The organism is Hoeflea sp. 108 (assembly GCF_000372965.1).
Lineage (GTDB): Bacteria > Pseudomonadota > Alphaproteobacteria > Rhizobiales > Rhizobiaceae > Aminobacter.
Genome location: NZ_KB890024.1, coordinates 1 through 226,755, shown reverse-complemented (window position 1 = coordinate 226,755; position 226,755 = coordinate 1). Strand labels below are relative to the sequence as shown.

Genomic DNA, 226,755 nt, shown 5'->3' with positions numbered 1-226,755 from the left:
TAGCCGAGTTCTTCGGGCTCATTCAATGAAGCTGGACCTCGACGGTCCGCAATCGCCAAGAAAAGGGAACACCATGCAGATCACCGGCGAAACCGACCTCTTCTTCATCGTTGGCTCACCCGTCCGGCACTTCCGCGCGCCGATCATGTTCAACGATTATTTTGCCTCGAAGGGGCATAATTTCAGCTGTGCTGGCCTGCATGTCCAGCCGGATGACCTGGCGGCCACATTTGAGCTGGTGCGCAAGACCGACAATATCAAAGGGCTCTGCATCACCATCCCGCACAAGATCAATGCCGTGCCGCTGGTCGATCGGCTGACCGACGTCGGCAAGCGCATCGGCTCCGTCAATTTCGTTCGCCGCGAGACCGACGGCAGCCTCACCGGCCATAACATCGACGGCCAGGGCTTCATGCGCGGGCTGGTGAACAACAACTTCGATCCCAAGGGGGCTGACGTGGTGCAGGTCGGTGTCGGCGGTGTCGGTCGCGCCATCGCCTTCTCGCTGGCGGCCTCTGGAATCGGCCGCCTGACGCTCATCAATCGCGATCCGCTGAAGGCCCAGCGCCTCGCCACGGAAATCCACGATGCGACGGGCGTGACCGTCGTGGCGCTCGACGCTGGTGAGAACCCTGACCTCTCGCGCGCCACGCTGCTCGTAAACGCCACATCTGTCGGCATGGTCGGCAACATCGCGCTCCCCCTCGATATCGCCGGCCTCACGGCCGCCACCACCGTGGCGGATGTCGTCCTCAAGCCCGACGAGACGGAACTGCTCGCAGCCGCCCGCGCCCTTGGCTGCAGATGCGTGCCCGGCACGGCGATGCTGAAGCCCCAGATCGAGCTGTGTGAGGAGTTTCTCTACGGCGAAGCACCGCAAGCAGGAGGCTGACATGGCAACGACCGAGAACCTGATCGCGCGACGAGACCGCCTTCTCGGTCCGAACGTGCGGCTGTTCTACAGTGATCCGGTCCATCTCGTGCGCGGGCGCGGGGCCCGCGTCTGGGACGCCTCAGGCCGCGAATACATCGACGCCTACAACAATGTCCCTCACGTAGGCCATTGCCATCCCGCTGTCGTCGAGGCGATCGCGCGGCAGGCAGCCAACCTGAATACCCATACTCGCTACCTGCACGAGGGCATCCTGGACTATGTCGAACGCCTCGTCGCAACGCTTGACGATACCATTACAAGCGCGATCATGGTCTGCACCGGCTCCGAGGCAAACGACATCGCCTTGCGCATGGCCCAGGCGCTGAGCGGCAAGACCGGGATCATCGCGACCGACAACACCTACCACGGCAATACCTCGGCGGTTTCCCAGCTCTCGACGATGATCCCGCCGATCGGAGGGTTCGGTGGCCACGTGCGTCATGTGCCGGCACCTGACAGCTATCGGCCGCTGGGCGGCGTGGCGGGCGACTTGCATGCAGCAGCGTTCGCACGAGCTGTGGAAAGTGCCTGTATCTCGTTGAACGAGAGCGGCCACGGCGTTTCGGCGATGATCCTTTGCCCGGCCTTCGTCAATGAAGGTTTCCCAGATCTGGCGCCAGGCTTTCTCGATCAGGCAATCACAGTCGTTCGCGCCCATGGTGGCATCGTCATTGCCGACGAGGTCCAAGCCGGCTTTGGTCGACTTGGCACGCATTTCTGGGGTCATGAACGCATGGGCTTCGTCCCCGACGTCGTCACCATGGGCAAGCCGATGGGCAACGGCCATCCGGTCGCGGCAGTGGCTGCCTCCTACGAGACCATGGCCGCTTTCCGCCAGGCCTTCCGCTACTTCAATACATTTGGCGGCAACCCGGTCTCCTCAGCTGCTGCAAGCGCCGTGCTCGACGTTCTGGCCGCCGAAAACCTGCCCGCCAGAGCAGCGGAGACTGGCGAATACATGCGCACAAACCTCAGGCGGATGGGGGAAAAGCACCAGGTCATCGGCGATGTCCGCGGCTCTGGGCTCGCAATCGGCGTCGAGCTCGTCAGCGATCGAGAAGGGCGCACGCCTCGTCCTGCCGCAGGCGTGGTCGACGCCATGCGACGCGAAGGCATTTTGATGGGCATGAATGGCATCCATGGCAACGTGCTGAAAATTCGGCCGCCATTGGCATTCGACAGGTCGGATGCGGAAACGCTGCTGGAAACCCTCGACCATATCCTTGAGCGCATCGCATGACCGATGACCTGCAGCGTCTTGCCCAGGTGGCAGCTTTGGCGTGGCCGCAAATCACCGGGCGGCCGACACTCGTGATGCAGCGCGAGAATGTCGTTTTCCGCGTCGAGACCACAGAAGGTGAATGTGCATTGCGACTTCACCGACCGGGTTATCGCAGTCCCGCAGAACTACAGTCGGAACTGACCTGGATGGCAATGCTGGCAGCTGAGGGCATGGACGTCCCTGCCCCACTGCGCACCGCCGATGGACGTCTTCTCGTGGAAGGCACACGGGCCGCGAGCCTCCTGCGATGGCTGCCAGGTACGCCGCTAGGCCATACCGACGAGCCATTGGCGATCACCGGTATGAGGCGGACAACGCTTTTCCACGCAATCGGGCGTGCGATGGCCACGGTGCACGACCTTTCGGACCGCTGGAGCTTGCCCTCGGGGTTTTCCAGGCCCTCCTGGGATCGGAAAGGCCTGGTCGGCGAAGCGCCGTTGTGGGGACGTTTTTGGGAAGCAGAGATTTCCCAAGAGAATCAGGTGCTCTTTCGGCGCGTCCGCGACCACGCGCGCAATCTCCTGTCCAAATCGGAGGCGGATATCGGCCTGATCCACGCGGATCTCGTGCGCGAAAACGTGCTCGTGGACGGCGATAATGTCCGATTCATCGACTTCGACGACAGCGGCTTTGGCTACCGCATCTTCGATCTTGCGACCGCCCTGTTGAAGAACCTCGACGAGCCCGACTACCACGACCTTCAGGCAGCACTTTGCGACGGCTACTCCACGCGCCGACCTTTGCCGGACATCGAGCTGCTGCCGATTTTTCTGGTGCTGCGCAGCCTGACCTATGTTGGCTGGGCAGCGACGAGAATGTCCGAACCGGCGATTGCCCGGCGCATGCCTTCATACCTGGCCACCTGCCGTAAACTGATCAGAACCGTGCTGCCGGACCTTGCCGACCCCAGATACTGAGCAAAAGCACTCGCGGCTCAAAGCGATCGACTGCCATCTCCGTCAGCTGGGCTCAAAACAACGTCTCCATCGAAGGAGACGAGAGCGTGCCTGGAGCGCCCCTCGGTGCTCCAGGCCGTGTCACCTGATCGCCGCCAAGTGTACCCCGCTAGGTATTGCGCCAACTTCGGGCACTGTACCAACGAACAGCGAACCGGACCCTGCTGGGGCTGATCCATATACATACGATCTTATTGAAAATATTGGCGCACCCGACAGGATTCGAACCTGTGACCTCTGCCTTCGGAGGGCAGCGCTAAAACATTTCCCTGAGTTTCTTCAAGTTTGCTGATCTTTCCTAATTGTATGAAATTGCATCACTTATTAACTTTTTTCGATTCCGCACGGTTCCGCGAGGCTTCCCAAGTTTCCGATTTTATGGTGACTCTATGGTGACACTAAATCGGAAGGCAGGGGTCAATGCCGAAGCTGACAAAGAGCGTGATCGACGGCGCCGAAGCACGAACGAGCGCCTATTTCGTGTGGTGTAGCGAGCTGCCCGGGTTCGGCATTCGGATATTCCCAACCGGCAAGAAGACATTCTACGCTGACTACTACAACACCGACGGCCAGCGGAAACGGATGTCCATTGGCCCTTACGGCAAGCTGACCCTTGATGAGGCCAGGAAGCTGGCTCGGATCACGCTAGGGAGCGTCCTCGCGGGCGAAGACCCTGCCCTGGAACGTAAGACCCGACGCAGCTCGATCACCGTCTCCGAGCTGTGCGACGACTACATTGCTGCCGTCGAGAAGGGGCTTGTCCTCGGTAAGGGACGACGCCCCAAAAAGGCATCCACCCTGGCCACCGACAAGGGCAGGATCGAGCGCCACATCAAGCCCCTGCTCGGCCGCAAGCTGGTGATCGATATCAAGCAGTCGGACATCTCGAGATTCATTCGCGATGTCACGACAGGGAAGACGGCCACAGTGGAAAAGACTGACAAGCTACGAGGCAAGGCGGTCGTCGAAGGCGGCGCCGGCACCGCCAGCCGGACGGCCGGCTTGCTCGGCGGTATCCTCTCTTATGCCTCATCTGAAGGTATCATCGAAGCCAACCCGGCACGCGGAGTGAAGCGACCGACCGACGGCCAGAAGCAGCGCCGCCTGGACGCCGCTGAGTATGCCTCCTTGGGCAAGGTACTGCGCGAGGCCGAAGAGCCGTGGCAGGCCATTGCCTGTATCAGGCTCCTGGCTTTCACCGGGTGTCGCCGCGGCGAGATTGAGGGCCTGAAGTGGCCCGAGGTCGACTTAGAAGGCAAGGCATTGCGTCTGAGCGATTCCAAGACTGGCGCATCGGTCCGTCCTCTCAGCCGGGCCGCGATTGACGTGCTCAATGGCATCGAGCGCAAGAAGGGTGTTGACCACGTCCTGCCGGGCGTGCGGGACGAGAGCAAGCCTTATGGCGGCCTGGCCGGTGCGATGGACCGCATAATGAAGGCGGCCGAGTTGGAAGGGGTTACCTCCCATACCTTGCGCCATAGCTTTGCGTCCGTCGGCGCCGACCTGGATTACTCGGACAGCACTATCGGGGCGTGCCTGGGCCACTCCGCCAGCGGCATCACCAGCCGCTACACTCACCGGCTCGATTCAGTGTTGGTCGCGGCAGCGGACAAGATTGCATGCGAGGTCGAGCGCCAGATAGCCCATGTCAATCGGAAGCTTCCTGGAGGGAAAGGAGGATCCGCAGTTTCTTGAGATACGCATCCATGTTCGAAGCTGACAGCTCTGGGTTTGAGGCGTCATCGTAGAAGTAAATACGATCACTGCCCCCCTTACCCCCGTGATCCAGTTTTGCCAAAGTTGCTGGCCCGAGCCCCTTGAGACGCAGCTTGTGGGAAGGGTCGTCCCAATCAGCCCAATCCGAAGACGTGACCCCAACCGGTTTGTATGATCTATTGAAAAAGAACCAAGCCCCATCGGCCCTCTTGGACATACCGTATGGGAACATTGCTTGGCGAACATTTGCCATGATCAGTCAATCCTGTTGTTGGAACGGTGCTTGCTACGCATGTGCCCACTCAACTCCAATGCGAAGGCATCTCCAAGCGGTAACGATGAGCCCGCCTCGGCGGGCTTTTCCATAAGTGGTTAGTCCCAGTAGCCTCTTTGCGGTGGCGGGTCGCCTTCCGGATCATGGAGATCATCGGGCTCAGGAAACAGGTTGCGGTCCACCAAGTCTCTTTGGATCGCTTCCGGCAATGTGTTCTGGTCCAGGAAGGCTAGCCGCTCCCTCGCCCACTCGAGCATGCGCATGAGGGCTGGCTGCGCTTGCTCGCCATCTGGAACAAGATCGATCGTGCGCCGCAGGTCTTCAGCTTCGCGCCTCGCGTCGGCTATCCCGGTGAGGAAACTCAGGCGGGCGCCCTCGCGCTCGACCCGCTTCTTCGCCAGGTCTCGCCATTCGGCAATCGCCGCACTGCGATTGGTTGTCAGTTCGCTTGCCCTTCGCGCACGTACAATGTGACAGGAATGGTTGTCGATGGCGCTGGCTATCGAAAGGTGACGGTCTCGCATGTCGGCGGCAGCGGAGAGTTTGTGGCCGGCGCGCAGTACGTCATCACCTTCTCTCGGGCCGGTAATGCTCTGCCCGCGCCAACCACGCGTGCCGAACTAAGGCTCTTGCCGGCGGAGGGTGCTGCACTTTTGCAGGAAACTGGCCGCGCGGGGCTTTTTGTCTGGCGCAGCGGCAATTACTCAACCCAGGTTGCGGCAGACCCTCAAGAGGGCGTCTATGTAAAGGCAACTGCGGTTGCCGCAACGGTCGGGGCGTGGGTGCGTGACGGCATCGGTGACGGGCTGGAAGTGGGGTGGTTCGGTGCAAGCCCGGGTGCGGCGATGGCCGCGAACACGCTCGGCATACAATGCGCCATGAACCTGGCGCTGTTCCTTGGTGGCGGCCGGGTGCTTCTCGACATCGGCGTCTACCTGCTCGGCTACACTTCCACGGAGAGCTACACGACAGCAGCCATGCCGGTGCCTGACCAGTTGCATTACGGTGTGCTGGTGCCTTCGGGGGTGACGCTGGAGGGGCGCGGCAAGAACTCGGTCCTGAAACGCGGCACGGCGACCTCCATGGTCGTCGTTGTGGTGGCCAACGGCAACGGTTCTCAGGTTCGCAATCTGCGGATCAATGGCGACAACACGACCAATCCCATTGCCGGCGCTACGTATGGCTCCGGCTCAGGTCTGATCGTCGAGAGCACCAGTGTCACCGAAGACAAAGAAACGATCATCGACACAGTTTGGATCGAGGACACGCCCGGCTATGGCATTGGCTGCGAGTGGGGCAACCACCGTGGGCTGACGATTGAAAATATCTGGATCGACGGCACAGGGTCAGATGGCATCGACATCAAGCGGATGAATTCTGGCGGTTTCGATGCCAGAGACATCGTGCTCGACAACATCCATGTCACCAACTTCGGCCGTACGGCGACGGACCCTGGCGGCCAGGCAGGTATCGATCTGCGTGGCTTCTTCACGGCAAGCAATCTGCATGTCTACGGAGCCTGGGGCGCGCAGGCTGGCTCTGGAATTCGCATGCAGGGCGGCGTAGCCGCTGACACAGTCATCGGCTCCCATTATTCGTCGGTGACTAACGCATATGTGAGTCGAGCGTCAGGCGGTCTGGCGACCACCTATGGCATACGAATCGGAGGCGACTCGTCTGCACTCGTGAATGCGGTCTCGATTGGCTGCCATGTCAATTTCTGGGTTTTCGAGACCGGAGGCTCTGGGGTGTTGAAGGAGCCATCCTTGTCGGCCTGTCGTTCTCTCAATGCTATCGGGTATGGATTTGATGTCGCCGCATCAGCCCAAGGTGCGCGATTGACGAGCTGTTCGGATGAGGGGTCGCCTATCGGGTTCTATCTCGAGGGCGATGACACTGTGCTGATTGGGGCAGTCTGCGACAACAATGCCAACACTCATATCGAGTTGGTAGTGGGCGCGCTGCGCAATCAGATTATTGCCCCTGTGTTTCGCAACACCGGTACCAACAAGATTGTCAACCCGGAGCCCGGGACCATCATCGAGCCGCGTGAAGTGATGACATCGAGGCTTGCGAGCGGTCTTGCAGGGGCAGATGTCGCCACTGTTCAGCCTTGGTTTTCGTCCGCCCAGGATGCTTTCAACGTGCCTGGTGATCGAAGCTATCAGATCGATGCTGTTCTGTTTATCTCCCGAACGGCAGGCACCACGTCTCACACGACGAGCCTTCTCTTCGGAGGTACGGCGACGGTGTCACGGATCTCGTATCTTGCTGAGGTGATCAATCCAACCGGCAATGTGTTGGGAGCCATGTCTGCTGTAAGGTCTGACGTCGCCACGGCGACTGTTGTCACCGCGGCGAACACCAGTGCGACTGAGAACATCGCAGTCAGGATCACGGGGCTTGTCGACTTTTCGGCAGGCGGGACGTTCATTCCGCAATTTCAATTCAGCGCGGCACCTGGCGGTGCGCCAACGATACTGCGGCAGACGTTCTTCAAGTTGACGGAATTCGGCACTGCCAATCAGCTTCGGAGGGGCAATGTCGATTGACCCTCATTCGCTGGCACCTCGGCTTGTCAAAGCTGGAGCGCCCGTGTCAAGAACGAACAATGAGGATAGGTGGCAGGATTCCAGGACTAGACGTCCTAAGGGGTGGCGCTGCGGTTGCAATCGCGGTCTATCACTGCAATGCCCTTTTGAATTTGGCAGATTGGCCGCCGCAAACCGCCTATCTATCCTTTGCCGTTCAACTGTTCTTTGCCCTGAGCGCATTTTCTCTGTGCATCAGGTACCAAGATAATCTCAGTTCTTCGGGTAAGATCGGACAGTTTTACCTGCGCAGATACCTCAGGATTGCGCCGCTGTTTTACGCAATGATGCTGACATATGCCGCGCGGCGTTTCTACTACGGATGGGATCAGCCGAGCATCTCGGAAATAGCGCTCAACGTGACCTTCCTCTTCCCTTTGGTGCCCGGGAAGCATGAAAGCTTGGTCGCCGCCGGGTGGTCGTTGGGACTCGAGATGATGTTCTACGCGTTGTTCCCGCTCATAGTGGCGCGAGTGTCCAACCTACGACAGGCGACGTTGTTATTCGTGGCCTCCGTAGCCATCCAAGGTGTAGTTGGTTACTGGCTGTTCAAGATACAGCTGACGCCCAATTTCTCCTGGATGGCATTCCCGGTCCAGTTGCCCTTCTTCTTGCTCGGTGTCGTTCTTTTCCAAATGTATCGAGGTGTAGACACCTGGTCCGCTCGGCAGCAGGTGGTGTCGGCGGTGTCAATCGCATCCGTGGCGGTTGCCGCTGTATGGATCGGGTTGAGCATTAATCTCTTTGAGACGCGTATTGACGGCTGGCCAGTGCTGAGGCCCCTTTTGGGATACGTGCTCGGCGCCCTAATTCTGGCATTTGCGTTCTACTCGTTTCCTTTGCTGGTCAATCGAGCGACGGTCTACCTTGGTGAAATCAGCTATGGCGTCTACCTGATACACCCTTTGATGATCCGGCTGGTGGGCGCGCCGGTTCATGAGGCAGGACAATCGACAGCGACTGTCATCATGACGGTGCTCGTGGCGACTGTTATGGCGGCTTCTCTTAGCTACCATTGCCTTGAGAAGCCTTTCATGCATCTGCAACGCCGTAAAAGTAATAAGTTTCAATCGGCTCCGGCACTCCGCTAATCCGGCTTGTCCCTTGGCGGCTTCCACTTCGGCGGCTTGGCGACTGTGGCAATGGCGCTTTCCGGCACGCCAACAGGCGCGGCGGCACCTCTAATCTCAACGATGATCGTCCGGCCATCCTTCAGAATATGCGTCACCTCGCCCTTGATGGTGACGATGTCGCCTATCTCGAATTCCTTTGTCATCTGCAGCCCTCGCAGGGCTGAATCTTTAATGCGTCAAAAGCCAGCCATCCAGAAAATCGCACTTGCGGTGCCAAACGCCACGGCGAGGTAGAAGAGATCGGCCCAGCGTGGCCCCCTGAATTCAGACAGGTGGGTTGTCGCCAGATCAGCAGCGTGCCGCCGTTCAGGGTCACGCCCACGTTGGCTGCTCTTTTGACTGTCGAGCCGGCCGCGCGCCGGCAAAGTTTCGAACGCCATCTTTGCCTCCGTAAAGAGGCCCAACTCCGCAACGCAAGGAATCGTTCCGTGGACCGCAATTTCGTGCGGACCACGCTTCAGCGCCTGCTTTGACTTCCTTGGCCATCTGAAGGCCTCCCATGGCTGAATCTGCGCCAGTTCCCGCCGTTTTCAACCGTCTCTGAATTTCGCGCCCATGGCCTGACCCTCTGGCCATGACGGCGGCTGACATCTGCAATGTGAGGAAGTCCCATGACGCGAGACATCAACGCGGCATCCCTTGAACTCATCAAGAGTTACGAGGGCTGGCGTGACACTGCCTATCTCGATGCCGTCAATGTGTTGACCATCGGCTATGGCCATACCTCCATGGCCGGCGAGCCAATCGTAAAGCCGGGCATGAAGATCACCCGAGCCGAGGGCGAGGCGATCCTGCGCAAGGATCTCGCCAAGTACGCCAAGGCTGTCGAGGACGCGGTGAAGGTGCCGCTGACCGACAACCAGTTCGGGGCGCTTGTCTCGTTCTGCTACAACGTCGGCCCCGGCAATTTCCGCAAGTCGAGTGTGCTGGAGCGCGTGAACGCCAAGCGCTTCGAAGATGTGCCGCTGCGGCTCCTGCTCTGGAACAAGGCAGGCGGGAAGGTTCTCAAGGGCCTGACGAACCGCCGCGTAGCTGAGGGGGCGCTGTTCAAGGCCGGTGGTGTGTCGCTCGCGCCCAAGCCCATTCCTGCGCCGCCGTCCGAGCCAATGGTCGTCCTGCGGCCCGCATCCCCTCCGGACACGCCCGCGCCGCAGGTCTCGGCCGAACCCGCCAAGGGCTTCGCCTTCTGGCTCCAGCTTATCGCCAAGGCGCTCGCTGCGCTCTTCTCTCGTAAAGGACACTGACATGCGCAAGTATTCGAAATTCTTCGTCGCAGCGTTCGGCATCGGCAGCCTGATCGGTCTGCGCTATTTCGAGGTCGAAATTCCTGGCCTCGATGCAATTGTGCGGGATTTGATCGTTGGCGCACTCGTGGCCGGCGGTGTCTATCAGGTTCCCAACCAGTCGGCGGGTGAGTGACATGACCGATAGCTCGATCAAGACGCTTCGCCACATCGCTCGGGTTCGCCAGCTGCTCGGTGAGTTTGCCGCCGAGATGATCCGACGCGGAGATGTCCACGACGCATCAAAGTTCAGCCCTGAGGAAAAGGGGCCGCTCGACGAAATGGAGCGCCTTATCGAGACCGAGGGCAATGCGCCCTACGGAAGCGACGAGTATGCGCGCCGCACCAAGCTTCTGGCACCGATGCTCGCCAACCACTATGCGTGCAACAGCCACCATCCCGAGCACTACCAGTTCGAGTATGGGGGCGATTGTATGCACGGCATCAACGGGATGAGCCTATTCGATCTGGTCGAGATGTTCTTCGACTGGAAGGCCGCAAGCGAGCGCGGCGAGGAGTCTGCGCTCAACCTGTCACACTCTATCGAGAGGTTCCACCTCGATAGTCAGATGGCAAACGTGCTCCGTAACACGGCCGAGCGTCTTGGCTATCGGGTGTCGTGATGACCGCGCTCATCCTCTCAGCCCTGACGAACCCGACGCTGCTGGCGATCATGGGCGGCCTGCTGGCTGCCCTCGTCGCCTTCCTGAAGGGCAACAGCCGTGGCGCACGCCTTGAGCGCGACAGGCAGGCCAAAGCCGAACAGAAGGCGCGCGAAGAAGCCGGTGACATCAGGAACGAAGTCGAGGCCATGCAGCCTGACCGTGTCCGCGCCGAGCTTGGCAAGCGGGCCAGGCCATGAAGCGCGCACTTCTCGATATCATCACCCGCGTTTTGATCCTTATCGCTGTTCTGGCAGGCGCGGCGGCCTGCACGACGAAGAAGGGTAGCTTCTGCGATCTGGCGCCCGATCTGCGCTACTCTCAGAAGGTTTACGACAGCATGAATGATGCCGAGGCGGCCCGGCATCTGGCCTATCTCAAGACGAAAGAGCAGCTATGCGGGGGGATGCGATGAGCCCGGTGGATACGACCGATTCCGATCTGCGCGCTCGGGTGACAGCCCTAGAGCACTGGCGCACCCAACGGGAGATCGCTGAGGCTCGCAAAGACGAGCAGTGGAAGCACATGGATCAGCGCTTCACGGATCTCGACAAGAAGATCGACGGGTTGAATGGCACGCTCACCTGGATCGTCCGCCTGATCATCGGCGGTATCATCTCGGGGATCGTGGCGTTCATGCTGTCCGGCGGGTTTCGGGCCCTCTGAGCATATAGCTATCGCTTGGAGGTCAAATCGCGTCGAGTAGGGTCAATTTCAGCCCCGTACCGTATCCACATATCGACATATACTTCGGGCCTAGTCTGTTGATTGCTCGCTGCCGCCGGCGCCAGGCACTATTCGAAAGTTTCGGCTTTCGATTGTGATCGTCGCACCGCAATTCTCGCATGCGAGTTGCGTGTGACGGCGAACCCATCCGACACTCCTTCTCATTTCATGCTGGCAGGCAATACAGCAGATCCCAATCTCTCTGCTGTCGGATAAAGTTGACATACCAACCCCTTCGACTGTCACCGGGCTTTGGACTTCCTAGCACTTCGATTTTTTGGCTGTGCGTCCAAGCCAGACGCTGGATTCACTCCAGCCTCTCGGCCCTAAGTCGCTCGGTTTTTGCCTGCCTCGCCTTTAGCTGTGCATCGATTAGCTGCCTGGCAAGCGTTGTCGTCGCGTCGTTCTTCGCTTCTGCCTTGCTGGGGGTGGGCGCGAACAGACGATTGTTAGACGGAAGGGTCATGACTTTCTCCTGAAACAAAAAAGGCCGGGAACCCCCGACCTTCTGTTGACTGTCTCTAACAAGGACGGTCGGCGCATCTGTGGCCAGCCCCTAGAGCATTATGCGGCCTGAAGGTTCTCAGCTGCGTTCTTGCCGGACTTGTTGTCGCGCACCACGTCGAAGCTGACCTTCTGACCCTCGACAATCGTGCGCATGCCAGCGCGCTCTACAGCCGAGATGTGAACGAACACATCCTGTTCGCCAGAATCGAGCTGAATGAAGCCGAAACCCTTGGTGGAATTGAAGAATTTCACAGTTCCAGTTGCCATTGACGATTACCTTTCAATCGATACAACAAAGTATCCGCCAAGCAATATGCGTGACGGCTCGTTAAAACTCGATTTTGAGGGGAAGATCGTAGAGGCGCTTTTGCGCGCGGAACAAAGTTCTTCAGCAAGATCGATATAAAAACTATATTCCCTTAATGGGGCAATAACAAGGCTGCCGAATGAGGAGCAAAAAAGAACTTGCTTTCATGGCTTTCGGTGTCTAAAAGGGCGGCATCGGCCAGTTGGTTGGAGCGAAGCGCGCATCGAGATACGATGATGGGCTTTGCCGATAACGGTCGCATTTGCCCTGATTGATAGCATGCCGACCACGAATGTACCGGCGGCGAGTTGGTCTCAGGAGCCAGAGGGAAGCGGGCGTTGCCCGCTTTTTTCTTTTTCACGCCGAGCCCTAGTCGTCAGCGTTTGTCAGCAAGCAAAGCTGGCAAGTGCCTCACGGGGCAGCCCACTTTCGAACGCAGTGCCAGTGCTCTGTTGCGATTGTCCCGAGACCGAACATTAGCTTTCGCCTGGGCATACGGGGTCTGAGTAGGAAATAGAAAAGGCGTGGGCGACCGCCCACGGGAAACGTTGCGGTTACAGAGGCAGCCTTGCTCGCTTCCCCTTTATGCAGAGCAGCTTCGCACTCGAGGGTAGACAAATGCCGGGCTGCAATTGGGAACTTTGTCCATGACTTTCTCCTGCGAATGAGGACGAAAGCCATGACGTTCTCTCTCAACACCCAGCGCCCGTTCACATGGATGGTCACGAAAATCGATACGCTTATCTCGATCAATAACAAGCAATTGCTGTTGGCATTGCCATACAGTAACCGCTCTATGTGCGCGAGTTGGAATTAGGGGCGTCGGACCTCAAAGTGCATTCTTACGGATGGTAAACCAACTGCTGGCGAGCTTGGGGGAGGCCATACCGATACCCGCCGTAAGCGCCTCTTCGAGGCTCTGAGTGTATAGCGCAGTATCCTCCATCCCTCCGAAATGGTTGAGCCGAATTTCGCAGCCTCGCTTGCTCATTACGACACCAAGAGCCCTAAGATGCTCCTGAACTTCTCGGTATTTCATCTGAATTTGCCTACTCGATGGGGTGCGGCAACGGCTCCAAGCGGCCCATTGCGGATCGTTTTCTTTGGCCGGCATGATCTGCCATAGCGACCTCCTTGCGGCGGAGGCGGAATACCCACTTGTAAGCAGCTTGCACAGGCGTTCACCAGCCAATGCTGCCAAAGAAAAGATAGACGAAATAGCTGAAGGCGCTGGTCAGGATTGATATTGTCATCCAGGCAATTGCAAAATCTGTTTCTCTGACGGTGATTTTCATGCCAGATCATCTGCCTGTTATCCGTCAAAGAATTTCATTTCTTCTCCAGGTATCATTGGATCGACGCCTGCTGCCATCGGTGTCGTTGTCGACTCGGCGCTGTGCTTCGGTCCTTGATGGTCCCGAGGCGCCTGGCCTGATATCGAAACCAGCCATCGATGCTTCACTGGCAACGGCGTCCAAGAGCCTGGCATCTGATATGTCGAGACCGGGGAACATGCGCCTGATTGCAGCCGTTGCTTCAGATATTGCGAAGGGCTGTGCTTCCTTCTGACATTCATTTAGGAAAGCGCTGACTGCAGCGCTCACGTGTTGGGGGAAGTAATTGGTTCTATTCATGATGAGAACTCCGAAGTCGATTTGTTTCTCATTTTTGGCGATATCCGTAGACAGCCGCATAAGGCTATCTGCCCTGACGATATGTCGAAGCCTGCTCTCAATTTCAGCGTTAGCATTTCGCCTGGCAAGGAATGCGGCGACGCTGGGATCAGGCGCATGCCGGCCTAGGCCGGCCTGAGGCATTGCCGGGCTACTGCCCCGCCAGTTGGGTTCGTACTTCTAGCTCGGTCCAGATGGTACTCACCCAATCCACGGCGTCGAAGTCCTCGCCTGTCCCATGACGCACCCAGTGGCCTTGCTCCGATGCCGGTGCGCCAGTACACGACCACGACACCATCGCCGTTTCACCGGCCGCATTCTTGGCAATGATGTATCTGCTGCAATGCGGGGCAAAGCCGATCGGGTGGATCGTAGTCGCAGCCTCATATTCTTCCTCTGGCGACGGCAGCATATGTTCTTGCCGATAAAGCGGCCCTTTGTCGTCTGAATGTGGGGTTCCGACGGGGGCGCTTGAGCAGGCCGACTGGATAGGAGGCAAGCTATGCGCGGCGATTTCTGCAGCACCAGTTGGCGGACTGCAGTCATGGGTTTCTGAACCCAGGGTGGCGAGGTAATTGGAAGACATCTTGTCCTCCTTCAGGTCAGGGCCAGGGCACGATGGCCACCCTTAGCCGGCAACGCCCGTGTCAGAAGCTACCGATAAAGATAGCTTATGTGTTGCCGCCAATGATAGCAATCGCCAATGAAAAACTTTCGTGCTAGCTGCATGCATTGTGCCCTCATTGCATGGCCTGCCGGCGCTTGGCTGCTCGGCAAGGCGCTGTGGTGGCTCGTTGGTATGGTCCTTGGCGGGGCTTTCTTCGTTTATGGGTCCGCCTGACGGGCCTTTTCACTTTGGCAGGGTCACCAGCGCCATACCTACTTGATGTTTCTCGCGCTTACGCCATCTGATGTGGGGAAGCTGGAACGGAGCAATGGGTCCAACTACGAAACTAGAGGACGCACTGGCAGCCAAAAACCACCTACGCGAAGCGCGTGGGTTGCTGCGTCCCACTTCCGGCGAATTGCTTGACGAGATTGATGCACTGCTATCAGTGGCCGAATTACGTGTTGATCGCCTGATTGCCTTGGTGCGTCCAATCGTGAGGTAAGGCCTTGCCTTCGATCTAGGCTATCCGGCGGATACGACCCTTTTCGAGGAAGAATACGCCGCTAGTCCCGCCTTGTTTCTCAAGATCGGATTGGATCTCATCCCAGCTGCCGAGATACTCGCCGCAGTCGTCGCACGCGATGGGCGTACTGGGCAGGGCGTCTTCAGGAATCCTCAGCCGAATAGTTTTGCAATAAGGGCATTCGAGCTGGTGATTGAGGTACCGCGGCTTATCCATGGATGCCTCCAGCAAGGCGTTTTGAGACCACGATAAGAGCGTATCCCCGCGCTTATAAGAATCAAGCGCGATGGTTGTTCAAAGGCCAAAGTTTGGACCCGAGCATCCCTGCGGAACCTCCGGACAGCTTCTGTTCCATATCCGGTATCCGGTACACACATACTTCAGAACGTATCCATGTAGATCGATCGTGCGGTTCGGCTGCTCGAGAAGGACGCTCCGACACCGAGGCCGTAGCCTTGATTAGCGTTCATTGCCACTTATTACGCGGCCTGCTGCCGAGAGGTGGCTGAGCGGAACGACGCGACTATCTAGGTAAAATCTGTTTGACGAAAGCAGTGCCGGTGCGGACCGTGGCCCTGCACTTTCTGAGACGGGCCGGCGACCCTCAGTATACCATGGCTTTGAGGCTTGATCGCAGCCGATAAAAAAGACACGATCCCGTAGTGATTTGGGGGGATCGATGAAGACTATCGGGATACGTGCGGCCCCGGCCGCCGTTACGTTCGCCATCTATGATTCAGACACTCAGGCTATTGTAAACGTTGAGAAAATCATCGTTCCCGCAGCCTTTGATACTCCCGATGCTCTAAAATACATTCGCAGCAACTTGCTTGATGTAATGCGGGAGTATGGTGTCACTCGCGCAGGCGTGCGCGCTACTGAACCTTCGGCACAGAACCCGTCGGTCGCTCGAATTGAGATTGAAGGCGTAATCAAGGAAGCATTCGCCAGCAGCGATCTAGATGGCTTCTACATCGGCCATATCTCGTCCATCGCTTCTAGGCTGGGGATTGATAGGGCTGACCTGAAGCCGATCATCGACGGCGCTGCCGATCCCGGCGTCGAAAATTGGGGAGCTATGAGCAAGGAGCAACGCGAAGCCATTCTGTGCGCCAAGGGGGCCGTCAATGCTTAAGCCATACCAGCGCGCCGAACTAAATTTCCGCCAGATTCGGGAAATTGGTGCGGATGGCCGTAACTCCACGACCCACGTGGTCCACGATGCCCAGCTTGGCGCGGAAATCGTAATGAAGACCATTGCCAAAGCGCAGATAGCCGACCCGGATGAGTTTTTTGACGAAGCCAAGCACCTCTACAATACGACCCACCAGAACGTCGTGCAAATCCATTACGCGTGCGAAGACGCCGATAACATCTATATCGCGATGCCCTTCTACCGGAGGGGCTCAGTCAAGGGGCTTATGAACGGCGGACGCTTGACAGTGCGGGAGGTTGTGAAGCTCGGCTGTCAATTGCTCTGCGGGCTGCACAACATACATTCGAAAGGGCTAATCCACTTCGATATCAAACCGGACAACGTGCTTCTCTCCAATCGTGGCGAGGCGCTTCTTTCCGATTTCGGCCTCGCGAAACAGATGCAGCTTGGCCAAGCCGAGCCGAATGGCCTCTATATTCGCATGGCGCCGCCCGAAGTTGTGGCCGGGCCACCATATACGCTGTCGTTCGACATCTACCAGATTGGTCTGACGCTCTATCGAATGCTTAACGGGAATGACGAGTTTCATCGCCAATATTCCGCATTCGTGACGCCAGCGGGGCTGGACCGACCCGCGCTTGGCCGGGCTATCGCATCAGGCAATTTCCCCGACCGCGCCCTCTTTGGCGAGCACGTCCCAATCAACCTGCAGCGTGTTGTCAGCAAGTGCCTTGAGCCAAACCCGAATGATCGCTTTCCGTCTGCTTTGGCGGTGGCAAATGCGCTAGCGGAAGTTGAACAGTGCCTTGACTGGCGGCCAGTGCAAGATCCTGTTAGAAAAGTTTGGGTTAAGCTCGACGGCAACACGGAAAAGCGGTTCGTCGTGAACCAAGACGGATCGACTGTGTTTACCTCTATGGCTCCTGGAGGAGCCCCTAGGCGTAAGCGTGACTTATGCGTCCAGGCCATGACAAAAACTGCCATAAGGCGGGCGCTGCGGGAAAACTGATGGTCAAGATAAAGAACGATCCCGCGCTATACCAGAAGCGCGCCGTTTCTGCGCATAAGGCGCAGGCGGTGGTCGTTGCCGTCAACAAGAGCAGCCCATTTTTCACCGCCCCCCTAAGCGGTCACTATCTGGATTTTCGCGCTGTCACTGCATCTAAATCGAAGCGCGTGAGATAGTGATCGCTGTTCGGGCCAGCGTTCGCGCGAACGCGACCCGCTCTCTCAGTGTCTTCATCGCCTATGCCTAGGGTTTTGCGTTTAGGCGTTGCCGTCGACTTCGCCGTCTTCTTCAAGCATCGTCACCGGCAGATACCCGCCCTTTTCCAGCCATTCGCTGCTGGGTTTACCGGCCGTTAACGCTGCCGCGGCACCATGGCTGAAGCGGCCATGCTTGCAGTACCGCCGACTAACCACCCAATCACCCCGCTGCCGAAAGGTGGCGGGGCTTTCTTCGTCTTAGACGGTAGCCACGGTCTGCAATTCTGAGAAAGGCAAGCAGAGCAACTCTGCCAAGTCGATGGGGCATCCTGGGACTATCTGTCTGACCAGCGCCGAAGTCCAATCCGCAAATCTCGGCTCAACCTCGCGGATCCTCTTTACGGCGGTCGGGTCCATATAATGCAGTCGCACAAATGCTGCTTCCGCTTCAAGATAGTTAGATACACCAGATGTGTAGCCCAAGCGGTTTGCATTCGAGACTACGTGGCTGAAGTGGGTGGCCAAGCCTTCTTCCACCACCGGCGCAGAGCGCGATACCGGCGCCAGGAGGTGTATCACTTCATGCGCCAACTGAAATATCGCTCTACGGTGATCTAACCTTGAATTCTCGGACAGCCGGATTGCAATTTTGTCAGAGAACCCAGGGAACCAAGTCTTGGGATGGTCCCCGTGAAACTCGACTCCTATAGGGGTAAAGGATCTGTCCCGAGGACCGAAATCTCTTTCGGCAACGTCTAGCAAACGGCCAAGAATGGTTGTCAGGGTCCAGGTTGGTGTTAGAGGATCATCACTTGGGAAAGCCGCCATACCAGCGCTTGGTATCTCCTGGCTATCTCCTAGGCTGAACATGATTTCGCGTATGTCCATATTCGGGCGCCTACTTCACACCACACCGGCCCTTAAGGCGGGCTATCTCTGGCTCATGGGTTTCGGAACCGCCCAACGGCACGCCAATCATGAACACGCCAAGTGCGTCCTGATTGGCAACACGCTGCTGGCGGGATGTGATGTCAGCTAAGCGATCACGGTCTGCTTGGCTGCATTTCTGGCCGTCCGATGGAGCAGCTTTGATGTTGGATGGCGGAGTGGCGCATCCAGCGATGGCCGCGAGTGCGACCAGTGGCAACAGTCTCTTCATGATTATCCCCCCGGATTGTCTGCACATTTGTGGCACGCCGAAGGGGTTTCTGCAAAGCCGGCAGCAACGAAAAGCGACATACGCCATCCACGCCACCTCGACAGTACTCACCAGGGCAAAATAGCCGACTATTGGATGTGCTCAGAACGGCATATTCGTAACCTGATCAAACGCCGCCAAGCTGCTCATCATCAATGGTCATCTGGAGGGTGAAATTTCTAATGTCGCCTTCTGCAGTTGCCTCAAAAAGCGCGAATCTGAACTTGTCAGCGACAACAAGAAGAGGCGTCAATGCGCTGGCAGGAATACTGACTTGGGGCGTCCAAACAGGACGCGTTCGCCATAGATGGCCAATGCCAGAGGGAGCAGAACTCGGATCGCTCTCGTCGATTGCCTTGTTGGGCATAAGCGTGAGCTGAACCACCTTACCCCTGAACCTGTTTGGGCGTTGCAAGATCCCGCGAAATTTGACATTGCGCCCCTCTGTCGATCGCCACTGCTTAGTTTGCCAGTCCGGCCCGACACCGAAAGAATAATCCCACTCCCAGCTCTCAATCTGCATCACAAATGCTTCTACTGGGCCTTCTTTGACACGAACTCGCTTCGCGCCGATTTGACCCGAATTGGGCGTCAAACCATCCAGCCTTTGCAAGAGCCGTCTTTTCCACCTCGGTTCGTCCATCTCCGTTTACTCGATGTCGGGGACGCTGCCGGCCTGATACAGGATAGTCGGCTCGCCGTACTCACCGATGGCTGGGTTTGCCTCTCGGCTCCAGGCGATCACGCCGACATGCTCGCTCTCGATCATCTTCGCCAAGCGCCTGGCGGCATCCTCGCTCTGCATCTGGCGGGGGTCGAACGCGGGTATGAGGTCGCCGTCCTCATTGCGGTTGAACGCGGCGACGACGATCAGCCTAGGCTTCTTGACCTCTGGCAGAATGTGACCTGTTCTCGACATGAGCATCGGCCTTTACGTACCTACGGCGATTTCAACCGTAGAAGCCGCCTACTGGTGCCGTCAACTAACGCTTCTCTGAAGGTTGCAAAGGCGCGTCAGCTATCTATCTCATTGCCGTCGTCGTCCTCGTCGGCGCCGCGGTACGGGTCCTCTACGAAAGTCTCACAGCCTTCATTGAATGAATTGCTGTTGCCGTTGCAGTCGCTAGCGTCTGTGATGTTATTCCGCTCGGCCCACTCGTACCCCGCCTTGTGGCCCGAGCAATCTTCAGTGCATTCGTACCCACCAAAGGTTTGCTGAGCTGAAGCTGCGGTGGCCCAAAGAGATACGCACCCAATCAGCGCTGCATTAACAAGCCTCATGTCCAGAACCTCCTATTCCACGATGCCCCCCCGCTAGCCGGAACAGCTATGACGGGGGCTTGGACTGCATCAGTTCTTCAGCATGGATGACTGCATCAAGGCCGGTTTTAGTGGGATTGCGTTGGCAATATCCGAACATGGATGCCCATAGCTCCAACGCCGACAAGGATCCTATGTCTCTGTAGTGTGCGCCCGAAAGAATTCGACCAACATTGTTCGCGGAGATGTATCCCTGAGCCCAACTGATCATCGCTATGGCCCTAGGGTTTTTCAGGTCATCAGTTTCTTTGACACCTTCAAATATTCGCGAGCACACTCCGGTCATTATTCCTCTGAGCGCCACGTCTTCGCCATGGGCCAAGGTCACAGAAGCCAGTGAAAGCAAGCAGACGATGGAGATGCGTTGCATTCTGTGGCTTTCCCCCGTTTCTAACGAGAAAGTGCCAGAAAACTACTGGGGGTCAAGCAGCCGGGTGCCGAGGGTGCTCACGTGACATCCGGTCATTCGTTGGCACGGTGCGTTCGCGCTCATCTTCCAACAAACTTATGGTGACTATCTGGTGACACTGAGAACTTCAGCGCCGGCCATTTCAGTCTTAACCTATTGAAAATATTGGCGCACCCGACAGGATTCGAACCTGTGACCTCTGCCTTCGGAGGGCAGCGCTCTATCCAGCTGAGCTACGGGTGCTCGTCCACGGCGGGCCGCGAACCACGCCCGGCGCACCGGACGACGCAGTCCTCATAGCCGAAGCTGTGCTCCGCTTCAACGGTCAATCGGTGCGGCGGTCCGAAGGCAGAGGTCACAGGTTCGAATCCTGTCGGGTGCGCCGGGGATGTGCCGGTGGGCGTAATCAGTGGCCCGATGAAGTCGCTATCGCTCTGCGATCAAGCTTCGCCCCTCAGCCACACTAAGCCAACTCCCATTGATGGTTATCGCTCGATGGATAAGCCTATGGCAGCAAGCACACAGCAACGACAAATCCGATAGTTTCGTGCGGCGTTCACCAGCTTCCGCCAGTGGAATGACATGATGCGCCTCAAAAAGAGCTTCCTGGAGTTCCGGCCCGAGATCGGGTCGCGCCAAACCGCATACTTCGCAAGACAAGCCGCGTGATCTTCTATCATCGAGCAACATTGCTCTAGCTTTGGGATTCCGCTCTCGCTTGAGATGGAGCGCTGTGAGGATGCGCCCCTCTGAAAACTCCTCGTCGTCCGGCAGTATCTCTCCAGCCTCGAGCATCGTCATCCCAGATAATATCCCCTGAGCTATTCGGCGGACGTCTTTCGGGCGATTTCCATACCGCTCCCAGATTTCTCGATCCGTCCTGGATACGTTTCCAAGTCCCCTACCTGTTGCAACCTGGCGCAAGTTCATGAGCTTGAAACCGACGCCATCCGGGTTGCGGAAGGACGGACGCTTTGCAGCCTCAGCGTGGTAGGGCAGCGCCCGAAGAATTCCGGAGAGTTCTTGGACCTCAGAAGCGCTTGGTGAAGGCACGCGACCATCGAGCCGAAAATAGAGGTCTAGTGCTAGCAGCGTCTCATCTCTGGTCCAATTCGGATTGCCGTGACCACTCGTTCTTGCCATTTGTCCCTCCGCACGCCGCAAATCTAGGATGAAACGTTGAACGAAGCTCGGCGCCAATTGCAATCGAAATGGCAACCGTCCAGCAGACCGTCGTCCGCGCTCTCAGGGGAGCTTGCTGACGAGCTCCAGCATAGCCGACGAAAGGAAGTGCGCCGGCGCGATTGGCAGCACTGACGAGCCCACCTGAGATCGCCCCGCGTCAGCGGAAATGGCTAGGCTTACGCACTGTTGTCGATGTCTTCCGCTGCCTCGACCTCGGAGAGAGCCGCCTTGCCCTCGTGGAAGGTTACAATCGTGTCGGGTAGGCCGATCAACAGTAGTGGGCATGGGTTGCCTACACCACGCCGCAGTCGGTCATCGAGCTTTCGCCAGTGGGTGGTCGCCTCACCAAATTTGTCGGAAACGAATTGGCTGGTAAACGCTTCCTGAAAAGTCAGCGGGTTGAGAGCCCGACTAACTTTCGTTTCGATAGCCTTTCGCTGCCTGGAAGTAGGCTCGTAACCCCACTGCTTCATGTCCCCGAATGTCTGTATTTGGCGCTCATCCAAGAAACGTCGCACTAAGGCCCGCATATTGTCGTGAAGTTTTTTCCCCCTTGTCACGATGACGCCGACTGAGATCGCACCATCGGCATGGAGCCGTTTGAAATTTTCCAGGTCGCGATCGTAGAACGGGTCCTTGTTGTTCCATTCGATCTCCAAAGCTACCCGCTCACCTGTGGCAAACGAGCGAACATGGTCAACTTCGTGAGACTGGCTTTCGCGAGGGACGCCGTTTATTCGCCGTTCAACGACAAACTCCGTCTTAGGCCAATGCAGATCATTCAGTGCATTCCGTAGCCGCTGCGTGCCTTTCGCTTCTCCCCCTCCGCCCGCAATGATCTCCTCGATTGGTATCGTCGTGGCAAGCAACGCGGTTTCAAGTTCCTCAATCGCTGCAGGGAAATCAACGCTCAGTATTGCCTGGGCATGTGACTGGAACTCAATTTGGAACCCGCGCTCCACCAGTGCCTCGAACATTAGTTACCCCATTTTCTATTCGTCCTTTTGGTGCCACCTCTCAGAGAGGAAGCTAGCAACGAATCAGAGAACTAGGTTAGCCTCAAAGTTGTTGTCGAGTCGCCGGGGAACACGTGTGAAACGGCAATCTTAATATTGCCGCGCCCAAGACGGAGCTCTCAACGTGCAGATTGCCGCGTCTTATTCCCACCTCAATGGTTTAGAATTCCTCGAAGCGAGGAAGCCAAAGCTCCTTGTGGAAATCAGGGAGGTAGTAGCTGGAATAGATGTGGAGGCCTGCAGAACCAAGGTTTCCAAGGAGAAACGAAAGCTCGAAAAGCGGCTCTATTCTCCTCGAGATATGAACAAAGCTTTTGAAGCTGGTTTTGAATCCCATCAATGGAAGTCGGTGCAGGCTACCTACTGGGTCTGTGAGGATGCCCGAACCAATCGGAAGGTGATGGACCTGCCGTCCTCTGAACAAAAGGCAGCAATAGTCAATGCTGGCTTCACACCATATCCATCACGTAACCAAACAGACTTCGTGAAAGAGCGTGTTGCGGTGGAGGTTCAGCTGGGTAAATATGCCTTCATCGCGTATGATCTATTCGTGAAGCACATGGCTTTCTATGTAGCCGACAAAATCGACGTCGGCGTTGAGATTGTGCCCATGAAACGCCTTCAGGAAGAGATGTCATCGGGACCAGGATACTACGAGGCCGAACTCTACAACCTCATTCGAGAGGGCCGAGGCGTCCCCCCGGTGCCTCTTGTTATGTTCGGAATCGCACCGGACGACTAGGCAGCAAGTTGGCGCCTATCATGCCAGGATAGCGTGTTAAACCAATCCGCTACGACGAAGCCACTGAGAATACGAATGGCATTCTTCTCCAGCTTTCGTTGCCCAGGCAATTTCCCGTTTCTGACCGATTGATCGGCTACCGTAACAACGTAGGCGGTCAAATATTGCAACGCGTCCACGTCCAGCGCCCCAAGCAGGGCGTCGTGTAACTTCTCCGATAGCTCACCGAGGAAATCCGTCAGTTCGTATGGACCAAGCCCCTCGGCGCGACGAGTCCAGACTGCCTGGAGCGTCGCGGGATTGGTCGAGCAAAGTTTGCTCTCGATCCTCGCGAAATTGCCCTGGAGGCCAACCAAGATCGACCCGACCAGGGGAGAGTGCCTGAGATCAAGCTCTACGCTTCCATCCAGATCAACCTCTTGGATGTCCTTCGATGGGCCAAAGAAGAAACGGACCTTCCAGTTCGCACCACCATCGATAAAGTCATTGGACAAATCGAACCGCATTCCACTCTTGAACCGCAATCCAGGAAGGGCAGCGCGGAAGCTACGTGTTTCGGGATACGATCTCCCCTCGGTGTCCGGAGGTGTTACAGCCGAGACCTTTGCAGGTAGCACGAGAGAAGCGCCTGCTTCGTCGAAACTTGGAAGACTCTTGACTGGCGTCCGCTGGGCGGCATGCGCGACCAGATACGTGAACGTTGGTGGTATCGCATTCCCCACCATTTTGGCCTTTTCTGCGAATGATCTGGCGTAAAACTGATATGTGATTGGGAAACCTTGCAGGCTAGCCCGCTCGCGAATTGTAAGACGCCGAAATGCTCCGGGGGCCTTAGGGTCCGCAATCACAATGCTTTCGCGAGACACCCGAGTGCACGTTGCGGTCACGGTCCGCGATGGCTGCGGAAAGGGATCAGGGAAAGCCATATTGTTGTAGACCGGGTGAAACTCCTTGGACTCGCGATTCATTCGCAATTCCTCGCCATTCAGCGGCGCCTCCGCCTGCGCTTCCGTCAATTTTCTGACTGGCAGCGTTACGCCCCAAAGTGGGTCGGTAACCACATCCGGAGCCGCTAAGTTTTGAATGACATCCCCAAGAGTTCGGGATGGCAGTCGCGTCCGATAGGTTTCCAACAAGGAGAATGGGATGTTACCGGCGATGCAACGTTTACGAGCCTGGGCCGCGCCGTAGTCTGAAAAATCTATAACTGCGATCTCAGGCTTTAGATGCCTGAAGCGATATAGCGCATGTTCCGGATCATCGAAGCCGTGACGCAACACCTGGGCAACGCGAGGCACATTCTCAAGTGCCCAAAACGTAGGCTTCAGGTAGTCAACAACCTCAAGAAACTTGACAAGGTCTTTCAGCCCTTCGGAGATGTTTCCCCGCCCGCCTCGGTTCGCATAGGAGAATTCCGTGCAGGGTGGACTGCCGACAACCAAATCGATCTGCTGAGGAAGGTCCTCGAGACACAACTTGCGTATGTCTATCGATCGCAAATCGCCGGCATGATTGCTGTTATGGGTATCAATGGCAGGCTGCCACCATTCGTAAGACGCGACGACGTCAACGCCGGCGAGTCTCAGGCCGAGGCTCCACCCTCCAATCCCGGCATAAAGGTCTATCGCACGCAAAAAGCACCCACCACGACTCACCTCCGCGTTGATCAACAGCAGGAATCATACTCACAGAGGCAGAAAGAACAAGATCCAACCCATCGGCTATATAAGGGTCCCGACCTATGCCTGAAAAGCAGCTTCTGGCATCCTGGCTACCACGCTTGGCAGAGTTTTTAGCCCAAGGCCATAGTGACATATGTGCGACATCGGCTTTTGAACACAGCTCTCCGCTGTGGATGGGAAGGGGCGATGTAAGCAGGATTGGCGCTTTCTATGCTGGCTACGGATGGCTGACCACCTGACAGCAACTCAACGCAGCGCCCAAATGGCACGCATTCGGCGTGCCAACACTCGTCCTGAGCGAATCGTGCGCGGGCTACTCCACTCGCTAGGTTATCGCTTCAGAATTCAGCTCAAAGGTGTGCCTGGAAGGCCTGACGTCGCGTTCCCAGGAAGGCGAAAGGCCATCTTCATCCATGGATGTTTTTGGCACGGCCATGCGCATTGCACGGCTTGGCGACTGCCCAAAACTCGAACTGAATTCTGGGACAACAAGATTCAAACGAACCGTATGCGCGATGAACGCCTGCTCGCAGCGGCGATGACCGCCGGCTGGGCTTGCTTGGTAATATGGGAGTGCGAGATGAAGGATCAGCGCATTCTCGCAAATCGTTTGGCAGATTTTCTCGGGCCGACCCGCTTCCAACGAAGAGAAAACACCCCGTGAACCGTGTCGGGATCAGACATGTAGATTAAGTGCAGTGCGTGAATCACGGCGCAAGCGTGTCGCCTTTCGAGCAAAGTAAGGTTGCGGTCGAAGCCATTTTGGCCAGGTCACGCAGTGCAGCAGCGTGCAAGGGCGACACGCGTGATCAACGACGGCCCCGGCTTAGCGGCGAGCACGGCAGCAGGATCGCTGCTGGTTGACTCAGAGGAGCTCTCTGGCGCGCTCCATGGCCGTTGATGAGGCAAAGTGCGTCTGGCTCTCGGACAGTGCTGGCGAGCTCCCCTCAGATGTCGCCAACGCCATCGGTTGTTGGCGGCCAAGTCTTCGTTGCCAGGCGCCGATGTAGACGGCCCGCCTCATCGCCCTTGCATGACGGCTGTGCCACACACAAAACCGACGGAGGCACCATGGCACAGGATCAGCGGTTTTCCGGAAGAAGTCAGCTTATAGATCGGCCACTACACCTACAGACTCATCAATCCCCGCAATGGCGAGACTTTCTATGTCGGCAAGGGTCGTAATAGCCGGGCCTTCGACCACGCCGCGGGCGCTCCCGACACTGCCGAATAACTCACGGAAGCTAGCTGGGGAGCACTGGCGTTGTGAATATGACGGCGTCAGCGCGCTCCCCCTGTCGATTGCCCGGTAGCGGGATGGTCGCCTGTGAACATCCTAACTAGTGAGAAAAAGGGGTGAAATGGCATTGACGACACCGCCGGAGCATAGTGGAGGCTCTGCCTCCACTCGCTCAAGGGCGCTCCACCAACGCTCCCAGCGTTTGCTAGTTTCTCCACACCATCGTTCGGTCCCGAGACCTGGTGTAGGCGACTTATGTCGGCTTCACTGGCATGCGAGCGTCCGAGCTTGGCAAGCCGGAGCGATCCCCGCGCAGTTGGAACCGCCCCGTGTGCTGCCCGCGTTGAAACGGTGATCCATGTTTGCAAGCGGAACAAAGCCGCTATCGGGTAGCCGGAGAATGAAAGAAGATGCTTTTATTCTGAATGACTGCCGTGACCATAGCCGGATCAGTTTCGTAGATGGCGATGTCACGCTCTCCAAAAGACTTCTTATCTCCTATAAGAATGTTACTTATATACTTTGGAACGCGTGACCATCCATCACCTCTGACTCCGAAGCTGCGGCAACTCTCTGCGGTGAACACTCCGGAAAGCGTGACGTCGGTATTGGTCACGATCTCAGCATGGTCAAGCGCGGTCGTCGAGGCTTGCCAATTGGCGGAGCTTCTTTCGTGCGCGGCAGCAGCGCTGACGTTCTCGATCCAGACGCCGTTTCCGGTCATCAAAGGGCGTAAGACTACTGGTGGCCGCTTTGAGTTTGCCCAAAACGACCTCACCGAGGCGCTGGCATTGAGCCGACATTTCGCATGTGGCACACTCTTTCGAAGCAGCATCGGGGGCATGCGGCACCCCGAAACAGCTCGGCCACAGATCAACTGGAGTGACTACCGGCATCGGCTCCGGCTCAGTTCGGAAAGCGCGCTCATCGGACTCGAGTATCGCCAACTCCTTTTCATAGACCTCCGGCGGCATTCGAGTGGCGAACAATTCGACCGGTAATTGTCTATATCGCAATGCATAACGCTGCATCGAGGACCGCCAAGATCGCTTACCGGAGTCAGCCTGGTCGAGGATAAATCGCCGGTAATCGTCCTGAGCTGCGAGGCCCCGATAGGTTTTGATGCTGTAGGCGACATGGCAGACCTGAACGAGACCTTCGGTGAGATGCTCCTGCCAAAGTGGATGACGAAAGTCGCGCCAGAGAGTCGGACAATTGCTGTGATGCAATTGGTTAGGTCGAGGAAAACACCGTCGCTGGCGCCTAAGCGCAAAGTTGAACGAAGCGTTGATGTAATCCTCATACCGCATGCCAGTTTCGTCAGCGCGCTGACGCGCCTCCCAGGCCTGCGTGCGCTCACGACTGTCAGTCATGAGTCTGCCCAGCGCCAAGCCGCGAACCACATCCGCGCCCTCAATGTCGACGTTTGCGCGAAAGTGGTATCGAAAAGCTTCTCGGTATTTCTCGGCGAAGAGCCTCGTCGCCTCCCAAGGTGAGATGAAGCGATAGTCAAACCACTTGGTAGTGGCGAGGTAGCGCTCACGCTGGAGGCTGACCTTCGTAAAGTGCTGTCCGGCGAAAATGAGCGATTCTAGGCGCTTTCGAACGATTTCGTTGTTTTCAGGCATAGGCTTCTCCTTCGAGCGCGCCGCGCGTGCTCGGTTGGTATGGTTCGACCTCGGAATACGGAAACCGTGACTTCCGATTGCGCTATAGCGATCTGATTGAGGAACAGCAGGCGGAATTCATAAGGAAGCTCAACGAGGTGGCCCTGCGTAACGGACCTGTATGCGCACAAAGCGATGTTGCGCGACGGAAAGGATATGCGCCGAGCTATAATTGCAGAAATGTATGGCCTTCGATGAAAACTCGCTTTCGCGTGCTTTACATCGCGCTAAAAACACGAAATTCGACCCGTCACGTCAACGACGCGTAAAGCTAGCGTTATGATATGACATCTTAATCTGCTTTAATGAAGGAATGGCATGATATTCTTGCCAAGAGCGACAGCATTTCAGGGCTGCGCTTGAGGGTTTTGGGGCACATCTTGACGTCCACGTAAAGTGTCCTCCATCCCACGAATCCCGGTGGCCCCATGCACCGGAGATGTCTGCCAACAAAACGCATCCCCTTCTGGAAAACCATTCCGTTCTAGGACTTCGCTCCTCTGCCAGATCGCTGGAAGACAGAGTGAGTGGCACGACCGCGCCTGCATACGCTGAGCGACCATCACTGCACTGTCGTTCTTGGCGGACAATTTGGATGAGCATCCGCGATCGTCTCAGGGGCGAGGTCAATCGCTACAGCAATCTCAGCCATCCTTGGCACCCTCTTGCCGGCGTCCTAAGCGTGGTCGGGCAGGGTAGACAGTGATCGAGCAATGCGCCGGTTCATGGAGGGAAAATGCACCATAACCATAAGATTAGGCAAAAATTCACTGAAGGTGGCGTGCTTGGTGTCATCTTGTTGATCGTTGGACCGACACTGGCAGGTTTTGCTCGTGCTGCGATCACGCCTTCAGCCCGAACGTTCGGGGAGGCACCGCCGGATGTTGGCTGGCTTTATGTTGTCGGGGCACTTGGGATTCTCATGACGATACTCGCCTTTCCGCTTGTAATCGTTGGTAGACAGTATCTCGTAGAAAGCGGTAACGACCGGGACTGATCGATCTAACGGCGCCGCCCAAGCAGCGGCGCCGGTCGTCGTCATTTTGAATCAGACACCGGAACTCCAGCGCCTACCCTAAGCGATCGACCAAGTCTTCGGCTCTCAGATGGCTATAGCGCTGGAGCATTCTCAACTCCTTGTGACCAGAGACGGTCGCCACTTCGATGACATTCCACCCTCGTTCGAGCAGGCGGGTGACCGCTTCGTGTCGCAGATCATGAAAATGTAGATCAGCGGATCCCGCTCGATCGCGCAAATGCAACCAGGCTTGTCCGACCGCGCTCTTGGTCGTCGCGATCACCAGATCGCCGGTGCTGTTCGCTTTGAGCTCATTGAGCACAGCGATCGCCCGGCTGGACAACGGCACGTTGCGAGGATCACCGTTTTTCGTCAGCCGTAGATGGGCGATGCGTTTTTCGAGGTCGACGTTCGACCAGCTAAGACTCAGCAGCTCGCCCTGACGCATGGCGGTCTCGATGGCGAGGATGATCAGCGGACGCATCCACGGCGTTCGACCGCCATCAGCAGCATCGAGCAGCTTCTGCTCTTCACCCTGAGTTAGACGCCGGTCTCGTCCACGAGGTGGCTTTGGTCGACGAATAAGACGACAGGGGTTCTGCGGCAGGTGCACGCCCCACTCCTTGCGCGCGATGTCGATCGCGTGACCCAGTGAGTTGAGCTCCCGGATGACTGTCGAGGATGAGACGGTCGCAAGGCGCTCATCACGGTATTCAGCAACGTGCTGCGGCGTCAGCATTGCCAGCGTTCGATGCGCGATCGAGCGTTTCATCATCGCCTTGATGCGATACGTCTCACTAGATGCCGAGCGCTTCTCTGGCGTGATCTCGCGTAGGTAGCGCTCGAACATCAGCCGGATGGTCATTTGCTCGGCAGGGCGTGTGTCTGGCAGGTTGCCGCAGCGATCGAGCTCGGCTTCGAGATTGCGTGCCCATTTCTCGGCGTCGGCTTTTGCATCGAAGGACTTGGCACGCGGGGCAATTCCTTTACGTCTAACTTGCGCCTGCCATCTGCCCCGTAATCGGCGGATCGTCGCCATGAAGCACCTCCTTGTTCTGTGCCTCAGGACGCGTAGGACGCCCCCGGAGAGGCGCCAAGGAGCTTTCCCCATCCAGTGTGATCAGATTGTGCCGCTGCACTCAGGGGTGTTCTACGGGGCTGCTACGGACGCTAACGACGACCAGGGGAATCAAGGACTTCCGGACGATACGCTGAGCGATAGAGTGCTGCTTTGTTCAGGCAGAGCTTGTTTCACGGACGAACTGGCTAACAGCCGGTTCGCTCCAACCGCACCCACTCTGGGAACCTCGAATTTTAGGTGGCAACCGAGGTTACTTTCTTTTCGATCAGATGAAGAATTGCATCCGCTACTTCACCAATAAATGCGTCTTCAGACGACTCGTCTGCCGGCCACTTTTTGTAAAGTGTCTCCCCTAGAAGCGGATAGTTTTCCTCTACAGAGAAATTACTGTCTATTATGGGCAATATCCTCCCCTTTCTGCTAACATTCATCGAAATTGCAGAGTTCAATTCTTTATTTGTCCATCCTTTTTCGGAAAACGTTTTAGAAAGAAACGGTATAAAGTAAGACGATTTTAGAAGTCCATTATTTATTTTTTCGACGATAGAATCACCCCATTTAATACTTGTCTCATCAAAGAAAACTTTTACGCCACACTCCTCAAGCTTATCCTTCAATCGCCGAATCTTTTCCTTGTCCTCGCTTGCGTGTGACAAGAATACATCGAATTCGCGCACCATCTCTGCCATCTGCAACACCCAACTAGGTCCAGTCATTCCAGCAATGACCGCATCTTTACAAAGCTTTGCTAAGACTGGATCGGTCATACCGCGCACTTGACGGATGAACGCCAAATTTCCCGCGACATGACTCCACATCTTTTGCTTGTCGCCGCCAGGGCCGAGCCACACCTTCGCGGCTTCTGTTGCGCCAAAGCGCTTGATGGAATGCAATTTCATTCGCAGGCGGGCAATATCGCGCCGCCAGACGTTTGCCTTCCTGTTGACGACTAGGCCAGTGACTTCTTGCCGCTCAAAGGGAAAGAGAATTCTGGATTTTGTGTGGTTAATCTCAAATCCGGAGTGCTTAAACGCCTCCGTGATGGACTGGCCCAAATGGACCTCGCGCCGGCCAAATGCAGGCTCCCAGCTCTGAACAACATCAGAAGATACGGCCCGCCTGCTAGATGAGAACGTTATGTCATCTGCATAGCGAGTGTATTTCAACTGCCCTTTGACTGCAATCGCAACAAGTTTTTTGTCTAAGTTATGCGCAATGATGTTAGCGATCAACGGCGACGTAGAAGCTCCTTGCGGCAGGCCATCTCTATAAGTCGTGATCCGCGCCAATATCGTCGCAACGCGTTCGTTAAAGCCAAAATATCTTGACAGGAACAGACCACGAACCCGTGCAAACCCTATGGATGGGTAGAAATCCTGAATATCAACCGTCAAAATCCATTTTTGCTTCTCGTGATACCGGGCGTTTGAAAGGAATGACTCCCCTCTTACGTAGCCCTTTACAAATTTCTTCGGAACGTAATGCGAACGAATTACTTCAGCAAGTCGGTTCTGAGCTAGTGCCAATCCTTTACGCGGAGCAGAAATGTTACGCACGCCGCCGCGCTTCTTTGGAACTTGGAACTCACGATAATACGTCCCGTCCGCTGCATGCTGGACGACATAAAAGAATTTTTCTGGGTCGAGCCCAAGTGCGAACGCCACGTCTTTTACTGAGTGAGCAATCTGCAGCGGAAAGAGCGGATCGACTAGGATGTCTTGAATTTCGGTATCTAAGGCTTGGCCCTCGCTCTTTACCTTTCAACGGGTCACGGTCCGGTCAGCCCGGCCGGCACGACGTTGTGAAATGACATTTCAGCGAGTAGCCGTGGATTCAACGGCTCCAACTAGAGGGCCAAGCCTCACGCAGAACGTATTTCTCTCCCTATTACTTGTCAATCTAAGCGACTTCCTGCCCACGGCAGCAAGCTTTTGTTCTCCGCAAGTAGATACGTTAATGGAACCCAACTGGTTGAGCCCTGCGACTAGCGAATTCGCCATCAAGGCTTATCAATCCGCGATGCCTTGCCCTTCTAGCTGGAGCTTTTGCCATCAACTCCGATCTATGACCCGTCATCAAATCAATATCCTTATCCGGTAGATCGATTAGGTTGGCTACAAACCAAAATTGCAATCGACTTCAACCGGCATGACAATTCTGACCCGCGCAGCGCTCCACGAACTCGTTTGGTCAAAACCGATTGAGCAAGTCGGCAACGATCTCAAATCCTCAGCTAGGATGATTATCACGGCCTGCCGGGATAACGACATACCCATGCCACCGCGGCACTATTGGCGAATGGTTGCGAATGGTAGCCCACCTACTCGGCGCGCCCTGCCGCTGGGCAAACATCGTCGAAATCAGGCGTTGCACATCGACGGCCAGATCGAGCTAACAACTGATAGTTTGATGGTGAGTATTCCTAGTGAAGTTTCGACCTCCCCGCAGCCAACGCCAATGGCCGAAGTCGAGGTCACCGACCCGATCGCACTGAAGATCCAAAAGAACCTACGACGAGCGGCAACGAGTGAAGCAGCGCGGCTCCATTCTGGTCCTGCACAAATTGACATTGGACGTAGCAGCATTAACCGGGCATCAAACATACTCGCTGCCCTGGAGGCAGCAATCGCCCAAAGCTCTTGGACTGCAGCTCCCGACGGAACTGCCGGTGTCATGGTAGACGGCGAGAGAATTGAGCTTTTGCTGTCTGAAGGGCGGGAGTTGGTCCCGCATACAGCTTCCCTCCAGGAAATGCGTGAGCACCATCGCTACGGCCGGCCAATCCCAGAATACGATAGCGTTCGGTCAGGTCGCCTACAGCTCTTGATCACTAATGCCGGTTACCTAGGCGTCAGACAGAAATGGGCTGACGGCAAGCGGCAGAGGATTGAGGACGTCTTTCAGAGTTTTCTCGGAGGCATTGAGGTTGCTGCTCAAGCTCGGAAGGCACACAGGCTCGAACGCGAAGAACGGGAGCGCCGGTGGGCAGAGGAACAGCGAAGACGCGAAGAGCGCGAGCGTCTTGCGACCATCGAAAGAGTGCGTGGGGCGATCCTCAAGCAACAGGCAGTTGCGCATGACGAAGCTCAGCGCCTGCGGACCTACATTGAGGCGGTGAAGCATCGGGTCGTGGCCGGCTCGCCGCACGAGGCTGAAGTCCGTGAATGGATCACTTGGGCTGAGCACTATGTGAAGACGCTCGATCCACTCGATGGCAGTCTACCTATCCTTGTCAGTCAAGAAGACGCTTTCCGATTGAGATGGGAGTATCGAGAACAATAGGCGAAAAGTGGCGGGATCGTGCCTGCCTATGAACCCGGCGTGTAAATAGCCGCTCGGTCTTCATGCCCCGCAAGGCATTGATAAATATATAATAATACGGATTCGGCAGCTTCGGAGGGCAGCGCTCTATCCAGCTGAGCTACGGGTGCTCGTCCACGGCGGGCCGCGAACCACGCCCGGCGCACCGGACGACGCAGTCCTCATAGCCGAAGCTGTGCTCCGCTTCAACGGGCAATCGGCAAGACGCCGCCTTCGCCTGCGGGCCTTATGAGCGGGCTTCGGCGAAGGAGACGAGGCGGCGGCGCTTTTCGTCCCAGAGGGCGAGATTGACGCAGGCGAGGCTCCTGCCGAAGGTGAGCTTGACCCGCTCGCTGGCAGCGCGGAGTTCTTGGCTGCCGTTGAAACACGCCTGCAGGCGATAGAACGGAACACGGCTGCAGAGGTGATGGATGTGGTGCAGGCCGATCGAGCCGGTGAGCCACTGCGCCGGCCGCGGCAGCACGTACCAGGAACTGCCGCCGAAGGCTGCGACATGCAAGTCCCAGGCGTCGTCCTTGTCCCACAGCGTCTCCTCGAACTGATGCTGGATGTAGAACAGCCAGCCGCCCGCCCATGCCCCCATGACCACCACCGGCAGCACGGCAAGCATGACCATCCAGCCCGAGAGATAGACAAGCGCACCGTAGAAGACGACCAGCGCCAGGTTGAGCCCACCAGCGCTGCGCCATGCATCGACGCGCGGTATGGCGTCATTGTAGGGAAGCCGGTGGACGAGGAGGAAATAGAGGGGAACTCCGAGGACGATCAGGACCACTGGATTGCGGTAGATGCGGTACATCAGCTGCTGGCGCGGGGTCATCGCCTCATATTCGGCGACCGTCCTGGTGTTGATGTCGCCGATGCCGCGCTTGTCGAGATTGCCCGAGGAGCCGTGGTGGGCGGCATGCGCCTTCTGCCACAGGGTGTATGGGGTAAATGTAAACACGCTGAGCAAGAGCCCGATCCAGCGGTTCGCCGGGCGCGAGCTGGTGAACGAGCCATGGCCGCAATCATGCTGGATGGCAAAGAGACGAACCAGGAAGGCTGCGCAGACCGGCGCCAGCAGCGCCACCGCGGCCCAGCGCCAGCCGCCAAGCAACGGGCCGGCATAGGCAGCCAGCCAGACCAGCGTTGCGCCCATCGCCAGGAAAGGAACGAGCGTGACGGCCAACTCGAATGCCGCACGGCGGTTGTCGGGGTCGCGGAAGCGATTGCAATGCGACACTAGCCTGCGAACCAGCGCCTTTTCGGCAGCATGATCGACAGCAGGAGTGATCCCATCTGGAGGAATCCGGCCATCCTCGGTGGACGGCATCAGCTGGGTCATCTGGGCTCCGGATTTTTCGGCGTTGATCGCAACTGGTGTCACGCAGATGTCATTAAGGCGCAGCTGATGCGATGACCAGTGGCTCCGATGTGGCAAATTAACTTCGCCGCACCTTTTCCAGTCGCGCGCCCGGCAATCACCGAGCTGGCTGGCGACCGCCGGCACCATTGTGTATCCAAAGACATGTTCACCCTCGCCCGCATCGAGAGCCTGTCGCAGGAGATCAAGAAGAGCCGCTTCCTGGCCGTTGCCGGGCCGGTGGCGAGCGAGGCCGAGGCAAAAGAGTTTATCGCCGCGCATTGCCAAGGGGATGCAAACCACAATTGCTGGGCCTGGAGGATCGGCCAAGGCTATCGCTTCAGCGACGACGGCGAGCCGAGCGGCACCGCCGGCAAACCGATGCTGCAGGCGCTGGACGGGCAGAACCTCGACAACGTGGCCGTGGTCGTGACCCGCTGGTTCGGCGGCATATTGCTGGGCAGCGGCGGCCTGGTGCGCGCCTATGGCGGCACCGCCGCCGCCTGCCTGCGCGCCGCCGAAAAACTGGAACTGGTGGCAACCGTCGAAGGCAGCGTCGCCTGCAGCTTTTCCGATCTGGCGCTGGTCAAGGCGCGGCTGGCCGCGTGGCCGGGCGTGACGATCGCACGCGAGGATTTTTCCGCCACCGGCGCCGATCTGGCCGTCAGCCTGCCAGAGGCGGATGCAGAGGCAGTCGCCCGCATGGTCACCGACCTGACCAGCGGCCGGACCACGGTCATCCTGCCGGACTGATTTCGGCACGCCACCCGCTTTTGTCCGGGCCAAACGGCACCGGGAACGCATATGGTGGCGGCAATTGCAGGCTCGTCGGCATCGGAAAGCCCGCAGCCAGTTCTTTTGGAAGGAGACATCACATGGAGATCAAGCGTTGCGGGTCGAGGCCTTCGGCCAAGCCGTCACCAGACTATTTCACTGGTGCCGTGCGCCAGGACCCGGTCATCGAGGCGCCGGCGCCCGCCCAGGTGCGGGCCGTCAACGTCACCTTCGAGCCGGGCGCACGCACGGCATGGCACACCCACCCGCTGGGCCAGACGCTTGTCGTGACCGCAGGCTGCGGCTGGGCCCAGGTGTGGGGCGGCAAGATCGAAGAGATCAGGCAGGGCGACGTCGTCTGGTTCTCGCCAGGAGAAAAGCACTGGCACGGCGCGACCGCGACCAACGCCATGACCCATCTGGCGATCCAGGAGGCCAAGGACGGCAAGGCCGTCGATTGGCTTGAGCACGTTTCGGACGATCAGTACAAGGCGCCTGAATAGGCGCCTTCCGGGACCTATTGGACCTCGGCCATCGGCACCGGAGCGCCATCCGGTGCGGCCATGGCGGCGGTGTCGACCGGCATCGGCATGGCCGGGCCGGGCGCAGGCGCCAGCGCAACAGGTGCGGCCTGCGCCGGCGCTGCCGCCACGCCGCCGCCCGATGCCTCCGGAAGGTAGCGAGCAATAAGGTCCTCGACATGGGCGTTGCGCTCGCGCGCCGTGTCGCCGCCCATCACCACCACGACAAGCTTGCGGCCATCGGCATAAAGCGAGGTGACGATGTTGAAGCCGGACGCCCTGATGTAGCCGGTCTTGATGCCGTCGACGCCGTTGACGCGGCCGAGCAGGTCGTTGTGGCCGCGGATACGCTTGCCACGGAAGCTGAAGTCAGTGGCCGAGAAATAATAATAATGCTGCGGGAAATGCTTGCGCAGCGCCATGCCGAGCACGGCCATGTCGCGAGCCGTGGTGCGCTGGCCATCGTCGGGCAGGCCCGACGCGTTGCGGAAGACGGTTGCCGTCATGCCGAGCTGGCGCGCCTTCGACGTCATCTGGCGGGCAAAGCCCTCCTCCGAGCCGCCGAGATATTCGCCGACGGCGACTGCCACGTCGTTGGCCGACTTGGTTGCGAGCGCGCGGATGGCGGCCTCGACATCAATCTGCTCGCCACGTCGGAAGCCAAGCTTCGACGGCGGCTGCGAGGCGGCATTGTCGGAAACGGGGATGAGGGTGGCCTTGGTGACCCGGCCCTGCTGCATCGCCTCGAACAGCAGGTAAAGTGTCATCATCTTGGTGAGCGAAGCCGGATAGCGCGGAGCGGTCGCATAGGCCTGGAACAGCGTGCGGCCATTGTTGGCGTCGACGACGATTGCCGCATATTTCTCGGGCGCAGCCTGGGGTGCGGCGACATTAAGGGTATCGCCGGCCGTGGCGCAGGCAGACACCAGCGACAGCACGGCAAGGAGCGCGACGACGCGCCTGAGTATCCCGAGTTGGGGAAGCCTGAATGGCAGCGAATGAGAAAGGGCCTGGGCCAACACCTGAAACCTTGAGTCCGTCACCTGTGACCGGGCCTTATCGCCCCTCGCCGAAGCAGCGCCGGTCGAAACTACAAAAGCCGCAGCGAACCGTCCATTTGCCGCGCGACCGAATACACATCTAATGCCTGCAGTGTTGAACATTGGTTACACCCCCGACTTGCACTGATCTGGGTGAATCAGCTTCTCTGCGGCCCGAACGCCCATTGGCAGTGCAAGGGATGAGGCCGACATGAACCAATACAGCTTGCTGGCCGAGGGCATTTCGGTGACGCTCGATCTTGCCGTCGGGCATGTCGCCGAACTGGCTATCGCGTCCGGCGGACGGACGCTCAGACCGCTGCATCGTGCCAAGTGGATCGGCTCGCCCGACCTGCCCGCCGCGATGCCGGCAGGCCAGCTCAGGCTGTCGGGCGATTTCCTCTGCGCGCCCTTTTCTCGATCGGATGTCGAGGAAGCGCCGCTGCATGGCTGGACCAGCAACAGCGCCTGGAAGCATGTCGGCGACGAGAAGCTGGCCGACGGCGCGCAGGCGACGTTCCGGCTTGAGCGCAAGGTCATGGGAGCCGTGGTCGAAAAGCGACTGACTTTGCGCGACGGCCACCCTTTCCTCTATCAGGAGCACAGTTTCATCGGCGGCAGCGGCGCGATTTCGGTAGCCCACCACCCGATGACGGAGATGCGTGCAGGCGGCAGGCTGGCGTTTTCGCCCAAACGGCTGGCGGCGACGCCAGAGACGTCGCCCGAGACCGACCCGGCGCGCGGCCACAGCGCACTCGCCTATCCGGCAGAGAGCCACGATCTCACCCGTTTTCCGGCGGCAGATGGCAGCGTGCTCGACCTGACTGAGTTCCGCACCGATAGTGCACATGAAGATTTCGTCACGCTGGTCGAGGCAGAACATGGCGGCATAGGCTGGTCGGCGGTGGCGCGAGAGGCCGAAGACGACGTCGTGCTGGTGCTGAAGAACCCCGCCGAACTGCCGGTGACGATGCTGTGGATCAGCAATGGCGGGCGCTTTTACGCGCCGTGGAACGGCCGGCGCGGCGTGCTCGGTGTCGAGGACGGGCGCGCAGCCATCGGCCATGCCACCTCGCTCGGCGACAACTGGCTGAAACGCCTGGGCGTGGAAACGGCCTTCGCGCTCGGCGGCACCGTCAGCTTCAGGCAGGTGGTTGGCGCGGTCACATCATTGAGGGGCACAGCGCCAAGTTCAGTCACCGCAGCCAGGGGTCGGCTCCAGCTCGGCTTCGACGGCGGCGCGTCGGACGAGGTCGGCTTCGACGACAGCTTCCTGCGCATCGGGCATGCGCCCTTGAACTGAGCTCTTCGCCGCCTCATTTTTGACGGAACTTGCGGCACGATGACAGCTGTAACCCTCGGGAAGGTCCATGTCAGAAATCGCCCATATCGCCGCCACCCTGTTCAAGCGCGCGCATCATGCCCAGCGTTTCGTCGTCGGCATCGCCGGGCCGCCCGGCTCGGGCAAGTCGACGCTTTCGGCGGCCCTTCACGACGTACTGCCCGACGGGGCTGCGGCTGTGGTGCCGATGGACGGCTTCCATTTCGACGACAGCGTGCTCGACAGGCGCGGCCTGAGGACGCGCAAGGGCGCACCCGAGACATTCGACTTTGCCGGCTTCGAAGTGCTGCTGCGCCGGCTGAAGGCGGCCGAACCCGATGTCGCCATCCCCGTATTCGACCGCAGCATCGAGCTGTCGCGTGCCGCGGCAGACGTGGTCAGCGCCGACGTGAAGTTCATCCTGGTCGAAGGCAACTACCTGCTGCTCGACGAGGATCCGTGGCAGAGGCTGGCGCCGCTGTTCGATTTCACCATCTTCGTCAATTCGCCGCGCGAGGAATTGGAGCGGCGGCTGGTGGAGCGCTGGCGCGAGCATGGCCGCTCCGACGCCGACGCGCGCAACTGGATCGACACCAACGACATGCCCAATATCGACCGCGTGCTTCACGCCAGGCGCAAAGCCGACCTGGAACTCTGAACGAGCAAGTCCAGGACAAAAAAGCCGGAGGCGCAACGCAGCTCCGGCTTTTTGGTATTCAGGAGACGCCGATCACGGCCGCGGCGGGACGTTCAGTCCCTTCTGCACGGCGGGACGGGCGAGGCCACGCTCGAGCCAGGCCGCGACATTCTTGAAATCGTCGAAGCCGACCAGATCGCGCGCCTCGTAAAAGCCGATGAGGTTGCGCACCCAGCCGAGCATCGAGATGTCGGCGATGGTGTAGTCGTCGTCCATGATCCACTTGCGGCCTTCGAGCCGCTTGTCGAGCACGCCGAGCAGGCGCTTGGACTCGTCGCGATAGCGCTCGAGCGGGCGCTTGTCTGATATCTCGCGGCCGGCGAATTTGTGGAAGAAGCCGAGCTGGCCGAACATCGGGCCGACCGACGCCATCTGGAAGAACACCCACTGCACCGTTTCGTAGTGGCGGGCGCGGTCGGCAGGGATCAGGCGGCCGGTCTTTTCAGCGAGATAGAGCAGGATGGCGCCCGACTCGAACAGTGCCAGCGGCTTGCCGCCGGGACCGTTGGGATCGATGATCGCCGGGATCTTGCCATTGGGGTTCAGCGCCAGGAATTCGGGCGTCCAGCTCTCGTTCTTGCCGATGTTGATGGCATGGGCCTCATAAGGCAGGTCGAGCTCTTCCAGCACGATCGACACCTTCACGCCATTGGGCGTCGGGAAGGAATAGAGCTGAATGCGGTCGGGGTGCTGGGCTGGCCAGCGCGCAGCAATCGGAAAGGGCGTAAGATCGCTCATCGACGGTTCCTCGGGATGGGCCGCGTGGAAACGCCGGCCAAGGGTGGGGGCACGCAAGATGTAGTGGCGGCGTGGCCGCGCATCAATATCCAGATGTCACGACAGGAAGGCGACGAGGCGACCGCTCAGGCCGCCTTGACCGCCACCACGGCATTGGTGCCGCCAAAGGCGAAACCATTGCTGATCGCGACGCGCACGTCGCGCTTCCTGGCCACGTTCGGCGTGACATCGAGGTCGCAATCGGCATCCGCCTCGCGATAGTTTGCAGTCGGCGGAACCAAGCCCTCACGCACGGCCATGACGCAGGCGATCATCTCCAGAGCGCCCGAGGCGCCGAGGCAATGGGCGTGCATCGACTTGGTCGAAGACACCGACAGCTTGTGGGCATGGGCGCCGAACACGCGCTTGATGGCAGCGGTCTCGATCTGGTCGTTGGCCTTGGTGCCGGTGCCATGGGCGTTGATGTAGTCGACCTCTTCGGGCGCAAGGCCCGCGTCGAGCAGGCAGGCGCGCATGGCGGCCGTCGGCCCTTCGACGGTCGGTGCAACGATGTCGGAAGCATCGCCCGACATGCCAGCGCCGGCCAGTTCGGCCAGGATGGTCGCGCCTCGGGCGACGGCGTGTTCATAGGTCTCGAGCACGGCCATACCGGCGCCCTCGCCAAGTACCAGCCCCTGGCGGTCGGCCGAGAACGGACGGCAGGTGTCGGGCGACAGAACGCGCAGCGCTTCCCAGGCCTTGACGATGCCCCAGACCAGCGGCGCGTCGGTGCCACCGGCAACCATCACGTCGGCGCGTCCCAGGCGAAGCTGGTCCATGGCCGCGGCAAAAGCGTGGTTGGAGGACGAGCAGGCAGAGGTGACGCCGAAGACCGGGCCACGCAGGCCGAGGCTCATGCTGACCTGGCCGGCGGCTGCACCAGGCATGACCTTGGGCACAGTGAAGATGCCGGCGCGGTTCTTGCCGTCGAGCAGGATGGCGCGATAATTTTCCTCGATCGCCTCCCAGCCGCAGACGCCGACACCGACGACCGTTCCCATGCGGTAGGTGTTGGCATCAGTCGAAACCAGACCCGCCTGGGCCATGGCTTCGCGCGCCGAAATCACCGCTAGCAGGCTGAAACGGTCCATCGACACAAGCTGCCGGCGGTCGATGCCATGGTCGGGCAGTTCGGCGATCTCGGCGCCCGTACGGGTCTTGAGGTCATGCAGCGGCGACTGGACCAGTTGGCCGATGGCCGAGCGGCCATTGCGCATGGCATCCCAGATTGCAGGCGCGCCGTTGCCGAGCGCGCACAGCCCGCCGATGCCGGTGATGACGATACGCTGACGGGTCATGTCAGACTTTTTGGGCGATCAGGCCGCGAACGGCTTCCACCATGTCGCCGACATTCTTGAGGCTGCCCCAGGCGTCGACCGTGTTCATCTCGATCTCGATGCCGTATTCCTCTTCGAGGTCGAAGATGATCTCGGTCAGCTCGAGAGAATGGATGCCAAGCGCAGTAAGCTCAGTGCCCAGGGTAATCTCTTCGCCGCCGGTCTCGGCATGGGCCTTGATCTTCTCGATGATGTCGGTTGCCAGTTGGTCGGCCATAAGTACCCTTCCCCAGAACTATACACGTGTCAGGCAATTCGCCGCCCATTCCCGCAGCAGGCCCGAATGCGGCTCTCGGGCGCCAAAAGCCCCGAAATGAGCCAAAGAGGTTGTTCCTCTATAGAAACCGAAACGCGGTGAGGCAACAAGCTATATATCGACAAAACCGCCGGCTCGATTAACCTCGGGGCATCATGACAGCACGCATTTCCCCCTCCGCAGCCATCGACGCAGCGGCGATTTCCTCGCAGCGCGTCGCAGCGAAAGGCAGGATCGAGATCGAGCGGCGTGGCGGCCGCAGCAGGCTTGCGCGCCTGTTCCAGGAGGGCGCGGCGAAGATCCGCCTGCCCGACACCGGAGCCGATCCGCTTGAGGCCGTGCTCATCAACATGGCCGGCGGTCTGACCGGCGGCGACCGCATCGCCTGGGAGGTCTCAGCAGGCACAGACGCCCGCGCCGTCATTACCACCCAGGCCTGCGAGAAGGTCTATCGCGCACTTGCCGGCCATGCCGAGGTCGATGTGCGGCTCGGCGTCGGCGAAGGCGGTTTTCTCGGCTGGCTGCCTCAGGAGACCATCGTCTTCGACCGCGCCGCCTTTTCACGCCGGCTGGACGTGGAACTGGCATCACGCGCGGAAGCCCTGCTCGTCGAGGCGACTATCTTCGGCCGCAGTGCCATGGGCGAGCGGGCGCGTTTCGGCACGTTCCGCGACCGCTGGCGCGTCAGGCAGGGCGGCAGGCTGGTCCATGCCGAGGATCTTGCCGTCGGGCCGGAGATCGAAGCGACATTGGCGCGCCCGGCCTCGGCGGGCGGGCGCATCGCCTTTGCCACGCTGCTGCTTGTCTCTCAGCGCGGCGAACAGATGCTCGAGCCGGCGCGGAAAATCATCGGCGACGACGGCGGCGCCAGCTACTGGACGGTCGGCCAAACTGGCAAGCTTCTTGCGAGGCTTTACGCCGAAGACGGCTACACGCTACGAAAGCGACTCATGCCACTGGTCGCCCTGCTCAACGGACAGGCAGGCCTGCCCAGACTGTGGTCACTCTAGGATTTTGGTGCGCGAATGAACCTGACGCCTCGGGAAAAGGACAAGCTCTTGATCGCCATGGCCGCGATGGTGGCGCGCAAGCGACTGGAGCGCGGCGTCAGGCTGAACCATCCCGAAACGGTGGCGCTGATCTCCGACTTCATCGTCGAAGGCGCCCGCGACGGCCGCTCGGTCGCCGAGCTGATGGAGGCAGGCGCTCATGTCGTTACCCGCGCCCAGGTGATGGACGGCATCGCCGAAATGATCCACGACGTGCAGGTGGAAGCTACCTTCCCCGACGGCACCAAGCTGGTGACCGTGCACGAACCGGTACGCTGAGATTTGCCATGCTGGAACTTCGCCCCAACTGCGAATGCTGCGACCGGGACCTGCCGGCCGAGGCAACAAACGCTGTGATCTGTACCTTCGAATGCACCTTCTGCACGGACTGCGCGGAAGGCGTCCTTGACGGCACCTGCCCAAATTGCGGCGCCAATTTTTCTGTCCGGCCGATCCGGCCGGCGGCACTGCTTCTGAAATATCCGGCCTCGACCAAACGCGTGCTGAAAGCCGAAGGCTGCGCGCCAAAGTCCGCCGCCTGATTGTCTCGTACCTAGGGTATCCCCACATGCTCAAGCGCCTCGCCGCTGCCATTTCGCTGCTGTCGCTCTCGGCCGCACCCGCCTTCGCGCATCTCAACCCCGAGGAACACGGCTCGCTGCTCGCCGGTGTGTCGCATCCGCTGTTCGGGGCGGACCACATCCTCGCCATGGTGGCGGTCGGCCTGTGGGCTGCCCTGCTCGGCGGCCGCGCTTTGTGGCTGGTGCCATCTGCCTTCGTCGGCACCATGGCTCTGGGCTTCGCGGCGGCCATCGCCGGCACCCTCCTGCCCTTCGTCGAGCCTGTCATCCTGGCTTCCGTCGTGGTGATCGGCTTGCTCGCGGCGGCCGCGCTCCAGATACCTGTCTGGGCCGGCATGGTCATGGTCGGCTTCTTTGCCTTCTTCCACGGTCACGCCCATGGCGGCGAACTCGGCTCGGCCGGCGCGCTCAGCTTCGGCATCGGCTTCGCCCTGTCGACGGTGCTGCTGCACGCCACCGGCGTCGGTCTCGGCCTCGGCATCGGCCGCGTCTTCGGCGGTGGAACGGGGCGTCTCGTTACCCGCATCGCCGGCGGCGCGACCGCGCTCGGCGGCCTGTGGCTGGCGCTCGGAGCCTGAGACCATGATTCCAGGTGAAATCATCCCCGCCGAAGGCTCGATCGAGCTCAACAAGGGTCAGCCGACGGTGACGCTGAAGGTCGCCAACACAGGCGACCGGCCGATCCAGGTCGGCAGCCACTTCCATTTCTACGAGACCAACAACGGCCTGAAATTCGACCGCGAGCAGGCGCGCGGCATGCGGCTCGACATCGCAGCCGGCACCGCCGTGCGCTTCGAGCCGGGCCAGGAGCGCGACGTGACGCTGGTGCCCTATGGCGGCAAGCGCGAGGTCTACGGTTTCCAGAAGAAGGTGATGGGTAAACTCTGATGCCGGCACAAGTCTCCCGCGCCTCCTATGCCAAGATGTTCGGCCCCACCGTCGGCGACAAGGTCCGGCTCGCCGACACCGAACTGTTCATCGAGGTCGAGAACGACTTCACCTGTTATGGCGAGGAAGTGAAGTTCGGCGGCGGCAAGGTCATCCGCGACGGCATGGGCCAGAGTCAGCTGAGCCGCGCCCAGGGCGCCGTCGACTGCGTCATCACCAATGCGCTGATCCTCGACCACACCGGCATCTACAAGGCCGATGTCGGCCTGAAGGACGGCCGCATCGCCGCCATCGGCAAGGCCGGCAATCCCGACACCCAGCCCGGCGTTACAATCATCATCGGCCCAGGCACCGAGATCATTGCCGGCGAAGGCAAGATCCTGACCGCCGGCGGCATCGACACCCACATCCACTTCATCTCGCCGCAGCAGGTCGACGAGGCGCTGAATTCAGGCGTCACCTGCATGGTCGGCGGCGGCACGGGGCCGGCGCATGGCACGCTCGCCACCACGTGCACGCCCGGACCATGGAACATCGCCCGCATCATCCAGTCCTTCGACGGCCTGCCGATGAACATCGGCGTGTTCGGCAAGGGCAATGCCTCGCTGCCCGGCGCGCTGGAGGAAATGGTGCTCGCCGGCGCCTGCGGGCTCAAGCTGCATGAGGACTGGGGCACGACGCCGGCGGCCATCGACACCTGCCTGTCGGTCGCCGATGCCTACGACATCCAGGTGGCGATCCACTCGGACACGCTGAACGAAGGCGGCTTCGTCGAGGACACGGTCGCGGCGTTCAAGGGCCGCACCATCCATTCCTTCCACACCGAAGGGGCCGGCGGCGGCCACGCGCCCGACATCATCAAGGTTTGCCAGTACCCCAACGTCATCCCCGCCTCGACCAACCCGACACGGCCCTACACGGTCAACACCATCGCCGAGCATCTGGACATGCTGATGGTCTGCCACCATTTGTCGCCGTCGATCCCCGAGGACATCGCCTTTGCCGAAAGCCGCATCCGCAAGGAGACGATCGCGGCGGAGGACATCCTGCACGATCTCGGCGCCTTCTCAGTGATCTCGTCGGACAGCCAGGCCATGGGCCGCGTCGGCGAAATGATCATCCGGACCTGGCAGACGGCAGACAAGATGAAACGCCAGCGCGGCGCCCTGCCTGAGGAAAAGGGCAACAACGACAATTTCCGCGCCCGCCGCTACATCGCCAAATACACCATCAACCCGGCCATCGCGCACGGCATGTCGCGCGAGATCGGCTCGATCGAAGTCGGCAAACGCGCCGACCTGGTGCTGTGGAACCCGGCCTTCTTCGGCGTGAAGCCCGACATGGTCATGATGGGCGGCTGGATCGCCACTGCCCCCATGGGCGACCCGAACGGCTCGATCCCGACGCCGCAGCCGAGCCACTACCGCCCGATGTTCGGCTCCTTCGGCAAGGCACTGACCAACAGCACGATCACCTTCGTCTCGAAGGCCGGACTGGAAGGCGGCCTGCGCGAACGCATCGGCGTGGCGAAAGAGATGGTGGCCGTGGAAAACACCCGCGGCGGCATCGGTAAGCGCTCGATGATCCTCAACGAGGCCATGCCGCAAATCGATGTCGACCCCGAGACCTACGAGGTCCGCGCCGACGGCGAACTGCTCACCTGCGAGCCGGCGACCGTGCTGCCGATGGCGCAGCGCTACTTCCTGTTCTAGCGCCAGCATCACGCATGGGGAGACCACAATGAAGTTCGAAATGATCCAGGTGGACGCCTTCACCGACAAGGTCTTCTCCGGCAATTCGGCGGCGGTGGTGTTCGTCGAGGAATGGCTGCCGGACCAGCTTCTTCAGGGCATCGCGCTGGAGAACAACCTCGCCGAGACGGCCTTTCTGAAACCCAATCGCGACGGCTGGGACATCCGCTGGTTCACGCCCACCGACGAGGTGCCGTTCTGCGGACACGCTACGCTCGCCTCGGCCTGCGCGCTGCACCTGCGCAAGGGCGTCGAGCGCACCATGCGTTTCTCCACCCGAGAGGTCGGCGACCTGCTCGTCACGCCGCAAGGCGACGGCTATCGCATGGACATCCCTCGCTTCGATCCCGACTTCGCCATCTCTGCCGATGCGCTGGTCAACGGCCTGCGCGACGACAGCTGGGTGCAGTTGTTCCGCAACCGCGAAAACTATTTCGTCGAGCTCGTCTCGGAAGCGGAGTTGCTCGCCTACCAGCCCGACCTGCCGCGCATCGCCGAGCTCGGCTCGTTCGGCATGTGCATCACCGCCCGCGGCAGCGACTGCGATTTCGTCTCGCGCTACTTCGCCCCCGGCGCCGGCATCCCCGAGGATCCAGTGACCGGCTCGACGCATGCCACCCTCGCCCCCTACTGGGCGCAAAAACTCGGCAAGACCGACCTTTCGGCACGGCAGCTGTCGTCGCGGGGTGGTGTGCTCGGCTGCGAAGTCACGGCCGAGCGCGTGTTCCTCACCGGCAAGGCGGTGATCTACATGGACGCTACGATCCACCTCGGCTGAACGGCAGCAGCCGTCAGCAACCGCCCGCGACCTGATGCCACGGCGTCGATGCTGGACAGGTCACAGCCAGCCACTATGGTGCCGCCGCTAGCTAAAAATTCGGCAGGATTCCCCGGACCCAAGACCGGAGCGTCCTGCTTTCTTGGAAATGGAGTTTCATATGATCGGGAAGAACGTTCCTTCCGTCACCTTCCGCACGCGCGTGCGCGACGAGGCCATTGGCGGCCCGAACCCCTTCCGTTGGGAAGACAAGACCTCGGCCGACTTCTTCGGCGGCAAGCGCGTCGTCCTGTTCTCGCTGCCGGGCGCCTTCACCCCGACCTGCTCGACCTACCAGCTGCCTGATTTCGAGAAGCTGTTCGGCGAGTTCCAGGCTCAGGGTATCGACGAGATCTACTGCATCTCCGTCAACGACGCCTTCGTCATGAACGCCTGGGGTAAGTCGCAGAACCTCGCCAACGTCAAGCTGATCCCGGATGGCTCGGGCGAGTTCACCCGCAAGATGGGCATGCTGGTTGCCAAGGACAATCTCGGCTTCGGCATGCGCTCGTGGCGCTACGCCGCCGTCATCAGCAACGGCCAGGTCGAAAGGTGGTTCGAGGAAGAAGGCTTCTCCGACAACTGCGACAGCGATCCCTATGGCGTGTCCTCGCCGCAGAACATCCTCGAGGCGCTGAAGAACGACGGCGTCGCCGAAGCCGCCTGAGCATCGACGCATTCGCTTGATGCAAAACCCCGGCCGCGAAAGCGTGCCGGGGTTTTTTCATGGAAGGGCTACACGGCACGCTCACGGCAATGTCTATTGGCTCGGAATCCGTTTCAGCGCAGGATACCTGCCTCGACGGTTCTAATATCTCCCGGACAGATGCCATGCCTGCATCCGACAGCAGAGGCGCCCGATGACGCCCGATGCCGCTCCCGAAGTCTTCCCGCATATCCGTGTCGTCATGGGCATGGTCATCGGCCTCGGCATGGCGAGGCTGCTTCTGGGGGTTGCCCGCATCATCCAGCATCCGCGCCAATATCCGCTCTATCCGGTGCATCTCGCCTGGGTTGCGTCGCTGCTGCTTATGCTGGTCCATTTCTGGTGGTGGGAGTTCGGCCTCTACGTCGTCCAGGACTGGACCTTCGGCGCCTATCTGTTCATCGTCGGCTATGCGATCACGCTGTTCCTGATGTGCGCGCTGCTGTTTCCCGACAGCTTGCAGGACTACAAGAGCTACGAGGATTTCTTCTATTCGCGCCGGGGCTGGTTCTTCGGCCTGCTTGCCCTGACCTACGTGCTCGACATCATCGACACGCTGCTCAAGGGCGAGGAGCATTTCGCCCATTTCGGCGGCGAGTATCTGATCCGCACACCGATCCTGGTGGCACTTTGCCTCATCGCCATCGCCACCGCGAGCAGGCGATATCATCTGGCATTCGTGACAGCTACTTTGCTGTATCAGATATCGTGGATCTGGCGGCTGTTCGACACCATTGTCTGAACGCCTACAGATCCAACGTCTCGCCCAGGGAAACAGACGACCATGCTGCGCGCTATCAAGATCATCCGTGCCGACGCCGCCACCGGTGCGCAGCCCTTCGACGTCGCCGTGCTCGCCCATGATGAGCGCCACATCAGGCGCCGCGCCATCGCCCTGTCCCAGGGCGAGCGCGTGCTGGTCGACCTGCCGGAGCCGGTGGTACTCGAAACCGGCGACCTGCTGTCTCTTGAAGACGGCCGTACGACAGCCATCGTCGCAGCCGAGGAGGAGCTATACGACATCCGCGCTCGCGACGCCGTCCACCTGACGCAGCTCGCCTGGCACATCGGCAACCGCCATCTGGCAGCAGCCATTTCAGTCGATCGCATTCTCATCCTGCGCGACCATGTCATCAAGGCGATGCTGGAAGGGCTCGGCGCCAGCATTACTGACATCCTGGCGCCTTTCGAGCCGGTGCGCGGCGCTTATTCGGGCCACGGCCACGATCACGGCCATTCGCACGATGATGGTGGTCACCACGCCCATCGCCATGATCATGACCACAAGCACGATCACCACCACGACCGTGACGGCCACCACCATCACCACCATGATTGAGCGCGGCAACATGGCACTTCTGCGCCTGATGGCGTGGCTGTCGCCCGCCTTCCCCGTCGGCGGCTTCTCCTACAGCCACGGCCTCGAACGCGCCGTGCATGATGGGCTCGCCGGCACGCGCGACGACCTCGCCGCATGGCTTCAGGCACTCGCCGAATTCGGCTCGGGCTGGAACGATGCGGTGCTGTTTGCGGAAAGCTGGCACCGGTCCAGCGACGACGGCAACCTGCATGAAGTTGCCGAACTCGCCGAGGCATTGGCCGGCTCGCGCGAACGCCATATGGAATCGATGCTGCAAGGGCAGGCCTTCCTCGCCGCTGCCGCCGCCTGGCCGCATCCTGTCAACGCACAGCTTCCGGCCGAGTGCCCCTATTGCGTCGCCGTCGGCGCCGTTGCCGGCGCGCATGGCATCGCGCTGGAAGACGCGCTGGCCGCATGGCTGCAGGCTTTCTCCACCAATCTCGTGCAGGCAGCGATCCGCCTCGGCGTCATCGGCCAGACGGCCGCCACCGGCATCATCGCCGGCTTCGAAGCGACAGCACTTGCCGTTGCCGCCCGCGCTGCCACGTCGAGCCTCCAGGATCTCGGCACCGCGGCAATTGCCTCCGACATCATGGCCATGCGCCACGAAACCCAGAATTCAAGGCTTTTCCGCTCATGATACCAGTCGCCTTCGCGCTTGCCGCGGTGCTCTATCTGCTCACCTCGCTGCACGTCTACTGGGGCCTCGGCGGTGTCTGGCCCGGCACCGACCAGGCTTCCTGCGCTCGCGCGGTGGCCGGCTTCCGCGGCGTCGACACCATGCCCACGCCCTTCGCCTGCTTTGCTGTTGCCGCCTGCCTTGTGCTCGCGACGCTGTGGCCGCTGGCGCTTGTCGGTATCTTCGCCACGCCCTTCCCCAAGGCCGGGCTTGCCTCCTCGGCGCTGATGATCGCGCTGGTCTTCCTTGGCCGCGGCATCGCCGGTTTCACCCCCGGATGGCGAAGGCTGACACCGCAAATGCCGTTCGCCCGGCTCGATCGGCTGTATTATTCGCCCCTGTGCCTGGCCATCGGCGCAGGCTTCGCTTTCCTAGCCATCAAGGGATTCCAGCCATGACCTCGAAAAACGGCCCGCTTCGCATCGGCATCGGCGGCCCTGTCGGCTCGGGCAAGACGACGCTGACGGAGAAGCTGTGCAAGGCGCTGCGCGACGAGTTCTCAATCGCTGTCGTCACCAACGACATCTACACCAAGGAAGACGCGTTGCTGCTCGCCCGCCTGCAGGCGCTGCCGGAAGAACGCATCATGGGCGTGGAAACCGGCGGCTGCCCGCATACCGCCATCCGCGAGGACGCCTCGATCAATCTCCAGGCCATCGCCGAGATGAACAGGAAATTCCCCGATCTCGACATCGTCTTCATCGAGTCGGGCGGCGACAACCTGGCCGCGACCTTCTCGCCCGACCTCGCCGACATCACGCTCTATGTCATCTCGGTCTGCCAGGGCGAAGAGATCCCGCGCAAGGGCGGTCCCGGCATCACCCGCTCCGACTTCCTGGTCATCAACAAGAGCGACCTCGCGCCTTATGTGAACGTCAATATCGAGGTCATGGAAGGCGACGCCGCCCGCCAGCGCGGCAAGCGCCCATTCGGCTTCACCGACCTGTCGCGCGGCAAGGGACTGGAAGCAGTCATCGACTTCATCGTCGAGAACGGCGGCCTCAGGCTGGACCAGCTGAAATCAGCCTGAGCTGATGTTGCCGCACCCGATCTGACGCGGCATTCTTTCTCCCAGCGCATCGGCCCGAAGCCGGTAGCGGACTTCGGAAATATGATGGAGAGGGAGGAAGAAATGGCCGTCACCCAGCTCAAGCAGACCAACCTGCCGTTCTACGAGGAGCGCGTCGACCTCGCCTGCGCCTTCCGTTGGACGGCCAGACTCAACATGCATGAGGCGGTGGCCAACCACTTCTCGCTCGCCGTCAACGACGACGGCTCGAAGTTCCTGATGAACCCCAACCAGGTGCATTTCTCGCGCATCAAGGCGAGCGACCTTTTGCTGATCGACGCCAACGACCCCGAGACGATGAGCGGACCCAACGCGCCCGACCCGACCGCCTGGGGCCTGCATGGCGCTGTCCACCGCAACTGCGCGCATGCGCGCTGCGTCATGCATGTGCATTCGATCCATGCCACGGTGCTGGCCTCGCTGGCCGATTCCACTTTGCCGCCGATCGACCAGAACACGGCGATCTTCTTCCGCCGGCATGTCGTCGACGGTCATTATGGCGGGCTTGCCTTCGAGGAAGAGGGCGAACGCTGCTCGCAGCTGCTCGCCGACCCCAAGGTCAAGGTGATGATCATGGGCAATCACGGTGTCATGGTCATCGGCGACAGCGTCGCCGACACCTTCAACCGGCTCTATTATTTCGAGCGCGCCTGCGAAACCTACATCAAGGCTTTATGGACCGGCCGTCCCTTGCGTACGCTCTCCGACGAGATCGCCGAGAAAGCAGCACTCGAGCAGGAAGACTATCCCGGCCAGGCCGAACGCCACCTCGCCGAACTCAAAGCGATCCTCGACGAGCAGGAGCCGGTGTTCCGGAACTGAGAGGCGGGATTTGGCCCGTCGGCGCGTATCATCGGCGACGTCGCGGCAAAGACCCGGGGATCCATGCCGTCACATCTCCACCACGCCTCGGTCCAGGCAAACCAGAGACCACTCACCCCAACCCGAGCAGCGCCCGCACTTCCTCGGCGCTGTGCGCCACCAGCGCGCCAGCCGGACCGTCGATCTTGTCCTGCGGCCAGAAGATGGTGCGCATGCCGGCGGCGACGCCGGCCGTTGCCCCGGTGACGCTGTCTTCCATGACCACGGTGTCGGCCGGATCGATGCCGGTCAGGAATGCGGCACGCAGATAGGGCTCGGGATCGGGTTTGCCGAGGCGCACGTCGTTGCGGCTGATCGTCTTCATCGCCGCCTGGTGGATGCCGACGGCGCGGAGGTTGATGTCGACGACCATGCGGTCGGAATTGGAGACGATCGCCTGGACAACGCCCCTGGCCTTGAGATCGCCGAAGATTTCCATGGCGCCCTCGCGCGGCAATAGATCCGGCGCGCGGCCCATATAGTGCTCGTATTTGCGGGCGATCCAATCGTCGAAACCGAGCTCCAGTCCGAACTGGTCGCGCAGCACCTCATAGACCGGGCGCGCCGCCTGGCCGACGACGCGGGCGTGCAGATCGGCGGGCGGCTCGATGCCGACACTGCGCAGCGCCGACACCAGCGATTCCTCGTGCAGCGGCTCGCTGTCGATCAGCGTGCCGTCCATGTCCCAGTAGACCGCTTTTGGAATCATCGTGCCGACCTTTCTTCGCTACCGCGGTCATAGGACGAACGGCTGCGGAAATGAACCGGCAGGATGATAGCGACAAAGCGGCCATATGGCGCGGCCCTATTTGCGGCGGCTGCAGGGACTGTTGCCGTCGAGATAGCCGACGTCGCGCTTGAGGTGGTCCGGCAGGTCCCGGAAATCGAACACCCGGCGGCGCGAACGCAGTCCGAATGTGGCTGCCAGCCGTGCCGTCCAGCTGGTCTGCTCGCAATGGATAAGACTTGCCTGTGCCGTGGCCATGATCGTCACCCTGATGAGATGCTTGAAACGCGCTGATGCGTTGACGTAGATATAGCTCTGGAATGATTGACTTTTCCAATTGAACGTCGATCATTACCCATTAAATGGCCTTATGCATGGAGGTGCGGGAATGCCGCTTCAGCTGCCGCCTTTGACCGCGATCAGGGTGTTCGAAGCCGCCGCCCGCCAGGGTAGCTTCACCAAGGCCGCGGCCGAGCTCGGCATGACGCAGGCCGCCGTCAGCTACCAGATCAAGCTGCTCGAGGAGCGCATTGGCGCGCCGCTGTTCCTGCGCAAGCCGCGCCAGGTGGTGCTGACCGAGGTCGGCAGCCGCATGGTGCCGATGGTGACCGAGGCATTCGGCCTGCTGAGCGACGCCTATCAGATGGCGCGCGCCGGCTCCGGCGGCACGCTCGGCATTTCGACGGTCCACACCTTCGCATCGAACTGGCTGGCGCCGCGCATCGGCTCCTTCCAGCTGCGCCATCCCAACATTGCCGTCCGCCTCGACACCTCGAGCGCGCTTGTCGATTTCTCGCGCGAGGAAATGGATATCGGCATCCGCTCCGGCGCCGGTAAATGGCCCGGGCTTGCCGCCCATTTCTTGTTGCGCTCGCAGTATTCGCCCATGCTCAGCCCGCGTCTCGCCGAAAGCATCGGTGGGATCAGGGAGCCGGCGGATCTGCTCAAGCTCAGGATTCTCAACCCTGCCGACATCTGGTGGAAGGCCTGGTTCGAAATGGCCAATGTGCCGGCAGACGCACTCGACAGGATGCCCGACACCAGCCTGGGTTCGCAGGCCGCCGAGGCGAATGCCGCGATGGCCGGCCAGGGTGTGACGGTTCTGACCACCGCGCTGTTCACCGCGGAGCTGGCCGAGGGCCGGCTGATCCAGCCGTTCGAACTCACCGGCCATGGTGGAGACTACTGGCTGGTCTACCCTGAGGGGCGCCGCAACGTGCCGAAAATCCGCGCTTTCCGCGAATGGATCATGGCCGAGCTCAACTGCCCCAAGGACGCGGCAAGCGACTAACGGTACCACTAGCTCGCCATTGCTGGCACAATCCTTGCCGGTCTTGATGGCTTGCCACACCTGCCCGTTTGCTTCAAAACCCGACCACGGCGAGGCAAAACCGGGTGTTTTGAGGCCGAATCGATCGATATCGGCGGCATATCTCGCGATATCGGCGCGAAAGACGATAAAAAATGTCTGCGATAGCAACCGGCGCGCAATCACCGGCCAGTCCTTGGCGCGACGAACTTCGCGCGATGCTCGCGCTTGCCTGGCCGATGATCCTCACCAATCTCGCCCAGTCGGCGATGACAGCGACCGACGTCATGATCATCGGCCGGCTCGGCCCCGAGGCGCTGGCCGCCGGTGCGCTCGGCTCCAATCTCTATTTCGCGCCGCTCGTCTTCGGCCTCGGCCTGATGTACGCGACCTCGCCCATGATGGCGGCCGAGCTCGGCCGCAAGCGCCATTCGGTGCGTGACGTCCGGCGGACGGTTCGGCAGGGCCTCTGGATGGCGCTCGTCATCGTCGTCCCGATCTGGGTGTTGCTGTGGAACGCCGAGCACATACTGATCGCCATGGGCCAGGAGCCCAAGCTTGCCGAGCAGGCGGGCGTCTATGTCCGCCACCTGCAATGGGCGGTGCTGCCCTTCTATGGCTATATCGTGCTGCGCTCCTTCATTTCGGCGCTGGAGCGGCCGGGCTGGGCGCTGGCGATCATGGCGATCGCGGTCGCGGCCAACGCTATCGGCAACTGGCTTCTGGTGTTTGGCAAATGGGGCTTCCCCGAGATGGGTATCGCCGGCTCGGGCCTCGCCACCAGCATTGCCAGCGGCATGATGTTCGTTGGCATGGCACTCGTGGTGATGTTCGAAAAGCGCTTCCGCCGCTACCGGCTGTTCGGCCGTTTCTGGCGCGCGGACTGGCCGCGTTTCTTGGCGTTGCTCAAGCTCGGCGCTCCGATTGCCGGCATCCTTGCCTTCGAGGTGACGATCTTCAACGCTGCCGCCTTCCTGATGGGGCTGATCAATGCGGAGTCGCTGGCAGCGCATGCTATCGCCATGCAGATCTGCGCCGTTACCTTCATGATCCCTCTGGGCCTCGGCCAGGCGGTGACAGTGCGCGTCGGCCTCGCCTTCGGCGCCAAAGACCGCGATGGCATCACCCGCGCCGGCTGGACCGCCTATGTGCTCGGCGTCGGCTTCATGGCGCTGATGGCGCTGGTGATGGTGTTGTGGCCGCATCTCCTTATCTCGGCCTTCATCGACATCAGTGACCCGGCCAACGCCCATGTCATCAGCCTGGCAGTCAGCTTCCTGGTCTTTGCAGCGCTGTTCCAGGTGGTCGACGGCGCCCAGGCGGTGTCGTCAGGCCAGTTGCGCGGACTGCAGGACACAACCGTACCGATGATCCTCGCCGCGATCGGCTATTGGGGCATCGGCCTGCCGCTCGGCGTGCTGCTCGCCTTCCACTTCGGCTTCGAGGGTCGCGGCATCTGGATCGGCCTGTTTTCCGGCCTTGCCACAGTATCGGTGCTGCTGCTGTGGCGTTGGCTCAGGCGCGACAGGCTCGGCCTGATGGACAAGCCGGTGATCTGAAGGCGGCCTTGGATCAGGCAGCCGCCACACACACGCGATTGGCGACCCATCTGCCGGCCGCGTTGATGATGCGGTCGGGATCGCTGTAGCTCTGCCGCAGCAGGTCTTCGTAAACCGCACCTTCCGCCGCACGGTCGAGCGGCGTTGGCGAGCCGGTCATCGCCTGCAGTGCTTCGCCGAGGGCGGTGACGGCGCCCGAACCTTCATCGAACTGCGCCTTCTTTCGCCAGACGAGGTCGTGCGGGAGGAGATCGGCGCAGGCCTTGCGCAGAATCCATTTCTCCGTCGTCGGACCGGTGCTCTCGGGCGAAGCCGGGTCGGTGCGCCTCAGTTTCAGCGTCGCCGGGATGCTCTGGGCAAAATCGATCAGCTCGCGGTCGAGGAACGGCGTGCGTGCCTCCAGGCTCTCGGCCATGGTGACACGGTCGACGCGCTGCAGATTGATGTTGTGCATGGTGCCGAGCGAGCGCGTCAGCTCGTCGGCCAGTTCGCGCGGACGATCGACATAGGCATGATGGTAGGTGTAGCCGGCAAACAGCTCGTCGGCGCCTTCGCCCGTCAACACCGCCTTGACATGACGCCGCGCCAGCCTGGCGGCAAAATGGGTCGGCACGGCCGAGCGCACCAGGTCGATGTCGGCGCTTTCGAGATGGTAGATGACGTGCGGCAGTACGGCTGCGACTTCTTGCGGCGTGAACGCATGCTCGAAATGCTCGGTGCCGAGATGATCGGCGACCCGCCGCGCGGCGATCAGGTCCGGGCTGCCGGCAAGCCCGACCGAAAATGTCTTCAACCGCTTCGGCAATTGGCGGGCGGCGATTGCCGCGATGATCGAGCTGTCGAGCCCGCCCGACAAGAACGAGCCGACCTCGACATCGGCGACCATCCACTTGGCAACAGCCTCTTCCAGCACCAGGCGCAGTTCGCGCCAAGTCAGCTCCTCATCAAGGCCCGGTTCTGGATCGGCCGCACCTTGTGGCATGCGGTACCAGCGCCGCTGGCCCTCCAGGCTGTCATACATGGCGCCCGGCTCCAGCGCCTCGATCTTCGCCACCTCGACACCGTCGAAGGCCTTGAGTTCGGAGGCGAAGCCGAGCCCCTCGCCGATATGGGCGACGTAGAGCGGCTTGATGCCGAGCGGGTCGCGGGCGGCGATGATGCGCTCCGGCGTCGCCAGCACGAAGGCGAACATGCCGTCCAGCCGCGACACCCAGCGCAGCGCATTCTTGCGGAAGAGGTGCAGCACCGTCTCGCTGTCGCTGCGGGTCTGGAAGGCAGTCTCGCCGAGAATGGCGCGGAGGTCAGCGTGGTTGTAGATCTCGCCGTTGACGACCAGGATGTTGTCGCCCTGGTGGATCGGCTGGGCGCCGTTATCTGGACCGATGATGGCGAGCCTTGCATGCGCCATGACGACGGGGATGTTGTTCGGCCGCAGCACCTCCAGGGCATCGGGCCCGCGATGCTCCATCTTCCGGATCATCCGCGAGGCGAGTTGCTCGTCGTCGAGGTTCCAGAGGCACACAAATCCGCACATGGCGCATCGCTCCCGCATGGCCGGCCTAGGGCATGGGACGATGCTAGGATTGGGGCGGACTGAACGCGACCACCAGGCGACTGGAAATTGTCACCCAGGCGACACCGCGCCTGGGTGAGACCGGGAGATCAGGTGTCCGACGACATCGCACCGAGAAGCTTCCTGATGTCTCCGAAGCGGGCGATCAGGGAGAACACCAGTGCCGCCACCGCCACGAAGAACACCGACACCGACGCCATGGTCGGCGTGTAGCCGTAGCGCAGAGCGTTGAAGATCTTGATCGGCAGCGTCTCGATGGTGAAGCCGACGGTCATGTAGGCGACGATGTATTCGTTGAGCGACAGCACGAAGGCGAAAGCGTAGCCCGACACGAGATAGGGCCGGATCAACGGCAGAACCACCGTCTTCAGCACCGTGCGGTCGTCGGCGCCCATGGTCGAGGCTGCCTCGACCAGCGAGCGGTCGATGGAGGCGAAACCGAGCGACAACGTCACCAGCGGTAGCGTGACGAAGAAAATCGCGTGGCTGATAACAGCAGTCCAGGGCTGGCCGTAGAAGCCTGACGTCGCCCAGAAGGTCAGCATGCCCAATGCGGTGATGACTGGCGGCAGGATGAAGGGGGCGAGGCCGAGGATCTGGAAGACGTTGGCCCATGGCGCGATGCGCCGCCACAGGAACCAGGCGAGCGGCAGCGCGATCGCCACCGCAAGGGCTGCCGCCGTAACCGCCAGCGTGACCGAGGCGATGAGGGCTGCGCGCCATTCCGGATCGAAGAAGATCTGGCCATACCAGGACAGCGAAAAGCCCTTGGGCGGGAAGGCGAGGTCCTGCTTCTCGTTGACCGAGACACCGGCGACAACGATCAGCGGGGCGGCGAGAAACAGGGCGACGGCAGTGAAGTAGAGCCGGCGAAGGAAGGTTGCCATCACAGCGCGTTCTCCTTGCGTCCGACAAGCAAAGTGAGGCCGACAAGCGCCAGCGACATCAGCACCAAAAACACCGCCATCGCTGCGGCAAACGGCATGTTGGACTGGTAGATGGCCTGGTCGGTGATCAGCACCGACAGCGTCCAGTGTGAGGGGCGCCCGAGGATCTGCGGCAACAAATACGAGCCGAGCGCAAAGACGAAGACCATGATCAGCGTCGCCACGATTGTGTTTCGCAGTGCCGGCACCACAACATTAACGAAGGCGCGCGTCGGCGAGGCACCGAGCGTGCGCGCCGCCTCCAGCAACTGCGGGTCGAGGCGCACCAAAGCGGGATAGAGCACGAGTATTGTGTAGGGCAGCGCCTGGTAGACCATGCCCGTCAGCACCGCCCAGAAGCTCGGCGTCAGCGCCACAGGCTCCTTCATCAGGCCAAGAAAGACAAACAGGTTGGTGATGCCGGCGGTGCGGGTAAACAGCGTCGACCAGGCGAAGCCGATGATGACCTCCGACAGCGACAGCACCGACAACAGGCAGACCAGCCAGATGGTCTGCACCTTGCGCGGCCGCTTGGTCAGAAGAAAGGTGAACGGAAACGCGATGGCGACGCAGCAGATGGCGACCATAACCGCCAGCATCAGCGAGAAGGCCAGCACCCTGCCGAAGAAGACCGAGAGGAAGCGGGCATAATTGTCGAAGACGAAATCGGGCGTGTAGAATCCCGAGGGGTCACGCAGGAAGAAGCTGACGGCGATCATCGTCGAGAACGGGATGACGAAAAAGACTATCAGCATCAGCCCGGGAAAGAAAAGCGGGCTGTAGTCGGCTATCGATTTCGGCGCCTCGCGTTTCATGACTTGAGCACCACGCAGGCATCGGCCGGCAACGTGATGCCGACCTGCTGGCCGGCAACGACATTGGGCCGCTCGCGCGGCGTCGCCACCGCGATGATGGTCTTGCCGCCGGCCTCGACGAAGGTCTCGATGGTGCCGCCGAGGTCGCGCACGAATGTCACGGTGCCGCCGATGCTGTCGCCGCCGACGGGGCCGAGATGCACGTCCTCGGGTCGGATCGACACGGCAGCCCTGGTGAGGCCGGCGGGCATGACAAGGTCAGGGATCGCCTGGCCGAGCACGGAGACGCGGCCGGCGCGGTCTGTTTCGGCGTCGAGCAGGTTGGTCATGCCGATGAAGTCGGCAACGAAGGCATCGGCCGGCTTGCGGTAGATTTCAATGGGTGGGGCGGCCTGCAGGATCTTGCCCTGGCCCATGACGACGACGAGGTCGGCCATGGTCATCGCCTCGCGCTGGTCGTGGGTGACGACAAAGGTGGTGATGCCGAGCCGCTGCTGCAGCTGACGCAATTCGACCTGCATGGCCTCGCGCAGCTTGGCGTCGAGCGCCGACAGCGGCTCGTCGAGCAAGAACAGCCTTGGTGACAGCGCGAGCGCGCGGGCGATGGCCACGCGCTGGCGCTGGCCGCCCGACAGCTTCGAGACCGGGCGATCGGCGAAACCGGGCAGATGGATGAGCTTCAGCAGATCGTCCGAGCGCTTCTTCTGCTCGTCGCGCGAGGCGCCGCGGATGCGCAAGGGGTAAGCGATGTTGTCGCCGACCGTGAGATGCGGAAACAGCGCCAGCGACTGGAACACCATGCCAAGGTTGCGCTTGTGCGTCGGCACCGGCGTAATGTCCTCGTCGTCCAGCATGATCGCGCCCGATGTCGGGTCCTCGAGGCCTGCGATCATTCGCAAGAGCGTGGTCTTGCCGCAGCCGGACGGGCCGAGCAGGCAGACGAACTTGCCATGCGGCACTGCCAGGTTGGCAGTGTCCACAGCGGTGAAGTTGCCGAATGACTTGACGATGTCCTTAAGCACGAGTCCGGACATGGAAGGCCTCAAATGGGTTGTTGCAACTGTCGAGGCAGAGCCCGGCAGTCTTCGATTAGAAAGTGGAGCGGCGTTGGCGGAGGGCCTTTCTTCTCCCCATTCTCGGGGAGAAGATGCCGGCAGGCAAATGAGGTGCGGCGCGAACCTTGCCACGCCGACCCTGCCCTCATCCGGCCCTATAGGCCACCTTCTCCCCGCGAGCGGGGAGAAGGTGCAAGAAGATCAGCCGACGATCAGCTCGGTCCACTTCTGGTTAATCCAGTCGGCCTTGGTGGTGTAGAGGTCATAGCGCGGGATGATCGGCGCGATATCTGACGAGACGGCGGCGAACTCGTCGGCCGTCAGGTCCATCAGCTCGCGCTTGACGGTGGGCGAAGTGCCGACCTTGCGCGACATTAGAGCCTGCACCGATGGCTGGCACATGTGGTCGATGAAGGCGTGCGCCTCCTCGCTCTTCTTCGAGGCGCGCGACAGCACCCACGAGCCGGCATCCTGGATGCCGCCTTCCTTCGGGAAGGTCGAGCGCACCGGCTGCCCCTCGGAAGCGGCGAGGCCGGTGACATCGTGGTAATACTGGCCCATCGGGATCTCACCCGACTTCAGCGCCTGCTCGAATTGTGCCTCGTCGCGATACCAGAGCCGCACGTTGGGCTTCACTTCGGCGAGCTTTTCGAAGGCCTTGAGGATGCCTTCCTCGGTGTCGAGCGCGTTGGTGCCGCCCATGAAGGTCTTGGCCGTCACTTCGAGCAGGAACGAGTTGGAGGCAAGCGCCAGAAGGCCGAGCTTATCCTGGTTTGCCGGGTCCCAAAGCGCCGTCCACGAATCCGGCGCAGTCGGGAAGACGTTGGTGTTGGTCACCAGGGTGATGTACCAGGCCACCGCTCCGATGCCGGCGACCGCGCCGTCAGGGTACTTATTGACGAAATGGTCGATAAGGTTGGAGCTGTTCTTGATCTTGGCGAGGTCGAGCGGCGCCCACAGCTTGGTCGACTGGCCCTTGAGCACCGACGTCTGCGACATCATTGAAAGGTCCGCCGGAGCCTGGCCTGCCTTGGCGGCCTGCTCGAGCTGCACCAGCCAGGCCTCGCCGGTCGGCTCGGCCACCGATTCCACCGCGATGCCGGTCGACTTGGTGAATTCGGGGAAGATGTGCTCGTCGAAGGATTTCTTGAAGTAACCGCCATAGACGCCGATCTTGATCGACTTGTCCTGTGCTCGCAGGACGGCAGGCATGGCGAGCATGGCCGCCGAGGCTACGCCGGCCCCAAGCACGGCGCGACGGTTCATCGGGTGGTTCAGAATTCTGGTCATTGTTCTCTCCTCATTTTCCGCCGGCTTTGCGCCGGCTGTTCCCATTTGAAAGTCTTCATTGTGAAGCCCGTTCAACGGGCCGCGGTCTTGGCCTCCAGCCGCCGTGCGTATTGTGTCAGCGGGTAGCAGAGCACGAAGAAGATCAACGCGACCAACCCATAGACCTTGAATGGTTCGAAGGTGGCGTTGTTGATCGCGTTCGACGTCCTGAGCAGTTCCTCGAAGCCGATGATCGAGGTCAGCGCGGTGGCCTTGATCAGCTGGACCAGGAAGCCGACGACCGGTGCGCGGGTGATGGCGAAGGCCTGCGGCAGGATCACCAGCCGCAGTTCCTGAATGTGGTGCAAGCCGAGGCTGGCTGCGGCGTCCCACTGGCCGCGCGGCAGCGCATCGACACCGCCGCGCCAGATCTCGGCGAGATAGGCGCTGGCAAAGAAGGTCAGTCCGAGCACTGCCGCCGTCCACGGCTCGATGCGGAAGCCCAGCATCGGCAGGCCGAAAAACATCAGGAACAGCTGCATGAGCAGCGGTGTGCCCTGGAACAGCGCAATGTAGCCGCCGGCGAAACGGCGCGCCCACTTGGCCTTGGAGATGCGCAGGAACAGGATGGCGATGCCGACGATGCCGCCGCCGATGAAGGCTGCGATCGACAGAAGCACGGTCCAGCGCGTCGCGAAGATCAGGTTGCGCAGGATGTCCCAGAAGGTGAACTCGATCATGACACACCCGCCGAGAGCGTGCGCCGGCCGACGCCGACGAGGATGCGGCGCAGTGCGATCGAAAGACCGAGATAGATCATGGTGACGACGAAATAGGTCTCGAACGCGCGGAAGGTGCGGGCCTGCAGCATGTCGGCCTCATAGGTGAGTTCGCGCACTGCGATCTGCGACACGACCGATGACTCGAGCATCATGATCACGATCTGGCTGGTCAGCGCCGGAAAGATGACTTTCAGCGCCTGCGGCAGCACGATCTTGACGAAGACCTGGCGCGGCCGCAAGCCCAAGGCAGCCGCAGCCTCGTGCTGGCCCCTGGGCACGGCGTCGAGGCCGGCGCCGACGATCTCGGTGGTGTAGGCGGCCATGTTGAGCGTCATCGCCAGGATGGCGGCGACGATCGGGTCGAGCCGGATGCCGATCGCCGGCAGGCCGAAGAAGATGAAGAACAGCTGCACCAGGAACGGCGTGTTCCTGATCACCTCGACATAGACAGTGATGGCATGTTTCAGCCATTTCGGCCCGCTGCGCCGGCCGGCTGCCGCCAGCACCGATATCAGCGTGCCGGCAATCGTCGTCACGACGATCAGCAGGACCGTCATGGCGGCGCCGCGGGCGATTGCGCCCGCGGCCCCTTCAAGCCAGCCGAAGTCGAGGCTGTAGCTCACCGATCAGTCCTTGAGGTTCTCGGGGTTGAGCGGAACTTTCAGCCACTGCTCCGATGACTTGCCGAGACGTCCGTCGGCCAGCATGGCGGCAACCGTGTCGTTGATGACCTTCTTCAGGCCTTCCTCGTTCTTGTTGAGGCCAATATGCGACGGCGAGGTCAAAAGCTGGAACTTCTGCTCCGGCTTCAGCGCCTCCTGGCGCGCCAGCACCTGGGCGCCGACGTCGTTGCCCACCACCATCAGCTGGGTCTGGCCGGAGATGAAGGCCTGGATGACGGCGTTGTAGTTGTCGAAACGCTTGATGTCGGCAGTGGCCGGCGCGGCCTCGGTCAACGAGGTGTCTTCGAGCGTGCCGCGGTTGACGGCGATCGACTTGTCGCCGAGGTCTTCCTTGCCCGAGACCTTGAGTTCGGCGGGGCCGATCACGGCGATGTAGTAAGGTGCGTAGGCCGCGGCGAAGTCGATGACCTGCTCGCGCTCCTTGGAATAACCGACGCTCATCAAAAGATCGACGCGATGATCGTTGAGATAGGGAATGCGGTTCTGGCCGGTCACCGCAACGGGGTTCAGCTTGACCTTGAGCGCATCGGCGATGGCCTGCGCCACATCCATGTCATAGCCCTTGAGGCTCATATCGGCGCTGGCCGAGGAAAAGGGCGGGAAGTCGGCGAAGACGCCGACATTGATCTGGCCGGCCTTGGCGATGTCTTCCAGCGCATCGGCATTGGCCGGCGCTGCGGCGAAAGCGGCTGCGCCCGCGACAACCAGAGCGGCGACCGTCGACTGCAGAAATGTCCTGATGTTCATGTGATGGTTCCCTCTGGAATGTTGTTGAAGCTTCTCGTTAGCATCTGGCCGCCTTTTCCAGAACAGCGGCCAGACGAAATCGTTGTGGTCAGGCGCCCTTGTTGGCAACGAAGGGGCTGAACATCATCAGGCTCAGGATCTCGAACAGCACCTGGGCGCCGGCATGCGCGGTGTTGGTGGTCGAATCATACTGCGGCGCCACCTCGACGACGTCGCCGCCGACCAGGTTGAGGCCCTTGAGGCCGCGGATGATTTCCAGCACTTCGCGCGTCGTCAGGCCGCCGACCTCGGGCGTCCCGGTGCCGGGCGCAAAGGCCGGGTCGAGGCTGTCGATGTCGAAGGAGAGATAGGTCGGACCGTCGCCGACGATCTTCTTCGCCTTTTCGATGACGGCGAGGATGCCCATGCCGGTGATCTCCTCGGCGTGGATGACGGTCATGCCGGATTCGTAGGAGAACTCCCACAGATATTCGGCCGAACCGCGGATGCCGATCTGGATGACGCGGGTGGGGTCGAGCACCCCGTCGAGCACGGCGTTGCGGAACGGGCCGCCGTGGTGGAACTTGGTCAGGTCATAGGCGCCGCCGGTGTCGCAATGGGCGTCGATATGGATCATGCCGACCGGGCGCTTCTTACCGACAGCCTTGAGGATCGGATGGGTGATCGAGTGGTCGCCGCCGACCGACAGCGGCACGACGCCAGCGTCGACAATCTGGCCGATGCGGCGCTCGATGTCCTCATGGCTGAGCTCAAGCCGGTAGCGGCTGCGGAAGGCGATGTCGCCGATATCGGCGACGCGCAACTCCTGCACCGGGGCGCAGTCGAGCACATGATTGTAGGGTCCGATGCGTTCGATGGCGCGCACCGCGCGCGGGCCGAAGCGCGAGCCCGGACGGTTGGTCACGCCGAGATCCATCGGCACGCCGACCATCGCGACCTGCAGGTCGCCGAAATCGGGATTGTCGTTGTCGACCGGCAGGTAGGGCGCGGTCAGAAAGGTCGGGATGCCAGAGTAAGGCGCAAGGCGCGTGCCCGACTTGTTGAAGATCTTGTCGGCGACGCGGCGGAACTTCGGGTCGAACAGGTCGCCGCCATGGCCCTCGCCATATTTCTTGCGCAGCTCGTCAAGTTTTTTGACGTCGAAACCCATGATGTCCTCCTGTGGTCCGAGATGGCCATGCGGGCGATCGCCTGTGGCTGTCCGCTCCCGGCGGACGGCCTGACACCTCATGTTCCCCGCATGCTTTTTGCTTGTTATCGGACAAGTCTCCGGCAGCGCCGTTGAAATAGCAATTGATAATGTTAAGGTCTCTGCTGTGAGAATTTCTCACAGCAGAGACCCCTTCCAGGCGGAGTTTTCATGTCCCGGCGCCTGCCCCCGCTGAACCCGCTTCGCGCCTTCGAGGCGACCGCGCGCCATGGCTCGCTGACCAAGGCCGCGGGCGAGCTCAACGTCACCCATGGTGCGATCAGCCACCAGATCCGCGCGCTCGAGGCGACGCTGAAGGTCAAGCTTCTGGAGCGCAGCGGCTCGCGCCTCAAGCTCACTCCGCAAGGCGCCGAGCTTCTGCCTGCCGTATCGGGCGCCTTCGAAAGCATTGCCTCCGCCACCGCCCGCATGACCAGACCAACAAGCTCCGGCAAGCTCACCGTCTCCTGCGTGCCGGCGCTGCTGTCATTGTGGCTGGTGCCGCGCATCGGCGGCTTCACCGCGCAGTATCCGGGCATAAGCCTGCGCCTCAACGCCTCCAACGACGCACGCGACATCCATTCGCCCGACGTCGATGTCTGCGTGCTCTATGGCGACGGCAGCTGGACCGACTGCTGGCTGAAGAAGTGGTCGACGCTCGAATTGTTTCCCGTCGTCAGCCCGACGCTGATCAACAACCGGCCGATCCGCAGCGTGCGCGACCTCGCCGACCACGTGCTGCTCCATGCCGACGAAGGGCGCGAGTGGCACACCTGGCTGGCGGCGGCCGATGCGCTCGACGTGCGCCCGAGGCAGCAGCACCGCATGTCAGGCGCGAGCCTGACCACTGAGGCTGCAGTGCACGGCCATGGCCTCGCGCTCGGCGACACGGTCACCGCATCCAGCCTTCTCGCTCGCGGCCAGCTGGTGACACCCTTCAACCTGTCGGTGCCAGCGGTCGATGCCTTCTATGTCGTCTGCCGCAACGAAGTGCGCTCGGCGCCCATCGTGCAGTCCTTCATCGACTGGCTGTTTGCCGAGCGTGAGGAACTGCCCGCGCCCGAGCAGGTGACCGGCCAGATCAGCATTCGCAAGCGTCGCGGGCAGAAGGCCGCGCCGGCGGCATGAGCAGCCGCGCCGCCTATTTCATCCAGCCGATGCAACCATGAGGCCACGGATCGATTTTTGTGGTCGGGCGCTTGATCGCCGGTGCGCTATATCCCAAAGCTAGCAACGCAAGCGCGCCGCTGGCGGGCCGCAGCACTTTGTATCTGCGCATGATCCCATCCGAAACCGGGAGCCATGCGCCGGGAGGACCGAGGCGGAATGGCAAGGACCGACATTGCAAGGCGGGTGTACAACCACACCTGGAAGCTCGATCCGATCGTCCGCTCGCTGCTCGACACGGATTTCTACAAGCTTCTGATGCTGCAGATGATCTGGGGCATGCACGGCAAGGTCGACGCTACATTCTCGTTGATCAACCGCGCCACCTCGGTCAAGCTCGCCGAAGAGATCGACGAAGGCGAACTGCGCGAGCAGCTCGACCACGCACGGTCGCTGCGCTTCTCCAAGAAGGAGATGATCTGGCTGGGCGGTAACAATTTCTACGGCCGCAAGCAGATCTTCGAGCCGGAATTCCTGGCCTGGCTCGAAGATTTCCAGTTGCCCGAATACCACCTCGAAAAGCGCGACGGCCAGTATGAGCTGACTTTCGCTGGCCCGTGGATGTACACCACGCTGTGGGAGATCCCTGCTCTCGCAATCATCAACGAGCTGCGCTCCCGTTCGGCCATGAAGGCCTTCGGCCCGTTCGCGCTCGACGTGCTTTATGCGCGCGCCAAGGCCAAGATGTGGGACAAGACCGAGCGGCTGAAGAAACTGCCCGACATCAAGATCTCGGATTTCGGCACCCGTCGCCGCCACTCATTCCTGTGGCAGCGCTGGTGCGTCGAGGCGCTGAAGGAAGGCATCGGCAACGCCTTCACCGGCACCTCCAACGTGCTCCTGGCCATGGACACCGACCTCGAAGCGCTCGGCACCAATGCGCATGAATTGCCGATGGTCTATGGCGCGCTCGCCGACAACGAGGATGAGCTTAAGCAGTCGCCCTATAGGGTGCTGCGCGACTGGCAACGCTATTATGGCGGCAACCTGTTGATCGTGCTGCCAGACGCGTTCGGCACCGCTGCCTTCCTGCGCGATGCGCCTGACTGGGTAGCCGACTGGACTGGTTTCCGTCCCGACAGTGCCCCGCCCATCGAGGGCGGCGAACGCATACTGAAATGGTGGCGCGAACGCGGCCAGGACCCACGCTCGAAGCTGTTGATCTTCTCCGACGGCCTCGACGTCGACACCATCATCGACACCTACCACCACTTTAAGGGCAAGGTGCGCATGTCCTTTGGCTGGGGCACCAACCTGACCAACGACTTCGAAGGCTGCGCGCCGCGGCCAACCGACCGGCTGAATGCGATTTCACTGGTCTGCAAGGTCACCGAGGCCAACGGCCGTCCCGTGGTGAAGCTCGCCGACAACCCGGCAAAGGCGACCGGCGACAAAGCCGAGATCGCCCGCTACCTGCGCATCTTCGGCGAGAAGGATCGCGTTGAACAGTTGGTGAAGGTCTAGTCGAGAGGCGGCTACGGATGAAGTGGGTTCCGAGCCGCAAGACCATCGTGCTCCTGCTGTTGCTCGTCACCTATTTCGCCCTCGGCGTGATCGATACCCTCTCCATCTCAGGGCAAGCCACCAAAATCGGTTTCTCGTTCCTGTCCAGCCTGCTGGTCGCACAGTGGTGCTATCAGGATTCACTGACGCGCCCGGTTTCGGTGACCCGGTGGAACCTGTGGCTGCTGGTGATAACGTCAGCGCTCGGACTGCTGGTCTACCTGTTCCGGTCGCGCTCGGTGGGCAATGCTATGATAGCAGTCGCCAAGTCCACGGCCTTCTTCCTTGCCATGATTGTCAGCTATGCGATCGGCTTCGTCGTGGTCGAATCCACGAACTAAAGCACTGGATCCGAATACGGTTGTCCTCCAGCACCACCGACATGTGGCACATTGAAACCGTGAAAACGCAGCCTGCAACAACGATGGGCAAAGTCCTCCGCCGTTCGGCAGCAATCGTTGCGGCAATGTTGCCGAGCGCCCCTGCCTTCGCCCATGCCTCCGACCGGGGCCACGTGCTGCTGCTTCCAACCGGACACTACATGGCCGGCGCAGCGTTTGCGGTTGCCGCGAGCTTTCTTGTCTTGGCTCTGGTGCCGCCGCAGCGGCTTGTCGCGTTATGGCGGCAGCGGCTGGCCCTTGGCCCTGTGCCCGACCTTGCCTTGCCCTTGAGCCTGCTGTCTTTCATGGGCTTTGCAATGCTGCTCGCCGCGGGCCTGTTTGGCAGCCGCGACCCGCTGTCCAATCCCTTGCCCCTCGTTGTCTGGACACTGCTGTGGGTCGGCCTGACGCTGGTCCAGGGCCTCGCCGGCAATGCCTGGCGCTGGCTCAATCCCTGGTACGGGCCATACCGGCTGATCGCCAAGGTGATGGGAAATGCAGAACCCCGCGAGAGCGCGCTCAAGTTTCCTGCATGGGTCGGCTACTGGCCGGCCTTCGTGCTGTTTGCCGCCTTCGCCTGGTTCGAGTTGATCTATCCGGCGCCCGACGATCCCGAACGCCTCGCCATCGCCGCCGGCCTCTACTGGGTCGTTTCATTCGCCTTTATGCTCGCCTTCGGCTTCGAACGCTGGAGCCGGCATGGCGAATTCCTGTCGGCCTTCTTCACCATGATATCGCGTTTCGGCATTATCGAGGGTGAACGGCAGGGCAACAGGCTGAAACTCGCGCTGTGTTGGCCCGGCGCCAAGCTCGACCGGGTCGAGCCGTTGCCGCTGTCGGGGGCGCTGTTCCTGCTGCTGACGCTCGCCTCGGTCTCCTTCGACGGCTTTTCGAAGACTTTCGTCTGGCTTGGCTGGAACGGCGTCAACCCGCTCGAATTCCCCGGCCGTTCGTCACTCATTGGCATCAACAGCACCGGGCTTGCTGCGATGTTCGTCATGCTCGCCGGCCTTGGGCTTGTTGCCGTGCCGGCCGGCGAAAGGCTGGTTCGAAGCACGTTGCCGCTGCCCAAGGCTGCCGGGCTGTTGGTCTGGTCGATCGTGCCGATCGCGCTTGCCTATCATTTCTCGCACTATCTGACGTCGCTGCTGGTCAACGGCCAATATGCGATTGCCGCCCTGTCGGACCCGTTCGGCCACGGCTGGAACCTGTTCGGCACAGCCGGGATGACGGTCGAGGCGGGCATCGTGATGGGGGCGGACTCGGCATGGTGGCTGTGGAACCTGCAGGCCGCAGCCATCGTCGCAGGCCATGTGCTGGCCGTACTCGCAGCCCATTTGCTGGCCTACCGGCTTCACCCGAGGGCCGCCCGAGCAACGCTGAGCCAGCTGCCGCTGACGCTGCTGATGATCGGCTACACAGTCTTTGGCCTGTGGCTGCTCTCGACCCCGACTGCCGGATAGTTCAAATGCAGGAGTTGCTGACCCTGGGTAAGGTTCTATTGCCAGCCCGAGGATCGGTGATCTAGTTTGCATGCATCCGGTTTTCGCTCCAACAAAGACTTCCAATCCGCAGCATCGGCAGTCAAAAGCGCACAAGGGGACAGGGCATGACCGACAGCAACGGCTTCTTCGATCTCAGCAGGAAAAACATCTCGCGCCGCGCGGCGCTCAAAGGCATCGCCGCGGGCGCCGGCCTGATGGCAGCCCCGGGTTTCGTGCGCTACTCGCAGGCGCAGTCGTCGGCACCGATCAAGATCGGTTTCCAGGCGCATCGCACCGGCATCGGCGCTGCCTATGGCCGCTGGTACGAGAAGACGACCAATGCCGCGGTCAAGCTCATCAACGATGCCGGCGGCATCAATGGCCGCCCAGTCGAGATCATCGTCGAGGATGACGGCACCGACCCCAAGCGCGGCGCCGAGGTGGTCGGCAAGTTCGCCTCACAGCACAAGACGGACGTGGTCTATGGCACGCTGTTTTCCCATGTGGTCGTCGGCTCGGCGCCGACCGCCGGCGAGCTCAAGATTCCTTATTACGTGGTCAGCGAGGGCTATCACGTCGCTTCGGGCAAGATGAACCGCTGGGTGTTCCAGCCCGGGATCACCGACGTGCGCTCGCAGGTCACCTCGGTCGCGCCATGGGTCGCGGCCAACCTCGGCAAGAAGGTGACGATGATCTATCCCGATTATGCCTTCGGCTACGATCACCGCGACTATTTCGGCCCCGCCATCAAGGCGCAGGGCGGCGACGTGATCGCCCAGATCCCGATCCCGCCGACGGAAAGCTCGTTCACCAAATACCTGCCGCAGATCCCGGCGCATACCGAGGTGCTGTACCACGTCATGGTCGGCCCCGGCGTCTTGACCTTCGTCAAGGAACTGGGCGAGTTCTACGGCTCGAACAAGCCGCAGCTGTTCGGCTTCATCGACTCGCTCGAAGCGGTCGACATCAACAGCCCAGGGCTCGAATTCCTCGATGGCAGCCATTTCTGGGAAGGCTCGCCGCGCTATGCGCAGGCCAATGACAGCGAGGCGCAGAAAGCCTATCGCAAGGCAGTCGGCATCGACGACAATGGCGCCTCGGTGAGCGACCCGAAGGACGTGTCCACCGCCGCCCACATGTTCGGCTGCTGGGAGACGCTCTACGTCATCAAGAAGGCGATGGAAGACGCAGGCTACAAGGGCCCCGAGGACCGCGCCAAGCTGGTCGAGGCGACCGAGGCGCTGACCGAGTTCAAGGAAGGGCCGGAGCATCCGCAAGGCGACAAGATCTTCAACGGCAAGATCCATCAGGTCTTCGGCCACCAGAACATCTCCAAGGTCGAAGGCGGCAAGCTCAACGTCGTGCACCGGACATCGATCGAGGACGGCATCTACGCACCCGAGGCGGACTACACGACGCAGCCGCTGTGAGCTGAAGATGCCAATGCCGGTGCTGCCCGTCATCCCCCTGCCGGGACCTTCTCCCCGCAGAACGGGGAGAAGGAGGATGGCCGCAACGCTAACGCCCCCCTCGCCCCGTTTACGGGGAGAGGGTAAGGGTGAGGGGCAGCGCTGCCATTGCCGGACAATCGACACCTGAATGCCCTTCTTACCCCACCTCCTGTTGGCCACGCTCGAAGGCCTCGTCACCTCTGCGGTGCTTGCTTTGACGGCACTTGGCCTGTCGTTGGTCTTCGGCGTCATGCGCATCGTCAATGTCGCGCATGGCGAGTTCTTCATGCTGGGCGCAGTGCTCGCCTGGGCGATCACGTCAGCCGTCACCGGCCATCCGGCACTGGGTTTTGCTGCCGCTCTGGTGCTGTCGCCGCTGATCGTGGGCTTCGTCGCCTGGATATCGGAGCGGCTGGTGCTCAGCCGGATCGAGTACAACCCCGAAGCAACGATCGTCGCCACCATCGGCCTGCTCTACATCATCCAGCAGCTGGCGCTGACCTTCTACGGTCCGGAAGCGCGGCCGGTGACGCCGCCGTTCAACTACCGCATCCAACTGCCATGGTTCGGCTATTCCGGCTACAAGCTGTCGATCATCGCAGCTTCGGCACTGCTTTTGATTGCCGCCTGGTTCGTCTTGACCCGCACCAGGATCGGGCTGGTGATGCGCGCCACCCAATATGACCGCGAGACGGCGCAGGCCTTCGGCATCCCGGTCGGACGTGTCTATGGCGCGGTATTCGCGCTCGGTGCCATGCTGGCGGCAATCGCTGCGGTGCTGATCGTGCCGATCAGCCAGGCCCATTACCTGATGGGGCTCGACCCGCTGCTCCTGTCCTTCATCGTCGTCATTGTCGGCGGGCTCGGTTCGCTGCGCGGCACCGTGGTGGCGGCGCTCCTGATCGGCGTCTCCGATGGCATCATTTCGGTGTTCTTCTCGCCGACATTGGCCAAGATCATCGCCACGCTGCTCGTCGCCCTGGTGCTGGTGTTCCGCCCGCAGGGCCTGTTCGGAGCGGCGACGAAATGAGCGGCGACGGGACGGCTAAGGTCTACGCCCTGCATGCGGCGGTCATCGCTCTGCTCGTCGCGCTCAACTTCGCCCTGCCCGAGTATCACCATGCCGTGCTGGCAAGGGTGTTGGTGCTCGCGGTCTTTGCCATGGGCTACAACATGCTGTTCGGTTATGCCGGGCTGCTCAGCCTCGGCCACGCCATGTTCTTCGCCGCCGGGCTCTACGGCGCCGGCCTGCCGCTCTACCATCTCGGCTGGGGCGTGCCTGCCGCCTTCGCCTCGGGCCTCGCCGCCGGCCTAGTGGTCTCGGCAGGGATCGGCCTGCTCGCGCTCAGGACATCGGGCGTCGCCTTCATGATCGTCACCATGATGTTCGCGCAGGTGTTTTATCTCGTCACGCTCTATTTCGGCGAATGGACGCGCGGCGACGAAGGGCTGGTGCTGCAGCAGCAGGCAAGGCAGGTCGCCTTGGGCGAGACTACGCTCGATCTCACCAATCCGACGACGCGTTATCTTCTCGCGGTTGCCCTGTTCGCCATCGTTCTGTTTGCCACGCTCGCCGTTGTGCGTTCGCGCCATGGCCGCGTGCTGGTGGCGATCCGCGAGAACGAGGAGCGCACCAGGATGCTCGGCTACGACACCTTCACAAACAAGCTGGCGGCGGTGGTGACCTCGGGCGTCATCTGCGCCGCTGCCGGTGCCGCCTATGCGCTCTTGTTCGGCTATGTCGGCTCGACCTTCGCTTCGGTGCAATATTCGATCCTGCCGCTGCTCTGGGTGCTGCTCGGCGGCGCTGCGACGACGCTCGGGCCGCTGATCGGCACCCTGTTCATGTACTACGTCATCGACATCGCCAGCGGCTACACCTCGGCCTACATGCTGGTGGTCGGCGTGGTGCTGATCCTTCTGGTGCTCTATTTCCGCAAAGGCGTGCTTGGCACGGTGCGGGAGCGCTGGGTCAGGTGGTTGCCATGACGCCGTTGCTTGTCGTCAGGAACCTGTCGCGCCAATTCGGTGGCCTGCGCGCCGTCGACGATGTCGATTTTTCGGTTATGCCCGGCGAGATCCGGGCTGTCATCGGACCCAACGGCGCCGGCAAGACCACCTTCGTCAGCCTGGTGTGCGGCCGCTACGCGCCGAGTGCGGGCACAATCGTCTTCGACGGCGAGGACATCACCGACATGCCGGCTCATCTTAGGGTCCGGCGCGGCATCGCCTACACCTTCCAGATCACCAGCGTCTTCGCCAATCTCTCTGTCTATGACAATGTCGCCCTGCCGCTGCAGCGGACCTTGACCGACGGCCGCTCACGCGGGGCGGTGCGGCAAGGGGTGATGCAGGCGCTGGAGCGTGTCGGGCTTGGCTCGCGCGCCGACATCCCAGCGGGCACACTGGCCTATGGCCATCAGCGCCTGCTGGAAGTCGCCATGGGGCTGGCGCTGAAGCCGCGGCTGCTCATCCTCGACGAGCCGACGCAAGGACTGGCGGACAGCGAGATCGAAGGCTTCATCACCCTGGTACGCGACATCTCCAGGGACGCGACGGTGCTCTTGATCGAACACAACATGCAGGTGGTGATGGCGCTCGCCCACCGCATCACCGTTCTCAATGCCGGGCGTATTCTCGCCGAAGGCACGCCGCCGGAAATCCGCGCCAATGCGGCGGTGCAAGAGGCCTATCTCGGCACCATCGGGGAGGCCGGCGCATGAGTGCCGTGCTGACGATTTCAGGGCTCGATTGCTTCTATGGCGAGGTGCAGGTGCTGCACGGGCTCGACCTCGAGCTGAACAAGGGCGAGGTTTTGTGCCTGCTCGGCCGTAATGGCGCGGGCAAGACCACGACGCTGAAGGCGATCATGGGACTGGTGCGGGCGCGGGCCGGCTCGATCCGGCGCGGCGGGCGGGAGCTCACCGAGTTGCCTGCGCATGAGGTGCCCAGGGCCGGCATCGCCTATGTGCCGCAGGGCCGGCGTCTGTTTGCCGAGCTCACCGTCGCCGAAAACATCGAAATCGGGCTGATGACGCGGCGCAAGGGCGCCGTGACCCGCGAGGCGGTCCTAGACCTGTTCCCGGTGCTACGCGAACGGCTGAAGCAGCGCTCCGGCACGCTGTCGGGGGGCGAGCAGCAGATGCTGGCCATGGCGCGCGCGCTCTGCCTCGAACCCGACGTGCTGCTGCTCGACGAGCCGACCGAAGGGTTGATGCCGTCGATGATCGCGCGCATTCGCGAGACGGTGGCCAGCCTGCGCCAGCACGGCGTGTCTACCATCCTGGTCGAACAGCGCGTCGATGCGGTTCTGTCGCTGGCCGACCGCGTCGCCTTCATCGAAAACGGCCGCAATCGCGAGACGGTCGACGTCGCACGGCTGCACAAGGACCCTGAAATGGTAAGGCGCTATGTCGGCGTGGGGTAGCTCCCCGTAGTGACGGGAACAAGGGGCAAGTGCCACTTGTGGGGAGAGGTTAGGGCGGCGCCCGACACCTCCACGTACCTCACCCGAAGAACACGAACCCAGCGATCAGGAAGGTCGGGATCAACACCGCGCCCGACCACAGCATGTAGCCGAAGAAGCCAGGCATCCTGACACCGCTCTCCCTAGCGATGGCATAGACCATGAAGTTGGGTGCGTTGCCGATATAGGTGTTGGCGCCCATGAACACCGCACCGGCCGAGATCGCCATCAGGGTGCCGGCAAAGGTCGTCATCAGCGCCTGCGGATCGCCGCCGGCGAGCTCGAAGAAAACGAGATAGGTCGGCGCATTGTCGAGGAACGACGACAATGCGCCGGTAAGCCAGAAATAGGCGAGGTTGTTGGGCTCGCCGCCTGGCCCGGTGACCAGCGACACCAGCGGTGCAAACGCCCCGTCGAGCCCGGCGCGCAAGATGGCGATGACAGGCACGATGCAGATGAAGATGCCGGCAAACAGCTTGGCGACTTCTGTTATCGGGCCCCAGGAGAAGCCGTTGGCAGCGCGGTATTCCTTGCGAGTGACCACCAGCGAAACAAAGGCCAGCACCAGGATAATGACGTCGCGGACGAGGTTCTGTAGCTCGACATGGACGCCATAGACCGAGAACTCGACACCAGGCTTCCACGACGCCGAAAGCAGGATCGCAGCGATGACGCCTGCAAGCAGCAGAATGTTGGCGAGGCCGCGGATGCGCACCTTCGAATGCGGCGTCGGGTCCTTTACCTTCGGCTGACCCTGCTCGCGCCTATGGAAATGCCAGTCGACAACGAGGAAGGCTGTCAGCACGATGCCGCCGACCAGCAAAGTCTCGCGCCAGAGATGGGTTGTCGTCCAGAAGAAGTCGACGCCACGCAGGAAGCCGACAAACAGTGGCGGATCGCCGAGCGGCGTCAGCGAGCCGCCGATGTTGGACACCAAGAAAATGAAGAAAACGACGACATGGGCGTTGAACGGCCGGTTGTCATTGGCCCGGATCACCGGCCGGATCATGATCATCGAGGCGCCCGTCGTGCCGACGACCGAGGCCAGCAGCGCGCCTATCAACAGCAGGCCAGCATTGACCCGCGGCGTGCCCTCGATATTGCCGGCCAACAATATGCCGCCCGAGATGGCGAACAGCGCAAACAGGAGGATGATGAATGACATGTATTCGAGCAGCAGCGTGTGCAGCACCGCCTCAATCGACACGTCGAAGCCGAAGGACAGCGCCAGCGGCACGACGACCAGGGCTGCCCAGCCGGCTGCGATCTTGCCGTAATGATGTTCCCACACATGCGGGTAAAGCAGCGGTCCGGTGGCGATCGACAGCAACAAGCCGGCGAAAGGCAGCGCCCACAGAAGAGACATCGACGCCCCCGGCAGACCCTGCTCGGCGGCCAACGCCGTCCCCGCACTGCCCAGCAGGCCGGCCAGCGCCAGTGACGCAGCCGCAACACGCGCAAATCTCATTTAGTCCCTCATGCCGACGTATGGCGCCGGACTTTTCGAAATCTTCGTCGTTTCCCCGCGAAGCCCGCTCAGGCGAGCGTGACGCCTGCCGCGCGCATCCTCTCGATCATGGCGTCAAGGGACCCATTGAGGTCGATCGCCCGGCATCCGTCGAGCCGAACAGTGGTGGCAAATCCCTGTGCCACTGCGTCGAGCGCCGAAAAGCCCACGCAGAAATCAGTGGCGAGACCGACAAGCGTAATCTCACCGATGCCACGCTCGCGCAGATAGCCGGCAAGCCCTGTCGGCGTCAGGTGGTCGTTCTCGAAAAAGGCCGAATAACTGTCGATGCCCAGGCGATAACCCTTGCGGATCACCAATTCGGCCTTGCTCCAGGCAAGCCCGGTGTGGAAATCGGCGCCCTTGCTACCTTGGATGCAATGGTCCGGCCACAGCGTCTGCGGGCCATAAGGCATGTCGATCGTGTCATAGGGATTACGGCCCTGGTGGCTCGAGGCGAAGCTCGAATGGCCCGCGGGGTGCCAGTCCTGGGTCAGCACCACATGCTCGGTGTTGCGGATGAGGTCGTTGACCAGCGGCATGATCTCATCGCCGCCCGACACGGCCAGCGCGCCGCCAGGACAAAAGTCGTTCTGCACGTCGATGACGATAAGCGCGTCCGCGGCCATGGAACCTCCTCACGAACAGGGTTTTCGGGGTCGCCGAAACTGAGCCGGATGCCAGCTTAGGTCAACCAGCAAGTTGGCGCGGCGGCCACCTCCACGCCGCCTTTGACAAAAGGTTGCCGAAGGTTATCTTTTGCATGCGAATGATTTGACCGGCTATCGGCCGGGAGGCATTGCGTGACACGCTACGCGAGACCCAAGACGCTCGACGAAGCGCTGGCCCTTCTCGATGAAGGCGCCTGGAGGGTGGTGGCTGGGGCCACGGATTTCTACCCCGCCCTCGGCAGCAAGCCGCTCCAGGAAGACATCCTCGACATCAACGGACTGGCTGAACTGCGCGGCCTGCGCGAAAACCCAGGTCACATCGTCATCGGTGCGCGAACAAGCTGGACCGACATCCACGATACCGAGTTGCCCCCGGCATTCGCGGCACTGCAACAGGCGGCGCGCGAGATAGGTGCGATCCAAATCCAGAACGTCGCCACCGTGGCAGGCAATCTCTGCAATGCTTCGCCGGCCGCCGATGGCGTTCCTCCTCTGATGACGCTCGACGCCGAAGTCGAGCTGCAGTCGTCCTCGGGCAGCCGGGCCCTGCCTCTGCACGCCTTCATTCTGGGCAACCGCAGGACAGCGAGGCTGCGGAACGAACTGGTAACGGCGGTGCGGATACCCAAGGCAGCGACCGCAGGGCGATCCGCCTTCGTCAAGCTCGGCGCCCGGCGCTACCTTGTCATCTCCATCGCCATGGCGGCGGCAAGGCTCGCGCTCGATGGCAACGGTCGGATCGCACAGGCGGCCATCGCTGTCGGCGCCTGCTCGGCGGTCGCGCAACGACTGCGCAAGCTCGAGGCAGCACTTGTTGACCAACCTGCCGGTGCCGTCACCGAAATCGCAGCCAGCATCTCGTTCGACGAACTTGCGCCCATCGACGACGTGCGCGGCAGCGCTGGCTACCGGCGCGAGGCGGCGCGGGAAATCGTCATTCGCGCCCTGCTTGCCGCGACAGCCGAAACGAACAGGTGGGCAGCCGCATGAAGACCGACCGCGCGCCCATCAGCTTCGCGGTCAACGGCACGCCCGTATCGGTGTCGGTTGCGCCGATGCGGCGGCTGTCCTCGGTGCTGCGCGACGAACTCGGGCTCACCGGCACCAAGGTGGGCTGCGATGCCGGCGACTGCGGCGCCTGCACGGTGCTGCTCGGCAACCAGCCGGTCTGTGCCTGCCTGATGCCGGCGGCGGCAGCGGAAGGCGCAAGCATCCGCACCGTCGAAGGCCTCGGCGAACAGGCTCTTTCCGCCCTGCAGGCGTCGTTCCTGGCGCATGGCGCCGCCCAATGCGGCATCTGCACGCCGGGCATGCTAATGGCCGCCACGGCCCTTTTGGAGCACGTCGCGCAGCCGAGCGAGGAGCAGGTCAGGGACGCCCTCGGCGGCGTGCTCTGCCGCTGCACCGGCTATCGCAAGATCATCGACGCGGTGGTGGAGGCGTGGCGCTCCGTATCGCCATCCAGGCACTGCGACTTGCACCTCCCCGCTGGCCACGCTGTGGGGGCATCGCCCGTCCGGCTCGACGGCGTGCCTAAGGTCACCGGCAGCGAAAAATTTGGCGGCGATTCCTTTCCTACCGACGCGCTGGCGGTGCTGGTCGTGCGCTCGCCCTATCACCGCGCCGCCTTCCGCTTCAGCGATCTCGACGCCTTCAAGGCCACACCCGGCATCGTTGCCATCTTTACCGCCGCCGACATTGGCGGCGTCAACCGCTTCGGCGTCATCCCTTCCTTCGCCGATCAACCGGCGCTGGCCGAGACGGAAGTGCGATTCCGCGGCGAGGCGGTGGCGCTGGTGGCCTGCGAGCCCTGGGCAGCACGCGACCTGGACATGGCGACCTTCCCGATCGAATGGCGGGAGCTCTCGTCGACGCTGGAGCCGGCACAGGCGCAAACCAGCGATGCAGCCCTGCTGCACGCCGACAGGCCAGGCAACGTCCTGGTGCGCGGTTTCGTTGAGCGCGGCGAGCCGGACGCGGCACTTGCCGCAGCAACCTGCACCGTGACAGGCCAGATCGAAACCTCCTATGTCGAGCACGCCTATATCGAGCCGGAAGCCGGCTATGCATTTGCCGATGACGGCATGCTCACCATCGTCGCCTGCACCCAGGCGCCACATCTCGATCGCGAAGAAACCGCAGGCATTTTAGGCCTTTCGACGGACAAGGTGCGCATCGTGCCGACGGCAACAGGCGGCGGCTTCGGTTCCAAGATCGATGTGTCGCTGCAGCCGCTGATCGGGCTGGTGGCGCTCAAGACCGGCAGGCCGGCAGCACTCGCCTACACCCGTTCCGAATCCATGGCTTCGACGACCAAGCGCCATCCGGCCACGATGACCGCCACAATCGGCGCGGATGCCCGCGGCATGGTGCGCGGCATGGTGTTCGATGGCGAGTTCAACACCGGCGCCTATGCCAGCTTCGGTCCCACCGTCGCCAACCGCGTGCCGGTCCACGCCTGCGGCCCCTATGTGACGCCGAATTACCGCGCCAGCGCCCGGGCCATCCACACCAACGGGCCCATTTCCGGTGCCTTTCGCGGTTTCGGCGTGCCGCAAGCGACGATCATGCAGGAAACGCTGTTCGACGAACTGGCGGACATGCTCGGCATCGATCGCCTGCAATTGCGCCGGAACAATGCACTTCGTAACGGATGCGAAACGGTGACAGGGCAGCGGCTCGAGGGCGGCGTCGGTATAGGCGAATGCCTGGACAAGCTTGAACCGCATTGGCGCCGCGCGCTTGATGAGGCTGAGGCATTCAATGCCGCGAGCGAGAGCATCAAGCGTGGCGTCGGTATCGCCTCCTGCTGGTATGGCTGCGGCAACACCTCGCTGCCAAATCCCTCGACCATCCGGCTCGGCATCGCTGCAGAGGGCAATGTGGTGCTGCATCAGGGCGCGGTCGACATCGGCCAGGGGTCGAACACGGTCATCGCCCAGATCGCCGCCGATGCACTTGGCCTGCCGCTTTCGAATTTCACGCTGCGCGGCGCCGATACGGCGATCACGCCCGACGCCGGCAAGACATCGGCGTCGCGCCAGACCTATGTTTCGGGCAGGGCTGCGGAAAAGGCGGCGCGGGCGCTGCGCGACAAGCTGCTGCGCCATGCCAATGCCTCACCTGCCGCCCATCTGTATCTCGAAAACGGCATGCTGACGGTCTGGGAAGGCGAGACACGCCGCCACATCGATCTCTCCAGGCTGGAGCGCGATGCGGGCGGACTGGTCTTCGCCGCCGAGGAAAGCTACGACCCGCCAACCCTGCCGCTCGATGCCAAGGGCCAGGGCAAGCCCTATGCCGTCTATGGTTACGGCGCGCAGATCGCCGAGCTTGAAATCGATCTCAGGCTGGGCACGGTCAGCCTCAGGAAATTCACGGCCGCCCATGATGTCGGCAAGGCGATCAATCCGCTTTTGGCCGTGGGACAAATCGAGGGCGGCATCGCCCAGGGCATCGGCATGGCGCTGATGGAGGAATACATCCCCGGCCGCACCGAGAACCTGCACGACTATCTGATCCCTACAATTGGCGACGTTCCATCAATCGAGACCATACTGGTGGAAGTTCCGGACCCAGAAGGACCCTTTGGTGCCAAGGGCCTGGGCGAACATGTGCTGATCCCGACGGCACCGGCAATCCTCAATGCCATACGCCACGCCACGGGCGTTTCGGTCCGCAAGGTTCCGGCAACGCCCACGCGTATCATGGAGGCATTGCGTGGGGTGCGGTCGTCATGAACGAATTGTCCGAACGCTTCGAAGGCCATGAGCCCGGCAACAGCCAGTCAGGCGACAAGCTGCGCTGCGATGCCTGCCCGGTCATGTGCTACATCGCCGAGGGGCGCACCGGCGCCTGCGACCGCTACGGCAATTTCGGCGGCCATATCGTCCGCTGCGACCCGGTTCGCGTGCTCGACTATGCCGTTGAAAATGGCGCAGCGGTGGTGCCGTTTGGTGGCGAGACCTGGGACGGCGAACTGGTCAACACCACCAGGCGCTTCGTCACCGCCATCGGTTCCGGCACCACCTATCCCGACTACAAACCGGCGCCATTCATCGTCAGCCAGGAGGTCGAAGGCGTCGATCTGGTAACCGTCGTCACCGAAGGGATCTTCTCTTATTGCGGCGTCAAGGTGAAGATCGACACCGACCGCCACATCGGCGCGGAAACTGCAACGGTTCGCGCCCAGGGCGAGGCCGTCGGCCATGTGACGACAGGCGAATACGGCTCACAGATGCTGTCGCTCGGCGGCGTGCATCATTTGACCGGCGGCTCGAAGTCGGAAGGCCGCGTGACCTGCGACACCCTGCTCGATCTCTGCAGCAAGAGGGCGGTGGAGCTTGAGATCGACGGCGGCGCAAAGATCGTCGTGCAGGCTGGCCAGCCGCCTGTGATCGATGGAACCGCCGAGCATCGCATGCGCGTCGGCTGCGGTTCGGCAACCATCGGCATGTTCGCGAGCCAGTGGCGCGGCCTGGTCGACGAAGTGGTGGTGGTCGACGATCACATCACTGGCGTCGTCTCCGAGCACCAGGCGGGCAAGGTGCTCGGCTGGGAAGATACGGGAATCAAGATCCTTGGCCGGCGCTCGACGCCGGGGCGCTATTTCAAGGTGTCGGAGCCGGGGCTCGGCTGGGGCGGCACGTCGATCTCCGATCCGCTCGACATATTGGGCGAATGGAACGCCAAGAAAGGGGCACGGCCGGGTCTCTCGCTGCTGATGGTGTCAACGACGGGCGAGCAGTTCGCCTATTACGAACTCGACGGCGACCTTCGGCCTGTCGCAAAACCATTCCCAGACCGTCTCCGGAAATCGGTCCGGCTGATCGAGGACAATTGCGAGCCGGCCTTGTGTACCGTGCTGTTCATCGGCGGTGCCGGCGGCAGCCTCAGGGCCGGCGTCACCGAAAACCCCGTCAACCTGACCCGGTCGGTGCAGTTGTTGCAAACCTACGTCACGGTCGGCGGCGCGCCTGTCTATGTCTGGCCAGGCGGCGGCATCACGCTGATGGTCGACGTCATCAGGGTGCCCGACGGCGCCTTCGGCTATGTGCCGACGCCGGCGCTGGTAGCGCCCATCGAATTCACGCTGCGCAAAGACCACTATCTGGCGCTCGGCGGCTATGAGGCCGAAATCCGCAGCGTCGACGACGTAGTCCGGCGCGGCGGCGCCTATTTCAACGAACGGGCGACTGGATCGGCCGGGACCAACAACCCCTGGCCACCGCTGGCGCATCTGCGCCGGACTGCGCCGGGCGGTTCGCCATGAATGCACCCGAAATCGCGTGGCTGCCCGACGGGCGGCGTCTGCATTTCCACCACGGACCGATCGACCTGATCGTCCAGGCCTTCGGCGATCCGGCCGAAGTGCAGGCAGCCTACCGGCAAGGTGCAGCCCGCTTTGAGACGATGCTCGGGGAACTGGTCGCGGAACTCGCCGACCTGCGCCGCCCTGCCGGCCGCGTCGTCAGGCAGTTCAGCGGCCCGACCGCACGACGCATGGAGGCCGCCGTCGCTCCGCTGGCCGATGTTTTCATCACGCCAATGGCGGCCGTGGCCGGTTCCGTAGCCGACGAAATACTTGCCTCGATGACTTTCGGCCGCAGCCTCAGTCGCGCCTATGTCAACAATGGCGGCGACATCGCGCTGCACATCGCTCCCGGCCACAGGATCGACGTGGCCATAGCCGGTACGGGCCGCGGCCTGGCCGACCGCCTGACGATCCCTGCCGAAGATCCGGTTCGCGGCATTGCCACCAGCGGCTGGCGCGGACGCAGCTTCTCGCTCGGCATCGCCGACGCCGTCACTGTGCTCGCCAGAACCGGCGCCGCCGCCGATGCAGCAGCCACATTGATCGCCAACGCCGTCGACCTGCCCGGCCATCCCAAAGTCGCGCGCCGACCGGCCCGCGAGCTAGCGCCCGACAGCGACCTCGGCGACAGGCTCGTCACCGTCGATATCGGCGCGCTGGACGACGACGAAATCACCACTGCACTCGAGGCCGGGAGCACGGTGGCGGATATTTTCATGCGGCAAGGGTCGATCCAGTCCGCAGCGCTATTTCTTGGAGGTCACTACCGCATCCGCGGCAAGCCCGGGCTTGCCGCTTTCCTGGGTGAGACAAGGGGGGAACCTGTCGATGCCTGATTTTCCGATCCGAAAGACTGCAGTCATTGTCGAGGACATCTTTCACGACGGCGGGCCGCCGGCTAAAGTGCCCCGACGACGCGCGGCGGCGCTCGCGGTGGTGGAGAACCCCTTCGCCGGGCGCTATGTCGAAGAACTGCAAGGCGCGATGGATGATCTCAAGCCGCTCGGCCTGAGGCTCACGGATCGGCTGATCGAAGCCCTTGGCGGCGATATCAAGGCCATAGACGGTTACGGCAAGGGCGCCATCGTCGGATCGGCTGGAGAGTTGGAGCATGGCGCGCTCTGGCATGTGCCCGGCGGCTATGCCATGCGCGAGAGGTTGGGCGAGGCCAAGGCGATCGTACCTTCGGCCAAGAAGGTCGGCGCCTTCGGCGCGCGCATCGACGTACCGATCGGCCACATCAATGCCGCCTATGTGCGCAGCCATTTTGACGCCATGGATGTGGGGGTGCCCGATGGACCGCGCCCCGACGAGATCGTCTTCGCGCTGGTCATGACCTGTGGCCCGCGCGTTCAAAACCGCATGGGCGGACTCAGGGCCGAGGACATCTCGGCCCGGGATGGGCTCAGGTGAGCCCGGCGGATCCCGGTGCCGGCGGCTACCGGCTGCAGGATCAGATCGGCTTCATCCTGCGCAAGGCGCACCAGCGGCACGTGGCGATCTTCGCTTCGCACATCGCCGATCTGACGCCGCCGCAGTTCGCAGCGCTCGCCAAGCTGCGCGACATGGGCGAGACCTCGCAGAACCAGCTGGGCATGCTGATCGCCATGGACGCAGCGACGGTGAAGGGTGTGATCGACCGGCTGGCGGCGCGCGGGCTTGTCCAGCTCAGCAAGCACGAGGTCGACAAGCGCCGGCTGCAGGTGCGCCTGACCGATGAAGGGCGTCGCGCCGTCGACGACCTGGTGCCGTTGGCGCGGCAGATAACAGAGGAAACCATGGCGCCGCTGACGGAGAAGGATGCGGCGACATTGGTCAGCCTGCTGGCGAAGATAAGCTGAGGACACTGGGGAGCTAGGCGGTTGGGCTTCCCCGCCGCCTCGCTGCCCCACTCATTGATGCCCCTATTGCCTCAGTCGCCGTACGGGACCCAGACGTTTTTGACCTCGATGGCACGGCGGAGGAAGGCTTCGCCCTGGGCGGTTGGCCAGTCGAGGCAACGACCGTGGCCGGTCCAGACGCGCTTGAGATTGCCCGTCGATTCCGCTTCCGCCTTGGCACAGATCTCGGCTTCGGCGACGACCCAGAGGCCGTCGACGTCATCGTGTTTGGCAAGGACCGCTGTGAGTTCCGCCGTGTGCCCGGTGACGATGTTGATCGCACCGGCGGGAATGTCGGAATATTCGAGCACCTGGTAGAGGTCGGTGGCAACCAGCGGGGCCGTGGTCGAGGGGACCACGACTGTGGTGTTGCCCATGGCAAGTGCCGGGGCGAGCAGCGAGATCAGGCCGAGCAGCGGCGCGTCATCAGGGGCGATGATGCCGATGACGCCGACGGGCTCATGCAGCGCCAATGTCACCGTGCGTGCCGGCGGCTGGTGCACCCTGCCCTCGAACTTGTCGGCCATGCCGGCATACCAGAACAGCCGTTCGATGGATTGTTCGACTTCGGCCTTGGCAGCCTTGTGGCTGGCACCGGTCAGTTCGACGATGCGGGCCGCAAACTCTTCGGTGCGGCCGGAGAGGTTTTCGGCGAGGTAATAAAGAACCTGGGCCCGGTTGTAGGCGGTCGCTTCCGGCCAGGCCTTGCAGGCGCGTGCGGCCGAGACCGCGTCGCGGATGTCCTTGCGGCTGCCGAGACCGACCTCGCCCGCGAGCTTGCCCTTCGGCGTCAGCACCGGCAGCGCATAGTTGCCGTCGGGGCGCACCTGCTTGCCACCAATGAACAGCTTGGCGGTGCGGTCGATGCCTGGCGTCTCGCCATTGTCGCGGGCGGCCTGCTTCGGCGCTGAGGCCGGTTTGATGACCGGGCCATGCACCTCGCTCGGCGCGAGATATTCCTCCAGCCCTTCCCTGCCGCCCTCGCGGCCGAAGCCGCTTTCGCGATAGCCGCCAAAGCCGCAGGCGGCGTCGAACATGTTGGTGCCGTTGACCCAGACCACGCCGGCCTTGAGCTGCGGGGCGACATGCAGCGCCAGATTGACGTTCTCGCTCCACACCGAGGCGGCAAGGCCGTAGCGCGTGTTGTTGGCGAGTTCGACCGCCTCTTCGGTGTTGCGGAAGCTCATGGTGGCGAGCACCGGCCCGAACACCTCTTCCTGGGCCAGAATGTTGGCAGGCGCCACACCGGTCGCCAGCGTCGGCAGGTGATAGTAGCCAGTCGTGGGCACGTCCTGGTCGGGCTGCCAGCAGACCGCGCCCTGTCTGGCGCCTTCCTCGACCAGGCGCCTGACCCGGTCAAGCTGGGTCCTGTCGACCAGCGGGCCGATGTCGGTGTTCTTGTCGAGCGGCGAACCAACACGCAGCCGGCTCATGCGTGTCTTGACCTTGGCGATGAAGGCGTCGGCCACGCTCTCCTGCACCAGGAGGCGCGAACCGGCGCAGCAGACCTGACCCTGGTTGAACCAGATACCGTCGACGAGCCCCTCGACCGCGCTGTCGAGATCGGCGTCCTCAAAAACGATGAAGGCAGACTTGCCGCCGAGCTCCAGCGACAGCTTCTTGCCTGAGCCCGCAGTCGCCTTGCGGATGATCTTGCCGACCTCCGACGAGCCGGTGAAGGCGATCTTGTCGATGCCGGGATGGTTGACGATCGCCGCCCCCGCCTCGGGGCCACCCTGGACGATGTTGACCACACCCTTGGGCACACCAGCGCGCTCGCAGATCTCGGCAAACAGGATCGCGGTGAGCGGCGTGAATTCGGCCGGCTTCAGCACCACCGTACAGCCGGTGGCGAGAGCGGGAGCGATCTTCCAGGCCAGCATCAGAAGCGGAAAGTTCCACGGGATGATCTGGCCGACGACACCCACTGCCTTGCGGCCGGGAAATTCCTTGTCCAGCGCCTGGGCCCAGCCGGCATGGTGGATGAAGTGGCGGATCGCCAGGGGCACGTCGATGTCGCGGCTCTCGCGGATCGGCTTGCCATTGTCGAGGCTTTCCAGCACCGCAAACAGCCGCTGGTGGCGCTGCATGGCGCGGCCGATGGCATAAAGCACCTTGGCCCGCTCGTAACCCGAAGCAGCACTCCACTTCGGCAGCGCCTTGCGGGCGGCAGCCACAGCTGCCTCGATGTCGGCGGCAGAGGCGTCAGAGACCTTTGCCAGCAGCTTGCCGGTAGCGGGATCCGACGTGTCAAAGCTCTTGCCGTCGATGCCGGCGCGCCAGTCGCCCGCGATGAACAGCGACTTCGAGAAGTCGCGGCCAGCGAGCCAGGCATCGGCTTCCGTGCGGGCCTCGGGGGCTGGGGCGTAATCCATGGCGTGATATCGTTCGAGGATGTTCATGAGAGGCTCCGGACTCTGCGGCGCGAGGATCGGGCGGGGAGCGCTTTACGTTGCCCCCCTCTGGCCTGCCGGCCATCTCCCCCACAAGGGGGGAGATCAGCTGTGCTTGCGGCCTTCGCCAAATTGAGATGCTGTCGGTTCAGAAAAGACAAAATCGGTGCTGCCGAATGGCTGCCGACCGCCGAACTGCTGATCTCCCCCCTTGTGGGGGAGATGGCCGGCAGGCCAGAGGGGGGCAACGTAGAACTCGGCATGGCCAGGTCTAGCTGCTCACGCCATAGCGTGGCGGTGGTTGGCCGAGTAGCGGCCGCTGACATGGTGCTCGAGCTGGCGTTCGATGTCGGTCAGAAGGCTCGACGCGCCGAAGCGGAACAGTTCGGGTTCGAGCCACGGCCGGCCGAGTTCTTCCTTCATCAGGATAAGCCAGTCGAGCGAGACCTTGGCCGTCGAGATGCCGCCGGCCGGCTTGAAGCCGATGAGATAACCGGTCTGCTCGTGATAGGCGCGGATGGCCCTGACCATGGCGAGGCCGACGGGCAGCGTCGCATTGACGCTTTCCTTGCCGGTCGAGGTCTTGATGAAGTCGGCGCCCGCCATCATCGCCACCATCGAAGCGAGCGTCACATTGCGCAAGGTCGCCAGATCGCCGGTGCCGAGGATGACCTTCAGATGCGCCTCGCCGCAGGCAGCACGCATCTGCTTGATCTCGTCATAGAGTTCCTGCCACCTGGCACCGAATACCAGCCCACGCGGAATGACGACGTCGATCTCGTCGGCGCCGTCGGCGACCGACGCCTCGATCTCGGCGAGACGCGTCGACAAGGGCGCCAGGCCATGCGGGAAAGCCGTCGACACCGCCGCGACATGGATGCCCGAACCCTTCACCGCCTCGACGGCCGTCGCCACAAACGGATGGTAGACGCAGACCGCCGCCGGGCGGATCACCACTTCGCCCAGCCCGAGCGCCTCGACAAGATCGCGCCGCAGCGGGTTCAGCGCCTTGGCGCAGAGCCGCCGTACACGCTCGTCGGTGTCGTTGGAGTTGAGCGTCGTCAGGTCCATCAAAGAGATCGACCGCAACAGCCACGCCGCCTGGTTGTCGGCCTTGATCGAGCGTCGTTTGGTCAGTGTGCCGACCCGTCGCTCCAGCGCCGAGCGGTTGATACTGCGCATCGATTCCAGAAAACCCAGATCCAGCGCCATGCCGGGATTGCGGGCAATGGCGTGCGTCTCGGCCGCGTTCGCAGCCAGGCGCGAAGGCAACGGCGTCACCGTGGCTGAAGACTGCATTTCGGCTTCGCGCGGCTTGCCGCTCATCTGACTGCCTTTCCTCCGTACGCCTTGTTTTCGGCGTAACATCTCAGGCGCCGCTTGGCGCGGCACAACAAAGAATAACCCGTGCAGCCGTGCTCCACGAGTCCTCGGGGCGGAAGATAGACGAAAAATCGAAACGGCGCAGCGTTATTTTGACCGGATGGTCAAATCGCCGAACCGCCTTGCGATCCGGCGCGGAGAAAGGCGTCAGCCGACGAAAGCACGCTCGACGACGAAGGTGCCGGGCTCGTTGAGCGAACCCTCGACGAAACCGAGGCTTTCGGCCAGTTCCTTGACGTCCTTGAGCATGTGCATCGAGCCGCAGATCATGATGCGGTCGGTCTCGGGATCGAACTTGTCGATGCCGAGATCGCTGAAGAACTTGCCCGACGAGATCAGCGCAGTGATGCGGCCCATGCGCTCGGACTCTTCACGCGTCGTCGAATTGTAGAGCGTGACGCGGCCATGGGTCAGCTCGCCGATCAGCGGATCACTCTCGAGATTGGCGACCAGTTCCTGGCCATAGGCCAGTTCGGCGACGTCGCGGCAGGTGTGGGTCAGCACGACCTGTTCGAAACGCTCATAGGTGTCGGGGTCGCGCAGCAGGCTCGCGAAGGGCGCGATGCCGGTGCCGGTGGAGATCATGAACACGCGCTTGCCCGGGGTGAGCGCATCAAGCACCAGCGTGCCGGTGGCCTTCTGGCGGATCAGGATGGTGTCGCCCGGCTGGATCTTCTGCAGCTCCGAAGTCAGCGGACCGTCAGGCACCTTGATCGAGAAGAATTCGAGCTCGTCGTCCCAGGAGGGGCTCGCCACCGAATAGGCGCGGTAGACCGGCTTCTCGGCATTGGGCAGGCCGATCATGACGAATTCGCCCGAGCGGAAGCGCAGCGACTGCGGACGGGTCACGCGGAAGGCAAAGAGGCGGTCGGTATAATGCTTCACCGACACCACTGTCTCGGCGTATACATTTGCCGGAATAGGGAACTGCAGCGGCTTGGCCTCTGCCGTGTCCAGCGCAACTTGGCTATTCATATCAACCTCTCGCCAGCGGGCGGCAGTCATGCTCGTCGGCGCGGCGGTGATTTTCTTCCGGCGCGCTGCGGAAATACAGGCAAATTCAGGGGCCTTGTCGGGCCTATTAATTAGTATACAAATGATATGAACGTCAAGGTTTTGGCTTAAAACGCCTTTCCAAACTGGCACATGAACGTAGTCCGTTCGTTTCGGGTTTTGTCCATGGTCGAGAAAATTCCCGCGGGGGCGGGAGACGTCGTGGCGGGGATTGACGTCGGAGGGACGTTCACCGACCTGCTGCTTCTCGACGGCGCCAATGGCGGTTCGGTCCGCATCGCCAAGACACCCACCACGGTCGAAAACCAGGCGTATGGCGTGATGTCGGCGCTGGAGCAGACCGGCTTTCCGATCGCCGGCATCGACCTGATCGTCCACGGCACGACCACCACCACCAATGCCGTGCTGGAGCGCCGGCTTGCACGCACGGGCATGATCACCACGCGCGGCTTTCGCGACGTGATCGAACTCGGGCGCCGCACCCGGCCACAGGCCTATGGCATGACCGGCACCTTCGTGCCCGTCATCCCCCGCGACCTCAGGCTGGAGGTGAGCGAGCGGATCGAGGCCTCGGGCCAGGTGCGCACGCCACTCGACGAAGGCGAAGTAAGGGACGCTGTGCGCCGCTTGCTCGACGCCGACTGCGAGGCATTGGTCATCCATTTCCTGCATGCCTACGCCAACCCCGCGCATGAGCGCCGGGCGGCCGAGATCGCCGCGGAGACCTGGCCCAGCGGCCACATCACGACGGGTCATTCGCTGCTGTCGGAGGCGCGCGAATTCGAGCGCGGGGTAACCGCCTCGGTAAACGCCGCTGTGCAGCCGATCCTCAAGCGTTATGTCGGGCGGCTGGGGCAGGAGCTGGAGGCGCGCGGCTATGGCCGCGACTTCCTTGTCATGAACGGCAATGGCGGCATGATCTCGGCCCGCTTCGTGACGTGCGAAGCGGCCAAGACCGTGATGTCTGGCCCGGCCTCGGGCGTCATCGCCGCCGCCTATACAGGGCGCCGCGCCGGTTTCCAAAACCTCGTCACCTACGACATGGGCGGCACCTCGACAGACGTGGCGCTGATCCGCAATGCCGAGCCGGCGGTGTCGAACGAAATCGAGATCGAATATGCGATGCCGATCCACGTGCCGATGGTGGCGGTGCATACGGTGGGGGCCGGCGGCGGCTCTATCGCGCGTGTCGACGCTTCCGGGCTGATCCAGGTCGGGCCGGAAAGTGCCGGCGCCAATCCCGGTCCGATCTGTTATGGCCGCGGCGGCACAGAGCCGACGATCACCGACGCCAATCTGGTGCTCGGGCGACTCGACCCAAAGAAGCTGCTCGCCGTCGATACCCCTGCAACCGTCGAGGCGGTGCGCAAGATCTTCGAAGACAGGATCGGCAAGGCGACCGGGCTGGACGGCGTTGCCTCCGCAGGCGCGGTGCTGAGGCTCGGCAACATCAAGATGGCGGGCGCCATCCGCATGGTGTCGGTGTCGCGCGGCCACGACCCGCGCGACTTCACGCTGTTTGCCTTCGGCGGCGCCGGGCCGCTGCATGCCTCGGCGCTCGCCCGCGAACTCGGCCTGCCCAGGGTGCTGGTGCCGGCGCGCCCCGGCATCACCAACGCGCTGGGCTGCGTGGTGGCCGACATGCGCCACGACTTCGTCAACACCGTCAACCAGCCGGTAGCGGCACTCGACGAGGCGCACATGCGCGCTGTGCTCGCCCGGCACAGGGCCGAGGGCGAGGCGCTGATCGCCAAGGAAGCCATCCGCCCCCAGAGCATTCGCGTCAGCCATTCCACCGACATGCAGTTTGTGGGGCAGACGCATCTCATCAACGTGCCGCTGCCATCGGCTGACATCACCCGCGCCGTGTTGCAGGAGCTGTTTGAAAAGGCCTATTTCGCACGCTTCAAGGTCGAACTCCCGGAAATCCGCGCCAACCTGGTCAATCTCAACACCTCTGTCACCGGCGTCCGCCCCGACATCGACCTCAGCCGGTTGATCGACCCGGCAGGGCGGGCAGCGACGCTCGCAGCTGCGTTGCGCGAGGTCCGGTCGGTCTGGTTCGAAGGCACCTGGCACGACACGCCGGTCTACGAGCGCGAGAAACTGCCGCTGGATGCCGCGCTCGAAGGTCCTGCGATCATCGAGCAGATGGACGCGACAACGGTGCTGGAGCCCGGTGACCAAGCCCGGTCGGACCTGGATGGAAACATCATTGTCGAGGTGCGGCGATGAAACAGTTCGCCGGGCGCTTGGATGAGGGGTGTTGGAAAGAGTTCGGCGGAGCCACGCCATGACCCTCGACGCCATCACCCTTTCCGTCATCCAGGCTGCCCTGCAGCAGACCTGCGACGAGATGGACCTGACCTTCTCACGCGCTGCTTTCTCGCCCGTCATCGCCGAGGCCAACGACCGCTCGGACGGCATCTACTCGGCGATCGACGGCTCGCTGATCGCGCAGGGATCGCAAGGGCTTCCCGTCTTTGTCGGCGTCATGCAGCATTCGACCAAGACGATCATCGAGATGATATCGGACGGCCGCGTGCTGCCGCCCGAGCAAGGCGACATCTACATCGTCAACGATCCCTATCTGGGCGGCACGCATCTGATGGACGTGCGTTTTGCCATGCCGGTGTGGCGCGCGGGCAAGATCATCTGCTGGCTGTCCAACACCGGCCACTGGCCCGACATCGGCGGTTCGGTGCCGGGTGGATTTTCTGCCTCGGCCACAGCCGTCGAGCAGGAAGGGCTGCGGCTGCCGCCGGTCAAACTGTTCAAGAAAGGGGTGCTGGACCCCGAAATCTACGCCATCATCTGCTCGAACATCAGGGTTGCCGACCAGCGTATCGGCGACATCAGGGCCCAGGCGGCAGCGCTTCATGTCGGGCAGGAGCGGCTGCTCGCGATCCTCGACCGCTACGGCGATGAAACTGTGACTGCGGCCATCGCCGAATTGCGCCGGCGCGCGGCGGAGCAGATGCGCGCGCATATCGCTGCCCTGCCCGACGGCAGCTGGCAATCGAAGGCCTATGTCGATTCCGACGGCGTGGTTGACGAGCCGCTGACGATCGCCCTTTCGGTGGAGAAACAGGGTGACACGCTGGTCTTCGATTTCGCCGGCTCGTCGAAGCCTTGCGCCGGACCGATGAACAGCGTGCTGGCAACGACCCTGTCGGCGGTCTATCTCGCCATGCGCCACATTTTCCCCGACGTGCCGATCAGCGCCGGGGCCTTCGAACCCCTGATCGTCAGGCGGCCGGAGGGAACTTTTCTCGACGCGAAGTACCCGCGCCCGGTTTCCGGCTGCGCGGCGGAGGTGTCGCAGCGCATCGCCGAAGCGGTCTTTGCGGCGATGGTGCAGGCAGCACCCGACAAGGTGACGGCGGCCCCCGCAGGCTCCAGCGGCAATTTCGCGCTCGGCGGCAACGACCCGGCACGCGGCCGCGACTATGTCATGTACCAGATCTCGGGCGGCGGTTACGGTGGCAATTCAGGCCATGACGGGCTGTCCAACGGCTGCTCGACCATCGGTATCTCGAAATCGCCACCGGTGGAGATCATGGAGCAGGCCTATCCGGTGCTCTACCGCCAATACGCCCTGCGCGAGGGCTCGGGCGGCGCCGGCAGGCAGCGCGGCGGCTTCGGCCTGGCCTACGAGATCGAACTGTTGCGCGGCGAGGCACGCGCCTCCTTCGTCATGGACCACGGCCGCTACGGGCCCCAAGGCGCTTTGGGTGGTCAGAATGGCGCAGTGAACATGGTCACGGTGTTTCGCGACGGGCAGCAGCATGTGCCGCCGCATCTGTCGAAAGAACAGGACATTCCGCTGAAAGCCGGCGACCGCGTGCTGGTCGGCACGCCCGGCGGCGGCGGATACGGCAGCCCGCTGGAGCGCGATCCCGAACTGGTGCTGCGCGATGTCGGGCTTGGCTACTACACGCGCGAGCAGGCGGCGGAGATGTTTGGAGTGGTGCTTGGGAATGGCGGCGTGGATATGATTGCTACCTTGCGACTACGGGCGAGGTAGCCCCCTCTCCGGAGAAAGGCGACTACCGCCCGCGCCGCGTCGCAGCATCAATCCTCAGCCCGCCACTCGTCCATCCTCGCCAAAGCGATAGGTGCGTGCCGCGTCGGGCGTGGCGTAAAGCGTGGCGCCCGGGCCGGTCTGGTATTCGCCGAACAGGCGGATGGTGATGAGGCCGGCCTTCTCGGTTTCCAGGAAGACGTTGGTGTCGGCGCCGAGATGCTCGGCATGGACGACCGTGCCCTTCCAGGCGCCGTCGGTCTGGCTGACCGAGATGTGCTCGGGGCGGACGCCGACCGTCTTGACGGTCTCGCCGAGGCGGGCGCCGTCGATGAAATTCATCTTGGGCGAACCGATGAAGCCGGCGACGAAGAGATTGGCCGGCTTGTTGTAGAGCTCCATCGGCGCACCGACCTGCTCGACCCGGCCGGCGTTCAGCACCACGATCCGGTCGGCCAGCGTCATCGCCTCGACCTGGTCGTGGGTGACGTAGATCATCGTCGACTTCAGCCGGTTATGCAGCTGGGCGATCTCAAGGCGGGTGTTGACGCGAAGTGCGGCATCGAGGTTCGACAGCGGCTCGTCGAACAGGAACAGCTTGGGCTCGCGCACTACGGCGCGGCCGATGGCGACGCGCTGACGCTGACCACCTGACAGTTCGGCAGGACGGCGCTTGAGATAGGGCTCCAGCGACAGCATGGCTGAAGACGTGGCGATGCGCTTGTCGATCTCGGCCGCCGGCGTGCCGGCCTGCTTGAGGCCGAGGCCCATATTGTCGCGCACCGTCAGATGCGGGTAGAGCGCGTAGGTCTGGAACACCATGGCGATGCCACGATTGGCCGGCGGCACATTGTTGACGCGCTGACCGTCGATCAAGAGGTTGCCGGAGGTGGCATCCTCGAGGCCGGCGACGATGCGCAGCAGGGTGGACTTGCCGCAGCCCGACGGGCCGACGAAGACGACGAACTCACCGTCCTTGACGTCGAGGTCGATGCCCTTGAGCACGTCGACCGGACCAAAGGACTTCTTCACATTTTCGATCTTGAGAGATCCCACAGGAGGTTCCTTCCCGTTAAAGCTTGACTGGCTGGCCGGTGCGGACGCTTTCGTCCGCGGCAAGGCACACGCGCAGCGATTTGACGGCATCCGCCATGTGGCGGGTCAGGTCGATGTCTTCGCGGATGGCCTTCAGCACGAAGGCCTGCTCGCGGTCGCACAGCCCCTGGTGGCCGGGCTCGTCCTTCATCGACAGGTCCTCGTCGGCGTGGACGAAGTTGCCGTCGGCGCCGAGGGCGGCGCGGTGCACCCGGATCATGTTGGTCTTGGTGTGGGCGTCGACGTCGTCCGACTTGGTGGCGGCTTCGTTGACGACGATCGAGACGCTGCCCTTGGGCGAGATGACGTCCTTCACGAAGAAGGCCGTCTCCGACATCATCGGGCCCCAGCCGGCTTCGTACCAGCCGACCGAACCATCGGCGAACAGCACCTGCAGGTGGCCATAATTGTACATGTCGGGCGCGATCTCGTCGGTCATGCGCAGTCCCATGCCGCGCACCTCCACCGGGTCGGCGTCGGTGATCTGGCACATGACGTCGAGATAGTGCACGCCGCAGTCGACGATCGGCGAGGTCGTCTTCATCAGCTGCTTGTGGGTGTCCCACTTGTGGGCCGAGGACTGCTGGTTGAGGTTCATGCGGAACACGTAGGGACCGCCGAGCGCACGCGCTTCGCCGATCAGCCGCATCCACGAGGGGTGATGGCGCAGGATGTAGCCGATCACCAGCTTGCGGCCATTGGCCTTGGCGGCAGCGACGACACGTTCGGCATCGGCGACGGTCGTTGCCAGCGGCTTCTCGAGGAAGACATGGCAGCCCGCCTCCAGCGCCATGACGGCATAATCGGCATGGCTGTCGGAATAGGTGTTGATCGAGGCAACGTCTGGCTTCAGCTCGCGGATGGCGCCCTCGAAGGAGCGCTGGATGCCGTAGCCTTCCATGCCTGCAGGCAGCGCCACATCCGAGCGGTTGACGAGGGCCGCGATCTCGAAGCCCGGGTTGTTGTGGTAGGCGAGCGCGTGGCTGCGGCCCATATTGCCGAGGCCGGCGACGACGACGCGAAGAGGCTTTTCAGTGGTCACTTGACTGCTCCGGAAGTGATGCCGCGGATGAGCTGCCGCGAGAAGAAGAAATAGAGGATGAGGACCGGCAGGATCGCCAGCGACAGCGCTGCCAGAACCGCGTTCCAGTTGGTGACGAACTGGCCGATGAACACCTGGGCGCCGAGCGTCACGGTCTTGGTCGCCTCGGACGGCGCCAGGATCAGCGGGAACCACAGGTCGTTCCAGATCGGGATCATGGTGAAGACCGCGACGGTTGCCATTGCCGGGCGCACCAGCGGCAGCACGAGACGGAAGAAGATGCGGTACTCGCTAAGCCCGTCGATGCGGCCGGCGTTCTTCAGGTCGTCCGACACCTGTTTCATGAACTCGGACAGGATGAAGACGGCGAGCGGCAGGCCTTGCGCGGTGTAGACCAGGATCAGTGCCGTCAGCGTGTTGACCAGGCCGGACGCCACCATCAGCTGCAGGATGGCAACCGTGCCCAGGCGGATCGGGATCATGATGCCGAGGGCCAGATAGAGGCCCATCATGGTGTTGCCCTTGAAGCGGTATTCCGACAGTGCGAACGCCGCCATGGCGCCGAACAGCAGCACGAAGAACAGCGAGGCGACGGTGACGATCAGGCTGTTCTGGAAATAGAGGAAGAAATCGCCCTGGGCCATCACCGTCTTGTAGCCGATGAGGTCGAAGGTCTCGGCCGTCGGCGGGGCCAGCGGCGAGCGGAAGATGGCCGCGCGCGACTTGAACGAGTTGATGACGATGACGATCACCGGGAACAGCGCGATCGCGGTGTAGGTGAGAAGCACCGCATGTGCGCCGATGGTGCGCGGCAGGGAAGAGGCAGCCTTGCTCATGACACCCTCAGAACTGGTAGCGGCGCAGCCGCGTCTGGATGAGGAAGAGGTACAGGCACACGCCGGCGAGGATGATGAAGAACATCATCGAGGCGATGGTGGCGCCCATGTTCTTGTCGCCGATCTGCAGCTGGAAGCCGAAGAACGTGCGGTAGAGGAACGTGCCCAGGATATCGGTTGAGTAATTGGGCCCGGCAAGCGCGCCCTGCGCCGAATAGATCAGGTCGAAGGCGTTGAAGTTGCCGACGAAGGTGAGGATCGAGATGATGCCGATCGCGGGCAGGATCAGCGGCAGCTTGATCTTCCAGAACTGGGCCATACCGGTGATGCCGTCGCATTCGGCGGCCTCGATCACTTCTTCGGGGATCGACAGCATGGCGGCATAGATCAGCATCATCGGGATGCCGACGAACTGCCAGACCGAAATCAGGCTGAGCGCGGTAAGCGCATATTCTTCCTTGCCGAGCCACGGCACGAACAGGCTCTTGAGGCCGACGAGGTCGAGCACGTTTGGCGCGACGCCCCAGAGCGGGCTCAGGATCAGCTTCCAGGCGAAGCCGACGATGACGAAGGACAAAAGTGTCGGGATGAAGATCGCGGTACGGTAGAAGGCCGAGAACCGCAGCTTCGGGCTCGACAGCAGCGCCGCCAGCACGACACCGATGGGGTTCTGCACCAGCATGTGGATGATGAAGAACCAGGTGTTGTTGCCAAGCGCGTTCCAGAACGACGCCGACCAGCGCGGATCGCCGAACAGCGTGCGGAAATTGTCGAAGCCTGCGAACACCTGGGCATTGTCGATGTTGCGGAACAGCGACAATTGCAAGGTACCGAACAACGGCAGGATCATCACGGCGGTGTAGACCAGCAGAGCGGGCGCGAGGAAGACGGCGATGTGCCAACGCGTCGGTCTCTTGTCTTGGCTATGCTCTAGGCTTTGCTCCGACATCTCAAATTCCCTGGCCCGGCCCGACCGGGCCGTTGAAATTGTTTGCGAGGATGTGCCCCGGCGACGCTTCCGGCCCGTTTGGCCATGGAAGCAGTAGCGCATCTTCGGATGCGCTAATTCAAGTCCCAATTCGAATCCGCGGGTCCGAATTCGAAGAGGACGGGAGGGCGCCGGAGCGCCCTCCCAGCGAGCATCAAGCCCGCCGCATTACTTTGCCGGCTTGTACCAGCTGTCGAGGCCCTTCTGCAGCTCGGCAGCAGCGGCTTCCGGGGTCTCGGTGCCGTTGATGACGTTGGCCGACTTCACCCAGGTCTCGTTTTCGAGGTTCGGGGTGCCGCGCGACAGGATCTGGTAGGTCGAGCGGATGGTGGGCTTGCACTTCTCGCGCCAGGAGACGAATTCCTGTGCCAGCGGGTCTTCCATCTTCACGGCGGCCGAGTTCAGGCTGAAGAAGCCCGGCAGGGCGTTGGCGTAGATGGTCGCGAACTCGGGCGAAGCGATCCAGGACAGCAGCTTCTTGGCGGCTTCCGGATTCTTGCTCTTGGGGTTCAGGCCGACACCGATGTCGTTGTGGTCCGAGATGTAGCAGGTGTCGCCAGCCTTGCGGACCGGCGGCGGGAAGGCACCCATCTTGAACTGGGCCTGCGTGTTGAAGGTCGCGATCTCCCACGAGCCGGCCGGATAGATGGCGGCGCGGCCGAGCGTGAAGAGGTTCTGGCTGTCAGGATAGGTCTGGGCTTCGAAGCCGTCGCCGAGGTAAGGCTTCCACTTGGCCAGCGTCGCCAGCGGCTCGACCCAGTCCTTGTCGGTCAGCTTCTGCTCGCCCTTGATCAGAGCCAGGCGGCCTTCTTCACCCTTCCAGTAGTTCGGGCCGATGTTCTGGTAGCCCATGGTCGCGGCTTCCCAGAGGTCCTTCGTGCCCATGGCCATCGGGATATAGGTGCCGTCGGCCTTGATCTTGTCGAGAGCCGCGAAGAATTCTTCCTCGGTCGCCGGGACGGCGATGCCGAGCTTCTCGAAGGCGTCCTTGTTGTAGATGAAGCCGTGGATGACGGAGGCCATCGGCACGCAGAAGCTGGCCTTGCCATCGTCGGTCTGCCAGGCGGACTTCGCGACCGGCGAGAAGTTCTCCATGCCCGGCAGGCTGCTCAGGTCAGCGAGGTGACCCTTGTTGTAGAGTTCGAGCGAGGCGTCGAACGGACGGCAGGTGATCAGGTCACCAGCCGAGCCGGCGTCGAGCTTGGCATTGAGAGCAGCATTGTATTCGGTCGGAGCCGACGGCGCGAAGGTCACTTTGATGCCCGGATTGGCCTTCTCGAACACCGGGATCAGCTTCTCCTGCCAGATGGCAAGGTCGTCGTTGCGCCAGCTCTCGATGGTGAGCGCGGCATCCTGGGCGAGCGCAACCCCGGCAGAGCCGAGGATGCTGGACGCCATCAGCAGTCCAGTAAGCAGACGATGTTTCATTTCAGTTCTCCCTGTTAACCTTCCAAGGCTTCTACTGATGAGAGCCTCTGCTCCCCTCGAGCTTCGAAAGCGCGGATCTGAGCTTCAGCTCCGCCCCCTCCAGAAGTTGGCTTGCCTCCTCCAGGCTTGCGGCCCCCGCCGCCAGCAGGACCGCAATCTTGACCGAGCCACCACTCTTTTCGAGCAGCGCCTGCGCCTCGGATTCGCTGGAACCAGATATCGCCGAAACGATGCGGGCAGCGCGTTCATGCAGCTTGATGTTGTCGGCGTGCAGATTGACCATGTAGCCGTCATGGACATGGCCGAGGCGGATGGCCGCCAGCGTCGACATCATGTTGAGCGCGATCTTCTGAGCCGTGCCGGCACCCATGCGGGTCGAGCCGGCAACGACTTCCGGCGGCGTGGCAAGCAGCACCGACGTCTCGGCGATGTCGAACATCGGCGCGCCGGCATTGTTGGCAAAGGCAATGGTGGATGCGCCACGGCGCTTGGCTTCCTCGAGCGCGCCGATTGCATAGGGCGTCGAGCCACTGGCCGAAAGCGCGATGAGGCAGTCGCCGGCCGCAAGGCCGGTTGCGGCGACATCGCGGACAGCCTGTCCAGCATCGTCCTCGGGACCGCCGGCAAGATTGATCAGTGCCTCGCGGCCACCGGCAAGAAGGATGAAGACGCGTTCGCGCGGAATTCCAAAGGTACCGGGCAGTTCGAGTGCATCGGCAAGCGCCATCAGCCCGGAGCTGCCGGCAGCGGCGTAGACGAGGCGGCCTCCGGCTGCGAGACTGACTGCAATCTTGTCGGCGGCCTCGGCGATTTCGGGAATGGCTGCATGGACAGCGCCAGCAGCTTCGATCTGGGCATCGGCAAGCAGGCGCAGAATGGATTCAGGTGCCCGGGCGTCGATCCCCCCGGCATCTTTGTGCACCGCTTCTGTACGCCTTGGCGCCATTCTGTCTCTCCCTTTCATCGACAATACCAAAAAAATACCACTTGTCCAGCGGCGTTAACAAATTCCTTTGCTGCAGCGCGAGGCAACTCGAAAAATCTCTAAAATTCAACGCAATGAGCCGACGATGCCGCCTGCGGGAATTTAATGCTTGGCTATTGGTATTTTATTGGTATTATCAATCCCGAGGAGAAAACACCGTGGATCTTGTGCTCGGGATAGATGGTGGCGGCACCGGTTGCCGGGCGGCCGTGGCCACCCCTGCCGGCGACGTCTTGGGTCGCGGGCGCGGCGGCCCTGCGAACATCCGCACCGACCTTTCGGGTTCGCGCGAAAACATCGTCGAGGCGGCCCGCCTGGCCTTCGCCGACGCCGGTCTTGATCCGACCTTGTTCAATTCCGCCGATGCCGTGCTCGGCCTCGCCGGCGCCAATGTCGGCGACTACAAGCAGCGGCTTGAAGCCATTCTGCCCTTCCGCAACAGTGACGTTGAGAACGACTCGCTGATCTCGCTCGAAGGCGCGCTCGGCGACCACGACGGCGCCATTGCCGCACTCGGCACCGGCACGGTCTATCTCGGTCGCAGGGGAGACAAGTTCACGCCAGTCGGCGGCTGGGGCTTCCAGATCGGCGACCTCGGCAGCGGCGCACGCATCGGCCGCGACCTGCTGCAGGAGACGCTACTCGCATTTGACGGAATCCGCGAGGGCTCGCCACTGACCGAGATCGTGCTCGACCGCTTCGGCCGCAATCCCGGCGAGATGGTCGAATTCACGACAGATGCCAAGCCGGTCGACTATGGCAGCTTCGCGCCGATGGTCTTTGAGCACGCGGCCAAGGGCGACGTCGTGGCGAAACGCATCGCCGATCGCGCCGTCGCCGACGTCGAGGAGACGCTCGCCGTCTTCAACCTCGCCTCCAGCGAACGGCTGTGCCTGCTGGGCGGCCTATCGGTGCTTTATGCGCCGCTGCTTTCCGAGCGCTACCGCGCTATCATGCATCCGCCGCTGCAGGACGCACTCGGCGGCGCGGTGCAGATGGCGGTGAAGAAATTCGCCAAGGCGGGAGGCAGCCATGGATGACGCCGCCGAACGCATTTTCGCCGCTCTGCGCGACGTCAGCCAGTCCGGCGCGCCGCTCTATCTCCAGCTCAAGAAGAACATCGAGGAGGCGGTCAAGCGTGGCCTGATCGGTCCCGGCGACGCCTTGCCCTCAGAACGCGATATCGCCGCCCAGGCCGACATTTCGCGCGTCACGGTACGCAAGGCGGTACAAGATCTGGTCAAGTCGGGCGTGCTGGTGCAGCGCCATGGCTCCGGCACATTCGTTGCCCCGCGCATGGAGCGCGTCGAGCAGTCGCTTTCGCGCCTCACTTCGTTCACAGAAGACATGGCGCGGCGCGGCATGGCGGCACGCTCGCAATGGCTCGAGCGCGGCATCTACACCGCCTCGCCCGACGAGATGATGGTGCTCGGCCTCTCCGCCAGCGAACTTGTGTCGCGGCTCAGCCGCCTGCGCATCGCCGACGAAACACCGCTTGCCATCGAGCGCGCAACTATTTCGGCTTCGGTGCTGCCCGACCCTCACGAAGTGACATCTTCGCTCTATATGGCTCTTGGCAAGACCGGCCACCGCCCGGTCCGGGCCGTGCAGCGTATCTCCGCCGTCAATCTCGGAGAGCCCGAGGCCCAGCTGCTGGCGGTGCCCGTCGGCTCGGCCTGCCTGCAGATCGAGCGCATTTCATATCTCGCCACCGGCAAGGTGATCGAGTTCACCAAGTCGATCTATCGCGGCGACGCCTACGACTTCGTCGCCGAACTGAGATTGCCCGGCCCCGAAGGGCAAGAAGGAGAAAGTACTTGAACGCGACTACCCATATGCGGCGCGAAATCGCCGAAATCCCCGAAGCGACCGCCCGCCTGCTGGAAGGCTCGGCCAAGGAACTGGCAGAAACCGGCCTGCACTTGAAGCGTGCCCAGCCCCGTTTCGTCACGACGGTCGCCCGCGGCTCCTCCGACCACGCCGCCTCCTTCCTCAAATATGCCATCGAGCTCAACGCCGGCCTGCCGGTGGCCTCCATCGGCCCATCGATCTCATCGATCTATGGCGCCAGGCTGAAGCTCGCAGATTCCGCCTGCCTCGCCATCTCGCAGTCGGGCAAGAGCCCTGACATCGTTGCCATGGCGGAGGGCGCCCGCGCTGGCGGCGCACTGACGATCGCGCTGACCAACACCGCCGGCTCGCCGCTGGCCGAGGCGTCCGAACACGCCATCGATATCCGCGCCGGCGTCGAAAAGAGCGTCGCCGCAACCAAGACCTTCGTCAATTCGGCGGTCGCCGGCCTTGCCGTGCTCGCTCACTGGACCGGCGACGACAAGCTTCTGGCCGCGCTTTCGGCCCTGCCGGAGCATTTCGCCAAGGCTGTCGACTGCGACTGGATGGGCATCGCCGGCGAACTGACGGAAGGCAACTCGCTGTTCATCCTCGGCCGCGGTCCGTCCTTCGCGATCGCCAACGAGGCGGCGTTGAAGTTCAAGGAAACCTGTGCCATGCACGCCGAGTCCTACAGCGCGGCCGAGGTCATGCACGGCCCGCTGGCGCTGGTGCGCCCCGGCTTCCCGGTGCTGGCGCTGGCCGCTCGCGATGCGTCCGAGCCGTCGATCGCCCAGGCCGCCGACGGCCTCGCCGACCGCGGTGCCGCGATCCACATCACCTCGTCGCTGGCCAAGAAGGCCAAGGTGCTGGAGCACGTCGCCACCGGCCACCCGCTCACCGATCCGCTGATGCTGATCGCCTCATTCTACGGCTTCGTCGAGGCCTTTGCCCGCCATCGCGGCCTCAACCCCGACAGCCCGCCGAACCTCAGGAAAGTGACCGAAACCATATGAGCGAACGTCTTGCCATTGCTGCCGGGCGCATCTTCGACGGTGACGCCTGGCACGAGGATGCGGCGCTGCTGGTCGCCGACGGGCTGGTCGAGGGCATCGTAGCGCGCAGCGATGTTCCGGCTGGCGTGAAGGTCACCGAGGCGGGCGCCATGCTCGTCCCCGGCTTCATCGACCTGCAGGTGAATGGCGGCGGCGGGCTGATGCTCAACGACAAGCCCGACGTCGACACGCTGGAAATCGTCTGCAAGGCGCAGATGGCCTTCGGCACGACGGCGGTGCTGCCGACGCTGATCACCGACACCCCCGAGATCACGCGCTCGACCATTGCCGCCGGCATCGAAGCCGCCAGGCGCAAGGTGCCCGGTTTCCTCGGCCTGCATCTCGAGGGGCCGCATCTGTCGCTCGCCCGCAAGGGCGCACACGATCCCAAGCTGATCCGCCCGATGGACACCGACGACGAGGCCATGCTGGTCGCTGCGCGTCCGTCGATGCCGGTGCTCTTGACCACCATCGCGCCGGAATCGGTCAAGGCCGAGCAGGTCAAGACGCTGGCGGATGCTGGCATCGTCGTCAGCCTCGGCCACACCGACACCAGCTATCGCACGGCAACGGAGTATGCCGAGGCCGGCGCCACCATGGCGACACACCTGTTCAACGCCATGAGTCAAATAGGCAACCGCGAGCCCGGCCTCGTCGGGGCGGCCGTCGAAACCGGAACCATGTGGGCCGGCCTGATCGCCGACGGCATCCATGTCGACCCAGCGGCGATGCAGATCGCGCTCAAGGCCAAGAACGGCCCGGCGCGCATCTTCCTCGTCAGCGACGCCATGGCGACCATCGGCACCGACCTCAAGTCGTTCCAGCTCAACGGCCGTACCATCAAGCGCGAAAACGGCCGCCTGACGCTGGAAGACGGCACGCTCGCCGGTGCCGACCTCGACATGATCTCGGCCGTTCGCTTCATGCACGAAAAGATGGGCTTCAGCCTCGACGAAACCATCCGCATGGCCTCGCTCTATCCGGCTGAAGCCGTCAAGCAGGAGCACCGCCTCGGGCGGCTGGCCAAGGGGTTCGCGGCGAATGCCGTGCAGCTCACCGGCGCACTCGACGTGTCCGGCACCTGGATCGACGGTCGGAAGGTGTTTTCGGCCTAGTCCGAGCGGGATAGGTCTACACCGGGTGGGAAAGCCCCTCACTGTCACGGCTTGCGTGACGATGAGGGGGCGTCCCCCCAAGCTCTGCGTGTCAGACCGCAGCTTTGTCGGCCGCAGCCCGGATCGCCTCGATGTTCGCGGCATAAGCCGACGGCCCGCCCTTGAACACGGCATTGCCGGCAACAAGCACGTTCGCGCCGGCGGCGGTGACCAAGGGCGCGGTCTCGGGCGTGACGCCGCCATCGATCTCGATGTCGATCGGGCGGCTGCCGATCATCGCCTTGACGCGCCTGACCTTGTCGATGACAGCAGGAATGAACGCCTGGCCGCCGAAGCCGGGGTTGACGGTCATCAGCAGCACCAGGTCAAGACGGTCGAGCACGTATTCGATGACCGATTCCGGCGTCGACGGGTTGAGCGATACGCCGGCCTTCTTGCCGAGATTGCGGATGGTCTGCAGCGAGCGGTCGAGATGCGGACCGGCCTCGGCATGCACGGTGATGATATCGCAACCGGCATCGGCGAAGGCCGCCAGATACGGATCCGCAGGGGTGATCATCAGGTGGCAGTCGAACACCTTGTCGGTGCGGCCGCGGATCGCCTTGATGACGGGCGGGCCGAAGGTGATGTTGGGGACGAAATGGCCATCCATGACGTCGAGATGGATCCAGTCGGCGCCGGCGGCGACGATGGCCTCGACCTCGTCACCGAGCTTGGAGAAATCGGACGACAGCACCGAGGGCGCAATCAGGGTTTTGTTGCTCACGTTCAGGCCTTTCCGGAAGGGCGCTATATCAGCGACTGCCTAATATCAGCCGCAGCCCTTGTCGAGCCGAGAATCCCGGCACATCGCCGCAGCGGAGAACCTTGTAACGCCTGCCAGATCGATTTGCGCTGCTCGGGCTACGGATTGTTAGTGCCCGGCCCGCTCGCGCCGCCGCGGCCACCCCCTTGGCGTCCGGGGGAGTCAGGCCGGTCGCTGTCGTTGGAGGGTGTATGCAGCGTACGGGGTACGGGCCGGCAGTTGGGGAACTGCCCCACCATGCCGCTCGGACAGCCCTCGACGATCATGCATTGTCCGTTGACGAAGATCTCGCCGGCGATGCAGCCGCCATTGGTGCTGTCGGGCACGCAGCGGCCATTGGTCGACGTCGTGCCGGCCGGACAGCTGCGCGGCGGCTTGCGACACGCGCCGCTGACCGCCTGGGTGCCACGCGGGCAGGCGCAGCGGCCATCGGCGTTGCGGACCTGGCCCGAGACCCTGCATGCGGGCTGCTTGGCCGGCGCGCACTTGCCGTCCACGAGCGACGTTCCCTTCCGACAGATGCAGCGGCCCTCCTTGCGGATCTGGCCCGGCAGCAGCTTGCACTGGCCGCCACCGTCCTTCGGAATCTCGATGGTGAAACGGTGGCAAGCAAAGGGCCCGCCTCCGCCGGGACCGCCAGGGGCCGCAGCGCCTCCGGCGAGGCCGGCAACCGTCGTATCGGGCGGCACGGCAGCAAAGCAGTTCTGGGCGGAGATGGGCGACACCGCCCCGCCCAACGCAGCGGCGGCGATGACGACCGTCATCTTGTGCGTACTGCTACCACCGCCGCCAAGCCCACCTCCACCGGTGCAGGACAGCGGCAGCCTGGCATCCAGCGGCTTGCAATCCAGCGGCGGATCAATGGAAGTGATGGACACATCCTTCAATCGACCGATGCCGTCGGCGGCGATGGCGTCGCCGAAACGGACAGGGCCTTCGAGCGGAGCCGAGGCGGGATTGGTTATCTTGATCACGAAGCTGCAGGGCTTGCCGATCTGGCAGATGGCATCGCCGGTCAGTTCGACCTGCAGGGCGGCCGAAGGCTTGCCGACCGCCTCGGCAAGCGCGCCGGCAATCGGAGCGGTTGCCACGGCGACCCCGGTTGCGGCCGTCGGGGCCTGCGCGCTCGCGGGCCCCTCGCAGGGATGCCAGACCGCGACGTCGCCGACCTTTGCCGAAGTGGCGCCCAGGCGAACGAAGCGGGAGTTGGCAGAGGCCCCGCCTTTGGCCGGCTCCATCAACACGACACCAGCTCCACCTGAGGCCGTCTCCTCACCTGTTGCCGCAATGGAGCCGAAACAGGAAGCGCGGTCGAAACGTCCCTGCGGGTCATAGCCATATTGCAGGGCAACGCCGCCCGCCGCCGGGCCGGCAGCGCTTGCCACCGGAACAGGGACCCAAGCACCGCTACCATCGCGGCTGTAGCGCAGCACCTCCGCCTTGCCGGCCGCAGCATTGCCGGCCTTGCCACGCTGGGCGAGATACATGTCGCCCTTGTCGTCGAAGGCAATGTCGGTGACCGGCAGGTCGCTGTCCGCCTTGACGACGAACTCGCGGCGTGCGTCTTCAGCGAGCTTGCCGCCGTCGCCGATGCCGACCGACCAGATCTCCGCCTTGTCACCGACTGCATAGAAGAGCCGCCCGCCATTCAAGGCGACGCCCCAGACGCGGCGCTCGGCTTGCGTGTAGGCCCAAGTCGCCGGGTCGTCGCTGTCGAATGCCGGAGAAGAAATCTCCATCCGCTTGCCGTCATCCTTGACCGGGGTCAGCCCGGCTTTTGGACGGGCGACAGCACCATGGTCGAAGCTCTCGACCAGGGCACCGGACATGTCGATGCGATGGATCTGGCCGGTGTCGAGATCGGAAGCGAAGAATTGCCGATGCGCCGGGTCGAAGGCGATGTTGCCGATCGCAGGCCCGCTATTGGTGCCGATGTCGGCGAATTTCGAAACCGCGCCGGTCAACCCGTCGATGCGCCAGATGGTGCCGGGCCCGCCGCCACCCTCTTCGCCGAACTGGCCGGACATGAAGGCAGCGCCGGGCGCACCGCGCTGCTGCGGTTGAGGTTGGCCCTTGGCGTCCCTGCCGACAATGCGGACACCGTAGAGCGAGGTCGCCGCCACGTAGAGATCGGGCATGCCGGAAGGATTTCCATCGCGCAGGCCATCGTCGAAGGCGAGCCCGAACACCTGGCCCACCTGGCCGGCAACGACCTCGAACGGCTTGCCGCCATCGGCCACCTGGTCGCCCCCTGGACCACCGAGCGAAGACAAATCGAAAACGCGCAGGCTTGCGCCGCTGGGATCGATGAACTTGCTCGCCGCGTGCTCGGCTGAAGCCCCTGCACCTGAAAAGCCAGTAACGGCGGTAGCGCCGGGGTGAAAAATCTGTCTGTCCTGGGCCGAAACCGGCGCGACGCTGCCAAGGACGGCGAACAGGGCCAGTGTCGCCGGGAAAACGGCAAAGCCACGGCGCAACAGGGCCACGGCGCCGGCCAGATGCGCGAGCATGGCTCCGTCACGACACCGCAACATGGCACCTCTCCCGAAACCCATGGCTAGAAAGCCCGCGACGCCGACTGCCGCCAGGAGCCAAGAAGCGAAACTCTCCTACCTTGGCAGTCTTGCGATTGCCCCTTGCGGCGACGATATGTCGGCGCTCCCACCGGGTCAACGCGACCACGCCCGCACCGGGCTGGTGCGCCTCGCATCGGCGTTGCCGGGCGCCCTGCTCCGCACCTTGGTCTGTTCCCATGTCCTGCATTCCGTTGCCGACGCCGCATGCGTCCCGTCCTGTGTGTCTTGGAGCCATAAAAAGGTTCACGACGCGCAGGCATTTTCCGACCTCATTTTGATGTGCTTGGCGAGGCCTCAAACCCTTGCAAAATGGCGATTGAAATCGATTACATAATCTGCCTATCATGTCTGGCAGCAGTTTTTGCATCGGGAGGAATACATGAGGAAATTTGCAACGTTGGCGTTGACCACGGTGGCAGCGCTCGCCGTTTCGGCGTTTTCGACCCAGGCCGAGACCTTCAAGATCGGCCTCAGCAATGGCTGGGTCGGCTCCGAATGGCGCACCCAGATGATCGAGCAGGCCCAGGCCGCCGCGGCCGCCTGGAAGGAAAAAGGCGTCGACGTCGAAGTCGTGGTGCAGAGCGCCAATGTCGACGTGCCCGGCCAGATCGCGCATGTCCGCAACTTCATCTCCGAGGGCGTCAACGCCATCATCATCAACCCCAACAGCCCGACGGCGTTCGACCCGGTCTTCGCCCAGGCCAAGGAAGCCGGCATCCTCGTCATCGCCACCGACGCCGAAGTGTCGTCGCCCGACGCCACCTATGTCGGCATCGACCAGAAGGCATGGGGTGCCGCAGGCGCCAAGTGGCTGGCCGAGACGCTCGGCGGCAAGGGCAACGTGGTTGCGATCAACGGCGTCGCCGGCCACCCGGCCAACGAGATGCGCGTCGCCGGCTACAAGGAAGTGTTCGGCCAGTATCCTGACATCAAGATCGTCAACGAAGTGAACGCCAACTGGGATCAGGCGCAGGGCCAGCAGGCCATGCAGAACCTGCTTGCCACCAACCCGGACATCAACGGCGTCTGGGTGCAGGACGGCATGGCAGCGGGCGCCTGGAAGTCGATCATCGACGCCAAGAAGCAGTCGTCGATCGCCGCAACCGGTGAAATCCGCAAGGACTTCATCGACATCTGGGTCAAGGACAAGCTGAACTCGGGCGCTTCGGTGAACCCTCCCGGCGTCATGGCCTCGGCACTCAACGTCGCCGTGCTGATGCTGCAGAAGAAGGAACTGAAGGAGCCGGCAACGGCGGGCCAGTACAAGAACGCCATGTACCTGCCGATCCCCTTCATCGACAACAAGAATGTCGAGCAGGTCGCCAAGGACCTCGAAGGCAAGCCGGGCTACTTCTCCTACACCAGCCAGCTTTCGATCGAAGACGCCGAGAAGCTCTTCAAGTAAGCTTCCTCCCAAGCCGGGGGCGCCAGCACAAGCTGCGGCGCCCCCGGACCGACGTATCCTAGGGAAGCCACCACCATGTCCAAAATCGAGCTCCGCGGCGTAAGCAAGGCTTACGGCGCCACCTTGGCCTTGCGCCGCGGCGACCTGTCGATCGATGCCGGCGAAGTGCATGTGCTCATCGGCTCCAACGGGTCGGGCAAAAGCACGCTGTGCAAGATCCTGGCCGGCAGCGTCCGCCCCGACGGCGGCGAGATCCTGATCGACGGCAAGCCGGTGAGCATCACCGGCCCACGCTCGGCGCGCGACCATGGCATCGGTATCTTCTACCAGGAGCTCAGCCTCGCCGGGCACCGCACGGTGGCCGAAAACATCTGCCTGCCCGACCTTCCGGCCACCCGCGCCGGCTTCGTCGACCGCGCAGCCTTGGACAAGCGCGCAGCCCATTACATCGCCCTGTTCGATACGGTCGCCGGCGAAGGCTTCGCCGCGGAGACGACGGTCGAGAACCTGCGTGCCGACCAGCGCCAGCTGGTCGAGATCATGAAGGCGCTGGCGACCGAAGCGCCCGTCATCATTTTCGACGAGCCGACCTCGGCGCTCGACCGGGCCCAGGTCGACCGCTTCTTCGACATCCTGCGCGACCTGAAGGCCCAGGGCCGCAGCATCGTCTTCATCTCGCACCGCATGGACGAAATCTTCGCCATCGGCGACCGCGTCACGGTCATCCGCGACGGTGAGACCGTCGGCACCGAAAAGATATCCGAGACCAATCCATCGGCGGTGATCCGCATGATGGTCGGCGGCCAGGACGAACTCGCCGCCGGCAATTCAGCGCCGCCCGCGTTGGCGACCATCGCCCGCGTGCCAGCACTGACGATCAAGGGACTGTCGGGCAAGGGCTTTGCCAATGTCGGCTTCGAGGTCGCCAAGGGCGAAATCCTCGGCTTCGGCGGCCTACATGGCCAGGGTCAATCGTCGGTGCTGCGCGCCATCTTCGGCGTCAATCCGATTGCGGCTGGCGAAATCGTGCTCGACGGCAAGCCCTTTGCCGCGGGCAGCCCACGCGAGGCGATCCGGCGCGGCTGCGCCTATGTCTCGGGCGACCGTGGTCGCGACGGCGTCATCTCGGGACGGCCGATCCTCGAGAACGTCACGCCGATCCACTACCTCCGCCAGAAACTGAAGCTCGCGCGCCCGTCGGTGCTGGCCGAGCGGGTGAAGCCGGCGCTTGAGGCGCTGCACACCAAGTTCGGCGGGCTGTCGCACCCGATCAATTCGCTGTCAGGCGGCAACCAGCAGAAGATCGTCATCGCACGCTGGCTGATCGACCGGCCCGAGGTGTTGTTGCTCGACGATCCGACCAAGGGTATCGACCTGTCGGCCAAGGCCGATCTGTTTGCGCTGATCCGCAAGCTCGCCGCCGAGGGCATGGGTATCGTGCTCTACTCGTCGGAGGACGCCGAACTGCTCAACAATGCCGACCGTATCCTCGTCTTCAACGGCGGCTCGGTACGGCGCGAACTCACCGGCGCGGACCGAACGCGCTACAATCTCTACCAGGCAGCATACGAGGCCGCGTGATGTCGACCGCGACCCTTCCTTCCCCCCGACCGGGCACGCTGAAGCGCCTTGTCGAGCGTTATCCGTTTCTGCCAGCACTTGTCATCGCGTTCGTGCTTCTGGCGCTCAACGGCCTCTACCAGCCACGCAGCGTGAGCTTCACCGGCATCACCGGCCTGACCAAGACCTATCTGGCGCTGATGATGCTGGCCATCGCCCAGACCTATGTCGTCTATGCGGGCGACATCGACCTCTCGGCCGGCGCCATCGTCTCGTTGGTCAACGTCGTCATCGTGGTGATGATGGAAAAGATGGGGGGCACCGGCTTCTCGGTCGCCGCGGCCCTCGTCGTCGGGCTGCTGACGGGGCTTGCATGCGGCATCGTCAACGGCATCGTGGTGGCGGCGCTCAGGCTGCAGGCCATCGTCGCCACCTTCGCCACCAGTATCTTCTTCACAGGGCTCGCGCTCTACGTCATGCCGGTGGCCGGAACGCCGGCGCCCGCCACGTTCTGGCGCACCTATGGCGGCCGCTTCTTCGACATCCCCTTCGTCTACTTCGCCGTCGTGTTGCTGGCCATCGTACTCTATGTGCTCGCCCGCACCCGCCTCGCCACCCAGCTTCTCGCCGTCGGCGACGATGCGCAGGCTGCGTTCCAGAGTGGCCTGCCGGTGACGAAAATCCGCATACAGGGTTACGCACTGTGCGGCCTGTTCGCAGCCCTCGCCGCCTTCTGCATCACCGGCGACACCGCCAGCGGCGACCCGCTCGTCGGCGGCAAGATGACCCTGTTCTCGGTGGCAGCCGTGGTGCTCGGCGGCAGCGCGCTGTCGGGCGGCTTCGGTACCGTCGTCGGCTCGATCATCGGCGCACTCATCATCGGCCTCATCAACTCGCTCGTCTTCTTCGTCGGCACGCCATCGGAATGGCAGAACCTGGTCCAGGGCCTCGCCATCCTGGTGGCGCTGATGGCGGGCGTCCTCGTCGGACGGAGGGCACGCGCATGACTGCCACCACGCAGACTGCCGCAGCCCCCGCCCCCTCGCCGGTGCTCGCCTTCCTCAAGCGGCCGCTGGTCGTGGCGCTGATCCTGATCGCCACCCTTTTGATCCTCGGCGAAATCCTGTCGCCCGGCTTCGCCTCGGCCCAGCAGATCCTGCGCCTGCTGATCGTTGCTGCCCTGCTTGGCATCGTCGCCGCCGGCCAGAACCTGGTCATCCTTGGCGGCCGCGAAGGCATCGACCTGTCGGTCGGCGGCGTCATCTCGCTCTCGGCCATCATCGCCGGCAACGTCATGAACGGCGCAGACAGCGCCATCCTGCCGGCGGTGCTGGCCTGCATGGCGGCCGGCGCCTTCATCGGCCTGATCAACGGAATGGGTGTCACGCTGCTGCGAATCCCGCCGCTGGTGATGACCTTGGGCATGCTCGGCGTTCTGCAGGGCCTTCTGGTCGTGGTCCGCAACGGCATCCCGTCGGGCTTCGCCGCACCCGGCCTGTCGCGTTTCGTCACGCAACCGTTCCTGCTCGGCCTGCCCGGCATCATCTGGCTGTGGGTGGCGATCGGGCTCTTGATGGCCTTCATGCTCACCCGCACCGTCTACGGCCACCGTATCTATGCCATCGGTTCCAACGAGCAGGCCGCCTACATGGCCGGCGTGCCGGTCAAGGCGATGCGCATTTCGCTGTTTATGCTGTCGGGCGTGTTCGCCGCCATCACCGGCATCTGCCTTCTCGGCTATTCCGGCTCGTCCTTTGCCAATGTCGGCGAGCAATACATGCTGGCCTCCATCATCGCCGTCGTCTTCGGCGGCACGCCGCTGTCGGGCGGCAAGGGCGGCTACACCGGCACCATGGCGGGCGCGCTCTTGCTGGTCATCCTGCAAGGCATTCTGACCACAGTTCATATCGACGAATCCGGCCGGCAGATGGTGTTCGGCGCCACGCTTCTGCTTTTGATGCTGTTCTACGGACGCGGAAGGGCGATGCGCGGATGAACGACCGTCCCAAGATCAAGGACATCGCCGAGCGGCTCGGCGTTTCGGCCGCCACCGTGTCGCGCGCGCTGTCCGACAGCGGGCTCGTCGCCGAGCCGACGCTCAGCCGCATTCGCGAAGTGGCGCGCGAGATGAACTACCGGCCCAATGTCAGCGCCCGCAACCTGCGCACCCAGCGCGCCATGGCGGTGCTGATGGTGGTCCGCGACGTCGGCAACCCATTCTATCTCGAGATTCTCAAGGGTGTCGAAGCCACCGCCCGCGCCGCCGGCTACTCGGTGCTGATGGGCAATACCGAAAACGACTCCGACCGCGAGGTCGAGTATTTCGACATGCTGCGCGACGGCCATGCCGACGGCATGATCCTGATGACCGGCAAGCTGCCCGAGCGTGAGGGCTTCCTCGCCTCGGTCGCAGGCGGTGCGCCCATCGTGGTGGCGCTTGAGGAAATCCGCGACGCCGGCTTCCCGCATGTCATGATCGACAACGAGGCCGCCGCCCGCAACGCCATCGATCACCTGATCGGCCTCGGCCATGTCAGGATCGCCCATGTCTCCGGCCCGGTGCCCGAAATCATGAGCATCGAGCGCCGCGAGGGCTACCGCAAGGCGATGGCCGCTGCCGGCCTGCCCATTCCCGATGGCTACGAGCAGCGCGGCGACTACCTGCTGCACACCGGCCAGCATCTGTGCCGTGCCCTGTTCGAGCTGCCGGAGCCGCCGACGGCGATCTTCGTCGCCAACGACGAAATGGCCTTCGGCGTCATCCATGAGCTGCGCCGCCTCGGCGTCGACGTGCCCGGCGAAGTGTCCGTCGTCGGCTTCGACGACCTGTTCCTAAGCGAAGCCTTCTATCCGCCGCTGACCACCGTCAGCCAGCCGCGTACCGACATCGGCCGCGCCGCCATGACCATGCTGCTCGACCTGATGGCGGGCGGGCTTTCGCCGCGGAAGCCGGTGATGCTGCCGACCACGCTCAAGGTCCGTGGCACCACGGCGGCGGCACCGAAATAACTTTCCAAGACTTCAGTATGAGGGACCTCACATGACCGGATTGCCCAAACAACGGCTGCGCGTCGGCTTCGTCGGAAGCGGCTTCATTGCGGAATTCCACCTCAAGGGCATGCTGGGCGTGCGCAATGTCGACGTGACAGGCGTGTTCAGCCGCAAGGCCGAGAACCGCGCACGCTTTGCCAATCGCGTTGCCGAGCTCGGCCTAGGCGAATGCACCAGCCACGACAGTCTGGAATCGCTCGTCAACGCCGACGATGTCGACGCTATCTGGATCCTGTCGCCCAACTACACCCGCCTCGACGTGATGCGCACCATCCATGCCGAGGTGAAGGCCGGGCGCAGCAAGGTGATCGCGGTCGCCTGCGAAAAGCCGCTTGCCCGCACCGTCGCCGAGGCGCGCGAGATGCTGCGCCTGGCGGAAGATGCCGGCCTCAATCATGGCTATCTCGAAAACCAGGTCTTCTGCACGCCCGTCATCCGCGGCAAGGACATCGTCTGGCGCCGCGCTGCCTCGACCACGGGCCGCCCCTATCTGGCGCGCGCCGCCGAAGAACATTCAGGTCCGCACGAGCCATGGTTCTGGCAGGGCGACAAGCAGGGCGGCGGTGTGCTCTCCGACATGATGTGCCACAGCGTCGAAGTGGCCCGGCACTTGCTGACCAAGCCGGGCGCGGCGCGCAAGTCGCTGACCATCAAGCAGGTCAGCGGCACGGTCGCCACGCTGAAGTGGAGCCGGCCCAACTATGCCGACCAGCTGCGCAAGCGCTTTGGCACGGATGTCGACTACCGCAACCGCCCATCCGAGGATTTCGCCCGCGGCACCATCCTGCTCGAGGACGAGGACGGCAACGAGCTGGTGATCGAGGCCACCACCTCCTGGGCCTATGTGGGTGCGGGCCTGCGCATCCAGCTCGAACTGCTCGGGCCGGAATACGCAATGGAGTTCAACTCGCTCAACACCGGGCTCAAGATCTTCATGTCGCGCGAGGTCAAGGGCGAGGAAGGCGAGGACCTGGTCGAGAAGCAGAATGCCGAGCAGGGCCTGATGCCGGTGCTGGAGGATGAGGCCGGCGTCTACGGCTACACCGACGAGAACCGCCACATGGTCGAGCGCTTCCGCAAAGGCGAAACGCCCTTGGAAACCTTCCATGACGGCCTCGCCGTGGTCGAGATCCTGATGGGCCTCTATCGCTCGGCCGAGATCAACGGCACGGTGTCGTTCCCGGCGCCCGAGCTGGAGGACTACGTCCCCGTGGTGGCGCGCCGCGGCGCCTAAAGTCTCGACCAGCTACCCGCAACAGCGGTCGCCATCAGGCGGCCGCGCGATCCCCACAGGCAGCCTCATGACCGTTCCGGCCTTGCTCATCCTCGGCAACGTCAATGTCGATCTCGTGCTCGGCGAGGTCGACGGCTGGCCCGCCGTCGGCACCGAAGTGGTTGTCGACCGCGCCGAGATGCGGCCGGGCGGCTCAGCCGGCAACACCGCGCTGGCACTTTCGGGCATGAAGTCGCCCTACCGAATGATCGCTTCGGTCGGCAACGATCCCAATGGCGACTGGCTGAGCGGGCAATTCGACGAGGCATCGACGGCGTGGATCGTCGAGCCCGGCGACACGACGCTGACCGTCGGCATCGTGCACAAGGGCGGCGACCGGGTGTTCTTCACCACACCGGGCCATCTGCAACGCGCCAGCCTCGACGACCTCGTCGAGCGCCTGCCGCAGGCGCCTGATAGCAACGCCTTTGCGCTGATCTCCGGTGGGCACCTGATGCCACGGATCGAGGCCGGCACCATCGAGCTTCTGTCGGCGCTTTCCTCAAGAGGCTGGCATACGGCGATCGATCCCGGCTGGCCGCCGGCTGGGTGGAGCGAAGACAACAAGCGCCGCATGTTCGATTGGATCGCCTCAGCCGACATTTCGCTGATCAACGCAGAGGAAGCCAAGGGGCTGGCAGGGCTGGACGACCTCGATACGGCCGTCGCCCTGCTCATCGAGCGCGTCGGCCCCGGCCACACACTGGTGGTGAAGGACGGAGCGCAGGGCGCGCATGCCTATGGGGCCGGAACGCATTTCCACGCAGCATCGCCCAAGGTCGAGGTCATCGACACGGTCGGCGCCGGCGACACTTTCAACGCCGCGTTTCTGGCTTCCCTGGCCAAGGGCCGGACGCTCGCTGAGGCGCTCGCGCGGGGCACCGACATCGCCGCGCGAGCGATCTCGACCTTCCCGCGCCGCTACTGCGGCAACTGAGAACCCTGCCGCCGGGCGGAGCACTTCGCACGCCCCCCGGACGCGGTCGGCCAAGGTCGCAAAATCGCTCAAAATACGTTATATTTTGCAATGGTGAAGGTCGCGGTTTGGCGTGACGCTCATGCCAGGCCCGGACCGCGACCCGCTCCAAAGGAGGAGTGGTCATGGCAAGCTTCCATGTGTACGCAGGCGCTACCAATACGATCGAGCATCCCGCCATCCGCCGGATATCAGTCGCGGATGTGTTTGACGCACTGCGACGCGGCTTTGGCGACTTTTGGGACAAGCCGTCGCATTACGTTTTCCTGTGCCTGATCTACCCGATCGTCGGCGTGTTCCTGATCACATGGACATCGGGCGGCAATGCGCTGCAGCTCATTTTCCCGCTGATGTCCGGCTTTGCCCTGCTCGGACCGTTCTTCGGCATCGGCCTCTATGAGATCAGCCGACGACGTGAGCAAAATCTCGACACGTCGTGGTGGCATGTGTTCGATGTCAGGCAATCGCCGGCCATTCCTGCGATGGTGGTTATCGGCATCATGCTGCTGGCGCTTTTCGTCACCTGGCTGTTGGTCGCGCAGGCGCTCTACACCTCGTTTTACGGACCTGATGCCCCGCAGTCGACGGCAGCGTTCTTCGGCGACCTCTTCACCACCCAGCGCGGCTGGACGCTGATTGTGCTCGGCAATCTGATCGGATTCCTGTTCGCCCTGGTGGTGCTCTGCACCACCGCCGTCGCCTTTCCGCTGCTGCTCGACTGCGATGTCGGCGTCTATGCTGCGATCGAGACCTCGGTGCGGGCGGTGGTGGGCAATCCGGTGCCGATGCTTTTATGGGGACTGATCGTCGCGGTCGCGCTGTTGATCGGGTCACTGCCGTTCCTGGCGGGTCTCGCCATCGTCATTCCGGTGCTCGGTCACGCGACATGGCACCTCTATCGCAAGGTCGTCGACGTCCCGGCCGACAAGAAGACGCCGCTGCCGGTTTCGACCAATGAAGGTGACGACCGACACTTCCCATATTGGCTGCGCTGGTAGTCGACACAACTGAAGCGAACACATGCAGAGAACCCTAACCGCTGGGGTTTTGCTCCTCGCTGCGCGGGTGACCTTCCTGCGCTGCTACCGCAGTTGACGGCTTGCCGCCGTAGTGTCCGCCTTTACCAATCCCGGCGAAGACGTGGAAAGCCGGTCGAGATGCATGCGGATATGGGCCGCCTCGGCCGCCGTATTGGCGAGCGCTATCGCCCGGCCGAAGGCCTCGCGCGCTTCCTCGTCACGGCCGAGCTGCATAAGCAAGCCGCCCTTGACGCCGAAGAAGTGGAAGTAGCCTGAGAGCTTCGGGGCCAGTGGCTCGATCAGCTTCAATGCCGCTTCCGGCCCGCGCAGCTTGGCGAAGGCGACGGCGCGGTTGAGCGTCACGACGGGCGACGGCATCATCGATTCCAGCACGGAATAGAGCAGGTCGATCTCGGCCCAGTCTGTATCCTCGGGGCGCGCGGCACGGGCATGGAGTGCGGCAATGGCCGACTGGATCTGATAGGGGCCGGGTCGGCGATGGCGCATCGCCTTGTCGATCAGTGCCAGGCCCTCGTCGATCAGCGCCCGGTTCCACAGCGTGCGGTCCTGGTCGTCCATCAGCACCAGATCGCCATTGGCATCGAAACGCGCGTCGGCGCGAGCGTGTTGCAGAAGCAGCAGCGCCGTCAGCCCCATCACCTCCGGCTCGGTCTGGAACAGGCGCAGCAAGAGCCGCGCCAGCCGGATCGCCTCCTCACACAGCGGCGCGCGGTTGGTGATTTCAGTGGCGCCGGCGGAATAGCCTTCGTTGAAGACGAGGTAGACCATGGCCAGCACCGCCGCCAGCCGTTCGGAGCGCTCCACCGGCCCGGGCACCTCGAAGGGCACGTTGGCATTGGCGATGCGCGCCTTGGCGCGGGTTATGCGCTGTTCAATGGCGCTTTCGCCGACGAGGAAGGCGCGAGCGATCTGCTTGACCGAAAGGCCCGAGACGATGCGCAGCGCGACCGCGATCTGCTGGGTCGCCGGCAGGTCGGGATGGCAGCAGATGAACAGCAGTCTCAGGATGTCGTCGCGATAATGCGCGCCGTCGAGACGGTCGGCCATGTCGTCCTCGACGTCGTCGAGGTCGGACAAAAGCTCTTCCGCCGGCAACGGCGCCTGCTTGCTGCGACGACGGACGACGTCGATGCCCGAATTGCGGCCGACAAAGATCAGCCAGGCGGCCGGATCACGCGGCGGTCCCTTTTCCGGCCAGGTGCGCAGCGCACGCAGGCAGGCCTCCTGGAACGCTTCTTCCGCGGTGTCGAGATCGCGGAAATAGCGCAGCAGAGCTGCCACGGCCTGCGGCCGGGCGGAGGAGAGAGCCGTGTTGATCCAGGCCGGGTCGGTCATGCAGTTTGTCTTCCAGGGAAAAACGCGCCGATGGGGCGCAATTCATATGAACCGATGCCGGGATTGGCGTCCGCCAGGTCCCTGGCAACATCGACGGCATCGTCGAGCGTCTCGCAATCGACGACGTAGAAGCCGAGGAGCTGTTCCTTGGTTTCGGCAAAAGGCCCATCGATCACGAATGGCTCATCCTTGGCCTTGCGCAAGGTGGTGGCAGCGGTCGTCGGCAACAGCCGGGCCACCGGCCCCAACCTGCCCTGCTCGCGGAGCTTGCCCGTGACAACGCCAAGTCGCTCCATCACCTCGTCGTCCTGCTCCTTGGACCAGGCGCAGACGACGTCTTCGTTGTTGTAGCAAAGGATGGCGTAGAGCATCGGTTGTTTCCTTCATGTGTAAGACGCATGGATATGTGCACTTCCGACACGATATGCGAAATTTTTTCGAGGCTGGGGAGGACCAACGTCCATCGGACCACTGACAGCTTGTGAAAAGCCGCAGGAGGTGCAGACATTGGCCAAAGCGGCGCCAAACCCTGGCGACGGTCAAGCGGGAGAATGAGCGATGAAAAACGCCGAAATCTCACAGCGCAAGATGCAGACCATCGCGCGCGGTGTCGGCATGACGACCCAGGTCTATGCCGATCGGGCCGAGAACTCCGAAATCTGGGACGTCGAAGGCCGCCGTTACATCGACTTCTCCTCCGGCATCGCCGTCGTCAACACCGGCCACCGCCATCCGCGCGTCATCGAGGCGGTCAAGGCGCAGCTCGACCGCTTCACCCACACCTGCCACCAGGTCGTACCCTATGAGAGCTATGTCCGGCTCGGCGAAAGGCTGAATGCCATTGCGCCGATGAAGGGCGACAAGCGCACCATCTTCGTCACGACCGGCGCGGAAGCGGTCGAAAACGCCATCAAGATCGCCCGCAACGCCACCGGCCGCCAGGCCGTCATCGCCTTTGCCGGCGGCTTCCACGGCCGCACCTTCATGGGTATGGCGCTGACCGGCAAGGTGCAGCCCTACAAGGCGGGCTTCGGCGCCATGCCGGGCGACGTGTTCCACGCGCCCTTCCCCGTGCCGTTGCATGGCTTGACCACTGCCGACGCGCTTGCAGCACTCGACCGCCTGTTCAAGGCCGATGTCGACCCGGCGCGGGTGGCTGCCATTATCATAGAGCCGGTGCAGGGCGAAGGCGGCTTCTACGAAGTGCCGCGCGACTTCATGACGGCGCTGCGCAAGATCTGCGACCAGCATGGCATCCTGCTCGTTGCCGACGAGGTGCAGACCGGTTTCGCCCGCACCGGCAAGATGTTCGCCATGGACCATCATGACGTCGCGCCCGACCTGATGACGATGGCGAAAAGCCTCGCCGGCGGCTTCCCGCTCGCCGCCGTCACCGGCCGGGCCGAGCTGATGGACGCGCCCAATCCCGGCGGCCTCGGCGGCACCTATGGCGGCAGCCCGATCGGCGTCGCCGCAGCACATGCCGTGCTCGACGTCATCGAGGACGAAAAGCTCTGCGACCGCGCCAACCAGCTCGGCGCACGTCTCAAGCAGCGGCTGGAGTCGCTGCGCGACGACGTGCCTGAAATCACAGACATCCGCGGCCCAGGCTTCATGAACGCTGTCGAGTTCAACGACGTGAAGACGAAGACGCCCTCGGCGGAATTCGCAAATGCCGTCAGGCTCAAGGCGCTCGACAAGGGCCTGATCCTGCTCACCTGCGGCGTCTATGGCAACGTCATCCGCTTCCTGGCGCCGATCACAATCCAGGACGAGGTGATGACCGAAGCGCTCGACATCCTGGAGGCATCGATCCGGGAAGTCAGCGCGAGGTGACGCTACCTCTGCGCGGGCGGCACCGCCCTATCCATTCCAGATGAAGGACAGGGAGATGGGGGCATCGGCGTCGAGACGAACCTCCGCTCCGGAACCCGAAATGGCCGTGTCCAAGAAAACGGCAGACAGCGCAGCTCAAGCGCAGAAGCTTCCTCCTTCTCCGCGGTCTTTAGGGGAAGAAGGTCCGGAAGGGGATGGGGAGGCGCCGACGTGGCCGAATTATGCCGCCGGCAGCGCCGCCAGCGCGGCCTTCAACGCCTCGGCACCACCCGCCACCTGTTCCGCCGTCGGCGAGAAGCCGAGGCCGAGCATCTTGCGGCCGAGCATGTGGTCGGCGGGGCGATTGACGGATTCGATCGCCACCAGCCGGTCGCCGATGAAATGGAACACCGAGAAGCGGTTCTCGGCCAGGTCGCCCGACAGAATCTGCCTGTCGCCGCCCGATGTCAGGCCGACCATCTGCAGCTTCATGTCGCCGATGTCGGACCAAAACCACGGCACGGCCGCGTAATCGCCCCGATGCCCGACGATGGTGCGGGCGGCGAGCTTCGACTGGTCGGTGGCGTTCTGCACCGATTCCAACCTGACGTCCGAGCCTGTCTGCCAGTGGCGGTAGCTGGCATTGTCGCCGACCGCCAGGATGTTTTCGACCGAGCTGCGCATGGCACCGTCGACGCGAATGCCGTTGGCAATCGCAAGCCCCGCCGCATCGGCGAGCTCGACATTGGGCACGACGCCGATGCCGATGATGACCATCTTCGCCGGCAGCCTTTCGCCCGATGAGGTCAAGGCTGCCGCGACTTGGCCGCTGTCGCCCTCAAGGCGCTCGATGGTGGTCTTGAGCAGGATGCGGATGCCCGAGGCCTCCAGCCGCTTGCGCACATGCTCGGCGATCAGCGGCGCCACCGCGCGGCCGAGCAGCCGGTCGAGTGCTTCGACCACCGTGACGCGCCGGCCGCCGGCGGCAAGCGTCGCCGCGATCTCCAGGCCGATAAAACCGCCGCCGATGACGACCACGTCCTCGCAGGCAGCACTATGGTCACGGATGGTCCGCGCATCGGCCACCGAGCGGAGCGACAGCACTCCGGCCAGCTCCGAACCCGGCAAGGGCAGGACGCGCGGGCGCGAGCCGGTGGCAAGGATCAGGTGGTCGTAGGCGAGGTTCTCGCCGCCCGCCAGCGACAGCCGGTTGGCGCCGGTGTCGATGCGTTCGACCAGCGAGCCCGGACGGAAATCAATGGTATGGCCGGTGTAGAAGGCCTCGCCGCGCAACGGCTGCGGCTGGGCGGCGGCGTCCTTGATAAAGGTCTTTGACAGCGGCGGCTTGTGGTAGGGCAGTTCCTTCTCGTCACCGAGCAGGATGACCGGACCATCATAACCCTCTTCCCGCAGGCTGGCGGCAGCCTGCACTCCGGCATGGCCCGCCCCGACAATCACCACACCGTTCTTCATGCTCGCCTCTGCAACACAGGAAATCTCTACCGAAATGACCGCTAGGGGCCTCCGCCGCAAGAGGCCATGACGTGATTTCATGGCTGACAGGCAGGATTTCATGGCCGACAGGCGGGCAGGACCGTCATGCGCGCCACACCCTGACCGCGCCATATCGCGGCGCTACCTGATGTCGCAGCGGCTTCCCGATGCTTGCGGCCGGGTCCAGCGCCATGTCTCGACAAATCAACAGCTTGGCGGAAGAGACTACCCGCAAACTGGACAAATTCAGTTTAGAATAATTCTAAACTATTGATACAACTACGCTTTTTGCCGGAATATGCGTTGACTTTTCAGGCCACACCGCTTTTATGGCGGCGTGCTTTACAGCGCCTGTCTTTGATGTCTGGGCCTTTAACCCTTTCGATTGGAGCCAACAGGGTGCCTGCCTTCGTGATGCCGCGCGGTTGCGCGGACGCCTGCACAGTGTCCCTTCCGAGCCGAATTCGGAGCATGGACCGCCAGGGCGCCGAAGGCTCCAACCCCCTTGAGCCAACAGTCGATTTCGCGGTTCCAGCCTGGCAAGTCCTTGCGGGTGCTCGACTTTTTCGCGCCGTCGGGCGCAGTTCGGTTTACTGAGGAGACGACCATGCCTGCATCCATCTCGCGCAGCCGGCATTTCGGCAGGATCGCTGCGATCGCCGCGACGACGGCGCTTACCGCTGCCGTTTTCGTGCTGCCGGCAAAGGCAGACACCGACGCCAAGGCTGTCATCTCGACCTATGCCGACATCGCGCTCGCCAAATACGAAGACTCGCTGACCACGGCCAAGGCGCTCGACGTTGCCGTCGAAGCGTTGATCGCCAAGCCGTCGGACGCGACGCTGAAGGCCGCTCGCGAGGCCTGGAAGGCATCGCGCCTGCCTTACCAGCAGACCGAGGTCTATCGCTTCGGCAACGCCATCGTCGATGATTGGGAAGGCCGCGTGAACGCCTGGCCGCTCGACGAAGGCCTGATCGACTATGTCGACAAGAGCTACGGCACCGAGTCCGACGAGAATTCGCTTTACACCGCCAATGTGATCGCCAACCCGTCGATCGAGATCAACGGCCAGAAGGTCGACGCCTCGAAGATCACGCCCGAGCTCCTGTCGGGCACGCTGCAGGAGGCCGGCGGCATCGAGGCCAACGTCGCCACCGGCTATCACGCCATCGAATTCCTGCTCTGGGGCCAGGACCTGAACGGCACCGGTCCCGGCGCCGGCAACCGTCCCTACACCGACTACGACACGGCCAACTGCACCGGCGGCAATTGCGACCGCCGCGCCCAGTATCTCCAGGTGGCGTCCGACCTCCTGGTCTCGGACCTCGAGGAGATGGTCGGCAACTGGAAGGCCGACGGCGCTGCCCGCAAGGCGCTCACCGACGGCGAAACCAACGCCGGCATCTCGGCCATCCTCACCGGCATGGGTTCGCTGTCCTACGGCGAACTCGCAGGCCAGCGCATGAAGCTCGGCCTGCTGATCCACGATCCCGAAGAAGAACACGACTGCTTCTCCGACAACACCCACATCTCGCATCTCTACGACGCGATCGGCATCCGCAACGCCTATCACGGCAGCTACAAGCGCATCGACGGCTCGACCGTCGAAGGCCCGTCGGTGTCGGATCTGGTCAAGGCAACTGACGCCGCCCTCGACACCGAGCTCAGCGGCAAGCTCGACACGACCGTCGCCAAGATGGAAGCCATCAAGGCGCGCGCCGATGCCGGCGAGGCCTACGACCAGCAGATCGGCGAAGGCAATGTCGAAGGCAACGCCACCGTCCAGGCGGCAATCGACGCACTTGTCGACCAGACCAAGTCGATCGAGCGTGCCGTAGCGGCCCTGAAGCTCGACAAGATCGCGTTCGAAGGTTCGGACAGCCTCGATTCCCCCGACAAGGTCTTCCAGTGAGGGTGCCACGCACCTAGATAATTTCAGCCAAGCAGCGCGCAGAGGTGCGCTGCCAGCCACCCAGAGCCTGCAATGCTGATCTGCCACTGCAACCTGATCACCCAGAAGGAGATCGAAGACACGATCATCGAGCTTCTGGACGGCGACCCCTGGTCGCTGATCGTGCCTGCCAAGGTCTATCACACGCTGCAAAAGCGCGGGCGCTGTTGCGGCTGCTTTCCAAATGTGGTCGAAACGATCATTCGGGTAACCGAAGCCTACCATACCCGTACGGAGGCGGGTGAAGGCGACATCGTTTCACACATGGACCGTGTGAAAGAGTTGCGGGTCCAATTTGGGAGCAGATTCAATGAAAGGCGAAAAGCAGGTCATCGAGCGGCTTAACGAAGCCCTCTTCCTCGAACTCGGCGCGGTCAACCAGTATTGGGTTCACTACCGCCTGCTCGAAGATTGGGGTTACGGCAAGCTCGCCAAGAAGGAACGCGAAGAATCGATCGAAGAGATGCGCCACGCCGACCGGCTGGTGGCCCGCATCATCTTCCTCGAAGGCCATCCCAACCTGCAGTCGGTAGCGCCGCTGCGCATCGGCCAGAACGTCAAGGAAGTGCTCGAAAGCGATCTTGCCGGCGAATATGACGCCCGCACCTCCTACAAGAAGTCACGCGATGTCTGCCAGCAGCACGGCGACTACGTATCCATGAAGCTCTTCGAGGAGCTGCTCGCCGACGAGGAAGGCCATATCGACTTCCTCGAGACGCAGTTGCAGCTACTCGGGGAGATCGGCGAAGAGAAGTACGGTCAGCTCAACGCCGAGACCGCAGACAAGGCCGAATAGGATGCCGGAATGCGGCGCACCTTCCCTCTGACGCGCCGCATGCTACCGGGTGCGCCCACCTGCACCCCCACGACACACGACAAGCGAAGTGCTCCGGCACTTCGCAATTTCGTTGCCGGCCTGCTGCTTCTCGGCGCTGCCGTTCCCTCGGTCGCCGGCGAGCCGGTTCCGGATGGGCTCGCCACCGAACGCCAAGATCTCAAGCCTGTCGACAAGGCACGCGTCGACAAGATCGTCAGGCCGACCACCGATTTTTCGAAGCCCGAGCAGTTCGAGCTGATGCAGGGCGGTGCCGGCACCTCCAAGAAAAGCGCCAACCGAGACGCCTTCTCACAATCCTCCGCCAACATCACTTTCGAGGAAGAAGGCGACTTCAAACTTGGCAACGGCTTCTTCACCAAACTTTGGGTGTCGTCGCCATCGTCGACACAGGCCTCTGACGGCCTCGGGCCGCTGTTCAATGCGCGCGCCTGCCAGAGCTGCCACCTCAAGGACGGCCGCGGCCATCCGCCGGAAGGCAATGCCGACGCCACCTCGATGTTCCTGCGCCTCGCACGCGTGGCGGAAACCGACGAGGAAAAGGCAGCCGTCGCCGACCGGCGCGTCCTGAATTTCCCCGACCCGGTCTATGGCAGCCAGTTCCAGGACCTCGCCGTGCCCGGTCTGAAGGGCGAAGGCCGGATGGTGATTTCCTACCAGACCGTCCCGGTCGAACTCCCCGACGGCACCCATCTGACGCTGCGCTGGCCGAGCTATTCGGTCTCCGATCTTGGCTACGGTCCGATGGATCCGAGAACGACACTGTCGCCGCGGGTTACGCCGGCGATGATCGGCCTTGGCCTGGTCGAGCAGATCCATCCCGCCGACATCCTCGCCAATGCCGATCCGGACGACAAGAACGGCGACGGCATCTCCGGCAGGGCCTCGATCGTGCGCGACAAGAAGACAGGCGAACTGACGCTTGGGCGCTTCGGCTGGAAGGCGCAGACGCCGACGATCCGCCAGCAGTCGGCAGATGCCTTTGCCGGTGACATCGGCATCTCGACGCCTGAAGTGCCGCACCATTGGGGCGACTGCACCGAAGCCCAGGCCGACTGCCTCGCCATGCCCAACGGCGTACAAGAGCGGCTTGGACCGGTAGAGGCGCCCGATCCGATCATGGATCTCGTCACCTTCTATTCGCAGAACCTCGCCGTGCCCGCCCGCCGCGACATCGACAATCCGCTAGTGCTGCGTGGCAAGCAGATGTTCTACGAGGCTGGCTGCGCCTCGTGCCATATGCCGAAATTCGTCACCCGCCGCGACGCGCCCAACAAGGCGCAGGCCTTCCAGCTGATCTGGCCCTATTCCGACTTCCTGCTGCACGACATGGGCGAGGAGCTGGCCGACGGCCAGCAGGTCGGCGATGCCACGGGGCGCGAATGGCGCACGCCGCCGCTCTGGGGCATAGGCCTGACCCAGACGGTCAACGGCCACACCTTCTTCCTGCATGACGGCCGCGCCCGCAACCTCACCGAAGCCATTCTGTGGCACGGCGGCGAGGGACAGGCGGCACGCGACCGCTTCGCAGCGCTTCCCGCCGATGACCGCAACGCTTTGATCAAATTCCTGGAGTCGCTCTGATGGCCAGATCCGTCCTTGCAGCATCGCTTGCCCTCTTGGTCGCACTGCCCGCTGCCGCCCACGCCAACCAGGCATCGGACATCGCCGACGCCATCGACGGCTTCATCCGCCCCGCCTATGGCCGGCTCGTGGAGGTCACGGCAGCACTCGGAAAGAGCGTCGAGGCGCTTTGCGCCGCACCGTCGGCAGACAATCTTGCGGCGGCGCGTGCGGCCTTCTCCAAGACGACGGTGACCTGGTCGGAAATCGAGATCATCCGCTTCGGCCCGATCACCGAACACAACCGTCTCGAGCGCATGCTGTTCTGGCCGGACCGCAAGGGCACCGGTCTGAAACAGGTGCAGGCCGCCCTGTCCGACAAGGACGAAACAGCAACCGACGCCGCCAAGCTCGGCGACAAGAGCGTGGCGATGCAAGGCCTCGGCGCGCTCGAATTCGTGCTGTTCGGCACCGGTGCCGACGAGCTTGCCGGCACATCGGCCGCCTATCGCTGCGCCTATGGCAAGGCTATCGCCGGCAACATCGGCACGATCGCCACCGACGTCGATGCAGCCTGGCGTGACGACAAAGGTTTTGCCAGCCAGTGGCAGCATCCCGGGCCGCAGAACCCGCTCTACCGCACTGCCTCGGAAGCGGCGACCGCGCTGCTCGAGGTCTATGTCAACGGACTGGAGCTTGTCCGCGATGTGCGCGTTGGTGGTTTCCTTGGCAAGGAGGCTTCCGCCGACAAGCCGAAACAGGCGCTCTACTGGCGCTCGGAAGGTACGACCGCCTCGCTCGGCGGCAACCTCGCAGGCATGAAGGCGCTGTTCGACGCCTCGCATTTCGGTTCGCTTCTGCCTGACGATTCCCAGTGGATCGCCCAGTCGATCGATTTCGAGTTCGCCAATGGCCAGAACGCGGTAGCGGGCATCACCGGCCCTATCGACGCAGCGCTGGCGGATGCCGACAAGCGCGCCAAGCTCACCTATTTCGGCGTCGTCACATCGAGCCTGTCGGAGCTGTTCGGCACCCGTCTGTCGAGCGCGCTCGGGCTGACCGCCGGCTTCTCGTCGCTGGACGGCGACTGAGAGCATGATCCCGAAAAGTGGACGCCGGTTTTCGGACAAGATCATGCTCAAACAAGAACTGCGCACGCCACTCTTCGACCGCCGCGACTTCCTCAAGGCCGCAGGCACGACCTTCCTGATGTCGCTCGCGCCTGCGAAACGCGCGCTGGCGCTCGAAACCGACGCTATGTTCGCCACCGCTTACCAAGCGCGCACCGGCGAGTATGGCGTCGCGGTGATGTCCGAGGCGGGCAAGATCCTGCACAGCGTCGCTTTGCCCGAGCGCGGACATGACGTGACCTTCGATCCCATCTCGCGCAAGTCGGTGGTCTTTGCCCGCCAGCCCGGCACCTTCATGCTGGTCTTCGACCACACCGGCAGGGACCAACCGCTGACCATTCCGAGCATCGCCGGCCGCCATTATTACGGCCATGGCGTGTTCTCGCCCGACGGGGCGCTGCTCTATGTGACCGAGAACGATTTCGACAACGCGGCCGGCATGGTCGGCGTCTATGACGCCCGCGACGGCTTCCGCCGCACCGGCGAATTCCCGACCCATGGCGTCGGCCCGCACGAACTGATCCTGCTCGGCGACGGCAGGACACTTGCCATCTGCAATGGCGGCATCGAGACCCACCCGGATTTTGGTCGCGCCAAACTCAACATCCCGACCATGAAGCCGTCCTTCGTGCTGGTCGACCGCGTATCCGGCGACCTCCTCGAAAAGCACGAATTGCCCGAGAAGCTGCACCAGCTGTCGATCCGGCACATGGACATCGACGCCGAGGGCACCGTCTGGTTCGGCTGCCAGCACGAGGGTCCGGCGAGCGAAAGGCCACTTCTGGTCGGCCGTGCCAGGCGCGGCGAGGAACTTTCCATGCTGGAGATGCCAGACGACATCCTCGGCGGCTTCCGCAACTATATCGGCTCAGTGGCGGCAAACCGCGACGCCGGGCTGGTTGCCGTCTCGTCGCCGGAAGGCAACGCATGGGCGATGATCGAGGCGAAGACCGGCAAGGTGATGGCCAAGAACGATCTGGTCGAGGTCTGCGGGCTTGCGCCCGACCGCGACGGCTTTCTAGCTACAACCGGCGGCGGCCTCATCGTCGCCCCCGACGGCGAGCAGGCAGAGCGTCCAGACTATGTCTGGGACAACCACATGCTGCGCATCTGACTTGCAATAAACGTAAGCAATACCTTACGCAATCAAGTCAGACGAGCCCGGAGACATCCGAATAGGCGACGGCCTTGCGCAGCACGGCGAGGAACTTCTCGCCGGCGATCTCGGGTGAGCCGGAATTGTCGATCTGCACATGGCCCGGGCCGCTGAGGTCGTGCGCCACGGTGCGGGCAAGGCGCGCCAGCACCTCGCCCCGCGATTCCCGTCCGCGTGCGGCGAGCCGCGTCGCGAGAATGTCGGGCGATGCCGATATCTCGACCACAGCGACATTGGCGTAACGGTCGCGCAGCGCCGGAATGATGCCGCGCGAGGTGTTGGCAACGACGACATGGCCGTTGGAAATGGCTTCGTCGACGGCAGCCGGGATGCCGTAGCGCAGGCCGTGCGCCTCCCACGACAGCGCAAAGGCGCCGGCGGCTTCAGCCTCGACGAAGGCAGCGTCTTCAAGCGTGTCATGATCTTCGGTGGCGCCGTCGCTGTTGCGCGTGATGACGCGGCGGGCGAACTCGACATGGTCGTCATCGGTCAGGCGGTCGCGCACATAGGCAATCAGCGTGTCCTTGCCGGCGCCGCTCGGCCCGACCACGGCGACAAACACGCCGTTGCGCACAGGAGAGCCCACCCGGGTCAATTCACGCTCGATCAATGCTGAAACCATCATGCGACGTCATTTCCTCCAAATAGCAGAGCCCCCGCCCTGCCGGCCAGCGCCGGCTAGGGAGTTAAGCGATTTGCATGACGGAATGACGAAAGCCTTGCGACGGAACGGCAACAGGGTGCCGCCGGCCCGCGCGTCGACCCGAAATCAGCTCTATCCCGGAAGGCGCGGGAGCATGGACTACGTGCGGACCTGATAGTCCTTGATCGCGGCGAAACGAATCATCTTCCAGCGCTCGGCCTCGTAGTTGAGCGAGAACTCGTGCTGGGCGAGATAGACCGGATCGTTGTCGAGATCGCGGGCGATGTCGCCGCGATGGCTTTCAACGAAGCGCTGCAGGTCGGCCTTGTCGTCGGCGCTGATCCAGCGGCAAACGGAGAAGCGCGACATCTCGAAGTCGACGGGCAGTGTGTACTCGACGTTGAGACGCTCCTTGAGCACATCGATCTGCAGCGCGCCGACGACGCCGACGATGGCCGGCGAGCCATCTTCGGGCTGGAACAGCTGCACCACGCCTTCCTCGGCCATCTGCTGCAGCGCTTCCTTGAGCTTCTTGGCCTTCATCGCGTCGCCTAGACGGACGCGGCGCAGGATTTCGGGCGCGAAGTTGGGCACGCCTCGGAACAGGATGTCCTCGCCCTCGGTCAGCGTGTCGCCGATGCGCAGCGTGCCGTGGTTGGGGATGCCGACGACGTCGCCGGCATAGGCTTCGTCGGCGGTGATGCGCGAGCGGGCGAAGAAGAACTGCGGCGCCGACAGACTCATCTGCTTGCCGGTGCGCACCAGCTTGGCCTTCATGCCGCGCTTGAGCTCGCCCGAGCAGACGCGGACAAAGGCGATACGGTCGCGGTGATTGGGATCCATGTTGGCCTGGATCTTGAAGACGAACGACGTCATCTTCTCTTCCGTCGCCTCGACCTTGCGAGTGTCGGCTTCCTGGGCGCGCGGCGCCGGACCGAAATCGCCCAGAGCCTCGATCAGGTCGCGGACGCCGAAATTCCTGAGCGCCGAGCCGAAATAGACAGGCGTCAGATGGCCTTCGCGGAAGGCCTGGAGGTCGAACGGCCGGCAGGCCTCGCGCGCCAGCTCCAGCTCCTCGATGAAGGCTGGGCGGTCGTTGTCGGGCAGAAGGCCGGCGGCGCGGTTGGAATCCGGGCCATGCACCGGCGTCCGCTCCTTCTCATCGTCGCCGTGGCGCACGGCGTTCTCGGCGAGGTGGTAGGTGCCGGAGAAGGTCTTGCCCTGGCCGATCGGCCAGGTGATCGGAGCGGTGTCGAGCGCCAGCTTCTCTTCGATCTCGTCGAGGATCTCGAAGGTGTTGCGGGCCTCGCGGTCCATCTTGTTGACGAAGGTAATGATCGGGATGTCGCGCAGGCGGCAGACCTCGAACAGCTTCAGCGTGCGTGGCTCGATACCCTTGGCGGCGTCGATGACCATGACCGCGCTGTCGACAGCCGACAGCGTGCGATAGGTGTCGTCGGCGAAGTCCTCGTGGCCGGGCGTGTCGAGCAGGTTGAAGACGTTGTCGCCATATTCGAAGGTCATCACCGAGGTGACGACCGAGATGCCGCGCTCACGCTCGATCTTCATCCAGTCCGAGCGCGTCTGGATCTTGTCCTTCTTGGCCTTGACCTCGCCGGCGAGCTGGATCGCGCCGCCGAACAGCAGCAGCTTTTCGGTCAGCGTCGTCTTGCCGGCGTCAGGGTGCGCGATGATCGCGAAAGTACGGCGGCGCGCCACCGCCTTTTCGATGTCTTCAGCCATTTTCAGGAATCCATGTGATGCGCCGGCTTCTAGCAGCCGATGCCGCGCCTGTCCACGACGCTACAGCGTGGCCAGCAACTCGCCATAGGTCGGCGCCAACGCCCTGAGCGCTTTGGCAGCCCTGATGTCGTCGCCGACGACAAGCGAATGCTGCAGCGAGCCGATCAACCGCGCCTGCATGGCCGCCACGCTCGCCGCGTCCTTGTGGCCGATGCGTTCCAGGCAGGTGGCGGCATCGTTGGCGCGGCGGGCGCCGACACGGACGGCGAAGTGGATCATGTGGCCGCGCAGGCCGTTGTCGCAACCCGGTTCGATCATGTCGGCCAGCCGCTCGGCTGCTGCTCCATTGCCAACGCTGCCCTCGGGCATGTCACCCGCATCTGACATGGACAGCCAGCGCCGCGCCGCCGGCAGCGACGCTTCGATCGTCTCGGCTTCGGTCAGCACGGCGAGCTGGCGGAAGCGGGTGCGCATGGTGAAGGCCGTGCCATAGGTCAGCGTCGCCGCCTTCCAGGCCGCCATGAAGTCGGCCACGGGCAGCTCGGCATAAGGATAGCCCTGAGGATCGTGCATCAGCACCCGCCCATCCTCGAGCGCCAGGACGACGACATAGTGGTCGGCCTCGATCGGGCCACGCATGCCGGGCTGGTGCCTCAGATGCCCCATCTCCACCGGACCGATCCACACCGGGCCGTCGGCCAGTGCTGCCCGCAGCCGGGCAAGCGCCTCGTCCTCATCGCCGCCGCTCGACACTTCGGTGGTCCAGCCAAGTGCCGCAAGCGCGTCGGCAAAGCCCTTCTCGGGATCCCAGCCATAAGGATCGAAGAAAGGCATCAAACCGCCGATCAGCTGCATGCCGAACGGGCTCGACGTGGCGAATTCGACGACCGCAGGAGACGGCGCCGCCGCGCCGAACATCATAGCGAAGGAGTTCGCATAGCAATAAGGGCCGGAGCCCACATAATTGAAGCCGGTCATTTCGCATCCTCGATGAAAATACACGCCAAGCGACTTCGCTCACGCGCTTCATCCATCGATGGCTGTTTTCAGCCGAATTCGCAAGCCTTTGAATTTATATATAAATTCGGCCTCCGACTTGAGACCCGGCTTATCCGCGCAGGTCAAAACCGCCCTCGGCGACCGTCTCGCCATTGACAATCAGCTCGACGCGATGGTGGCCGGGATAATGCTTGCGGGTGGTGAAGTCGCGGACTGCCTGGCTGATCTCCAGCTCCTTGCGGCCCGTCGGCGGCAGGGTGATCTCCTTCAGCTTGAACACCTTCTTCGAGGTGCCTCCGGCCTTCTTCACATAGTGGACGGCATAATCGACCACCAGCTGCTGCGGCTCGGCGGCGGTCGAGACGATGCATGTCTTCAGCGCGATGCGGCCGCCGAGTGCGATCGACGCCGGCGTCACCGCGAATGCCTGGACATCGACCTTGGGCTTGCCGGTGGTGCCGATCAGCTCCAGCGCCCTTGGATCGCCCTTCTTGATCAGCGTCCGCAAGGCATGGCGCACGATCCAGGCGGTGTTCCTGTCGTTCATGTCCCAGCGCGCCAGCCGCTCGACCAGCAGGCCGGCATTGTCCTTGGAGATGTCGTTGAGGTGGTTCGCCACCGACTTGCGCACATAAAGGCTCGGATCGTTCTTCAGCGCCTCGAGGATCGGCACGGTCGGCGACGGGTCGGAGATCAGGTTCTTCAGCTGGAACGACCAAGGCAGGCGCGGACGCGACCCTTCGCTGGCGAGGCGGCGCACATGCTCGTTGCCGTCGAGCGCCCAGCCGCGCATGACCTTGAGGGTACGGCCAAAATCGTCAGCGAGGAAATGGCGGATCGCGAACTCGGCCGAACCGAAGCGGGTGAAATAATGCAGCGCCTCCATCGAGCGCTCGAAATGCGCCCTGCCATAAAGCGCGACGAATTCAGCCAGCACGATCGACGCAAAGCCATGGCCGATGCGCGGCGCGAGCTCGCCGAGCAACTCGACCGAGCGGGCAAAATTGTCGGGCAGCGCGCCGTGCAGGGCTTCGGCCGTCTGCCGCAGCCTCTGCATGATGCCAAGCGCGTCGAGATTGTCAGTCGCCAGTGCCGTGAAGCGTTCACCGTCAAAGTCAGGCGAAATCGCCGCCATCTCGTTGGCGATATGCCCGAACCGGGCACGGTCGAAGATTTCCTTCAGCGCCGGTGCGGCCTGCGTCTGGTCTTCCGTCATCTACTCTCTTGTCCCTAGCGCGCCCCCGCGCCGACCCCGTGCATCCGTTCGAATGCAGCGGCTTCCTGCGCAGATACGAATCGAGACGCCAAAGTACAACTTGGCTCCTGCCAGGGAGCTGTCAGGAGTTTCTCCAGTCGGCCGCCTCTACAGCACAAAATGGTGAGACCGGCGTCCTCGGACGCAGGCGCGCGCACGTTCGGCTTGGCGGATGTTCCGGCGAGTGCCCGCCGCATGTTCGATTGACGACCACCGGCGACAGGCCGAAAATATCCCCAAAAGCGCTGTCCAGATCCAGGGAGGTCACCGTGACCATTCACCAGGAAGTGCATCTCAGGGGCACGCCGAAGGACATCTACGATCTGCTTCTCAACGCCGCGCGTTTCCAGGCAATGACGGGTGGGCTCTCGGCCCACATCTCGACGCATGAGGGCGGCGAGGTGTCGATCTTCGGTGGCGACATCGAAGCTCGCAACCTCGAGCTGGTGCCCAATCGCCGCATCGTCCAGGCGTGGCGTTCCAGGCATTGGGCTGAGGGTATCTATTCGGTCGTCCGCTTCGAACTCGAAGCCGAGGCCGGCGGCACCCGGCTCGTCTTCGACCAGAACGGCTATCCGCGCTCGGCCCGCGCCATGCTCGATGAAGGCTGGACGAAGATGTATTGGGAACCGATGAACAAGGCACTGGCGCATCACTGAGCGAAGGCCGCCCTGCCCCTCGCTTGGAGAGTTAGAGGTAGAAGCGCGGGGCCAAGAAGCCCGTCACTCCGCGGCTACCGCCCGGTTCGCTGAGGCCGGCTCGAACGGACTGACCGTCATGCCTTGCCGTGTCATGGTGACGAAGCTCGACGGCGGCACGGCCTGCCAGCTTTCGCCTTCGCGGTCGAAGGGCTCGGAGACGATGCAGCGGCCGGCGGCCCCGTCACGCGTGTAGAGGGTCGGTGCATGCGCATCGGTGGCGTAACGCACCGCAAACAGCCTTTCGCCATCGCTGAACGCCGCCGTCAGCTTGAACGAGGCGGTCATGCCGGCGGCTTCCGACGCCTCGACGACGCGGCATGTGGCCCGAGCCACCGCCCCTTGCGGGTCGGCATCCAGCCCCTCCTCCAGCATCAGCAGGAAGAACAATTCGGAATCGGTCGTTCCCTGGCGCTGGTCGTAGAGCGTGTCGCAGACGGCGGCCTCCAGCCGGCGGCGGATCTTTTCGAAGCCGGAAATCTGGCCATTGTGCATGAAGCTCCAGCGGCCCGAGATGAAGGGATGGCAATTGGCCCGGCTGGTGCCACCGCCTGTCGCGGCACGCACATGGGCCAGAAACAGGCTCGACTTGATCTGGCGGCACAGGCTTTTGAGATTGGGATCCGACCAGGCCGGCAGGATGTCGCGGTAGAGGCCGGGTTCGGGCCGGTCGCCATACCAGGCGAGCCCGAAGCCGTCGCCATTGGTCGGCGACTTCGCTTCCTCGGCGCAGTGGCTCTGGGCGATCAGCGAATGGCACGGTGCGGAAACGATGTCTTCGAGAAAGACCTCTTCACCGAGATAGGCGGCCCACCGGCACATCGCGCATCGACCTCAATTTCGGCCCGCAAGGCGGGCTCAAGACCAAGTCCAGACTCGGCCAGCACGTATAAAAAATCGTAAATGCGCGGAATCGCACTCTGCCGAGCTTCGCCATCCGTTTGTGTCGCGGCTGTGGCAAAGGTTCACATGAGTTCCGTCATGCAAAAACCACACAGGCCTGTCCTTGCAGGCGCGCAGCGTGGAGATCGGGATTGACGTTCTCCGAGCACCGTCCCATAGGATCGCCGCCATGAAATCCGCCTCCGAAAATTCTTCCGCCCCCGTCGTCGGGATCGTTCGTTTGCCGCATGCAGGCGACCTGCAGCTGCCTGCCTACGAGACCACGGGCGCAGCCGGCATGGACCTGCGCGCCGCCGTCCCCGAGGACCGGCCGATGCTCATCCTGCCCGGCAAGCGCGCGCTTGTGCCGACCGGTCTGGTCTTCGAAATCCCCATGGGCTTCGAAGGCCAGATCAGGCCGCGTTCCGGCCTCGCCTTCAAGCACGGCATCACCTGCCTCAACACGCCCGGCACCATCGACAGCGACTATCGCGGCGAGGTCAAGGTGCTCTTGATCAACCATGGCGACGAGGACTTCTATGTCGAGCGCGGCATGCGCATCGCCCAGATCGTCATTGCGTCGGTGACCCGCGCCCAGGTCGAGGAGCGCGACCTCGCCGGTGACACGACGCGCGGCAGCGGCGGCTTCGGCTCGACGGGCACCGCGTGAGCGCGCCCAAGCTCGTCATCTTCGACTGTGACGGCGTTCTCGTCGACACCGAGCCGCTGGCCAACCGCCGCCTGTCGGCCTGGTTGAGCGAAGCCGGCTATCCCGTCAGCTACGAGCAATGCCGCAAGCAGTTCGTCGGCCGCAGCCTGGTGTCGGTGCAGAAGGAGGTCGAGGCAACAGGCGTCAGCCTCGGCCCCGACTTCGTCGAGCGCTGGTATCGCGAGCTGCCCGAGCTGTTCGAAACGGGCGTGCAGGCCATCCCGCATATCGAGACCTTCGTCACGGCGGTGCAATCCGCCGGTATCGCCTATTGCGTGGCGTCTTCGGCGCGCGTCAACAAGATGCACATGACGCTCGGCCAGACCGGGCTGCTCACCTATTTCCGCGACGTGCTGTTTTCGGCCACCATGGTCGAGCGCGGCAAGCCCTTCCCCGACCTCTTCCTCCATGCCGCCGGCACAATGGGTTTTGAGCCTTCCGACTGCGTCGTCATTGAAGACAGCGTCGCTGGCGCACAGGCCGGTGCCGCCGCCGGCATGCGGGTGTTCGGCTATCACGGCGATCCGCATTCCGACCGCGACGGGCTGGCTGCCAGCGGGGCCGTGCTGTTCGACGACATGCGCAAGCTGGCGGGACTGATCCCGATCGGCTGAAACAGGGTTTGAGCCCTTCGGCACTCCAGTCTACACTCGCCCCCTGTCGGTTCAGCTCGAGGGCGATGACATGGACAAGGGCGCAGTCTTCCGGAAACTTCACGAGGCGCCGGGCGCCTTCATCATTCCAAATCCGTGGGATGTCGGCACGGCCAAGCTGCTTGCCTCGTTCGGCTTCGAGGCGCTGGCAACGACAAGCGCCGGCTTCGCCTTCTCGCGCGGCCTGCCCGACGGCGACGTCGGCTTCGAGGCGATGATCCACCACTGCCGCGACATGGCGCATGCCACTGGCCTGCCGGTGTCGGCCGACCTCGAAAAAGGCAAGGGCGACAGCCCCGAAAGTGCCGCCGAGACGATCTTCGCGGCCGAAGCCGCGGGCCTTGCCGGCTGCTCGATCGAGGACCACACCGGCGAGGCCGACCGGCCGATCTATGATTTTTCGCATGCAGTGGAGCGTATCACCGCGGCCGCAGAGGCGGCGCGGGCGCTGAAGCACGATTTCGTGCTGACGGCACGCTCTGAAAATTTCCTCTGGAACCGACCCGACCTCGACGACACGATCAAGCGGCTGCAGGCTTTCGAAAAGGCCGGGGCCGACGTGCTTTATGCGCCCGGGATCACCGATGTGGAGATGATCCGTATCCTGTGCAGCTCGGTCACCAAACCAGTCAACGTGCTGGCCGTACCCAGCTTCTCCGTCGCCGTTCTGGCCGAGGCGGGTGCGAAACGCATTTCGCTCGGCTCCAAGCTGACGAGCTACGCCTTCGGCATGATGGAGCGGGCGTCGCGCGAGATGCTGGGCCAGGGCACGTTCGAATTCGCCCGCGACGGCATACCCTACGGCAAGCTGCAGGCGATGTTCGGCCGCGACAACTGATCGGTCATCGTCACGCCCGCAGTCCGGCCGTCCTGAGTTCGGAAACAGATACGCTCTTGTGCAGATGCACCATCATCGCAGCCGCGAAGAGCGGGGTCAGAAGGTTGAGGATCGGCACGGCGAGGAAGGCGGCAATGACGAGGCCCGCCAAAAACACCGTGCCGGCGTTGCGGCGGCGCAAATCCTTGGCGTCCTGCTCGGAGCGGAAACGCATGGCGGCGAATTCGAAGAACTCCCGGCCGAGCAGATAGCCGTTGACTAGGAAGAAGGCGCCGATGTTGACGCCCGGCACGAACAGCAGGAACAGCGCCACGATGTTGCCCAGGATGACGATGCCGAAGAACTTGATCGCCAGAACCAGGGCGCGCAAGGCCGGCACCGGCCGGCCCGGGCGGTCATTGGGATAGTTGGTCTTCTCGACGACCTCGGCGACGTCGTCCAAGAACAGGCCGGCGACGATGGCCGTGGCGGGCGCAATCAATAGCGCCAGCCCCAGCGCCAGGCCGATACCCGCGACAACAGCCGCGATCAGCCCGAGCCAGCCGGTCCACGAGGGCAGGCCGGGCAGCATGGCGTCGATCCATGGCATGGCAAGCCAGTCGAACACTTCGCGGATGCCGAACCACAGCGCCACCAGCGCAAGGATCGTCAGCCCCAGCGTCTTGAAGAACACGCTGCGGAACTCGGCCGTGAAGAGCTGGCTTGCGGCGGCGCGGGCGGCGTCGAGGATCATGTTGGCGTGGTCGCTCCCTGTTCGGCCCCTGAGATAAGGTGCCGCACGGCCGGCCTCAAGCGCGGGCCCGCCAAATTGCCGGGTAGGCAAACGGGCCGCGAGCCGCTAAACGCAATCCGTTTTGCCGACCCGTCGGCCCCTTTTACGGCCAAAGTGCTGCGGAGACCCTGATGAGCCAATATGACGTGCTGTGCATCGGCAACGCCATCGTCGACATCATCGCGCAATGCGACGAAGCCTTTCTCACCGACAACGGCATCATCAAGGGCGCGATGAACCTCATCGACGGCGAGCGCGCCGAGCTGCTCTATTCGCGCATGGGCCCGGCGATCGAGGCCTCCGGCGGCTCCGCCGGCAACACGGCTGCCGGCATCGCCAGCTTCGGCGGCCGCGCCGCCTATTTCGGCAAGGTTTCCCGCGACCATCTCGGCGAGGTCTTCACCCACGATATCCGCGCCCAGGGCGTCGCCTTCGACACCAAACCGCTTGACGGCACCCCGCCGACGGCGCGCTCGATGATCCTCGTCACGCCCGACGGCGAGCGCTCGATGAACACGTTTCTCGGCGCCTGCGTCGAGCTCGGCCCAGACGACGTCGAGGCCGACAAGGCGAGTGGCGCCAAAGTCACCTATTTCGAAGGCTATCTGTGGGACCCGCCGCTGGCCAAGGAAGCGATCCGCATGACCGCCGCCCACGCACACGCCGCCGGCCGTGAAGTGTCGATGACGCTGTCGGATTCATTCTGCGTCGACCGCTACCGCGCAGAGTTCCTCGACCTGATGCGCTCGGGCACGGTCGACATCGTCTTTGCCAACAGCCACGAGATCAAGTCGCTCTACGAGACCTCGTCGTTTGACGAGGCGCTCGCCCAGATCCGCCGGGATTGCAAGCTCGCCGCCATCACCCGCTCCGAGAAGGGCTCGGTGATCGTGCGCGGCGACGAGACCGTGGTCATCGAGGCGACCAAGATCCGCGAGCTGGTCGACACGACGGGCGCCGGCGACCTCTACGCTGCCGGTTTCCTCCACGGCTACACGCAGGGGCGCTCGCTCAAGGATTGCGGCGACCTCGGCTCGCTGGCCGCCGGCCTGGTGATCCAGCAGATCGGCCCTCGGCCGCGGCAGAATTTGAAGCGCGAGGCCGAGCAGGCCGGGTTGCTGTAGGTCTCTTTTTCCTTCGCCCCGTTTACGGGAAAAAGTGCCCCGAAGGGGCGGATGAGGGGCTGCGCAGACTTCACGCACGCTGCGCCCTACGTCGCCCCCATCTGGCCTGCCGGCCATCTCCCCCTCAGGTGGCCACAATGTCATTACGGCCTTCGCCAACCTTCTACCTGAGCGAGACGGCCGACGCTGCCAATCTCCCCACCTGAGGGGGAGATGGCCGGCAGGCCAGAGGGAGGGGCGCAAAGAAATGCGACCTTCCAACATTTCACACTCCTCCATTGCCACCCCCCGTCTGCGGTCTGGCCCTTGTGATGAAAAATCCGGGTAGCGGGGCGCGAACCCGCGCTCCGCCGGCGATTTCTGTCGCCGTCCGTTCCCTTCCGCGGCGACCCTGCCCCACCGGCGCATCGTCCAGCGTATCCGGGCCGTAGTACCCGGAGAGGAACCTTCGGCCGGAACCTCCCCGGGCAACAGGTTACCTAGCCCTCAAGCCCCCGCGTTGTACGCCGCGATTGCCGCCATGTTGACGATGTCGCTATCCTTGGCGTTGAGCGGGACGACCTGGACCGGTTTGTTGAGGCCGACAAGAAGCGGGCCGATGACGGTGGAGCCGCCGAGTTCCTGCAGCATCTTGGTCGAGATCGAGGCCGAGTGGTAGGCCGGCATGACCAGCACGTTGGCGGCACCGGTGAGGCGGCAGAAGGGGTACTGCTGCTGCATTAGGCGATGGTTGAGAGCGACGTCGGCGGCCATTTCGCCGTCATATTCGAAGTCGACGCGGCGCTTGTCGAGGATCTTGACCGCTTCCTGGACACGTTCCGAGCGCTCGCCGGCCGGGTGGCCGAAGGTCGAATAGGCGAGCATGGCGACGCGCGGCTCATAGCCCATCTTGCGGGCGTAGCCGGCGGCCTCCTCGGCGATGTCGGCGATCTGCTCGGCGTTCGGCATGTCGTGGACCGCCGTGTCGGCGACGATGACGTTGCGGCCGCGGGCGAGCACGATGGAGACACCGATGACGCGGTGGCCGGGCTTGGCGTCGATGACGCGGCGGACATCCTCCAGCACGGTCGAGTAGTTGCGGGTGACGCCAGAGACCATGCCGTCGGCATCGCCGAGCGCCACCATGCAGGCGGCAAAATGGTTGCGGTCGTTGTTGATCAGACGCTGGCAATCGCGCAGCAGGAAGCCCTTGCGCTGCATGCGTTCGTACAGATAGTCGGCATAAAGAGCGTTGCGGCGCGACAGGCGCGCGTTGATGATCTCGAGGCCCGCCTTGTTCAGGTCGATGCCGGCATGGCGGGCGTTTTCCTTGATGACGTCGTCGCGGCCGAGAAGGATGGCGGTGCCAAGCTTCTGGTTCACATAAGAGACGGCGGCGCGCATGACCTGCTCTTCCTCACCCTCGGTGAAGACGATGCGTTTGGGCTGGCGCCGGACACGGTCGTAGATGCGCTGGAGCGTGGAGGCGATGGGGTCGCGGCGGGCCGAGAGTTCGTTGGCGTATTTATCGAGGTCGAGGATCGGCTTGCGGGCGACGCCCGAGTCCATGGCGGCGCGGGCGACGGCCACCGGGATCGCCGAGATCAGGCGCGGGTCGAACGGCACCGGGATGATGTAGTTCGGGCCGAATTTCGGCCGGTTGCCCTGGTAGGCGGCGGCGACGTCGTCGGGAACGTCCTGGCGGGCGAGCTCGGCAAGGGCGGTGGCGGCGGCGACCTTCATGTCATCGTTGATGGTGGTGGCGCGGACATCGAGCGCGCCGCGGAAGATGTAGGGAAAGCCGAGCACGTTGTTGACCTGGTTCGGATAGTCCGAACGGCCGGTGGCCATGATGGCGTCAGTGCGGATCTCGGCCACTTCCTCGGGCGTGATCTCCGGATCGGGATTGGCCATGGCGAAGATGATCGGGTTCTTGGCCATGGACTGGACCATGGCGGTGGTCAGCGCGCCCTTGGCCGAGAGGCCGAAGAAGACGTCGGCGCCGTCGAGCGCGTCGGCGAGGCTGCGCGCCTCGGTCTTGGCGGCATGCGCCGACTTCCACTGGTTCATGCCCTCGGTGCGGCCCTGGTAGACGACGCCCTTGGTGTCGCACAGGATGACGTTGTCGGGGGCGAAGCCCATGGCCTTGACCAGCTCGATGCAGGCGATGCCGGCGGCACCGGCGCCGTTGCAGACGAGCTTCGTCGTCGCCATGTCGCGGCCGGTAATGGCAAGCGCGTTGATGAGGCCGGCGGCGGCGATGATGGCGGTGCCATGCTGGTCGTCATGGAAGACGGGGATGTCCATCAGCTCGCGCAGCTTCTGCTCGATGATGAAGCATTCGGGCGCCTTGATGTCCTCGAGATTGATGCCGCCGAAGGACGGCCCGAGGAAACGCACGCAGTTGATGAATTCGTCGGCGTCCTCGGTGTCGACCTCGAGATCGATGGAATCGACGTCGGCGAAGCGCTTGAACAGCACCGACTTGCCTTCCATGACCGGCTTGGAGGCGAGCGCGCCGAGATTGCCGAGGCCGAGGATGGCGGTGCCGTTGGAAATGACGGCGACCATGTTGCCCCTGGTGGTGTAGTCGAAGGCGCGCGAGGGATCCTCGGCGATGGCCTTCACTGGCACGGCGACGCCGGGCGAATAGGCGAGGCTGAGGTCACGCTGTGTGGCCATCGGCTTGGTCGGCACGACCTCCAGCTTGCCGGGCCGGCCCATGGCGTGGAACTCGAGCGCTTCCTCGGAGCTGACCGAGGGGCCGGTGTTGTCGGTTTTCTTGTTCGATGCCATGGCTGGAAGCGTCCCTACCCTTGAAATATTCTTTTTGTGGAGCGTTCCGGATTAAGGCTACACATCGGCGCTGTAAACCGCCAAGCACAGCGGTGTATTTGCTTTTTTCGAAGGGCCAGGCGTGAACGACCGACCGACCATCGCTGCGGAAGCTGACATTGGGGAAACCCGGGGTGAAGCAGGCACGGAAGCCAGGGCCGACGCCCCGGTGCATGCCGCGCCGACGCCGATGATGGAACAGTATATCGAGATCAAGGCGGCGAATCCGGATTCGCTCTTGTTCTACCGCATGGGCGATTTCTACGAGCTGTTCTTCGACGACGCCGAGAAGGCGAGCCGGGCGCTCGGCATCGTTCTGACCAAGCGCGGCAAACACCAGGGGCAGGACATCCCGATGTGCGGGGTGCCGATCCATGCGGCGGACGACTACCTGCAGAAGCTGATCGGCCAAGGCTATCGCGTTGCCGTGTGCGAACAGATCGAGGATCCGGCCGAGGCCAAGAAGCGCGGCTCGAAGTCTGTCGTAAAGCGCGACGTGGTGCGGTTGGTGACGCCAGGCACGATCACCGAGGACAAGCTGCTTGCGCCGCAGGAATCGAGCTTCCTGATGGCACTGGGGCGGGTCAAGGGTTCGGGCGAGGCAAGCCTGGCGCTCGCCTGGATCGAGATCTCCACCGGTGTGTTCCGCGTCGCCGAGACGACGCCGGAGCGGCTTGCGGCCGACATCTTCCGCATCGATCCGCGCGAGCTGATCGTCGCCGAACCTGCGTTCCATGACGAAGAGCTCAGGCCCAGCTTCGATCTGGTCGGCCGCATCGTCAACCCGCAGCCGCCGAGCCTGTTCGATTCCACCTCGGCGCCGGGCCGCATCGCGCGTTTCTACGACGTGGCGACGCCCGACAGTTTCGGCGCGTTTTCGCGCGCAGAACTGTCGGCGATCTCTGGCGTCATCGCCTATGTCGAAAAGACCCAGAAGGCCGAGCGGCCGCCGCTGTCGCGGCCCGAGCGCGAGCAGGCGGGCACGACGCTGTTCATCGATCCGGCGACGCGCGCCAATCTCGAACTTTTGCGCACGCTGTCGGGCAATCGCGACGGCTCTTTGTTCCGCGCCATCGACCGCACGGTGACCGGCGGCGGCGCACGGCTTCTGGCCGACCGGCTGATGTCGCCCCTGACCGCCCCCGAGGCGATCGGCGCCAGGTTGGACGCGGTGTCGTTCTTCATGGGCGAGACCAGGCTCAGCGAGGCGCTGCGGCTCAGCCTCAAGGGCGTCGCCGACATGCCGCGCGCCCTGTCGAGGCTCGCGCTCAACCGCGGCGGGCCGCGCGATCTCGGCGCGCTGCGTTCGGGATTCTCGGCGGCGCGCACCATTGCCGGGCTGTTTGGAACCGCACCGCTGCCGGCGGAGCTGCAAAAGGCGATGGCGGCGATCTCGGCGCTGCCCATCGAGTTCGCCGACCATCTCGACACAGCACTCGGCGAAGAGCTGCCGCTGCTCAAGCGCGACGGCGGTTTTGTCCGCGCCGGCTACCATGCCGAACTCGACGAGATGCGGGCGCTGCGCGACCAGTCGCGCCGGGTGATCGCCGGCATGGAGCGCGACCTGATCGAGGAGACGGGCATCCGCTCGCTCAAGATCCGCCACAACAACGTGCTCGGTTATTACATCGAGGTGACGGCGAACAACCAGCAGGCGCTGAACGGCACCGACGAGGCCAAGGCGCGCTTCATCCACCGCCAGACCATGGCGAGCGCAATGCGTTTCACCACCACCGAGCTCGCCGGGCTGGAAACCAAGATCGCCAACGCCGCCGACCGGGCGCTGACCATCGAACTCGCCGCCTTCGATCAACTCGTGGGCGAGGCCGTAACCCACGCCCAGGCGATCCGCGCGGGCGCGGACGCATTGTCGGTGCTCGACGTCTCCGTCGCATTGGCAGCGCTTGCCCAGAACGAGGCCTGGTGCCGGCCCGACGTCGACGCCAGCCTCGCCTTCGATATCCTGGGCGGGCGCCACCCCGTGGTGGAGCAGTCGCTGCGCCGCGAGGCGGCAGCCCCCTTCGTCGCCAATGACTGCATGCTGTCGCCCGACGGCAACGACAGGAACGGCGCCATCTGGCTTTTGACCGGCCCGAACATGGGCGGTAAGTCGACCTTCCTGCGCCAGAACGCGCTGATCGCCATTCTCGCCCAGATGGGGTCCTTCGTGCCGGCCGAGCGCGCTCATATCGGCGTCGTCGACCGGCTGTTCTCCCGCGTCGGCGCCTCCGACGATCTGGCGCGCGGGCGCTCGACCTTCATGGTCGAGATGGTGGAGACGGCAGCGATCCTCAACCAGGCGAGCGAACGCACGCTGGTCATCCTTGACGAGATCGGTCGCGGCACCGCCACCTTCGACGGCCTGTCGATCGCCTGGGCAGCGGTCGAATACCTGCATGAGAAGAATCGCTGCCGCGCCATTTTCGCCACCCATTTCCACGAGCTGACTGCGCTTTCCGGAAAACTCGGCCGCCTGCACAATGTGACGATGCGGGTGAAGGAGTGGGAAGGCGAAGTTGTGTTCCTGCACGAGGTCGGCAAGGGTGCCGCCGATCGCTCCTACGGCGTGCAGGTGGCCCGCCTCGCCGGCCTGCCCGACGCGGTCGTGGCGCGCGCCAAGGAGGTGCTGCACCAGCTCGAGGAAAGCGAGACGTCTGGCAAGGCCGACCGCCTTGTCGACGACCTGCCGCTGTTTTCGGTGGCGGTGAAGCGTGAAGCGGCCAAACCCGTCGCCAACGATGCTCTGAGCGAGGCGCTCAAGGGGCTAAGCCCGGACGAAATGACCCCGCGCGAGGCGCTGGATGCGCTGTACCGCCTGAAGGGGCTGGCGGGGAACTAGGGGCGCAGAGGCAAGGATCGGAGACCGGCATGCTGCACCACCTCTCGCTAGGCGTTTCCGACATCGACCGCGCCGCTGCCTTCTACGACGCAGCACTTGCCCCACTCGGCTATGTCAGGGTCTGGGAAGACCTCGCGTCCGGAGCTGACGACCAGGCCGTCGGCTATGGCGTCGCTGGCGGCGGCGACAAGCTGGCGATCAAACTACGCCGCAAGGGCCAGCGCCCGCCCGGCCCGGGTTTTCACCTTGCCTTCGCAGCACCCGACCGGCAGGCAGTTGCGGCATTCCACGCGGCAGCGCTCGCCCATGGCGGCAGAGACAATGGCGGCCCCGGGCTGCGCGCGCATTATGGCCCGAACTATTTTGCCGCCTTCGTGGTCGACCCCGACGGGCATCACATCGAGGCGGTGTTCAACCAAGCCGTCTAGGCTGGCGCGCCGCGCGGGCGACGCGCCTTTTGTAGCTCCGGGCGGTCACGCCGCCCTGGCGGCCTGCGGCTGCTTGAAAAGATTGCGACCGATGGCTCGCGCCGTGTCAAGGCGGGCCTGCGGGCTCTCGCCTTCAAGCAAGAGCTCGGAGGTCGCGACCTCGGTGCCGACATAGTCGAAGATGCCATGGTCGATCTGTGTCTTCATGGCGCCGAAATAGCCGTGCCGCGCATAGGTGCGCATGCCGGCCCCGCCTATGGCGACAAGATGAACCCTGAGGTGACGAAGCCGCTTCACCAGCTTGGTATCTGGACCTTCATCATAGGCCCAGCCATTGGCGAAGACCCGGTCGATCCAGCCCTTGAGCAAAGCCGGCATTGACCACCAGTAGACGGGGTAGACCAGCACCAGCGTGTCGGCGCGGTCGATCCGCGCCTGCTCGGCTGCGACATCGGCCGAAGGCGGCACTTCCCTGCGGTGAACGGCGAGATCGGTGGCGGTAAATCTCGGATCGAAGGCCTCGGCGGCAATGTCGGCGATCTCGAAGGTGTTGCCGGGATCGGACAGCGCCAGCCCCTCGGCGATCTCGGCAGCGATGCTGTGGCTGAACGAGTTGGGATCGGGATGCGCGACAACGATGAGGGCGTGCATGTCGGAAACTCCGGCTGGGTGTTGTGGATGGCGAGACGAGACTATATACTTTTCGTAAGCTACTTTTAGTAATATACGAATGGTATATAACATGTCAATCAGCGAAACGCCGCCGCCGCGACCCCGCCAGCGCCTGTTGCGCGAGGATAGGCATCGCCAGCTTCTCGACGTGGCGTGGCAACTTGTACGGCAGGAAGGGACGGAAGCGCTGACGCTGGGGCGGCTTGCCGAGCAGGCAGCGGTGGCAAAACCTGTCGTCTACGACCATTTCAGCACGCGAAGCGGGCTGCTCGCGGCGCTCTACATCGAATACGACACGCGCCAGACCGCGCTGATGGATGCGGCGATCGCCGCCGGCGAACCGACCCTTGAAGGCAAGGCCGCCGTGATCGCCTCGTCTTATGTCGACTGCGTGCTGCAGCAGGGCAACGAGATACCGGGTGTGAGCGCGGCCCTCGCCGGTTCGCCCGAACTCGCCAGGATCAAACGCGACTACGAGGCGATTTTCCTGGAGAAATGCCGCCTGACCCTCGCTCCATTCACCAACACCGGAACCATATCCGCTGCCGGCCTCCGTGCCATGCTGGGTGCCGCCGAAGCCCTGTCCTCTGCAGCGGCGGCCGGAGAGCTGGCGGCGCAACAGGCGAAGGATGAGCTGTTCGAGACCATTGTGGCGATGGTTGCGCGAAACACACGCTGAGGGTCAGGCTACCGATCAAGCCGAACTATTTCGCCGCTATCGAAGCGCCGATTCGCTTGCTAGAGCGAGGCTCTGGCAACAAAGCAGTTGCAGACACTGCGCAAGAGACAAGCACCCATTCCAGGTTTTCTGCCTGACTTGGGCCTCTTCCGCTCTCCCATCCCCCACCATTGCATCCCCCCGCAACTGCGGCGACACTGCACTTGCGGGGAGACTGGCGGCGAAGATGCATGAGGTCGTGACACTGGAGGGGTGGTCGTCGCCTTTTGTCGAGGCGGTGACGCGGACCCGGTTTGGCAGCGGCGGCTCTATGCGGATGCAGCCTGATGGCTGCTGGGACGTGGTCGTTTTCAGGAACGGCGACAAGACGACTGGGCTGCGCACCGGGCTGACCACGGCCGCGGTGACCCATGACTATGCCGCCGGCGACGAGATTCTGGCGATAAGCTTCAAGCCGAGCAGCTTCATGCCGCTGATGCCGGGCGAGGTGATGCGCGATCAGGGCGTGGTGCTGGACCTGGTCGGCAAGGATCGCTTCCGGCTCGGCTCCGACGTGCTGGAGATCCCGACCTTCGATACAGTCGACGGCTTCGTGCGCAAGCTGGTGCGCAACGGTAATGTCGAGGACAACCGGGTTGTCGCGTCGATCGTCTCGGGGCATCCCATGGCGATGTCGGAGCGGACGCTGCAGCGGCATTTCTTGAAGACGACCGGCGTCACCTACAAGACCTTCACGCAGATCGAACGCGCCCAGAAGGCGCTTGTTCTGCTGCAACAGGGGCGGCCGGCGGCCGACGTCGCCTTTGCGCTTGGGTTTGCCGACCAGCCGCACATGATCCGCTCGCTCAAGGCGATCATGGGCATCACCCCAGGGCAGGCCCGCCGCTGAAACTGTCGGAAATCTTCAATCCCTGGGACACTGCCGCCGGCTAGAAAAGATCCACTTTCAACCCCGTGCACACCTCCGCAACGATGTTCGAACGGGACGGTGCACAAGAGCAAAAGTGGACACGCGGCAATGTCTGAGATCACTCCCTTCACGATCGCCATTCCCGAAGCCGAGCTGACCGATCTCCAGGCGCGGCTCGCCAACACGCGGCTGGCCAACGAGGTTGCGGGCGCGGGCTGGAGCTACGGCATGGCAAGCGCTTTCGTCGCCCGCGCGATCGAGCGGCTGAAGAGCGACTTCGACTGGCGCGCTGAGGAGGCCGCGATCAACAGCCACCCGCAGTTCGTCACCGAGATTGACGGCCAAAAAATCCATTTCCTGCATGTGAAGTCGGGCGTCGCCGATGCGGTGCCGTTGCTTCTGCTGCATGGCTGGCCGAGCTCGTTCGTCGAGTTTTTGGGCGCGATCGGGCCACTGACCAAGGCCGGGTACGATCTTGTCATCCCGTCACTGCCAGGCTTCGGCTTCTCGGGGCCGACGCGCGAGACCGGCTGGAACGATGGCCGCATCGCCGGCGCCATGCTCGAGCTGATGTCGCGCCTCGGCTACCAGCGCTTCGGCGTCCAGGGCGGCGATGCGGGCGCGATCATAGCACCGGCCATCGGCCGCGCGGCGCCGGAGCGCGCCATCGGCGTGCATGTCAATGCGGCGACGATGGGCTTTATTCCGCTGGGGCCCATCGAGCCGAGCGAGATCGCGACGTTCAGCGATGCCGAGAAGAGCCGCCTGCAGCGACTGCAGCAGTTCATGGCCGAGCGCTTCGGCTTCAACGCGCTGCAGTCGAGCCGGCCGCAGACGCTGGCCTATGGCATTTCGGACTCGCCGGCGGGGCTGATCGCCTGGCTGGGCGACATGTTTGCCGGCTTCGGCGACAGCCCCGACGCGGTCGAGCTCGACCGGTTCCTGACCAACGTGCTGATCTACTGGTTCACTGGCACGGCAGCCTCGTCGATCCGGCTCTACTACGAAAACGCCCACGATCCCGAGGCGTGGTCGCCGAAGCCGAATTCGGGCGTGCCAACAGGCGTTGCCGTCTTCGCCCGCGACGAGGTCGCCATCCGCCGCTATGGCGAGGACGGCAACACGATCGTGCGCTGGACGGAACTTGCGAGCGGCGGCCACTTCGCCGCGATGGAAGTGCCTGATATCTGGGCGGAAGACGTGGCGGCGTTCTTTGCCAGCCTGCGCTGAGGCGTGACGACGACGGGCAGCGCGCCGCCGGGAAACTGGCAGCGCGCTGCCAGTTTCCGCCGTTCGGGTGCGTCCTTGGGATGACCGACCTCCGCCAGTCGGGCCCAAAAGGGAAGAGCCATAGCGATCGTGAACACGCGGGCACTTCAAAGTGCCGATTGCAAAATCAGATCAGTCAATCTAGCATCTAACCGATTGCAAAATGCAATCAGCGTGAATGTGGCGCGTGCGAACTGAAAGCGGCAGAGCCAGTTCGTGTTCGGCCGGAACCAATCCCCAGACGGCTAGGACGACAGCGCCCTTGGGCCACGTCCCTGGCCCAGCCTGGCCGACAGTCTGAAAAATTGCCGAGGGAGACGAAAAGATGAATGCCCCCGCCTCAATCACCATCACGCCGATCCTCGTTGCCGATCTGTTCGTCGAGGGCGAGCGGATGCCAGTCTATGTGCACGTCATCGACCATCCCGACGCGCGCATACTGGTCGATACGGGCATGACGGAGCTGCACCCGGCGGTGGTGGCCGCGTTCGACCCCCGCCTCTATCCGCTGAGCAGGCAGGACATCGACCTCGCCGGCATTGACATCGTCATCAACACACACCTGCACGCCGACCACTGCGGCGGCAACCATCTCTTCGCCGGCAAGCCGATCTACGTCCAGCGTCGCGAGCTCGACGACGCTCGCAGCGAGGACGGCTACACCATTCGCGAATGGGTCGATGCGCCCGGCATTCGGTATGTTCCGGTCGACGGCGAACTCGAACTGCTTCCCGGGCTTCGGCTCGTCCCGGCGCCGGGCCACACGGCCGGCATGCAGGTGATCGTCATCGAGACGGGCGGGCGCCCGGTCGTCGTCGGCAGCGACGTGGCGGTCTGGTTTGGCGAACTCGACGAGCCGCAAAGCGAAGGCCAGCTGCGGGTGCATGCGCTCGACCCCGAGCTGGTCTGGCTTGCACACGAACAAGAGCCGTGGCGACCTCGCACCGCATGAGGCATCGCCGTCGAAAGTCAGTCCAGTCGAGCTGGCCATCTGATCCCAAGGGCAAAGAAGGCGCTCGGTCTCTCGAAAGGCGCGCGGCGATAAAATCTTTGCGCGCTGTCGGCATCTGTCGTTCCGGTGCGTCCTTGGGGCAGGAGCCAACGAGGAGGCGACGATGCGAGAGCTGGTGCTGAAGATGACGATGTCGGTCGACGGCTTCGTCAGCGACCTGGAGGGCCGCAACGGCTGGATGTTCGGCACCGACCAGGAGGCCAAGGCGTGGAGCGTGGAGTTTCTGTGGGGCGCGGGTCTGCACATCATGGGCAGCAGCACCTTCAAGGGCATGGCCGCGTGGTGGCCGACCTCGACCGACCAGTTCGCGGCGCCGATGAACCAAATCCCCAAGGCAGTGTTTTCGCGTCAGGGGCCAGCGATTCTGGCAGCGGCTGATGGTGAGGCTGGGACGGCGAAGCAGCTGCAGCCGGGCGCAGAGAGCTGGACGGAGGCGCAAGTGGCGAGCGGCGACCTGGCCGAGGAGATTGCCAGGCTGAAGGCCCAGGAGGGCGAGCCGATCGTCGCCCATGGCGGGGCGAGCTTTGCCCGCAGCCTCGTGGCGCAGGGGCTGGTCGACCGGTTCGCGCTGCTGGTGGTGCCTATGGCGCTGGGCAAGGGCTTGCCGCTGTTCTCCGAGCTGGCGGCGCCGGCGGCTCTCGAGCTGGTGAGTTCGAGGGCTTTTCCGGGAGGCGCCGTGGCGCAGGTTTACCGGGCCCGGTGATCTTGTCGCGGAGCACGGACGCGCGGCGTGTTCAGGCTCTGGGCGGACCGGTTGCTATATGCAATCGGTCTGTCTAAGTTGAGATCGACAGCAGGCGCAATCAGGACGGTATGGGGCGTCATGGAAAGGAAGCTGCAATGGCCAGGCTCGTGTTCGGAATGAACCAGTCCCTTGACGGTTATGTCGACTACATGTCGTTTGCGCCGGATACGACGCTGTTCCGCCATTTCATCAAGGAGGCCGAAGGGCAGGCGGGCAGCCTATACGGCCGCCGCATCTACGAGATCATGCGCTACTGGGACGACGAACATCCGGAATGGGATGCCGATAGACGCGCCTTCGCGGCGGCGTGGCGCAGGCAGCCGAAATGGGTGGTGTCGCGGTCGCTGCCACCGGTCGGCCCCAACGCCACGCTCCTCGGTAAAGACCTTGAGGGTGAAGTCCGCAGGCTGAAGGCCGAGCGCGATGGCGAGATCGAAGTCGCCGGACCTGATCTCGCGCACAGCCTGACGGAGCTCGGCCTGATCGACGAATACCGAATCTACCTGCACCCAGTCGTGCTCGGCCAGGGCACGCCCTATTTCGCCGGCCCGCGGCCGCGGCTTCGCCTCGTGGCCCATGACCGGATCGGCGAGGACGTGATCAGGCTGACTTACGTTCCTGCCTGAACCCGCAACGCGCTGGACGAACGTCATAGCAGGCGACCGGGTCGCCTGCCTCAGGCTGCGGTGGCGGCCTGGGGCCGGTTCCGCTCACGCCAGGAGGCGGGGCTGAGAGCGGTGACGCGCCGGAACTCGCGGTTGAAATTGGACTTGGTCTGGAAGCCCGAGTCCAGCATGGCCGATGTGACCGACATGTCGGTGTCGCGGAGCAGGCGGCAGGCTTCCGATATCCTGATGTCGTTGATGTATTGCGAGACGTTCTTGCCAGCGAGGCGGTTGACCGCGCCCGAAATCTGCCTGGATGGCACGCCGGCGCGACGGGCCAGTCGCGACAAGGTGAGGTTTTCGTCGCGGAACAGCTTCTGCTCGACCAGCAAGTGCTTGACCTGGTCGAGGATCTCGCGGTCCTGCTCGGAGGCCGACGGTTCCGGCTGGCTGGGCTGGGTCGCAGCCGATGGATGGGCGCGCGAGGCGACGAAGGCGGTCAGGCCGATGAAGAACAGGCCGAGCAGATTGGCATTGCTGGCGATGACGGCGGCGTTTGCACCCTGCAATCTTTCGAAGGCGAGCAGCACGCCGAGGTCGAACAAGGCCGACAGGCAGAGTGCGACGGCGGCGATGACCAGCGCGCGATGCGCGGCGACCGCACTGTCGAGGCGCGCTTCGACCAGCGCGTCCGGACCGCTCCGCCCAAGGCTGAGCACGGCAATGGCATAGCCGACGAAGAGCACGATCAGTGCTGCGTCGATGAGGGCGGGCGCGAACAGCACGATGACAGTCATGGCCAGCGGCGGCAGGGCGTGTAGCCAGCGCATGGCGCCGCCCCCGGCATCGTCGCGCTGGAGCAAGGTGCGGAAACTGAACAGCACCAGCGGCGGCAAGCCGGCTGCGAGGATCGGCTGGACGCTGCGCGTGGCCTCGACATGGTAGCCCCAACGCAGGCCGACGACGACCGACTGCAGGGCGCAGAGGGCGACGAGGACGAGGAATGCCGTGTTGCCGCCTGTGGTCTCGCGGGCGCGCAGGGCCGCGACGAGCAGGATGACCAGCAACAAGGCTGCGACGAAGGAAAGGGGCACGAAGATCAAGGCGAATCCCACCGGAGATGACGGCCGATCATGGCCTCTATCGCGATCGAGCACGACCTGAATCGCGATCCAGGACGCTGATGATGGCTGATTTCGCCTGATGTCGCTCGTCTTCATTCGCAACAGAGCGAGGTTCCCATGCTCCAGCTACTCACCACCATCCCTGCCCTCATCGGTTTTGTGTCGGCCTGTTTCGCTTCCGAAGCGGGCGTGCGCGAAATGACCGTAACGCAACCCGGCCGCGATCTGGCCGTCACCGTCTGGTATCCGGCCGGCGCCGGCGGCAAGCCGACAACAGTCGGCGGCAACAAGGTGTTCAAGGGCGCGGCTGCCAGCGTCGATGCGCCTGTGGTGCCGGGGCGCCATCCGCTGGTGCTTCTGTCTCATGGTTCGGGCAGCCGCGTGGAGGCCATGGGCTGGCTCGCCACCGAGCTTGCCAAGGCCGGCTTCGTCGTCGCCGGGCCGAACCATCCGGGCACGACCGGCGGCTACTCCACCCCTGCCGACACGCCGAAGCTGTGGCAGCGCACGGCCGACATTTCGGCGGTCATCGACGCCGTCACCAAGAACCCGGCATGGAGCGGTTTCATCGACGCCGACAGGATCGGCGTGGTCGGCTTTTCGCTCGGCGGGGCGACCGCGATGGAGCTTTCGGGCGCCCGCGCCAATCTCGAGGCTTTTGCCAGCTATTGCGACGGCTACAAGGAATGGGACTGCGCCTGGTTTGCCGGCGGTGTCGGCTTCGTTAATGACGAGAAGGTGAAGGTGGAAAAGGTCGACCTGCGCACGCTCGACCGGGCGCGCTTCGAGCAGTCGAACCTCGACCGGCGTATCAAGACCGCGGTACTGGCCGATCCGGGCCTCGTCCAGGCCTATGATACCGAAAGCCTGAAGCAGATCGATATCCCGATGCACTTCATCAATCTCGGCGAGGGCGAGAGCATTCCGCTGGCAGTTATCTCCGACAAACTGGCCAAGCTCACGCCCAAGGGCAGATATGCCACGGTGGCGGGGGCCACGCATTTCAGCTTCCTGCCGGAATGCAAGGACGGTGCGGCGGAGATGCTGAAGTCGGTCGGCGAGATCGACCCGATCTGCTCGGACGAGGCGACGCGGCCGCGCGGCGAGTTGCATGCGGAGTTGATCGGGTTGGTGAAGGACGCGCTGGTGCGCGACCTGATGGCTTCGAAGTAGCGATACCCCCTGCCCGGCGCCGGCCTTTAACCGGCGCTGGGATTTGTTGCGACATTCTCGCTTGCCCCTCAGAGCTCTTGACACGAAAAACTAGACGGTACAGTCTAGTTCATACAAATCTAGAGGCGAAGATGTCAGGACATAAGGACCAGACGACAAGCGAGACACGCAGAGCGCGCTGCCGCTGCGGTCGCGTCGAGCTCAGGATAAATGGCGCGCCGATCGTGAGCACCAGCTGCCATTGCGCGAACTGCCAGAAGGCCGGGGCGATCTTTGCCGCCCTGCCCGGCGGCGCGCAGGTGCTGGAGGTGGATGGCGGAACGCCGTTTGCGCTGTTCCGCAAGGATCGCATCGGCTGCGTCGCGGGCAGCGAGCTTTTGGGCGAGCACCGGCTGACGCCGAAGTCGCCGACACGGCGGGTGCTGGCAGGCTGCTGCAATTCGCCGATGTTCCTGGAGTTTTCGGGCGGGCACTGGCTGTCGGTCTATGCCGAGCGGCTGCCGGCTTCTGAGCGCCCGCCGATGGAGATGCGGGTGATGACCAGGGATCGCCGGCCGGGCGTCGAGTTTTCGGACGGCCTGCCGAGCTATGCCAAGCATTCAGGCAGCTTCATGTGGAGGCTGTTGTGGGCATGGGCGGCGATGGGCTTCCGCGCGCCCAAGCTGGATTATGTGAAAGGTGAGCTGGGTGTCCAAGGCTGAGAAGATCGAAATCCGTAACATCATCTCGCCCGGGCACGTGGTCCGGGTCGACAGGGCCAAATACACGGCGATGCGCGACGCGCTGCTTCAGGTGCTGCCGGCATCGACTCCGGGGCTGACGGTGGCCGAGGCCAAGGCCGGCGTGCTGCCGCTGCTGCCGGAGGAGCTGTTTCCCGGCGGTGAGAAGGCGGGCTGGTGGCTGAAGGCAGCCCAGCTCGACCTCGAGGCGCAAGGCATGGTCAGCCGCGAGGCAACGAAGCCGCTGAGGCTATACCGGGCGTGAAACGCGTCCAACCTGGCCACAACGGCACCTAGCCATCTCAGGCAGCCACCACGGCATGACGGTGTCCGGCACGGCAGAACCGCGCCGGACACGCCATCGTCATGGACCAGGCTGCTACCTGCCCCCGACCTTCGGCATCACCAGATCCCCCACGGTATAGACGTGGAATTCGCTCGAAGAGACGGTGTCGAGCTTGCGGAATTTCTCGACAAAGGCCGGATCCGAGAAGAACTCGTCGACATTACCCGCCCCCTGAATGGCCTCGATGTTGACCACCGTCTTGCCGTCGGTGCTTTTGGCGAGATTGCTCCAGAGAAACCCTTCCTTCCGCTCGGCCACATAGTGGACGACGTCCTGGATCAGCCGGAACGCTTCCTCCTGCTGGCCCGGATGGGCGTGGATGACATTGACGACAAATGTCGTCGGCTGCGGCGCTTCGGCGAAAGTGGCTGCAATTTTCTTGTCCAACTGGATCTCCTGTGTCGCTGGCTAGCGGCTTGCCTGCCGCCCGACGACTGGATATCGAGGTGAGGATATCGGATAAACAGTCCGGGATTCAAAATAGATCGGCAATTTTTTCCGTAATAGGGGCAGAATGGACAGGCTGGGATCTCTCGATGTCTTCGTGCAGACCGCCGAGGGCGGCAGCTTCGTTGCCGCAGGCCAGAGGCTGGGCTTGTCGAGCTCGGCCGTCGGCAAGGCCGTGGCCCGGCTGGAACAGGACATGGGGGTGCGGCTCTTCCATCGCTCGACGCGCAGCATGGCGTTGACGCAGGAAGGCAGCGTGTTTCTCGACGCCTGCCGGCGCATCCTGGCCGAGCTCGATGCGGTGCAGGCCGAACTGTCCAACGCGCAAAATGCCCCACGCGGATTGCTGCGGGTTAGCTTGCCGTTGACGGGAATGCTGCTGATGCCAGCCATATCAGCCTTCATGCGGGCCCATCCCGACATCTCTGTCGACCTCGACTTCACCGACAGGCTGGTCGATGTGATCGAGGAAGGCTTCGATGCGGTGATCCGGACCGGCGAGGTACGCGACACCAGGCTGATGAGCCGCAAGCTCGGCACGTTTCGCCATCGCATCGTCGCATCGCCACACTATCTGGACGCTGCAGGAACACCCGAGGTGCCGGAGGACCTGCTGCGACACAGATGCCTGCACCATCGTTATCCGAGCACCGGCAAGCTGGAGCCGTGGCCGCTGGTGCGCAACGGCGAGGACTTGCGCCTCGCCCTGCCGACAACGCACATGGCGAGCACGCTGGAGCCGCTCATCCATCTCGCCGAAAGCGGCTTGGGCATTGCCTGCCTTCCGCCTTTTGCGGTTGCGGCCGCGATCGCCAACGGCCATCTGCGAACGCTGCTCGACGATCATCTCGCGCCGACCGGCACGTTCAGGGCGCTTTGGCCGACGAGCCGCTACCTGTCGCCGAAGGTGCGCGTCTTCGTGGACTTCATGGCCGCCAACCTGTTTGCTGACCAAGCCTGAATCGGGAAGCGCCGGCTGGCGGTCTCGCTACTTCATCTTCTGCGGATAGATGGTCTCGCCGCGCTTGAGCATGTCGACGAAGATTTCGATCTTCTTCTTGCGGCCGGCCTCGGTCTTCATGTTGTGGGTGCGGAAGGCGAGCGCGAAGCGGTTCTGCTCGCTGAGCTTGCCGAGCATCGCCTTGGCCTCGGGCACGGCATCGATGGCAGCCTGGAGGTCGTCGGGGATCTTCATGCCCTTGCCCGAACCATAGGCGCGGTCCCAGCGGCCGTCGGCCTTGGCCGCTTCTACCTGCACCAGGCCGTGCTCGGTCATGCGGCCCTCCGCGATCAGGCGGGCGACATTGTCGACGTTGATCTGGCTCCAGACGGCCTTCCTGCCGCGCGGCGAGTAGCGCTGCAGGAAACTCCTGTCGTCGAGGCCCTTGCGGATGCCGTCGATCCAGCCCCAGCAAAGGACGGCGTCGATGGCCTCCTTGGGCGTGATCGAGGGCAGGCCGGAAGCAACCTTGTGGATTTTGATCCAGACCTCGTCTGCCTTGTCGTGATTGGCGCCGAGCCAGTCGTAGAAAGCCTGGCGGTCGCGGAACTCGCGGACCTTGGCCGGGTCGACATAAACCGGCGCCATCAGCCTGAAATTCCCATGGGCATGAAACCGACGATGCGCATGTTGTCCTCCGCTGGCGAATCCGGACGAAGATATATTCGCGGTCGCTGCGCCGCATAGGGCAGCGGGTGCCAACAGCGCGCCTTACGCTGCGTCATCATGACATCCTGAATTCCAAGCTTCCCGTGAAGGGAATTTTAAAGCCCGCTGATGTAGCAATTGCCGAACCGCAGAAGTGCGGAAACGATAGCCGGGGGGCGAGTTCGTTTCGCCGTGCATGTGACGAAGCAGACCGACACACGATCCAGGTTCAGGCTTTTCGGGCTGCTTTGGCCCTTTCTGATCGTGGTAAGCATCCAGACGATCATTGCCGGCGCAAGCCTCTACACGCTTTCGGCCGTCCGGGCCTATGTGGCGGGTGAGAACGCCTGGTCCAAGGGCCAGCGCGACGCGATCCACTATCTGACGCTCTATGCCGAGACGGGCGAGAACGCCAATCTCCAGCACTTCCGCCGCGCCATCGCCGTGCCGCTGGCTGACCGCGACGCGCGCCTGGCCATGGAACAGCCGGTGCCGGATTATCGCGCCGCCTATGACGGCTTCCTGCGCGGCGGCAACCATCCCGACGACATTCCCGGCCTGATCTGGCTGTTCCGCTACTTCAGGGACATAAGCTATCTCGCCAATTCGGTGCATCGCTGGGTCGATGCCGACCCTAAGATCCTGGAGATCGCCGCACTCGGCGAGCGCATTGACAGCCGGATGGCGGAGGGCCCGCCGCAGCCGGGCGAGCTGGCCAGGTGGAAGGCCGAAATCAACCACCTCTACGAGACGACCGCGCCGCTGGCGGACGCGTTCTCGGAATCGCTCGGGCGCGGCTCGCGCGCCATCTCCAACCTTCTGCTCGGCGTCAATGTCATCACTGCTGGCCTTCTGATCCTTCTCGCCATGCGGCGCACGGGCAAGCTGCTCGAACAGCGCGAAGCTTTCGAGACGGCGCTGAACGCCGAGCGCGAGCGGGCGCAGATCACGCTGGGCTCGATCGGCCAAGCGGTGGTGGCGACCGATGCCGATGGGCGGCTCGACTACATGAACACGGCGGCTGAGGTGCTGCTCGACTGGCAAAGCACCGAGGTCAAGGGCAAGCATCTCAACCGGCTGTTCCGGCTGCTCAGCGAAGAGACAGGCGAAGAGGAAAAGGGCCTGATCGAGAAGGTGCTGGCGGGCGAGCCCTTCGACGGCAGCGGCGTGCAGCAGCAGCTGGTGCGGCCGGACCTGTCGACGGTGGCGGTGTCGCTGGTGGCAGCACCGCTGATCATCGAACAGAAGATCGCGGGCTCGGTGCTGGTGTTCCACGACCGCACCAAAGAACAGGAATTCCTGGCGCAGCTCTCATGGCAGGCGACGCATGACGCACTGACCGGGCTCGCCAACCGGCGCGAATTCGAGGCACGGCTGCGGGCGACGCTGGCCGGGCTTTCACGGCGACCGGCAGTGCATGCGTTGATGTATATCGACCTCGACCAGTTCAAGGTCGTCAACGACACCTGCGGCCATGCGGCGGGCGACGAGCTGCTGCGCAAGATCGGGGCGGTGGCCGGGCAATTGCTGCGCCATGGCGACCTTCTGGCCCGGCTTGGCGGCGACGAGTTCGGCATCATCATGGAGAACTGCCCGACGGAGCTTGCGGCGCAGACGGCCGAGAAGCTGCGCCAGGCGGTCGAGGACCTGCATTTCTCGTGGGACGGCCGCAGCTTCAAGACCAGCGCCAGCATCGGCGTGGTCGGGCTGTCGGACGCGACCATGTCGCTGGAGGAAATCCTGCGCAGCGTCGACGTGGCCTGCTACATGGCCAAGGACGCCGGGCGCAACCGGGTGCAGTTCCAGCAGGTCGGCGATCGCGCGCTGGCGCAGCGGCTGGGCGAGATGGCCTGGGTGCAGCGGCTGCGCGAGGCGCTCGAGCAGAACCGCTTCCGCCTGTTTGCCCAGGAGATCGTGCCGCTGGCGCCGGACACCGAGACAGGCGCGCATGTCGAGCTTCTGGTGCGGCTGGTCGATCACGAAGGCAACATGGTGCCGCCGGGCGCCTTCATCCCGGCCGCCGAGCGCTACGGGCTGATGCCGCTGATCGACCGCTGGGTGGTGCGCTCGGCGCTGGACACGCTGGCAGCGCAGGCCAGGGGCGGCGCATCTGATACTATCGCCACCTGCGCTATCAATCTGTCAGGCGCGAGCTTCGGCGACGAAACTTTTGTCGGCTATGTTCTGGAGCACTTCGCCCGCACCGGCGTGCCGCCGACGATGATCTGCTTCGAGATCACCGAGACGAGCGCCATCGCCGACCTCGACAGCGCCGCGCGCTTCATCAAGGCGCTGCAGGCGCATGGATGCCGCTTCTCGCTCGACGATTTCGGCTCGGGCATGTCGTCGTTCAGCTACCTCAAGGCGCTGCCGGTGGACTACCTCAAGATCGACGGCGGCTTCGTCAAGGACATGCTCGTCGACCGCATCGACCGCGCCATGGTGGAGATGATCCACCATATCGGCGAGGTCACCGCCAAGCGCACCATCGCCGAATTCGTCGAGAATGACGACATCGCAGCGACCCTGCGCGAGATCGGCGTCGACTACGCCCAGGGTTTTGGCATCGCCATACCCAGGCCCTTCGGCGAACATTATGTCGGGATCGCCAGGCGTGACTTCGGGCCCGCCAAGGAGGAAAGCCTGGCGCTGGCAAGCTGACGGCACTTGCGGAGCGCAGCGGGCAGCGCGACAGTGGCCGGCACCAACAGAGATGGGGACGCCGACATGAACAAGCTGATCGCCGGTTCCTTGCTTGTCGCAGCAGCCATGACGATCGCCAGCCAGGCGAGCGCGTCGATCCCGCTGGTCAATGCCACCTGCCCCGGCAAGATCGAGGTCCATGCCGACGAAGGTGGGCCCGTCTACATCAACGGCAAGGAAGCCAAGCTGAAGAAGTTCAACGACAACTACTTCGAGGCCAAAGGGCACGAGGTGACTATCTCGCTCAGCATCAATCCCGACGGATCGGCCAGCGTTTCCTACACGGGCAAGGGCGGCGCCAACGGCATCTGTACCGTCAAGGCGAACTGAGCGGGCTGGATCGTCCGGTCAGGTCATTTGGTCAGATCATCTCCAGCGGGCGCTTGCGTGCCGGCGGCGGGAACAGCCGGTCGAGTTCGGCTAGGTCTTCCGACGTGAGGCGGATGTCGCGAGCGGCGGCGTTCTGGCGGACGTGCTCCAGGCGCGTGGCCTTGGGGATGGCGATGACACCGGGTTGCGCCATGACCCAGGCGAGCGCCACCTGCGCTGCGGTGACGCCGTAGCGGCCGGCGATGGCCTGCAGGCGCGGATTGTGCGTCAAGGCGCCCTGCTCGACAGGCGAATAGGCCATGACCGGCATGCCGAGATCGCGACACTGCGGCAGGAGGTCGAACTCGATGCCGCGGCGCGTCAGGTTGTAGAGCACCTGGTTGGCCTGGCAGGCGCCACCTGAGGGCAAGCCGGCGAGCTCGTCCATGTCGTCGGCATCGAAGTTGCTGACGCCCCAGTGGCGGATCTTGCCGTCGCGCGCCAGCTGCTCGAAGGCATCGACGGTTTCGGCCAGCGGCACGCCGCCGCGCCAGTGCAGCAGGTAGAGGTCGAGGCGATCGGTGCGCAGGCGCTTCAGGCTCGCCTCGCAGGCACGCAGCACCCCATTGCGGGAGGCATTGGAGGGCAGAACCTTCGAGACCAGGAAGACTTCGTCGCGGCGGCCCGAGATCGCCTCGGCGACAACCTCTTCGGAGCCGCCATCGGCGTACATCTCGGCGGTGTCAATCAGGCTGACGCCGAGGTCGAGGCCAAGCCGCAATGCCGCCACCTCGTCGGACATGCTGTTGCGGCTCTCGCCCATCATCCAGGTGCCCTGGCCGAGCACCGGAACGGCTTCGCCCGAAGGCAGTGTTGTGGTCGCGGACATGGCGGTCTCCTCAGCGGTTTGCACCAGCTTACCGCACCATCTGTTGTTGGCTACCGCCTTGGCGATGGAAGTGTTTTCCATCCTCTGCCACGCGATCCGAACAGATGCGTGAAGCGCATGTGGAGCGACAGTCGAAACGTTCACCTTAAAACTTGACTCAAAATATCAAGTTAATGTAATTCGTGCGCATGGCCGTCGACCGGCCAGTGGGGTGGCCAAACAACATACCGATGTATCGATGTCTTCTCTCGGGGACCTGGACGAGAGGCCGGCCACCTGCGCCGAAGCCGTTGTTCCCATTGTCTTGAATGGCGAACCGAAGGCTTTGGCACATCACCATAGACCAGGAACCAAGTCTTCCCGCACGAAGACGCGCATCAGAAGCTAGCAGTCCACTCTTCACAGCAAGCCACTGATTCCTACATTTTGAGGAACACAGTGAACACCTATCGTATCATCCGCTGCAGCACCTTCGCGCTGGCCGCCGTCTGCAGCACCATGGCCCTTAACGTGGCCCACGCTCAATCCTCCAACAGCCCGAAGCCGCCGCCCGAGCCGGTCAAGGCCGACAAGAAGGCAGCGGCGGCCGGCACACCGACGTTGCTTCCACCGATCACGATCAGTGCCGGCAGCGATCCGAATGCTCCCTATCAGACACCCGGCGGCGTCAGCGTTATCGACGGCAAGATCGTCCAGGAGAAATTTGGCGGCGACGCCAATGCCATCGTGCGCAGCATGCCGGGCACGTTCACGCGCATGTCGTCGAGCCAGCCGGGCGTGTCGGTGAATATCAGAGGCTTCGAGGCCGACGGCCGCGTCAACACCATGATCGACGGCGTACCGCAGACATTCAGGAATGCGGCGGGCCACGCCTCCACGGGTGGCGAGCTGCTCTACATCGACACCAATCTCCTGGCGGGCATCGGCGCCGAACGCGGCGCGGTCAACGGCGCCTATGGCATGGGTTCGCTGGCAGGTGCCGTCAATTTCCGCACCATCGACTTCGACGACGTCGTGCTCGAAGGACAGGATCGGGGCGTCAAGACGATCGTCAAGGCCGGCGGCAATGGCTACGGCTTTTCCGGAATGGCCGCAGCCGGGGTGCGGACCGATCTGTCCGGCGGCGGACAGGCGTCGATCATGGGCGCCTTCAGCTACAGCGACCACGCCAACTACAAGCGCGGCGACGGCACCTACAACACGCCCGACGCCGGCAACAAACCGGGATCCGGGCTGGTGAAGCTGCATTTCCAGCCCGACGACGTGCACGACCTGAAGCTCGGCGCACGCTGGTACAAGAACGACTTCCTGGTGTCAGGCTACGACTGGGGCGTCGACAACGCGACCTACACGGCCAACTACAAATATCAGCCCGGCAGCGACTGGATCGACCTCAGGATCAACGGCTACTACAACCGCACCGACATGTCCTACGATCCGACGACGGGCGGATCGTACCGCAGGCGCAACACGCGCGACTTCGGCTACGGCTTCGACATCGTCAACACCAGCCGGTTCGACGTGACCGAGGAGCTGAGCGCCAGCTGGGACTATGGCGCGGCCTATTCGTCGAACGACTACAAGGTCAACCAGTTCCGCGGCGCCAATCCGCCCGGACACATGCAGAAGGCGCGCGTTTTCTCCGACCTGACGCTGTCGCAGGGCATCTTCGAACTGAATGCCGGCCTCAACTACGATTACTGGGGCCTGAGCGGACGGCAGAGCCCGTGCCTGCCGAATGTCGGCTTCTGCCCGCCGACAGGCGGCAATGTCGACGTCTCCCGGCATGAGGCCGCGCTCAACCCCAAGATCACACTGTCGGCAAAGCCGCTCGACTGGCTGCAGCCCTATGTGACCTACTCGCACAGCTTCAGGCCGCCATCGGCGCGCGAAGCGTTGTGGGCTCTGGTTCCCATCGGCTCGGGCGTCGGCGGCGGCCAATATTCCAACTTCTACCTCAATCCAGAGACCTCGAAAGGCTGGGAGGTCGGCGCCAACATCATCAAGGACAACGTGCTGTTCGGCGGCGACGAACTGCGCCTGAAGGCCAACTACTTCCGAAGCGACATCGACAACTACATCGTCAACAACCTGATCAGCATTCCTGGAGATCCCTACGAGCGGGCGATCTGGGTCAATGTTCCGGGAACCACGACGTCACAGGGCTTCGAGGTCGAGGGCGGCTATGACACCGGCTATGCCTACGTCAACCTTTCCTACACGCGGGCACGCAACACCCAGCCTGTCGGCTGGGGCGCGGGCATAGGCAACGGCGACTCGACCTTCCTGCCGGAAAGCAACATCTCGGTCGATGTCGGCATCCGGGCATTCGAGGAAGCATTGACCGTCGGCGCGACCATGAACCACGTCGGCGGCAGTCGCTATGCAGTCGGCTTCGGAGATACGGAAAGGAAGGAAGCCTACACGCTGTTCAACGCCTATGCCTCGTACAAGTTCAACAAGAACGCCACGGCGTTCATGAACATCGAGAACCTGACCAACGTGGCCTACAGCCCGGCGGTTTCGGGCGAGATGGGCGAGAAGACCGGACGTGGACGCACCGTAACAGTGGGGCTGACGAGCCAGTTCTGACCGTCGCCGCCTCTAAGCAGCTGGGCAGCCGCGTTGCTCCCTGCCCGGCCGAACTGACAGTCCGCGGATCAGGCCGCGGACTGGACGGCCGGCTGGCCGATATTGCCGGTCTGGGCCGGTGCTGTCTCGAGCATGACGGCAACGAGCATGCCCGCGGCCATCAGGGCCAGAACGATCTTCTTCATCAGGTTCATCGGTAGTCCTTCTACAATCTGGTCGCCGGACAAGGCCCTTGGAGCCGCCGATTGCGGCTCCGGAACCCCGCCTGGCTCAGAGCTTGATCGCCCTGAGCCGCAGCGCGTTGGCAATGACCGACACCGACGAAAGGCTCATCGCGGCGGCGGCAATCATCGGCGACAGAAGCGTGCCGAGGACCGGATATAGGACGCCAGCGGCGACGGGAACACCCAAAACATTGTAGACGAAGGCGAAGAACAAGTTCTCCTTGATGTTGCGGATGGTGCCCTGGGCAAGTTTGCGGGCGCGGACGATGCCGCCGAGGTCGCCCTTGACCAGCGTTATGCCGGCACTTTCCATGGCGACGTCGGCGCCGGTGCCCATGGCGATGCCGACGTCGGCTGCGGCAAGGGCGGGCGCGTCGTTGACGCCGTCGCCGGCCATGGCGACGCCCTGCCCTTTGGCGCAGAGCTCGTCGACCAGCGCCTTCTTGCTTTCGGGCAGCATGTCGGCGCGGACCTCGTCGATGCCGAGCTTTTCGGCGACGGCCTTGGCGGTGCGGGCGTTGTCGCCGGTCGCCATGATGATCCTCAGACCAAGGCTGTGGAGCTCGCGGATGGCGGCGGTGGCCGAGGCCTTGATCGGATCGGCGACGGCGACAAGGCCGGCCGGCTTGCCGTCGAGAGCGACGAACATCGCCGTCTTGCCCTCGCCGCGCAGCGCATCCGCACGGGCGGCGAGATCGCCGAAGTTAATGCCGAGGTCGGCCATCAGCGCCGCGTTGCCAAGCGCCACCTTGCGATCGGCGACGGCGCCGACGACACCCTTGCCGGTGACGGATTCGAAGTGGTGGACGTCAGGCGCGGTCACGCCGCGCTCGGCCGCGCCTTCGACGATGGCCTCGGCCAGCGGATGCTCGGAGCCCTTTTCGAGGCCGGCGGCAAGCGACAGCAGCTCCGTCTCCGCGATGCCTTCAGCGGTGACGATGTCGGTGAGCTTCGGGCGGCCCTCGGTCAGCGTGCCGGTCTTGTCGACGATCAGCGTGCCGACGCGGGCGAAACGCTCCAGCGCCTCGGCGTCCTTGATGAGCACGCCGGCCTGGGCGCCGCGGCCTGTGGCGGTCATCACCGACATCGGCGTGGCGAGGCCAAGCGCACAAGGACAGGCGATGATCAGCACCGACACCGCCGAGACGGTGGCAAAGACCATGCTCGGCTCGGGGCCGAAGATCGCCCAGACGATGAAGGCGGCGATGGCGATCACCACGACGGCGGGGACGAAGTAGAACGACACGCGGTCGGCCAGCCCCTGGATGGGGGCGCGGCTGCGCTGGGCCTTGGCGACCATGTCGACGATCTGCGACAGCATCGTCTCGCTGCCGACCTTCTCGGCGCGCATGATGAGCGAACCGTTCTTGTTCAGCGTGCCGCCGGTGAGCTTGTCGCCTTCTGTCTTTTCGACCGGAACCGGCTCGCCGGTTATCATTGATTCATCGACCGAGGAACGGCCCTCCAGGACGATGCCGTCGACCGGAACGCTGTCGCCCGGGCGGATGCGCAGGCGGTCGCCGCCGACCACCTCGTCGAGCGGCACTTCGCCTTCCGAGCCGTCGTCAGCGATGCGGCGGGCGGTCTTTGGCGCGAGGTCGAGCAGGGCGCGGATGGCCGAGCCGGTGCGCTCACGCGCCCGAAGTTCCAGCACCTGGCCGAGGAAGACAAGGGCGACGATGACGCTGGCCGCCTCGAAATAGACTGGCACGGAGCCGCCATGGCCGCGGAACTGGTGCGGGAACAGGTCGGGAAACAATGTGGCGACGACCGAATAGAGATAGGCGGCACCAACACCGAGCGAGATCAGCGTCCACATGTTGGGGCTGCAGTTGCGGAACGAATCCAGGCCACGATGGAAGAAGGGCAGTGCCGCCCAGAGCACCACGGGCGTTGCCAGCGCGAGCTCAAGCCAGGAAGCCAGCGGCTCGCCGATCCAGTCGCGCACCGGCAGGCCGACCATCGGGCCCATGGCGATGATGAGCAGCGGAATGGACAGCACCGCGCTGACCAGGAAGCGGCGGGTGAAGTCGACCAATTCAGGGTTGGGGCCGTCATCAGTGCCGGGCATCATCGGTTCGAGCGCCATGCCGCATTTCGGGCAGGAGCCGGGCTTGTCCCTGATGATTTCGGGATGCATCGGGCAGGTGTATTGCGTGCCCTTGGGCGCAGGCGCTGCGGCCGGCTTGCCGGAGAGATACTTGGCCGGTTCGGCGGTGAACTTGCCTTCGCAGGTTGACGAGCAGAAATAGTAGCCCGCACCTTCATGCTTGAGGAAATGCCTGGCCGTGTCGCGGGCGACATCCATGCCGCAGACCGGATCCTTGGCGCTCACATACGTGTCCGGTGCCGCCTGGAACTTGTCACGGCACGAGGCGCTGCAAAAATGATAGCGATGGCCGCCATGTTCGAGCGACGGCTTGCCGGCCACCGGATCGACGGTCATGCCGCAGACGGGGTCGCGCAGCACGGCTTCGTCGCCGGTCGGAGCCTTGGCCGCGTGATGACCGTGGCCGTGGTGACTATGATCGTGGTGGTCGTGCTTGTCGTTCATGTCTGGGATTCCGCATTCCTCGTCATGCGAATCTAGAGGTTCCAGTACGTGGAAGGTCAACACCCTGCCCCGCGGCAAGGTTGTGTGGGAGAGCCGCCCTGGCGCAGCTAAACCGGCAACGTCAGCCGGCCATACCCATGGCGGAAAAATCGCGCTATAGACGCGGCCTCAAGGGCAAGGCCAGCCGAGGCACATGACGAACATCCCGCTCAACCTGGAGCTTCTGATCGACGCGGACGGCTTGCGCCGCGACCTGAGCGCGCTGACCGGCGAGGACGGCAACGGCGCCGATCCTGGGATCAGGGCAACGGCGCTGGCGATGTTCAAAGAACGCATCGCCGTCGGCAAGAAGATCGCCGAGAACATGCTGATGGAGGACGAAGGCGGCACCGCCTGCGCCATCCGCATCTCGCACCTGATGGACGAGGTCATCCGCGTCCTCTACGACTTCGCCGTCACCCACGTCTACCGCGCCAAGAACCCGTCGCAGGCCGAGCGCATGGCGGTGGTTGCCGTCGGCGGCTACGGCCGCGGCACGCTGGCGCCGGGCTCGGACATCGACCTGTTGTTCCTGCTGCCCTACAAGCAGACGCCGTGGGGCGAGCAGATCGTCGAATACATGCTCTACATGCTGTGGGACATGGGACTGAAGGTCGGCCACGCCACCCGCAACATCGACGAGTGCATCAGGCTGTCGCGCAGCGACATCACCATCCGCACAGCGATCCTCGAGGCGCGCTTCGTCTGGGGCGAGGAAAAGCTCTGCAACGAGCTGATCGAGCGCTTCGACAGGGAGCTGGTGAAGGATACCGGGCCCGAATATGTGCAGGCCAAACTTGCCGAGCGCGACGCCCGTCACGCCAAGGCGGGCGAAAGCCGCTATCTGGTCGAGCCCAACATCAAGGACGGCAAGGGCGGGTTGCGCGACCTGCACACGCTGTTCTGGATCGCCAAATATTACTACCGGGTGCGCACCGGCGCCGAGCTGATCGACAAGGGCGTGTTCACCCGGGGCGAATACGGCCAGTTCGTCGAGGCAGAGGACTTCTTGTGGGCGGTGCGCTGCCACATGCATTTCCTGACCGGCAAGCCGGAAGAGCGGCTGCATTTCGACATCCAGCGCGAGATCGCCCAGCGGCTGGGATACACCACCCAGCCAGGGCTTTCGGCGGTCGAGCGCTTCATGAAGGACTACTTCCTGGTGGCCAAGGAAGTGGGTGACCTGACTCGCATCTTCTGTGCTGCGCTCGAAGAAGAGCAGGCCAAGGACGCGCCGGGCTTCCACGGACTGCTGCAGGGCTTTTCCAGGCGGAAGCGCAAGCTTGCCGGCACCAGCGACTTCATCATCGACAACCAGCGCATCAACGTCGCCGACGACAAGGTGTTCGAGCGCGACCCGGTCAACATGCTGCGCTTCTTCTGGTTCGCCGACCGGCACGGGCTGGAACTGCACCCCAACGCGCTGAAGCTGCTCACCCGCTCGCTCGGGCTGGTGGACAAGGGCCTGCGCCGCAACGCGGAGGCCAACCGCTATTTCCTCGACATCCTGACATCGGACCGCAACCCCGAGCTCAACATGCGCCGCATGAACGAGGCCGGGCTGCTCGGACGGCTGATCCCCGACTTCGGCAAGATCGTCGCGATGATGCAGTTCTCGATGTACCACCACTACACTGTCGACGAGCATTTGCTGCGCTGCATCGGCGTGCTGTCCGAGATCGAACATGGCGACGGCGAGAAGATCCATCCGCTCAGCCATTCGCTGATCGGCAGCCTGAAGAAGCAGCGCGAAGTGCTCTATGTCGCGGTGCTGCTGCACGACATCGCCAAGGGCCGGCCGGAAGACCACTCGGAAGCCGGCGCCAAGATCGCCCGCCGCATCTGTCCGCATATGGGGCTGTCGCCTGCCGACACCGAGACGGTGGCCTGGCTGGTGGAGAACCACCTGGTCATGTCGATGACGGCGCAGACGCGCGATCTCAACGATCGCAAGACCATCGACGACTTCGCTGATGTGGTGCAGTCGGTGGAGCGGCTGAAGCTGCTCTTGATCCTGACGGTGTGCGACATCAGGGGCGTCGGTCCCGGCGTGTGGAACGGCTGGAAGGGCCAGCTGCTGCGCACGCTCTATTACGAGACCGAACTTCTGCTCACCGGCGGCTTCTCCGAGGTGTCCCGGGCCGAGCGCACGGCGGCAGCACGCGAGACGCTGGCCGCGGCACTCGAGGCCTGGCCGGAACGGGCGCGCAAGAAATACGTCAAGCTGCACTACGACAACTATTTGCTGACCGTCGACCTCGAGGACCAGAAGCGGCACGCCGAATTCATCCGCGCCACCGACGAAGCCGGCAAGCATCTGTCGACCATGGTCAGGACGCGCGAATTCGAGGCGGTGACCGAGATCACCGTGCTGGCGCAGGACCATCCGCGCTTGCTTTCGGTTATCGCAGGCGCCTGTGCGGCCGCCGGCGGCAACATCGTCGACGCGCAGATCTTCACCACTTCGGACGGGCGGGCGCTGGACATCATCCTGATCTCACGCGAATTCGACCGCGATGAGGACGAGCGCCGCCGGGCCGAACGCGTCGGCGGGCTGATCGAGGACGTGCTGTCGGGCAAAAGCTGGCTACCGGAGATGATCGCCAAGCGAGCCAAGCCCAAGCGCGGCCAGAAGACCTTCCGCATCCAGCCGCGCGCCGAGATCCGCAACACGCTGTCGAACCGCTTCTCCGTGGTCGAGGTGGAAGGGCTGGACCGCCCGGGCCTGCTGTCGGAGATCACGGGCGCGCTGTCTGACCTGTCGCTCGACATCGCCTCGGCCCACATCACCACTTTCGGCGAGAAGGTCATCGACACCTTCTACGTAACCGACCTGACCGGCCAGAAGCTCGACAACCCGACGCGGCTCGACAGCATCCGCGCCCGGCTGATCACGACGCTGGACGGCCCCGCAGCCGAACGCGGCAAGGCGAAGGCCGCAGCAGAGTGAACCGGACCATCATCTCGTCGCAATCGCCGAGGCATTGTCGCCCCCCATGTCATTGATCAAGAAATTCGCGACGGTCGCCTCGGGCACGCTGATGAGCCGGCTGCTGGGCTTTGCCCGCGAGATGCTGATGGCTGCAGCACTCGGCACCGGACCGGTGGCCGACGCCTTCTACGCCGCCTTCCAGTTTCCCAACACCTTCCGCCGGTTGTTTGCCGAGGGCGCGTTCAACGCAGCCTTCGTGCCGCTGTTTGCCAAGGAGATCGAGGCCACCGGCGTCGACGGCGCCAAGCGCTTCTCGGAAGAAGTGTTCGGCGTGCTGTTTTCGGTGCTTCTGGTGCTGACCATCGCCATGGAACTGGCGATGCCGCTGATCGTGCGCTTCATCGTGGCGCCCGGCTTTGCCGCCGATCCCGACAAATACGATCTGACGGTGGCGCTCGCCACCATCATGTTCCCCTACCTCATCTGCATGTCACTGGGTGCGATGATGGCCGGCATGCTGAACTCGCTGCGCCGTTACTTCGCCGCCGCCGTAGCACCGGTGTTCCTGAACGTCATCCTGGTCGGGGTTCTGGCCAACGCCTGGTACAACGGCCATGATGGGCTGAAGGTCGGCTACGCGCTTGCCTGGGGCGTTCTGGCCGCCGGCATCGTGCAGCTTGCCATCGTCTGGATCGCGGTGCGCCACGCCGGTATCTCGATCGGCTTCCGCCGACCGAAGATGACGCCCAACGTCAAGCGCCTGTTGTGGCTCGCCCTCCCCGCGGCGATCACCGGCGGCATCACCCAGATCAACACGCTGATCGGTACGGCCATCGCCTCGGGCCAGGACAGCGCCGTGTCGTCGCTTAACCTGGCCGACCGCATCTACCAGCTGCCGCTCGGCGTGGTCGGCGTGGCCGTCGCCATCGTGCTTTTGCCGGAACTGTCGCGGGCACTGAAGTCGGGCAACCGGATCGAGGCGGCAAACCTGCAGAACCGCTCGGTGGAGTTCACCCTGTTCCTGACGCTGCCGGCCACGGCGGCACTGCTTGTGATGTCCGAGCCGATCGTACGTGTGCTCTATGAGCGCGGCGCCTTCGCCGCCTCGAACAGCACGCCGGTCGTGGCCTCCATCCTCGCCATCTTCGGTCTCGGCCTGCCCGCCTTCGTGCTGATCAAGGCGTTCACGCCCGGCTTCTTCGCCCGCGAGGACACGCGCACGCCGATGTATTTCGCCGCGATCTCGGTGGCGGTGAACATCTCGGTGGCGCTGACGCTGTTCCCATCTATGGGCGCGCCCGGCATTGCGGCCGCGTCCGCGATCGCCGGCTGGATCAACGCGGCGATGCTTTTGGGTACACTGATCTGGCGCGGCCACTGGGACCGCGACGCCGGCCTTATCCGCCGCGCCCCACGGCTCGTCATCGCCTCGGCGATCATGGCAGCCGGCCTATGGTACGCGATGGGTTTTGCCGAACAGTGGCTGGGATCTGCAGCACCCTTCTACACCCAGGCGGCGGCACTGGCGGTGCTGATTGCCGGCGCGGTGATCGTCTATTTCGGACTCGCCTTCGGCATCGGCGGCGCCGATTTCGGCATGCTCAGGCGCAACATCAAGCGCAACCGCGCGACACCAACGGAGCCCGTCGTCGAACCGGAGTAGGCCAGGCGCTGCAGCGCGAAGGGGGAATTTTTAATATTTCCCGGTCATCAACTTGGCCGACGAAATATTCGACTATGACCTCATAGTCCGGAAGGCGGGGGCGCAAGCCCGATGCAGCAGAGCACAAGACTTCACTACGTCGACTGGTTACGCGTCACGGCATTTGCCCTGCTCATTCTCTATCATTCGTCGGTCGGCTTCTTTCCCGACCTCGACTGGCTGATCAGCAGCCCCGAACGTAGCGCCGGCCTGTCGCTGGCGATGATGTTTCCGCGGGTCTGGCGGCTGGCGCTGCTGTTTTTCGTCTCGGGCATGGGCACATGGTTCGCCTTCCGCTCCGAAAGCGGGCTCGCCTTCCTGCGCGGCCGCTTCGTCAGGCTGTTCGTGCCGCTGATCTTCGCCATGTGCGTGATCATCGTGCCGCAGGTCTGGTACGAGCGCATCTACGAGGGTGACTTCTCGGGCTCGCTGTTCGAATTCTGGCTGGTGCACTACTTCACCGAGGGACGCTACCCGACCGGCAACTTCTCCTGGGCGCATATGTGGTTCGTGGCCTATCTGCTGGTCATGACCTTCATCTGCTACCCTGTCTTCCTGCTGGTGACGTCTGAGCGGATGCGCCCGTTCATGGCCGGCTTCGAGCGCGTCGCGCGCTCGCCGGCGATTTATGTGCTTGTGCTGCTGCCGCTCGTTCTGCATCTGGCGCTGTCGCCATTCTTCCCGCGCCAGACCAACGTGCTCTACAATGACGGCGCCTGGTTCGCGGCCGAAGCGAGCTGGTTCGGCCTCGGTTTCCTCGTCGCCAAGCATCATCAAGCGGTCATCGGCGGCATCGTTTCGCGGCGCTGGTTGAGCGCGGCGATGGTTGCCGTGCTGACGGCTCTGCTTTTCCGCTACGCCTGGATCGGCGAGGTCTACGGCATCGGCGGCGCGCATGGCGGCATGAACGAAGCACTCTACAAGACGCTATCCTTCGTCATGGCCTGGTGCATGATCCTCGCCTGCGTCGGCTTCGCTTCCAGACACCTCAATCGGCCGAGCAAGACGCTCAGCTGGCTCAACGCCAAGATCTTCCCGCTCTACATCGTCCACCAGACCTTCGTGGTGATGGCGCTGTTCTACGTGCTGCCGCTGGAACGGCCGCTGTGGCTGGAGTTCGTCCTTGTGGTCGCCATCACTACCTTCTGGTCGCTGATGTTTGCCGTCCTCGCGGACATGTTGCCTGCGCCTTTCCGCACGCTGGTCGGACTGCCCGACAAGCGGGCGGCCAGGCGCAAGTCGGAAGCTCCTGGGCAACTGGGGCAGCCCGGCCGCGAAAGTGGGGCCAGCTCCGCAAAGTCTTGATCGTTTCCCGACCATCGTTCATAAGCGCGTCTCGCATTTCGCCGCGCGCGAAACGGCCCTCCACAAGCCACGGGATCCATCATGACCGCCTTCAAGCCCCTCGTCTTCTCCGGCGTCCAGCCGACCGGCAATCTCCATCTCGGCAACTATCTCGGCGCCATCCGCAAGTTCGTCGCCCTGCAGGACACCAACGACTGCATCTATTGCGTCGTCGACCTGCATTCGCTGACTGCCCAGCTCGTCCATGACGACCTCGAAGGCCAGACGCGCTCGATCACCGCGGCGTTCCTGGCGGCCGGCATCGACCCCAAGAAGCACATCGTCTTCAACCAGGCCCGTGTGCTGCAGCACGCCGAGCTTGCCTGGATCTTCAATTGCGTGGCGCGCATCGGCTGGATGAACCGCATGACGCAGTTCAAGGACAAGGCCGGCAAGGACCGCGAGAACGCCTCGCTGGGCCTGCTTGCCTATCCGAGCCTGATGGCGGCCGACATCCTGCTCTACCGCGCCACCCACGTGCCTGTGGGCGAAGACCAGAAGCAGCATCTCGAACTCACCCGCGACATCGCCCAGAAGTTCAACAACGACTTCTCGGCCCGCATCGCCGACCTCGGCATCGGCGTGGAAATGCAGATGGGCGAAGAGACGGTCAACGGCTTCTTCCCGATCACCGAGCCAATCATCGGTGGACCGGCTGCACGCATCATGAGCCTGCGCGACGGTTCGAAGAAGATGTCGAAGTCGGATCCGTCCGACCTGTCGCGCATCAATCTCACCGACGACGCCGACACGATCTCGAAGAAGATCAAGAAGGCGAAGACCGATCCGGAAGCGCTGCCGAGCGAGACCGACGGGCTGAAGGAGCGTCCCGAGGCGGAAAACCTGGTCGGCATCTATGCCGGCCTGGCCGACATGTCGAAGGAAGCGGTGCTCAAGGAGTTCGGCGGCCAGCAGTTCTCGGTGTTCAAGCCGGCACTCGCCGATCTGGCGGTCGACAAGCTGGCGCCGGTCGCCGGCGAGATGCGCCGCCTGATGGCCGATCCGGCCTATATCGACAGCGTGCTGCGCGACGGCGGCGACAGGGCCCGCGCCATCGCCGAAGGCACGATGAAGAGCGTGCGCAACATCATCGGCCTGCTCGGCGACTGATACGACACAACGACACCGGCGCCGTCCCGCTTGCGGGCGAACGGCGCCGGTGGCAGATTGCTGGCAAAACGCACAGGTAGCACATGGTCTCCAAACGCCTCAGCAAGGAAGCCGGACACCGGCGCAAATTCCTGGCGATCGTCGACGAAACGCCCGAATGCGAGCGTGCGGTGGCCTATGCCTCCAAGCGGGCCCAGTCGACCAACGGTGTTTTGGTGCTGCTCTATGTCATCGAGCCCGATGACTTCCAGCACTGGCTGGGCGTCGAGAAGATCATGCGCGAAGAAGCAACCGCCACGGCCAATGGGGCGCTGGACACCCAGGCCGCCAAGGTGCGCGAGACGCTGGGCATCGAGCCGGAGCTCGTGGTCCGCGAAGGCCGCGCGGCGGACGAGATCCACAAGCTGATCGAAGACGACCAGGACATCGCCATCCTGGTGCTGGCCGCGGGCGCCGGCAAGGAAGGCCCGGGGCCGCTGGTCTCGTCGATCGCCGGCAAGAGTGCCGCCTTCCCCATTCCGGTCACGGTCGTGCCCCAGAACCTGTCCGACGAGGACATCGCCAGCCTGGCCTAATAGGTGGGGCGCAACATATTGGCGCGGAGGCGCGCCAGCGGCTTGAATGTCGGCCGTCATGAGCCTAATTAGAATTATTCCAAACTGAAGGCCCGTCCGCGCGGCCACGGAGACATGTCATGTTCATCCAGACCGAAGCGACCCCCAATCCGGCCACACTGAAGTTCCTGCCGGGCAAGGAAGTGCTTTTGGAAGGCACCGCCGATTTCCGCGACGCCGACAGCGCGCGCGCGGCCTCGCCGCTGGCCGGACGGCTGTTCGACATCCCGGGCGTCACCGGCGTGTTCTTCGGCTACGACTTCATCACCGTGACCAAGGACGGCCCCGACTGGCAGCACCTGAAGCCGGCGATCCTCGGCTCGATCATGGAGCACTTCATGTCGGGCGTGTCGGTCATGGCCGGCCAGGCCGCCGGCGGCGGCGGCCATCATGACGACGAGAACGAATTCTTCGACAAGGCCGATGCCGAGATCGTGGTGACGATCAAGGAACTGCTCGACACCCGCGTGCGCCCTGCCGTTGCCCAGGACGGCGGCGACATCACCTTCCGCGGCTACGAGAACGGCACCGTGTTCCTGCACATGAAGGGCGCCTGCGCCGGCTGTCCGTCGTCGACGGCAACGCTGAAGCACGGCATCCAGAACCTGCTGCGCCACTTCGTGCCTGAAGTGCAGCAGGTCGAACAGGTCTCCTGATCCCGCCCTCTGCTCCGCAGCCATCCGAGGCGGAGCGAACCACAATCCAAAAAACAAAAAACCGGGCCAAAGCGCCCGGTTTTTCGTTTGCGACGTCCGTGTTGCCTGGACGGTTCGCAGTTATTTCACGATGACCTTGGCGCCGACATCGACGCGGTCGTAGAGGTCGATGATGTCCTGGTTCATCATTCGGATGCAGCCCGAGGACATGGCCTTGCCGATCGACCACCATTCGGGCGTACCATGCAGGCGATAGCCGGTGTCGCCGCCCTTGTTGTAGAGGTAGAGGGCGCGGGCGCCGAGCGCGTTCTTGGGGCCGCCGGGCATGCCGCCAGCCCATTTGACCAGCTCCGGCTGGCGCTTCATCATTGCCGGCGGTGGGGTCCAGACCGGCCATTCGCGCTTCAGCGCGACGCGCGACGTACCCTGCCACTCGAAACCCTCGCGACCGACGCCGATGCCGTAGCGCATCGCCTTGCCGTCAGGCTGGACCAGATAGAGGAACTTCTGCTCGGTATCGACGACGACGGTGCCCGGCTTCTCATCGGTGTCGTAGCGCACGATCTGACGATGGAACTGACGCGGGACCTTGTTGATCGGAATGGTCGGCAGCTGGTAGCCGGCATCGACACGGCCGCCGTAATCATTGGAGAACATGCGCGACACGCCATCGGTCGAGCAACCTGCGAGTGCGGTGGTAAGCGCCAGGGCGGCGACGATGGCAAGTGACTTCAATTGCATGTGGGGTTCCCGAACTAGAGCTGTGTCCGGACCGATTCGGCCTCATTTTTGCCACCATTCTTAACGGTCGGGTATTTTGCTTGCCAAGCGCTACAGGCCCGCAAAGCGGCCCGCGCGTGAATGTGAGGTCGACGATATGGCATTTCGGCAACACGCAGGACGAGTGAGGCAGGCGATGTCAGCTAGGTTCGGTTGCGAGAAAGCGGCCATCGGATTTATCGCCCGGATGGGTTCAAAACGTGAACAAATGATGCCATGATCTGCCGATGCCGATCATTTCACCGCTCGCCCAGAACCCGCTCATCGACGGACGCCAGTCGGAACGCGCCATGCTGGTGCGGCGCGGCGTGCAGCGCCTTTTGTCCCAGATGGGCGCCCATGTGCTGCCGGAACTGTCTCTGGCCACGGGGCGGCGCGCTGACCTGGTGGCGCTGACGCGCCAGGGCGACATCTGGATCATCGAGATCAAGTCGTCGATCGAGGATTTTCGCACCGACCGCAAATGGCCCGACTACCGGCTCCATTCCGACCGCTTCTTCTTTGCCACCCATCCGGAAGTGCCGATCGAGATATTCCCCGAGGAGTGCGGCTTCATCCTGTCCGACGGCTATGGCGCCGAGATCATGCGCGAGGCCCCAGAGCACCGCATGGCGGCGGCCACCCGCAAGGCGCTGATGCTGCGCATCGCCCGTGCGGGCGCTGCCCGTCTGCTGGCGGCGGAGCTGGCGGGTGTTTCAGTGCCGGCACTGGATGGCGAGAGCGAATAGGAAATAGGAAATAGGAAATAGGAAATAGGAAATAGGAAATAGGAAATAGGAAATAGGAAATAGGAAATAGGAAATAGGAAATAGGAAATAGGAAATAGTAGAATAAAAACGGCGCCTGAAGATCAAGCGCCGTTCCCTATTCGCTACTCACTATTCGCTTATCTCGGCGCCCGCTTGGCGAGGATGCGCTGGAGGGTACGGCGGTGCATGTTGAGCCGGCGTGCGGTTTCCGAGACGTTGCGCTCGCACATCTCGTAGACGCGCTGGATATGTTCCCAGCGAACGCGGTCGGCAGACATCGGATTTTCCGGCGGCGCTGCGCGCTCTCCCGAAGAGTTGGTCAGCGCGGCATAGACGTCGTCGGCATCGGCTGGCTTGGAGAGATAGTCGATGGCGCCCAGCTTCACGGCGGTGACGGCCGTTGCGATGTTGCCATAACCGGTGAGGATGACGGTGCGGGTGTCTTCGCGGCGCTCGCGGATGGCGGAAACGACGTCGAGGCCGTTGCCATCACCGAGGCGCATGTCGACCACGGCGTAGGCAGGCGGATTGGCGCGCACCTTGGCGACCGCTTCCTCGACACTTTCGGCAGTGTCCACGGCGAAGCCGCGGGTTTCCATGGCGCGTGCCAGGCGCGTCAGGAACGGCTTGTCGTCATCGACGAGCAGCAATGAATGGTCTTCGCCCGGTAGCCCGCCTGCAATGTCCTGGGTGGTCATCGCTTTCTGTCCTTTTTATCGTTGATCCCAGTCGTTCTTATGGTTTTTTCAAGCAGATATAGGTGCAAAGCCTTGATGTCCAATGGCACAGGTCCAAATGCCGCGCCCCGAATACCGCGTCCTTGCCTCATGCCGTGTCGAACATCGTCGAGCCGGCCGGCACCGGATTGAGGAAGATGGCGCGCGGCCAGGAGATTTCGACGATGGCGCCCTCGCCCGGGCCGCTGGAGTTGCTGAAGCTGATCTCGGCGCCGGAGCGCTCGAGCAGGGTCTTGGCGATGAACAGGCCAAGCCCGAGGCCGCCACCCGGCTCGGCACCCTGGCGGGTGGACATGTAAGGCTCGCCGATGCGGTCGATGATGTCGTGCGGGAAGCCGGGACCGTCGTCGAGAATGGAGAACGAAACCTGATCCTCGTCCCAGCTCCAGTGGACAGTGACCTTGCTGCGGGCAAAATCAACGGCGTTTTCGACAAGGTTGCCGAGGCCGTAGATCACGCCGGGGTTGCGGTGGCCGACAGGCTCAGGCCCGATGCGCTCGCCAGGGTCGAGCCTGATCGAAATGCCGAAATCGCGGTGCGGGGCGATGACCTCCTCGACCAGCGAGGTGAGCGGCAGGCGGGCGAGATGCTCTTCGCCCTCCGACGACAGGCTGGTGAGGCGCTTGAGGATCTCGCGGCAGCGCTCGCTCTGGCTGCGCAGCAAGGTGACGTCCTCGCCATATTTCGGATCGTTGCCCAGGGCGCGCTCCATCTCCTTGGCGACAAGCGTGATGGTGGCGAGCGGCGTGCCGAGTTCGTGGGCGGCGGCGGCGGCAAGGCCATCGAGCGCCGACAAATGCTGTTCGCGCTGGAGAACCAGTTCGGTGGCGGCGAGCGCGTTGGCCAACAGGCGGGCCTCGTCGGCGACGCGGAAGGCATACATCGCGGTAAACGCGATGGAGCAGCAGACGGCCAGCCAGATGCCCGACGTGTAGATGAACGGCATGGCCAGAACGACGCCGTCATACCAGGGCAGCGGCAGGTGGAAGAAGGCGAGCACGCTGACCATCACAATGACCAGTCCGGCAAGGACGGCGGTGAGCCGCAGCGGCAGCGACGTCGCCGAAATGACGACAGGCACCGTCATCAGCAACGAAAACGGGTTGGTGAGACCGCCGGTCATGTAGAGCAATCCGGCGAGCTGCAGGCTGTCGAAGGTGAGGATGCCAAAGGCGGCCAGCGGATTCAGTCGATGGGTGGCGGGATAGCGGAAGGCCAGGAACAGGTTGAGCCAGGCCGAGCTGGCGATCAGCGCAAAGCACAGGCTGACCGGCAGCGGGAATTCGAGCCAATAAGCGACGACGACAACCGCCATGCTCTGGCCGACGATGGCCAGCCAGCGCAAGCGGATCAGCGTGTTGAGACGGAGCCTGTGGCTGTGCTGGAGATCGGGTGCGCGCGTCAGAGATTTCATCAGCGCTATATGCGCTGCAAGGCCCCCTCCGCGCCAGAGCTAAGTGCCGCGCGGCTTGGCTCGGCTGGTGGCCTGCGCTTCCAACGGGTTTTCGGGCCAGACATGTCGGGGGTAGCGGCCGCGCATGTCGGAGCGCACATCGGCCCAGGAACCGCGCCAGAAACCGGGCAGGTCGCGCGTCGTCTGGATCGGGCGATGGGCCGGCGACAAAAGCTCAAGCGTCAGCGGCACGGTGCCGCCGGCGATCGACGGGTGCTTGTCCATGCCGAACAGCTCCTGGACGCGCACGGCCAGAACAGGCCATTCGCCATCGTAGCGGATCGGCACATGGCTGCCGGAAGGTGCGGTGAAATGGGTTGGTGCGAGCGAGGCGATCCTGCGTTGGAGATCGTGCGGCACGAGCGACATCAAGGCATCATGGAGCACGCCCGACCCGATGCGGGCAAAGGAGGCCTCGCCGCGCAGGAAAGGCAGCAGCCAGTCTTCCAGACGTGCCAGCAGCGCCCCGTCGGACATGTCGGGCCAGGGGGCGCCGAGGCCGCGATGCAGCCAGGTGAGCCGCTGGCGCAGGGTCTCGGCCTCCTTGCCCCAGTCGAGCAGGCCGAGCCCATGGGCGCGGAGCGCTTGGAGGATGGCAAGATCAGCATCCTCGCCTTTCGGCGCAGGCAGCATGCGCTCGGACAATGTCACGGCGCCGAGGCGCACGGTCTCGCGGACGCGGACCGAGCGCTTTTCCCTGTCGAAGCTCGCCTCGCTTTTGCGTTCGAGATGCGAGGCGAGGGCGGCGCGGATGTCTGCCTCGGAAACCGCGGCAGCAGACGCGATGCGGGCGTTCTGTGCTTTGCCCTGGAGGTCGGCGACGACGAGATATTGTTCGCTGGCCAGCGGATCAGCGGCATCGACCGATGCACCGCTGCCATTGGCGAGCACGAAGCGGCCGCGCTCGCCGCGCGCCTTGGCGACACGGTCGGGCCAGGCATAGAGGAGAAGAGTGCCGGGGGTGGAAACTTCTGTTGTCGCGGGACCTCGCACAGCTTCGCGCTCGACCTGCCGGGCCAGCCGCTCGGCCAACTGCCGGGCGGCATTGGCGCGCGGCGAACGCTCGGAACGGAAACGAGAAAGACGGCGTTCGAGATCGGCGCTGTCGCCGCCGAGGCCGCGTTCGGTCATCAGTACGGCGAGCTGGGCTGCTTCCTGTCCCGCGCCCTGGCGCCCGGCCTCGGCGACCATGTGGGCAAGGCGCACGGGCAGAGCCAGCTTGCGCATCGCCTGGCCCGATGCGGTCAGGCGGCCATCGGCGTCGATGGCGTCCAGCTCGCGCAGCAGGGTGCGGGCCTCAGCCAGGGCCGGTGCGGGCGGCGGATCGAGAAAGGCGAGCGTGATGGGCTCGGCGACCCCGAACGCGGCACAGTCGAGCACGAAACCGGAGAGATCGGCCTCAAGTATCTCGGGCGGAGAGAAGGCCGGCAACGCCGCCGTCTGTTCGGCGCGCCACAGGCGGATGGCGATACCGGGGCTGGTGCGGCCGGCGCGGCCGGCGCGCTGGTCGGCGGCGGCGCGCGAGGCGCGCACCGTCTCCAGCCGGGTCAGGCCGCTCGACGGCTCGTATCTAGGCAGGCGCGACAGGCCGGAATCGATGACGACGCGAACACCGTCGATGGTGATGGAGGTTTCGGCGATGGCGGTCGCCAGCACCACCTTGCGACGGCCTTGCGGCGCTGGCCGGATCGCCGCGTCCTGCGCCTTGCCATCGAGCTGGCCGTAGAGGGGGACGACGTCGACATCCGTGGCGACGCGGCCCTCGAGGCGTTCGGCGGTGCGCTCGATCTCGCGCTGGCCGGGCAGGAAGGCGAGCACGCTGCCCTGTTCATCGGCAAGGGCATCGCGGATGGCCCTGGCCATAGCATCCTCGATGGCCACGCCCGCCGGGCGCTCGTCGTAGCGGATGTCGACCGGAAAGCTGCGGCCCTCGCTCTCGATCACGGGGGCGCCATCGAGCAGACTTGAAACGCGCGCACCGTCGAGCGTCGCCGACATGACGATGAGCCTAAGGTCGGGGCGCAGCGCGCCCTGCACGTCGAGCGCAAGAGCCAGGCCGAAATCGCCATCGAGCGAGCGCTCGTGGAACTCGTCGAACAGGACCGCGGCGACGCCAGGAAGTTCGGGATCGTCGAGAATCATGCGGGCAAGAACGCCCTCGGTGACGACGAGGATTTTCGTCCGCGCGCTGACCTTGTTTTCCATGCGCATCGCGTAGCCGACGACCCCGCCCGGCTCTTCGCCCAGAAGCGAGGCCATGCGGCGGGCGGCGGCGCGAGCAGCGAGCCGGCGCGGCTCGAGCAGCACGATCCTGCCATCGCCGCGCCAGGCGGCATCGAGCAGCGCCAGCGGCACCAGCGTCGTCTTGCCGGCGCCGGGCGGTGCGACCAGCACGGCGCTGTTGCCCGCCGAAAGCGCTTCGGCGAGTTGCGGTAGCACCGCCGTTACCGGCAGGTCGGGAAGCTTGGTCATCAGCAGTCGTTCCGGCGCGTTCAGCCGCACAGGCGGTCGGGCCGCAATATCAGCGGAAGCGGGCATGAGGCAACATCGCGCCAGTCGCGCCTGCCTTGCCCGCTGTTTGGGCCAAGCGCGGAAGGTGCCGATCACAACAGCGAGAGCCGTGCCGTATCAGGCGTCCGCGCCACAATCGCGGCGCTGTCGGCTGCTTGGATAGCGTCCGCTCTAACGCAATCGTGGGTGTAGCGATGAATAGGCTGATGCTTGTTGGAACGCTCGCGGCCGGATTGGCGATGCCAATGTCACAGGCCGGAGCTGTTGGCTGTATCACGGGCGGGATCGCCGGCGGCGTGGCCGGCCATTACGCGGGGCACCACGGCGTGCTTGGCGCCATGGGCGGATGCGTAGCCGGGCATGAACTGCACAAGAAGCAGAAAGCCCAGCGCAAGCTGCAAAAGCAGCAGGGCATGCAACAGCAACCGGCCACAGTTCCGGCACCGATGCCGCAGCAGGCGCAATAGGCGAACTCTCGCCAGGTTGAGAGCCACCGCAGGCTCAGGACCGATGCAGCGCCGAAGCCGGCCGCCTCCAGCAGGATACGGCCGGAAATCGTTCAGGCGATGCCCGTCAGGCTGCGCTCTTGCCGCGCGGCTTCTTAACCTTCGCCGCCTGGTTCTTCAGTTCGACGTCGTTGAGCAAGGCGCAGGCGATCGATGCCTCCGGCTTGGTCAGGCCGATGAGCGGGGCGAAGCCGAGCATGGCAGGCTCCTCGGTCTTGTTGTCCCACACGGTCCAGAGATCGGACGGGTCCAGGACCAGTTCGTAACGCTTCTCCATCATACGCCTCCTCGCGAATCATGAGTGGTCGGGCATGAATCGGTGTGAACGGCGCTGGTGAAAGAAAGATAAGTATTAACAATAAGATAAGATTAAAATTGGAACGGTCTCCACCCTTCGGCGGGGGCCGCGGGCAAAGCCGGCGGCACGGATTTGTTCCAGGGAATTCCTAAAAACCGACGCTCAGGCAAACGCATATTCCGCGTCACCGTCGATGGCCGCTGCCCACCTTCCGCCTCTGTTTGCGCTCATGCCTAAGTCGAAGCCCTTTGCCGGCTCCTCATGAACGGCGAAAACGCCGAAGGCGATGGAGCATCCATGCCTGAAGAGATCGAAGTCGACACCGACAAATTGCACGAAGCGATCCACGAGGAAGTGGAGCGGGAGGGTGGAACGCTGCTGCGCACGATTGCTCTGACGACGGCGTTGTTTGCAGCGTTGGCGGCGGTGGCATCGCTGCTTGCCGGCAGCACGGTCAACGAAGCACTCGCCCTCAAGACCGAGGCGACGCAGCTGCAGGCGCAGGCGTCCGACCAATGGGCCTATTACCAGGCGAAAGGCATCAAGGATGTTGTCCTGGAGTCCCAGAAGGGGCTGCTGGCCGACAAATCCATGTCGCCTCAGATCGACAAGGACATCGCGCGCTACAAGAACGAACAACAGGACGCGCAGACGAAAGCCAAGGAATTCGAGCGCCAGCGCGACGAGCGGAACGCGGAGGCCGATCTCCTGATCCACAAGCACCATTACTTCGCCTATTCGGTGGCGCTGCTTCAGGTGGCGATCGCGCTGGGTGCGGTTGCCGCACTGACACGCAAGCGCCTCGCATGGCTCGGTTCGACCGCGCTCGGCCTTATCGGCGCGGGCATTTTCCTGTGGGCGATGCTTGCCGGCTGAGGCGACGTGGCCCCTACCTCACGTCCACCCATTGCTTCTCGGCAAAGGACTGTGCCATCGCGTGCACCGTGCGCTCGATCTCCAGCCCCTCGTCGAAGTCGATGACGTGCGCCGGCTGGCCTGCGATGCGGGCGATCAGTTCGCGGCATTCGATGGTCTTGAGGTCGTTGAAGCCGAGGCCGTGACCTGGGGCGGGGATGAACTTGCCGTAGGGCTCGTGCACCGGGGCGGCGAGGATGGTGCGGTAGCCCTGCTCGGTCGGGCGGTCCGAGGTGACGTAGAGCTGGATCTCGTTGAAGCGTTCCTGGTCGAAGACGATGGAGCCCTTGGAGCCGAAGATCTGCACCTGGATGCGGCCCTTGCGGCCCCAGGCGGAACGGTTGACCAGCAGCGTGCCGGAGACGCCGTTTTCGAGATGGATGAGGCTGGAGGCGATGTCGTAGGTCTCGACGGCGCGGCGGCCGCCGCCTGACACCTGGCGGTCGGGATAGGGTTTGGCCATGTCGCACATGACGCTTCCGACGCGGCCGAACAGGGCCGAAATCAGCGACAGCGGATGGACGGCGAAATCGTCGAGGGCGCCATAACCTGATTTTGCCTCGTGCTTCCAGAAGAACGGCGCGTCGGGGTCGGCCATGAAATCCTCGTCCATCTCCAGACGGAGATGGTTGACGTTGCCGATGATCTTTTCGTCGAGCAGCTGCCTGATGTGGCGGATGGCCGGGCTCTGGATGTAGTTGTAGCCGAGCACGGCAACCTTACCGGACTTGCGCGCGGCAGCCGCCATGGCCTCGGCCTCGGCAAGCGTCGGCGCCATTGGCTTTTCGCACCACAGGTGCTTGCCGGCCTCGAGGATGGCGATAGCCATCTCCGGGTGGAACTGGTTGGGCGTGGTCAGCGAGACGACATCGACTTCGGGATCGGCAATGACGGCCCGCCAATCGCCGGAGGCCTTTTCGAAGCCGAGCTCGGAGGCGCGTTGGGCAGCAAGGTCGGCATTGGCCTCGCCGAGATGGACGAGCCTGACCTTGTCGACGTCGCCGAACACCGTGCGCACCGAATTCCACGCCAGCGCATGGCACTTGCCCATGAAGCCGGTTCCGATAAGCCCTACGCCTGTCACTTCACGCTCTCCCGGTTTATAGAGCTTCGCATTCCGTCGGAATGAGGCTCAAACTTTTTTGCCGGAGCATGATCTTTTTGGGGATCATGCTCATGGCGGACTGAATAGTCGAATTTTGGCGAAAATGGAACATACAGTTCATTTTATTTGGACAGCCGGTCGCCCCGGCGCTATTGTGGACCAGGCGGAGGCGGAATGGACGACATGGCGGACACGGTTTCGGAGGCACTGCCGCGCGATTTCGAGGCACTGAGGGCGCTGATCCTCGACCGCCGCGAGAGCCTGCCCAAGCGCATCGCCCAGGTGGCGGCCTATGCACTCGACAATCCCGACGAGATCGCCTTCGGCACCGCCGCCAGCATCGCCACGTCGGCCGGCGTGCAGCCGTCGACCCTTATCCGCTTCGCCCAGCATCTCGGCTATGACGGCTTCACCAGCCTGCAGCAGGTTTTTCGCGAGCGACTGAGGGAACGGACAACCTCCTATGAGGAGCGGCTGACCGTCGTGCGCGGCGACGCCGACGACGGCACCAGCAACCGCCGCATCGTTGACGGCTTTTTGGCCGCGGCCAGCAAGTCGATCGACGTGATGTCGCGAAACATCGACGACGAGACGCTGGACCGTGCCGTCGATCTGCTCAACGGCGCCGACACCATCTACATCCTGGCGCGCCGCCGCTCCTATCCCGTTGCCAGCTACATCGCCTATGCGCTGGGCAAGCTCGGCGTGCGCAGCCAGCTTATCGAATCCGCCTCGGGCCTGAGCCCCGAGATCATCTCGTTCGCCACATCAAGGGACGCCGTCATCGCCATCAGCTTCTCGCCTTATGCCTCGGCGACTGTCGAGGAGGCACGGGTGCTGTCGGCCAATGGCGTGCCCGTGGTGGCGATCACCGACAGCGCGTTTTCGCCCTTGGCGCAATTCGCCAGAGTGTGGTTCGAGGTGGCCGAGGCTGATTTCGGCGGTTTCCGCTCGCTTGCCGCAACCATGGCGCTGGCGATGGGCCTGACGGTGGGCGTGGCCGAGCTCAGGCGCGGCCGCAAGGGCAAGAAGTCGGCAATTTCAAAGGACTGAGCGTCCGCTGCGCTGCGCCCAGCGCATGGCAGATGCCCGCTGTTGTCATGCCAGAGGGCTGCTTGGGCGAAAAATAGTTGACGCAAGGGCGATAGTGGCTCAATCCCACTGTTAGCCATCTATTGTATGAGAGAGCCCCCATGCCTGCATATCGTTCGCGCACCACCACCCACGGCCGCAACATGGCGGGTGCCCGTGGCCTTTGGCGCGCCACCGGCATGAAAGACACCGATTTCGGCAAGCCGATCATTGCGGTGGTAAACTCCTTCACCCAGTTCGTGCCGGGTCACGTGCACCTCAAGGACCTCGGCCAGCTCGTCGCCCGCGAGATCGAGGCGGCCGGCGGCGTGGCCAAGGAATTCAACACCATCGCCGTCGACGACGGCATCGCCATGGGCCATGACGGCATGCTCTATTCGCTGCCGAGCCGCGAGATCATCGCCGACAGCGTCGAATACATGGTCAACGCGCATTGCGCCGACGCCATGGTCTGCATCTCCAATTGCGACAAGATCACGCCGGGCATGCTGATGGCCGCGATGCGCCTCAACATCCCGGCGGTCTTCGTCTCCGGCGGCCCGATGGAGGCCGGCAAGGTGGTGCTCGCCGGCAAGAACGTGGCGCTCGACCTGGTCGACGCCATGGTCGCCGCCGCCGACGACAAGGTTTCGGACGAGGACGTCAAGATCATCGAGCGCTCGGCCTGCCCGACCTGCGGCTCGTGCTCGGGTATGTTCACCGCCAATTCGATGAACTGCCTGACCGAGGCGCTTGGCCTGTCGCTGCCCGGCAACGGCTCGACGCTGGCGACGCATGCCGACCGCAAGCGCCTGTTCGTCGAGGCCGGCCACCTGATCGTTGATCTCGCCCAGCGCTATTACGAGCAGAACGACGAGAGCGTGCTGCCGCGTTCGATCGCCTCCAAGGGCGCCTTCGAGAACGCCATGGCGCTCGATATCGCCATGGGCGGCTCGACCAACACGGTGCTGCATATCCTGGCTTCGGCCCATGAAGGCGAGATCGACTTCGATCAGGATGATATCGACGTGCTGTCGCGCAAGGTGCCGGTGCTGTGCAAGGTGGCGCCGGCCAAGTCCGACGTGCACATGGAAGACGTGCACCGCGCCGGCGGCATCTTCTCGATCCTCGGCCAGCTCGACAAAGCCGGCCTGCTCAACCGCGACCTGCCGACCGTGCACACCGCAAGCATCGGCGAGGCCATCGATCACTGGGACATCTCCAGGACCAAGAGCCAGGCGGTGCGCGACTTCTTCCTCGCCGCCCCCGGTGGCGTGCCGACGCAGGTTGCCTTCAGCCAGGACCGCCGCTGGGACGAGCTCGACCTCGACCGCGAGAAAGGCGTCATCCGCTCGGCTGAACATGCCTTCTCCAAGGATGGCGGCCTTGCCGTCCTCAAGGGCAATATTGCGCTTGATGGGTGCGTGGTGAAGACCGCCGGCGTCGACGAGTCGATCCTGAAGTTCTCGGGCCCTGCCCGCGTGTTCGAAAGCCAGGACGCCTCGGTCAAAGCGATCCTCGCCAACGAGATCAAGGCCGGCGACGTGGTGGTGATCCGCTACGAGGGGCCGAAAGGCGGCCCCGGCATGCAGGAAATGCTCTACCCGACCAGCTACCTCAAGTCGAAGGGCCTGGGCAAAGCCTGCGCGCTCCTGACCGACGGCCGCTTCTCGGGCGGCACATCAGGCCTGTCGATCGGCCACGTTTCGCCCGAGGCGGCGAATGGCGGCACGATCGGTCTGGTGCAAGAGGGCGACATGATCGACATCGACATCCCCAACCGCACCATCAGCCTGCGGGTCGACGAAGCAACGCTCGCCACCCGCCGTGCCGAGCAGGACGCCAAGGGCTGGAAGCCTTCGGAAGTGCGCAAGCGCAAGGTGACCAAGGCGCTGAAGGCCTATGCGGCATTTGCCACCTCGGCCGACCGGGGTGCTGTGCGCGACCTCGGCGACTTCGAATAGGTTCAGCATGGACGACCAAAGCAAAGGGCCCGCATTGCGGGCCCTTTTTCGTTTGAGGTCATTCGCAAGCTACGAGGGGCAACTCGATCACAGCGCACCGGCCATGGCGGCGTTGATCCAGCTCCATTCCTCGCTGATCTTGTCGGGCTCGCGGTCGCCCCTGAGGATGCGGAGCAGTTCGTAGTAGCGCGCCGAACGTCCGTGGTACTTGCGATACTGGTTGTCGTGCCACTCCAGGAACGCTTTGTCGGGCGTCCGGTTCATGGCCTTGGCCGAACTGACCAGCCAGTCGCGGGCGATCGCCTTGCCGGTTTCGGACTCCGGTTTCTCGCCCCTGTCGATGGCCTCGCGGACACGGGCGAAGGTAGCATTGGACGCTTCCGCATAGGCTGCGGGATCGAACGCGCCGTCCCACATCGACGACATGCTGTTGCGCAGTTCCATGGCGTATTCCTTGTCCGAGACGAACGCCATGATCTCGGTCCAGGCATCGACCTGCTCCGGTGTGGGGTCGTCTGGCAGGTCGGGCGTCGAAGCGGCGATCATCTGCTTCTTCCATTCCGGGGAGACATTGGCTTCCGAAGCCACGTCTTCGAAGAATCGTTCGATGGCGGTGCGGAATTCAGTCTGGGAGAGCTTTGTCACGGTCCATATTCTCCTGAGGTCGTCTGTTGTCGGGTCGGGGACCCGGATGGCCGCCCTGAGGGCGGCGGCGACACGGCGCTTGGACTTGATTTCCGCCTCGAGCGCCTTGAGCCTGAGCTCCAGCACGGCCGAGATGGCGAGGCGGTTCGACAGGATGTTGCCGATTTCTGCGAGGCTTACGCCAGCATCACGCAAAGCGAGGATGAGGCCGAGCCGTTCGAGGTCTGCTCCCGAGTACATTCGGTAGCCGCTCTCCGCCCTGACCGTCGGCGGCAACAGCCCCCGGTCGGAATAGAAACGGAGCTTGCGAACAGTGATGCCGCTCAGCTTCGAAAGCTCGCCGATGGTGTAGATCCTGTCGTCCATGACGACCCCTTGTAGGTGCTCCACCAGGTGGAGAGTCAACAAGGCGTGACGGCGAAATCGCTTTGCCCTCGAATGGGAACTTCCCCGGCACTTTCGGAATTTCCTTCTCAGGCATCGACCGCAAACGAAATCGCTTGCCTTTGTTCGCCAGGCCCCCCGCCGGTAAATGCGGCCAGTGAGGACCGGCGGATGAACCGACCGGCCAGATGCGATATGTCCCGGCAACCTGCACGAGGGAGACGCCGCCATGAGCCGCCTGCACCCGCCCTTCAGGTCTGTGCTTGATTTGATTGGCAACACGCCGGTCGTCGAGCTCAAGCGTTTCGATACCGGCCTGTGCCGGCTGTTCATCAAGCTGGAGAGCCAGAACCCCGGCGGCTCGATCAAGGACCGCATCGCACTGTCGATGATCGCAGCGGCCGAGCGCGACGGCAGGCTGAAACCCGGCGGCACCATCGTCGAGGCGACGGCCGGCAACACCGGGCTCGGCCTGGCGCAGGTGGGCATCCCCAAGGGCTACCGCATCATCCTCGTGGTGCCCGACAAAATGAGCCGCGAGAAGATCCAGCACCTCAGGGCGCTCGGCGCCGAGGTGAGGCTGACACGTTCGGACGTCGGCAAGGGCAACCCCGAATATTACCAGGACATGGCCGAGAAGATCGCAGCCGAAATCCCCGGCTCTTTCTATGTCAATCAGTTCGCCAACCCGGCCAACCCCGAAGCGCATGAGACGACCACCGGTCCTGAAATCTGGGACCAGCTCAAGGGCGACGTCGATGCCGTGGTGGTGGGCGTGGGCTCAGGCGGCACGCTGACCGGGCTCGGGCGGTTCTTCGCCAGGGTATCGCCCAAGACCGAAATGGTGCTGGCCGATCCAGTCGGCTCGGTGCTGGCGCCGCTGGTCAAGACCGGCAAGATGGAAGAGGCCGGCAGTTGGACGGTGGAGGGCATCGGCGAGGACTTCGTGCCGCCGAACTGTGACCTGTCGCTGGTGAAAAAGGCCTATTCGGTCAACGACAAGGCAAGCATGCTGGCGGTGCGCGACCTGCTCGCCAAGGAAGGCATTCTCGCTGGCTCGTCGTCGGGCACGCTGTTGTCGGCGGCGCTGCGCTACTGCCGCGAGCAGAAGACGCCAAAACGCGTGGTGACCTTCGTCTGCGACAGCGGCAACAAGTACCTGTCAAAGGTGTTCGACGACTTCTGGCTGGCCGAACAGGGGCTGGACGAACGCGAACAGCATGGCGACCTCAGCGATCTCGTGGCGCGTTCGCATCGCGAGGGCGGCACAGTGTTCGTCGGCCCCGACGACAACCTGCTCACCGCCTATGGCCGGATGCGGCGCGGGGACGTGTCGCAGCTGCCGGTGCTGGACCAGGGCAAGCTTGTCGGCCTCATCGACGAGGGCGACATCCTGTCCAAGGTGGAAGGCCCTTATGACGGACGCTGGGAGCGCTTCAACGCCCCTGTTGCGACCGCCATGGCGAGAGAGCTGCATACGCTGCAGTCAAGCCAGACGCTCGACGCGCTGCTGCCGATCTTCGACCGCAACGAAGTGGCGATCATCTTCGATGGCGAGGAATTTGTCGGGCTGATCACCCGGGTCGATCTCATCAACCACCTAAGGCGGGCAAGATGACCACGCAGAAGAACCGACTGGCATTTTCGACGCGCACCATCCATGGCGGCCAGAGCCATGATCCGACGACCGGCGCCGTGATGGTGCCGATCTACGCCACCTCGACCTATGGCCAGCAGAGCCCGGGCGTGCACAAGGGGTTTGAATACGCCCGCAGCCAGAACCCGACGCGCTTTGCCTTCGAGCGCGCCATCGCCGACCTCGAAAGCGGCTCCGCCGGCTTCGCCTTCGCCTCCGGGCTGGCGGCCATCGGCACGGTGTTCGAGCTGCTCGACTCCGGCGCGCATATCGTTGCCACCGACGACATCTATGGCGGCACGTTCCGCCTGCTCGAACGGGTGCGCAAGCGTACCGCCGGGCTGCAGGTGACTTTCGTCGACTTCACCGACCTCGCCGCCGTCGAAGCGGCGATCCGGCCGGAGACGAAGATGCTGTGGGTCGAGACGCCGACCAACCCGCTGCTGCGTGTCGTCGACCTCGAGGGCGTCGCCGCGCTCGCCAAGCGCAAGGGTGTGCTGTCGGTCGCCGACAACACCTTCTGCAGCCCCTATCTGCAGCGACCGCTGGAACTCGGCATCGACATCGTCGCGCATTCGACCACCAAATACCTCAACGGCCATTCCGACATGGTCGGCGGCTGCGTGGTGGTGGGCGACAACAAGGCGCTCGCCGACCAACTGAAGTTTTTGCAGAACGCCATCGGCGCGATCTCGGGGCCGTTCGACAGCTTTTTGGCGCTGCGCGGCCTCAAGACCCTGGCGCTGCGCATGGAACGGCATTCAGCCAACGGAGAAAAAATCGCGCGCTGGCTGGAGGGGCGCAAGGACGTGACGCGGGTGATCTATCCCGGCCTCGAAAGCCATCCACAGCATGCCATCGCCAAGGCGCAGATGTCTGCCTTCGGCGGGATGATTACTGCCGTTCTGGACCGCGACCTCGCCGGGACAAAACGTTTCCTCGAGCGGACGCAGCTGTTCACGCTGGCGGAAAGCCTTGGCGGCGTCGAAAGCCTGATCGAGCACCCGGCGCTGATGACGCACGGGTCGATCCCCGCGGAAAAACGCGCCGAGATCGGCATCTCGGATTCGCTGGTGCGGTTGTCGGCTGGCATCGAGGACGGGGACGATCTGATAGCCGACCTAGAGCAGGCGCTTGCGGGGTGATTTTTCCCCCGCCCTATTCTGGATAGCCAGAGCTGCCCCTCACCCTTACCTCCCCGCAAACGGGGGCGAGGGGACATCAGCGTCGAGCCTTGCGACGTTGAAGCTATTCTAGGAGCCCGGAAGGACGATCCTGCTTCTCCCCGTATTGCGGGGAGAAGGTCCGGCAGGGGATCAGGAGCAGCACCGCGGGACCCGCACCAGGGATGGACAACGCCGCCTCGCGCGCCCTCACCTCACCCGCTCTCGAACCCCACCAGAAGCTTACTGAGCAGCGGGTCGAGAACAGCCCGCTCCTCCCTAGTCAGCATCTCGACGATGCGCGTCTGCGTCGCGACATGGTCAGTGACCGCCGCGTCAATGGTGGCAAAGCCCTTGTCGGTGAGCGAGACAATGAAACTGCGGCGGTCGTCGGGATTGAGGCGGCGCTCGACGAGGCCTGCCTTTTCCAGCTGGTCGACACGGTTGGTCATGGTACCGGAGGTGATCATCATGGTCGCGGAAAGATCGCCGGGCGACAGCGCATAGGGCGGCCCCGACCGGCGCAGCGTCGCCAGGACGTCGAAGCTGGCGAAGTTCAGTCCGTGCGCAGCAAACGTCTTGTCCATCTCGCGGCCGAGATGCTGCGACACCCGGTTCAGCCGGCCGATGAGGCCCATCGGCGCGACGTCGAGGTCGGGCCGTTCGCGGTTCCACTGGGCAAGAATGTCGTCAACGCGATCCATGGCCAAGCTTTCGGGAAAAATTCTCTTGACGTCAAGAGAACAGATATTATCTTGAGGTCAAGATTATTGATATGGAGATAATTCCGTGTCCCGCAACACCGACCTTCTGTTGACCGCTCTTGCGCCCGCCATCTGGGGCAGCACCTATCTGGTCACCACCGAGTTCCTGCCGGCAGGCTACCCGCTGACGGTGGCGATGCTGCGGGCGCTTCCCGCCGGCCTGCTGCTGTTGCTGCTGGTCCGGCAGTTGCCACAAGGTATCTGGTGGGCGCGCGTGATGGTGCTCGGCGCACTCAACTTCTCGATCTTCTGGTGGCTGTTGTTCGTCGCGGCCTACAGGCTGCCCGGCGGCGTGGCCGCAACCGTCGGCGCGATCCAGCCGCTGATCGTGCTGCTGCTCGCCCGCGCCCTGCTCGGCTCGCCGATCCGGCCGCTGGCCATCGTCGCAGCACTGGCCGGCATGGCGGGCGTGGCGTTGCTGATCCTGACACCGCATGCGGCACTTGATTCAATTGGCATCGCGGCCGGCCTCACCGGCGCCGTGTCGATGGCCGCAGGCACCGTGCTCAGCCGCCGCTGGCAGCCGCCGGTATCGCCGCTGACCTTCACCGCATGGCAGCTGACCGCAGGCGGCCTGCTGCTGCTGCCTGTCGCCCTGCTGCAAGAGCCGGCGCTGCCTTCGCTTTCGACGGCCAACCTGCTCGGCCTCGCCTGGCTAGGCCTGATCGGTGCGGCGCTGACCTACATCCTGTGGTTCCGCGGCATCTCGAAGCTTGAGCCTTCAGTCGTATCCCCGCTCGGCTTCCTCAGCCCGATGACCGCCGTGATTCTCGGCTGGTCGGTGCTCGGCCAGTCGCTGAGTGCTGCGCAGATCCTCGGCATGGCCGTGGTGCTCGGCAGCGTCTGGCTCAGCCAGCGCGCCCAGCAGACCAAGCCGGCAATGACGAAGCTGGCGACAAGCTGAAGAACGAAGGCCAGCGCCGCTGTTCAACGGCCGGCGATGCCGTCGCCGATCCGTTCAGGAGACAGCTGGGTCCCCCTCAGCGGGCGCGGCTTGAGGTGGCTGAGCAACGCGTCGATGAAGACGCGCGTCTTGCGCGGCATGAGCTGCCTGCTCGGGAAGACGGCACGGACCATCGCAGGAGGTAGGCGCCATTCGGGCAGGATGCGGATGAGTTCGCCGCTGGCGAGATAGGGGCGCGCGAAAAGGTCCGGCATCGCGGTGATACCTGCGCCCGACCGCGCCAGGCGAAACAACAGTTCGTAGGAATTCGCCGAGACCCGCCGTCCCGACATGTCGACATGGACCGACAGGGCATCCCTGTTCAACACCCAGTTCACCGGAAGACCGTCGGCGAGCAGCACGAGGACGTCGTGGCGCGCCAGTGCCTCGGGCGCGTCGGGTTCGCCGGCATGGCTGGTGTAAAGCGGCGAGGCATAGAGACCGATGCCGAGGTCGACCAGATGCCGGGTGGTCAACTGAAGGTCCTGGGTTTCGCCGCCGATGCGGATGGCGAGGTCGAAGCCGTCGCCGATCACGTCGACATAGCGAGGCGACAGGTCGAGCTCCAGTTGGATTTCGCTGTAGGCCTTGCTGAAATCGGTCAGCATCGGCGCCAGCGAGATTGCAGCGAGGTCACCGGGGACGGACACGCGCAGCCGTCCCGAAGGAACCACCTGCCGGTGCTCGGCGACCGCCAAGACGGCATCGACCTCGTGGATGATCTGTTCAGCCGGGATCAAGATACGCTGGCCCATCTCGGTCAGGAAGTTGCGGCGCGTGGTGCGCTGGAGCAAGCGCTCGCCCAGCTGACTTTCGAGAACGGAGATGCGTCGGGACACGGTCGACTTCGGCAGGCCGAGCCGTTCGGCCGCGGTGCTGAAACTGCCAGTCTCGGCAACACGCGCAAAAATCATCAGATCGAATGGATCAAGTGCGGTCGGCATGACTGACCTTGAATTGTTTCAAGTATGAAACAATCAAACCCATTCCCGACAATAGCGCAACAACGAGATTGGCGATTAGCTGGCTTGGTCAACTACATTGATCATCGGGTGCAGACGACGTGACTGTTTCAGCCAAAAACCTCATCGACAAGGCGGTCGTGTGGGAAAGCGCAGTGGGCTGGACACCCGAATGCCTTGATGAAGGCCCGGACATGCTTGTCCGCTACCGCGATGCGGGATTCTCCTTCCTCTCCCTGACCATCGGCGCGGATTGGGACAGGCCGGAGCCCACGCTCCGCCACCTCTCGCAGCAGCGGCGATGGTTCGAGCAGCGCGCCCACGACTACCAGCTCATCGAATCCGTCGCCGATATTCGCGCCGCCAAGCAAGCGGGCAAGATGGCGATCGGGCTGCATCTGCAGGGCGCCGGCCCGGCCGCCCACGAACCGGCAATGATCGACAGCTGGTACAGGCTCGGCATCCGCTGGATGATCGTGGCCTACAATACACGCAACCCGCTCGGCGACGGCTGCCACGAGCCCTCGGACGCCGGCCTGTCGATGCTTGGCCGCGCCTTCGTGACCGAGGCCAACCGCGTCGGCATGATGCTCGACGCAAGCCACGCCGGCATCAACACGTCGCTCGACATCATCGAACTGTCGGAAAAGCCGGTGGTGTTCTCCCATTCGAGCGTCCGCGCGCTGAAGAACCACGAGCGCAACATCGACGACGTCCAGATCAAGGCGCTTGCCCGGCGCGGCGGCGTGGTCGGCATCAACTCCATCGGCGCTTTCCTGACCGACGACAACCGTTCGGACGTTCCGGCACTGATGCGCCATATCGATTACGTTGCCCAGCTCGTCGGGCCCGAGCATGTCGGCCTCGGCCTCGACACCGTCTTCTACCAGCCCTTCATGACCAAGCTCTACGACTCCGGTCCGATGATGGCGTTGCGCGGCTATCCGCGTCCGCCCTGGGCCGACGTCAAGCCGGAGGTGTTGCCCGAGCTCGTCGAAGCGCTGGAGCGCCATGGCTATTCGGAAGCCGCCATCCTTGGCGTGCTGGGCGAGAATTTCCTGCGGGTCGCCGAACAGAACTGGCGTCCGTCCACCTTGTAGAACCCAACCTAAGGAGCGCGTCGTGAAATTGATGAAGTGGCTGCTCGCGGCAGCCTTGGTCACCGCCGGGCATGGTCTTGCCCATGCCGACCCGAAGCTGGTCGAAATCGCCAGCTTCGGCGAACACCCCGCGCTCAATCAGGTTGCCGACGGCTTCAAGGCCCGGATGACGGAACTGGGCTATGTCGAAGGCAAGGACGTCAACTACGGCTTCCAGCACGCCAATTTCGACCGCAGCCTCGTTCCCCAGATCCTGCAACAGGTCGAAGCCAAGCATCCGGCACTGATCCTGGCCATCACCACCGGGCTCAACCAGGCGGCGGTGCGCGGCATCACCGACAAGTCGATCCCGGTCGTGTTCGGCGCTGTCGTCGACCCGGTCGTGGCAGGCATCGTGCCGGACTGGCAGCACGGTTCGGCCTGGAGCACCGGCGCATCCATGCTGCCCGATTTCGATGCCTCCTTCGACTACCTGAAGAAGGTGTTGCCGGGCGTCAAGAAAGTCGGAACCCTGTTCAATCCGGGCGAAGACAACGACGCCTCCAACATGGAGCTGATCCACAAGGCGGCGGCAAAGGCCGGCATCGAGGTCGTCGGCGTGCCCGTCGACAATCCCAACGACCTGCCCCAGCGTGTCCAGACCTTCGCCGGACAGGTCGATGCCATCTTCCTTATCCAGTCCAACGTCGTGCAGACCTCGGTGCCGGTCGTGGCGCAGGTGGCGCAGCGGATCAAGCTGCCGCTGTTCAATTCGGTCTACGCCCCAGACCTCAAGGACCAGCTCGCCGGCTTCCACGCCATTTCCTATCGCAAGAACGGCGAGCATGCGGCCGATATCGCCGACCGGATCCTCAAGGGCGAGAAGCCGGCCGACATCGCGCCCTATGTCCCCAAGAGCGAAGACTTCGACGCCTATGTCAGCCCCAAGGGCCTCGCAGCCGTCGGCCTGACGGTCCCGGAAGCGCTCAAGGATAGCCCATGGCTCCTCAAGTAGCGGCGGTGGGCATGCCCCTGCTTGTCTGCGCGGGTCTGCGCAAAACCTTCAACGCGGGTCTCGCCGGAGCGCGACCCGCCCTCGACGGGGTGGACCTTGCGCTCAATCGCGGCGACTTCGTCGTGATCATCGGCTCGAACGGCGCCGGCAAGTCGACGCTGCTCAACACCATCGCGGGCGCAATCGAGCCGGACGGCGGCTCGATCACCCTCGACGGCCGAGATATCACCCGCCTTGCCGCACACAGACGGGCGGGCATGATCTCGCGCGTGTTCCAAGACCCGATGATCGGCACTGCCGCGGCGATGACGATCGAGGAAAACCTGGCCCTGGCCGAACAGCGCGGGCAACGCAGGGGGTTTGCGAGCCATCTCGACGGCGCCAGCCGCGACCGTTACCGGGCTCTGCTTGCCGGCCTGTCGCTCGGCATGGAGGGCCGCCTGTCAACCCCAGTGGCGCAGCTTTCCGGCGGCCAGCGCCAGGCCCTGTCCCTGATCATGGCGTCGCTGTCACGCCCGTCGCTGCTTTTGCTCGACGAGCACACAGCGGCACTCGACCCCCGCACCGCCGATCTGGTCATGGACATGACCCTTCGGATCGTCGCCGAACAGTCGCTCACCACCTTGATGGTAACCCACAACATGCGCCAGGCGATCGAGACAGGCAACCGGCTGGTGATGATGGACGCAGGCCGTGTCCGCGACGACATCGGCGGCACCGAAAAGGCAGCGCTGACGCCAGCCGATCTCGTCGAGAAATTCAGAATAGACAACGACCGCATGCTGCTCGGAACCTGACCAATGGACGTGATCCACGCCTATCTCAATCTCGTGCCGGTGACGCTGTCGCAGAGCCTCATCTACTCGTTCCTGGTGCTCGGCATCATGATCCCGTTCCGGCTGCTGAGCTTTCCGGACCTGACCAGCGAAGGCGCGTTCCCGCTCGGTGGCTGTGTCTGCGCGGCGCTGCTGATGGCCGGCTACCCGCCATTGCTTGCCACGCTGATAGCCATGATCGCCGGCGTCGGCGCAGGTGCTGCGACCGCGCTTGTCCACCTGCGTTTCCGCATCAACTCGTTGCTTGCAGGCATCCTGGTCTTCACCGCGCTCTACAGTGTCAACATGCGCATCCTCGGCCGCTCGAACGTCGCTTTGTTCGGCGCCGACAACATCTTCATGCAGATCAACCCCGCCATCCTGACCGACATGCGGCTGCAGGTCATAACCTTCGCGGTGCTGATCGTGGCAACCCTTGTCGCGCTGCGCTGGTATCTTTCCACGCAGTCCGGGGCGGCGATGCGCGTCATCGGCATCAATCCTGATCTGGCGCCGTCGCTCGGCATCAGCATCTGGACGTGCACGATCGTCGGACTGGGCATCGCCTCTGGCCTCACCGCCCTTGGCGGCGCGCTGATCGTGCAGCTGCAGGGCTATGCCGATGTCGGCATGGGCACCGGCATCCTCATCAACGGCCTCGCCTCGCTGGTCATCGGCGAAACGATCACCGGACGGCAGACCGTGACCCGGCAATTGCTGGCGCCTTTGGTGGGTGCCGCGGTCTACTATCAGCTTGTGTCGCTGGCGCTGTCACTCGGCCTGCAGCCGAGCGACCTGAAGGTGGTGACGGCCGCCTTCGTATTGGTAACGCTGGGCCTGCCGATGCTGCGCGGCCGCAGCCCCTTGCGCGAAACCATGCGGGCCTAGGCAGCCTAGCCTGACGCCTAGTCGCGGCCGGCCCAGGGGACGAGCCTGCGCTCCAACCAGCGCAGGCCGAATTCGAGGACGAAGGCCACCGCCGCGATGACCAGGATGCCCATGACGACGACGTCGGTGACGAGGAACTGCGCCGCCGACTGGATCATGAAACCGAGGCCGCGTGTCGCTGCGACCAGTTCGGCGGCGACCAGCGTGGTCCAGCCGGCGCCGAGCGCGATGCGCAGGCCGGTGAGGATCGACGGCAGGGCGCTGGGCAGGACGACGAAGCGGATGACCTGCCTTCGTGTCGCCCCGAGCGAACGGGCGGCATTCAGGCGATCCTGCTGGACGTTGCGGACGCCAGACGCCGTCGACAGCGCAATCGGCGCCACCATGGCGATCGCGATGACCAGCACCTTGGCGGATTCGCCGATGCCGAACCAGATGATGATCAGGGGCAGATAAGCCAGCGGCGGGATCGGCCGGAGGAATTCGAGCACGGGATCGAAGATGCCCCGGCCGATGCGGCTTGTGCCGATGGCGAGGCCGACAGGGATGCCGAAGACGGTGGCAGCCACGAGGGCGGCGAAGACGCGGCCCAGCGAGGCCAGAAGATGCTGGACAAGCGTCGCGTCGACGAAGCCCCTGGAGGCCACCGTCCAGAACTTTGCCAGCACATCCTGAGGCGGCGGCAGGAACAGCGGCGCGACCAGGCCAAGCCTGGTGATGAGCGTCCATGCCAGCAGGGCAACCAGAATGGTAATCGCGCTGATGGTGCGCGACGACAGCTCGCGGCGGGACGTTTGGCTGTGCGGCGAGCGCACCGTGGACATCTCAGGTTCGGCCAGCTCGCGCCGGCCGCGTTCGGCCTGCAGCAGGGTCATGCCGGCTCTCCCTCGAAGATGGCGTCGGCGAGCTCTGCGCGTGCTGCGGCAAAGGCCGGGTCGGTCTTGATCGAGCGGACGGGCTCGCCCCGGGCATAGCGCCGGCTGAAGCCGGCTTCGAATGTATGGGCGATACGGCCGGGGTCGGGCGCCATGACGACGACGCGCGTGCCAAGCAGGAGCGCTTCCTCGATGCCGTGGGTGACCATCAGCACGCCGAGATTGCCCGGTGCCCAGATATCGAGCAGCAGCGTCTGCATGCGCTCGCGCGTCAGGGCATCGAGCGCGCCGAGCGGTTCGTCCATCAAAAGGAAAGCCGGCGCGGCGGCGAGAGCACGGGCGAGGCCGACGCGCTGGCGCATACCACCCGACATTTCCCAGACAGGCTTGTCGCCGAGGCCCTCGAGCCGGACGCGCCGGAGCAGATCGTCGGCTGTTTGCTGACGCTGCCTTTCGCCGATGCCGCGCAGCCTGAGCGCGAAGGCAACGTTGTCGCGGGCGGAGAACCAGGGAAACAGCGCGTCGCTCTGGAAGACGACGGCGCGGTCGGCACCCGGTCCCTCGATCGCTCGGCCGTCGACCGAGGCCTCGCCGCGCTCGGGCAGCACGAGGCCCGCCGCGACGTTGAGCAAGGTCGACTTGCCGCAACCGGAGCGGCCGGTGAGCACGACGAATTCGCCGTGGCCGACCGAAAGCGATGCGCCCTCGACGGCGGGTCGCAGCTGCCCCTTGTAGCGCACCGCGATGTTGCTGAGCGATAGCGTCGACATCAGTGGGTCTCCTGAAACGGGAATGCCCCAGCCGGTAGGAACCGGCCGGGGCCTCAGACCCGCGTGGGAGGACGCGGGCCGGATGCGCCTCAGTTGGAGGCGAGCGCCTCGGTGACGTATTTCGACGTCACATACTTCGAGTAATCGGGCTGAACAGCATCGATCTTGCCCTGCTCCTTGAGGAAGGCCGACGTCGCCGAGACCGCCTTGACGGTGTCGCCGCCGAGGAACCTGGCTGATGCCTGCTCTTGCAGCGTCGGGAAGACGTAGCCCTTGAGCAGGGCCGGCACTTCCTCGACCTTGGCGCCGGTGAGGCGGGCGATCTTCTCGGCCTGCGGCGAGCCCTTGTCCCAGGCTTCAGGCTTGGCAAGGAACTCGGCATAGGCAGTACCCGTCACCTTGACGAAGTCGCGCACGGCGGCCGGGTTCTTCTCGGCGAAGTCGGTGCGGACGATCCAGGCGTCGAAGGTCGGCGCCCCCCATTCGGCAACCTTGGCCGAGTCGAGCACGACCTTGCCCGAGGTCTTGATCTGGCCGAGCGCCGGATCCCAGACATAGGCCGCGTCGATGTCGCCGCGCTGCCAGGCAGCCGCGATCTCAGGCGGGCGCAGATTGAGAATCTCGACCGACTTGGGATCGACGCCCTCGTGCTTGAGGGCAGCGAGCAGGCTGTAATGGGTGGTTGACACGAAGGGCACGGCGACCTTCTTGCCGGCGAGATCGGCGGCCTTTTCGATGCCGGCGCCGTTGCGGGCGACAAGCGCTTCGGACTCGCCGATCAGGCCAACGACATAGATGGTCTCGATGGGCAGCTGACGGCTGGCGGCGGCTGCCAGCGGGCTCGAGCCGACATAGCCGATGTCGACCGCGCCGGACGCGATTGCGGCGATGACGTCGGCGCCGGAATCGAACTTGCGCCAGTCGATCTTGGCCTTGGTGGCGGCCTCGTAGGCGCCGTCGGCCTGGGGCACTTTCGAGGGCTCGACCACCGTCTGGTAGCCTATGGTGATCTTGAGGTCCTCGGCATGAAGCGAGCCTACCGACGGCGCAAGCGACAGGGCGGCAACGGTGGCGAGCAGGGCACGGCGCGTGAAATCTGACATGGGCTTCCCCTTCGGGGTTGAATGACGATGCCCATTCAGGATGTTTAATTCTACAAACTCTGTAGAGTTAATTTATTTCGCGCAACCATGCCCCGACGGAAATATCCTGCCCGTCTTTGCGGCATCAAGGGGTTGCCGCAGCCCTGCCTGCCTGTTCGGCGCCATCTAGACGGCCTGCCGTCAGGCTACCAGCACGCCGATTTCTTCGGCGGCGGCGACCAGCGCGCGGCGCGCGGCCTCACGGGTGCGGTTGCCGGCGAGCGCTGCCGACACGACCTCGACCGCCTCGCGGTAGAGCGGCCCGCTGCGCTTGGCGTGCGGCCAATCGATCAGCGCCTCATAGGCGCCCTTGACGGTGGCAACCTCGCGCTGGGTGCTTGCAGCGCCAATTCGGATGTTGACTGGGTTCTCGAAAAGCATGCGGTCCATGATGGTCTCCTTGGTCTTTTCATTCGAGCATCCGATCTGCCCAAACCAACTCCCTTCGGGTCAGATGCTCTTGAAGCATCATTCAACGCAGCCGATTTGCCCGGGTTCCCTCGTTTCGGGCGCTGGGGATCACGCCCGCGTTACACTCTCCAAACTGTGATCGAAGGCATCGCGCGTCCAACAGTTGCCGTATGGCAACAGGCGTCGTAGCGTGTGGCGAAGCGATTTTGGGGATGGATATGCTCGCCACGAACCCGATCTCACCAGGCACGCGCAACGAATTGCCAGCCTTTTGTCCTGACGCAATTGCCGATGAAAAGCCGCTTCGCACTTTTCCTGGAACGGCCCGGGCCTTTCGCAAAACGCCGCTGAGCCTGTTTGCATTGTGCCTGGCGCTGCCGCTGGCGGCCTGCCAGAAACAGGAGGTCGCGGAAAATCCGCCAATCCTGGTGCGTGCCGTCGAAGTCAAGGTTTCCGACTTCGCGCCGAAGACGACGCTGACCGGGGTGATCGCGGCGCGCACGCTGAGCAACCTGTCGTTCCAGGTCGGCGGCCGCGTCGCCGAACGCACGGTCGATGTCGGCCAGCATGTCCAGAAGGGCCAGGTGCTGGCACGGCTCGACCCGCTGGAACAGCACTCGGACGTACGCGCCGCCCAGGCAAGCCTCGATGCCGCCCAGGCGCAGCTTCGCCAGGCTTCGGCCGCCTTCGACCGGCAGAAGACCTTGCTCGGCCAGGGCTTCACCACGCGGCGCGACTATGACCTCGCCAACCAGCAGCTGAAGGTCGCCCAAAGCGGCGTCGAGGCGGCCCAGAGCCAACTCGGCAACGCCAACGACCGGCTCGGCTATACCGAACTCAAGGCGACCGCGGCCGGTGTGGTGACGGCGCGCACCGTCGAAGTCGGCCAGGTGGTGCAAGCGGCTCAGACCGTCTTCACCGTGGCCGAGGAGGGCGACCGCGACGCGGTGTTCAATGTCGACGAGGCGCTGGTGGCGCGCACGCCGGTGGCGCCCGACGTGACGATCTCGCTTATTTCGGATCCGCGCATCAAGGCCATGGGCAAGGTGCGCGAGGTATCGCCGGCCGTCGACCCGGCATCGGGGTCGATCCGGGTCAAGGTGACGGTGCCGAACACCCCGATCGAAATGCCGCTTGGTGCTGCCGTCACCGGCACCATCACGTCGCAGGCGCAGCAGGCAGTGGTGTTGCCGTGGCAATCGCTGATGTCGGATGCGGGCAAGCCGGCGGTGTGGATCGTCGACCCAACCACCAAGGCGGTGGCGATGGCACCTATCGACATATTGTCCTTCGCCACCGGGGTCGTGGTGGTGGCGAAGGGGCTGGATCCCGGACAGACCGTGGTGGCGCAGGGCGGTCAGCTGCTCAATACCGGCCAGGTGGTGGAGGTGGCGCCATGAAAACCCAGGCAAGCACCCTCGCCCTGGCAGTGCTTCTGGCCCTTGCCGCCTGTAGCGAAGAGAAGCCGGCGCCGCCGGAGGTCATCCGCCCGGTGCTGTCCGTCGTCGTCGAGGCACGCGCGCAGAGCGCGCAGGGCTTTGCCGGAACCATCCAGCCCGAATTCTCGGCTGCCCTTTCCTTCCGCCTGCTCGGGCGGCTGGTGGCGCGCGACGTCGGGGTCGGCGACCAGGTGACCAAAGGCACGACGCTCGCGGCCATCGATCCGCTGGCCTTGGAACTGGCGGCACAATCGGCGCGCGCCGACCTGTCGACCGCTGAGGCGCAATTTGCCAATGCGGCGGCAAGCGAGGAACGGCAGCGTGCGCTGTTGGGCGCCGCCAACACCTCACAGGCGGTCTACGATTCGGCCAAGCAGGCGCTCGATTCGGCCGCCGCCAATGTCGAGCGGACACGCGCTGCGCTCGCCAAGGCCGAAGAACAGCTTGGTTATGCCCGGCTGTTCTCCGACTTCGACGGCATCGTCACATCGGTTGGCGCCGAGGTCGGCCAGACGGTGTCGCCCGGCCAAATGGTGGTGACAGTGGCACGTTCGGACGCACGCGAAGCGGTCGTCGACATTCCCGACCAGATGGCCACCGCGTTCAGGGTCGGCGACATTTTCGACGTCTCGCTGCAATCGGTTCCCGCCCAGCGCGCCTCCGGCCATATCCGCGAGATCGCGCCGCAGGCTGATGCCTCGACGCGAACGCGGCGGGTGCGGCTGGCGCTGAGCGATCCGCCGCTGGCCTTCCGGCTCGGTTCGACGGTGACCGCGGTGCCGGTGTCGAATGCGGGCGAAGCGATCGACCTGCCGTTGTCGGCGCTGCTCGAACGCGACGGCAAGAGCTTCGTCTGGGTGGTCGACCAGACTGCCTCGACGGTCAGCCTGCACGGCATCGACGTCACGGCAAAGGGTGGCGCCAGCTTCACCGCCGGCGGCATCGAGGCCGGCACGCGCGTGGTGACGGCGGGCGTGCACAGTCTCCAGGAAGGCCAGAAAGTCAGGATCGACGAGGGGGCATAGCGTGAAGGGTTTCAATCTCTCCGACTGGGCGCTCAGCCATCGTTCGCTGGTCTGGTATTTCATGCTGATCTTCACGATCGCCGGCATCTTCTCCTACCTGCATCTCGGCCGCGAGGAAGACCCGAGCTTCACCATCAAGACGATGGTGATCCAGGCCAACTGGCCCGGCGCCTCGGTTGAGGAAACCACCAGGCAGGTGACGGACCGCATCGAAAAGAAGCTCGAGGAGCTGGAAAGCCTCGACTTCAGCCGCAGCATGACAACCGCCGGCCAGACGATCATCTTCGTCAACCTCAAGCCCACCACCAAGGCGCGCGACGTGACACCCACCTGGGTCGAAGTCCGCAACATGATCAACGACCTCCGCCCCAACTTTCCGCAAGGGGTGCAGGGACCGTTCTACAACGACCGCTTCGGCGACGTGTTCGGCAACATCTATGCCTTCACCGCGGACGGACTTTCGATGCGCCAGCTGCGCGACTATGTGGAAACCGTGCGCAGCCGCATCCTGACCATTCCCAACGCCGGCAAGGTGGAGTTGGTCGGCGCGCAGGACGAGGTCATCTATCTCGAATTCTCGACCCGGCAGATCGCCGCCCTCGGCCTCAACCAGCAGGCGATCCTGGCGAGCCTGCAGGCGCAGAACGCGGTGTCGCCTTCCGGCGTCATCCAGGCCGGGCCAGAGCGCATCGCGGTGCGTGTCGGCGGCCAGTTCACCTCGGAGGAAAGCCTGCGGGCGATCAACCTCAGGGTCAACGACCGCTTCTTCCGGCTGAGCGACGTCGCCACCATCAGCCGCGGTTATGTCGATCCGCCGACGTCGCTGTTCCGCGTCAATGGCGAACCGGCGATCGGCCTTGCCATCGGCATGAAGCCCAATGCCAATCTGCTCGATTTCGGCGCCGAACTGAAGAAGCTGATGGACCAGGTGACCGGCGAGCTGCCAGTGGGCGTCGGCGTGCATCTGGTGGCCGACCAGCCGGTGATCGTCGAGGAGGCGGTGTCGGGTTTCACGCGCGCCTTGTTCGAGGCGGTCGCCATCGTGCTCGCCGTGTCCTTCATCAGCCTCGGCATGCGCGCCGGCTTCGTGGTGGCGCTGTCGATCCCGCTGGTGCTGGCGATCACCTTCCTGGTCATGGCCTATATGGGCATTTCGCTGCAGCGCATCTCGCTTGGCGCGCTGATCATCGCGCTTGGCCTTCTGGTCGACGACGCCATGATCGCGGTCGAGATGATGGTGGCGCGGCTGGAGGTCGGGGACTCGCTGAGGAAGGCTGCGACCTATGTCTACACGTCGACGGCGTTCCCGATGCTGACCGGCACGCTGGTGACGGTGGCCGGCTTCGTTCCCATCGGCCTCAACAGCAGCCAGGCCGGCGAGTACACCTACACGCTGTTCGTGGTCATCGCCGTTTCGCTGCTGTTGTCATGGATCGTGGCGGTGCTGTTTGCGCCGCTGCTCGGTGTCACCCTGCTGCCGGCGACGATGAAAAAGCACGACGAGCGGCCGAGCCGATTTGCAGCGGGCTTTTCGCGCCTGCTCCATCTCGCCGTGCGGCGGCACTGGGTGACCATCATCGCCACAGTGGTCGTGTTCGTGCTGTCAGTGGTGGGTCTGACCTTCGTGCAGCAGCAGTTCTTTCCGCCATCGGACAGGCCCGAACTGATCGTCGACTGGAACCTGCCGCAGAACAGCTCCATCGCCGAAACGCGCCTCCAGATCGAGCGGTTCGAGCAGATCGCCTTGAAGGGCAATCCCGATATCGACCACTGGAGCTCCTATATCGGCCAGGGCGCGGTGCGCTTCGTGCTGGCCTATGACGTGCAGCCGGCCAATCCCTATTTCGGCCAGGTCGTCATCGTCACCAAGGACCTCGAGGCACGGCACAGGGTGCAGCCGGCGATCGAAAAGATCCTGCGCGAGCAGTTCGTCGGCACCGACGCCTTCGTCAAGACGCTGGAACTTGGCCCCCCCGTCGGCAGGCCGGTGCAGTATCGCATCAGCGGCCCCGACATACAGACCGTCAGGACCCTGTCGCAGCAGCTCGCCGGCGTCGTCTCGGCCAATCCCAAGCTGCAGGCGCCGAGTTTCGACTGGAACGAGCCGTCGCGCGTGCTCAAAGTCGACGTGCTGCAGGACAAGGCGCGCCAGCTCGGCATCAGCTCGCAAGACATCTCCAGCGCCCTGAACAGCGTGGTCGGCGGCGTGGCGATCACCCAGGTGCGCGACGCGACCTACCTGATCAACGTGGTGGTGCGCGCCGGCGACAGCGAGCGCGGTTCGATCGAGACGCTGCGCAACCTGCAGATTCCGACCGGCAATGGCGAATCCATCCCGCTGGCGACCGTCGCCGACTTCCGCTACGAGTTGGAGCAGCCGACGATCTGGCGCCGCAGCCGCCTGCCCACCATCACCGTCAAAGCTGGCATGGTCGGCAACGCCCTGCCCGACACGGTCGTGGCCGAACTCAAGCCGTCCATCGACGCCTTCGCGGCCAAGCTGCCCGCCGGCTATTCCGTCGTCACCGGCGGCTCGGTCGAGGAAAGCGCCAAGAGCCAGGGCCCGATCATCGCGGTCGTGCCGCTGATGCTGTTCATCATGGCGACGGTGCTGATGATCCAGTTGCAGAGCTTCCAGCGGCTGTTCCTGGTGGTGGCCGTAGCACCTCTCGGCCTGATCGGCGTTGTCGCGGCACTGGTGCCGACGGGACAGCCGCTGGGTTTTGTGGCGCTGCTCGGCGTGCTGGCTCTGATCGGCATCCTGATCCGGAACTCGGTGATCCTGATCGTCCAGATCGAGGAGCTGATCGCCAGCGGCACCGACCGCTGGCACGCGGTCATCGAGGCCTCGCAGCACCGCATGCGCCCCATCGCGCTGACGGCGGCGGCGGCGTCGCTGGCGCTGATCCCGATCGCGCGCGAGGTGTTCTGGGCGCCGATGGCCTATGCGATGATGGGTGGCATCCTGGCCGGTACGGCGATCACGCTGCTGTTCCTGCCGGCCCTCTATGTCGCCTGGTTCAGGATCAGGGAGCCAAGCAACGGCGACACCGCCACTGTCGATGCCATGGAGCCGCCGGCCGCGTAGACGCGCAAAGCCGGCGATCAGTAGGGCAGTCCGACGTAGTTTTCGGCAAGCGACGCGGCGCCCGCCTCGGAGTGGACGAGATAGTCGAGCTCGGCCTCCTGGATGCGCTGGCCAAAATCGTCGGTGTCGGGGAAGCGATGCAGCATCGTGGTCATCCACCAGGAAAACCGCACCGCCTTCTAGACCCGCGACAGCGCGCGGGTCGAATAGGCATCGATGCCGGCCTGCGACTTGTCCTGATAGAACTCACGCAGACCCCAATAGAGGTAGCGCACGTCGCTGGCGGCGAGATTGAGGCCCTTGGCGCCCGTCGGCGGCACGATGTGGGCGGCGTCGCCGACGAGGAACAGGCGGCCAAAACGCATCGGCTCGGCTACGAAGGAGCGCAGCGGCGCGATCGACTTTTCAAAGGATGGGCCGGTGACGACACGCGCTGCAGCCTCCGACGGCAGGCGGAGGCGCAGCTCGTCCCAGAAGCGCTCGTCGCTCCAGTCCTCGACCTTGTCGCCGAGCGGGCACTGGACATAGTAGCGGCTGCGGTGGGTCGAGCGCATTGAGCACAGGGCAAAACCCCTGGCATGGTTGGCGTAGATCAGCTCGTGATCGGCCGGCGGCACTTCGGCGAGGATGCCGAGCCAGCCGAACGGATAGGCGCGCTCATAGGTTCTGATCGCGCCTTCAGGCACGGACTTGCGGCTGATGCCATGGAAGCCGTCGCAGCCCGCGATGAAGTCGCAGTCGATGCGATGGATCGTGCCGTCCTTCTCGTAGGTGACATAGGGCGTATCGCCATCGAAATCGTGGGGTTGGACGTTCCTCGCCTCGTAGACGGCGGTCAGTCCGGCGGCTTCGCGCTTGTCCATCAGGTCGTGCGTCACCTCGGTCTGGCCGTAGACCATGACGCGCTTGCCGCCGGTGAGCTCGGCAAGGTCAATGCGATGGAGGCGGCTGTCGAAGGCGAGCGAAATGCCGTCATGCGGCAGGCCCATGGCATGCGCGCGTGCGCCGGCGCCGGCCTCGTCGAGCAGATCGACCATGCCCTGCTCGAGCACGCCGGCGCGGACGCGACCGAGCACGTAGTCGCGGTCGAAGCGCTCGAGAATGACGTTGTCGATACCGCAGTTGGCAAGCAGCTGCCCGAGCAGAAGGCCCGATGGACCGGAGCCGATGATGACCACCTGAGTACGCATCTTTTCTCCCCTGCCCACATGGCATGGCAATTGAACTGCAAGCCCCGGCACGTCGCCGTCGCAGGCGTTGATCGCTGATGCCACCGACTAACGACCGGCGTCTGCGCCCATGCTTTCGATCTGTCCGGCCAGTACCGCCGCTTGCCTGAGCGATGCCGCGGTCGCTGCCGCCATCTGCGGCAACAACAGCCACTCCAACGTCCAGGCAGAGCCGGAACGCTCCTGTTCATGCACCAGCGCGTGGTGCATTCCAGACAGCTGGGTGGCGTTGAAGCGGGCGAGTGCGACCAGCACCTCGGCGGCGACCGGGTTCTGCTTGTGCGGCATCGCCGACGAGCCACCGCCGTCGCTGAGCGCAATTTCGGAGCCGTCCTGCGCCATCAGGGCGACGTCCTGGCCGAACTTGCCAAGGCTGCCCGTAATCAGCGACAGCAGGCCGGCGAAATCCGCGAGGCGGTCGCGCTGGCTGTGCCATTGCGGCGCGTCACCGAGACCGAGTTTTTCGGCTATGAGCCGACGCATGACGGCACCCTTGTCGCCGAGTTTGTCCAACGTGCCAGCGGCACCGCCGAACTGGACGACAAGAAGTTCGGGGCGGATCTTTGCCAGTCGCGCACGGCTGTGTTCGAGCGGCGCGCGCCAGGCACGGATACGATCGGCGGCGGTGATCTCGATCGCCGCCTGCATGCGGGTGCGGCCCATCAGCGGAGCGGTGCCGAAGCGCTGTTCGAGCTTAGCCAGCCTGGCGATGACGTCGGCCAGCAGGCCGTCGAGCCGGTCGACGACGAGCTTGAGACGCAGCACCAACGCTGTGTCGATGACATCCTGGCTGGTGGCGCCGAAATGAACTTTTCCACCGTGCGTCGCGCCGACATGCACACGCAGTTGGCGGACCAGTTCTGGCACGACGACACCGTCGCGAGAGACGCCAGCATTGAGCGCGGCGATGTCGGGCACGAACGAGGAGAGCGCCTCGACAATCGCCGCGGCCGCCTCCCGTGAGATGACACCTTCGTCGGCCTCAGCTTCTGACAGAGCGCGCTCGAAGGCCAGCATCGCGGCAATCTCCGCGTCCACGGAGAATTGGCGCGACGTTTCCTCGTCGCCAAGCAAGCCGGACAGATAGGGATGATCGAAGGGCGATACGGTCATGGGTTCAGGTTATCGGCTCGGATCAGCGGCACAGATCGGGGGCTCAGATGTCGAAGAACACCGTTTCCTTGTCGCCTTGGAGATGGATGTCGAAGACATAGGTATCTTCACCCTGCCGCTCGGCGATCAGGGTGGGCACACGCGAGCGGTGCTCGATGCGGGCGAGCACAGGATCCTCGGCATTGGCCGCCTCTTCGTCGGCAAAATACATGCGCGTGTGCAGACCAAGATTGATGCCGCGGGCGACGATCCAGAACGTGATGTGCGGCGCCATCAGCCGGCCGTCCTTGAACGGCACGCGGCCCGGCTTGATGGTTTCGAACACACATTCGCCCGACACCATGTCGGTGGCCTTGCGGCCCCAGCTGAAAAAATTGGGGTCAGCCGCACCGCGCTTCTCCGACGGTGAATTGTGGAGCCCGTCGCTGTCGGCCTGCCAGATCTCGATCAGCGCATCCTTGAGCGGCGTGCCGGTGCCGTCGAGCACGCGGGCGCGCACGGCGATGCGCTGGCCCCTGGTCTTGTCATTGACCATTTCGATGCCGAGATCGCGATCGTAGACCCCCGAAATACCCGAGAAATTGGGCGTCAGGCCGATATGGACATAGGGTCCCGCAGTCTGGGACGGGCTTTCCCTGAGCCGGTTCAGCAGCTGGGCCATCAGTTGCCCTCCAGGCGGTTTTCGAACAAGGACGAGCGGCGGCCGCGGAGCACGATGTCGAACCTGTAGGCGCGCGCATCCATCGGGATGGTGGCCTGCATGTCGAGGGCTGCGATCAGCGTCTCGATGGCCGCCTTGTCGGGGATTGTCCGGATGATCGGGCAGAGCCAGATCAGCGGGTCGCCCTCGAAATACATCTGGGTGATGAGGCGCTGGGCGAAGCCGTGGCCGAAGACCGAGAAGTGGATATGGGCCGGGCGCCAGTCGTTGACGCCGTTCGGCCAGGGATAGGCGCCGGGCTTGATGGTGCGGAAGGTGTAGTTGCCGTCCTCGTCGGTAATGGTGCGGCCGCAGCCGCCGAAGTTGGGATCGAGGGCAGCGATGTAGCCCTCCTTCTTGTGGCGGTAACGGCCGCCGGCATTGGCCTGCCAGAATTCGAGCAGCGTGCCGGGTACGCCCTTGCCGCGCTCGTCGAGCACGCGACCGTAGACTATGATGCGTTCGCCGATGGCACTCTCGCCCGGCTTGGCGAAGTTATGGATCAGGTCGTTGTCGAGCTCGCCCAGAATGTCGTGCCCGAAGACCGGGCCGGTGATTTCGGAAATGGTGTTGTCGAGTGACAGAAGCGCCTTCTGCGGCGAGCGCAGCACCGAGGTCTTGTAAGCCGGTGTGAAGGCCGGCGGATGCCGGTCGCGGTCACGCTGGAAAAAGGCGCCGGTCTCGGGCTTGACGGTCGGATCACTGGCCATTGGATTTGCTCGCATCCATTTCGGCGAAGACCTGCTTGGCGATCTTGATGGCGCGGTTGGCCGCCGGCACGCCGGCATAAATCGCCACATGCAGGAATGCCTCGCAGATGTCCTCTCGGGTGGCGCCGGTGTTGGCGGTGGCGCGCACATGCATCGCCACCTCCTCGTCGTGGCCGAGAGCCGCCAGCAACGCCAGCGTCACCATCGAGCGCTCGCGCTTGCTCCAAGCCGGGCGCGACCACACCGTGCCCCAGGCGGCTTCAGTGATGAGCTGCTGGAACGGCCGGTCGAAGTCGCTCGCGGCCGCCTCGGCGCGGTCGACATGGGCGTCGCCGAGCACGGAGCGGCGGACGGCGAGACCTTTGCGATACCTGGCCGAGGCTGGCGCCGGTGCGCTCATGGTCGGATCACTCCATGGGAAGCTGGGCGAGGAAGCGCTTGACGAGAGCGGTAAGCTCGTCCGGCTTTTCAACGCAGGGGATGTGGCCGGCGCCGTCGATGATCTTGAAGCGCGAGCCGGGAATGAGATCGGCCAAGGAGCGCACCGCCGCCGGCGGGGTCGAACCGTCATGGTCGCCGACGACGCAGAGCGTCGGCACTGATATCGACTTGGCGGCCTCGGTGTAGTCGGCGTCACGCAACGCAGCGCAGGTGCCGGTGTAGCCGGCCACCGGCTGGCGCGTCAGCATGTTGCGATAGCCGGTCAGGTCGTCCTTGCGCTGCTGGTGGAATTCGGGCGTGAACCAGCGCTCGAGAATGGAATCGGTGATCGCGGCGATGCCGTCCTTTTCGACGGCCGCGATACGGGTGTTCCACGACTCGGTCGTGCCGATCCTCGAGGCAGTGTCGCAAAGCACAAGCGCCCGCACCAAATCGGGGCGCTGGGCATAGAGCCCCTGCGCGATCAGCCCGCCGACGGAAAGACCACAGATGACGGCGTTTTTGACCTTGAGATGGTCGAGCAGGCCGGCGAGATCGCCGACATGATCTTCCATCCGATAGGGCGCTGTGCCGACATCGGAGAGGCCATGGCCGCGCTTGTCGTAGGTGACGATGGGAAAGTCGCCGGCGAGGCGCACGATCACGTCGCGCCAGATACGGAAATCGGTGCCCAGCGAATTGGCGAAGACCAGGACCGGCTTGTTTGCGGGTCCGCCGATCAGCTGGTGGTGCAGGGTGATGCCGCCAATGTCGGTGAATTGCACTCGATTTCTCCTCGCAATGACAGTGGATGAGTTGTTTGGTTCGGTAAAATGATATTTCGTGGGGTTCCATTAACCCCTGGGTTATGAAAATCCCATGGTCGAAAGCCGTGTCAGGCTCCGCCACCTCCAGACCTTCCTAGAAGTCGCGCGCCAGAAAAGCGTGGTCAAGGCGGCCGGGCTGCTCAATGTCAGCCAGCCGGCGGTGACCAAGACGATCCGCGAACTGGAAGAAGTGCTGGGCGTTGCCCTCTTCGAGCTCGACGGCCGCAGCATCAGGATCACGCGTTCGGGCGAAGTGTTCATGCAACATGCCGGCATGGCGATCACCGCGTTGCGCCAGGGCATCGATTCCGTTGCCAACTCCCGCGCCGAAAAGGGCCCGCCGATCCGCATCGGTGCACTGCCGACGGTCTCGGCCCATATCATGCCGCGCGCCATGAGCCTGTTCCTGGCGGAAGAAACAGGGGCGGCGATCAAGATCGTGACCGGCGAAAACGCCGTGCTTCTGGAGCAGCTCCGGCTCGGCGAACTCGACCTCGTCGTCGGGCGGCTTGCCGCGCCCGAGAAGATGACCGGCTTCTTCTTCGAGCACCTCTATTCAGAGCAGGTGGTGTTCGTCGTGCGCGCCGGCCATCCGCTGCTGAAGGGCAGCGAAGACGTGTTCGAGCGGTTGAGCGAATTCCCGCTGTTGATGCCGACGCGCGGCTCGATCATCCGGCCCTTTGTCGAGCGCTTCTTCATCATTCACGGCGTGGCTTCGATACCGACGGAAATCGAAACGGTGTCGGACTCGTTCGGCCGCGCTTTCGTGCGCCAGAGCGATGCCGTGTGGATCATCTCGCATGGCGTGGTCAGCGACGACATCAAGGCCGGCACGCTGAAGACGCTTCCCGTCGACACCGGCGAGACACGCGGGTCGGTGGGGCTGACGATGCGAACAGACACGCAGCCAACGGCGTCGTTTTCGATCCTGCTCAAGACGATCCGCCAAGCTGCCGCCGAGCGCGGCTGAACGCCGCCGTCGGCCGTGCCCCCTCGTAAAGCCGGAATGCATCCGCTACATACGCACTAAGCTTGAAATGAGGATGTGATGGCCGAAAAGACCGAAGGGCGAAAGACGATCGTTTTGACCGGAGCCAGCCGGGGCATCGGCCATGCGACGGTGAAGCGCTTTTCGCGCGAAGGCTGGCGCGTCATCACCTGCTCGCGCCAGGCATTCTCGGACGATTGCCCCTGGCCCGCCGGCCCTGAAGACCACATCAAGGTCGACCTCGCCGACCAGGGCGACGTCGGCAGCGCTGTTTCCGAAATCCGCCAGCGGCTGGAGAAGGAAGGCGGCATGCTGCACGCGCTGGTCAACAATGCCGGCATCTCTCCCAAGATGCAGGGCGGCGCGCGCATGAACTCCATCGACACGCCGATGCATGTCTGGCGCGATGTGTTCCAGGTCAATTTCCTGGCGCCGATCATGCTAGCGCGCGGCCTGTTCAAGGAGCTGGCGGCCGCCAAGGGCTCGGTGGTCAACGTCACCTCCATCGCCGGCACCCGCGTCCACCCCTTTGCCGGGGCGGCCTATGCGACGTCGAAGGCGGCACTCGGCGCGCTGACGCGCGAGATGGCCGCCGACTTCGGTCCGCATGGCATCCGCGTCAACGCGATTGCCCCCGGCGAGATCGACACGGCGATCCTGTCGCCGGGCACCGACAAGATCGTCGAGCAGATCCCGATGCGCCGGCTGGGCGCGACGTCAGAAGTGGCCGACATCATATATTTCCTGTGCTCGGGCCAGTCATCCTATGTCACCGGCGCCGAGATCCATATCAACGGCGGCCAGCACGTCTGAGGGTCGCCCTTCCTTCTCCTCCCGCGGGAGAAGGTCCCTCTCACGTACCGTCGCCAACAAAAAAGCCCGCCAGATGGCGGGCTTTCTGCTGATGCGGACTGTTCCCTGCGATCAGGCCTTGACCTGCTTGGCGGCCTCGTCGAGCGACTTCTCGACGGCGTCGAAGATGTCATCGACCTGCTTGTCGTTGATGATCAGCGGCGGGCAGAAGGCGAGCGAGTCGCCCATGTTGCGGGAGATGATGCCGTTCTGCTGGAGGATGCCGTTGACCAGGCCGCCGAGCGCGCCGACGTTGCCCCAGGGCGCCTTGGTCGCCTTGTCTGCGACAAGCTCCATGGCGCCGATGAGGGCCACGCCGCGGACTTCGCCGACGAGATCGTGCGAGGCGACACGCGCCAGGCGCTTCTGCATGTGGGCGCCGACCTCGCGGGCGTTGGCGACGAGGTTGCGCTCCTCGATGATGTTGATGTTCTCAAGTGCAACGGCCGCCGCCACCGGATGGCCGCCGGCGGTGAAGCCGTGGCCGAAGGTGCCGATGCGGTTGCTTTCGTCGGCGAGCGGCTCGAACACCTTGTCGTTGATCAGCATCGCCGAGATCGGCAGATAGGACGACGAGATCTGCTTCGACATGACCATGATGTCGGGCTGCATGGCGTAGGTCTCGGTGCCGAACATGTTGCCGGTGCGGCCGAAGCCGCAGATGACTTCGTCGGCGACGAGCAGGATGTCGTACTTCTTCAGAACTGCCTGGATCTTCTCCCAATAGCCGGCCGGCGGAACGACTACGCCGCCCGCACCCATGACCGGCTCGCCGAAGAAGGCGGCGATGGTCTCAGGACCCTCGGCCAGAATCAGCTTTTCGAGATCGTCGGCGAGGCGCGTCGAGAACTGCTGCTCGGTCTCGCCGGGCAGCGCCTCGCGCCAATGGTGCGGCGACGAAGTATGCAGCACGTTGGCGATCGGCAGGTCGAAGGACATGTGGTTGTAGGGCAGGCCGGTGAGGCTGGCCGAAGCAATGGTGACGCCGTGATAGGCGCGCTTGCGCGAGATGATCTTCTTGCGCTCAGGCTGACCAAGCGCGTTGGAGCGATACCAGATCATTTTCATGGCCGTGTCGTTGGCCTCGGATCCGGAGTTGGTGAAGAACGCCTTGCTCATCGGCACCGGCGCCATCGTCACCAGCTTCTCGGCGAGGTCGATCACCGGCGAGTGACCCTTGTGGGTGAAGTTGTGGTAGAAGGGTAGCTTGGCCATCTGCCTGGTCGCGGCATCGACGAGGCGTTGCTCGGAGAAGCCAACGCCAACGCTCCACAGGCCCGACATCGCCTCGATGTAGCGCTTGCCCGAGATGTCCTCGACATAGATGCCGTCGCCCTTTTCGATGATCAGCGGTCCGACCTCCTGGTGGCGGCGAGCATTGGTGTAGGCGTGCATGTGGAATTTCTTGTCGCGCGCCTCGGGCGAATTGGGCTGGCTGTCCATTGTCGTTTCCTTGGTTGGGTGGGGCGTTGCCTGATAGGCGACGATGTCGTTGATTTCGCACTCGCCTGTTCGGGCGACCGCTTGCAAAATCCGCAAATTGCTGTTTGATGCATCATGTTTTTCGTGTGGACCAATGTCAAGGGCCAGAGACGGCGCACCGGCGGGCCAGATGAGGCCACGGCCTCGCGTCTGGCCGGTACCAACAAAGGGACACACGGCCGCTTGAAACCAGGCGGCATCCTCTCCGAAGATGGGCTTCAGGACCGGATGCCGGACAGCGAGACCGGGCGATGAACGAGACTTTCGGCTTCCAGGCGGTGGCGCACGACAATCTCGGCGAGGTCGTCTACGGCCAACTGTCGGAGGCGCTGATCAGAGGCCGCTTCGCTCCCGGTGCGCGGCTGACCATCCGCGATCTCGCCCAGTCACTGGGTACCAGCGTGACGCCGGTGCGCGACGCGATCCTCAGGCTGATCCAGGACGAGGCGCTGGTGCAGAAGTCGGCGCGCGAGGTGCGCGTGCCCGTGATGACGCTGGAGCGCTATCTCGAGATTCGCCAGATCAGGGTGAAGCTCGAAGGGCTCGGCGCGCGCGAGGCGGCGTTGAAGGCGACGCCCGATGATATCGCCAGGCTGCGCGACTTGATCGACCGGAACGAGCACGCCATCGCGATCGAGGACTGGAGCGGGGCGCTCGAACTGAATCAGACCTTCCATTTCGCACTGGCCGAGATCGCCGACATGGCCGTTTTGCGCGGCATCCTCGGTCGCCTGTGGCTGCAGATGGGGCCGCTGATCGCGGCGTCCTACGAACATGGCGGACGGACGATGATCGACCATCACCACGCGCTTCTGGCGGCGATCGAAGCGCGTGATGCCGACGGCGCCGAACGCGCCATTGTCGACGACATCAAGGGTGCGAGTTCGGTCATCATCGACCGCCTTGCCGCCCTCAAGCCGGCCGGAGACTGACATGGACACCGTCGATTGCATCGTTGCCGGCGCCGGCGTCATCGGCCTTGCGGTCGCCCGCGAACTTGCCAGCCGCGGCATGGAGACGATCATTGTCGAGGCGGCGGACGCCATCGGCACCGAGACCAGCTCGCGCAATTCCGAGGTCATCCATGCCGGCATCTATTATCCGGAAGGCAGCCTGAAGGCGAAGCTGTGCGTTGCCGGGCGCGACAGGCTCTATGCTTATGCCGCCGAGCGCAGCATCCCGCACAAGCGCTGCGGCAAGCTGATCGTGGCAACCCTGCCGGAACAGCAGGCGACGCTGGCAGGCATCATCGCCAAGGCAAAGGCCAACGGCGTCGACGACCTGGTGATGCTGAGCGCGTCCGAGACGATGGCGATGGAGCCGTCGCTCACCTGTCATGCCGCGGTGCATTCGCCATCGACCGGCATCATCGACAGCCATGCGTTGATGCTGGCCCTGCTCGGCGAGGCGGAAGATGGCGGCGCCTTCCTCAGCCTCAACACCGAGATCGTGTCGGGGCGGATCGACGGCGGCCTGTTCGTGCTGCAGACGCAGGATACATCGACCGGCGCTTCCTTCGAGATCGCTGCGCGGCATTTCGTCAATGCCGCGGGCCTAGGAGCCAACAAGCTGGCCGCATCGCTCGAAGGCCTCGACCCTACATTCGTGCCGTCGCTGCGTTATGCCCGCGGCAGCTATTTCTCCGTCACCGGCAAGCCGGCTTTTTCGCGGTTGATCTATCCCGTTCCTGAACCGGGCGGGCTCGGCGTGCACCTGACGCTAGACCTTAATGGCGGCATGCGCTTCGGCCCGGATGTCGAATGGATTGACGACAAGGACTACACGGTCGACCCGCGCCGCGCCGACCATTTCTATGGCGAAATCCGCAGATACTGGCCCGGTCTCGCCGATGGCGGGCTCAGCCCGACCTATAGCGGCATCCGGCCCAAGCTGTCGGGCCCCGGCGATCCGGCCGCCGACTTCGTCATTCAGGGACCGGAGACGCACGGTGTCTCCGGCCTGATCAACCTGTTTGGCATCGAAAGCCCCGGGCTGACCTCGTCGCTCGCCATCGCCGAACTTGTGGTCCAAAAGATTGGACCAACCTATATCTAGCGCGACCGATCCAAATCGCGTCTAGGCCAGCACGACGCAGGCCTCGACCCGCCACACCAGCTTCCGCCCATACCAGCAAGGACCGACCATGTATCCTGATGTAAACCTGTTCATCGACGGCAAGTGGACCCCTGCCGAAGGTGGCAAGACCATCGACATCTACAATCCCGCCACCAACGAGGTGATCGGCCGGGTCGCGTCCGCCGGCAAGGCCGATCTCGACCGCGCGCTGGCCGCCGCCGATCGCGGCTTCAAGCTGTGGCGCAAGGTTTCGGCCTATGAGCGCTCCAAGATCATGCGCCGCGCCGCCGACCTGATGCGCGAGCGCGCCGACACCATCGCTGAGGTCCTGTCGGTCGAGCAGGGCAAGCCCTTCGCCGAATCGAAGATGGAAGTGCTGTCGTCGGCCGACCTGATCGACTGGTTCGCCGAGGAAGGTCGCCGCACCTATGGCCGCGTCGTGCCCGCCCGCGCCGCCGGCATCACCCAGCTCGTCATCAAGGAGCCGGTCGGCCCGGTGGCGGCGTTCACACCGTGGAACTTCCCGGTTTCACAGGCGGTGCGCAAGATCGGCGCAGCCCTTGCCACCGGTTGCTCGATCATCGTCAAGCCGCCGGAAGAGACCCCCGGCTCTCCCGCCTTCCTCGGCGACATCTTCAAGGATGCCGGCCTGCCCGACGGCGTGCTCAACCTCGTCTACGGCAACCCGCCTGAGATTTCCGGCTACCTCGTGCCGCATCCCGTCATCCGCAAGGTGTCGTTCACCGGCTCGGTGCCTGTCGGCAAACATCTCGCGGCCCTCGCCGGTCAGCACATGAAGCGCGCCACGATGGAACTCGGCGGCCATGCGCCAGCGATGGTGTTCGACGACGCCGACATCGACCATGCGGCCGCGACGCTCGCCGGCTCGAAGTTCCGCAATGCCGGACAGGTCTGCGTGTCGCCGACGCGCTTCCTGATCCAGGAGGGCTCCTATGACCGCTTCCTCGGCAAGTTCGTCGAGCATGCCAAAGCGGTGAAGGTCGGCGACGGCCTTGCAGACGGCACCCGCATGGGCCCGCTGGTCAATGAGCGCCGCCTGGAAGCGGTCGAGAAGCTGATCAACGATGCCGTCAGCGACGGCGCCAGGATCGAGACCGGCGGCAAGCGCATCGGCAACAAGGGTTCCTATTTCGAGCCGACCGTACTGACCGGCCTGCGCCCCGACATGCGCATCATGAACGAGGAGCCGTTCGGCCCCGTCGCCCTGGTGATGCCGTTCAAGAGCTTCGACGACGTCGTTGCCGAGGCCAACCGCCTGCCCTTCGGGCTTGCGGCCTACGCTTTCGCCAAGTCGAGCAAGACGATCACCGACCTCAGCGCCGAGATCGAGACCGGCATGCTGACAGTCAACCATCTCGGCCTCGCTCTGCCTGAGGTGCCGTTCGGCGGCATCAAGGACAGCGGCTACGGCTCGGAAGGCGGCTCGGAGGCGCTTGAGGCCTATCTGATCACCAAGTTCGTGACCCAGGCCGGCGCCTGAGGTCGAGAAAAAACCCGGCGTCGCAAGCGACGCCGGGTTTTCTTCACGAGAGCGTTCCGCTTTTCTTCGAGTAGCGCAAACCCTCTATCTCTTTGTTTTTGCGCAATTCAGGACGGAAAACCGCTGCGCACTTTTCCTGGAATTGCTCTAAGCCTTCGGCCTTTTCGACTGCAGCACGTTGCGGATCGAGAAGCTTGAATGGATGCGCGCGAGCCCCGGCAGAGCCGACAGGATTTCCTTGTGCACGCGCTCGAAATCGCCAGCACTCTCGACCTCGACGCGCAGGAAATAGTCGGAATCGCCGGTCATCAGGTAGCACTCCTTGATTTCAGGGTGCCGCCGCACCGCCAACTCGAAGCGGTTGAAGTAATCCTCGGTCTGTCGCTCGAGCGTGATCTGCACCATGACGGCGATGCCCTCCTCGCTCGCGGCGTTGCCGAGCAGCGCGGTGTAGCCGCGGATCACGCCTTCCTGCTCCAGGATCTGCACCCGCCGCAGGCACGCCGACGGCGACAGCCCGACCTCGGCCGCCAGTTTGGCATTGCTGATACGCGCATTGGCCCTGAGGGCACGGATGATGCCACGGTCTATCGTGTCGAGCGAGGGCATCGCATTTCCTTCCAAACTGGCGACGAAAATTTCACGAACTGAACTCCGTTCGCACAAGCTTCGCCACATTGGCAAGATTTTCGCCGATCGTTGCGGTATCATTCTGGGGTTGGCGAGGACCTTTTCCCTGATGGATACGACCGTGCAGAACGATATCGAAAGCCGTGCCGCCTGCGGAGTGCTGACCATCGATCTTGCAGCGCTCGTTGCCAATTACGAAGAGCTGGTCCGCCGGGCCGCGCCGTCGCGCGCCGCCGCCGTGGTCAAGGCTGACGCCTACGGGCTCGGTGTCGCCCATGTCGCACCGGCGCTTTACAACGCCGGCTGCCGCGACTTCTTCGTCGCCCATTTCATCGAGGCGCTCCGCCTCAAGCCCTATCTCCGCAGCGACGCGCGCATCCTGGTGCTGAACGGCCTGCTGCCGGGCAGCGAGGATGATTGCGCAGCGCTCGGCATCGTGCCCGTGCTGAACTCGCTGGAGCAGGTGGCCAACTGGACGGCGACTGCCAGGGCGCTCGGCAAGACGCTGCCGGCAGTCATACAGGTCGACACCGGCATGTCGCGGCTCGGCCTCGAGCCACAGGAAGTCGACACCCTGCTGGCCGAACCGGAACGGCTTGATGGCGTCCATGTCGACATCATCATGAGCCACCTTGCCTGCGGCGACGAGCCCGAGCACGACGCCAATCCGCGCCAGCTTGGCCGCATGAAGGCCATCCGCAAGCGCTTTGGCGACGCCAAACTGTCGTTCGCCAACTCGGCCGGTATCTTCCTCGGCGAAGACTATCGCGGCGACCTGGCGCGCCCGGGCATAGCACTTTATGGCGGCGCGCCGCTGGACGGCCACGACAACCCGATGCATCAGGTGGTGCGGCTGGACATTCGCGTGGTCCAGACCCGCACCGTGCCCGAAGGGGCCGAGATCGGCTATGGCGCGAGCTTCGTTGCCAAGACCGAGATGCGGCTGGCCACCATCGTCGCCGGTTATGCCGACGGCCTGCCCCGCCATCTCAGCAATTCCGGTGCCGCCTATTTCGGCGGCGTGCGCCTGCCCATCGTCGGCCGCGTATCGATGGACAGCATCATCCTCGACGTGACCGCGCTCGAGCCAGGCGCGCTGAAGCTCGGCAGCATGGTCGAGCTGATCGGCCCGCACCAGTCGCTCGAGGCTATCGCGGCGGACGCCGGCACCATTTCCTACGAAATCCTGACCAGCCTGGGCCGGCGTTACGACCGCCGCTACCTGAGCCCGGCAGCGCGCTAACCACAGGGGCAATCATGCGCATAGTCATCCTCGGCGCCGGCGTCATCGGCGTCACCTCCGCCTACTATCTGGCCAAGGCCGGCCACAAGGTCACCGTGCTCGACCGCCAGTCGGGCCCGGCGCTGGAGACCAGCTTCGCCAATGCCGGCGAGATCTCGCCCGGCTATGCCTCGCCCTGGGCCGCCCCCGGCATTCCGCAGAAGGCGATCAAGTGGGTGTTCATGAAGCACGCCCCACTGATCATCCAGCCGATGCTCGACATCAAGACCTGGAGCTGGGTGACGTCGATGCTGCGCAACTGCACCTCGGCCCGCTATGCCCTGAACAAGAGCCGCATGGTGCGCCTTGCCGAATACAGCCGCGACCAGCTGATCAATCTGCGCGACGACACCGGTATCGAATACGACCACCGCACGCAGGGCACGCTGCAGCTGTTCCGCTACCAGAAGCAGCTCGACGGCATGGCCAAGGACATCGAGGTGCTGAAGAGCGACGGCGTGCCCTATGAAGTGCTCGACCCCTCGGGCTGCATCGCGGCAGAACCAGGCCTTGCTCCGGTGCGCGAGAAGATCGCCGGCGGCCTGCGCCTGCCCAATGACGAGACCGGCGACTGCTTCAAGTTCACCAACGAGCTGGCGAAGCTTGCCGAAGGCCTCGGCGTCGAGTTCCGCTACAATGTGAAGCTGGAAGGCCTGCGCCAGGAAGGCAACCGCATCGTTGCCGTGCGCACGTCGGCCGGCGAATTCGAGGCCGACACTTTCGTCGGCGCGCTCGGCAGCTTCACACCTGCCTTGGTCAAGCCGCTCGGTCTCAAGGTTCCGGTCTATCCGGTCAAGGGCTATTCGATCACGGTTCCGATCGTCGACGAGAGCAAGGCGCCGGTGTCGACCATCATGGACGATACCTACAAGATCGCCATCACGCGCCTGGGTGACCGCATCCGTGTCGGCGGCATGGCCGAGATCGCCGGCTTCAACACCGATCTGTCGCCATCGCGCAAGGCGACGCTGCAGTTCTCGGTCGAGGACCTGTTCGGCGGCGCCGCCGACCAGAGCCGCGCCAGCTTCTGGAGTGGCCTCCGCCCGATGACACCAGACGGCACGCCGGTCATCGGACGCGCCAAGTTCGACAATTTCTACCTCAACACCGGCCACGGCACGCTGGGATGGACCATGGCCTGCGGCTCGGGCCGCGTGCTGGCCGACATGATCGGCGGCGTCCGCCCCGAGATCGACGTGGCCGACCTGTCGCTTTCGCGCTACGCATAAACCTGTCGTAGAGAGGTGACCCTAAAGGCGTCGGAGCTTCCGCTCCGGCGCCTTTTTCGTAGCTGCCAGGACGATTGTGCCGACTAGAAACCCGCCGTCGACTTCTCGACCAGCTTGAGCTTGCCCTTGTCGATGCGGAAGAACGGCATGGCGCGTTCGCCGGCGCCATCCTCGCGAAAACGGAACACGCCGGTCGAGCCCCGGAAGCCGGTCGGGCTCTCGATCACCTTCTTGGTGAAACCTTTGGGCCCGAGCGCGCTCGCGATGCCGGCGGCCAGCGCCACCGTGTCGTAGCCATAAGCGACGTTGACGTCGGGCTCGTAATTGTAGGTCTTGCGGAAGCGCTCGGCGATCGGGCCGATCTCGTTGCTGTCGAGGGTCGCGATATAGGCGCCCTGCAGCGTCGGGTCGTCGAGGCCATGCTCGATCCAGCGGTTGGAGCCGACCAGCGTGATACCCTTGCCGAGCAGGCCCCTGGCCCTGAGCGCTGCGACCAGCGGCGCCGGATTGGCGCTGCCTGACGCAATGACGATGCCCTGGGGGTCGCTGACCAGTGCGGTCATGTCGGCAACCGCCTTCTCAGACCCGCCCGTGGACGGACCGTAAGGCAGCGCCACGGCCAGTGACGCGCCATAGATCGACAGGCTGTTGGCGACACGCTTCTCGGTCGCCTTGCCGGCTTCGCCCTCGGCCATGAACAGCACGAATTTGCGCGCGCCCTTGGCTGCGATAGCGGCAGCACCGGCAGCAGCACTATCGGCCTCGTTCAACCTGACGGAGTAGACGCCCGGCGCGCCGGTGTAGTTTTCGGCGAGCGCCAGCACCAGCGGCCGGTTGGTGCCCGATATCCCGGCCAGCTGGCGTACGGCGCCCGGTTCGGTTGGGCCGATGACAAGCTTGGCACCCGATGCCAGCGCGCCTGTCGCCAGCGAACGGGCGCGGCCGTCGTCGCCGGCGGTGTCCTCGACGTTGAGGGTGATGAGGTCGTTGCCGAGATCGGCCATGGCGAGCACTGCGGCATCGCGCATCTTGCGGCCGCCATCACCGGCAGTGCCCGGAGCCGACAGCGGCAGCAGCATCGACACCTTGACCGGGCCCTTGCCCAGCGTCTCGGCCGATCTGGACGGCCCGGCCTTTGCAGGAGCTGTCGGCGCAGCATCTTGCACTGCTGCTCCATCCCCTGCCAGGCCCAGCACCTCATCGTTGCCCGACTGGCAGGCCGACAAGGCGAGCATCAACGCCACCAGAACGGCGCGAGGCAGGCGGGAGCGCGACGGGCGCTTCGAAGATCCTGAATGCCCGCTCATCAGATTGCCATTCCGGACAGAAAAAACAGTGACAGGCCTGACCCAAGCAGGCGGTACCGCCTTGCAGGAGGGGTCATGCGCGCGTCCCGCAGCGGAGGACAGGCCGTGCCGAGAGCCGGCACGGCTGAAACTCAATGCATGTACTCGACCATGCGGCTGTGGAAGCACTCGCACTTGTTGAGATAATCTTCGTCGCGATAGTTGTTCTTGAGGTAGCCATAGGCCTTGCCGCAGGCGACCTTGGCTTCCGAGGCCCAGAGGAAGACCGGCCGCTTGGAATCGATCCACTGCGAGCTGTTGGCGGCATCCACCGCCTCGTCCATCAGACGCACGACTTCGGTCCTGAGCTCGCCGACATTCTCGTTGAGCGCCAGATTGGACGTGCCGGCGACACGGCAATAGTCCGCCGTCGGCACGCCGACGAGATCGGCAGCCACGGCCTGGCCGGCAAACGCAGCCATGCAAAGGCCGACAATTGCCGACCGCTTCTTCCAGTTGAAAGCCATCAGAAGTCCCTCTCCTCACCGGCATGCGGCTGCCGGCCGCCGCCATCCAAATGGTCGCCCGCAACGTCCGGGCGCATGCAACTCAAATCAGACCGTGGCCCGAAGTGTCGTCTTCCTCGAAAAAGATGCTGAACGGCAGCACGTTGGCCGAGTTGTCGGCAAAGGTGTCCGCCATCGGCGACAGGCCCGTCTCGACAACCCCGAACGGCGAAAGCTGCTCGGGGCCGTGATCGAACAAATGCGGGATCAGATCAGACATTTCGATGATGTCGCCGAACAGCGCGTCCGACAATATCTCGCCCAGCGCCACCTGCTCGATCACCGGCAGCGGCGCCGGGGCGAGCACAGGCAGGTTTTCGAATAGCTGCTCCACCTGCAAGGCACCGCTATCAACCATCGGGACGAGAGGCAGTGCGTCCGCCTCCCGGTCCTCAGCGTCCGGCTGCTCACCCGTCATCTAAACTCTGTCAGTCCTGTTTCAAACGTCCCCTTCCATACTCATACATTATCGGAATGCTTGTTGCCCGCATTATCTTCGAACAACACCTTGATCGTATCGCTGACGGCGCTGTTGTAGGTGAAGTCCTTGAGCACAGCGACCTGCTGGTAGTTGTCGCCATTGCCATTGACGTCGACACTGACGATCGAATCCAGCCCACTCTGCTCAATCTTCACATAGCCACTGGTCTCAAGGTTCGTGCCTGAAGAAATGTTCTTCAGCAGTTCGCTGAGGTCGAGCACATCACCCTGGCTCGGATTGAAGTCGGTGATGATGTCATCGATCGAGCCACTGATCGCATCGGCGCTGATGACGAAGGTGTCGGCGCCCTCGCCACCCGTCATGGTGTCGGATCCGGTGCCACCATTGAGATAGTCATCGCCGGTACCACCATAGAGCGTGTCGTTGCCGCCTTCGCCGAACAGGAAGTCGTCGCCTCCCATTCCTATGAGCACGTTTGCCGAACTGTTGCCGGCAAGGTAATCGCCGGCCGAGCCGCCGGTCAGATTTTCGATGCTGGTCAGGTCGTCGCCATACGCATCACCGCCGACCTGGCCATGGGTTGGCGTCGAGCTCGACGTATCGGTCGTTGCATTGCCGCTGTCGTCCAGATTGATCCGGACCGACACCGTGCTGTCAATATACGAGGCCGTGTCGTTCCCGGCTCCACCATTCAGCTGATCGTTTCCGGCACCACCGACAAGAATGTCATCGCCGTTACCTCCGTTGAGAATGTCGTTGCCGCCATTGCCAATCAGGATGTCTGCGCCGTCATTGCCATTCAGCGTATCGATACCGGCTGTTCCAATGAGAATGTCGTTGCCGCCGGTACCATCGATCGCACCGCTGGTGTCGCGGCTGATATCCACCTCGACGCTGCTGCTGGTGAGCGAACCATCGCTGGCTCGGTAGTAGAAGTATCCGCCAACACTGCTTCCGGTATCAGTGAACGTGACCGATGAAGCACCGGCGACTACCGTTCCGCTGCTGACCGACGAAATGCTCGTGACAAGAAGCTGCTCGTTGTCCGGATCCGAGTCGTTGTACAGCAACGCCCAGTGCGGAATGACGAAAGTTGTGTCACGCGCCACAATATTGTCGCCGGTGGCCGTGGGTGCATCGTTGACCGCAGCCACGTTGATCGTTGCGGTTGCCACCGCCGTATCGGCCCCGCCCAGCGCCGTGCCGTCACCATCAACCAGCGTGAACGAAACAGTACGTGGAGACGTGCTCGGGTTGTCGGAAGAGTTCGCAAACGCGATGCTCTCGATGACTCGCTCGATGGCGGCCGGCGTGGCGTTGTTGCTGTTGAAGGTAATCACCAGCGGCAGGCCGTTTGTACCTCCGGAGATGGTGCCGATTTCGCTGCTCTGACCATTTCCGCCGTAGCGGAGGCTATTGCCACTAACGACGATGCGGGTCGAGCCCGAGCCATTCGCAAGGACACTCAGCAGATCGGCGGCCGTGCCATTCGCCGTAAACGCAACAGTCAACGAACCACCATTGAAGTTGGCCGAGTCGACGTCGCTCACCGTGACGGAACTGTCGATGATCGTGGGGGACGCATTTTCGGTATAGTTCAGTGTTCCACCCATTCCGCCGATGACCGGCGCGTCATTCACCGCGTTCACGGAGATGTTCGCCGTATCGGTAGCCGTCGAGAACGCCGACCAGCCACCATTGACGGCGGTGCTGACCTTGGTTCCTTCCAGGCCGTCCGTGCCATCCCAGGCCCGGAACGTCACGGCGTTCGAGACCGTGCCGTTGTAGTCGGCATTCGGCTGGAAGTAGAGCCGGCCGGTTGCCGACGACAGCAGCAACGCATTGGTGTTCGAAACCGATCCAACCAGCGACCAGTTCGCGCCGCCATCGGTGGAGAACCACCACTGACCGTTGGACGTATTGAGCCCCGTCACGGCGACGCCAGCCGTGGCTCCTGCGTCGGGATCCGTGATGTTGTTCAGGCCGCCACCGCCGGTCAGATCGGCGATACCAGAAATCGCGGTGCCGACGGCGCCGACTGGTACACCTGCATCCTCATTGACTGCCGCCATGGTCGGCGTCAGCGCGGCGTTCAAGATCGGCGCATCGTTGTCCGGAACCACTGTGACAGTGACGTCGACCGAATCTTGCTTCGCTCCACCGACGGTGCCGGTGTTGCCACCGTCATCGAAGGTGATCTTGACGATACGCTCTCCGGCAACAGCGGCTGAAGATGCTGATGAGAACGACAGGTTCTGCAGGATCGTTTCCGAACGCGGGTCGGTCGCGTTGCTGTTGAGCGTGATCGTCATGTTGCTGGTGCCATAGCCGGAAATCGTGCCGACCACGACGCCGCTCACGAGCACGTTGCTGCCCGACACCGACACCGGGCCACCGGCGAAGAACGTCAAGCCATCGCCGGCAACCATGCCCGACGTGATCTGGGCAGTTATCTTGCCACCGCTGAAATTGGCGGGGTTGTCGCCATCCGTGATGCTGCCCGTGGCGAGCAGCTTCACAGCCGCAGTGCCCGCGTCATACGAGATATCGGTCGGGCTGTTGGGCTGCAGGTCCGGCGCCAGATTGACGTCGGTCACGGTCTTGCTGAGGTTGATCTTCAGTTCAGCGGACGTCCTGTCGCCGTCGGCGTCCTGGGCCGTGTAGGTGAACGTCTCGACGGCATTGGCCGGGATGGACGCGCCGTCACCGGTCAAGGTGTAGACATAGCTGCCATTGGCCTGGAGAACCAGCTTGCCATACAGGCCGTTGACCACGAAGCCGCCGGCCGGGTCGTTGTCGGCACCCACACCCTGCAGACCCACGATCTTGAGACCACCATCGGCGCCTGCATGATCGTTCTGGAGCACGTTGCCGCTTGAACTCAGCGACGTGCCGTCGGCAGAGACAAAGCTGACCGCCAGCTTGAACGGATTGTCCGCACCTTCGTTGGTGTAGACCTTGTTCACGACATTGCCGGAGCCGTCGATGAAGCCCTTGACGTCGAGTGTATAGGCCTGGCCTCCGATGTTGACCGTCGTTGTTTGCGTGGTGATCTCGACAATATCGCGGCTCGCCGCCGCATCGCTGCTGTTCGGTGTCTCGGTATGTTTGAAGTTGATCTTGATCGGACCGACCAGCGTCGGAACGCCATTGACCACAGCGGTGAAGGTTACCTCAAGCGTGGCCGTCGACAGCGAGCTGCCGGTAATCGGCTGATTGAAATGGGTGAAAGTACCCAGATTAAACTGCTGGTTGGTCTGGAGATTGGCGAGCTGGCCAGCAGCGGTATCGGTGAAACCATAGCCCGACTGGGAGCCGCCTCCCCAACGGATCTGATCGATAGCGCCATCATTGTCGCTGTCGGACGATGTCACGCTGCCGCTGCCGTCAAGCACGACATTGGTCCACTTGGCGACAACATTTTCAACGCCCAGCTGGTCGATGACGACGTTGAGCGAACCGGTATCGCCGACTGCGACCGGGGTGTCGTCGTCGATGGTGACGGTGAAGCCGGTCGTGGCGGTGCTGCCGTCGCCGTCCTTGACGGTTGCCGTAATCGAGATCGACAGATCGTCCTCGAAGGCCGTCTCGGTCACGCCGGAGGTCGACGGATTGTCCGTACCTGGGTGCTTGACCGGCTGCACCAGCTCGACATTGTAAGACGCGCTGTTGGCCGAATTCGCCAATGTGCCGATCGCCGAGAGGCTGACCTTGAACACGACGTCGGACTGGTTGGAACCGCCGTAGCCGATCAGGACCTTGTTGGCCGCATCCCAGAACGTGTTGATCGCGGTGCCGTCGAGCTTGGTGAAGCCAACAGCTGCGGCCGACAGCGAGACCGAAACGCCCGAACCGCCATCCGCGCCCAGCGTGTAGCTGATCGTGCCGCTCGGAACCGGCGAAGCCAGATCGCCAGGGCCGCCGGCATTGCCGTTGGCGCCAGCGATGTCGTCCTCATCAACCGAGGCATTGGTCGCCGCCACATTTGTCACGCCGGTATCGGTCACGCCGAACGTCACCTGCTTGGTGACCGCATCGCCGTCCTTGTCGGTGACCGTGTAGCTGAACGTTTCCGTCTTTCCGCCCGGTCCGACATTGGCAGCCGGCGTGTAGATCAGCTTGCCGGCCTCGTTGATCGAAAGAGTGCCGGTCGTGCCGCCGGTATTGCTGAACACGATGCTTCCAAGACCATCAGCGCCTGGCTTGATCCCAAGCACAGCAGTTGCAACGCCAAGATCCTGCGGCCCGGCACCTTCGACATAGCTGCCGCCGGTGTAGTCGTTCGCGACAGGCGTATCGTCGTTTACGCTGATCTTCAGCGTACCGTTGATCGTGTCGCCGTCGCCGTCCTTGACCTGGTAAGTCAGGTCGAACGCCTGGTCGTTTTCGTTGCCGCCGATTGCATGCGCGATCGGCGCGTTCTGCGTGACTTCGTAGGCGCCGGTGGCGCTGTTCAACGTCACCGTGAGGACCTTGGTGGCGCCCTGCCAGACTTCGAGCGACGTGCCATTGAGCCTGTATTCGAAGCCCGCCGGCGCCGGGTTGCCCGTGGTCAGCCAGGTGATGGAACCGGCCCCGTCGGCACCGAACGAATGTCCCAGCGTGCCGGACGCATTGACCTTGTCGGGCTGGTCGCCCGTTCCGCCAGGATTGCCGTTGGCCAAGGCGTCGTCGTCGAGCAGCACAGTCTCGTTGGCCGAAACACTCGGGCCGTCGTCCTTGAAGTAGATGTTGTTGTTGAGGTTGATCGATGCCGAACGGCTGTCGCCGTCCCGATCGGTGATCGTCGCAGTGAGCTGCAGCAGGTTTTCGCTCAGGAACGGCCGCGCGTCGTTGGGATCGGTGGTTACAGGATGCTCGATCGCCCGGATCTGGTCCACCGTCAAATAGCCGTCGGCATCGACAGAGATCGTGAAGACGATCGCACCACCCTCGCCGGCGCGGCCGACGACCTGGCCGTCCTCCATGCTCAGCACCACGGATTTGCCCGTGGCGATATCGACAAGGTAGGTGGCCGGTCCGGTGAAGCTCAGCGCGTAGCTGATTGAGCCGGCGCCGTCCGCTCCGTAAGAAGACGTGAAGGCCGAGGCAAACGAGACCCTTGCATCCACGTTGAAATTGGTCTCGTCGACGATCACTTCGCGCAGATCATTGGATGCGGTAATCGTGGGCGTGTCATCATTGACGCTGATCGTAACGCTGCCGCCCGAGGCCACGTCGCCGTCACCGTCGCGAACGTCATAACGGATGGTGAAGTCGACATTCTCCTCGGTCGTGCCCGATGTCGGGTGCATGACCGGCTTCAGCTGCTCGACGACGTAGGAGCCGGAGGTCTGGTCGGCCAGCGTCACCTTGACGACGGCGACGTTGGAACCACCCTGGTTCTGCATGATGGTGAGGCTCAGCTTGTCTTCGCTGAGCACATAGCTGAAGCCGCCCGATACCGGCAGCGTGACGCCGCTGAGAAGAAGCGAACCTGCGCCATCGGCGCCATAGTTGTGACTGAGTACGCCCGTGGTGGCTGCGGCCGGCGTGCCGTTGTAGTCGCCGTCCCCGCCGGGGTTCGGCGACGCGTTGGTCGCGTTCGCCGTCTCGTCATCCAGGTAGACGGTATTGTTCGACCCAGCGGTAGGCACGTCGTCCTTGACGGTCACGCTGACCGTGCCGGTCGCCGTGTCGCCGTCGGCGTCGGTGGCAACCACCTTGATGCCGCCGATGCTGACATCGCCCGACTGGCCATTGGCGTGCGGGAAGTTGTCGGTCAGCGTCACCTTGACGCCGACGGTCCCCTGCGCGTTGGCCGCGATCGTGCTGCCGTATACCGCCACGATGATAGCGACAGCGCCACCGATCATGCCGACCAACTGGCCATCACCATCGATCGACCAGGTAACGGCAACCGGATTGTTTGCCTCGTCGGTCACCGTGATCGTGTTGGCAACCAATGCCGGATTGGCAAAGGCGAAGCTCACCAGCGCATCCGATCCGGCCTGGAAGGTCAGCGTGCCGCTGTTGGTCTCACCGGTTCCGCCCGGGTTCGTGCCGTTGACGGCGCCTGCGGCCAGATCGTTCGGATTCTTGATCAGGTCGAGATCGGATTCCTTCACCTCCAGCGAAAGCCCTTCGCCCACCAGCGACGGTCCGGCACCGTCGGTGATCGTGATCGGCTGCGCCGCGCTTGAGGTGTCGCCGTCGCCGTCGGTGATGACATAGGTGAAACCGGCGCTCACGCCTTCGGCGTTGTTCAGGCTGGCAACCGGCGTGAACGTCCAGGCGCCATTCGACTGGAACGTATAGGTACCGTTCGACGTCGTGACCGTGGTCGTGCCTTCGGCGGCGACCGCATGTTCATTGCCGCCGATGGTCACCGACGTCACCTTGGCACCATCGGCGCCGGGCGTGTCATTGTCCATCACGTTGCCGCCGATCGCGGCGGCGCCCTCGACAACCGAGACAGCCGTGTCTGCGACTGCAAGAGGCACGTCGTCGGACACGCCGACATTGACGGTGCCTTCAGCGGTGTCGCCGTCGGTGTCGGTGGCGATCACCTTGACCGAGCCGAGGTCGGCGAGGTCATCGCCGCTGCCGCTGTGGCGGTAATTGTCGTTCAGCGTCACCGTCACTTCGGCCGTGTTGCCGTCGCGAACCAGCGTCAGCGTCACCACTGCCGTCCCGCCGCTATCGCGGCCGACGATCTCGGTGTCGGACACACGCGTCCATGTCAGGCCGCCGTCGAGACCGGTTGTGTCGCCGAACGCCATCGAGGCGATCGCATCCGAGCCGGGCGTGAAGACAATCGAGCCGGTAACTGGGGTCGAATCGGGCGTCGAGCCGTCGGTCAGGTTCTGGTCGTCAACGGTCAGCGTGATGGTGCCGCCATCCGCAACCGTCGGACCGTCGCCATCGGTGATCGTAATCGGCTGCGCTGCGGTCGAGGTGTCGCCGTCGCCATCGGTGATGACATAGCTGAAGCCGGCGCTGACGCCTTCGGCATTGTACAGGCTCGCAACCGGCGTGA

210 protein-coding genes, 2 tRNA genes and 1 pseudogene (1 of these 213 only partly in view) are annotated in these 226,755 nt (G+C 63.5%); 124 read left to right on the top strand and 89 right to left on the bottom strand.

Annotation, left to right across the window (positions count from 1 at the left end):
• The 4 genes in view from B015_RS0101095 to B015_RS30180 are tightly spaced (at most 44 nt apart) and all read left to right on the top strand, a layout consistent with a single transcriptional unit that may run on beyond the window.
• A protein-coding gene (locus B015_RS0101095) for a shikimate dehydrogenase (RefSeq protein ID WP_018425799.1) crosses the window boundary here: on the top strand, positions 1–29 show its 3' portion. 778 nt of this gene lie to the left of the window's left edge; the window shows 29 of its 807 coding nt (coding positions 779–807); its start codon lies beyond the left edge, outside the window; the stop codon is at positions 27–29.
• A 44-nt stretch (positions 30–73) separates the two neighbouring features.
• On the top strand, positions 74–892 hold the full coding sequence (locus B015_RS0101090; RefSeq protein ID WP_026226756.1) for a shikimate dehydrogenase: 819 nt from the start codon (positions 74–76) through the stop codon (positions 890–892).
• A gap of 1 nt (position 893) precedes the next feature.
• A complete protein-coding gene (locus B015_RS0101085) occupies positions 894–2,174 on the top strand; it encodes an aminotransferase class III-fold pyridoxal phosphate-dependent enzyme (protein WP_018425797.1) in 1,281 nt (426 codons plus the stop codon).
• Positions 2,171–3,133: a homoserine kinase gene (locus tag B015_RS30180; RefSeq protein WP_018425796.1), complete on the top strand. Its 963-nt coding sequence runs from the start codon at positions 2,171–2,173 to the stop codon at positions 3,131–3,133. Before B015_RS0101085 ends, B015_RS30180 begins: the two co-directional genes overlap by 4 nt.
• Before the next feature lie 243 nt (positions 3,134–3,376).
• Here the strand turns inward: B015_RS30180 and B015_RS0101075 are convergent.
• Positions 3,377–3,461 (bottom strand) — tRNA-Arg (locus B015_RS0101075).
• Positions 3,462–3,592: 131 nt separating this feature from the next.
• Here B015_RS0101075 and B015_RS0101070 point away from each other — a divergent pair.
• The 3 genes from B015_RS0101070 (at position 3,593) to B015_RS0101055 (ending at position 8,844) form a co-directional block, all read left to right on the top strand.
• Positions 3,593–4,867: a site-specific integrase gene (locus tag B015_RS0101070; protein WP_018425795.1), complete on the top strand. Its 1,275-nt coding sequence runs from the start codon at positions 3,593–3,595 to the stop codon at positions 4,865–4,867.
• A 573-nt stretch (positions 4,868–5,440) separates the two neighbouring features.
• Positions 5,441–7,714, top strand: coding sequence for a hypothetical protein (locus B015_RS30170; protein ID WP_018425793.1), 2,274 nt, complete (start codon positions 5,441–5,443; stop codon positions 7,712–7,714).
• Positions 7,711–8,844: an acyltransferase gene (locus B015_RS0101055; protein WP_210162987.1), complete on the top strand. Its 1,134-nt coding sequence runs from the start codon at positions 7,711–7,713 to the stop codon at positions 8,842–8,844. Before B015_RS30170 ends, B015_RS0101055 begins: the two co-directional genes overlap by 4 nt.
• Here B015_RS0101055 and B015_RS0101050 read toward each other — a convergent pair.
• Positions 8,841–9,029, bottom strand: coding sequence for a hypothetical protein (locus B015_RS0101050; protein ID WP_018425791.1), 189 nt, complete (start codon positions 9,027–9,029; stop codon positions 8,841–8,843). The two genes, B015_RS0101055 and B015_RS0101050, sit on opposite strands and share 4 nt — an antisense overlap.
• 33 nt (positions 9,030–9,062) lie before the next feature.
• Positions 9,063–9,266: a hypothetical protein gene (locus B015_RS0101045; RefSeq protein WP_157632660.1), complete on the bottom strand. Its 204-nt coding sequence runs from the start codon at positions 9,264–9,266 to the stop codon at positions 9,063–9,065.
• 231 nt (positions 9,267–9,497) lie between these two features.
• Between B015_RS0101045 and B015_RS30165 the strand changes: the two genes are divergently transcribed.
• From B015_RS30165 to B015_RS0101015, 6 genes are read left to right on the top strand one after another with little or no spacing between them, the layout of a single operon-like run.
• Positions 9,498–10,130, top strand: a complete 633-nt coding sequence (locus tag B015_RS30165; protein ID WP_018425789.1) for a lysozyme — start codon at positions 9,498–9,500, stop codon at positions 10,128–10,130.
• A gap of 1 nt (position 10,131) precedes the next feature.
• Positions 10,132–10,305, top strand: coding sequence for a hypothetical protein (locus tag B015_RS33490; protein ID WP_018425788.1), 174 nt, complete (start codon positions 10,132–10,134; stop codon positions 10,303–10,305).
• 1 nt (position 10,306) lies between these two features.
• Complete coding sequence (locus tag B015_RS0101030) at positions 10,307–10,792, top strand: DUF5662 family protein (protein WP_018425787.1); 486 nt, start codon at positions 10,307–10,309, stop codon at positions 10,790–10,792.
• Positions 10,792–11,031: a hypothetical protein gene (locus B015_RS0101025; RefSeq protein ID WP_018425786.1), complete on the top strand. Its 240-nt coding sequence runs from the start codon at positions 10,792–10,794 to the stop codon at positions 11,029–11,031. The genes B015_RS0101030 and B015_RS0101025 overlap by 1 nt, the downstream gene beginning before the upstream one ends.
• Positions 11,028–11,246 (top strand): hypothetical protein, encoded by a 219-nt coding sequence (locus tag B015_RS0101020; protein ID WP_018425785.1) that lies wholly within the window; start codon positions 11,028–11,030, stop codon positions 11,244–11,246. Before B015_RS0101025 ends, B015_RS0101020 begins: the two co-directional genes overlap by 4 nt.
• The gene (locus tag B015_RS0101015) at positions 11,243–11,497 is read left to right on the top strand and encodes a hypothetical protein (RefSeq protein WP_245262101.1); all 255 of its coding nucleotides are present in this window, start codon (positions 11,243–11,245) and stop codon (positions 11,495–11,497) included. The genes B015_RS0101020 and B015_RS0101015 overlap by 4 nt, the downstream gene beginning before the upstream one ends.
• Positions 11,498–12,121: 624 nt before the next feature.
• Here B015_RS0101015 and B015_RS0101005 read toward each other — a convergent pair.
• The 4 genes from B015_RS0101005 to B015_RS0100975 all read right to left on the bottom strand — a co-directional run bounded on the left by B015_RS0101005 (position 12,122) and on the right by B015_RS0100975 (position 15,393).
• Positions 12,122–12,331 carry a cold-shock protein gene (locus tag B015_RS0101005; RefSeq protein WP_018425782.1) on the bottom strand — a complete coding sequence of 70 codons (210 nt, stop codon included), beginning with the start codon at positions 12,329–12,331 and terminating at the stop codon, positions 12,122–12,124.
• 1,359 nt (positions 12,332–13,690) lie between these two features.
• Complete coding sequence (locus B015_RS33745; protein ID WP_081623542.1) at positions 13,691–14,005, bottom strand: hypothetical protein; 315 nt, start codon at positions 14,003–14,005, stop codon at positions 13,691–13,693.
• A 190-nt stretch (positions 14,006–14,195) separates the two neighbouring features.
• Complete coding sequence (locus B015_RS33180) at positions 14,196–14,630, bottom strand: hypothetical protein (RefSeq protein ID WP_157632659.1); 435 nt, start codon at positions 14,628–14,630, stop codon at positions 14,196–14,198.
• Positions 14,631–15,171: 541 nt separating this feature from the next.
• Positions 15,172–15,393: a hypothetical protein gene (locus B015_RS0100975; RefSeq protein ID WP_018425775.1), complete on the bottom strand. Its 222-nt coding sequence runs from the start codon at positions 15,391–15,393 to the stop codon at positions 15,172–15,174.
• 463 nt (positions 15,394–15,856) lie between these two features.
• On the opposite strand from B015_RS0100975, the gene B015_RS0100970 reads away from it, so the two are divergent.
• Genes B015_RS0100970 through B015_RS33175 form a run of 3 tightly spaced genes read left to right on the top strand, consistent with a single transcriptional unit; the run spans position 15,857 to position 17,518 of the window.
• Positions 15,857–16,312: a hypothetical protein gene (locus B015_RS0100970; RefSeq protein ID WP_018425774.1), complete on the top strand. Its 456-nt coding sequence runs from the start codon at positions 15,857–15,859 to the stop codon at positions 16,310–16,312.
• Positions 16,305–17,342, top strand: a complete 1,038-nt coding sequence (locus B015_RS0100965; protein WP_018425773.1) for a serine/threonine-protein kinase — start codon at positions 16,305–16,307, stop codon at positions 17,340–17,342. Before B015_RS0100970 ends, B015_RS0100965 begins: the two co-directional genes overlap by 8 nt.
• Entirely contained in the window at positions 17,342–17,518 is a 177-nt protein-coding gene (locus tag B015_RS33175; RefSeq protein WP_157632658.1) for a hypothetical protein, read from the top strand. The genes B015_RS0100965 and B015_RS33175 overlap by 1 nt, the downstream gene beginning before the upstream one ends.
• A 919-nt stretch (positions 17,519–18,437) precedes the next feature.
• Here B015_RS33175 and B015_RS33170 read toward each other — a convergent pair.
• The 7 genes from B015_RS33170 to B015_RS0100930 all read right to left on the bottom strand — a co-directional run bounded on the left by B015_RS33170 (position 18,438) and on the right by B015_RS0100930 (position 22,628).
• Complete coding sequence (locus B015_RS33170; RefSeq protein WP_157632657.1) at positions 18,438–18,698, bottom strand: hypothetical protein; 261 nt, start codon at positions 18,696–18,698, stop codon at positions 18,438–18,440.
• Between the two features lie 166 nt (positions 18,699–18,864).
• A complete protein-coding gene (locus B015_RS0100950) occupies positions 18,865–19,380 on the bottom strand; it encodes a hypothetical protein (protein ID WP_157632656.1) in 516 nt (171 codons plus the stop codon).
• A 6-nt stretch (positions 19,381–19,386) separates the two neighbouring features.
• Positions 19,387–19,656, bottom strand: a complete 270-nt coding sequence (locus tag B015_RS0100945; RefSeq protein WP_026226753.1) for a hypothetical protein — start codon at positions 19,654–19,656, stop codon at positions 19,387–19,389.
• A 408-nt stretch (positions 19,657–20,064) separates the two neighbouring features.
• Complete coding sequence (locus B015_RS33165; RefSeq protein WP_157632655.1) at positions 20,065–20,427, bottom strand: hypothetical protein; 363 nt, start codon at positions 20,425–20,427, stop codon at positions 20,065–20,067.
• A 205-nt stretch (positions 20,428–20,632) separates the two neighbouring features.
• Positions 20,633–20,709 (bottom strand) — tRNA-Arg (locus B015_RS0100935).
• A gap of 183 nt (positions 20,710–20,892) precedes the next feature.
• Positions 20,893–21,156: an HNH endonuclease gene (locus B015_RS33740; RefSeq protein WP_245262282.1), complete on the bottom strand. Its 264-nt coding sequence runs from the start codon at positions 21,154–21,156 to the stop codon at positions 20,893–20,895.
• A gap of 671 nt (positions 21,157–21,827) precedes the next feature.
• On the bottom strand, positions 21,828–22,628 hold the full coding sequence (locus tag B015_RS0100930; protein WP_018425767.1) for a BglII/BstYI family type II restriction endonuclease: 801 nt from the start codon (positions 22,626–22,628) through the stop codon (positions 21,828–21,830).
• Positions 22,629–22,791: 163 nt separating this feature from the next.
• On the opposite strand from B015_RS0100930, the gene B015_RS0100925 reads away from it, so the two are divergent.
• Positions 22,792–23,409, top strand: coding sequence for a BglII/BstYI family type II restriction endonuclease (locus B015_RS0100925; RefSeq protein ID WP_018425766.1), 618 nt, complete (start codon positions 22,792–22,794; stop codon positions 23,407–23,409).
• Here the strand turns inward: B015_RS0100925 and B015_RS32395 are convergent.
• A complete protein-coding gene (locus B015_RS32395; protein WP_157632654.1) occupies positions 23,406–25,079 on the bottom strand; it encodes a DNA cytosine methyltransferase in 1,674 nt (557 codons plus the stop codon). The two genes, B015_RS0100925 and B015_RS32395, sit on opposite strands and share 4 nt — an antisense overlap.
• Positions 25,080–25,314: 235 nt before the next feature.
• Here B015_RS32395 and B015_RS30145 point away from each other — a divergent pair, with 235 nt between their 5' ends.
• Entirely contained in the window at positions 25,315–25,755 is a 441-nt protein-coding gene (locus B015_RS30145) for a very short patch repair endonuclease (protein WP_018425763.1), read from the top strand.
• Between the two features lie 1,205 nt (positions 25,756–26,960).
• On the opposite strand, the gene B015_RS32075 is transcribed toward B015_RS30145, so the two are convergent.
• Complete coding sequence (locus B015_RS32075; RefSeq protein WP_018425762.1) at positions 26,961–27,959, bottom strand: hypothetical protein; 999 nt, start codon at positions 27,957–27,959, stop codon at positions 26,961–26,963.
• 775 nt (positions 27,960–28,734) lie between these two features.
• On the opposite strand from B015_RS32075, the gene B015_RS30135 reads away from it, so the two are divergent.
• The gene (locus tag B015_RS30135; protein ID WP_018425761.1) at positions 28,735–28,995 is read left to right on the top strand and encodes a hypothetical protein; all 261 of its coding nucleotides are present in this window, start codon (positions 28,735–28,737) and stop codon (positions 28,993–28,995) included.
• Between the two features lie 73 nt (positions 28,996–29,068).
• On the opposite strand, the gene B015_RS0100900 is transcribed toward B015_RS30135, so the two are convergent.
• Positions 29,069–30,055, bottom strand: coding sequence for a site-specific integrase (locus B015_RS0100900; RefSeq protein ID WP_026226752.1), 987 nt, complete (start codon positions 30,053–30,055; stop codon positions 29,069–29,071).
• A 275-nt stretch (positions 30,056–30,330) separates the two neighbouring features.
• A complete protein-coding gene (locus tag B015_RS32070; protein ID WP_026226751.1) occupies positions 30,331–31,761 on the bottom strand; it encodes a TIR domain-containing anti-phage reverse transcriptase in 1,431 nt (476 codons plus the stop codon).
• Between the two features lie 484 nt (positions 31,762–32,245).
• On the opposite strand from B015_RS32070, the gene B015_RS0100890 reads away from it, so the two are divergent.
• Positions 32,246–33,379, top strand: a complete 1,134-nt coding sequence (locus B015_RS0100890) for a hypothetical protein (protein ID WP_157632653.1) — start codon at positions 32,246–32,248, stop codon at positions 33,377–33,379.
• A gap of 265 nt (positions 33,380–33,644) precedes the next feature.
• On the opposite strand, the gene B015_RS0100885 is transcribed toward B015_RS0100890, so the two are convergent.
• Positions 33,645–34,745 carry a fatty acid desaturase gene (locus tag B015_RS0100885; RefSeq protein WP_018425757.1) on the bottom strand — a complete coding sequence of 367 codons (1,101 nt, stop codon included), beginning with the start codon at positions 34,743–34,745 and terminating at the stop codon, positions 33,645–33,647.
• A gap of 183 nt (positions 34,746–34,928) precedes the next feature.
• On the opposite strand from B015_RS0100885, the gene B015_RS0100880 reads away from it, so the two are divergent.
• On the top strand, positions 34,929–35,516 hold the full coding sequence (locus B015_RS0100880) for a YigZ family protein (protein ID WP_018425756.1): 588 nt from the start codon (positions 34,929–34,931) through the stop codon (positions 35,514–35,516).
• 122 nt (positions 35,517–35,638) lie between these two features.
• Complete coding sequence (locus B015_RS0100875; RefSeq protein WP_018425755.1) at positions 35,639–36,040, top strand: cupin domain-containing protein; 402 nt, start codon at positions 35,639–35,641, stop codon at positions 36,038–36,040.
• Between the two features lie 14 nt (positions 36,041–36,054).
• Here B015_RS0100875 and B015_RS0100870 read toward each other — a convergent pair whose 3' ends face one another.
• Complete coding sequence (locus B015_RS0100870) at positions 36,055–37,077, bottom strand: D-alanyl-D-alanine carboxypeptidase family protein (protein ID WP_018425754.1); 1,023 nt, start codon at positions 37,075–37,077, stop codon at positions 36,055–36,057.
• Between the two features lie 232 nt (positions 37,078–37,309).
• On the opposite strand from B015_RS0100870, the gene B015_RS0100865 reads away from it, so the two are divergent.
• Together B015_RS0100865 and B015_RS0100860 are read left to right on the top strand one after the other, a co-directional pair.
• Positions 37,310–38,401: a hypothetical protein gene (locus tag B015_RS0100865; RefSeq protein ID WP_018425753.1), complete on the top strand. Its 1,092-nt coding sequence runs from the start codon at positions 37,310–37,312 to the stop codon at positions 38,399–38,401.
• A 67-nt stretch (positions 38,402–38,468) separates the two neighbouring features.
• Positions 38,469–39,077, top strand: coding sequence for a nucleoside triphosphate hydrolase (locus B015_RS0100860; protein WP_018425752.1), 609 nt, complete (start codon positions 38,469–38,471; stop codon positions 39,075–39,077).
• 72 nt (positions 39,078–39,149) lie between these two features.
• Here B015_RS0100860 and B015_RS0100855 read toward each other — a convergent pair whose 3' ends face one another.
• The 3 genes from B015_RS0100855 to B015_RS0100845 all read right to left on the bottom strand — a co-directional run bounded on the left by B015_RS0100855 (position 39,150) and on the right by B015_RS0100845 (position 41,447).
• Complete coding sequence (locus B015_RS0100855) at positions 39,150–39,854, bottom strand: glutathione S-transferase N-terminal domain-containing protein (protein WP_018425751.1); 705 nt, start codon at positions 39,852–39,854, stop codon at positions 39,150–39,152.
• Between the two features lie 125 nt (positions 39,855–39,979).
• Positions 39,980–41,191, bottom strand: coding sequence for a beta-ketoacyl-[acyl-carrier-protein] synthase family protein (locus tag B015_RS0100850; protein WP_018425750.1), 1,212 nt, complete (start codon positions 41,189–41,191; stop codon positions 39,980–39,982).
• 1 nt (position 41,192) lies between these two features.
• Complete coding sequence (locus tag B015_RS0100845; protein ID WP_018425749.1) at positions 41,193–41,447, bottom strand: acyl carrier protein; 255 nt, start codon at positions 41,445–41,447, stop codon at positions 41,193–41,195.
• Between the two features lie 194 nt (positions 41,448–41,641).
• Here B015_RS0100845 and B015_RS0100840 point away from each other — a divergent pair, with 194 nt between their 5' ends.
• From B015_RS0100840 to B015_RS0100775, 14 genes are all read left to right on the top strand, one after another.
• Positions 41,642–42,496 (top strand): urease accessory protein UreD, encoded by an 855-nt coding sequence (locus B015_RS0100840; protein WP_018425748.1) that lies wholly within the window; start codon positions 41,642–41,644, stop codon positions 42,494–42,496.
• Positions 42,497–42,511: 15 nt separating this feature from the next.
• Positions 42,512–42,814, top strand: a complete 303-nt coding sequence (locus tag B015_RS0100835; RefSeq protein WP_018425747.1) for an urease subunit gamma — start codon at positions 42,512–42,514, stop codon at positions 42,812–42,814.
• Positions 42,815–42,822: 8 nt separating this feature from the next.
• Positions 42,823–43,077 carry a DUF1272 domain-containing protein gene (locus tag B015_RS0100830; protein ID WP_018425746.1) on the top strand — a complete coding sequence of 85 codons (255 nt, stop codon included), beginning with the start codon at positions 42,823–42,825 and terminating at the stop codon, positions 43,075–43,077.
• Positions 43,078–43,103: 26 nt separating this feature from the next.
• Positions 43,104–43,694, top strand: coding sequence for a HupE/UreJ family protein (locus B015_RS0100825; protein WP_018425745.1), 591 nt, complete (start codon positions 43,104–43,106; stop codon positions 43,692–43,694).
• Between the two features lie 4 nt (positions 43,695–43,698).
• The gene (locus B015_RS0100820) at positions 43,699–44,004 is read left to right on the top strand and encodes an urease subunit beta (protein WP_018425744.1); all 306 of its coding nucleotides are present in this window, start codon (positions 43,699–43,701) and stop codon (positions 44,002–44,004) included.
• Complete coding sequence (ureC, locus tag B015_RS0100815) at positions 44,004–45,716, top strand: urease subunit alpha (protein ID WP_018425743.1); 1,713 nt, start codon at positions 44,004–44,006, stop codon at positions 45,714–45,716. Before B015_RS0100820 ends, ureC begins: the two co-directional genes overlap by 1 nt.
• Positions 45,717–45,744: 28 nt before the next feature.
• The gene (locus B015_RS0100810; RefSeq protein WP_018425742.1) at positions 45,745–46,533 is read left to right on the top strand and encodes a PhzF family phenazine biosynthesis protein; all 789 of its coding nucleotides are present in this window, start codon (positions 45,745–45,747) and stop codon (positions 46,531–46,533) included.
• 160 nt (positions 46,534–46,693) lie between these two features.
• Positions 46,694–47,239 (top strand): peroxiredoxin, encoded by a 546-nt coding sequence (locus B015_RS0100805; protein ID WP_018425741.1) that lies wholly within the window; start codon positions 46,694–46,696, stop codon positions 47,237–47,239.
• Positions 47,240–47,432: 193 nt separating this feature from the next.
• Entirely contained in the window at positions 47,433–48,020 is a 588-nt protein-coding gene (locus B015_RS0100800; protein ID WP_018425740.1) for a hypothetical protein, read from the top strand.
• Positions 48,021–48,062: 42 nt separating this feature from the next.
• The gene (locus B015_RS0100795) at positions 48,063–48,617 is read left to right on the top strand and encodes an urease accessory protein UreE (RefSeq protein ID WP_018425739.1); all 555 of its coding nucleotides are present in this window, start codon (positions 48,063–48,065) and stop codon (positions 48,615–48,617) included.
• Positions 48,610–49,278 (top strand): urease accessory protein UreF, encoded by a 669-nt coding sequence (locus B015_RS0100790; RefSeq protein WP_040456397.1) that lies wholly within the window; start codon positions 48,610–48,612, stop codon positions 49,276–49,278. The genes B015_RS0100795 and B015_RS0100790 overlap by 8 nt, the downstream gene beginning before the upstream one ends.
• Positions 49,275–49,715 (top strand): DUF3995 domain-containing protein, encoded by a 441-nt coding sequence (locus tag B015_RS0100785; protein ID WP_018425737.1) that lies wholly within the window; start codon positions 49,275–49,277, stop codon positions 49,713–49,715. Before B015_RS0100790 ends, B015_RS0100785 begins: the two co-directional genes overlap by 4 nt.
• Positions 49,712–50,347, top strand: a complete 636-nt coding sequence (gene ureG / locus B015_RS0100780; protein WP_018425736.1) for an urease accessory protein UreG — start codon at positions 49,712–49,714, stop codon at positions 50,345–50,347. Before B015_RS0100785 ends, ureG begins: the two co-directional genes overlap by 4 nt.
• Positions 50,348–50,449: 102 nt before the next feature.
• Positions 50,450–51,208, top strand: a complete 759-nt coding sequence (locus B015_RS0100775; protein WP_018425735.1) for a class II aldolase and adducin N-terminal domain-containing protein — start codon at positions 50,450–50,452, stop codon at positions 51,206–51,208.
• A 112-nt stretch (positions 51,209–51,320) separates the two neighbouring features.
• On the opposite strand, the gene B015_RS0100770 is transcribed toward B015_RS0100775, so the two are convergent.
• Together B015_RS0100770 and B015_RS30125 are read right to left on the bottom strand one after the other, a co-directional pair.
• The gene (locus B015_RS0100770) at positions 51,321–51,956 is read right to left on the bottom strand and encodes an HAD family phosphatase (protein ID WP_026226747.1); all 636 of its coding nucleotides are present in this window, start codon (positions 51,954–51,956) and stop codon (positions 51,321–51,323) included.
• 96 nt (positions 51,957–52,052) lie between these two features.
• Positions 52,053–52,232, bottom strand: coding sequence for a hypothetical protein (locus B015_RS30125; RefSeq protein WP_018425733.1), 180 nt, complete (start codon positions 52,230–52,232; stop codon positions 52,053–52,055).
• Positions 52,233–52,362: 130 nt separating this feature from the next.
• Between B015_RS30125 and B015_RS0100760 the strand changes: the two genes are divergently transcribed.
• Both B015_RS0100760 and B015_RS0100755 read left to right on the top strand, forming a co-directional pair.
• A complete protein-coding gene (locus B015_RS0100760; RefSeq protein ID WP_018425732.1) occupies positions 52,363–53,265 on the top strand; it encodes a LysR substrate-binding domain-containing protein in 903 nt (300 codons plus the stop codon).
• Between the two features lie 173 nt (positions 53,266–53,438).
• Positions 53,439–54,842: an MATE family efflux transporter gene (locus tag B015_RS0100755; RefSeq protein WP_026226746.1), complete on the top strand. Its 1,404-nt coding sequence runs from the start codon at positions 53,439–53,441 to the stop codon at positions 54,840–54,842.
• A 13-nt stretch (positions 54,843–54,855) separates the two neighbouring features.
• Here B015_RS0100755 and asnB read toward each other — a convergent pair whose 3' ends face one another.
• From asnB to speB, 9 genes are all read right to left on the bottom strand, one after another.
• The gene (gene asnB, locus B015_RS0100750; RefSeq protein ID WP_018425730.1) at positions 54,856–56,376 is read right to left on the bottom strand and encodes an asparagine synthase (glutamine-hydrolyzing); all 1,521 of its coding nucleotides are present in this window, start codon (positions 56,374–56,376) and stop codon (positions 54,856–54,858) included.
• Between the two features lie 128 nt (positions 56,377–56,504).
• A complete protein-coding gene (locus B015_RS0100745; RefSeq protein WP_018425729.1) occupies positions 56,505–57,302 on the bottom strand; it encodes an ABC transporter permease in 798 nt (265 codons plus the stop codon).
• Positions 57,302–58,156, bottom strand: coding sequence for an ABC transporter permease (locus B015_RS0100740; protein ID WP_018425728.1), 855 nt, complete (start codon positions 58,154–58,156; stop codon positions 57,302–57,304). Before B015_RS0100740 ends, B015_RS0100745 begins: the two co-directional genes overlap by 1 nt.
• Positions 58,153–59,190 carry an ABC transporter ATP-binding protein gene (locus B015_RS0100735; protein WP_018425727.1) on the bottom strand — a complete coding sequence of 346 codons (1,038 nt, stop codon included), beginning with the start codon at positions 59,188–59,190 and terminating at the stop codon, positions 58,153–58,155. Before B015_RS0100735 ends, B015_RS0100740 begins: the two co-directional genes overlap by 4 nt.
• A gap of 222 nt (positions 59,191–59,412) precedes the next feature.
• Entirely contained in the window at positions 59,413–60,492 is a 1,080-nt protein-coding gene (locus B015_RS0100730) for an ABC transporter substrate-binding protein (RefSeq protein WP_026226745.1), read from the bottom strand.
• 80 nt (positions 60,493–60,572) lie between these two features.
• On the bottom strand, positions 60,573–61,220 hold the full coding sequence (locus B015_RS0100725; protein WP_018425725.1) for an amino acid ABC transporter permease: 648 nt from the start codon (positions 61,218–61,220) through the stop codon (positions 60,573–60,575).
• Positions 61,217–61,885 (bottom strand): amino acid ABC transporter permease, encoded by a 669-nt coding sequence (locus B015_RS0100720; protein ID WP_018425724.1) that lies wholly within the window; start codon positions 61,883–61,885, stop codon positions 61,217–61,219. Before B015_RS0100720 ends, B015_RS0100725 begins: the two co-directional genes overlap by 4 nt.
• Before the next feature lie 3 nt (positions 61,886–61,888).
• Positions 61,889–62,692, bottom strand: coding sequence for a transporter substrate-binding domain-containing protein (locus tag B015_RS0100715; protein WP_018425723.1), 804 nt, complete (start codon positions 62,690–62,692; stop codon positions 61,889–61,891).
• Positions 62,693–62,780: 88 nt separating this feature from the next.
• The gene (gene speB, locus B015_RS0100710) at positions 62,781–63,842 is read right to left on the bottom strand and encodes an agmatinase (RefSeq protein WP_018425722.1); all 1,062 of its coding nucleotides are present in this window, start codon (positions 63,840–63,842) and stop codon (positions 62,781–62,783) included.
• A gap of 210 nt (positions 63,843–64,052) precedes the next feature.
• Here speB and gcvA point away from each other — a divergent pair, with 210 nt between their 5' ends.
• The 9 genes from gcvA to B015_RS0100665 all read left to right on the top strand — a co-directional run bounded on the left by gcvA (position 64,053) and on the right by B015_RS0100665 (position 73,293).
• Complete coding sequence (gene gcvA / locus B015_RS0100705; protein ID WP_018425721.1) at positions 64,053–65,009, top strand: transcriptional regulator GcvA; 957 nt, start codon at positions 64,053–64,055, stop codon at positions 65,007–65,009.
• Between the two features lie 198 nt (positions 65,010–65,207).
• Positions 65,208–66,512, top strand: a complete 1,305-nt coding sequence (pncB, locus tag B015_RS0100700; RefSeq protein ID WP_018425720.1) for a nicotinate phosphoribosyltransferase — start codon at positions 65,208–65,210, stop codon at positions 66,510–66,512.
• A 17-nt stretch (positions 66,513–66,529) separates the two neighbouring features.
• Positions 66,530–66,892 (top strand): hypothetical protein, encoded by a 363-nt coding sequence (locus B015_RS0100695; RefSeq protein ID WP_018425719.1) that lies wholly within the window; start codon positions 66,530–66,532, stop codon positions 66,890–66,892.
• Positions 66,893–66,975: 83 nt separating this feature from the next.
• A complete protein-coding gene (locus B015_RS0100690; protein WP_018425718.1) occupies positions 66,976–68,394 on the top strand; it encodes a hypothetical protein in 1,419 nt (472 codons plus the stop codon).
• Between the two features lie 146 nt (positions 68,395–68,540).
• Positions 68,541–69,845, top strand: coding sequence for an ABC transporter substrate-binding protein (locus B015_RS0100685; protein WP_018425717.1), 1,305 nt, complete (start codon positions 68,541–68,543; stop codon positions 69,843–69,845).
• 169 nt (positions 69,846–70,014) lie between these two features.
• On the top strand, positions 70,015–70,896 hold the full coding sequence (locus B015_RS0100680; protein WP_026226744.1) for a branched-chain amino acid ABC transporter permease: 882 nt from the start codon (positions 70,015–70,017) through the stop codon (positions 70,894–70,896).
• Entirely contained in the window at positions 70,893–71,855 is a 963-nt protein-coding gene (locus B015_RS0100675; protein ID WP_018425715.1) for a branched-chain amino acid ABC transporter permease, read from the top strand. Before B015_RS0100680 ends, B015_RS0100675 begins: the two co-directional genes overlap by 4 nt.
• Positions 71,852–72,589, top strand: coding sequence for an ABC transporter ATP-binding protein (locus B015_RS0100670; protein ID WP_018425714.1), 738 nt, complete (start codon positions 71,852–71,854; stop codon positions 72,587–72,589). The genes B015_RS0100675 and B015_RS0100670 overlap by 4 nt, the downstream gene beginning before the upstream one ends.
• Positions 72,586–73,293, top strand: coding sequence for an ABC transporter ATP-binding protein (locus B015_RS0100665; RefSeq protein WP_018425713.1), 708 nt, complete (start codon positions 72,586–72,588; stop codon positions 73,291–73,293). The genes B015_RS0100670 and B015_RS0100665 overlap by 4 nt, the downstream gene beginning before the upstream one ends.
• Positions 73,294–73,372: 79 nt before the next feature.
• On the opposite strand, the gene B015_RS0100660 is transcribed toward B015_RS0100665, so the two are convergent.
• Together B015_RS0100660 and pncA are read right to left on the bottom strand one after the other, a co-directional pair.
• The gene (locus tag B015_RS0100660; protein ID WP_018425712.1) at positions 73,373–74,800 is read right to left on the bottom strand and encodes a sodium:proton antiporter; all 1,428 of its coding nucleotides are present in this window, start codon (positions 74,798–74,800) and stop codon (positions 73,373–73,375) included.
• A 68-nt stretch (positions 74,801–74,868) separates the two neighbouring features.
• Positions 74,869–75,468, bottom strand: a complete 600-nt coding sequence (gene pncA / locus B015_RS0100655) for a bifunctional nicotinamidase/pyrazinamidase (protein ID WP_018425711.1) — start codon at positions 75,466–75,468, stop codon at positions 74,869–74,871.
• Positions 75,469–75,642: 174 nt separating this feature from the next.
• Here pncA and B015_RS0100650 point away from each other — a divergent pair, with 174 nt between their 5' ends.
• From B015_RS0100650 to B015_RS0100625, 6 genes are read left to right on the top strand one after another with little or no spacing between them, the layout of a single operon-like run.
• Positions 75,643–76,500 (top strand): xanthine dehydrogenase family protein subunit M, encoded by an 858-nt coding sequence (locus B015_RS0100650; RefSeq protein WP_018425710.1) that lies wholly within the window; start codon positions 75,643–75,645, stop codon positions 76,498–76,500.
• Entirely contained in the window at positions 76,497–79,250 is a 2,754-nt protein-coding gene (locus tag B015_RS0100645) for a molybdopterin-dependent oxidoreductase (protein ID WP_040456395.1), read from the top strand. Before B015_RS0100650 ends, B015_RS0100645 begins: the two co-directional genes overlap by 4 nt.
• Complete coding sequence (locus B015_RS0100640; RefSeq protein ID WP_018425708.1) at positions 79,247–80,782, top strand: hypothetical protein; 1,536 nt, start codon at positions 79,247–79,249, stop codon at positions 80,780–80,782. Before B015_RS0100645 ends, B015_RS0100640 begins: the two co-directional genes overlap by 4 nt.
• Positions 80,779–81,660, top strand: a complete 882-nt coding sequence (locus tag B015_RS0100635) for a UPF0280 family protein (RefSeq protein ID WP_018425707.1) — start codon at positions 80,779–80,781, stop codon at positions 81,658–81,660. The genes B015_RS0100640 and B015_RS0100635 overlap by 4 nt, the downstream gene beginning before the upstream one ends.
• A complete protein-coding gene (locus B015_RS0100630; protein ID WP_018425706.1) occupies positions 81,653–82,237 on the top strand; it encodes an amino acid synthesis family protein in 585 nt (194 codons plus the stop codon). Before B015_RS0100635 ends, B015_RS0100630 begins: the two co-directional genes overlap by 8 nt.
• A complete protein-coding gene (locus B015_RS0100625) occupies positions 82,234–82,665 on the top strand; it encodes a MarR family transcriptional regulator (protein ID WP_018425705.1) in 432 nt (143 codons plus the stop codon). The genes B015_RS0100630 and B015_RS0100625 overlap by 4 nt, the downstream gene beginning before the upstream one ends.
• A 71-nt stretch (positions 82,666–82,736) precedes the next feature.
• Here B015_RS0100625 and B015_RS0100620 read toward each other — a convergent pair whose 3' ends face one another.
• The 3 genes from B015_RS0100620 to B015_RS0100610 form a co-directional block, all read right to left on the bottom strand.
• Positions 82,737–85,106, bottom strand: coding sequence for an aldehyde dehydrogenase family protein (locus tag B015_RS0100620; protein WP_026226743.1), 2,370 nt, complete (start codon positions 85,104–85,106; stop codon positions 82,737–82,739).
• Between the two features lie 270 nt (positions 85,107–85,376).
• Positions 85,377–86,423 carry a deoxyribose-phosphate aldolase gene (deoC, locus tag B015_RS0100615; RefSeq protein WP_018425703.1) on the bottom strand — a complete coding sequence of 349 codons (1,047 nt, stop codon included), beginning with the start codon at positions 86,421–86,423 and terminating at the stop codon, positions 85,377–85,379.
• Between the two features lie 204 nt (positions 86,424–86,627).
• Positions 86,628–87,455 (bottom strand): ferredoxin--NADP reductase, encoded by an 828-nt coding sequence (locus B015_RS0100610; RefSeq protein ID WP_026226742.1) that lies wholly within the window; start codon positions 87,453–87,455, stop codon positions 86,628–86,630.
• Between the two features lie 204 nt (positions 87,456–87,659).
• On the opposite strand from B015_RS0100610, the gene B015_RS0100605 reads away from it, so the two are divergent.
• Positions 87,660–89,729 carry a hydantoinase/oxoprolinase family protein gene (locus B015_RS0100605; protein ID WP_026226741.1) on the top strand — a complete coding sequence of 690 codons (2,070 nt, stop codon included), beginning with the start codon at positions 87,660–87,662 and terminating at the stop codon, positions 89,727–89,729.
• 58 nt (positions 89,730–89,787) lie between these two features.
• Positions 89,788–91,521, top strand: a complete 1,734-nt coding sequence (locus B015_RS0100600) for a hydantoinase B/oxoprolinase family protein (RefSeq protein WP_018425700.1) — start codon at positions 89,788–89,790, stop codon at positions 91,519–91,521.
• A gap of 54 nt (positions 91,522–91,575) precedes the next feature.
• On the opposite strand, the gene B015_RS0100595 is transcribed toward B015_RS0100600, so the two are convergent.
• The 6 genes from B015_RS0100595 to B015_RS0100570 all read right to left on the bottom strand — a co-directional run bounded on the left by B015_RS0100595 (position 91,576) and on the right by B015_RS0100570 (position 97,853).
• Entirely contained in the window at positions 91,576–92,574 is a 999-nt protein-coding gene (locus B015_RS0100595; protein WP_018425699.1) for an ATP-binding cassette domain-containing protein, read from the bottom strand.
• Between the two features lie 16 nt (positions 92,575–92,590).
• Positions 92,591–93,655 carry a Gfo/Idh/MocA family oxidoreductase gene (locus B015_RS0100590; protein WP_018425698.1) on the bottom strand — a complete coding sequence of 355 codons (1,065 nt, stop codon included), beginning with the start codon at positions 93,653–93,655 and terminating at the stop codon, positions 92,591–92,593.
• On the bottom strand, positions 93,652–94,491 hold the full coding sequence (locus tag B015_RS0100585; protein ID WP_018425697.1) for a carbohydrate ABC transporter permease: 840 nt from the start codon (positions 94,489–94,491) through the stop codon (positions 93,652–93,654). The genes B015_RS0100590 and B015_RS0100585 overlap by 4 nt, the downstream gene beginning before the upstream one ends.
• Before the next feature lie 7 nt (positions 94,492–94,498).
• Positions 94,499–95,440 (bottom strand): sugar ABC transporter permease, encoded by a 942-nt coding sequence (locus tag B015_RS0100580; RefSeq protein WP_018425696.1) that lies wholly within the window; start codon positions 95,438–95,440, stop codon positions 94,499–94,501.
• 207 nt (positions 95,441–95,647) lie between these two features.
• On the bottom strand, positions 95,648–96,907 hold the full coding sequence (locus tag B015_RS0100575) for an ABC transporter substrate-binding protein (RefSeq protein ID WP_026226740.1): 1,260 nt from the start codon (positions 96,905–96,907) through the stop codon (positions 95,648–95,650).
• Between the two features lie 31 nt (positions 96,908–96,938).
• Positions 96,939–97,853 (bottom strand): N-acetylmuramic acid 6-phosphate etherase, encoded by a 915-nt coding sequence (locus B015_RS0100570; protein ID WP_018425694.1) that lies wholly within the window; start codon positions 97,851–97,853, stop codon positions 96,939–96,941.
• Between the two features lie 197 nt (positions 97,854–98,050).
• On the opposite strand from B015_RS0100570, the gene B015_RS0100565 reads away from it, so the two are divergent.
• Genes B015_RS0100565 through nagA form a run of 4 tightly spaced genes read left to right on the top strand, consistent with a single transcriptional unit; the run spans position 98,051 to position 101,892 of the window.
• Positions 98,051–98,932 (top strand): N-acetylglucosamine kinase, encoded by an 882-nt coding sequence (locus B015_RS0100565; protein WP_018425693.1) that lies wholly within the window; start codon positions 98,051–98,053, stop codon positions 98,930–98,932.
• Positions 98,925–99,713 (top strand): GntR family transcriptional regulator, encoded by a 789-nt coding sequence (locus B015_RS0100560; protein ID WP_018425692.1) that lies wholly within the window; start codon positions 98,925–98,927, stop codon positions 99,711–99,713. Before B015_RS0100565 ends, B015_RS0100560 begins: the two co-directional genes overlap by 8 nt.
• Before the next feature lie 14 nt (positions 99,714–99,727).
• Positions 99,728–100,738, top strand: coding sequence for an SIS domain-containing protein (locus B015_RS0100555; protein ID WP_018425691.1), 1,011 nt, complete (start codon positions 99,728–99,730; stop codon positions 100,736–100,738).
• Entirely contained in the window at positions 100,735–101,892 is a 1,158-nt protein-coding gene (gene nagA / locus B015_RS0100550; RefSeq protein ID WP_018425690.1) for an N-acetylglucosamine-6-phosphate deacetylase, read from the top strand. Before B015_RS0100555 ends, nagA begins: the two co-directional genes overlap by 4 nt.
• A 91-nt stretch (positions 101,893–101,983) precedes the next feature.
• Here the strand turns inward: nagA and rpe are convergent, their stop codons facing one another.
• Together rpe and B015_RS32065 are read right to left on the bottom strand one after the other, a co-directional pair.
• Positions 101,984–102,658, bottom strand: a complete 675-nt coding sequence (gene rpe, locus B015_RS0100545) for a ribulose-phosphate 3-epimerase (protein ID WP_018425689.1) — start codon at positions 102,656–102,658, stop codon at positions 101,984–101,986.
• 137 nt (positions 102,659–102,795) lie between these two features.
• Positions 102,796–105,231 carry an EB domain-containing protein gene (locus B015_RS32065; protein ID WP_157632652.1) on the bottom strand — a complete coding sequence of 812 codons (2,436 nt, stop codon included), beginning with the start codon at positions 105,229–105,231 and terminating at the stop codon, positions 102,796–102,798.
• A gap of 421 nt (positions 105,232–105,652) precedes the next feature.
• On the opposite strand from B015_RS32065, the gene B015_RS0100535 reads away from it, so the two are divergent.
• The 8 genes from B015_RS0100535 to B015_RS0100500 all read left to right on the top strand — a co-directional run bounded on the left by B015_RS0100535 (position 105,653) and on the right by B015_RS0100500 (position 114,536).
• Positions 105,653–106,678 (top strand): ABC transporter substrate-binding protein, encoded by a 1,026-nt coding sequence (locus tag B015_RS0100535; protein WP_026226739.1) that lies wholly within the window; start codon positions 105,653–105,655, stop codon positions 106,676–106,678.
• A gap of 75 nt (positions 106,679–106,753) precedes the next feature.
• Positions 106,754–108,259, top strand: a complete 1,506-nt coding sequence (locus B015_RS0100530) for a sugar ABC transporter ATP-binding protein (protein ID WP_018425686.1) — start codon at positions 106,754–106,756, stop codon at positions 108,257–108,259.
• Entirely contained in the window at positions 108,256–109,245 is a 990-nt protein-coding gene (locus tag B015_RS0100525; protein ID WP_157632651.1) for an ABC transporter permease, read from the top strand. The genes B015_RS0100530 and B015_RS0100525 overlap by 4 nt, the downstream gene beginning before the upstream one ends.
• Positions 109,242–110,234, top strand: coding sequence for an ABC transporter permease (locus tag B015_RS0100520; RefSeq protein WP_018425684.1), 993 nt, complete (start codon positions 109,242–109,244; stop codon positions 110,232–110,234). The genes B015_RS0100525 and B015_RS0100520 overlap by 4 nt, the downstream gene beginning before the upstream one ends.
• Positions 110,231–111,247, top strand: coding sequence for a LacI family DNA-binding transcriptional regulator (locus B015_RS0100515; protein ID WP_018425683.1), 1,017 nt, complete (start codon positions 110,231–110,233; stop codon positions 111,245–111,247). Before B015_RS0100520 ends, B015_RS0100515 begins: the two co-directional genes overlap by 4 nt.
• 31 nt (positions 111,248–111,278) lie before the next feature.
• Positions 111,279–112,523, top strand: coding sequence for a Gfo/Idh/MocA family oxidoreductase (locus B015_RS0100510; RefSeq protein ID WP_018425682.1), 1,245 nt, complete (start codon positions 111,279–111,281; stop codon positions 112,521–112,523).
• A gap of 67 nt (positions 112,524–112,590) precedes the next feature.
• Positions 112,591–113,499, top strand: coding sequence for a carbohydrate kinase family protein (locus B015_RS0100505; protein WP_018425681.1), 909 nt, complete (start codon positions 112,591–112,593; stop codon positions 113,497–113,499).
• Between the two features lie 164 nt (positions 113,500–113,663).
• Positions 113,664–114,536, top strand: a complete 873-nt coding sequence (locus B015_RS0100500; RefSeq protein WP_018425680.1) for a DUF2189 domain-containing protein — start codon at positions 113,664–113,666, stop codon at positions 114,534–114,536.
• 84 nt (positions 114,537–114,620) lie between these two features.
• Here the strand turns inward: B015_RS0100500 and B015_RS0100495 are convergent, their stop codons facing one another.
• Both B015_RS0100495 and B015_RS0100490 read right to left on the bottom strand, forming a co-directional pair.
• Positions 114,621–115,913, bottom strand: coding sequence for an RNA polymerase sigma factor (locus B015_RS0100495; protein ID WP_018425679.1), 1,293 nt, complete (start codon positions 115,911–115,913; stop codon positions 114,621–114,623).
• The gene (locus B015_RS0100490; protein ID WP_018425678.1) at positions 115,910–116,284 is read right to left on the bottom strand and encodes a YciI family protein; all 375 of its coding nucleotides are present in this window, start codon (positions 116,282–116,284) and stop codon (positions 115,910–115,912) included. Before B015_RS0100490 ends, B015_RS0100495 begins: the two co-directional genes overlap by 4 nt.
• Positions 116,285–116,471: 187 nt before the next feature.
• Between B015_RS0100490 and B015_RS0100485 the strand changes: the two genes are divergently transcribed.
• Positions 116,472–117,749, top strand: a complete 1,278-nt coding sequence (locus tag B015_RS0100485) for a 4-aminobutyrate--2-oxoglutarate transaminase (protein ID WP_018425677.1) — start codon at positions 116,472–116,474, stop codon at positions 117,747–117,749.
• Positions 117,750–117,968: 219 nt separating this feature from the next.
• Here B015_RS0100485 and B015_RS0100480 read toward each other — a convergent pair whose 3' ends face one another.
• Positions 117,969–119,201: an FAD-dependent oxidoreductase gene (locus B015_RS0100480; RefSeq protein ID WP_018425676.1), complete on the bottom strand. Its 1,233-nt coding sequence runs from the start codon at positions 119,199–119,201 to the stop codon at positions 117,969–117,971.
• Positions 119,202–119,829: 628 nt separating this feature from the next.
• Here B015_RS0100480 and B015_RS0100475 point away from each other — a divergent pair.
• The 6 genes from B015_RS0100475 (at position 119,830) to B015_RS0100450 (ending at position 125,815) form a co-directional block, all read left to right on the top strand.
• Positions 119,830–121,134, top strand: coding sequence for an imelysin family protein (locus B015_RS0100475; RefSeq protein ID WP_051091930.1), 1,305 nt, complete (start codon positions 119,830–119,832; stop codon positions 121,132–121,134).
• Positions 121,135–121,206: 72 nt separating this feature from the next.
• Positions 121,207–121,518, top strand: a complete 312-nt coding sequence (locus B015_RS0100470) for a (2Fe-2S)-binding protein (protein WP_018425674.1) — start codon at positions 121,207–121,209, stop codon at positions 121,516–121,518.
• Positions 121,484–121,969, top strand: coding sequence for a bacterioferritin (bfr, locus tag B015_RS0100465; protein ID WP_018425673.1), 486 nt, complete (start codon positions 121,484–121,486; stop codon positions 121,967–121,969). The genes B015_RS0100470 and bfr overlap by 35 nt, the downstream gene beginning before the upstream one ends.
• A gap of 9 nt (positions 121,970–121,978) precedes the next feature.
• Positions 121,979–123,592 (top strand): di-heme oxidoredictase family protein, encoded by a 1,614-nt coding sequence (locus B015_RS0100460; RefSeq protein ID WP_018425672.1) that lies wholly within the window; start codon positions 121,979–121,981, stop codon positions 123,590–123,592.
• The gene (locus tag B015_RS0100455) at positions 123,592–124,662 is read left to right on the top strand and encodes an imelysin family protein (RefSeq protein ID WP_018425671.1); all 1,071 of its coding nucleotides are present in this window, start codon (positions 123,592–123,594) and stop codon (positions 124,660–124,662) included. Before B015_RS0100460 ends, B015_RS0100455 begins: the two co-directional genes overlap by 1 nt.
• A gap of 58 nt (positions 124,663–124,720) precedes the next feature.
• Positions 124,721–125,815, top strand: coding sequence for a DUF1513 domain-containing protein (locus B015_RS0100450; RefSeq protein WP_026226735.1), 1,095 nt, complete (start codon positions 124,721–124,723; stop codon positions 125,813–125,815).
• Positions 125,816–125,852: 37 nt separating this feature from the next.
• Here B015_RS0100450 and phnN read toward each other — a convergent pair whose 3' ends face one another.
• The 4 genes from phnN to B015_RS0100430 all read right to left on the bottom strand — a co-directional run bounded on the left by phnN (position 125,853) and on the right by B015_RS0100430 (position 130,458).
• Complete coding sequence (gene phnN / locus B015_RS0100445) at positions 125,853–126,482, bottom strand: phosphonate metabolism protein/1,5-bisphosphokinase (PRPP-forming) PhnN (RefSeq protein WP_018425669.1); 630 nt, start codon at positions 126,480–126,482, stop codon at positions 125,853–125,855.
• A 177-nt stretch (positions 126,483–126,659) separates the two neighbouring features.
• Complete coding sequence (locus B015_RS0100440; protein ID WP_018425668.1) at positions 126,660–128,243, bottom strand: peptide chain release factor 3; 1,584 nt, start codon at positions 128,241–128,243, stop codon at positions 126,660–126,662.
• A gap of 60 nt (positions 128,244–128,303) precedes the next feature.
• Positions 128,304–129,221, bottom strand: coding sequence for a hypothetical protein (locus B015_RS0100435; protein ID WP_018425667.1), 918 nt, complete (start codon positions 129,219–129,221; stop codon positions 128,304–128,306).
• A gap of 130 nt (positions 129,222–129,351) precedes the next feature.
• On the bottom strand, positions 129,352–130,458 hold the full coding sequence (locus B015_RS0100430; RefSeq protein WP_018425666.1) for a DNA alkylation repair protein: 1,107 nt from the start codon (positions 130,456–130,458) through the stop codon (positions 129,352–129,354).
• A 308-nt stretch (positions 130,459–130,766) separates the two neighbouring features.
• Between B015_RS0100430 and B015_RS33160 the strand changes: the two genes are divergently transcribed.
• A complete protein-coding gene (locus B015_RS33160; RefSeq protein ID WP_018425665.1) occupies positions 130,767–131,156 on the top strand; it encodes an SRPBCC domain-containing protein in 390 nt (129 codons plus the stop codon).
• A 63-nt stretch (positions 131,157–131,219) separates the two neighbouring features.
• Here the strand turns inward: B015_RS33160 and B015_RS0100420 are convergent, their stop codons facing one another.
• Complete coding sequence (locus B015_RS0100420) at positions 131,220–132,017, bottom strand: class II glutamine amidotransferase (RefSeq protein WP_018425664.1); 798 nt, start codon at positions 132,015–132,017, stop codon at positions 131,220–131,222.
• Positions 132,018–132,267: 250 nt separating this feature from the next.
• On the opposite strand from B015_RS0100420, the gene dut reads away from it, so the two are divergent.
• The 3 genes from dut to B015_RS0100405 all read left to right on the top strand — a co-directional run bounded on the left by dut (position 132,268) and on the right by B015_RS0100405 (position 134,277).
• A complete protein-coding gene (gene dut / locus B015_RS0100415; protein ID WP_018425663.1) occupies positions 132,268–132,747 on the top strand; it encodes a dUTP diphosphatase in 480 nt (159 codons plus the stop codon).
• A complete protein-coding gene (locus B015_RS0100410; RefSeq protein ID WP_018425662.1) occupies positions 132,744–133,400 on the top strand; it encodes an HAD family phosphatase in 657 nt (218 codons plus the stop codon). The genes dut and B015_RS0100410 overlap by 4 nt, the downstream gene beginning before the upstream one ends.
• 70 nt (positions 133,401–133,470) lie before the next feature.
• Positions 133,471–134,277: an isocitrate lyase/phosphoenolpyruvate mutase family protein gene (locus B015_RS0100405; protein WP_018425661.1), complete on the top strand. Its 807-nt coding sequence runs from the start codon at positions 133,471–133,473 to the stop codon at positions 134,275–134,277.
• A gap of 10 nt (positions 134,278–134,287) precedes the next feature.
• Here the strand turns inward: B015_RS0100405 and B015_RS0100400 are convergent, their stop codons facing one another.
• Positions 134,288–135,010 carry a sulfate transporter family protein gene (locus B015_RS0100400; RefSeq protein ID WP_018425660.1) on the bottom strand — a complete coding sequence of 241 codons (723 nt, stop codon included), beginning with the start codon at positions 135,008–135,010 and terminating at the stop codon, positions 134,288–134,290.
• 170 nt (positions 135,011–135,180) lie between these two features.
• Between B015_RS0100400 and B015_RS0100395 the strand changes: the two genes are divergently transcribed.
• Positions 135,181–136,173, top strand: coding sequence for an adenosine kinase (locus tag B015_RS0100395; RefSeq protein ID WP_018425659.1), 993 nt, complete (start codon positions 135,181–135,183; stop codon positions 136,171–136,173).
• Positions 136,174–136,659: 486 nt separating this feature from the next.
• Here B015_RS0100395 and B015_RS0100390 read toward each other — a convergent pair whose 3' ends face one another.
• Complete coding sequence (locus B015_RS0100390; RefSeq protein WP_018425658.1) at positions 136,660–138,948, bottom strand: NADP-dependent malic enzyme; 2,289 nt, start codon at positions 138,946–138,948, stop codon at positions 136,660–136,662.
• Positions 138,949–139,105: 157 nt separating this feature from the next.
• Here B015_RS0100390 and mutS point away from each other — a divergent pair, with 157 nt between their 5' ends.
• The gene (mutS, locus tag B015_RS0100385; protein ID WP_051091929.1) at positions 139,106–141,826 is read left to right on the top strand and encodes a DNA mismatch repair protein MutS; all 2,721 of its coding nucleotides are present in this window, start codon (positions 139,106–139,108) and stop codon (positions 141,824–141,826) included.
• A gap of 29 nt (positions 141,827–141,855) precedes the next feature.
• A complete protein-coding gene (locus B015_RS0100380; protein ID WP_018425656.1) occupies positions 141,856–142,254 on the top strand; it encodes a VOC family protein in 399 nt (132 codons plus the stop codon).
• A gap of 45 nt (positions 142,255–142,299) precedes the next feature.
• Here the strand turns inward: B015_RS0100380 and B015_RS0100375 are convergent, their stop codons facing one another.
• Positions 142,300–142,905 carry an NAD(P)H-dependent oxidoreductase gene (locus B015_RS0100375; protein ID WP_018425655.1) on the bottom strand — a complete coding sequence of 202 codons (606 nt, stop codon included), beginning with the start codon at positions 142,903–142,905 and terminating at the stop codon, positions 142,300–142,302.
• Positions 142,906–142,996: 91 nt separating this feature from the next.
• Between B015_RS0100375 and B015_RS0100370 the strand changes: the two genes are divergently transcribed.
• The 6 genes from B015_RS0100370 (at position 142,997) to B015_RS0100345 (ending at position 148,167) form a co-directional block, all read left to right on the top strand.
• Positions 142,997–143,605, top strand: a complete 609-nt coding sequence (locus B015_RS0100370) for a helix-turn-helix domain-containing protein (RefSeq protein ID WP_018425654.1) — start codon at positions 142,997–142,999, stop codon at positions 143,603–143,605.
• Positions 143,606–143,831: 226 nt separating this feature from the next.
• Positions 143,832–144,494: a helix-turn-helix domain-containing protein gene (locus B015_RS32060; protein ID WP_018425653.1), complete on the top strand. Its 663-nt coding sequence runs from the start codon at positions 143,832–143,834 to the stop codon at positions 144,492–144,494.
• A gap of 129 nt (positions 144,495–144,623) precedes the next feature.
• Complete coding sequence (locus B015_RS0100360; protein ID WP_018425652.1) at positions 144,624–145,745, top strand: epoxide hydrolase family protein; 1,122 nt, start codon at positions 144,624–144,626, stop codon at positions 145,743–145,745.
• Between the two features lie 364 nt (positions 145,746–146,109).
• Positions 146,110–146,736, top strand: coding sequence for an MBL fold metallo-hydrolase (locus B015_RS0100355; RefSeq protein WP_018425651.1), 627 nt, complete (start codon positions 146,110–146,112; stop codon positions 146,734–146,736).
• Positions 146,737–146,899: 163 nt separating this feature from the next.
• Positions 146,900–147,499 carry a dihydrofolate reductase family protein gene (locus B015_RS0100350; protein ID WP_018425650.1) on the top strand — a complete coding sequence of 200 codons (600 nt, stop codon included), beginning with the start codon at positions 146,900–146,902 and terminating at the stop codon, positions 147,497–147,499.
• A gap of 137 nt (positions 147,500–147,636) precedes the next feature.
• Positions 147,637–148,167, top strand: a complete 531-nt coding sequence (locus B015_RS0100345) for a dihydrofolate reductase family protein (protein WP_018425649.1) — start codon at positions 147,637–147,639, stop codon at positions 148,165–148,167.
• Between the two features lie 50 nt (positions 148,168–148,217).
• Here the strand turns inward: B015_RS0100345 and B015_RS0100340 are convergent, their stop codons facing one another.
• Complete coding sequence (locus B015_RS0100340; protein WP_245262280.1) at positions 148,218–149,240, bottom strand: AraC family transcriptional regulator; 1,023 nt, start codon at positions 149,238–149,240, stop codon at positions 148,218–148,220.
• Between the two features lie 147 nt (positions 149,241–149,387).
• Between B015_RS0100340 and B015_RS0100335 the strand changes: the two genes are divergently transcribed.
• From B015_RS0100335 to B015_RS0100325, 3 genes are all read left to right on the top strand, one after another.
• Positions 149,388–150,443: an alpha/beta fold hydrolase gene (locus tag B015_RS0100335; protein WP_018425647.1), complete on the top strand. Its 1,056-nt coding sequence runs from the start codon at positions 149,388–149,390 to the stop codon at positions 150,441–150,443.
• Positions 150,444–150,574: 131 nt separating this feature from the next.
• Positions 150,575–151,144, top strand: a complete 570-nt coding sequence (locus tag B015_RS0100330) for a hypothetical protein (protein WP_018425646.1) — start codon at positions 150,575–150,577, stop codon at positions 151,142–151,144.
• Entirely contained in the window at positions 151,131–151,427 is a 297-nt protein-coding gene (locus tag B015_RS0100325) for a hypothetical protein (RefSeq protein ID WP_026226733.1), read from the top strand. The genes B015_RS0100330 and B015_RS0100325 overlap by 14 nt, the downstream gene beginning before the upstream one ends.
• Positions 151,428–151,541: 114 nt before the next feature.
• Here the strand turns inward: B015_RS0100325 and B015_RS0100320 are convergent, their stop codons facing one another.
• Complete coding sequence (locus B015_RS0100320) at positions 151,542–151,895, bottom strand: antibiotic biosynthesis monooxygenase (RefSeq protein ID WP_018425644.1); 354 nt, start codon at positions 151,893–151,895, stop codon at positions 151,542–151,544.
• 127 nt (positions 151,896–152,022) lie between these two features.
• Between B015_RS0100320 and B015_RS0100315 the strand changes: the two genes are divergently transcribed.
• A complete protein-coding gene (locus B015_RS0100315; RefSeq protein ID WP_018425643.1) occupies positions 152,023–152,916 on the top strand; it encodes a LysR family transcriptional regulator in 894 nt (297 codons plus the stop codon).
• 27 nt (positions 152,917–152,943) lie between these two features.
• On the opposite strand, the gene B015_RS0100310 is transcribed toward B015_RS0100315, so the two are convergent.
• A complete protein-coding gene (locus tag B015_RS0100310; protein ID WP_018425642.1) occupies positions 152,944–153,543 on the bottom strand; it encodes a YdeI/OmpD-associated family protein in 600 nt (199 codons plus the stop codon).
• Positions 153,544–153,867: 324 nt separating this feature from the next.
• Here B015_RS0100310 and B015_RS0100300 point away from each other — a divergent pair, with 324 nt between their 5' ends.
• Positions 153,868–156,264: an EAL domain-containing protein gene (locus B015_RS0100300; protein ID WP_245262100.1), complete on the top strand. Its 2,397-nt coding sequence runs from the start codon at positions 153,868–153,870 to the stop codon at positions 156,262–156,264.
• A 66-nt stretch (positions 156,265–156,330) separates the two neighbouring features.
• A complete protein-coding gene (locus B015_RS0100295) occupies positions 156,331–156,636 on the top strand; it encodes a hypothetical protein (protein WP_018425639.1) in 306 nt (101 codons plus the stop codon).
• Positions 156,637–156,667: 31 nt separating this feature from the next.
• Here the strand turns inward: B015_RS0100295 and B015_RS0100290 are convergent, their stop codons facing one another.
• A complete protein-coding gene (locus tag B015_RS0100290) occupies positions 156,668–157,504 on the bottom strand; it encodes an aldo/keto reductase (RefSeq protein ID WP_026226732.1) in 837 nt (278 codons plus the stop codon).
• Between the two features lie 438 nt (positions 157,505–157,942).
• Between B015_RS0100290 and B015_RS0100285 the strand changes: the two genes are divergently transcribed.
• Positions 157,943–160,096, top strand: a complete 2,154-nt coding sequence (locus B015_RS0100285) for a TonB-dependent receptor (protein WP_018425637.1) — start codon at positions 157,943–157,945, stop codon at positions 160,094–160,096.
• Between the two features lie 68 nt (positions 160,097–160,164).
• On the opposite strand, the gene B015_RS34040 is transcribed toward B015_RS0100285, so the two are convergent.
• Together B015_RS34040 and B015_RS0100275 are read right to left on the bottom strand one after the other, a co-directional pair.
• Positions 160,165–160,290 (bottom strand): hypothetical protein, encoded by a 126-nt coding sequence (locus B015_RS34040; RefSeq protein ID WP_018425636.1) that lies wholly within the window; start codon positions 160,288–160,290, stop codon positions 160,165–160,167.
• 76 nt (positions 160,291–160,366) lie between these two features.
• Complete coding sequence (locus B015_RS0100275; protein WP_018425635.1) at positions 160,367–162,874, bottom strand: heavy metal translocating P-type ATPase; 2,508 nt, start codon at positions 162,872–162,874, stop codon at positions 160,367–160,369.
• Positions 162,875–163,067: 193 nt separating this feature from the next.
• Here B015_RS0100275 and B015_RS0100270 point away from each other — a divergent pair, with 193 nt between their 5' ends.
• From B015_RS0100270 to B015_RS0100245, 6 genes are all read left to right on the top strand, one after another.
• Positions 163,068–165,863, top strand: a complete 2,796-nt coding sequence (locus B015_RS0100270) for a [protein-PII] uridylyltransferase (protein ID WP_018425634.1) — start codon at positions 163,068–163,070, stop codon at positions 165,861–165,863.
• 46 nt (positions 165,864–165,909) lie between these two features.
• Positions 165,910–167,508 carry a murein biosynthesis integral membrane protein MurJ gene (gene murJ / locus B015_RS0100265; RefSeq protein WP_018425633.1) on the top strand — a complete coding sequence of 533 codons (1,599 nt, stop codon included), beginning with the start codon at positions 165,910–165,912 and terminating at the stop codon, positions 167,506–167,508.
• A gap of 111 nt (positions 167,509–167,619) precedes the next feature.
• Positions 167,620–168,852 carry an acyltransferase gene (locus B015_RS0100260; RefSeq protein ID WP_018425632.1) on the top strand — a complete coding sequence of 411 codons (1,233 nt, stop codon included), beginning with the start codon at positions 167,620–167,622 and terminating at the stop codon, positions 168,850–168,852.
• Between the two features lie 81 nt (positions 168,853–168,933).
• On the top strand, positions 168,934–170,001 hold the full coding sequence (gene trpS / locus B015_RS0100255) for a tryptophan--tRNA ligase (RefSeq protein WP_018425631.1): 1,068 nt from the start codon (positions 168,934–168,936) through the stop codon (positions 169,999–170,001).
• 83 nt (positions 170,002–170,084) lie between these two features.
• Positions 170,085–170,576 (top strand): universal stress protein, encoded by a 492-nt coding sequence (locus B015_RS0100250; RefSeq protein ID WP_018425630.1) that lies wholly within the window; start codon positions 170,085–170,087, stop codon positions 170,574–170,576.
• A 119-nt stretch (positions 170,577–170,695) separates the two neighbouring features.
• Entirely contained in the window at positions 170,696–171,271 is a 576-nt protein-coding gene (locus tag B015_RS0100245; protein WP_018425629.1) for a NifU family protein, read from the top strand.
• 120 nt (positions 171,272–171,391) lie between these two features.
• On the opposite strand, the gene B015_RS0100240 is transcribed toward B015_RS0100245, so the two are convergent.
• Positions 171,392–172,012, bottom strand: coding sequence for a L,D-transpeptidase (locus tag B015_RS0100240; protein WP_018425628.1), 621 nt, complete (start codon positions 172,010–172,012; stop codon positions 171,392–171,394).
• Positions 172,013–172,278: 266 nt separating this feature from the next.
• Between B015_RS0100240 and B015_RS0100235 the strand changes: the two genes are divergently transcribed.
• Complete coding sequence (locus tag B015_RS0100235) at positions 172,279–172,779, top strand: MmcB family DNA repair protein (RefSeq protein ID WP_018425627.1); 501 nt, start codon at positions 172,279–172,281, stop codon at positions 172,777–172,779.
• A 158-nt stretch (positions 172,780–172,937) separates the two neighbouring features.
• Here the strand turns inward: B015_RS0100235 and B015_RS0100230 are convergent, their stop codons facing one another.
• The 3 genes from B015_RS0100230 to hrpB form a co-directional block, all read right to left on the bottom strand.
• Positions 172,938–173,498: an ActR/PrrA/RegA family redox response regulator transcription factor gene (locus B015_RS0100230; protein WP_018425626.1), complete on the bottom strand. Its 561-nt coding sequence runs from the start codon at positions 173,496–173,498 to the stop codon at positions 172,938–172,940.
• 127 nt (positions 173,499–173,625) lie between these two features.
• Positions 173,626–174,951, bottom strand: coding sequence for an ActS/PrrB/RegB family redox-sensitive histidine kinase (locus B015_RS0100225; RefSeq protein WP_018425625.1), 1,326 nt, complete (start codon positions 174,949–174,951; stop codon positions 173,626–173,628).
• A gap of 39 nt (positions 174,952–174,990) precedes the next feature.
• Positions 174,991–177,462, bottom strand: a complete 2,472-nt coding sequence (gene hrpB, locus B015_RS0100220) for an ATP-dependent helicase HrpB (RefSeq protein WP_198292835.1) — start codon at positions 177,460–177,462, stop codon at positions 174,991–174,993.
• Positions 177,463–177,707: 245 nt separating this feature from the next.
• On the opposite strand from hrpB, the gene B015_RS30110 reads away from it, so the two are divergent.
• Positions 177,708–177,968 carry a hypothetical protein gene (locus B015_RS30110; protein WP_198292834.1) on the top strand — a complete coding sequence of 87 codons (261 nt, stop codon included), beginning with the start codon at positions 177,708–177,710 and terminating at the stop codon, positions 177,966–177,968.
• Between the two features lie 106 nt (positions 177,969–178,074).
• On the opposite strand, the gene B015_RS0100210 is transcribed toward B015_RS30110, so the two are convergent.
• Positions 178,075–178,287, bottom strand: coding sequence for a hypothetical protein (locus tag B015_RS0100210; protein WP_018425622.1), 213 nt, complete (start codon positions 178,285–178,287; stop codon positions 178,075–178,077).
• A gap of 315 nt (positions 178,288–178,602) precedes the next feature.
• Between B015_RS0100210 and B015_RS0100205 the strand changes: the two genes are divergently transcribed.
• Entirely contained in the window at positions 178,603–179,181 is a 579-nt protein-coding gene (locus B015_RS0100205) for a DUF4337 domain-containing protein (RefSeq protein ID WP_026226729.1), read from the top strand.
• 13 nt (positions 179,182–179,194) lie between these two features.
• On the opposite strand, the gene B015_RS0100200 is transcribed toward B015_RS0100205, so the two are convergent.
• Entirely contained in the window at positions 179,195–180,304 is a 1,110-nt protein-coding gene (locus B015_RS0100200; protein ID WP_026226728.1) for a Gfo/Idh/MocA family oxidoreductase, read from the bottom strand.
• A 195-nt stretch (positions 180,305–180,499) separates the two neighbouring features.
• Here B015_RS0100200 and B015_RS0100195 point away from each other — a divergent pair, with 195 nt between their 5' ends.
• Together B015_RS0100195 and ilvD are read left to right on the top strand one after the other, a co-directional pair.
• Complete coding sequence (locus B015_RS0100195; protein WP_018425619.1) at positions 180,500–181,378, top strand: MurR/RpiR family transcriptional regulator; 879 nt, start codon at positions 180,500–180,502, stop codon at positions 181,376–181,378.
• A gap of 140 nt (positions 181,379–181,518) precedes the next feature.
• Positions 181,519–183,360, top strand: a complete 1,842-nt coding sequence (gene ilvD, locus B015_RS0100190; protein ID WP_018425618.1) for a dihydroxy-acid dehydratase — start codon at positions 181,519–181,521, stop codon at positions 183,358–183,360.
• Positions 183,361–183,447: 87 nt separating this feature from the next.
• Here the strand turns inward: ilvD and B015_RS0100185 are convergent, their stop codons facing one another.
• A complete protein-coding gene (locus B015_RS0100185) occupies positions 183,448–184,371 on the bottom strand; it encodes a MerR family transcriptional regulator (protein ID WP_018425617.1) in 924 nt (307 codons plus the stop codon).
• 247 nt (positions 184,372–184,618) lie between these two features.
• Here B015_RS0100185 and B015_RS0100180 point away from each other — a divergent pair, with 247 nt between their 5' ends.
• Together B015_RS0100180 and B015_RS0100175 are read left to right on the top strand one after the other, a co-directional pair.
• Entirely contained in the window at positions 184,619–186,007 is a 1,389-nt protein-coding gene (locus tag B015_RS0100180) for a pyridoxal-phosphate dependent enzyme (protein WP_018425616.1), read from the top strand.
• Positions 186,004–187,170: a PLP-dependent aspartate aminotransferase family protein gene (locus B015_RS0100175; protein WP_018425615.1), complete on the top strand. Its 1,167-nt coding sequence runs from the start codon at positions 186,004–186,006 to the stop codon at positions 187,168–187,170. Before B015_RS0100180 ends, B015_RS0100175 begins: the two co-directional genes overlap by 4 nt.
• Positions 187,171–187,403: 233 nt before the next feature.
• Here the strand turns inward: B015_RS0100175 and B015_RS0100170 are convergent, their stop codons facing one another.
• Positions 187,404–187,892 (bottom strand): MarR family transcriptional regulator, encoded by a 489-nt coding sequence (locus B015_RS0100170; protein WP_018425614.1) that lies wholly within the window; start codon positions 187,890–187,892, stop codon positions 187,404–187,406.
• Positions 187,893–187,977: 85 nt separating this feature from the next.
• Between B015_RS0100170 and B015_RS0100165 the strand changes: the two genes are divergently transcribed.
• Entirely contained in the window at positions 187,978–188,856 is an 879-nt protein-coding gene (locus tag B015_RS0100165) for an EamA family transporter (RefSeq protein ID WP_018425613.1), read from the top strand.
• A gap of 23 nt (positions 188,857–188,879) precedes the next feature.
• Here B015_RS0100165 and B015_RS30105 read toward each other — a convergent pair whose 3' ends face one another.
• Positions 188,880–189,839: a LysR family transcriptional regulator gene (locus B015_RS30105; RefSeq protein WP_018425612.1), complete on the bottom strand. Its 960-nt coding sequence runs from the start codon at positions 189,837–189,839 to the stop codon at positions 188,880–188,882.
• A gap of 119 nt (positions 189,840–189,958) precedes the next feature.
• On the opposite strand from B015_RS30105, the gene B015_RS30100 reads away from it, so the two are divergent.
• From B015_RS30100 to B015_RS0100140, 4 genes are read left to right on the top strand one after another with little or no spacing between them, the layout of a single operon-like run.
• Complete coding sequence (locus B015_RS30100) at positions 189,959–190,957, top strand: membrane dipeptidase (protein WP_018425611.1); 999 nt, start codon at positions 189,959–189,961, stop codon at positions 190,955–190,957.
• A 31-nt stretch (positions 190,958–190,988) separates the two neighbouring features.
• A complete protein-coding gene (locus tag B015_RS0100150; protein ID WP_018425610.1) occupies positions 190,989–191,951 on the top strand; it encodes an ABC transporter substrate-binding protein in 963 nt (320 codons plus the stop codon).
• Positions 191,952–191,962: 11 nt separating this feature from the next.
• Positions 191,963–192,748, top strand: a complete 786-nt coding sequence (locus tag B015_RS0100145; RefSeq protein WP_018425609.1) for an ATP-binding cassette domain-containing protein — start codon at positions 191,963–191,965, stop codon at positions 192,746–192,748.
• A 3-nt stretch (positions 192,749–192,751) separates the two neighbouring features.
• Entirely contained in the window at positions 192,752–193,654 is a 903-nt protein-coding gene (locus B015_RS0100140) for an ABC transporter permease (protein WP_018425608.1), read from the top strand.
• Positions 193,655–193,671: 17 nt separating this feature from the next.
• On the opposite strand, the gene tauC is transcribed toward B015_RS0100140, so the two are convergent.
• The 4 genes from tauC to B015_RS30095 form a co-directional block, all read right to left on the bottom strand.
• Positions 193,672–194,478 (bottom strand): taurine ABC transporter permease TauC, encoded by an 807-nt coding sequence (gene tauC / locus B015_RS0100135; protein ID WP_051091928.1) that lies wholly within the window; start codon positions 194,476–194,478, stop codon positions 193,672–193,674.
• A gap of 47 nt (positions 194,479–194,525) precedes the next feature.
• Entirely contained in the window at positions 194,526–195,299 is a 774-nt protein-coding gene (locus B015_RS0100130) for an ATP-binding cassette domain-containing protein (RefSeq protein ID WP_018425606.1), read from the bottom strand.
• Between the two features lie 89 nt (positions 195,300–195,388).
• Positions 195,389–196,402: a taurine ABC transporter substrate-binding protein gene (gene tauA / locus B015_RS0100125; protein WP_018425605.1), complete on the bottom strand. Its 1,014-nt coding sequence runs from the start codon at positions 196,400–196,402 to the stop codon at positions 195,389–195,391.
• 180 nt (positions 196,403–196,582) lie between these two features.
• Entirely contained in the window at positions 196,583–196,831 is a 249-nt protein-coding gene (locus tag B015_RS30095) for a DUF982 domain-containing protein (protein WP_018425604.1), read from the bottom strand.
• 239 nt (positions 196,832–197,070) lie between these two features.
• Between B015_RS30095 and B015_RS0100115 the strand changes: the two genes are divergently transcribed.
• The 3 genes from B015_RS0100115 to B015_RS0100105 are packed head-to-tail and all read left to right on the top strand — an operon-like array spanning position 197,071 to position 202,404.
• Complete coding sequence (locus tag B015_RS0100115; RefSeq protein WP_157632650.1) at positions 197,071–198,252, top strand: efflux RND transporter periplasmic adaptor subunit; 1,182 nt, start codon at positions 197,071–197,073, stop codon at positions 198,250–198,252.
• Positions 198,249–199,316, top strand: coding sequence for an efflux RND transporter periplasmic adaptor subunit (locus B015_RS0100110; protein ID WP_018425602.1), 1,068 nt, complete (start codon positions 198,249–198,251; stop codon positions 199,314–199,316). The genes B015_RS0100115 and B015_RS0100110 overlap by 4 nt, the downstream gene beginning before the upstream one ends.
• Before the next feature lies 1 nt (position 199,317).
• On the top strand, positions 199,318–202,404 hold the full coding sequence (locus B015_RS0100105; protein WP_018425601.1) for an efflux RND transporter permease subunit: 3,087 nt from the start codon (positions 199,318–199,320) through the stop codon (positions 202,402–202,404).
• A gap of 17 nt (positions 202,405–202,421) precedes the next feature.
• Here the strand turns inward: B015_RS0100105 and pobA are convergent.
• The 6 genes and pseudogenes from pobA to pcaD all read right to left on the bottom strand — a co-directional run bounded on the left by pobA (position 202,422) and on the right by pcaD (position 207,361).
• Positions 202,422–203,594 (bottom strand): annotated as a pseudogene (gene pobA, locus B015_RS30090) (4-hydroxybenzoate 3-monooxygenase).
• Positions 203,595–203,681: 87 nt separating this feature from the next.
• On the bottom strand, positions 203,682–204,746 hold the full coding sequence (locus B015_RS0100095; protein ID WP_018425598.1) for a 3-carboxy-cis,cis-muconate cycloisomerase: 1,065 nt from the start codon (positions 204,744–204,746) through the stop codon (positions 203,682–203,684).
• A 43-nt stretch (positions 204,747–204,789) separates the two neighbouring features.
• Positions 204,790–205,407: a protocatechuate 3,4-dioxygenase subunit alpha gene (pcaG, locus tag B015_RS0100090; protein WP_018425597.1), complete on the bottom strand. Its 618-nt coding sequence runs from the start codon at positions 205,405–205,407 to the stop codon at positions 204,790–204,792.
• Positions 205,407–206,156, bottom strand: coding sequence for a protocatechuate 3,4-dioxygenase subunit beta (gene pcaH, locus B015_RS0100085; protein WP_018425596.1), 750 nt, complete (start codon positions 206,154–206,156; stop codon positions 205,407–205,409). Before pcaH ends, pcaG begins: the two co-directional genes overlap by 1 nt.
• The gene (pcaC, locus tag B015_RS0100080) at positions 206,146–206,556 is read right to left on the bottom strand and encodes a 4-carboxymuconolactone decarboxylase (RefSeq protein WP_018425595.1); all 411 of its coding nucleotides are present in this window, start codon (positions 206,554–206,556) and stop codon (positions 206,146–206,148) included. The genes pcaH and pcaC overlap by 11 nt, the downstream gene beginning before the upstream one ends.
• A 7-nt stretch (positions 206,557–206,563) precedes the next feature.
• The gene (gene pcaD, locus B015_RS0100075) at positions 206,564–207,361 is read right to left on the bottom strand and encodes a 3-oxoadipate enol-lactonase (protein ID WP_018425594.1); all 798 of its coding nucleotides are present in this window, start codon (positions 207,359–207,361) and stop codon (positions 206,564–206,566) included.
• A gap of 94 nt (positions 207,362–207,455) precedes the next feature.
• On the opposite strand from pcaD, the gene pcaQ reads away from it, so the two are divergent.
• Positions 207,456–208,373: a pca operon transcription factor PcaQ gene (gene pcaQ / locus B015_RS0100070; protein WP_018425593.1), complete on the top strand. Its 918-nt coding sequence runs from the start codon at positions 207,456–207,458 to the stop codon at positions 208,371–208,373.
• A 78-nt stretch (positions 208,374–208,451) separates the two neighbouring features.
• Positions 208,452–209,204, top strand: coding sequence for an SDR family oxidoreductase (locus B015_RS0100065; protein WP_018425592.1), 753 nt, complete (start codon positions 208,452–208,454; stop codon positions 209,202–209,204).
• 111 nt (positions 209,205–209,315) lie between these two features.
• Here B015_RS0100065 and B015_RS0100060 read toward each other — a convergent pair whose 3' ends face one another.
• The gene (locus tag B015_RS0100060) at positions 209,316–210,686 is read right to left on the bottom strand and encodes an aspartate aminotransferase family protein (protein WP_026226723.1); all 1,371 of its coding nucleotides are present in this window, start codon (positions 210,684–210,686) and stop codon (positions 209,316–209,318) included.
• A 290-nt stretch (positions 210,687–210,976) separates the two neighbouring features.
• Here B015_RS0100060 and B015_RS0100050 point away from each other — a divergent pair, with 290 nt between their 5' ends.
• The 3 genes from B015_RS0100050 to B015_RS0100040 all read left to right on the top strand — a co-directional run bounded on the left by B015_RS0100050 (position 210,977) and on the right by B015_RS0100040 (position 214,302).
• The gene (locus tag B015_RS0100050) at positions 210,977–211,657 is read left to right on the top strand and encodes a GntR family transcriptional regulator (RefSeq protein ID WP_018425589.1); all 681 of its coding nucleotides are present in this window, start codon (positions 210,977–210,979) and stop codon (positions 211,655–211,657) included.
• 1 nt (position 211,658) lies between these two features.
• Positions 211,659–212,780, top strand: coding sequence for an NAD(P)/FAD-dependent oxidoreductase (locus B015_RS0100045; protein WP_018425588.1), 1,122 nt, complete (start codon positions 211,659–211,661; stop codon positions 212,778–212,780).
• An 88-nt stretch (positions 212,781–212,868) separates the two neighbouring features.
• Positions 212,869–214,302: an NAD-dependent succinate-semialdehyde dehydrogenase gene (locus tag B015_RS0100040; protein ID WP_018425587.1), complete on the top strand. Its 1,434-nt coding sequence runs from the start codon at positions 212,869–212,871 to the stop codon at positions 214,300–214,302.
• Positions 214,303–214,449: 147 nt separating this feature from the next.
• On the opposite strand, the gene B015_RS0100035 is transcribed toward B015_RS0100040, so the two are convergent.
• Positions 214,450–214,911: an Lrp/AsnC family transcriptional regulator gene (locus B015_RS0100035; RefSeq protein ID WP_018425586.1), complete on the bottom strand. Its 462-nt coding sequence runs from the start codon at positions 214,909–214,911 to the stop codon at positions 214,450–214,452.
• 130 nt (positions 214,912–215,041) lie between these two features.
• On the opposite strand from B015_RS0100035, the gene alr reads away from it, so the two are divergent.
• A complete protein-coding gene (alr, locus tag B015_RS0100030) occupies positions 215,042–216,175 on the top strand; it encodes an alanine racemase (protein WP_018425585.1) in 1,134 nt (377 codons plus the stop codon).
• Between the two features lie 14 nt (positions 216,176–216,189).
• Positions 216,190–217,443 (top strand): D-amino acid dehydrogenase, encoded by a 1,254-nt coding sequence (locus B015_RS0100025; protein ID WP_018425584.1) that lies wholly within the window; start codon positions 216,190–216,192, stop codon positions 217,441–217,443.
• An 83-nt stretch (positions 217,444–217,526) separates the two neighbouring features.
• Here the strand turns inward: B015_RS0100025 and B015_RS0100020 are convergent, their stop codons facing one another.
• The 4 genes from B015_RS0100020 to B015_RS0100005 all read right to left on the bottom strand — a co-directional run.
• Positions 217,527–218,750, bottom strand: a complete 1,224-nt coding sequence (locus B015_RS0100020) for a penicillin-binding protein activator (protein ID WP_018425583.1) — start codon at positions 218,748–218,750, stop codon at positions 217,527–217,529.
• A gap of 131 nt (positions 218,751–218,881) precedes the next feature.
• Positions 218,882–219,211 carry a hypothetical protein gene (locus B015_RS0100015; protein ID WP_051091927.1) on the bottom strand — a complete coding sequence of 110 codons (330 nt, stop codon included), beginning with the start codon at positions 219,209–219,211 and terminating at the stop codon, positions 218,882–218,884.
• 127 nt (positions 219,212–219,338) lie between these two features.
• Positions 219,339–219,713 carry a hypothetical protein gene (locus B015_RS0100010; protein WP_018425581.1) on the bottom strand — a complete coding sequence of 125 codons (375 nt, stop codon included), beginning with the start codon at positions 219,711–219,713 and terminating at the stop codon, positions 219,339–219,341.
• A 41-nt stretch (positions 219,714–219,754) separates the two neighbouring features.
• On the bottom strand, positions 219,755–226,755 hold a 7,001-nt coding region (locus tag B015_RS0100005; protein WP_018425580.1), incomplete at its 5' end, for a DUF5801 repeats-in-toxin domain-containing protein.

What these genes read in the sequence shown, in the direction of transcription:
- B015_RS0101090 (WP_026226756.1), top strand. Translation starts at nt 74, where the DNA reads ATGCAGATCACCGGCGAAACCGACCTCTTCTTCATCGTTGGCTCACCC.
- B015_RS0101085 (WP_018425797.1), top strand. Translation starts at nt 894, where the DNA reads ATGGCAACGACCGAGAACCTGATCGCGCGACGAGACCGCCTTCTCGGT.
- B015_RS30180 (WP_018425796.1), top strand. Translation starts at nt 2,171, where the DNA reads ATGACCGATGACCTGCAGCGTCTTGCCCAGGTGGCAGCTTTGGCGTGG.
- B015_RS0101070 (WP_018425795.1), top strand. Translation starts at nt 3,593, where the DNA reads ATGCCGAAGCTGACAAAGAGCGTGATCGACGGCGCCGAAGCACGAACG.
- B015_RS0101050 (WP_018425791.1), bottom strand. Translation starts at nt 9,029, where the DNA reads ATGACAAAGGAATTCGAGATAGGCGACATCGTCACCATCAAGGGCGAG.
- B015_RS0101045 (WP_157632660.1), bottom strand. Translation starts at nt 9,266, where the DNA reads ATGGCGTTCGAAACTTTGCCGGCGCGCGGCCGGCTCGACAGTCAAAAG.
- B015_RS30165 (WP_018425789.1), top strand. Translation starts at nt 9,498, where the DNA reads ATGACGCGAGACATCAACGCGGCATCCCTTGAACTCATCAAGAGTTAC.
- B015_RS33490 (WP_018425788.1), top strand. Translation starts at nt 10,132, where the DNA reads ATGCGCAAGTATTCGAAATTCTTCGTCGCAGCGTTCGGCATCGGCAGC.
- B015_RS0101030 (WP_018425787.1), top strand. Translation starts at nt 10,307, where the DNA reads ATGACCGATAGCTCGATCAAGACGCTTCGCCACATCGCTCGGGTTCGC.
- B015_RS0101025 (WP_018425786.1), top strand. Translation starts at nt 10,792, where the DNA reads ATGACCGCGCTCATCCTCTCAGCCCTGACGAACCCGACGCTGCTGGCG.
- B015_RS0101020 (WP_018425785.1), top strand. Translation starts at nt 11,028, where the DNA reads ATGAAGCGCGCACTTCTCGATATCATCACCCGCGTTTTGATCCTTATC.
- B015_RS0101015 (WP_245262101.1), top strand. Translation starts at nt 11,243, where the DNA reads ATGAGCCCGGTGGATACGACCGATTCCGATCTGCGCGCTCGGGTGACA.
- B015_RS0101005 (WP_018425782.1), bottom strand. Translation starts at nt 12,331, where the DNA reads ATGGCAACTGGAACTGTGAAATTCTTCAATTCCACCAAGGGTTTCGGC.
- B015_RS33745 (WP_081623542.1), bottom strand. Translation starts at nt 14,005, where the DNA reads ATGAATAGAACCAATTACTTCCCCCAACACGTGAGCGCTGCAGTCAGC.
- B015_RS33180 (WP_157632659.1), bottom strand. Translation starts at nt 14,630, where the DNA reads ATGTCTTCCAATTACCTCGCCACCCTGGGTTCAGAAACCCATGACTGC.
- B015_RS0100975 (WP_018425775.1), bottom strand. Translation starts at nt 15,393, where the DNA reads ATGGATAAGCCGCGGTACCTCAATCACCAGCTCGAATGCCCTTATTGC.
- B015_RS0100970 (WP_018425774.1), top strand. Translation starts at nt 15,857, where the DNA reads ATGAAGACTATCGGGATACGTGCGGCCCCGGCCGCCGTTACGTTCGCC.
- B015_RS0100965 (WP_018425773.1), top strand. Translation starts at nt 16,305, where the DNA reads ATGCTTAAGCCATACCAGCGCGCCGAACTAAATTTCCGCCAGATTCGG.
- B015_RS33175 (WP_157632658.1), top strand. Translation starts at nt 17,342, where the DNA reads ATGGTCAAGATAAAGAACGATCCCGCGCTATACCAGAAGCGCGCCGTT.
- B015_RS33170 (WP_157632657.1), bottom strand. Translation starts at nt 18,698, where the DNA reads ATGAAGAGACTGTTGCCACTGGTCGCACTCGCGGCCATCGCTGGATGC.
- B015_RS0100950 (WP_157632656.1), bottom strand. Translation starts at nt 19,380, where the DNA reads ATGGACGAACCGAGGTGGAAAAGACGGCTCTTGCAAAGGCTGGATGGT.
- B015_RS0100945 (WP_026226753.1), bottom strand. Translation starts at nt 19,656, where the DNA reads ATGTCGAGAACAGGTCACATTCTGCCAGAGGTCAAGAAGCCTAGGCTG.
- B015_RS33165 (WP_157632655.1), bottom strand. Translation starts at nt 20,427, where the DNA reads ATGCAACGCATCTCCATCGTCTGCTTGCTTTCACTGGCTTCTGTGACC.
- B015_RS33740 (WP_245262282.1), bottom strand. Translation starts at nt 21,156, where the DNA reads ATGTTGCTCGATGATAGAAGATCACGCGGCTTGTCTTGCGAAGTATGC.
- B015_RS0100930 (WP_018425767.1), bottom strand. Translation starts at nt 22,628, where the DNA reads ATGTTCGAGGCACTGGTGGAGCGCGGGTTCCAAATTGAGTTCCAGTCA.
- B015_RS30145 (WP_018425763.1), top strand. Translation starts at nt 25,315, where the DNA reads ATGGCTGACCACCTGACAGCAACTCAACGCAGCGCCCAAATGGCACGC.
- B015_RS32075 (WP_018425762.1), bottom strand. Translation starts at nt 27,959, where the DNA reads ATGCCTGAAAACAACGAAATCGTTCGAAAGCGCCTAGAATCGCTCATT.
- B015_RS30135 (WP_018425761.1), top strand. Translation starts at nt 28,735, where the DNA reads ATGCACCATAACCATAAGATTAGGCAAAAATTCACTGAAGGTGGCGTG.
- B015_RS0100900 (WP_026226752.1), bottom strand. Translation starts at nt 30,055, where the DNA reads ATGGCGACGATCCGCCGATTACGGGGCAGATGGCAGGCGCAAGTTAGA.
- B015_RS0100890 (WP_157632653.1), top strand. Translation starts at nt 32,246, where the DNA reads ATGACAATTCTGACCCGCGCAGCGCTCCACGAACTCGTTTGGTCAAAA.
- B015_RS0100885 (WP_018425757.1), bottom strand. Translation starts at nt 34,745, where the DNA reads ATGACCCAGCTGATGCCGTCCACCGAGGATGGCCGGATTCCTCCAGAT.
- B015_RS0100880 (WP_018425756.1), top strand. Translation starts at nt 34,929, where the DNA reads ATGTTCACCCTCGCCCGCATCGAGAGCCTGTCGCAGGAGATCAAGAAG.
- B015_RS0100875 (WP_018425755.1), top strand. Translation starts at nt 35,639, where the DNA reads ATGGAGATCAAGCGTTGCGGGTCGAGGCCTTCGGCCAAGCCGTCACCA.
- B015_RS0100865 (WP_018425753.1), top strand. Translation starts at nt 37,310, where the DNA reads ATGAACCAATACAGCTTGCTGGCCGAGGGCATTTCGGTGACGCTCGAT.
- B015_RS0100860 (WP_018425752.1), top strand. Translation starts at nt 38,469, where the DNA reads ATGTCAGAAATCGCCCATATCGCCGCCACCCTGTTCAAGCGCGCGCAT.
- B015_RS0100855 (WP_018425751.1), bottom strand. Translation starts at nt 39,854, where the DNA reads ATGAGCGATCTTACGCCCTTTCCGATTGCTGCGCGCTGGCCAGCCCAG.
- B015_RS0100850 (WP_018425750.1), bottom strand. Translation starts at nt 41,191, where the DNA reads ATGACCCGTCAGCGTATCGTCATCACCGGCATCGGCGGGCTGTGCGCG.
- B015_RS0100845 (WP_018425749.1), bottom strand. Translation starts at nt 41,447, where the DNA reads ATGGCCGACCAACTGGCAACCGACATCATCGAGAAGATCAAGGCCCAT.
- B015_RS0100840 (WP_018425748.1), top strand. Translation starts at nt 41,642, where the DNA reads ATGACAGCACGCATTTCCCCCTCCGCAGCCATCGACGCAGCGGCGATT.
- B015_RS0100835 (WP_018425747.1), top strand. Translation starts at nt 42,512, where the DNA reads ATGAACCTGACGCCTCGGGAAAAGGACAAGCTCTTGATCGCCATGGCC.
- B015_RS0100830 (WP_018425746.1), top strand. Translation starts at nt 42,823, where the DNA reads ATGCTGGAACTTCGCCCCAACTGCGAATGCTGCGACCGGGACCTGCCG.
- B015_RS0100825 (WP_018425745.1), top strand. Translation starts at nt 43,104, where the DNA reads ATGCTCAAGCGCCTCGCCGCTGCCATTTCGCTGCTGTCGCTCTCGGCC.
- B015_RS0100820 (WP_018425744.1), top strand. Translation starts at nt 43,699, where the DNA reads ATGATTCCAGGTGAAATCATCCCCGCCGAAGGCTCGATCGAGCTCAAC.
- ureC (WP_018425743.1), top strand. Translation starts at nt 44,004, where the DNA reads ATGCCGGCACAAGTCTCCCGCGCCTCCTATGCCAAGATGTTCGGCCCC.
- B015_RS0100810 (WP_018425742.1), top strand. Translation starts at nt 45,745, where the DNA reads ATGAAGTTCGAAATGATCCAGGTGGACGCCTTCACCGACAAGGTCTTC.
- B015_RS0100805 (WP_018425741.1), top strand. Translation starts at nt 46,694, where the DNA reads ATGATCGGGAAGAACGTTCCTTCCGTCACCTTCCGCACGCGCGTGCGC.
- B015_RS0100800 (WP_018425740.1), top strand. Translation starts at nt 47,433, where the DNA reads ATGACGCCCGATGCCGCTCCCGAAGTCTTCCCGCATATCCGTGTCGTC.
- B015_RS0100795 (WP_018425739.1), top strand. Translation starts at nt 48,063, where the DNA reads ATGCTGCGCGCTATCAAGATCATCCGTGCCGACGCCGCCACCGGTGCG.
- B015_RS0100790 (WP_040456397.1), top strand. Translation starts at nt 48,610, where the DNA reads ATGATTGAGCGCGGCAACATGGCACTTCTGCGCCTGATGGCGTGGCTG.
- B015_RS0100785 (WP_018425737.1), top strand. Translation starts at nt 49,275, where the DNA reads ATGATACCAGTCGCCTTCGCGCTTGCCGCGGTGCTCTATCTGCTCACC.
- ureG (WP_018425736.1), top strand. Translation starts at nt 49,712, where the DNA reads ATGACCTCGAAAAACGGCCCGCTTCGCATCGGCATCGGCGGCCCTGTC.
- B015_RS0100775 (WP_018425735.1), top strand. Translation starts at nt 50,450, where the DNA reads ATGGCCGTCACCCAGCTCAAGCAGACCAACCTGCCGTTCTACGAGGAG.
- B015_RS0100770 (WP_026226747.1), bottom strand. Translation starts at nt 51,956, where the DNA reads ATGATTCCAAAAGCGGTCTACTGGGACATGGACGGCACGCTGATCGAC.
- B015_RS30125 (WP_018425733.1), bottom strand. Translation starts at nt 52,232, where the DNA reads ATGGCCACGGCACAGGCAAGTCTTATCCATTGCGAGCAGACCAGCTGG.
- B015_RS0100760 (WP_018425732.1), top strand. Translation starts at nt 52,363, where the DNA reads ATGCCGCTTCAGCTGCCGCCTTTGACCGCGATCAGGGTGTTCGAAGCC.
- B015_RS0100755 (WP_026226746.1), top strand. Translation starts at nt 53,439, where the DNA reads ATGTCTGCGATAGCAACCGGCGCGCAATCACCGGCCAGTCCTTGGCGC.
- asnB (WP_018425730.1), bottom strand. Translation starts at nt 56,376, where the DNA reads ATGTGCGGATTTGTGTGCCTCTGGAACCTCGACGACGAGCAACTCGCC.
- B015_RS0100745 (WP_018425729.1), bottom strand. Translation starts at nt 57,302, where the DNA reads ATGGCAACCTTCCTTCGCCGGCTCTACTTCACTGCCGTCGCCCTGTTT.
- B015_RS0100740 (WP_018425728.1), bottom strand. Translation starts at nt 58,156, where the DNA reads ATGAAACGCGAGGCGCCGAAATCGATAGCCGACTACAGCCCGCTTTTC.
- B015_RS0100735 (WP_018425727.1), bottom strand. Translation starts at nt 59,190, where the DNA reads ATGTCCGGACTCGTGCTTAAGGACATCGTCAAGTCATTCGGCAACTTC.
- B015_RS0100725 (WP_018425725.1), bottom strand. Translation starts at nt 61,220, where the DNA reads ATGATCGAGTTCACCTTCTGGGACATCCTGCGCAACCTGATCTTCGCG.
- B015_RS0100715 (WP_018425723.1), bottom strand. Translation starts at nt 62,692, where the DNA reads ATGAACATCAGGACATTTCTGCAGTCGACGGTCGCCGCTCTGGTTGTC.
- speB (WP_018425722.1), bottom strand. Translation starts at nt 63,842, where the DNA reads ATGGGTTTCGACGTCAAAAAACTTGACGAGCTGCGCAAGAAATATGGC.
- gcvA (WP_018425721.1), top strand. Translation starts at nt 64,053, where the DNA reads ATGTCCCGGCGCCTGCCCCCGCTGAACCCGCTTCGCGCCTTCGAGGCG.
- pncB (WP_018425720.1), top strand. Translation starts at nt 65,208, where the DNA reads ATGGCAAGGACCGACATTGCAAGGCGGGTGTACAACCACACCTGGAAG.
- B015_RS0100695 (WP_018425719.1), top strand. Translation starts at nt 66,530, where the DNA reads ATGAAGTGGGTTCCGAGCCGCAAGACCATCGTGCTCCTGCTGTTGCTC.
- B015_RS0100690 (WP_018425718.1), top strand. Translation starts at nt 66,976, where the DNA reads ATGGGCAAAGTCCTCCGCCGTTCGGCAGCAATCGTTGCGGCAATGTTG.
- B015_RS0100685 (WP_018425717.1), top strand. Translation starts at nt 68,541, where the DNA reads ATGACCGACAGCAACGGCTTCTTCGATCTCAGCAGGAAAAACATCTCG.
- B015_RS0100680 (WP_026226744.1), top strand. Translation starts at nt 70,015, where the DNA reads ATGCCCTTCTTACCCCACCTCCTGTTGGCCACGCTCGAAGGCCTCGTC.
- B015_RS0100675 (WP_018425715.1), top strand. Translation starts at nt 70,893, where the DNA reads ATGAGCGGCGACGGGACGGCTAAGGTCTACGCCCTGCATGCGGCGGTC.
- B015_RS0100670 (WP_018425714.1), top strand. Translation starts at nt 71,852, where the DNA reads ATGACGCCGTTGCTTGTCGTCAGGAACCTGTCGCGCCAATTCGGTGGC.
- B015_RS0100665 (WP_018425713.1), top strand. Translation starts at nt 72,586, where the DNA reads ATGAGTGCCGTGCTGACGATTTCAGGGCTCGATTGCTTCTATGGCGAG.
- B015_RS0100660 (WP_018425712.1), bottom strand. Translation starts at nt 74,800, where the DNA reads ATGAGATTTGCGCGTGTTGCGGCTGCGTCACTGGCGCTGGCCGGCCTG.
- pncA (WP_018425711.1), bottom strand. Translation starts at nt 75,468, where the DNA reads ATGGCCGCGGACGCGCTTATCGTCATCGACGTGCAGAACGACTTTTGT.
- B015_RS0100645 (WP_040456395.1), top strand. Translation starts at nt 76,497, where the DNA reads ATGAAGACCGACCGCGCGCCCATCAGCTTCGCGGTCAACGGCACGCCC.
- B015_RS0100640 (WP_018425708.1), top strand. Translation starts at nt 79,247, where the DNA reads ATGAACGAATTGTCCGAACGCTTCGAAGGCCATGAGCCCGGCAACAGC.
- B015_RS0100635 (WP_018425707.1), top strand. Translation starts at nt 80,779, where the DNA reads ATGAATGCACCCGAAATCGCGTGGCTGCCCGACGGGCGGCGTCTGCAT.
- B015_RS0100630 (WP_018425706.1), top strand. Translation starts at nt 81,653, where the DNA reads ATGCCTGATTTTCCGATCCGAAAGACTGCAGTCATTGTCGAGGACATC.
- B015_RS0100620 (WP_026226743.1), bottom strand. Translation starts at nt 85,106, where the DNA reads ATGAACATCCTCGAACGATATCACGCCATGGATTACGCCCCAGCCCCC.
- deoC (WP_018425703.1), bottom strand. Translation starts at nt 86,423, where the DNA reads ATGAGCGGCAAGCCGCGCGAAGCCGAAATGCAGTCTTCAGCCACGGTG.
- B015_RS0100610 (WP_026226742.1), bottom strand. Translation starts at nt 87,455, where the DNA reads ATGAATAGCCAAGTTGCGCTGGACACGGCAGAGGCCAAGCCGCTGCAG.
- B015_RS0100605 (WP_026226741.1), top strand. Translation starts at nt 87,660, where the DNA reads ATGGTCGAGAAAATTCCCGCGGGGGCGGGAGACGTCGTGGCGGGGATT.
- B015_RS0100600 (WP_018425700.1), top strand. Translation starts at nt 89,788, where the DNA reads ATGACCCTCGACGCCATCACCCTTTCCGTCATCCAGGCTGCCCTGCAG.
- B015_RS0100585 (WP_018425697.1), bottom strand. Translation starts at nt 94,491, where the DNA reads ATGAGCAAGGCTGCCTCTTCCCTGCCGCGCACCATCGGCGCACATGCG.
- B015_RS0100580 (WP_018425696.1), bottom strand. Translation starts at nt 95,440, where the DNA reads ATGTCGGAGCAAAGCCTAGAGCATAGCCAAGACAAGAGACCGACGCGT.
- B015_RS0100575 (WP_026226740.1), bottom strand. Translation starts at nt 96,907, where the DNA reads ATGAAACATCGTCTGCTTACTGGACTGCTGATGGCGTCCAGCATCCTC.
- B015_RS0100570 (WP_018425694.1), bottom strand. Translation starts at nt 97,853, where the DNA reads ATGGCGCCAAGGCGTACAGAAGCGGTGCACAAAGATGCCGGGGGGATC.
- B015_RS0100560 (WP_018425692.1), top strand. Translation starts at nt 98,925, where the DNA reads ATGGATGACGCCGCCGAACGCATTTTCGCCGCTCTGCGCGACGTCAGC.
- B015_RS0100555 (WP_018425691.1), top strand. Translation starts at nt 99,728, where the DNA reads ATGCGGCGCGAAATCGCCGAAATCCCCGAAGCGACCGCCCGCCTGCTG.
- nagA (WP_018425690.1), top strand. Translation starts at nt 100,735, where the DNA reads ATGAGCGAACGTCTTGCCATTGCTGCCGGGCGCATCTTCGACGGTGAC.
- B015_RS32065 (WP_157632652.1), bottom strand. Translation starts at nt 105,231, where the DNA reads ATGTTGCGGTGTCGTGACGGAGCCATGCTCGCGCATCTGGCCGGCGCC.
- B015_RS0100535 (WP_026226739.1), top strand. Translation starts at nt 105,653, where the DNA reads ATGAGGAAATTTGCAACGTTGGCGTTGACCACGGTGGCAGCGCTCGCC.
- B015_RS0100530 (WP_018425686.1), top strand. Translation starts at nt 106,754, where the DNA reads ATGTCCAAAATCGAGCTCCGCGGCGTAAGCAAGGCTTACGGCGCCACC.
- B015_RS0100520 (WP_018425684.1), top strand. Translation starts at nt 109,242, where the DNA reads ATGACTGCCACCACGCAGACTGCCGCAGCCCCCGCCCCCTCGCCGGTG.
- B015_RS0100515 (WP_018425683.1), top strand. Translation starts at nt 110,231, where the DNA reads ATGAACGACCGTCCCAAGATCAAGGACATCGCCGAGCGGCTCGGCGTT.
- B015_RS0100510 (WP_018425682.1), top strand. Translation starts at nt 111,279, where the DNA reads ATGACCGGATTGCCCAAACAACGGCTGCGCGTCGGCTTCGTCGGAAGC.
- B015_RS0100505 (WP_018425681.1), top strand. Translation starts at nt 112,591, where the DNA reads ATGACCGTTCCGGCCTTGCTCATCCTCGGCAACGTCAATGTCGATCTC.
- B015_RS0100500 (WP_018425680.1), top strand. Translation starts at nt 113,664, where the DNA reads ATGGCAAGCTTCCATGTGTACGCAGGCGCTACCAATACGATCGAGCAT.
- B015_RS0100495 (WP_018425679.1), bottom strand. Translation starts at nt 115,913, where the DNA reads ATGACCGACCCGGCCTGGATCAACACGGCTCTCTCCTCCGCCCGGCCG.
- B015_RS0100490 (WP_018425678.1), bottom strand. Translation starts at nt 116,284, where the DNA reads ATGCTCTACGCCATCCTTTGCTACAACAACGAAGACGTCGTCTGCGCC.
- B015_RS0100485 (WP_018425677.1), top strand. Translation starts at nt 116,472, where the DNA reads ATGAAAAACGCCGAAATCTCACAGCGCAAGATGCAGACCATCGCGCGC.
- B015_RS0100480 (WP_018425676.1), bottom strand. Translation starts at nt 119,201, where the DNA reads ATGAAGAACGGTGTGGTGATTGTCGGGGCGGGCCATGCCGGAGTGCAG.
- B015_RS0100475 (WP_051091930.1), top strand. Translation starts at nt 119,830, where the DNA reads ATGCCTGCATCCATCTCGCGCAGCCGGCATTTCGGCAGGATCGCTGCG.
- B015_RS0100470 (WP_018425674.1), top strand. Translation starts at nt 121,207, where the DNA reads ATGCTGATCTGCCACTGCAACCTGATCACCCAGAAGGAGATCGAAGAC.
- bfr (WP_018425673.1), top strand. Translation starts at nt 121,484, where the DNA reads ATGAAAGGCGAAAAGCAGGTCATCGAGCGGCTTAACGAAGCCCTCTTC.
- B015_RS0100460 (WP_018425672.1), top strand. Translation starts at nt 121,979, where the DNA reads ATGCGGCGCACCTTCCCTCTGACGCGCCGCATGCTACCGGGTGCGCCC.
- B015_RS0100455 (WP_018425671.1), top strand. Translation starts at nt 123,592, where the DNA reads ATGGCCAGATCCGTCCTTGCAGCATCGCTTGCCCTCTTGGTCGCACTG.
- phnN (WP_018425669.1), bottom strand. Translation starts at nt 126,482, where the DNA reads ATGATGGTTTCAGCATTGATCGAGCGTGAATTGACCCGGGTGGGCTCT.
- B015_RS0100440 (WP_018425668.1), bottom strand. Translation starts at nt 128,243, where the DNA reads ATGGCTGAAGACATCGAAAAGGCGGTGGCGCGCCGCCGTACTTTCGCG.
- B015_RS0100435 (WP_018425667.1), bottom strand. Translation starts at nt 129,221, where the DNA reads ATGACCGGCTTCAATTATGTGGGCTCCGGCCCTTATTGCTATGCGAAC.
- B015_RS0100430 (WP_018425666.1), bottom strand. Translation starts at nt 130,458, where the DNA reads ATGACGGAAGACCAGACGCAGGCCGCACCGGCGCTGAAGGAAATCTTC.
- B015_RS0100420 (WP_018425664.1), bottom strand. Translation starts at nt 132,017, where the DNA reads ATGTGCCGGTGGGCCGCCTATCTCGGTGAAGAGGTCTTTCTCGAAGAC.
- dut (WP_018425663.1), top strand. Translation starts at nt 132,268, where the DNA reads ATGAAATCCGCCTCCGAAAATTCTTCCGCCCCCGTCGTCGGGATCGTT.
- B015_RS0100405 (WP_018425661.1), top strand. Translation starts at nt 133,471, where the DNA reads ATGGACAAGGGCGCAGTCTTCCGGAAACTTCACGAGGCGCCGGGCGCC.
- B015_RS0100400 (WP_018425660.1), bottom strand. Translation starts at nt 135,010, where the DNA reads ATGATCCTCGACGCCGCCCGCGCCGCCGCAAGCCAGCTCTTCACGGCC.
- B015_RS0100395 (WP_018425659.1), top strand. Translation starts at nt 135,181, where the DNA reads ATGAGCCAATATGACGTGCTGTGCATCGGCAACGCCATCGTCGACATC.
- B015_RS0100390 (WP_018425658.1), bottom strand. Translation starts at nt 138,948, where the DNA reads ATGGCATCGAACAAGAAAACCGACAACACCGGCCCCTCGGTCAGCTCC.
- B015_RS0100380 (WP_018425656.1), top strand. Translation starts at nt 141,856, where the DNA reads ATGCTGCACCACCTCTCGCTAGGCGTTTCCGACATCGACCGCGCCGCT.
- B015_RS0100375 (WP_018425655.1), bottom strand. Translation starts at nt 142,905, where the DNA reads ATGCACGCCCTCATCGTTGTCGCGCATCCCGATCCCAACTCGTTCAGC.
- B015_RS0100370 (WP_018425654.1), top strand. Translation starts at nt 142,997, where the DNA reads ATGTCAATCAGCGAAACGCCGCCGCCGCGACCCCGCCAGCGCCTGTTG.
- B015_RS32060 (WP_018425653.1), top strand. Translation starts at nt 143,832, where the DNA reads ATGCATGAGGTCGTGACACTGGAGGGGTGGTCGTCGCCTTTTGTCGAG.
- B015_RS0100360 (WP_018425652.1), top strand. Translation starts at nt 144,624, where the DNA reads ATGTCTGAGATCACTCCCTTCACGATCGCCATTCCCGAAGCCGAGCTG.
- B015_RS0100355 (WP_018425651.1), top strand. Translation starts at nt 146,110, where the DNA reads ATGAATGCCCCCGCCTCAATCACCATCACGCCGATCCTCGTTGCCGAT.
- B015_RS0100350 (WP_018425650.1), top strand. Translation starts at nt 146,900, where the DNA reads ATGCGAGAGCTGGTGCTGAAGATGACGATGTCGGTCGACGGCTTCGTC.
- B015_RS0100345 (WP_018425649.1), top strand. Translation starts at nt 147,637, where the DNA reads ATGGCCAGGCTCGTGTTCGGAATGAACCAGTCCCTTGACGGTTATGTC.
- B015_RS0100335 (WP_018425647.1), top strand. Translation starts at nt 149,388, where the DNA reads ATGCTCCAGCTACTCACCACCATCCCTGCCCTCATCGGTTTTGTGTCG.
- B015_RS0100330 (WP_018425646.1), top strand. Translation starts at nt 150,575, where the DNA reads ATGTCAGGACATAAGGACCAGACGACAAGCGAGACACGCAGAGCGCGC.
- B015_RS0100315 (WP_018425643.1), top strand. Translation starts at nt 152,023, where the DNA reads ATGGACAGGCTGGGATCTCTCGATGTCTTCGTGCAGACCGCCGAGGGC.
- B015_RS0100310 (WP_018425642.1), bottom strand. Translation starts at nt 153,543, where the DNA reads ATGGCGCCGGTTTATGTCGACCCGGCCAAGGTCCGCGAGTTCCGCGAC.
- B015_RS0100295 (WP_018425639.1), top strand. Translation starts at nt 156,331, where the DNA reads ATGAACAAGCTGATCGCCGGTTCCTTGCTTGTCGCAGCAGCCATGACG.
- B015_RS0100290 (WP_026226732.1), bottom strand. Translation starts at nt 157,504, where the DNA reads ATGTCCGCGACCACAACACTGCCTTCGGGCGAAGCCGTTCCGGTGCTC.
- B015_RS34040 (WP_018425636.1), bottom strand. Translation starts at nt 160,290, where the DNA reads ATGAACCTGATGAAGAAGATCGTTCTGGCCCTGATGGCCGCGGGCATG.
- B015_RS0100275 (WP_018425635.1), bottom strand. Translation starts at nt 162,874, where the DNA reads ATGAACGACAAGCACGACCACCACGATCATAGTCACCACGGCCACGGT.
- B015_RS0100270 (WP_018425634.1), top strand. Translation starts at nt 163,068, where the DNA reads ATGACGAACATCCCGCTCAACCTGGAGCTTCTGATCGACGCGGACGGC.
- murJ (WP_018425633.1), top strand. Translation starts at nt 165,910, where the DNA reads ATGTCATTGATCAAGAAATTCGCGACGGTCGCCTCGGGCACGCTGATG.
- B015_RS0100260 (WP_018425632.1), top strand. Translation starts at nt 167,620, where the DNA reads ATGCAGCAGAGCACAAGACTTCACTACGTCGACTGGTTACGCGTCACG.
- trpS (WP_018425631.1), top strand. Translation starts at nt 168,934, where the DNA reads ATGACCGCCTTCAAGCCCCTCGTCTTCTCCGGCGTCCAGCCGACCGGC.
- B015_RS0100250 (WP_018425630.1), top strand. Translation starts at nt 170,085, where the DNA reads ATGGTCTCCAAACGCCTCAGCAAGGAAGCCGGACACCGGCGCAAATTC.
- B015_RS0100245 (WP_018425629.1), top strand. Translation starts at nt 170,696, where the DNA reads ATGTTCATCCAGACCGAAGCGACCCCCAATCCGGCCACACTGAAGTTC.
- B015_RS0100240 (WP_018425628.1), bottom strand. Translation starts at nt 172,012, where the DNA reads ATGCAATTGAAGTCACTTGCCATCGTCGCCGCCCTGGCGCTTACCACC.
- B015_RS0100235 (WP_018425627.1), top strand. Translation starts at nt 172,279, where the DNA reads ATGCCGATCATTTCACCGCTCGCCCAGAACCCGCTCATCGACGGACGC.
- B015_RS0100230 (WP_018425626.1), bottom strand. Translation starts at nt 173,498, where the DNA reads ATGACCACCCAGGACATTGCAGGCGGGCTACCGGGCGAAGACCATTCA.
- B015_RS0100225 (WP_018425625.1), bottom strand. Translation starts at nt 174,951, where the DNA reads ATGAAATCTCTGACGCGCGCACCCGATCTCCAGCACAGCCACAGGCTC.
- hrpB (WP_198292835.1), bottom strand. Translation starts at nt 177,462, where the DNA reads ATGACCAAGCTTCCCGACCTGCCGGTAACGGCGGTGCTACCGCAACTC.
- B015_RS30110 (WP_198292834.1), top strand. Translation starts at nt 177,708, where the DNA reads ATGCTTGTTGGAACGCTCGCGGCCGGATTGGCGATGCCAATGTCACAG.
- B015_RS0100210 (WP_018425622.1), bottom strand. Translation starts at nt 178,287, where the DNA reads ATGATGGAGAAGCGTTACGAACTGGTCCTGGACCCGTCCGATCTCTGG.
- B015_RS0100205 (WP_026226729.1), top strand. Translation starts at nt 178,603, where the DNA reads ATGCCTGAAGAGATCGAAGTCGACACCGACAAATTGCACGAAGCGATC.
- B015_RS0100195 (WP_018425619.1), top strand. Translation starts at nt 180,500, where the DNA reads ATGGACGACATGGCGGACACGGTTTCGGAGGCACTGCCGCGCGATTTC.
- ilvD (WP_018425618.1), top strand. Translation starts at nt 181,519, where the DNA reads ATGCCTGCATATCGTTCGCGCACCACCACCCACGGCCGCAACATGGCG.
- B015_RS0100185 (WP_018425617.1), bottom strand. Translation starts at nt 184,371, where the DNA reads ATGGACGACAGGATCTACACCATCGGCGAGCTTTCGAAGCTGAGCGGC.
- B015_RS0100180 (WP_018425616.1), top strand. Translation starts at nt 184,619, where the DNA reads ATGAGCCGCCTGCACCCGCCCTTCAGGTCTGTGCTTGATTTGATTGGC.
- B015_RS0100175 (WP_018425615.1), top strand. Translation starts at nt 186,004, where the DNA reads ATGACCACGCAGAAGAACCGACTGGCATTTTCGACGCGCACCATCCAT.
- B015_RS0100170 (WP_018425614.1), bottom strand. Translation starts at nt 187,892, where the DNA reads ATGGATCGCGTTGACGACATTCTTGCCCAGTGGAACCGCGAACGGCCC.
- B015_RS30105 (WP_018425612.1), bottom strand. Translation starts at nt 189,839, where the DNA reads ATGCCGACCGCACTTGATCCATTCGATCTGATGATTTTTGCGCGTGTT.
- B015_RS0100150 (WP_018425610.1), top strand. Translation starts at nt 190,989, where the DNA reads ATGAAGTGGCTGCTCGCGGCAGCCTTGGTCACCGCCGGGCATGGTCTT.
- B015_RS0100145 (WP_018425609.1), top strand. Translation starts at nt 191,963, where the DNA reads ATGCCCCTGCTTGTCTGCGCGGGTCTGCGCAAAACCTTCAACGCGGGT.
- B015_RS0100140 (WP_018425608.1), top strand. Translation starts at nt 192,752, where the DNA reads ATGGACGTGATCCACGCCTATCTCAATCTCGTGCCGGTGACGCTGTCG.
- tauC (WP_051091928.1), bottom strand. Translation starts at nt 194,478, where the DNA reads ATGTCCACGGTGCGCTCGCCGCACAGCCAAACGTCCCGCCGCGAGCTG.
- B015_RS0100130 (WP_018425606.1), bottom strand. Translation starts at nt 195,299, where the DNA reads ATGTCGACGCTATCGCTCAGCAACATCGCGGTGCGCTACAAGGGGCAG.
- tauA (WP_018425605.1), bottom strand. Translation starts at nt 196,402, where the DNA reads ATGTCAGATTTCACGCGCCGTGCCCTGCTCGCCACCGTTGCCGCCCTG.
- B015_RS30095 (WP_018425604.1), bottom strand. Translation starts at nt 196,831, where the DNA reads ATGGACCGCATGCTTTTCGAGAACCCAGTCAACATCCGAATTGGCGCT.
- B015_RS0100115 (WP_157632650.1), top strand. Translation starts at nt 197,071, where the DNA reads ATGCTCGCCACGAACCCGATCTCACCAGGCACGCGCAACGAATTGCCA.
- B015_RS0100110 (WP_018425602.1), top strand. Translation starts at nt 198,249, where the DNA reads ATGAAAACCCAGGCAAGCACCCTCGCCCTGGCAGTGCTTCTGGCCCTT.
- B015_RS0100095 (WP_018425598.1), bottom strand. Translation starts at nt 204,746, where the DNA reads ATGACCGTATCGCCCTTCGATCATCCCTATCTGTCCGGCTTGCTTGGC.
- pcaG (WP_018425597.1), bottom strand. Translation starts at nt 205,407, where the DNA reads ATGGCCCAGCTGCTGAACCGGCTCAGGGAAAGCCCGTCCCAGACTGCG.
- pcaH (WP_018425596.1), bottom strand. Translation starts at nt 206,156, where the DNA reads ATGGCCAGTGATCCGACCGTCAAGCCCGAGACCGGCGCCTTTTTCCAG.
- pcaC (WP_018425595.1), bottom strand. Translation starts at nt 206,556, where the DNA reads ATGAGCGCACCGGCGCCAGCCTCGGCCAGGTATCGCAAAGGTCTCGCC.
- pcaQ (WP_018425593.1), top strand. Translation starts at nt 207,456, where the DNA reads ATGGTCGAAAGCCGTGTCAGGCTCCGCCACCTCCAGACCTTCCTAGAA.
- B015_RS0100065 (WP_018425592.1), top strand. Translation starts at nt 208,452, where the DNA reads ATGGCCGAAAAGACCGAAGGGCGAAAGACGATCGTTTTGACCGGAGCC.
- B015_RS0100060 (WP_026226723.1), bottom strand. Translation starts at nt 210,686, where the DNA reads ATGGACAGCCAGCCCAATTCGCCCGAGGCGCGCGACAAGAAATTCCAC.
- B015_RS0100050 (WP_018425589.1), top strand. Translation starts at nt 210,977, where the DNA reads ATGAACGAGACTTTCGGCTTCCAGGCGGTGGCGCACGACAATCTCGGC.
- B015_RS0100045 (WP_018425588.1), top strand. Translation starts at nt 211,659, where the DNA reads ATGGACACCGTCGATTGCATCGTTGCCGGCGCCGGCGTCATCGGCCTT.
- B015_RS0100040 (WP_018425587.1), top strand. Translation starts at nt 212,869, where the DNA reads ATGTATCCTGATGTAAACCTGTTCATCGACGGCAAGTGGACCCCTGCC.
- B015_RS0100035 (WP_018425586.1), bottom strand. Translation starts at nt 214,911, where the DNA reads ATGCCCTCGCTCGACACGATAGACCGTGGCATCATCCGTGCCCTCAGG.
- alr (WP_018425585.1), top strand. Translation starts at nt 215,042, where the DNA reads ATGGATACGACCGTGCAGAACGATATCGAAAGCCGTGCCGCCTGCGGA.
- B015_RS0100025 (WP_018425584.1), top strand. Translation starts at nt 216,190, where the DNA reads ATGCGCATAGTCATCCTCGGCGCCGGCGTCATCGGCGTCACCTCCGCC.
- B015_RS0100020 (WP_018425583.1), bottom strand. Translation starts at nt 218,750, where the DNA reads ATGAGCGGGCATTCAGGATCTTCGAAGCGCCCGTCGCGCTCCCGCCTG.
- B015_RS0100015 (WP_051091927.1), bottom strand. Translation starts at nt 219,211, where the DNA reads ATGGCTGCGTTTGCCGGCCAGGCCGTGGCTGCCGATCTCGTCGGCGTG.
- B015_RS0100010 (WP_018425581.1), bottom strand. Translation starts at nt 219,713, where the DNA reads ATGACGGGTGAGCAGCCGGACGCTGAGGACCGGGAGGCGGACGCACTG.